Consider the following 230686-nt stretch of genomic DNA (forward strand, 5'->3'; position numbering starts at 1 on the left):
TGGCCAAGGATCGCGGCTGGCTTCCCGAACGCCACAAGTGGAGCCTCCTGCTCGAGGTCGGCGAGGCGTACGGCATCGACGCCCCCGACGGCGACGGCCTGGCCGGCACGAACATCCTGACCCGCTACGGCGACGACCACGCCGCGATCAGCATGGTCCTCACCGCGTCCAGGTACGCCAGGCAGGGGCTGGCCCGCCGGCTCATGGAGCACGTGCTGGAGCGGGCCGGCAGCCGTACCGTCTCCCTCTTCGCCACCGACTACGGCCGCCCCCTGTACGAGCAGATGGGATTCCGGGCCGTCGGCGGGGTCGTCAAGCACACGGGGGTGTTCGCGGGCGAGCCGTCGGGCCGGACCCGCCCGGCCACGGAGGCCGACCTGGACGAGATCGTGGAGCTGGACGCGGAGCTGTTCGGGACGGACAGGTCGGCGTTGCTGCGGCGGATGTTCGGCTTCGGCGAGCGGGTACGGATCGCGGACGGCGGCTTCGGCCACTGCTGGCGCAACGACGACAACACCGTGATCGGCCCGGTCGTGGCGCGGGACGAGGCGACCGCCCGGGCGCTGATCGCGGACCTGGCGCTGGACGTGGGCGGCGAGGTGCGGATGGACCTGGACGAGGAGATGGACGGCCTGGTCGCGTGGGCGGTCGCGCACGGCATGGGCAACCCGTGGCGGAGCGCGAGGATGGTGCACAGGGGTGACCTGCCGGGCGAGCGCGCCTGCCAGTTCCTGCCGTTCATGCAGGCACTGGGCTGACCGCCCGGCACCGGGTTGACCGGGTGCAGGGCGCTCTCGTAGGGTCGGGCGACCAGAATATGATTCTGCCGAAGGGCGATCATGACCTCCACCCACATCGACGTCAGCGCCATCGACCTCGCCGCGCTCGGCACGTGGATGGACGCCCAGGGCCTGCCCGCCGGCCCGATCACGGGCGTCGCGCCGGTCCTGGGCGGCACGCAGAACGTCATGGTCCGCTTCGAGCGCGGCGGCCGCCCGTACATCCTGCGCCGGCCTCCCCTGCACGCCCGCAGCAGGAGCAACGAGGTGCTGCGCCGCGAGGCGCGGGTGCTGGCGGCGCTGCGCGGCACGCCCGTGCCCGCGCCCAGGCTGGTGGCCGCGCAGACCGAGCGGGAGCCGGTGTTCTACCTGATGGAGCCGGTCGACGGGTTCAACCCTTCGACGGGCCTGCCGGAGCCGCACGCCTCCGACGCCGCGATCAGGCACCGCATGGGGCTGGAGGCCGCGGCCGCGCTGGCCGAGCTGGGGCGGGTCGATCCGGGGGTGCTGCCGGGGTTCGGCAGGCCGGAGGGGTTCCTGGAGCGGCAGGTGCCGCGCTGGCTCAAGGAGCTCGACTCGTACGGCGAGCTGGACGGCTATCCGGGCCCCGACATTCCGGGTCTGGCCGAGACGGCCGACTGGCTGTCGCGCAACCTGCCCCGGACGTTCACCCCGGGGATCATGCACGGCGACTACCACTTCGCGAACCTGATGTTCGCCTGCGACGGCCCCCGCGTGGCCGCGATCGTGGACTGGGAGATGAGCACGATCGGCGACCCGCTGCTCGATCTCGGCTGGCTGCTGGCCACCTGGCCCAGCAACAACGGCCACGTTCCCGGGCTGCCGGAGCCGCGCGAGCTCATCGAGTACTACGCGGCGCTGTCGGAGCGCGACCTGTCGGCCGTCGGCTGGTACGCGGTGATGGCCTGCTTCAAGCTCGGGATCGTCCTGGAGGGCTCGCACGCGCGGGCGTTCGCGGGAAAGGCCCCAAAGGACATAGGGGACGTACTACACGAAACCACCCTGCAACTGTTTGAACGGGCACATCAGTTTATGGATGGCGTTCTCGGCTGATTTCCGGAAAAAGATCGCTTTTCAATCCCCGAGTCGTACAATTGCGCGCAATTGCACCTGTTATCGGGGAAGGATCGTCATGCGCATGCGGTTCCTCGGCTCCACCTCGGAGGCGGGCGCCTGTCCCACCCTGTACGAGACCGACCGCGGCACCATCGTCGTGCAAGGTCTGCAAGTCACCGACGCGGAGGCGCTCGCGGACCTCCGCGACGTGCTCGACGGCGAGACCGCGGTCGAGGTTCCGCGCGAGCTCATCACCGAAATCGCCCGCCGGGTCCTCCTCGACGGCCCGGCAACCGCTTTCCCGACCAGCGGAGGAACACCCTCGGCAACCTCCTGATCACAATTGCGAGTGACACTGGCATGATCCACGCAAGCAGGGCTAACCTCTTGCGGCGTGACGTCGTTTCAGCAGGCGCGCATCGACCTCGGCGGCCAGTTACGACAGCTGCGCGAGGCCGCGCACCTGTCGGGCAAGGAGCTGGCCCAGCGGCTGGGCTGGCAGCCGTCCAAGGTCTCCCGCCTGGAGAACGCCCGGCAGACCGCCACGGAGGATGACGTGGTCGTGTGGGCGCAGGCCGTACGCGCCTCGCCCGACACGACCGACGAGCTCATCAGGCAGGCCATCGCGCTGCTCGAACGGCACGACGACTGGAAGCAGCGCCACCGCAGCGGCCTGGCCGCCCTCCAGGAGGACATCCGCGACCTGGAGGCGCGCACGAAGCTCTTCCGGGTGTTCGAGCCCGGCATCATCGTGGGCCTGCTGCAGACCTCCGAATACGCCAGGCACGTCTTCCGCAAGGTCAAGCGCCTCTACAGCGCGGCCGACCAGATCGACGCGGCGGTGCGGGTGCGGATGCAGCGCCAGGAGATCCTGTACGACCGGACGCGCACGTTCAGGTTCGTGGTGACGGAGGCGGCACTGCGCACCGCCCTCGCCCCACCCGAGGTGATGCGCGGCCAGCTCGACCGATTACTCGCCGTCAGCACACTGCCGAACGTCGAGTTCGGCGTGATCCCGTTCAGCACGGAGCTGCCGTCGAGCCCGATCAACGGCTTCTGGATCTACAACGAGGCCATGGTCGGGGTGGAAACCATGACAAAGGACCTGATCCTTCGCGATCCCGATGACATCGGCTTCTACGTCCGGGCCTTCGATGACTATGCGAAGGTGGCGGAGTTCGACGAACCCGGGCGGGAGGTCATCATCGGAATTCTTCACGATTACCGCAAACAAACATCACATTAACCGCAGCAATTGCTTGCCTCCCCACCCAAGATCGTGCAATTCTGTCGCGAGACGTTGCGGAGGTGACGCATGATGCTTGATACCGCGCTCTGCCTCGAGCGATTCGCCTGGCACGCAGGTCGTCACGCTGACCTGACCATCCAGAGCCTCGCCCTGTCGAGCGACCCGGCCTACGTGTCGGTCCGCAACCGCTTCTCGGCCACGCTGACGGAGACGGTGACGTGCTCGGACGAGGGCGCGTACATCACCTCGTGGGGCTACCGCCTGGGCACCGCCGAAGACGTCGAGTCCGCCGCCGCCCGCCTCGCCTTCCTCCTCGCCGCCCTCCCCGCCTGACCCGCACGACGCCCGGCCCGAAACACGGCTTACGGCCCCCGACACGGAATTTCGGCCCCGCACCCGCAGGCCACCACCCAGCCGGCCCCGGCACGCGCCCCTGGTGGGGCAGAAGCGCCCCTCCGGCACGGACTCCCGCCACGGAACCCACAACGCCGCCGCCCGCCAGAGCACGCCCAGCGCCTCAGGAGGCCCCTCCCGCACGCCGGGCGGCGCCGCTCGAATGCGCCTCCCGCCGCCACCAGGGGCCCACCTCACGCCAGGCGGGCCGAACGACGGTCAACGGCGGTAGAGGGCCCCAACGCCTCAACGGACACCGCTAGCGTGGTGACCAAGAACCTTCACCGGGTCTCTACCCTTATCGCATGACCACGGAAGATCGACTCTCCACTGTCGATGACCTGATGGCCCGCCCTTTCCCGAGCAAAGAAGAACGAACGGCGCCGGCCAGAGGGACTTGGGAGGGCTATCACTCCAGCGGACAGCGCCACCACATGTGCGTCCTGAAGGCCAGCAGGGACTTTTGGGACGGCCGCAGTGAGGATGTCGTCGAGGCGGCAGAGGAAGAGATCGCCGCCGCCTTCGAGGCGCTGGCCACCGCCCTGACGTCGCGCTGGGGCGGACCTGAGGTGGTCGATCTGCGGCCTTACCTGGAGAATGAGATCCCAGCGCCTGAGCCGATAAGCGAGCTTTGCCAGCTCAGCGGCGAGATGTTCGTCTGGCATCCGGGCGCCGGCCGATGGGTTGCACTCGCGGTCGGTCAGGCTGATTCGGAGTTCCCGATCCTGCTGCTCGCAGCCGTTGGTGAAAGGTCGCTTCTGTAAATGTCGTGCATCCCAAGGCCGCCCGGTGAACCTTTGTGGTCACCGCACTAGGCGCCGCCCGCCGGTCACCCAGGTGCGCGGTCGCGGGCGCCGCCGCCGGGCCGGTCAGCAGCCGGCGAGCGCGCCGAAGCCCGTGAGCCGGGCCGGTCAGCAGCCGGCCTTGTAGAGGATCTTCTGCACCTCCGGCTGGTCCACGTTCTGCGCGGTGACGATGGTGGCGTCCGTCGGGATCGACGGCGTGACCTGCTGCCCCTTGACCGCCGCCACCGCCTGCTCCACCCCCTTGGCCCCGATGTCGCCGGGCAGCTGCGCGATGAGCGCCTGTACGACGCCGTCCTTGAGCTGCTTCACCTGCGCGGGCCCCGCGTCGAAGCCCACCATCTTGACCTGCCCCAGCTTGCCCGCCTGCTGGAGGGCGGAGCCGGCGCCGGTGGCGGAGTTGAGGTTCGTGGCGAAGACCCCAGCCAGGTCGGGATCCTTGGCCAGAGCGGCGTTGACGATCTTGGAAGCCTCGCCGACGTCGTTGTGCGAGTACTGCACGCCCAGGTACGTGATCCCCGGGTGGGAAGCCTTGATCTCCTGCTCGAACCCCTTGATGCGGGCGTCCACGGTGCTCACGCCGGGGTCCGTGGAGATGACCAGCGCCTTGCCCTTGTCGCCGATCTGCTCCGCCAGCGCCTTGGCCGCCGCCGCCCCGCCCTTGACGTTGTCGGTGCTGATCCTGGACAGTCCGATGCCCGGATCCTCCACCACCGTGTCCACCAGGATGATCTTGATGCCCTGCTGCTTGGCCTGGGTCAGCGGCGCGATCATGGCCTTGACGTCGGTCGGCGCGATGAGCATGGCGTCCGGCTTGCTCGCCACCACGGAGTTGACGATCGGCGTCTGCAACGTCGGGTCGAACTTCTGCGGCCCCTGCACGTCCAGCGCCACGCCCAGCTCCTTGGCCTTGGCCTTCGCCCCGCAGGCCATGGTCTCGTAGAACTCCTCGCCCGCCAGCCCCTGCACGAGCGTCACCCTGGTCTGGCCGCCGCCTCCGCTCTGCCCGCTCTGCCCGCCGCAGGCGGCGATCGTCAACAGCAGCGTTCCCAGAGCTGCCACAGCCTTGCGCATCGTGGTGCCTCCTCCTACTGGTCCCGGGCCCTGCGCCTCCACTGGTCGACGTAGACGGCGGCGACGAGCACGGCGCCCACCACCACCTGCTGCCAGAACGGCCGCACGCCCAGGATCTGGAAGCCGTTCTGCAGCACGACCGGGATGAACACCCCGATGACCGTCCCGGCCACCGTCCCCACGCCGCCGAACAGCGAGGTGCCGCCGATCACCACGGCGGCGATGGCCTGCAGGTTGTCGGTGGAGTGGGCGGACACGCCGGTGATGCCGTACTTGGCGAGCGACAGGTGCCCGGCCAGCCCGGCCAGCAGCCCCGCCAGGCCGTACACCTTGACCAGGTGCCGGCGCACGGCCACGCCGCCGCGCCGGGCGGCCTCGGCGTTGGACCCGATCGCGTACGTGTGCCGCCCGAAGCGGGTCCAGGCGAGCACGAGCGCGAGCGCGGCGGTGATGGCGGCGCAGATCCACGCGATCAGCGGCACGCCCAGCCAGCGCGCCAGCCCGAGACCGAGGTTCAGGTCCGTGGGGGCACGCAGATCGACCCCGCCGGTGAGCAGCAGGGCCCCGCCGAGCGACATGCCCAGCGTCCCGAGCGTCACGATCAGGGCGGGGATGCGGCCCAGGGCGATCAGCACGCCGTTCAGCACGCCCCACGCCAGCCCTGTCACCAGGGCGGCCAGGGTGCCGAGCGCGAGCGAGCCGGTGGCGTCCATGACCTCGGCGGCCGCCACGGCCGAGAACACCAGCACCCCGCCCACCGACAGGTCGATCCCCGCCGTGATGATCACGTACGTCATGCCGGTGGCGAGCAGCAGCAGGATGGCCGCGTCGCTGACGAGGTTGAGCAGGTTGAACGAGGTGGGGAACGTGGTGGGCGCCAGGATCGAGAACGCCGCCAGCAGCGCGACCAGCACCAGGCCGATCCACAAGACCTGCAGGTCCCCGAGCCGCACCCCCTTCATACGCCGCCCTCCCGCCCGAGCCCCTGGCCGGAACCCGAGCCGTCCCGCCCGCCGGGCCCCGAGCCGTCCGGCTCGCCGTCCCCGTCCCGCGTTTCGAGGGCTCCGGTCATGGCCCCGACCAGCTCCTCCATCGAGACGCGCGCCGTCTCGAAGCGGGCCACCCGGCGTCCGAGCCGCAGCACCTCCACCCGGTCGGACACCGCCATCACGTCCTGCATGTTGTGGCTGATCAGCACCACGGACACGCCCGAGTCGCGCACGCCGCGGATGAGGTCGAGCACCCGCCGGGTCTGCACGACCCCGAGCGCGGCCGTGGGCTCGTCCATGAACACCGCCCGCCGCGCCCACGTCACCGCCCTGGCCACCGCGACGCCCTGCCGCTGCCCGCCGGACAGGCCGGAGACCGGCGCGGTCTGGGACGCGAGCCGCACGCCGAGCCGTTCGCACGCCTCGCGCGTGGCCCGGCGCATGGCGGCGTTGTCCAGTACGCCCAGCAGGCCGAGCAGGCCGGGCCTGAGCAGTTCCCTGCCGAGGAAGAAGTTGGCCGCGGGGCTGAGGTCGGCGCAGAGCGCGAGGTCCTGGTAGACGGTCTCGATCCCGGCGCCCCTGGCCTCCTCGGCGGAGCCGAACGCCACCGGCTCGCCGTCGACCTCGACCGTCCCGGCGTCCGGCCGTTCGACACCCGAGAGGATCTTCGCGAGCGTGGACTTCCCCGCGCCGTTGTCGCCGATCAGCGCGACCACCTCGCCGGGCCGCAGGGTGAAGTCCGCGCCGCGCAGCGCCTCGACCTGGCCGTAGCTCTTCACGATCCCGCGGGCGGCGATCAGTGGTACGGCCATAAGAACATCAAGAAGGCGATTGACATCGTTGTCAAGGCCGGGCGGCCGTCAGGGCACCCGCGCCCCCACCGCGAGGTCGTGGTAGGCGTCCCACAGCTCGCCCAGGAACAGCCGGCCGAACCTCACCAGCCCCGCGGCCCCGTCGGGCCCCCACGTGCGGAACGTCGTCAGCTGGTGCAGGAAGTCCGGCAGGTGGATGCGGATGATCCCCGCGGCGACCACCTCGGCCTCCGCGTCCTCCGCCGGGCGGGTGTGCCCGCGCAGGATCCGGACGTACAGGGTGGAGGTGTCGGACCACAGGTCGGCCCCGGGATCGTCGTGCACGTCCTTGAAGCCCGTGAGCGTCAGCGGGGCGTCCCCGTCGCCGGTGAAGTGCAGGCGGTAGAGCATGCGCCGCCGGGCCGGGTCCTCGCCCGCCACGAACAGGTTGAACGACCCGTCCTCCACCCGCAGGCGGCCGCCGCCGAGCACGGGGCAGGTCACCCACCCGGCGGCCGACGCCTCGTGCCCGGCGTCGGCCACGAACCGCTCGACGTCGCCGGCGGTGATGGTCAGGTGGACCGCCAGCGGGTGGCCGTTCGCACGCCCCAGCCGCTCGCCCTCCTCCGCGTCGGCGGAGCCGGGCATGACGTGGCCGCGCATCTCCTCGGTGAAGCTCAGGCCGGACGACACCTCCGCGAGCCGCGCCGCCGTCCGGGGCGCGCTCTCCAGGACGTGCTCGCAGGCGCGGTCCGCCAGGGCGGCGATGGTCAGGGAGGGGTTGACGCCGACCGGGCCGGGCACGCACGCCCCGTCCAGGACGTACAGGCCCGGATGCCCGAACACCTCGCCGTACTCGTCCACGACGCCCTCGGCGGGGTGGCGGCCCATCGGGGCGCCGCCGAGCGGATGCACCGTGATCACCTTGCGGGCCAGCCACAGGGGATTGTCGAGGTAGCCGGCCCGCAGGACCCGGGCCATGTCCCGCATGAGCGCGCGCATCGTGGTGAAGTACGGCATGGACGTGCCGGTCGTCCACTCGACGTCGAGGTAGCCGCGGCGCAGGCGCATGACGCCGTCGGGGATGTCGCGGCCCATGCCGAGCAGGCCCAGCGACCCGTCGGACAGGTGCCCGTCGCCGAGCAGCGCGGCCAGTTCGGCGTTGATCCGGGTCCGTGGCGAGTGGCTCAGCAGGGCCCCGAGCCTGTGCAGCGCGAACCTGCCGGCCCTCCTGACCTGGCCGCGCACCCCCGCGAACTCCCCCAGCCACTCGGCGAAGGGCGGGTAGCCCGCGTCCTCGATCAGGAAGCCCCGCCGGTCCCCGTGCCCCGAGTCGGCGGCGTCCGGCACCCGGATGGCGCTGGTGATCACGGGCCCGCGGCTGCCCTCCAGCGAGCGGTGGCGGCGCGCGCCGTCGCGGGCGTCCTTGACCACGGTGAGGAGGTCGCCGTTGCCGCTGAAGCGGGCCCCGAGCATGGGGCTCAGGCCGGGGAACTCCGAGCTGCAGGTCAGCAGCAGGTACGTCGTCCCGAGCGTGCCCGCGGCCAGGACGAGCCGGTCACAGGTGATCGTGTGCTGGGGCAGCCGCCGGGTGCTGACCCGCCGCCGGTCCTCGCGCGGTTCGTGCACCACGTAGCTCACGGCGTAGCCGCCGCCGGGAGCGGGGGCGAGCCACCGTACCTCGTGCAGGGTGCGCAGGTCGGCGCCGGCGTGCCGGGCCGCCGACAGGTAGGTGTGGTCGAGGGAGTTCTTGGCGCCGTCGTTGCAGCCGAGGTCGCACTCGCCGCGCAGCCGGCACGTCGTACGCGGCAGGCCGTGCAGGTTGCCGTACTCGGGGTCCGGGATGGGCAGCCCGGGAACGGGCCGGCCGCCGGGCTCCGGGGCGAAGGCGACGGCCAGCGGCGGCAGCTCCCACTCCAGCCCCAGCCGCCCGGCCGCCTCGCGCATGGCGAGGGTCTTGGCCGTGGTGTCGTACGGCGGCTGGCCGAGGGGGTAGCGCTGAGGCTTGAGCATGCGTTCCACGGCGTCGTAGTGCGGGTCGAGGTCGGCCCGCGTGACGGGCCAGTGCTCGTAGCCGCCGCCGGGCAGCGGGCTCTCCTTGACGAACCATCGCTCCGGCTTGCGCAGCAGCACGTTGGCGTAGATGAGGGAGCCGCCGCCGAGCCCGCTGGAGACGGCCGCGCCGAGCCCGCGGAAGCTCCACAGGTCGAACAGGCCGTACAGGCCCTCGCTCGGATCCCACAGGTTGCGCGCCATCGCGGCGGGCGCGCGCGGGAACGACCCCGGCGGGTACGCCCGGCCGCGCTCCAGCACGACCACCCGCAGCCCCGCCTCCGCGAACCGGTAGGCCGCCACGGCGCCGCCGAACCCCGAACCCACCACGACGACGTCGGCGTGCTCACGCGCGGGACGTCTCGCCTGGTCAGAACCGTTATGACGCATTGTCTCTCCCTCGTCCGGACAGGTCCGAAAAGTCGGGGAGAGGTAGAATGCAAGAGTAACCGATCGGTGAGCTGAGCACCGGAACCAGAAGTCCAGGAGTCCAGGAGTCCAGACCAGGTCTGCCGGCCCGGAGCCGGCAGCGGCCCGAGATGGCGATCGGTATGCATGGACGACCCGCCACACACGAACGCGTCGTACCCTTCACCGCCGGAGACGGCAAGAACCTGCGCCTCGTCAACGTGCGCGGGCACGCCCCGCCGGCCAAGGCCCCGGTCCTCCTCGTGCACGGCGCGGGGGTCCGGTCCAAGGTGTTCCGGGCGCCGGTGCCCGCCAGCATCGTCGACATGCTCGTCTCGCAGGGCTACGACGTCTGGCTGGAGGACTGGCGGGCCAGCATCGACCTGCCGCCCAACCCGTGGACCCTCGACCAGGCGGCGGGATACGACCACCCCGCCGCGGTGCGCAAGGTCGTCGAGGAGACCGGGGCGGACCGGATCAAGGCGATCATCCATTGCCAGGGCTCGACCTCGTTCATGATGTCCGCGTGCGCGGGCCTGGTGCCCCAGGTCGACACGATCATCACGAACGCGGTGTCCCTGCACCCGGTCGTGCCGCGCTGGTCGCGGGCCAAGCTCCGGTACGCGACGCCGATCACCCGCAGGTTCCTGTCCTACCTCGACCCGTCCTGGGGCGACCACCCGCCGCCCGGCGCGGCCGCGCTGATCACGCAGCTGGTCAAGGCCGCCCACGCCGAGTGCGGGAGCACGGTGTGCAAGCTGGTCAGCTTCACGTACGGCAGCGGGTGCCCCGCTTTGTGGCGGCACGAGAACCTCGGCGCGGCCACGCACGACCTCTGGATCCCGCACGAGTTCGGCCCGGTGCCGCTGAGCTTCTTCCGGCAGATGGACAAGTGCGTGCGCAGCGGCCGCCTGGTCAGCTGCGAGCACATCGACGGCCTGCCGGACGACTACACGGCGCAGGAGCCGCGTACCGACGCCCGGATCGCCTTCCTGGCGGGCGAGCTGAACCGCTGCTTCCTGCCGGAGAGCCAGCGCCGGTCCTACGACTTCTTCTCCCGCTTCGCCCCCCACCACTCCCTGCACCTCCTGTGCGGATACAGCCATCTGGACGTGTTCTTCGGCGAGCGCGCCCACCGCGACGTCTTTCCGCTGATCATCGAGGAGCTGGCCGGCACGCCGGCCCGGCACAGGGGGGACCGATGACCTTCACCGCACGACGCCGGCGCCCAGCCGGCAGAGTCGCCGGCCGATTCGCCAACGTGGACGGCATCCCGTTCCGGATGCCGGTGGGGACGCGGGGCAGCCCGGCGTTCATCGCCGTCTACCCGATCGACCCGCGCGGCGCGCGCGAGGCGCTGCCGGAGGAGCTGAGCCCGTACCGGATCCGCGGCGAGGGGGTGCTGATGATCGCGGTGGTGGACTACCAGGACACCCCGATCGGCACGTACGTGGAGCTCTGCACCGGGATCCTGTGCACGCCGGCCGGCCGGCCCGCCCCGCCGCTGCTCCCGCTGCTGTTCCGCTCGGCCTTCGGCACCGGCGTCCACATCGGCGACATGCCGGTGAGCACCGAGATCTCCGTCAAGGGCGGCCTCGGCATCTGGGGCATGCCCAAGCGGCGCGCCTCGCTCGACTTCGTCACCGACGGGTCCACCGTCAGCAGCCAGTACGACCTCGACGGGCGACTGGTCATGCGCGTGGACGTGCCGCGCCCGGCGCGGGCGTGGCTGCCGATGCGGTTCACCGGCATCGGCTACGCCGACTTCCGCGGGATGCTCTGGAAGTCGTCCGTCACGCTCTGCGGCCGGATGGGCCTGACGTGGGGCGGCGGCCGGGAGAGCCGGCTCCTGCTCGGCGACCACGAGCGGGCGGCGTGGCTGAAGCGGCTGGACATCCGCGACCGGCCGTTCCTGACCGCCTTCTTCCCCTCCGTGCGCGGGGTGCTCCACGACCGCGTGGAGGGCTGGTTCCGCACCTCGGCCACGCCTCCCCCGCCGCCCCGGGAGGGCCTGGAGTACGTGGCCGGGCTGGGGCTCGGGCAGGACCGGCTGCCGCCTCCCGACCGCGCGGCGACGGACCGCCTCCTGGGCCTGCCCCGGCCGCGCGAGTACGCCGCCCCGACGCCGTAGCCGTCCTCTCACGGCACGGCCCGATCAGAAGACCCGCCGCCGACCGCCCACGGGGAGATCCGATGAAGCACCGCCTCCGTATCGCCGCGCGCCTCACGGCCGCCTCCGCCCACGCCACCGCGCCCGCGCCCGAACGCGCCGAAGCGCCCGAGCGCGTCCGGCCGCCCGCCGGGCGGGAACCGCCGGTCGCCGGGGCGGGCTATCGCCGCTCGTGGTTCTGGACCGCCTACGACGCCCTGGCCCAGGCGCTCGACCACCGCTTCGGGTGGGACCGGCTGCCCACCCCGCTCGGCCTGGCGGTCCTGGTGGGCCTCCGCAACCGGCTGCGCAAGCAGAACCTGTACGACACCGGCCGCCTGCCCGCCGCCGGCCCGCCGGCGCCCGTCCCGGACCCGAAGGGCCACGAGGTACGGCGGACCGCCGACGGCTCGTACAACGACGTGGACCATCCGGCCATGGGCATGGCCGGGACCCGGTTCGGGCGGAACGTCCCGTTCGACCACGCGTACGCCGAGTCCCCCGAGCGCGTCATGACGCCGAACCCGCGCATGATCAGCCGGCGGCTCATGACGCGGACCGAGTTCCAGCCCGCGCGCTCCCTCAACGTCCTGGCCGCGACCTGGCTGCAGTTCATGATCAGGGACTGGTTCAGCCACGGGATCAGCCCGTCGGAGGACCCGTGGACCATCCCGCTGGAGCCGGGCGACGACTGGCCCGAACCCCTGCTGACGATCCCGCGGGTCCCTCCCGACCCGACCCGCCCGCCCGGCTACGAGGGGCCCGCGACCTCGCTGAACACGCTCACCCACTGGTGGGACCTGTCGCTGGTCTACGGCCTGAGCGACGAGGAGCAGAGCGCCCTGCGCACCGGGACCCGGGGGAGGATCCGCCATCGCGCGTCCGGGACCCGGGCGATGGCGGGCGGCAAGGCCGACCCGACCCGCGAACCGGGCTTCTGGCTCGGCCTGCTGATGATGCAGGGGCTGTTCGAGCGCGAGCACAACGCCATCTGCGAACGGCTCCACGCCGAGTATCCGGCCTGGGGCGACGACGAGCTGTTCGAGCGCGCCAGGCTGATCAACGCCGCGCTCGTCGCCAAGATCCACACCGTGGAGTGGACGCCCGCGGTCATCAGCCACCCGACGGCGGTGACCGGCCTGCGGGCCAACTGGTGGGGCCTGGCCTCCGAGCCGATCAACAGAGCGCTGGGCAGGATCAGCCGGAGCGAGACGATCAGCGGCATCCCGGGTTCGCGCACTGACCACTTCGGGGTGCCGTTCAGCATCACCGAGGAGTTCGCGGCCGTCTACCGGATGCACCCGCTGATCCCCGACGACTACCACCTGCGCCACCTGCGCGACGACTCCGGGATCCGCGACACCACGCTGCGCGAGCTGTCCGGCCCCGCGGCGCTGCGGGTCGCCTCGGCCATCTCGGCCGCCGACCTGCTGTACTCCTTCGGGACCGAGCACCCGGGCGCGATCGTCCTGCGCAACTTCCCGCGCCTGCTGCAGGAGTTCCAGCGCCCCGACGGCAAGCTGGTGGACCTGGCGGCCACGGACCTGATCCGCTGCCGGGAGCTCGGCGTGCCCCGCTACAACGAGTTCCGCCGGCTGCTCCACCTGCCGCCGGCGAGCGGGTTCGACACGCTCACGGACGACCCGGCGCTGGCGGAGGAGCTGCGCGAGGTGTACGCGGACCGGCTGGAGGACGTCGACCTGATCGTGGGCATGTTCGCCGAGAAGCGCCCGGAAGGGTTCGCCTTCAGCGACACGGCCTTCCGGGTCTTCATCCTCATGGCCTCGCGCAGGCTCAACAGCGACAGGTTCTTCACTCCCGACTACGCCGAGCGCGTCTACACGAGGGTGGGGCTGGACTGGATCGCGAACAGCGGCATGGCCTCCGTCATCCTGCGCCACCATCCGGAGCTGCGCCCGGCCCTGCACCGGGTGGGGAACGCGTTCGCGCCGTGGCACCGGTCCGGCGTCACAGCCTGAGGCGCCGGACCGGCATCACGGCCTGAGGCTCCGGTCCGGCATCACGGCCTGAGGCGCCGTCCCCGCCGCGTCACGCGAGCCGGTCGTCGTCCGACGGCAGATCGGCGCCCGTCGCGGCGGGGATCGGCATGCCGGCCTCGACCCAGGCCAGCAGCCTCGTGCCGGGGCAGTCGGTGTTGCCGACCTGGGTGTGGGCTCGCTTGGCCAGCGTACGGCCGGCCTTGGCGCAGGCCTCGTCGTACAGGGCGCGGATCGCCATCTTCACCGCGTCGGCCGGGTCGTTCAGGCCGATGTAGGAGCAGCCGATGCCGGTGACGTTGTGATCCGTGGCGTGGGCTCCCCGCACGTCCCAGCCACGGCCCTCGTACACGACCCCGTCGTCCCGCACGAGGAAGTTGTAGCCGATGTCGTTCCACCCCCGCTCGTCCATGTGGAAGTCCTGGATCTCCCGCGGCGTCTGCGTCGTCGGCCCCTCGGTGTGGTGGACGACGAACTCGGTGCGCTTCGACCACGGCACCTTGACGACGTCGTCCGGGTCTCTCGGCGGGCGGGCGTTCCAGGCACTGCGCTTGACGATGTCGATCGTCATGGTCTCCCCCTCGATGGTGCTCGGCTTTCCGCAGGTTAGACGGCGGGAGGGAGGGAGAGCGGGGTGCGGCGCGCGGGGAGGCCGGGATCGTTGCCCCTTTCCCGGTCAGCCGGCGCAGTCGTAGAGGCCGTCCTGGCCGTCCACGGCCTTGCAGTTCTGCTGGACCCAGGTGGACACCTCGGTGTTGCCCCGGCCCGGCCCGCCGCGGTCGCCGCCCGACAGGACGTAGCGGAGTCGCCCGGAGGAGGTGAGCTCTTTGAGGCGATCCACGGTCATGGCGGCGTCGCTGCCGGTGAAGCCGCCCATGGCGAGCACGGGCCGGCCGGTGGACAGGATGGTCGGCGAGGCCTGCATGGCGCTGTTCACCGCGACCAGCCAGGTGGCCGTGCCCTGGTTCGCCAGGAGGTACTTGACCATGGAGTCGCTCATCCCGCCGCCGGGGCCGCCGCCCATGAAGCCCGCCCGGCCGACCCGCCCCGTCCCGGAGCCCGCGTCCTGACCGCCGGGCTGTTCCTGACCGCCGGGGAAGTCGCGGCCGGGGAACTGGCCGCCCGGGAACTGACCGCCCCGGAACTGGCCGCCCGGGCCGCCGCCCATCCGGCCGAAGCCCATCTGTCCCGCGTTCGGGCCGGCGGTCGGGTTCGTCCCGTTCACCTGCGACCCCAGCGGCGTGACCGCGTACGCGGCGGGCCCGGCCAGCCCGGCCACCGCCGTGGCCGCCAGCGCGAGGGCGGCGATCCTGACCGTCACCTGCGCCCGTACCCTGGCCAGCACCAGCACCGCCACGGCCGCCAAGGTCGCCCCGAGCACGACCCAGGCCAGCCACGGCGCCCAGTCGGGCGTGCGGCGCAGCACCACGAACGACCAGCCGCCCGTCAGGGCCACCGCCAGCGGCAGCACCCAGGCCCAGGCCCGCGAGCGCCGGTACTCCTGCCACATGCTCACCCCGCCCAGCCCGCACAGAGCGGCCACGGCGGGCGCCATCGCGGTCGTGTAGTACGGGTGGAACGTGCCGCTGGAGAAGCTGAACACGACATAGTGGACGACCAGCCAGCCGCCCCACACCAGCCACGCCGCCCCGGACGGGCCCTCGATCCGGCGCACCCGCATGACCGCGGCGAAGACCAGCGCCACCACGCAGAACGGCAGCAGCCAGGAGATCTGCCCCGCCAGGATGTCGTTGAACAGCCGCCCGGCCCCGGACTCCCCACCGAAGCCGCCGCCACCGGCCCCGCCACCGGGGCCGCCGCCCTGGCCGAAGATCCGGCCGAGGCCGTTGTAGCCGATCACCAGGTCCCAGACGGAGTTGTCCGTGGAGCCGCCGACGTACGGCCGCGAGTCGCCGGGCCAGAGGTCGACGATCACCATCCACCAGGCGCTCGACACCAGCATGACCAGGCCGGCCGCCAGCAGGTGCCCCACCCGCCTGAGCCACGGCACGCGGGCGCACAGCAGGTACGCCAGCGCGAAGGCCGGCACCACCAGGTACGCCTGGAGCATCTTCGCGTTGAAGGCCAGCCCCACGAAGAGCGCGCACACCAGCAGCGACCGCAGCCGCCCGGTACGCAGCGACTCCAGGCAGAACCAGGCCGCCAGCACGAGCAGCAGCACGAGGATCGTGTCGGGGTTGTTGTCCCGGTTGATCGCCACGGTGATCGGGGTGAGCGTCATGACCACGGCCGCGACCAGGGCCGCCGCGTCGGCGTACGTCCTCCCGGAGCAGGCGCGGCGCACGGCGGAGTAGACGAGGCCGACGGCGGCCACCCCCGCCAGGGCCTGCGGGAGCAGCATGCTCCACGTGCCGTAGCCGAAGATCCGCGCGAACAGCCCCATCACCCACAGCGCCAGGGGCGGCTTGTCCACGGTGATGAACGACCCGGCGTCGAGCGCGCCGAAGAAGAACGCCTTCCAGCTCTGCGTGCCGGACAGGACGGCGGCGGCGTAGTACTCGTTGGCGTTGCCGCTCAGCCCCCACGCGTACAGGACGAACGCGACGGCGAGCACCGCCCACATGGCGGGCCGCGACCAGCGCGGGTCCTCCTCGGCGCCCAGCAGGACGCGTGCGGGCAGGCTGCGGCTCGTGGCGGCCCGGTGCCCGGGCCGCATGGCGGTGGCGGTCATCGTGCCGTCCTCCGCCTGGGGTTGAAGACCCACACGCGCAGCAGCAGGAAGCGGACGAGCGTGGCCGCCGCGTTGGCGATGATGACCGCGACCAGCTCCACGCCGTGCGAGACGCCGGCGGGCAGCAGCGCGAGGCTGCCCGAGGTGAGCGCCAGCCCGACGAAGAACGCGATCAGGCCCTCGAACTGGTGCCGCATCGCCCCGGCCGAGCCCTTGACGCCGAAGGTGAAGCGGCGGTTCGCGGCGGTGTTGGCCACGGCAGTGACCAGCAGCGCGATCGCGTTGGCGGCCAGCGGGGAGACCATCTGCCGCAGCAGCGAGAACAGCGCCAGGTACGCCAGCGTGCTCACCACCCCGACGATCGCGAACCTGGGCAGCTGCCTGGCCATCCCCTTCGGCAGCTCGGCCCGCTCGACCCGGGCCGGCACCGGGATGCGGGCCGCCCCCGACAGCGTCTTACGCGCGACCCTGGCCAGGCCGCGCAGGTCGTCGAGCGCGGTCTGGATGATGTCGACCCGGCTGTCCGGATCGTCCACCCAGTCCACGGGCACCTCGTGGATGCGCAGCCCGTGCCGCTCGGCGAGCAGCAGCAGCTCGGTGTCGAAGAACCACTGCTCGTCCTCGACGCCGGGCAGCAGCGCCTGCGCGATCTCCGTACGGACGGCCTTGAACCCGCACTGCGCGTCCGAGAACCCGGCCCCCATCACGGAGCGCAGCAGCAGGTTGTACGAGCGGGAGACGAACTCGCGCTTCGGCCCCCGCTCGACCCGCGACGCCCTGGCCAGGCGGGTGCCGATGGCCAGGTCGCTGTGGCCGGACAGGAGCGGCGCGACCAGCGGCAGAAACGCATCGAGGTCGGTGGACAGGTCCACGTCCATGTAGCTGACGACGTCGGCCTCGCTCTGCGACCAGACCAGCCGCAGCGCCCGGCCACGGCCCTTCTCGTCGAGGTGCACGGCCCGCACGTGCGGGAGCTCCTGGGCGAGCTCCGTGGCCAGCTGCCAGGTGGTGTCGGTGCTGGCGTTGTCCGCGATCGTGATGCGGAAGCCGTAGGGGAAGTTCCCGGTGAGGTACGCGTGCAGCCGGGTGATGCTCTCGCGGACCGCCCGCTGCTCGTTGTAGACCGGGACGACCACCTCGACCAGGCGCGTCCTTACTGCTGTTATCTCCATGCAGCCAGCTCACGGGTCGGGTCTTTAACGGGACTTATCCGATTCTGAGTTACGCATGAGAGTTCCGGGAAGGTCCATTGTCGCGATCGCTCCACCACCGGGCGCATTCGCCAGACGTACCTCTCCCCCGGCCTCGGCGACGGCCTGCGCCACGATCGCCAGGCCCAGCCCGGATCCGGGCAGGCCACGGGCGGACGGGGAGCGCCAGAAGCGCTCGAAGACGTGCGGCAGCTCCTCCTCCGGCAGCCCCGGGCCGTGGTCGCGCACGGACAGTTTGCCTTGCCACAACGACACCTCGACCTGGCCTCCGGGACTGAACTTGGCGGCGTTGTCGATGAGGTTGAGCACGGCGCGTTCGAGGGAGGTGGCGCTGCCGACGACGTACCAGGGCCTGAGGTCGGTGACCACCTCGGCGCCGCGCAGCCTGGCCCGCTCGACGGCCGCCGTCACGACCTCGTGGAAGGGCAGCTCGACGTGCGGCTCGTGCTCGGTGTCGCCCCTGGCCAGCTGGAGGAGGTCGGCGACGAGCGTGGACAGCTCGGCGAACTGGGCCTTGACGTTGGTGAGCAGGCGTTTCTTGGCGTCGGGGTCGAGACTGCGGCCCGTCTGCTCGCTGCGGAGGAGCAGGTCGATGTTGGTGCGCAGGGTGGTCAGGGGGGTGCGCAGCTCGTGGCCGGCGTCGGCGACGAGCTGTTTCTGGCGCTCGCGGGAGCCGGCCAGGGCGGTGGTCATGGCGTTGAAGGAGGAGGAGAGCCGGGCGATCTCGTCGTTGCCGGTGACGGGGATGCGGGTGTCGAGGTCCTCGGTCTGCGCGATGTGCTCGACGGCCCTGGTGAGCCTGCCCACGGGGCGCAGCGCGGCACGGGCGATGAGCAGGCCCGCCGTGGCGGCGCCCAGCACGCCGAGCGCCGACACGAAGCCGAGCAGCAACGCCACGTTCTGCAAGGTGTTCTGCAGCCGGCCCATCGGCCGGGCGTCCATGACGGCGACGCCGGGGCCGACGTTGGCCGTGACGATGCGCATGGGCGAGCCGTCCTCGGCCAGCCCGTTGTGGGTATGCGGCCTCCCACCCTCCGCCGCGAGGCTGAGGTCCTCCGGCGTGATCTTCAACGCCGCGCCCAGATAGCAGGTGGGGCGGCCGTCACTGTAGATGATCTGCGTCGCCTGCGGCGGACCGTAAGGTCCGGCGGGCTCGGGAGTGGGGCGGCAGTGCTCCATGAGCCAGGGCAGGTTGTTCTCGCCGGGACGCGGCTTCAGCTCCCGGTCCACCTGGTCGTAGAGCTGCCCTCGCACGATCATGAAGCACGCGCCCGCGCTGATCGCGATGGCCAGGGCTACGGCCGCCGTGACCAGGAGTGTGAGGCGGGTGCGGAGGCTGCGCCAGATCACGGCGTGGCCCGGAGGACGTACCCCACCCCGCGCACCGTGTGGATCACACGCGGCTGCCCCCCGGCCTCGGTCTTGCGCCGCAGGTACATGACGTACACGTCGAGCGAGTTGGACGTCGGCTCGAAGTCGAACCCCCACACCTCGCTGAGGATCTGGTCCCTGGTGAGCACCTGGCGCGGGTGCGCCAGGAACAGCTCCATCAGCAGGTACTCGGTCCGCGTCAGGTCCAGCCGGCGGTCGGCGCGCGTGACCTCCCTGGTCGCCAGGTCCATGCGCAGGTCGCCGTACGTGAGCGTGTCGGCGCCCTCGGCGGGGCTCGCGCTCAGCGCGCCGCGCCGCAGCAGGGCGCGGACGCGGGCCAGCAGCTCGTCCAGCTCGAACGGCTTGACGAGGTAGTCGTCGGCCCCCGCGTCGAGCCCCGAGACCCGGTCGCCCACCGCGTCGCGGGCGGTGAGCATGAGGACCGGGATGTGGTTGCCCGAGGCGCGCAGGCGCCGGCACGCGGTCAGCCCGTCGAGCCGGGGCATCATGACGTCGAGCAGCACCGCGTCGTAGGTGTCGGCGGCGACCGCGTCCAGCGCCGCCTGCCCGTCGTTGGCCGTGACGACCTTGTAGCCCTCGAACTCCAGGCTCGACTGCAGCGCCTCGCGCAACGCGGGCTCGTCGTCCACCACCAGCAACCGTGCGGGCTCACTCATGCGTCAAACGCTAGAGGCTCATCATGAAAACCTGATAAACGCCATCATGCGCGTTCCATGAGATCACCAGGCTACGGGCATCGTCTTGAGGCCGAAGATGGGGCCGTCGCTCTTGATCGGCAGCTGCTCGTCCGGCACGGTGACCCGCAGGCCGGGGATGCGCTCGAACAGCGTGCGCAGCGCGATCTCCATCTCGGCCCTGGCCAGGTTCTGGCCGAGGCACTGGTGGACACCGTACCCGAACGCCACGTGGTGGCGCGCCCCGCGTTCGACGTCGAACTCGTCCGGCCGCTCGAACGCCCGCTCGTCCCTGTTGGCGGAGGCGCCGAGCACGAAGATGCCCTCGCCCTTCCTGACGAGCTGCCCGTCGATCTCCTGGTCCTCGACGGCCACCCGGTCGAAGGCCACCCAGTCCACGATCGAGTGGTAGCGCAGCAGCTCGTCCACCGCCATGGGCCACTTGTCCGGGTTCTCGCGCAGCGCGGCGAGCTGGGCGGGGTGGCGCAGGAGGGTGAGGGCGGAGAGCGGGATCATGTTCGCGGTGGTCTCGTGGCCCGCGACGAGCAGCAGGAAGGTCACGCCCACCAGCTCGGCATGGGTGAGCCGGCCGCTCTCGATCAGCCGTCCGAGCAGGTCGTCCTTGGGCTGTCGCGCCGCCTTGGCGACCAGGGTGTCGAGATAGTCCCTGAGCGCCATGATCGCGGCGTAGCTCGCGGCAGGGCCGTCGGCGCTGGAGAGCATCTCGCGGGTACGCGACTGGAAGAACTCGCGGTCCTCGACGGGCACGCCGAGCAGCTGGCAGATGACCAGCGACGGCAGCGCCAGCCCGAACGCCTCCACCAGCTCCGCCTCGTCGCCCTTGGCCAGCATGTCGTCGATGAGCTCGTCCACGGTGCGCTGGATGCCGGGCCGCAGCTCCTTGACGCGCCTGACGGTGAACTCGGGGATGAGCAGCCGCCGGAACCGGCCGTGCTCGGGCGGGTCGAGGTCGATGAAGTGGCCGACCGCGAACTCCTGCGCCGCGGCCCGCTCCTCGGGGGTGGGCGGTTCCGGTCTGAACGCCCAGTTGGGGTGGCCGGGGGTCGCCGGGTTGGTGCTGATGCCCGTGCCCGACAGGACCTGCTTGGCCGCGGCGTGCCGGGTGACGAGCCAGATGTCCCCGCCGGGGAGCGAGGCTCGTACGAGGGAGGCCTGCTCGCGCATCCGCTCGTACTCGGGCGGGGGCGCGAACGGGCAGGTGCGCTGGACAGGGAAGGTTTCGGCCATAGTCTGCTCCATGCAAGCCGGTCGCATTGCTTACTTACGCGAAAGTAAGCAATCGCGGGCCGGTCGTCAAGTGATGGGAGCGGGATGGCAGGGCGGCGGACGGACACCAGGGACCGGATCCGGCAGGTGGCGCTGGAGCTGTTCGCCGAGCAGGGGTACGAGCAGACCACGCTGCAGGAGGTGGCCGAGCGGCTGCAGATCACCAGGCCGGCGCTCTACTACCACTTCAGCACCAAAGAGGCGATCCTGGAGAGCGTCGGGGAGCGGCTGGCCGAGTCGATCGACGAACTGGTGGAGTGGGGGCACGCGCAGCCCAGGACCCCGGAGTCGAGGCGGGAGATCCTGCGGCGGATCGGCGAGCTGCTGGAGGGGCAGTGGCGTCCGCTGTTCAAGTTCGCGCAGGTCAACCAGGGCGTGATGCAGGGCCTGCCGGCCGGTGAGCGGATGCAGGCCGGGATCGTCAAGATGGTGTCCCTGCTGGAGGATCCGGAGTCCGGGCCTGTGCGGAAGTTCGAGGCCCGGCTGGCGGTGTTCGCGGTGATCCTGGGCAGCGTGCCGTTCCTCTTCGACCTGGACGTGCCGGAGGCGGAGCGGGCGTCCGTGGCCATGGAGGTGGCCACGAGGCTGATCTCGGAGGACTAGCCCGGGAGGATCAGCGCGGGGGCTCAGTGCGGGGGGCTCAGTGCGGGGGGGCTCAGTGCGGGGGCTCAGTGCGGGGGCTCAGTGCGGGGGCTCAGTGCGGGGGCTCAGTGCGGGGGCTCAGTGCGGGGGCTCAGTGCGGGGGCTCAGTGCGGGGGCTCAGTGCGGGGGCTCAGTGCAGGGGCTCAGTGCAGGGGCTCAGTGCAGGGGCTCAGTGCAGGGGCTCAGTGCGGGGGCTCAGTGCAGGGGCTCAGTGCAGGGGATCAGCGCTTCAGCAGAGCCATGGCCGCGTTGTGGCCGGCGATCCCGCTCACGCCGCCGCCCCTGCGGGCGCCGGCGCCGCACATCAGGATGCGCTCGTGCTCGGTCTCCACGCCCCACCGCTCGCCCGCTTCCGCGTACGGCCAGCTCAGGTCGGTGTGGAAGATGTGGCCGCCGGGCAGCCCGGCCTCGTTCTCGAGGTCGACCGGGGTCTTGACCTCGGCGCACGGGGTGCCGTCGGGGGCCCTGAGCAGGCATTCCTCGATGGGCTCCCCGAGGACGGAGTTGATGGAGGCGAAGGTGGCCTCCAGGGCCACCTTCCTCGCCTTGTCCGGATTTTTCCGGAAAAGGCGGGCGGGCATGTGGAGGCCGAACAGCGTCATCGTCTCCGCCCTGCCCCTCAGCCCGGGCCCGAGGATCGACGGGTCGGTCAGCGAATGGCAGTAGACCTCGGCCGGCGGCAGCTCCGGAATCTCCCCGCGCGCCGCCTGCCCGTAGGCCGCGGCGAGCTGGTCGCGGCTCTCGTTGATGTGGAACGTGCCGCTGAAGGCCGCCCGCGGGTCCACGGACGCGTCCTTCAGCCGGGGCAGCCTCGTCAGCACCATGTTGACCTTCAGCTGCGCGCCCTCCGGCACCTCCCCGGGCCGGCCCAGCACCCGGTCGAGCACCGCCGGCGGCAGGTTGACCAGCACGTGGCCGCCGTTCACCGTGTGCTCGCCGCCCTCGTCCGCGAACGTGACCTCGCCGGACGGCGAGATCCCCACGATCTCGGCCCCGGTCCTGATCTCGGCGCCCGCCCGCCTGGCCGCCGCCTCCAGCGCCCCCGAGACGGCGCCCATGCCGCCGACGGGGACGTTCCACTCGCCGGTGCCGTCGCCGATCACGTGGTAGAGGAAGCACCGGTTGGCGAGCAGGTCGGTGCCGGGGTCGGCGAACGTGCCGATGAGCGCGTCGGTCAGCACGACGCCGCGCACGGTGTCGTCCCCGAACCGCTCCTCCACGGCCTGGCCGATCGGCCGCCGGAACAGGTCCCGCCACGCCTCGGGGCCGACGAGCCGTTCGACCTCGGCGGCGGACGGGAGGGGTTCGAGCAGCGTGGGCGCCAGCGCCCGCGCCACGCGCGCGGTCATGCCGTAGAAGTCCTGCCACGCCTCGTGGTCGGCCTCGCCGCCGGTGACGCCCCTGAACGAGGCCGCCGTGGCCGCCGCGTCCTCGTTGTCCACGAGCAGGCCGGTGTCGCCCTTGGGCGTGTACGACGCGTAGCGGCGGCGGCGCAGCTCCAGGTCCAGCCCCAGGTCGCGGACGATCGCGGAGGGCAGGAGGCTGACGAGGTAGGAGTAGCGCGACAGCCGTACGTCGACGCCGGGGAAGGCCTGCGCGGAGATCGCCAGGCCACCCACGTGGTCGTGGCGTTCCAGGACGAGCACGCTGCGCCCCGCCCCGGCCAGGTAGGCGGCCGCCACCAGCCCGTTGTGCCCGCCTCCGGCCACGATCACGTCATACGACCCCATCACCGCACCATACGACCCCACCCACACCACCCGTCAACGCCCGCTCGCGGACATTTCTCCCGATCCGCCGGGTCACTGGCGGGCGCCGCACCCCCTGTGTGATCCTCAGGTGGACCGCCGGCCGATCAGCGCCGCGGCCTGCTGCGTTCCGAACAAAACCCCGTAAAATACGTTTTTCGCCCTAGTAGGCCAGGATCACCCAAGGAGCAAGAAACTCACCATGCGCACCACCCCCGACTCCGTTCTGCAGCCGTCCGACGAGGTCGCCGAGGCCCTGGCGAGCGGCGCGCCCGTCGTCGCCCTGGAGTCCACGATCATCTCCCACGGGCTGCCGCAGCCGCGCAACCTGGAGGTGGCGCGCGAGCTGGAGGGGATCGTACGGGCGGCCGGCGCCGTCCCGGCCACGATCGCCGTGCTGGACGGCGTGCCCCGCATCGGCCTCGGCGAGGTGGAGCTGGAGCGCATCGCGACCGAGTCCGGCCTGCGCAAGCTGGGGCAGCGGGACCTGCCGGTGGCGGCGGCGCTGAAGGCCAGCGGAGCCACCACCGTGTCGGCCACGTCGTTCCTGGCCGCCCGCGCGGGCATCCGCGTCTTCGCCACCGGCGGCCTCGGCGGCGTGCACCGCGGCTGGACCGAGGACCAGGACGAGTCCGCCGACCTCGACACGCTGGCCCGCACCCGGATCACCGTCGTCTGCGCCGGCGTCAAGTCGATCCTCGACGTGCCGGCGACCCTGCAGCGGCTGGAGACGCGCGGCGTGACCGTGGCGGGCTACCGGACGGACACCTTCCCCGGCTTCTACCTGCACTCCTCCGGCCAGCCGATCGAATGGCGGATCGAGTCGCCGGCCGACGCGGCGGAGATCATGCGGGGCCAGGACGCGCTCGGCGGCCAGGAGACGGCGCTGATCGTCGCCAACCCCGTCCCCGTGGACCAGCAGCTCGACCCCGAGCTCCACGACCGCGTGCTGGCCGAGGCGCTGGCCGCCGCCGAGCGGCAGGGTGTCAAGGGGCAGGCGATCACGCCGTTCCTGCTCGGCTACCTGGTGGACGGCACCGCCGGGGCCTCCCTGGAGGCCAACCTGGCCGCCGTGCGCGGCAACGTCGCCCTGGCCTCGCGGATCGCCCTGTCATGGGCGCGCCCATGACAGACGGAGTGACGGGCGGAGTGACGGGCAGGGCGACAGGCAGCGCCCTGCTCGTCATCGGTGATGTGGTCACCGATGTGGTGGCGTTGCATGGTTCGCCGGTCATGTCGGGCACCGACACGGCGGCCGACATCGTCCTGCGCCCCGGCGGCTCCGGCGCGAACACCGCCGCCTGGGCCGCCCGCCTCGGCGCCGACGTTCGCCTGCTGGCCAGGCTCGGCTACGACAGCAGCGAGTGGCACACCACCGAGCTGGCCAAGACGGGCGTGCGGCCGCACGTCTCGGTCGATCCCGACCGCCCCACCGCCGTCGTGATCGCGATGGTGGACCGGAGCGGCGAGCGTACGATGCTCACCAACCGCGGCGCGGGCGGCCTGATCTCCGAGGCCGACTGGGACCCGGCCCTGCTCGACGGCGTCGCCCGGCTCCACCTGTCCGGCTACCTGCTGTTCGCGGAGGGCGGGCTGCGGCTGGCCAGGCTGGCGATGGCCGAGGCCGCCGCCGCCGGGATCGCGATCAGCGTCGACCCGGCCTCCACCGGCCCGCTGCGCGAGTTCGGGGTCGAACGTTTCATCCGCGAATCCGCCCCCGCCGGCCTGATCCTCCCGAATCTCGATGAGGCCCTCTTGCTCAGTGGAGCCACGACGGCGGAGCGCGCCGCCGTACTCTTGAGTGAGACATACGGCACAGCGATCGTGAAGCTGGGAGCAAGGGGCGCGCTGGCCGCTGTGGACGGCGAGGTCGTCGCGGCGGCGGCGGGTGTGTCCACCGAGGTCGTGGACTCGACGGGAGCGGGTGACGCGTTCGCCGCCGGGTACCTCACCGGGGTTCTGCAGGGTGTCGGCGAGGAGGCGGCTTTGGAGGCAGGTTGCCGCGCTGGGGCCGCATGTGTGGCCCAGGTGGGCGGTCGGCCACGGTACGGTTTGGATCTGAACCGTCTTTACCCTATTCACACTGATTGATAGCTTGCCGCGTAAGCTGCACCATTAGCCACACGCGTTTCGGTCAGCACCACGCGGCTCACTGGGGAGGATAAGGTCCGCCGATGGAAGTCGAGTCATCGATCTGCCTGAGCGACCTAGTCCCTGCGCTGCGCTGGAGCCGCCCGCAGCAGGTGGCCGAAGCGCTGGGCGATCCGCGGCTGCCGGCGGGATGGTGGCACTCCCTCGCGCTGTCGAGGGCGCTCGGCACGGCGGGGCTCGACTGGATCTGCGAGCGCCTGGCGCGGCTGGCCTCCTCCCGCTGGGACCACCTGCCGCTGGCCGACCTGCTGCCCGCGCTGACCGTCCACCACATCGATCCGGCGCTGCCGGGCTGGCCCGAGGACACCCGTACGGCGATCACCGGGCTCGGCGGCTGGCAGCGGCTGCGCCGCCTGTCCCCCAGCGACCTGGGCACGCCCTCGGCGACGCCCGAGGTGGTGATCGGCTCCGTCTTCCGCGAGATCCTGGGCCGCATCCCGGCTCAGCGTGAGGCCCCCGCGGCCGATCATCCCGAGGTCACCCGGCCGCTCACCCGGGGCACGGGCTCCTTCCCCGTACAGGCCGATCCGGTGCCCCAGACCGGCATGTTCGCCGCCCAGGGCGGCCCCGATCAGCGCCTCTTCCCGAAACAGGGCCAGGCCGACGCGCCGCAGCGCCCGGCCGCCGCGGGCGACCAGCGCCAGACGGGCTCGTTCCCGGCGTTCCCGGCCCAGCAGCCCTCGGGGACCGGCCCCCTGGCCGCCCAGGGGCCCGACAGCGGCCGCCAGACCGGCTCCTTCCCCTCGGTGTCCGACCGCGCGGGTGGCCCCGCTCAGGACCGTCAGACCGGCTCCGCTCAGGATCGCCCGGCCGGCCCCTCGCAAGAGCGCCAGACCGGCTCCTTCCCGGCCCTGCCGGCCCCGGACGCCGGCGGGCAGCAGCGGCAGACGGGGTCGTTCCCCGCGCAGACCGGCTCGTTCTCCGCGCAGCCGCAGAGCGGCCCGTCGCCGGCGAAGCCGCAGGGGTTCGCCGGCGAGGGCCTCCCGCCCCGCCCGGCCCCCGGCCAGCCCGACCGCGCCCCGCAGCGCCCCGCGAGCCCCCAGTCCGGCGCCCAGCCCGGCGCTCAGCCCGGCGCCCAGTCCGGCTCTCAGCCTGGCGCGCAGTCCGGCCGCCAGGACACCGGCTCTCCCGTGCCCCCGGGCGGCCCCAGCACCGGCTCGATGCCCGCGGTCCCGGGCGGTCCCAGCACGGGGTCCATGCCCGCGGTCCCCGGCGGTCCCAGCACCGGCTCGATGCCGGCCGTCCCCGGCGGTCCCAGCACGGGATCCATGCCCGCGATCCCGGGTGGCCCCAGCACCGGCTCCATGCCCGCCGTCCCCGGCGCGGCGGGCGCCTCCAAGGGCAGCGGCGCCCCGAGCTACGCGGCGCCCGTTCCCACCGCTCCGTCGGCCCCCAGCAGCCCCGTGCCGACCGACGCCGACCACGCGATGGTGCGGGTCGTGGACAACCTGTTCCGCAGCCTGGACAAGCTGGAGCTGGCGGTGGCCGTGCACCGGCTGTTCGCCGAGGACCCGGTCAGCCTGCGGACGCTCGCCCACAAGATGCTGGTCGACCGGGACGCGCTCTCCCAGGCCCAGCGCACGGCCGAGGAGCGCGTGCTGCACTGGCTGCGCTCCTCGGAGTCCGCGCCGGTCACGGGCCACATGTTCCGCCTGACCGAATGGCTCGGCGCGGCGGCCACCGAGGACCAGCTCATCGGCGCCGACCCCGCCCACCCCGTGACGGTCCCCTCGCTGCGCACGCCGCTCTGGCGCGTGCTGGTGACGCTCATGCCCGACCGCCGCCTCCAGGACGGCTGGCTGGTCGTGGGCGACCTGCACCGCCTGCAGGACCGTACGAGGCAGCTGCTGGCCTCCAGCCCGCCCGACGCGGACGTCGTGGAGCTGATGGGCGAGCTGGGCATCCGCGCCCACTCCGCCAAGGCCTGGTACGACGCCCTGCCCCAGGAGACGAGCGGCGACCCGGTGGCCTCGGCCCCGTCGCCCGCCCAGCCCCTGCCCCGCCGCACGCCGGGCGCCAACGGCCACCACCACCGGGGCGGCCAGCCCATCCCGCCGGCCCCGGCGAACTCGATCGACCCGTCCGCGGCCCTGGCGACGCTCTCGGCGCTGTCGGGCGGCCGTTCGCCGATGCTCTCCGGAAACCTGGCGGGCGCTCCCCCGACGCCGCCTCCGCCGCTGCCGAGCCCGTCCTCGGACCCGCGCCGCTGGCAGCGCATCGAGGTGACCCCCGAGCACCTCAGGGGCGGCCCCGTGCCGGTGCCGGAGGGCTACGCGGCCCAGCTCGGCATGCGCCCCGGCACCTTGCTGTCGGTCACCGGGCCCGGGGACAACGCCATCGTCCTGGTCTGGCAGGGCCACCAGCCGGTCTTCGACTCCCTCCAGCCGGTGCTGATGCGCCTGAACGCCCGCCCCGGCGACCAGGTCTACGTCACGGTGGACGGCTACCGGCTGGAAGCCCAGCTCACCGGCTGAGCGCCGCTCACACGGGCGCGTCGAACAGGCGCAGCCGGTAGGCGGTGGCGGCGGCCTCGCCCCGGGTGGCGACGCCCAGCTTGGCCAGGATGTTGGAGACGTGCACGCTCACCGTCTTCGCCGAGATGAACAGCGCCTCGGCGATCTCCCGGTTGCTCCGCCCGTTCGCCACCTCCCGCAGCACCTCCAGCTCGCGAGCCGTCAGCCCCAGCGGCGGCCCGTCGGCCGCCTCCTCGGCGCCCCCGATCCTGGCCCGCCGCCCGAAGGCGTCGAGCTGCTCCAGCAGCGGCGTGGCGCCCAGCCGGGCGGCCAGCTCCCGCGCGCGGCCCAGCCGTTCCGCGGCCTCCTGCCGGTCGCCGCCCGCCAGCGCCGCCTGCGCCGCGCCCACCAGGCAGCGGGCCTCGGCGTACGGCTGCCGCAGCGCCGCCCACGCCCCCGCCGCCCGGTCCCAGGCCTCGAACCGCCACGCGGGCGGCTCGGCGGCGCCGTCGTCCGGCTCGGGACCCGTCAGCGCCGTGAAGGTGAGGTGCTGCGCCCGCTGGAGGTCGCCGTCGACCTCGAGCTCCCGCCCCAGCGCCCGCAGCCTCGCCAGCGGGGTTTCCACACCCATGGCGGCGCGCCCGTGATGCGGCGCCACGGAGCCGAGGAGGTCGGCGATGGTCACCAGCACCGGCCAGCAGTAACGCGGGGTGTCCAGCAGATCGCGCTCCTCCATGGCCTGGGCGGCCACCTTCACCGCGGCCTCCAGTTCCCCGCGCGCGTGCAGCAGCCGCACCTCCCTGCACAGGTGCGGCAGGACCGACTGGTCGCGGAAGGTCCCGCGCGACAGCACGTTCCGCGCCGACCCCAGCAGCCGCTCCGCCCGGTCGAGCTCCCCGCGCGCCAGCGCGATGTCCATGGCGAACCCCTGCAGGCTGGCTTGGGTGGGCGCCGGCGGCGCGAGGTCGAGCGCGCGCTCGATCACCTCCAGCGCCTCGTCCCACTGCCCCAGTGACACCAGCGGCTCGGCCAGGTTGATCGCCAGGAACGCGCCGGAGGTGCGGGCCAGCCCGTACTGGCGGGCCTCCTCGATGCCGTCGCGGGCCACCTGCGCGGCCCGCTCGTGGCGGCCCGCGCCCTCCAGCGCGTCGGACTCGGAGATCGCGCAGCGCATCAACACGTTGAACGCCTCGTCGCCGCCGGCGAGTCTGCGCGCCTGCGCGAACGCCTCCATCTGCGCCTCGATCTCGGAGAAGCCGAATCGCGCCCAGGCGAGGTCGATCAGCGCGTGCGCCTCCACCCTGGGGTCGCCCAGCTCGTGGGCGATCTCCATCGCGAGCCGGCCCGTGGTGAGCCGCTCCGACAGGGCCTCGCGCCCGTGGAGCATGCGGGAAAGGGTCTCCAGGACCTGGGCCCGGAGGTTGGTCGGCTTGTCGGAGGCGACCAGCGCGGCCGCCTCTCGCAGGTCGTCGAGGAAGCCGGGGCGGCCCAGGTCGTAGCGGGTCAGGCCGCGCTGGCGCAGCAGCTTGGCCGCCCTGATCGGGTCGGCGTCGCGGTCGATCTCGGCGAGGGCGGCGCTCGCCAGGGCGACGGCCCGTTCGTACTCGCCGGCGAGATGTGCGACCGTGGCCGTGTTCCTGAGCACGTCGATGCGGTCGCAGTCGATGCGCTCGGCGGCGTCGGGCACCTGATCCCACAGCTCCAGCACCCTGGACAGCATCCCGAGCTGCTCGTCGTAGGCGGTGGACCGGCGGGCGACGCCGGCCGCCTGCCAGGCGCTGACCAGCGCCCAGGTGGCGTCGTGGGCGGAGTGCCAGTGGTGGGCCAGCTCGATCGCGCCGCGCGGGGCGGGCAGGATCGACAGGTCGCGCTCCAGCGCCTCGGCGAAGCGGGTGTGCAGGCGGGTGTGCTCGCCGGGCAGCAGGTCGTCGTGGAGCGCCTCGCGGATCAGCGCGTGCCGGAAGCAGTAGCCCTCGCCGTCGACGGTGAGCACGTTTCCCGCCACGGCGGGCCGCAGCGCGCTGGAGAGCGCGCTCTCGTCGAGCCCGGCGACGGCGGAGAGCAGGTCGTGCTCGATGCGCTGCCCGCCGGCGCTGGCCACGCGCAGCAGCTCCTGCGTCTCGGCGGGCAGCCGCTCGACGCTGGCCAGCAGCAGGTCGCGCAGCGACTCCGGCAGCGCGACGCCGCCTCCGTCGCTCAGCAGCGCCTCCACGAACAGCGGGTTTCCCTCGCTGCGCGCGTAGATCAGGTCCATGTCGGCGGGGGACGGCTCCCGCTCCAGGATGCCGGCCGCCTGCGCGACGGCCTCCCTGCGGGTGAGCCTGCGCAGCTCGACCCTGCGCACCCGCTCGACCCGGCCCAGCTCGGCGAGGAGCGGGCGCAGGGGGTGGGTGCGGTGCAGCTCGTCGGTGCGGTACGTGACCACGATCAGCAGGCCCGCCGCGGTCGGCTGGTAGCGGACCAGGAACGACAGCAGGTCGCGGGTGGACCGGTCGGCCCAGTGGGCGTCCTCGACGATCAGCAGCACGGGCCGCTCCTCGGCCAGCCGCTCCAGCAGCCCCAGCACCTGCTCGAACAGCCGCGCCCTGGCCTCGGGCCCGTCGCCGTCCGGCTCCCCGAACTCGGGCAGCAGCCGCGCCAGCCCGCGCGTCGTGCCGCCCGGCACCAGCGCCGCCACCCCGTCGCGGCCCAGCTCGCGCACGAGCCCGCGCAGCACGGCGGTGAACGGCGCGAACGGCAGGCCCTCGGTGCCCAGCTCCAGGCACCCGCCGACCAGCACCAGCGCGTCGTCGGCCCGATCGGTGAACTCCTTGATCAGCCGGGTCTTGCCGACGCCGGCCTCTCCGCCGACGAGCACGGCGGACGACGCCCCGGCACGCGCCCCGGCCAGCGCGTCGCCGAGGGCGGCGAGCTCACGGGCGCGCCCGACGAAGCGGGGGCTGACGGCATGGATACTCACGCCCTAAGAATGCCATCAGGCTAGGACAGAATTCCCCGCCGCCGGGGCAGAACAACTAGCGCAGGACCTTGCGGAAGAACGTGGCAGAGGCCTCGTAGCCCAGCGCGTGGTAGAACTCGGGCGCCCGCCGCGTGGCCATCGCCACGTAGCCCGCCTCCCGCGAGCGCGCCCACCGCTCGAACTCCTCCAGCAGGGCCCGCCCGATCCCCTGCCGGCGCGCCCCGGAGCCGACCATGGCCTCCTCGACCCAGGCGACCGGCCCGTTGGCGAACAGCGTCAGATGCACGAACCCCAGCAGGTAGCCCTGCACCCGCCCGCCCACGACGGCCGCGAGCAGCAGGGCGTCCTCGTTCGCCAGCAGCTCGGGCAGGGCGGCGTCGAAGGCCCCGCGCTCCGGCCTGAACGTCAGGCCGAACTCACGCGCCAGCGCGAACACCTCGTCCGCGTCCGCCTTCTCCGCCCTCCTGATGAGAAGATCGTCAGCCGTCATGACTGACGACACTAGATCGTCCGAGGTCGCGGACGCAAACTCCCTCGATTCGCCCCGCCGAAAGCGCTCACCCGAAAACGCTCGGCCGGAAACGCTCAGAGGTCGCCCAGGCCGAGCTGCCGGGCGATGAGCATGCGCTGCACCTCGCTCGTGCCCTCACCGATCTCCAGCACCTTGGCGTCGCGGTAGAAGCGCCCCACGGGGAACTCGTTCATGAACCCGTAGCCGCCGAACACCTGTGTGGCGTCCCGCGCGTTGTCCATGGCCGCGTTCGACGAGACCAGCTTGGCGATCGCGGCCTCCTTCTTGAACGGCGCCCCGGCCAGCATCTTCTCGGCCGCGTGGTAGTAGGCCAGGCGGGCGGTGTGGGCGCGGGCCTCCATGTCGGCGATCTTGAACTGGATGGCCTGGTAGTGGCCGATCGGGTGGCCGAACGCCTTGCGGTCCCTGACGTACTTGACGCTTTCGTCCACGCACCCCTGGGCCAGTCCCACGCTGAGCGCGGCGATCGCGATGCGGCCCTCGTCGAGGGTCTGCAGGAACTGGGCGTAGCCGCGGCCGCGCTCGCCCAGCAGGTTCGCGGCGGGGACGCGGCAGTCGCTGAAGGACAGCTCGCGGGTGTCGGAGGCGTTCCAGCCGACCTTGGAGTACTTCTTCGACACCGTGAACCCGGGCGTGCCGCTCGGCACGAGGATCGTGGAGATCTCCCGCTCGCCGGTGATCGCGGCCACGCCGACGACGGCCGTGATGTCGGTGCCGGAGTTGGTGATGAAGGCCTTCGTCCCGTTGATCACCCATTCGGGCCCGTCCAGCACGGCCGTAGTGCGCATCCCGCCCGGCACGTCGGACCCGCCGCCGGGCTCGGTCAGGCCGAACGCGCCCAGGGCCGCGCCCGAGGTCAGCCTGGGCAGCCAGTGCTCGCGCTGCTCATCGGTGCCGAACCGGTAGATCGGCATCGCGCCCAGCGACACCGCGGCCTCCAGGGTGATCGCCACGCTGGAGTCGACGCGGGCCAGCTCCTCCAGCGCCACGCACAGGGCGAAGTAGTCGCCGCCCATGCCGCCGTACTCCTCCGGGAACGGCAGCCCGAACAGCCCCATGGCGCCCATCTGCCGCACGATGTCGTACGGGAACTCCTCCCGTTCGTAGTAGTCGCCGATCACCGGCGCGACCACCTCGCGGGCGAACGACTCGACGGTCTTGCGCAGCTCTTCGTACTCGTCCTTGAGCATGGTCAGCCTTTCGACAGCGCCTGTACGACGCGGGAGGGGCTGGGCCGGCCGAGCAGCTCCGCCAGCCAGGTGCTGGTGGACACGAGCTTGCCCAGGTCGAGCCCGGTCTCGATGCCGAGCCCCCGCAACATCCAGACCAGGTCTTCGGTCGCGAGGTTGCCGGTGGCGGACTCGGCGTACGGGCAGCCGCCGATGCCGCCCGTGGAGGCGTCGATCGTGGTCACGCCCGCTCTCAACGCGGCCAGGGTGTTGCCGAGCGCCTGGCCGTAGGTGTCGTGGAAGTGCACGGCGAGCCGCTCGGGGCGGCGGAACGCCTTGATCAGCGCGGTCACGTGCCCGGGCGTGCCGACCCCGATGGTGTCGCCGAGCGACAGCTCGTAGCAGCCGAGCCCGAGCAGCCGCTCCCCGACGGAGACGACCTGGGCGATCGGCGTCGGCCCCTCCCAGGGGTCGCCGAAGCACATCGACACGTACGCGCGCACCCGCACGCCGTTGTCCAGCGCCCTGGCCACGACCGGGTCGAACATCTCGAACTGGCTCTCCAGGCTGCGGTTGAGGTTCTTGGCGGCGAACGTCTCGGTGGCGCTGGCGAAGATGGCGATCTCGTCCACGCCGCGCTCCAGGGCCCGGTCGAGGCCGCGCAGGTTGGGGACGAGGACCGGGTAGCGCACGCCCGGCTTCCTGCGCAGCCGGGCCAGCAGCTCGTCGGCGTCGGCGAGCTGCGGCACCCATTTCGGGTGGACGAAGCTGGTCGCCTCGATCACCTTGTGCCCGGCGTCCGCGAGCCGGTCGATGAACTCGGCCTTCACCTCGACGGGCACGATCGAGGACTCGTTCTGCAGGCCGTCGCGCGGGCCGACCTCGTAGATCGTGACCTGCTGCGGAAGCCCTTCCATCGGGTACGGCATCACGCCTCCTCCCTGCTTATGGCCTCACTCCGTGAGGCGGGTTCGGTCGCCCTCGATGCCGTCGCCTTCCCCCGCTCTGGTCGCTGCGCTCCCGCCGCTCCTCCAGACGACGGCGCTCCCTCACCGGCGACTACGGCCAGCACCGCGTCCATGTCGACCGGCTGGCCCGCCTGGACCGCCAGCTCGGAGACCACACCGTCGCGCGGGGCGGTGACCGTGTGCTCCATCTTCATGGCCTCGACGATCACCAGCGGCTGGCCTTCGGTGACCCGGTCGCCGGCCTGGGCCTTGACCACCAGGACGGTGCCGGGCATGGGGCTCCTGACGACGCCGTCGCCCTGGGCCGCCGCGCCGGGCCGGTCGCCGGGGTCGCCGATGAGGTGCCGGGTGAGCGCCCACGCCGCGCCGTCCTTGCCGAGCCAGAGCGTGTCGGCATGGCGTACGCGCAGGTAGTGCTCGGTGCGGCCGCCGATCTTGACGGTCAGCTCCCCGTCGCCGAGCCGGATGCGCGCGGGCACGATCTCATCGTTCATCCGGACTTCGGCGGATTCTTCGGGCAGGCCGCGGACCTGGACCGCGTGCACCCCGTCCCTCGACTCCAGCCGCCACGTCGTCCAGGCCCGCTCGCCGACCCGCCAGCCGTCCGTGACCTCCCACGGATCGTCGCCCCGGGGCAGGGCGTGGAAGGCGAGCGCCGCCGCCGCGAGCACGTCGGCGGGCACATCGGCGGACGGGAGCAGCTCGGGGAGCACGCGCTCGACCAGCCCGGTGTCCAGCTCGCCCGCCTTGACGGCCGGATGCTCGGCGAGGGCCCGCAGGAACGGGATGTTGGTGACCACGCCGAGGACCGCCGTGCGGGCCAGGGCCCGGTCGAGCGTCCTGAGCGCCGCGGCCCGGTCCGGCGCCCAGGCGACGACCTTGGAGAGCATCGGGTCGAACTCGCTGCCCACGACGCCGCCCTCGACCAGCCCGGAGTCCACCCGTACGACGGGCGCGGGGCCGCCCGGGGCCCCGCCGTCCGGCTCGCGCAGCGCCAGCACGTGGCCGCCCGTCGGCAGGAAGCCGCGGGCCGGGTCCTCGGCGTAGACGCGGGCCTCGACGGCGTGCCCGTCGAGGCGCACGTCGTCCTGCCCGAACGGCAGCGGCTCGCCCGCCGCGACCCGCAGCTGCAGCTCGACCAGGTCGAGCCCGGTCACCAGCTCGGTGACGGGGTGCTCCACCTGGAGGCGGGTGTTCATCTCCATGAAGTGGTAGGACCCGGTGGTCCCGTCCACGATGAACTCGACCGTGCCCGCCCCCACGTAGCCCACCGAGCGCGCGGCCTCCACCGCGGCCGAGCCCATGCGGGCGCGCGTCTTAGGGTCGACGAAGGGCGAGGGGGCCTCCTCGATGATCTTCTGGTGCCTGCGCTGCAGGCTGCACTCGCGCTCGCCCAGGTGCAGGACGTTGCCGTGGGTGTCGGCCAGGATCTGCAGCTCGATGTGGCGGGGGCTCTCGACGTACCGCTCGATCAGCAGGGTCGCGTCGCCGAACGCCGCCCGTGCCGTGCGCCGGGCCGACTCCAGGGCGTCGGGCAGCTCGGCGGCCGACCGTACGAGCACCATGCCCTTGCCCCCGCCGCCCGCGGAGGGCTTGATCAGCGCGGGGAACTCGCGCCAGGACTCCAGCGAGTCTCCGGGTTCGGCCCCGCCGGGCACGACGGGCACCCCGGCCGCCGACACCGTGGCCTTGGCGCGGATCTTGTCGCCCATGGCGTCGACGGCCTCGGGCGGCGGGCCGACGAACACCAGCCCGGCCTGCGCGCACCGCCGCGCGAACGCGGCGTTCTCGGCGAGGAAGCCGTAGCCGGGGTGGACGGCCTGCGCCCCGGACGCCAGCGCCGCATCGACAATTGCCTCAATATCCAGATATTTCGGCACTTGGTGGGAGAGGTCGGCCTCCAGCACGTGCCGGGCTCCGGCGTCCGACGCCGTGTGCACGGCCACCGACGTGATGCCGAGCCGGCGCAGCGTGCGGATGATCCGTACGGCGATCTCGCCCCTGTTGGCGATCAGAACACGGTCGAACAACATGCGTCACATCCGGAAGACGCCGTAACCGGCGGGCTCGAGCGGGGCATTGGCCGCCGCGGACAGCGCCAGGCCGAGGACGGTGCGGGTGTCGAGCGGGTCGATCACGCCGTCGTCCCACAGCCTGGCCGTGGAGTAGTACGGGTTGCCCTGGTGCTCGTACTGGGCCCTGATCGCGTCGGCGTCGGCGGTGCCGACCGTGGTGAGCACGTTCGCGGCCTGCTCGCCGCCCATGACCGAGATGCGGGCGTTCGGCCACATCCACAGGAACCTGGGCGAGTACGCCCGCCCGGCCATCGCGTAGTTGCCCGCCCCGAAGGAGCCGCCGACCACGACGGTGAACTTGGGCACCCGCGCGCACGAGACGGCGGTGACCATCTTGGCGCCGTGCTTGGCGATGCCGCCCGCCTCGTAGGCCTTGCCGACCATGAAGCCGCTGATGTTCTGCAGGAAGACGAGCGGGATCCGCCGCTGGTCGCACAACTCGATGAAGTGGGCGCCCTTCATCGCGGACTCGCTGAACAGGATGCCGTTGTTGGCCACGATCCCCACCGGATGGCCGTGGAGGTGGGCGAACCCGGTCACGAGGGTCGAGCCGTACTCGGCCTTGAACTCCAGGAAGCGCGAGCCGTCCACGATCCTGGCGATCACCTCGCGCACGTCGTAGGGCTGGCGCGTGTCGGCGGGCACGATCCCGTACAGGTCGCGCGGGTCGTGCCGAGGCGCCTCGGGCGCGATCGTGTCCCACGGCCTTGGGGCGCGCGGGGCCAGGGTGGAGACGATGTCCCGGACGATGGCCAGCGCGTGCGCGTCGTCCTCGGCCAGGTGGTCGGTGACGCCGCTGACCCGCGCGTGCAGGTCGCCGCCGCCCAGCTCCTCGGCCGTGACCTCCTCGCCGGTGGCCGCCTTCACCAGCGGCGGGCCGCCCAGGAAGATCGTGCCCTGGCCGCGCACGATGACGGCCTCGTCGCTCATCGCGGGCACGTACGCGCCGCCCGCCGTGCACGAGCCGAGCACGGCGGCGATCTGCGGGATGCCGCGGGCGGACATGGTGGCCTGGTTGTAGAAGATGCGGCCGAAGTGCTCGCGGTCGGGGAACACCTCGTCCTGCTTGGGCAGGAACGCGCCGCCCGAGTCGACGAGGTAGACGCACGGCAGGTGGTTGTGCAGGGCCACCTCCTGCGCGCGCAGGTGCTTCTTGACCGTCATCGGGTAGTACGTGCCGCCCTTGACGGTGGCGTCGTTGGCGACGATCACGCACTCGCGGCCGGAGACCCGGCCGACCCCCGTGATGATCCCCGCGGCGGGCGCCTGGTCGTCGTAGAGGCCGTTGGCGGCCAGCGGCGACAGCTCCAGGAAGCGGGAGCCGGGGTCGAGCAGGCCGTCTACGCGGTCGCGCGGCAGCAGCTTGCCGCGCTCGACGTGGCGCGCGCGCGAGCGCTCGGGGCCGCCCCGGGCGGCGGCCTCCAGCCGCTCCAGCAGCTCGGCGGCCAGCCGCTCGTTGAGCTCGGCGTTGCGTTTGTACGCCTCGCCGCCGGGATCGGCGGACGACTTCAGCACCGGCCACTCGCTCATGACGCCCCTCTCATAGCACGAGATGTTAGTCATCATTAACGTAGTCGTCTAGCATGTGAGACGTGACCACTACCGCCCCTACCCGGAATCGCCGCAACAGGCGCGGGGAGATCCTGGAGGCGGCGGCCCGGCTGTTCGCCGCGCGCGGTTTCCACGGCGTCTCGATCGAGGACATCGGCGCCGCGGTCGGCGTCTCGGGCCCCGCGCTCTACCGGCACTTCAGCGGCAAGGACGCGCTGCTGTCGGAGATGCTGCTCGACGTCAGCTCGCGGCTGCGCGAGTCGGCCGCCGCGGTGGTCACCTCGTGCCCGGATCCGCAGGAGACGCTGGACGCGCTGCTCAACGTGCAGATCACGTTCGCCCTGGAGCAGCCGGCGCTGATCACCGTGCACGACAGGGAGCTGGGCAACGTGCCCGAGCCCGAGCGGCGCCAGATCAGGCGGCTGCAGCGGCTCTACGTCGAGGAGTGGGTCACCGTGCTGGCCGAGCTGCACCCGGCCTGCCCGGCCGCGCGGCTGCGGGCCGCGACGCACGCCGTGTTCGGGCTGCTCAACTCCACGCCGCACAGCGCGGGCGAGCTGGGCGCGGGGGACATGCGGCCGCTGCTGCACGCCATGGCGCGGTCGGCCATCGCCGCCGCTGTTAGCGCTCGCTAACTTCCAGGGATCTGCCCGGAATGCCCTTCACGTGCCAACTATCTAGATATATCGTCAAGATATCTCGATAGTTGGAGGTAATCGTGGAAGAGCCTGACTTCTGGGATGCCCCGCACCCCCACCCCCCGATCCCCCCGCACCCGCCCAGCCTCCCGCTGGGCCCCCCGCTGGGCCCCCCGCCCGGTCCGCCGCCGGGGCCGGGCGGCTTCGGCCCGCCCTTCGCGCCGCACCCGCCGGGGCCCCACTTCGGCACCGTGGTCCACTGGGAGACGCCCGCTCCGCGGGTGCGCCGCGGCGACGTCCGGGCCGCCCTGCTGGCGCTGCTCCTCGAAGGACCGCAGAACGGCTACCAGATGATCCAGAGCATCGAGGAGCGCAGCCGCGGCGTCTGGCGGCCCAGCCCCGGCTCCGTCTATCCGGCGCTGCAGCAGCTCGAGGACGAGGGCCTGGTGTCCGGGGACGAGTCCGGCGGGAGCCGTACGTACCGGCTGACGGAGGAGGGCCGCCGCCAGGCGGCCAGGTACGCCGACGAGGCGCCGTGGGACGAGGTCGCCCGCACGGCCGTGCCGCCGGACCACCACGAGTTGCGCCTGCTCTGGGCCCAGCTCAACGAGGCGTTCTCCCACCTGGTCCGCACGGCCGACGAGCGTCAGATCGCGGCGGCCAAGGAGCTGGTCAAGAAGACGCGCAGGTCCATGTTCCAGATCCTGTCGGAGGGCTGAGATGGCGGCTGACGCGGCGGTCGCCGTGCGCGGCCTGCGGAAGACGTACGGGAAGGTCGAGGCCGTCAAGGGCGTCGACTTCGAGGTGCGCCCCGGCGAGGTGTTCGGCTTCCTCGGCCCGAACGGCGCCGGCAAGACCACCACCATCAGCATGCTCTGCACGCTGGTGAACCCCACCGGCGGCAGCGCCACCGTGGCGGGCCACGACGTGGTCAGGGATCGTGACGAGGTCCGCAGGAACATCGGCCTCGTCTTCCAGGACCCCACCCTCGACGGCTACCTGAGCGCCGAGCAGAACCTGCGCTTCCACGCCGAGCTGTACGGCGTGCCCAAGAGCGCGGTCGGCGACCGGATCCGGCAGGTCATGGAGATGGTCGCGCTGTGGGACCGCAGGGACGCCAAGGTGATGACGTTCTCCGGCGGCATGAAGCGGCGGCTGGAGATCGCCCGCGGGCTGCTGCACTCCCCGCGCGTGCTCTTCCTCGACGAGCCCACCGTGGGGCTCGACCCGCAGACCCGCTCGGCCATCTGGGGCTACATCAACCAGCTGCGGCTCCTGGAGGACATCACCATCTTCATGACCACGCACTACATGGACGAGGCCGAGTACTGCGACCGGATCGCGATCATCGACCACGGCGAGATCGTCGTCATCGACTCGCCCGAGGCGCTGAAGGCCAGCGTCGGCAAGGACCGGGTGCAGATCCAGACCTCCGACGACACGGAGGCGATCAAGGCGCTGCGGGAGCGGTTCGGGCTGGAGGCGGCCGTGCGCGAGGGCGCGGTGACGTTCGGGGTGGCCTCGGGCGAGGAGTTCGTGCCGAGGCTGTTCGCCGAGCTCGGCATGCCGATCAGATCGGTGAGCGTGTCGCGGCCGTCCCTGGACGACGTGTTCATGTCGTACACCGGCTCCACGATCCGCGACGCCGAGGCCGGCGACGGCAACCTGGCGTTCATGAGAGCGATGGCGAGGCGATAGTCATGGCGACAGAGGCCGTCGGCGTCCGCGTGCCGGTCCGCGGCGCCGGTCACGACCTGCGGGCGATCAAGGTCGTCCTCCACCGGGAGATGCTGCGCTTCGTCAACGACCGCACCCGCATGGCGTCCATGCTGGTGCAGCCCGTGCTCTGGCTGTTCGTCATGGGCACGGGGCTCGGGTCGCTGGTGCGGGGGGCGATCCCCGGGATCGACTACCGCACGTTCATGTACCCCGGCATGATCTCCATGACCGTGATCATGACCGGGATGTTCTCGGCCGGGTCCATCGTGTGGGACCGCGAGTTCGGCTTCCTCAGGGAGATGCTGGTCGCGCCCGTCTCACGCGGGGCGATCGTGGTCGGCAAGTGCCTGGGCGGGGCCATCGTGGCCACCGGGCAGGGCATCCTCATCCTGGCCATGGCGGGGCTGGTGGGGGTGCCCTACTCGCCCGCGCTCCTCGTGACGCTGCTGGCGGAGATGTTCCTCGCGGCGTTCACGATCACGGCCTTCGGGGTGATGCTGGCGGCCCGGATGAAGAACATGCAGACCTTCTTCGGCCTGATGCAGATGGCGATCATGCCCATGATGTTCCTGTCGGGCGCGATGTTCCCGCTGGCCAACCTGCCGTCGTGGCTGCACGTGCTGACCGTGGTCAACCCGATGACGTACGCGGTGGACCCGCTGCGCCAGGCGGTCTTCTCGCACCTCGACGTGCCGGCGCAGGTGAACGCGGTGCTGAACCCCGGGGTCCGGTGGTTCGACTTCCAGGTGCCGGTGCTCCTCGAGCTCGGCCTCGTGGCGGCCCTGGGGCTGGCGCTGCTGGGGGTGGGGATCGCGGAGTTCAGGCGGGCGGAGTAGAACGGGACGAGGCCCGGGGCGGTGTTCCCCGGGCCTCGTCCGCGTGTCAGATCAGCGCTTGACCCGGACGTAGTCCGAGCCGCTGGTGGCGCCGTAGGTGTCGTCGTCACCGCCGAACACGAACCGCCAGCGGCCCGAGTTCCAGCCCTTGACCTTGGTGTAGAGCCCGCCACCGTCGTTGGACCAGGTCGTCTTCACGTACTGCCACTTCTTCGAGCCCGCGGGCTTGAAGAACAGCGCGACCTTGCCCGAGTAGCCCTCCCAGGAGCCCTCGTCGAAGACCTGCAGGCGGCCCTTGAACTTCAGGTACTTGCCGCGCTTGACCGGCTCGGGGTACGCGTTGAACTTGATCAGCCGCGTGTCCGCCTTGGACGCCGCGGGAGGCGGCGCCGGCTGGTTGACCTTGACCCAGTCGGCGTCGCTGACCGAGCCGCGGACACCGCGGGTGCCCTCGTACTCGGCCCGCCACCAGCCCGAGGTCTGCGCGGGGGCGGAGGCCCAGAAGCGGCCGCCGCGGCCGGTCACGTCGCTGGTGACGTACTCCCACCTGGACGAGCCGTCGGCCTTGAAGAAGATCGAGACCCGCTCGCCGGCCACGCCGCCGCGGTCCTGGACCAGCAGGGCGCCGCTGAAGGTGAGCCGGTCACCCTTGTCCACCGGCTCGGGGCGGGCGTCGAAGCCGGCGATCCTGCTGCCCAGGACGCCGCGGCTGACGTCGACCCGGTCGGTGTCGCTGACCGAGCCCTTGGCCGCGGACGTGCCCGCGAACTCGGCCCGCCACCAGCCGGTCTCGTCGGCCCGCACGGTGGCGCTGAACCAGCCGTTGCCACCGGTCGTCACCTTGGCGACGTGGCGGTAGGCGTCGGTGCCGCGCTCGCGGAAGGTGATGGCGACGCTCTGGCCGCCGTAGCCCTTGCCGTCGGCGAGGAGCTGACCGGTGACCTTGATCAGGTCACCCTTGTCCACGGAGTCGGGGCTGGCGTCGAAGTCGACGATCTTGGTGTCGAGCACCTTCTTGACCGAGACCTCGAACGTGCCGCCGCGGGAGGCGCCTGCGGCGACGGCGAGCCAGCTCCACGTGCCGGCGTTCGTGGAGTCGAAGGACCGGGTGCCGGTCCACTTCGTCCAGTCGCCGTCCTTGGTGGACGTCAGGTCGACGGGCTTGCCGACGCTGACGTCGCCCGGGGGCTTGAGCTGGAGCTCGGCCTTGTCGGCCCCCTTGGTGGCGAAGCTGAACGTGGCCGTGACCGCGCCGCTGGTGACGTCGATCGGAGAATTGGGACTGATCCCGACCCGGGTGATGACGGGATCCGCGGCCGCCGTCGCTGCGGAGGGAGCCATGACCAGGGCTCCGGCTCCGAGCGCCACTGCAAGGGCGGCCACACGAATGCGTTGTAACATGCGGGTTCCTTTCAGAGACCCAATGGTTCAACGCGGCATTGAGGGTGCCACGTGTGTCAAATAAGTAGACGTACGCGCCGACCGGAAGGTTTAGGATTCTGACAAACCGTTATATGTCGGGGTCAAACGGACCGGTCCACAACATGTCAGCCACGTCCGGCAGACGTCAGCGCCAATGAAAGACATAATCGAGGTGTGGCGCGCGACACAGTTGAGACTCATTTCACCCAGGCGGTTGCGACGCTGAAGGCGGGCCCCGCGCGAGATCCGGGGCTGCCGGTCCGCGAGGGCAGCTCGCTGACCGGCGAGCAGTGCATGCAGCTGTTCCGGCGCCAGCTCGACAGCCGCCTGCTGGACATCGCGGCCCGCTGGCTGAAAGAGCGGGACGAGGGCTACTACACGATCGGCTCGGCCGGCCACGAGGGCAACGCGGCCGTCGCCGCCGCCCTGCGGCCCACCGACCCGGCCCTGCTCCACTACCGCTCCGGCGCGTTCTACCTGACCAGGTCCGAGCAGGCGGGCAGGCTGCCCGAGCAGGGCATCCGCGACGTGCTGAAGGGCCTTGCCGCGGCGGCCGACGAGCCGATCGCGGGCGGCCGGCACAAGGTGTTCGGCCATCCCGACCTGGCCGTCATCCCCCAGACCTCCACGATCGCCAGCCACCTGCCCAGGTCCGTCGGCGTGGCGTTCGCCATCGAGCGGGCGTCGGCGGCGATCGGCGAGCAGGCCCGCTGGCCCGCCGACGCGGTCGCGGTGTGCAGCTTCGGCGACGCCTCGATCAACCACGCGAGCGCCCTGAGCGGCTTCAACACCGCCTCCTACGCCACCTACCAGGGACAGGCGCTGCCGCTGCTGTTCGTGTGCGAGGACAACGGCATCGGCATCAGCGTCCGCACGCCCAAGGGCTGGGTGGAGGCGGCGCTGCGGCGCCCCGGCATCGAATACTTCGCCGCCGACGGCTGCGACCTCGCCGCGGCGTACGACGCCGCCGTCCGCGCGGTCGCGCACGTACGCGAGCGCCGCTCCCCCGCCTTCCTCCACCTGACCACCGTGCGGCTCATGGGGCACGCCGGCTCCGACGTCGAGCAGGCCTACCGCACCCAGCGCGAGATCAGGGCCGACCTGGAGCGCGACCCGCTGGTGCGCACGGCCGAGCTGCTCGTGGAGGGGGGGCAGAGCACGCCGGAAGAGCTGCTCAGGACGTACGAGTCCGAGCGCGAGCACGTGCTGCGGCTCGCCCTGGAGACGACGCGCAGCCCGCGGCTCGGCTCCGCCAAGGAGGTCATGGAGCCGATCGCGCCGCGCAAGCCGGAGCTGATCGCCAAGATCAGCCCGATGGCGGCCCCGGCCCCGGATCGGGAGAAGGCGTTCGCCGGGGCGCTGCCCGAGCACGACAAGCCGATGACGCTCTCGCAGGCCATCAACCGCACGCTCGCCGACGCGCTGGCGGTCTACCCCGAGATGACCGTGTTCGGCGAGGACGTCGCCAAGAAGGGCGGCGTCTACGGCGTGACCAGGGGGCTGCAGAAGCGGTTCGGCGGCGGCCGGGTGTTCGACACGCTGCTGGACGAGCAGGCCATCCTGGGGCTGGCGCTGGGGGCCGGCGTGTCGGGGCTGCTGCCCGTGCCGGAGATCCAGTATCTCGCCTACCTGCACAACGCGCTCGACCAGATCCGGGGGGAAGCGGCCACGCTGTCGTTCTTCTCGCGCGGCTCCTACACCAACCCGATGGTGGTCCGGGTGGCCGGCTACGCCTACCAGAAGGGGTTCGGCGGCCACTTCCACAACGACAACGCCGTGGGCGCGCTGCGCGACATCCCCGGCCTGGTCATCGCCTCCCCCGCGCGCCCCGACGACGCGGCCGCCATGCTGCGCACGTGCCTGGCGGCGGCCCGCACGTCGGGGTCGGTGTCGGTGTTCCTGGAGCCGATCGCGCTCTACCACACGCGCGACCTGTTCGAGGAGGGCGACGGGGGCTGGCTGGCGCCGTACGCGCCGCCCGGGCGCTGGCCGGAGACGCACGTGCCGATCGGGCAGGCGCGCTCCTACGGCGACGGGCGCGACCTGACGATCGTGACGTTCGGCAACGGCGTGCGGATGAGCCTGCGGGCCGCGGTGCGGCTGACCCAGGAGGGATACGGATGCCGCGTGCTCGACCTGCGCTGGCTGGCGCCGCTCCCGATGGACGACGTGCTGCGGGCGGCCGAGCTGACCGGCGCCGTGCTGATCGCCGACGAGACCCGGCACACCGGCGGCGTGTCGGAGGGCATCATGGCGGAGCTGGCCGACGCCGGGTTCACCGGCAAGCTCGCGCGGGTGACCTCGTCCGACAGCTTCATCCCCCTGGGCGGGGCGGCCGAGCACGTGCTGCTGTCGGAGGCCGAGATCGAGCAGGCGGCGCGCAAGCTCCTGGGGTGAGCCCTGGGGTGAGCGCGGCGGGCTACGGGTTGGAGCGGGCGACCGCGCCCCTGATGCACGTCGGCTTCGACCAGGCGACCGTCGAGCTCTCCGAGATGCGCAGCGGGACGCCCACCAGGAAGCAGTAGCCGCTGTCCGGGTCCAGCCCCGCGACGCGGGTGGCGGTGGTGCCCTGGGCCAGGGCGGTGATGGCCTGCTCGCCCTTCTTGATCGGGGAGCGCTGGAGGACCACCGGATAGCGGCGGGCGCCCGCGGGGAGCGTCCACTTCAGCTCGACGAGGGCGCCCTGGTCGGCGGTCACCTTCAGGCCGCGCGGGGTCAGCGCGGCGACGGACTGCTTGTCGATGGGCTCGGTGTCCCGGGTGCCCGGCTCGGACGCCGAAGGCTGGGTGGTGTGTGACGGGTCGTTCTGCTGGAGCGACAGGTAGACGGCCGCGCTGGTGCCGCCCACGACGACGGCCGCCACGGCGGCGCCGATCACGAGGCCCCGCGGCAGGCGCCCCCCGCCGCCCGGCGCGGTCGTCGCGCCGTGCGCCGGCGGGGTGGTGGCCGAGGCGACGGACGGCGGCGCGGACGCCCCGGCCGCGTGGTAGCCGGACGGCCCACCGCCCACACCCGGGCCCTGCCCGCCGCCCACGCCCGGGCCCTGCCCGCCGCCCACGCCCGGGCCCTGCGCACCGCCGGTGCCCGGCCCCTGCGCGCCGGGAGGCCCGCCCTCGGGGAGGCCGCCGATTCCCGGCGCGTGCCGGCCTGTGGCGTACGGGGCGCCGGTGCCCGTCGCCCGCGCTTCCGGAGCGAACGGTGACGGCTGCGCGTCCGGGGCGAAGGGCGACGGCTGCGCTTCGGGGGCGAACGGCGACGGCCGGCCGGGGCCGCCGGGCAGGTGGTGGCCGGTGGACGGCAGATGGTTGCCCGTGGTCGGGAGCTGAGGGCTCCCCAGGTGCTGGGAGCTCCCCGGGTGCTGGGGGCTTCCTGGAGGCTGGGGGCTCCCCTGATGCTGGGGTTCGGCGGTGGGCGGGTCGTCGAGGCGGGGGCGGGGCACCGTGGACATCGCCGGTCCCGGGCCGGGGTCCTGGCCCACCAGGTCGGTCACCGGCAGGCCCAGCTCGGCCTGCACCTCCTGCAGCCGCCGGGCGAACTCCCGCGCCGACCCGTACCGCACCTCGGGCTGCTTGGACATCGCCCGCAGCACCGTCTCGAGGACCGGCGGCGGCACGTCCGAGCGGTTGATGGGGGGCGGCTCGACGCTGAGCACCCGGTACATCAGGGGCGCGATCGACGGGTCCGTCGGGTTGTGGAAGGCGGGCTGGCCGGCCAGCAGGTGGTAGAGGGTCGAGCCGAGCGAGTAGATGTCGGTCGAGGCCGAGTGCGGCTGCCCGGTGAGCACCTCGGGGGCGGCGTGCAGCGGGGTGAACGCCTGCGACGTGGCCGAGATCTCCGAGGAGTCCACGACCCGGGCCACGCCGAAGTCGGCGATGGCGACCTCGCCGTACCGGGAGATGAGGATGTTCTGCGGCTTGATGTCGCCGTGCAGGACCCCGGCCTCGTGTACGGCGGCCAGCGCCCCGGCCAGCTTCACCCCGGCCCGCAGCACGTCGGGCACCTGCAGCGGCCCCTCCTTGCGGACCTTGTCGCGCAGCGAGCCGTTCTCGAAGTAGTCCATCGCGATGTACGGCTTGCCGGAGCGGGTGACGCCGGTGTCGAAGACGGTCACGACGTTGGGGTGGCCGGTCAGGCGGCCGGTGAGCTGCAGCTCGCGCTGGAACCTGCGCATCGTGCGCTGGTCGACCCGGTCGACGGACAGCACCTTGAGCGCCACGACCCGGTCGAGGCGCTCCTGGTAGGCGCGGTACACGACGGCGAAGCCGCCCTGGCCCGCCTGATCGAGTACCCGGTAGCCGGGCGCGTCCTCGACTGGCAGCACGGCACTCCCCCCTGTTGCAGGCGAGCTTAGTGCGAATTTTGGGGGTTAGAGCGGATTCATGAGGTACGCGCCGAAGGCCGCGGACGCGACCGACACCACGAAGAAGAAGAACACGTAGAACCCGCCGGGCAGGAACGTCAGCCTGGCCAGCTGGTCGGCGTCGGAGTCTCTCGCCTGCCGCCGGCGCCGCTTGCGCTGCAGCTCGATGATCGGCCTGATCCCGCCGAACAGCAGGATCCAGACCGCGACCAGGGCGACGACCTGCTGCACCTCGGCCGGCGCGTACATGATCAGAGCGAACACGGCGCCGCCGGTGGCGAGCAGGATCAGCGCGCCGTACAGGTTGCGGATCAGCAGCAGCATGCAGACCAGGAACAGCAGCACGCTCCAGATCAGCAGCGTGATGTGCCCCATCTCGGTCAGCCAGGCGGCGGCCAGCCCCAGCAGCGGAGGCGCCACATAGCCGGCGAGCGCGGTCAGCACCATGCCGGGCCCGGTGGGCCTGCCCCTGGTCAGCGTCACGCCGGAGGTGTCGGAGTGGAGGCGGATGCCTTCGAGCTTGCGTCGGGTGACCAGCGCCATCAGCGCGTGGCCGCCCTCGTGGGCGATCGTGATCAGGCCTCTGGTCACCTGCCAGGGCATGCGGAAGCCGACGAGCACGAACGCGGCGAGAGCCGAGACCCCCACGACCCAGGGGTCGGGGTCAGGCTGAACCTTGATCAGGTGGGCCCAGAGCTGTTCCATCGAGGAGAAACCCTATCCAGGTAGAGTCTCGTCCGTGGCCACAGAACAAGATTCTGACGCCCGGGTGCCGGACTGGTGGCGCGGGCTCGGCTTGCCCGGCCTGATCGACCTGCACGTCCACTTCCTGCCGGAGCGGATGGAGCGGCGGGTGTGGCACCACTTCAGGCACGGCGGCCCGCTGATGGGGAACGGCTGGAAGATCGAGTACGAGTGGCCGGCGGAGGAGCGGGTCGCGCTGCTGCGGGCCATGGGCGTGCGCGCGTTCCCCGCCCTCGCCTATGCGCACAAGCCGGACATGGCGCTCGATCTCAACGCCTGGACGCTGGAGTTCGCCCGCCGTACACCTGGATGCCTGCCTTCGGCGACCTTCTACCCAGAGCCTGGCGTCGTGGAGTACGTGCGCCGGGCGCTGGAGGACGGGGCCAGGATCTTCAAGGTGCACCTCCAGGTCGGCGGGTTCGACCCGCGGGCCGCCGAGCTGGAGGAGGTCTGGGGGCTGCTGGCGGAGGCCGGGGTGCCGGTGGTGACGCACGCCAGCTCGGTGCCCGTGCCGGGCGGGCACATCGGGCCCGGGCCGATCGGCGAGGTGCTGCGCAGGCATCCGCGGCTGCGGGTGGTGATCGCGCATCTGGGGATGCCGGAGTACGACCCGTTCTTCGAGCTGGCCGCCCGCTACGAGCGGGTCGCGCTGGACACCACGATGGCGTTCACCGACTTCGCCGAGCTGGGCATGCCCTTCCCCGCGCGGCTGAGGCCGGCGTTGCTTGATCTGGGCATTTCCGGCAAGGTGGTGCTGGGCAGTGACTTCCCGACGATTCCGTACTCTTATGCGCATCAGCTCGACGCGCTCGCCCGGCTGGACCTGGGCGATGCCTGGTTGCGGGCTGTGTGCTGGGACAACGGCGCGGTCATGATCTGATAGAAGGGTGAACGATCGGCACGTGGCGCTCATCGGCGCTTTCTACGACGCTCTGGGCCGCGCGGACTTCGCGGCCATGGAGCGCTGCTACCACCCCGAGGTCAGCTTCGGCGATCCGATCTTCCAGGAGGTCGAGGGACGTGATCGCGTGATGGCGATGTGGCGGCTGCAGCTCGGCGTGCGCGACGGCCTCAGATCCACCTACTGCGACGTGACGGCCGACGACTTCACCGGCACCGCGCACTGGACGTCCCGCTACACCTTCTCCAGCACCGGGCGCGAGGTCGTCAACGAGATCGACGCGCTGTTCAGGTTCGAGGACGGCCTGATCGTCCGCCACCACGACGATTTCGACTTCAAGCGCTGGTCGAAGATGGCGCTGGGCAGGCCGCACGGGCTGCTGTTCGGCTGGACGCCGATGTGGCGCAAGACCATCAGAGACCGCGCCACGCAACGACTCGACGAGCTCTCGTAGTTCCAGGAAGTGACCATGGCCAGGGTTAAGGGGTTCAGGCGCAGCGGCGACGTCCACGAGGAAGCGCCCGAGCACTCGATGGACCCGCGCGCCGCGGAGGAGCGGCCCTACCGGCCGACCGTCATCGACAACGCCATCTATCGCGACGGCAGGCGCGTCGACACCCCCGGCTCCCTGGCAGCCGCCTTCGAGTGTCTCAACGAGATCCCGGGCAGCATGGCCTGGATCGGCCTCTACCGGCCGAAGGAGTGGGAGCTGGTCAAGCTCGGCGAGGAGTTCGAGCTGCACGAGCTGGCGCTGGAGGACGCGATCGTCGGCTCCCAGCGGCCCAAGGCCGACCGCTACGGCGACACGCTGTTCGTGGTGCTGCGGGCCGCGCGCTACCTGGACGACGTGGAGGAGGTCGCATTTGGGGAGGTGCACGTCTTCATCGGCCCCAACTTCGTGATCACCGTACGCCATGCCGAGGCCCCCGACCTGCAGGCCGTCCGCAAGCGCATGGAGTCCGAGCCCGAGCTGCTGAAGCAGGGCCCGCAGGCGGTCCTGTACGCCATCCTCGACGCGGTGGTCGACGGCTACGCCCCGGTGGTGGCCGGGCTGCAGAAGGACATCGAGGAGATCGAGGTCCAGGTCTTCGGCGGCGACCCGTCGGTGTCGCGGCGGGTCTACGAGCTGTCCGGCGAGGTGATCGAGTTCCAGCGGGCCACGGCGCCGCTGGTGGGCATGCTCAACGCCTTCATCGCGGGGGCCTCCAAGCACGGGATGAACGACGAGCTGCAGAGCTACCTGCGTGACGTGGCCGACCACGCGATCACGGTGTCGGAGCGGATCTCCGCGTTCCGGCAGATGCTGCAGGACATCCTGATCGTCAACTCGACGCTGGTGACGCAGGCGCAGAACGCGGAGATGGCCCGGATGACGGAGGCGAGCATCCAGCAGGGCGAGGAGGTCAAGAAGATCTCCGCCTGGGCCGCCATCCTGTTCGCTCCGACGTTGGTCGGAACCATTTACGGGATGAATTTCGACTTCATGCCGGAAACGCACTGGGCGTTCGGCTACCCATTCGCGATCGTGCTGATGGCGGCCGTCTGTTTGACCCTTTATCTCGTCTTCAAACGCCGCGACTGGCTCTGAGCGTCACCACGTGGCCCCGATCACGATCCCGACGACGATCAGGGCCACCAGGGTGACGCGGATGGCGGCGGACACCTGGTGATCCTCAGGCGTCCAGCCCCGCGTGCGCTTCCAGCCGTTCGAGCCGCTGGAGGAGTGGCTGCAACTCCTGGCGGATCGCGGCGGACAACATCGCCTGGACGGCGGCGGGCTGGCTCTGGGCCTCGGCGGCCTGCTGCGTCTGCGCCCGCAGGTGGACGTACCCGGCCAGGGCCGCCACCACGGCGCGCCTGGTGAGCCTGGGCTCGGCGCCCAGCCCGCGCAGGACCTGGCCGGCGCCCCCGTCGGGCTCGGCGACGAGGCCGAGCAGGAGGTGCTCGCAGCCGACGTAGTTGTGGCCGAGCGAGGTCGCCTCCGTGACGGCGAACTCCAGCGCGTTGGCCGCCGCCCCGCTGAAGTTGCGCGGCTCCGAGGCGCCGGCCGCGCCGGGGGCGGGCAGGTGGCGGGCCAGGTCGCGCCTGACGTGCTCGGGGTCGATCTCCACGGCCCGCAGGACGTGCAGCGCCAGGTTGGTCCCCTCGCTCAGCATGGCGCCCAGCAGGTGCTCGGTCCCGACGGCTCCGGCCCCTTCCGCCCTGGCCTGGTCGGCGGCCAGTTTGAGGACGGTGCGCGTCCTGGGCGTGAGGTGCGTCAGCGCCCCGGTCGGCTCTTCGAGGTCGAGGTCGCTCAGGACGGTCTCCCTGATGGCGGTCACCCGGCGGACCGCCTGCTCCAGCGCCCGCTGGCACACCGCCGACACCGGCACTCCGGCCTGCTTGACCGCTTCGGCGAGTTCGTCCGGCAGGTAGACGTTTATCTTCGGCATACCCCTACGATAACCCCCATGGGGTTACACACGTCAAGCGTCCGGGAAATCGGCCAGCGCCTGCTCGGCCTCCCGCACCGCGGCCTTCAGCTGAGCGGCGAAGAACCCCACCCGGTCCGGGCCGAACCGGGCCGAGGGGGCCGAGATCGACAGGGCGGCCAGGGCGGCGCCGTTCCCGTTGCGCAGGGTGGCGCCGATGGCGGAGACGCCGCGTTCCGTCCCGTCCACGTTGATCGCGTAGCCGCGGGCCCTGACGTCGTCGAGCTCGCGGATCAGGGTCGCGCGCTCGTGGTCGGGAAGGTCGGGGTAGAGGTCGTGGAGCTGGTCGGGAGGCAGGGTGGCGAGCAGCACCTTGCCGCCGGAGGCCCGGCGGGCGGGCAGGATCGTGCCGCGGCGGTCGCCGACGTGCAGGATCTGCGACGACTCCACGCTGTCCAGGAAGCGCACCTCCGTACCGACCCGGAGCATGAGGTTCACGGTCTCCGCGGCCCGCGCGCACAGGGCCTCCATCGCGGGCCTGACCCGGGCGCGCAGCTCGCGCAGGAGCGCCCCGCCCGCGCCGGCCTGCGTCGAGGTGAGGAACGGCCCCGGCAGGTACGTGTGCTGCTCGTCCTGCACGGCGAAGTCGCGGTAGACGAGCATGGCCAGCAGGCGGTGGGCGGTCGAGCGGGCGATGCCCAGCTCCCTGGCGACGTCGGCGACCTTGAGGCGGCCCTGGTCGCGCAGCATGTGCAGGAGCAGCAGCACGTTGTCGACGGAGCCCAGGGCGTAGGCGGGCCTGTTCTTCATAGCAGAATGCTAGTGCCGTGTGCAGAATCACCTCCTAGCGTTGCCTCCATGAACCCAGAGGAGAGGCTCTACGCCGACTTCGCGGCGGAAGACCTGATTCCGTTGTGGACGCAGGTCGGCGACCTGATGCCCGAGCACCCGAAGCCGAAGGCGCGGCCGCACGTGTGGGAGTGGAAGACCCTCTACCCGCTGGCCGAGCGGGCCGGCGAGCTGGTGCCCGTCGGGCGCGGCGGAGAGCGGCGGGCCATCGCGCTGGCCAACCCCGGCCTGGGCGGGACGCCGTACGCGACGCCGACCCTCTGGGCGGCCATCCAGTATCTGGGCCCGCGCGAGGTCGCCCCCGAGCACCGCCACACCCAGAACGCCTTCCGCTTCGTCGTCGAGGGCGAGGGCGTCTGGACCGTCGTGAACGGCGACCCGGTCGCCATGCGGCGCGGCGACTTCCTGCTGACGCCCGGCTGGCACTTCCACGGGCATCACAACACCACCGACGCGCCCATGGCCTGGATCGACGGGCTGGACATCCCGCTCGTGCACTACACCGACACCTCGTTCTTCGAGTTCGGCCCCGACCAGGTCACCGACGTGACGACGCCGAGCGTGTCGCGTTCGGAACGGCTGTGGGCGCACCCGGGGCTGCGGCCCGTCTCGGCGCTGGGGGCCACGCCCAGCTCGCCGATCGCCGCGTACCGCTGGGAGCACACCGACCGGGCGCTGGACGAGCAGCTGGCGCTGGAGGACGAGGGTCACCCCGGGACCGTCGAGCCCGGCCACGCCGCCGTCCGCTACACCAACCCCACCACCGGCGGCGACGTCATGCCGACGATCAGGGCCGAGTTCCACCGGCTGCGGGCGGGCACCGCGACGGCCGCGCGGAGAGAGGTGGGCTCGTCGGTGTACCAGGTGTTCGACGGCGAGGGGTTCGTGACCCTCGACGGCGAGGAGCGGCGGCTGTCGCGCGGCGACCTCGTCGTGGTGCCGTCGTGGTGCGCGTGGTCGTTCCGCGCGGAGACCCGTTTCGACCTGTTCCGTTTCGCTGACACGCCCGTCTTCGAGGGCCTGCGTCAATATCGAGAGGAGTTCGTGTGAGGCTCGCGACGCTGCGGCTGCCGAACCGTACGACCGCTGCCAGGATCGACGGCGACCACGCCGTCGAGGTCGGCGCGCCCGACGTCGGGGCGCTGCTGGCCGATCCGCGCTGGCGGGAGGTGGCCGCCGCCGCCGACGGGCCCAGGCACCCCCTGTCCACGGCCGATCTCGCCCCCGTCGTCCCGAGGCCGGGGAAGATCGTCTGCGTGGGGCTCAACTACCGCAACCACATCCTGGAGATGGGGCGGGAGCTGCCGGAGCATCCGACGCTGTTCGCCAAGTTCGCCGAGGCGCTGGTGGGGCCGTACGACGACATCGTGCTGCCCGCCGTCTCCGAGGCCGTCGACTGGGAGGCCGAGCTGGCGGTGATCGTCGGCACGGCGGCCAGGAACGTGTCGGCCGAGCAGGCGGCGGCCTGCATCGCCGGCTATTCCGTGCTCAACGACGTGACCGCCCGCGACTACCAGTACCGCACGCTGCAGTGGCTCCAGGGCAAGACCTTCGAGTCGAGCACGCCGTTCGGCCCGTACCTCGTCACCCCGGACGAGCTGGAGGGCGTGACGATGACCATGCGGTGCGAGGTGGACGGCGAGGTGGTGCAGGAGACGGACACGTCCGACCTGGTGTTCGGCCCGGCCGAGCTGATCTCGTACGTGTCGCGGATCATCACGCTGCGGCCCGGCGACGTCATCGCCACCGGCACGCCCGGAGGCGTCGGCCACGCCCGCAAGCCTCCTCGCTACCTCGCCGACGGGAGCAAGGTCGTGACCCGGATCGCGGGCCTCGGCGAGCTGGTCAACGTGGCCCGCCGCGATGCCTGACCCCGGGCCTGACCTGGGCCCTGACCTGGGCTGGATGGACGCCGGCACCGCGTACTTCGAGGCACGGGTGCGCGGTGCCGACCTCGGGCGGCCGAGCCGGCTGCCCGGGTGGTCGGGGCGGCACGTGGTGGCGCACGTCGCCGCGAACGCCCGCGCCCTGGGCAGGCTGGTGCATTGGGCGCGTACGGGTGAGGAGCGCCCGATGTACGCCTCGGCCGAGGCTCGTGACGCCGAGATCGAGGACCTGGCCGCCCGGCTGGACGCCGCCGCGCTGGAGAGCCTGGCCGAGGAGACGTCCGAGGAGCTGCGCGAGGCCCTGGTCGAGCTGTCCGGGGACCAGTGGGACGCGCGGGTGCGCACCGCTCAGGGGCGGCTCGTGCCCGCGTCCGAGGTGGTGTGGCTGCGGACGCGGGAGGTGTGGGTACACGGCGTGGACCTGGGCGGGCGGTTCGAGGATCTGCCGGGCGAGCTGGTGGACGCGCTGCTCACGGATGTGACGGCGCTGTGGGCGCGGCGCGGCGAAGAACCCGCGATGGTGCTGCGTCCTGCCGACCGCCTCACCTCCTGGCCGGCCGATGTGGACGGCCTGCCGGAGGTGCGGGGGACGGCCGCCGAGCTGGCCGCCTGGGTCACCGGGCGCGGCCCCGCCCCCGATCCGGCCGCCCCCGCCATCGGCCGCTGGCTCTGAAGACGCGACCAGTCGGAGGGGGAGGGCTCGTGGTCGAGGTGGTCGTCGTGGGAGGCGGCATCGGCGGGCTGGCGGCCGCCTTCGCGCAGGCGAGGGCCGGGCGGGCGGTCCGGGTGCTGGAGCGGTCGGCCGAGTTCGGCGAGGTGGGCGCCGGGTTACAGCTCGGCCCCAACGCCACCCGCGTGCTCCACCGCTGGGGCCTGCTGGACCAGGTGATCGAGAAGGGGGTGCTCCCCCGGCGGCTGGTCTTCAGGGACGCCCTGACCGGCGAGGAGCTCACCCACCTCGACCTGGGCGAGGGGTTCCGGCACCGCTACGGCGGCCCCTACGTGGTGGCGCACCGGGGCGACCTGCACGCCGTCCTCCTGCGGGCCTGCGCGGACGCGGGCGTGGAGCTGCTGAACGGCCGGCACGTCGAGCGCGTGGACGCCGGCCGCGCCAGGGCCCACTGCGCGGACAGCGAAGTTCACGAGGGTGACGTGGTGGTCGCGGCGGACGGCCTGCAGTCGGTCCTGCGCGCGCAGCTCGTCGCCGACCAACCCCACGATTCCGGATTTGTCGCTTATAGGGGCACGCGTCCGCTCCCGGAGGACTTCGACGTCTCCGACGTGGTCGCGTACCTGGGCCCCGGCTGCCACTTCGTCCAGTACGCCCTGCGCGGCGGCGAGCTGCTCAACCAGGTGGCCGTCTTCCGCGGCCCCGGCGACCTGGAGCCGGCCTTCGACGGCTGCTGCGAGGCGATCGGCAAGGGCCTGCCGTACCTGTGGCGCGAGCGCCACTGGCCCATGCTCGACCGCCCGCCCACGGACACCTGGGTGCGCGGCAGGCTCGCCCTCCTGGGGACGCCGCCCACCCCATGCTGCAGTACCTGGCCCAGGGCGCCTGCCAGGCCATCGAGGACGCCCACGAGCTGGCCGAGCAGTCGGCGGCCGGCGACTGGGACCGGGCGCTGGCCGCGTACCAGGAGATCCGCGCGCCGAGGACGGCGCGCGTGCAGACGACGGCGCGGCTGTGGGGCGACATCTGGCACGTGGACGGCGTGGCCCGGGTGCTGCGCAACGAGCTGTTCCGGACCAGGGACCCGGCCGGCCACGCCTACGTCGACTGGCTGTATGGCGGGTGAAGGGTGACGGGGCCGTCCGGGGTGTGGACGGTCAGCGCGTCACCGGAGACCGACACGCGCGGATCGGCCGCGCCCGGCACGATCACGGTCAGCACGCCCGCGGCGGCCGGGGACACCACGGTCGCCACCTCGGCGGTCCGCAGGTAACCGGTCGAGACCAGCCCGGGCCGCACCCCCAGCCCCGCCCCCGGGAACTGCAGCAGCGTCACCCGCCAGTCCCCGTCCCCGAGCACCACCCGGCCGTCGCCCCGGGAGAGCACCCGCAGCGACGGGTCGAAGTGCCACAGGCTGCGCAGGGTCCCGCCCTCGACGGAGTCGTGCACGGCCATCAGGTCGGGCCCGTGGTTGACGAGGACGCGCCGGGTCCTGGTCGCCCCGTAGGCGTCGTCGGCCAGCTCGAAGGACTGGCGCGACGGCTCGACGGACGATCCGACGAGGCGCGTGGCCGTCCCCGGGCGGAAGGTCCCGGCCACGACGGGCACGTTGTGCGCCTCGGGCGAGCGCGTCCACTCCACGTACCCGATGCGCTCGTAGGAGTGGAACCCGGCCTCGACGAGGATCCGGCGGCCCTGGGCGCTGTAGGTGACGCCGAGGTGGTCCTCGTGCCCGTGCAGCCGCCGCCCGGGCCCGAACCTGATCGAGTAGAACGCGGATTTCGGGTCGTCCCAGGCGGTCCTGCCGAAGACGTACCCGCCGTCGAACACCCGCACCACCGGCCCCTCGTGCGGGAACCCGTCGGCGCGGGCGTCGGCCGGGCTGTCGCCGATCGGGGCGAGGCGGCCGTCGGGCTGGGTGGCGTGCGCGACGTACGCCTCCAGCGCGGCCCGCCGGGCGATGAGCCGCTGGGGCGGTTCGGCGCCGCTCTCGCCGATCGCCCGCAGCGCCGTGCCGAGCCGCCGGTGCACGTACAGGCCGTAGCGGGGGGCCTGCTCCTGGAGCACCCCCTGGGAGTCGATGGCCAGCTCGGCGGAGGCGGTCATCCTGCGGATGGCCAGATCGCGCCAGCGCGCCCGGCCGAGCCGGCAGCCGACGACGAGCAGGCCGATGTCCTGGTCCAGGCCGTGGTTGTGGCCCGCGCGGTAGAGCGACGAGTCGGCCAGGATCTCCCCGTGCTCGGCCAGGCTGTCCCACAGCGTCCGGCTGCGTACGTGCTGGCTGAGGCACACCAGCGCGGGGGCGCGCAACGCGACCGCGTGCTCGGCCCATGCCCACGGGCTGACCCCGCGGCCGCCGCGCGGGTTCTCGCGGATCCAGTGCTCGGCCAGGGCGCTCGCGCGGTCGAGGTACGCGCGCTCGCCCGAGCGCTCGTACTCGGCGACCAGCCGGCCCATCCAGCGCAGCGCGTGCAGGTTCAGCGCCCAGGAGCGGTTGCCGTGCGGGTTCGCGGTCCAGTCGACGTCCGTGCCCAGCTCGACCGGCGGCAGGCCGACGAACGTGACCTCCCCGCGCATCACCTCTTCCACCTTGATCAAGGGAAACTGGTCGCTCAGGCAGATGGCTCTGCCCGAGGTCATACGCCAGAACACGTCGGGACTCCTGTTTCAGGGCGCGCGAAACCCACGCGCCGGCGTCGGAATGCTCTAGCGGGGACCCCGGTCGGTCCAGCCCGCCTCGATCACGCGCTCCGTGCGCGGAGACGGCCCGTCGTCGGTGCAGGAGAGCACCTGCGAGGTCGCCGGGTCGATGACGAGCGTCCGCCGGGTGCCGTCGGGCAGCGCGTACGAGAACGCCTCACCGCGGTCACGCTCGCCCAGGTAACGGACCTCGGGCAGGTCGGCGAGCGCGCGGTAGGCGGCGGCGCGCACGGCGGGCGGGGACGGCTTGGTCCACAGCAGGCCGCTGAGCGCGTCGGCGAGCAGGCCCTTGGACGGCAGCATGCCCGCCACCCGCTCCCTGAGCGCGTCCGGGTCCGTGGGCAGGCTCTCGATCTGCTGGAACGTCAGGTCACGCCCCGCCATGCTGAACGCCGACCGCCCCGTGACCCGCGTGATCCGGCCCTGTTCCGAGGTCCACGCCCGGCCGTCCCTGGCCGCCCAGAGCCCGATCACCTGGGACCCGTCCCGGACCTTCTTGATGTGCCAGTACGTCCCGTCCGGAACGCGGCCGGAGGCGGCGGTGCCGGCCGCCGCCAGCAGCACGGAACGTCCGGAGGGGGCCGGTTGATAGATCACGAACGCCGCCGCCAGGGCCATCGCCACGGCGGGGAGCAGCAGCCACGACAGCCGCCTGCGCCTGCGCGCCGCCGTCACCCGCCGCCACACCCTGGCCTGGGCGTCCGGGTCGGGCCGCGGCCGGCCGTACAGGTCCCTGACGCGCTCCATCTCATCCACGGGCGAACACCTCGATCTCGCCGAGCAGGACGCGCAGCTTCTTCCTGGCCCGGCTCAGGCGGGACCCGACGGTGCCGTACGGGATGCCGAGCGCGGTGGCGATCTCGTCGTGGCTCAGCCCGGCGAGCGCGACGAGCAGCAGGACGTCGCGGTCGCGGCGGTCGAGCTCGGCCAGGGCGGCGGCCAGCTCGGGGCGCAGGCTCTGGGCGCTGACGCGGCGGGCCACCGAGTCCTCGTGTCCGGGGGACTCGGGGTCGGGGGCGCAGCGGCCGAGCGCGCGCAGGGTGCGGGCCTCCAGTCGGCGGTGCTTGCCGATGAGGTTCGTGGCGATGCCGTACAGCCAGGCGCGCACGTTCGCGCGGGCCGGGTCGTACTGCGCCCGCTTGCGGAACGCGGTGAGGAACGTCTCGGCCACGACGTCCTCGGCGTGGTCGGGGCCGAGCCGCTGGGCGACGTAGCTGTGGATCTCGCCGAAGTGGGCGCCGAACACCGCGGCGAACCCGTCGGCGTCGTCGAGAACGTTCGGCGGCGAACTGCGCGTCCCCCCGTGGACATGCGCGCGAGCCGTCCACCCCGCCGGCGTCGCGATGGTCTCCCCCGTCATGTGCTGCCTTCCGGTGAATCAGTGGTCATCTCTTATCACCCGATGCACCGGTTTGCTTTCACGCTCTCATTCCGAAAGCCTCATTCCAGAAAGCGGCGGACGTCGGCGATCTCGTCGTCGAGCAGGCCGTCCGGCAGCTCGTCGAACGGCTCGACGCTCACCCGCGCGCCCTTCCGCCCCCACACGCCCCTGATCACACCGCCCACCAGCACGACCGGCCGCAGGATGCCTCCCCCTGGGAACACCTTCCTGGCGTGCTCGGCGGCCAGGATCGGGTCGCGGCTGCGCCAGCCCATCAGGAACTCGTCGAAGGCGGGCGCGAGGCGGACCACGGGCTCCTCCCCGGCGGGGGCGGGCGGCGGATGGGCGGCGCTCAGGCGCCAGGCCGTGCGGGCCTCGCCGAGCGGCAGGCCCGACCAGGCGGCCAGGTCCTCCGGCTCGGCGGGGTAGTGGGCACGGCGGTAGCGGGTGCCCAGCTCCTTGAGCGCGCGGTCCCGGTCGGGCTCGGGGGTGATGGGGGCGCCCAGCCAGTCGGCGGCGTGCACGTACGTGGGCTTGCCGGCACGCAGCGGGCCCAGCACGGCCAGGCCGTGGTGGGCGGCCAGCCCCACCAGGTGCACGACGCCCTGGCCGGTGGCCCGGCCCGCCAGGCGCTCCTCCAGTTCGGCCTTGGTGAGCGGGCCCTGGCCTTCGAGGGCGCCGGAGATGAGCCCGAGCAGGTCGTCGCCGGTGACGCCTTCCTCGTGGAGTCGGCGCAGGGTGGTCGTGGCGCGGCCGGTGAGGGCGTGCAGCCAGGGCAGGTCGTCGGCGTGCGCGAAGTGGAGGGTGCCGCGCGGGCCCCAGGTTCTGACGATCTCGCGGGAGGCCACCGCGGCCTCGACGTCCTGCCTGGTGAGGGTGGCGGAGCGGGCGCGGAAGGCGAGCAGGGCGGAAGGGACGTCCTGGGCCTGCATCGCCGCCAGACGTCTGACGATCTCGCCCGCCGTCAGGCCCGGGGGTCGGTGCAGGAGCTGTGACTCCACGCTTCTCATATGGCCCTCCTCAGCAGGAGACGGTTGCGCAGGCGGGTGATGAGAGGGGTTCTGGCGCGTACGGCTCTGCGGATGGCGTCGCTGTGCTGCCAGGCCGCGGCGGCGGCGTCCTCGGTGACGGTGTCGGGGGCGTACCGGACAACGTTGGAAATTTCAGCCAACGGCTGGATGTGAGTGGAAATATCGCCCGAGCCTGCCTGCCCGGCGACCACGTCCGCCGCCGTCAGGGCGTACTGGCCCCTCAGCCCCAGGTCGTCGCAGGTCTGCCGCCACGCGCCGAGCACCCGCTGCCCGGGCCCCTCGGCCCGGCGGCGCTCGCGCCTGCGCCACCACGGCAGGGCCACCACCACCCCGGCGTACGCCACCAGCAGCGCCCCGCCCGCCACCGACGCGATCAGCCAGATCGACGGGCCGCTCGACGGCTCCTCGCCGTTCCCCGTGGCCTGTGGCTGGGAGGTCTTCGGCCGGTCGCTCCCGCCCTGGGTGAACTCGCCCTCCAGCTCCTCGCTCTCCTCGATGTCCGAGGACACGACGTCGTGGTCGTCCTTGGCGCCGCTGCGGCCCGGCGTGGGGTAGAACGGCCGCCAGCCGAGCCGGTCGAACTTGATCTCCGCCCACACCATCACATGGCCAGATTTAACGTGATAAATCCCACCGGACGCCTGGCCGGGCCTGAACCCCACCACCACCCGCGACGGCAGCCCGAGCGTCCTGGCCATGAGCGCGAACGTGGTCGCGAACTGCTCCGACGTCCCCCGGTGCGTGGTCTGCAGGAAGAACTCCAGCCCCTTGAGCGAGTGCCCAGGCGGCGCGGTGACGTCGTAACTGGCGTTGGTGCGCAAATACTTCTGCAGCCGGTACGCCCGCGTGATCGGCGCGGTCGCGCCCTTGGTGGCCTCCTGGGCGAGCTTGCGGAACAACCGCTGCTGCGGCCCGGCCGGGAACGCGGTCAGCCCCGGGTCGACGGCGGGCGTGGCGTCCAGCAGCTCCTGCTTGGACGGCCTTGGCACCTTCGAGGTCACCTCGTAGCTGAACCCCTTGGCGGGCTTGGCGCCGGCCAGCAGCGCGCCGCTCTCGGGGTCCACCACCAGCCCCCGCACGCCGTCGACCCGCTCCGGCCGCTCGGCGGCGGGCAGCCAGGTGCCCGGGAGCCCGTCGAACGTCACCTTCTGATGGACGACGTCCGCCTCGCCCGTCCAGCCCGCCTCGGGCACCCGGCCGCCGGTGGGCTGGAACCGGGCCCCGGAGGTCCATCGGACGCCGTCGTACCGGTCGAGCACGGCCAGCCGCCAGTTGAGCGGTTTGTCGGCCTTGACGGTGAACAGCTCCCTGTCGGGGATCTGCAGCCACGCCGAGACCCGGTCCAGCGGGCTGACGCTGTCGACGCGCCGCGGCGGGGGGAGGTCGGCGTCCTGCCGCGGGTTGTACGGCTGCGCGGCGATGGGCAGCAGCGGGCCCACGGCCAGCGCCACCGCGGCCAGCGCGGCGGCGGCCGGCAACCCCGCCGGCAACCAGAGCGGGGAACGGTCGTCGCGCAGCAGCGCCAGCGCGGCGATCAGCACGAACAGCGCGCCCGCAACGGGGAGGTTCGAGCCCTCGCCGTCCACGCCCAGCAGGAGCGCCGTGCCGTAGACGGCCAAGGCCGGGACGGCGGCGGCGATCCTGGTGCGGGTACGGGCCAGCGTCTCCGCGCCGATGACGGCGGCCGCCCAGACGAGGGTGTGGACGAGGACGAGGAGGTGCGGCTCGGGCTGGGCGGGGAGGAGGGTGGTGAGCAGGGCGTGCCAGGAGTTCGCCACGTCGGCGAACACACCTGGGTGCGGGCCCTTGTAGAGCAGGATCGTGCCGGCGAACCAGAGGACGACGTCCAGGAGCAGGGACAGCCAGAGGGGACGCCGGCCGAGGATCGCGGCGACGGCGGCGGGGGCGATGGCCGCGGGGATCACGGCGACCAGCAGCTCGGTGCCGGGGAACACCCGATGGAACCCCCACCCGGCCACCCCGGCGACGGCCGCGACCAGCGCCGCCCCCGCCATCCGCCGCCACAACGCCTCACCCGCCCGGGAGGCACCCCCACCACCGGCCGGTGCGCTGACCGTCCGGCCCGCAGCCGCCGCGCCGGACGTCGCCTCAACCGACGTCGCCTCAACCGACGTCGCCGCGACCGGCGCGCGCCCGTGCCGGCCGCCGCTCCTGGGGGCCGAGGTGGTCATCGGGCCCCCCACGCGAGCGGGAGCGCGTCCAGGGAGCCGATCGGCAGGACCGTCACGCCGGGCACCGCGACCGCCCCGGTGCCGACGTAGACGCAGATGACGCGGTCGAAGCGGCGGCGCACCCCCGCGACCCGTCCCGCCTCCGCGGGGTCCGGCGTGACCAGGACGAGGGAGCCGCCGCCCCGGGCCAGGCGCGTCGGCTCCGTGACGCCGCCCGTGCCCGTCCGTACCACGGCCAGGCGGTCCAGCACCGCCTCGGGGTCCTTGGCGTCCGGTACGGGCCCGTCGCCGGTGACGAGGCGCACCGGGAAGCCCGCTCTGGCCGCGGCGAGCGCGACCGAGGCGGCGGCGTCCACGGCCAGCTCCGTGAGGTCGCGGGTGTCCAGGACGACGGTGGTGGTGGGGAGGCTGGCGTCGATGAGCTGGCGGACCATGAGCGTCCCGGTGCGGGCGCTCGACCGCCAGTGGACGTGCCGCAGGTCGTCACCGACGACGTACTCGCGGAGGGTGTGGAAGGTGACCGTGCCGCTGGGGGCGTTGTCGCTGGTGGGGCCCTCCAGGTGGTGGGCCCTGCCGGACGGGGGGACGGGGAGGGCGACCGTGCGGGGCCGTACCAGGAGGGTGACGGGCGACCCGTACGATCTGACGCGGCGCGTGAGCCCGAACGGGTCGGCCCGGACGAGCAGCAGCGGCCCCACCGGGATCTCGCCGCGCACGTCCGTCGGCAGCGGGTACGACACCGTGCGGACGGCCCCCTTCGGCAGCCTGGGCAGGTCGACGGTGTGCTCCGCCGCGCCGATCCGGTCCTGGGCGCGCAGGCCGGACAGGCTCCGGCGGCCGAGGTTGGTCACGTTCAGGACGGCGACGGCGGCGTCCCCGCGCGGCACCTTCAGGGGCGTGACCTCGCGCCGCACCTCCAGTCTGGGCCTGGGGGCGGTCCACGCGAGCGCGGCGGCCAGCGCGAGCAGGCCGCCGGTGGCGAGCACGACGGGCTCGGGGTAACCGAGCGCGAACCCCGCCGCGTACAGCGCGAGGGACCCGGCGAGGGTCCCCCAGCCCAGCGGGGTCAGCACCGCGGTGAGCCGCTGCCAGGGAGCCGGTGGCGGGGTCCGCACCTACGCCGCCTGCGGCACCGGCATCCCGGCGAGGATCTCGCCGAGCGCGGCCGCGGCGGTGACCTCGCGCAGCTCGGCCTCGGGCGTGAGGATCAGCCGGTGCGCCAGCACGGGCGCGGCCAGCGCCTTCACGTCCTCCGGCACGACGTAGTGCCGGCCGGCCGCGGCGGCCTTGACCCTGGCGGCGCGCAGCAGCGCCAGGCTGCCCCGGGGGCTGGCCCCGAGCCGCAGGTGAGGGCTGGTACGGGTGGCCGAGCACAGCGCGACGATGTAGTCGTACACGGCGTCGGCCACGTGGATCCGGGAGGCGAAGTCGATCATCCCGGCCACGTCCGACGACCGCGCCACCACCGGCAGCCGCTCGACCTGCGGCCCCGTCGGCATGCCCTTGAGCACCTCCACCTCGGAGACGTGGTCGGGGTAGCCGACGGAGATCTTCATCAGGAAGCGGTCGAGCTGGGCCTCGGGCAGCGGGTACGTGCCGTCCATGTCGACCGGGTTCTGCGTGGCCACCACCATGAACGGCCTGGGCACCGGATGCGGCTCGGCGTCCACCGTGACCCGGCGCTCCTCCATGACCTCCAGCAGCGCGGCCTGGGTCTTCGGCGAGGCGCGGTTGATCTCGTCGGCGAGCACGATGTTCGCGAAGACGGGCCCGTGGTGGAACTCGAACTTCTGGTGCGCCTGGTTGAAGATCGACACGCCGGTGATGTCGCTGGGCAGCAGGTCAGGGGTGAACTGGATGCGCCGCCACTCGGCGTCCACGCTGGCCGCGAGCGACCTGGCCAGCGTGGTCTTGCCGGTGCCGGGCACGTCCTCGACGAGCAGGTGCCCCTCCGAGAACAGGCAGATCAGCGCCAGCTCGATCGCCTCGTGCTTGCCCCGGATGATGCGCTCGATGTTGCCGGCGAGCAGCTGGAAGCGCTGCGCGAACTGCCCGGCCAGCTGCGCGCTCTGCTGCGGCTGCTGGTAGGGCTGTTCCAGCCCCTGCTGGGCCGGCTGCTGGTAGGACTGCTCGAACCCCTGCTGCTGGTACGGCTGCGCGGTCTGCTCGAAGTGGTCCTGGTAGTTGTACTGGGTCAACTGAGCCCCCCTCCTCAGTCGGTGCACTCGAAGAGCGGCCCCTCGGGGAAGCCGCCGTCCGGAGTCGCCACCAGAGTGTCGCTGAGCCACCCGTTCCCGTACTGCGTTTCAACTTTGTTCCAAATGTCACTCGTGCTGCCGTCTTGCGACTCGGTGACAGATTGGCCCTTGACCTGGCAGATCACGGTCACAGTGATGTACTGGTCCTTCGGGATCTTGCCGACGTTGTCGTCGCCGTTCTTGGCGGGGGTCGGCCGGATCAGGGTGTTGGTCTGAGCGTTGTTCTTGTTCTTGTACTGCTGCCTCGGGTAGGCCAGGTCCACCTCGGTCGTGGCCACGTCCGGGCTCTCCCCCGCCGCGTTCCTGGCCTTGAGCTTGAACGCGTGCTTCTGGTTGTTCTTCAGCCCGTCCACCGTGAACGACGTGCCCTTGATGCCGTTGTTCGTCGCCGCGCCGGTCAGCTCGTACGTGACGCCGTCGTCGGCGTTCGCGGGGGCGCTCCAGCTCAGCTCGGCGCCCCGGTTCTTGGCCTTGGCGGTGAAGCCGGTCGGCGAGCCGGGCGCCACGCAGGGCTTGGCCCCGGCGCTGGGCTGCGACTCGACCTCGCCGCCCGCCCAGTGCGCGACCACCACGAACGTGTACTCGTTCGCGCAGTCCCCGCCCGTGAACTCGAACTGGAACGGCCCGTTCGCGTCCATCGACTGCGGCACGGACCGGCCGGCGCCGGACGAGGTCTTCAGGGTGTACCGCCCGACCTTGCCGCCGGTGGACGGGCTGAAGGTCACCGTCACCTTTCCTGGTCCGGACCTGGCGCTGACTGCGCCGGGCGCGGACGGCGCGCTGGGCGACGGGGTCGGCGTGGGCGACCTGGTGGGCTCGCGGCTCGGGGTCGGCGTGGGCTCGGCCTCGCGGGTCGGCTCGGCCTCACGGGTCTGCGTGGGGCGCGGCTCCGTCCTCGTGGGCACGGGGTCGGGCCGGGCGTCCGTCTTGGACGGGTCCGGGCGCGGCGTCTGCTTGGGCTTGGGCGTGCTGGTCGGCCCCGGTACGTCGGAGTCGTCCTTGTCGACGTCGTGCTTGCGGCCCTCGGGGTCGATGACGACCGCTTTGTCGCCGTTCTCATCATTGGCCCAGAGCAGTCCGTCCTTGACGAACACGTCCACCGGGCCGGGCTCCTGGGCCACCTGGAGCGTGGTGGGCCGGCCGCCGGCCGCGCTGTCCCAGACGATGAGGGAGCCCTTGCCCTGGTCGGGCACGTACACCTTGGTGCCGAGCACCTGCGGCACCCCGAGCTTGGCGGGGTCCTGCGACTCGAACTTGGTGCTCAGCACCGAGTTGGACGAGGTGTCGATCACGACGAGCAGCCCCGAGTCGCCGGGCGTCAGGATCGGGACCAGCGGGCCTTCGGTCGTGGCCGGGGTGAGCGCGCCGCCCTTGGCGGCCTGGGCCACGCCCTTGGGCAGGGTGATCTCGCCGACGCCGCCGTCCGCGCCGATGACCGTGGCGGTGGCGGCCCGGCTGTTGACCACGACGGGCAGGCCGCCGGCGATCGTGACCGCCAGCTCCTCGCCCGGCTCGCCGACCTTGAGCGGGCTCGCCGCTGCGCCGCCGGACACGGGTACGACCTGGCCCTTCGCGGTCACGGGGACCCACAGCCGGCCGCCGCCGTCGATGCGGGCCGCGCCGAGCGGGCCCGGGAGGGTGATCGGCGCGCCGACGGAGTTGAGCGTGGCCGGGTCGATCCGCTGGACCTTGCCGGACGCCGGGTCCACCGCGTACCCGGTGTCGCCGGACACCGCGAGCTGCAGGCCGGCCGCGCCGAGGTCGCGGGTCTGGGAGACCGTGAGCTGGCTGGGGTCCACGCGGCTGACGTAGCCGGTGGCGTCGTCGACGAGCAGCACGTTGCCGCCGTCCTGCACGACACGCAGCTGCCGGCCGGCCTTGTCGCCGAGGTAGCCGTCGACCTCGCCGGACAGGCCGTTGACGTGCACGATCTTGCCCTTGGCCCGGGTCCAGAGCCAGGCGCCGACATCGGCCAGCTTCGGGTTGGCGCTGGACACGCCCACGCCGAACCACGCCGCCGCGGCCACCAGGACCACGGCCGCCACACCGGCGATCACTGCGGTGTTTCGATCACCTCGGAGCATGCGCAACTGCACGCGTAACTCACCCCGTATGTACGATTACAGAGCGTTTGCCCCCGTATTATCGGGCATCACACTAGCGGTCACGGGCCGCTTGTGCGTATGTACCGGCTGGTAGCGCTCATGAGGTGGTTGTGGTGTGCCGAGACTGTCGGCGCGAAGCCGTACCTTAGTCCCCGTGTCCGAACAGCCCCTGACCCTCGACGCCGTCCTCACCGACGAGGCGGTCCTGTCGACCTACCGCCGGATGTTCGCCGCGCTCGCGCGCGACAGCGGCGCGGTCGTCGACGACCCTGCCCTGGTCGACATCGCCGAGACGCTGTTCTCGGCGTTCGCGGAGGCGGGCGAGGAGTGGCTGACGCACGAGCAGATGCGCTTCGTGTGCCGGGCCTATCCGGGCGACCAGTTCGACAACCGGCTGCGGGTGCTCAAGGGGCTCGGGGCCATCCGCGAGGTGTTCCCCAAGCCCAACCAGCTGCGCTACCGGGCCTCGTTCACGAGCGTGGTCGGGCTGATGTTCATCCGGCGGATGATGTCCGACGGCGGGCAGTCGGAGATGCACCGGCTGCTGGCGCTCGAAGACCTCAACGTCGCCGACCCCCACACGACGATGGAGGAGGCCAGGCAGAGCGCGGTCAACCTGTCGCGGGCGTTCCGGCTGTGGGCGCTGGAGCTGATCACGCTCACCACCGGCACCATCGAGGAGCTGCGCGAGCAGGCGCCCAAGCTGTGGGGCACCGAGGAGATCGCCCGGCGCGCCCAGGGGCTGCACGGCACCATCCTGACCCGCTGGCCGGAGCTCGACCGGGTCTGCACCGACCTGCGGGCGGCCATCTACGCTTACAGCGACGCCTCCCGCCGCGCCGCCGGGCGCCTGGCCGACTCGGCGGGCACCACCCGCAACCTGACGTTGCTGCCCACCGAGACGTGGCGCACGTTCTCGCAGACCGCGTCGCGGGAGCAGCTGGCGGCGGTGCTCGACGGGTTCGTGTTCGACGTGCCCGCGCCGTGGCACGATCCGGCCGCCATCGCCCGCGCCGTGGACGAGGCCCCGCGCCCCGCTCCCGCCCAGCCCACTCCCCCGCGCTCCAACCTCCCCGACCCCGGCCCCGGCGACTCGCTCGACACCTCGCTCAGCACCGCCATGGAGCGGCTGCGGGAGGTGGCGGAGTCGCTGCTGGGCGACGCCCCGCGGGTGGCGCTGGCCGACGTGCTGGGCTCCGACTGGCCGTCGGCGCGCCGCGTGCTCGCCGACCTGACGACCGTGGACCTGCGGCCTGAGCTGCCTTACCGGCTGACGTGGTCCGACGGCCTCTCGATCGACCCGGACCGCGAGCCGGCCTGGCTCTCCCAGGGCTACTTGGAGCGCACCTGATGCCCACCCCGAACCACCCGTCCCCCACCCACCCGGACGCCGACCGCCCGGACGCTGGCCCCCCGGACGTTGGCCGCATGGGTGTTGAGCAGGACGGCGCCCGTGCGGGGGCTCGTTCCAGGAGCGGCGTGAAGGCACGGGCTCGGGCGGGTGCCCTCGACGGGCCCGCCGCGCACGTGCGGGTGCGGTCGGGCGGGCCGCTGTGGCTGGCGGCCGGGGAGCCCGCGCCGCCGGGCATGGTGCGGCTGACGCGGCCCGACTCCACCGGGCAGGCTCTGCCGGTGTGGCCCGACGGGGTGACGCCGTCGCTGCTGGAGGAGTACCAGGTGGCGCCCGTTCCGGTGGAGCGGTCCGGCGAGACCAGGCGGGTGCTGGCGGCGGTGCTCAAGTGCTGCTGGACCGACCTGTCCGTGGACCCGTGGCCGGGCGAGCCTGCGCCCGTGGAGCTGGTGCTCGACACGTACCGGGCGCTGATCGGCCGCACCGACGACCTGATGCGCAACTGGGCGATCGGTGCGATGCGGCGCCTGCACGACTCGGCGTGGATCGTCGTGGACGACGGCGTGGTCACCCTCGGCCCGCGCTGCGCGCTGTGGCCGGTCGAGTCGCACGCGCAGTTGCAGGAGCTGGTCCGCCGCCTGCCCGAGCCCGAACGCCCCGAGCTCACCGTGGTCGGCGACGCCGACATCGTGGCCGCCGCCCACCCGGCCGCCCCCGCCCCTGATCCGGAGGCGGCGGGGCTCGGGGGGCGGGTCGAGGGCGGGTCCGCGGAGTTCGACGATCTGCTGGGAGCTTATGACGAGCGGCGGCGGGCGGAGCTGGTGGCGGCGTTCATGGTGGTGGAGCACGCCGCCGAGCCGGTGCAGGAGGTCCGCTTCGCCGCCCTGCGCGACCCGGCGCTGCGCCACACGGTTAGCGAGATGCTGGCCAGGCGCGGTCGTACGCTGATCCAGCACCGCGACCGCTGGACCTCCGGCTACGACGACACCCAGGCCGCCGCCCTCGCGAAATCCGCGTCCGAGACCGCATCGGAGGCCGCGCACAAGGGCACTCACGAGATCCCGCGCAAAGCCACGCATGAGGCCCCGCACGACGACCGACACGAGTCTTCACGCAAGATCACACACGACGCTCCGCAAGAGTCTTCGCACAAGACCACACACGATGCTTCGCACGACGACCCGCACGACTCTTCACGCAAGACCTCGTCCGAGGCCCCGCGCAAGGCCGCAGACGACGGCGGGCGCGGCGCCACGCACGGGCTCCCGGGCGAAGCCGCGAACGGGGCTTCCGCCGGTGCCGGGCCGACTCCGGCAGAGAGCCTCCCAGCCACGGGTGCAGCTCTCGGCGGAGCGGCGGGCGCAGCCGTCGCAGGGAAGGCGAGCGCAGGCATCACAGGAGAGGTGCGCCCGGCCGTCGGCGGCGACGTGCGCGCGGCCGTCGCCAGGGAAGCGCGCACGGCGGTCGGAGGAGAGGCCCGCGCAGCCGTCGGCGGAGAGGCGAGCACGGCCGACGGCGCAGAGGCGCGCGCGGCCGACGGCGGCGAGGCGGGCACGGCCGTCCGCCGGGAGTCGCGCGAGGGCATCGGCGGGGAGGCGGGCGAGGCCGTTGAGCGGGCGAACGGTGACGAGCCGGTGGCCGCGCGGGCGGTGGCTCCTGGCGTTCGGCCCGTTGTCCCGGCGGGCGCGCGGCTGGGGGTGAGCGAGCGGGCGGTGCTGACGCTCGTCCTGGTGCACTCGGTCGCGATCCCGAGGGCCGAGGGGCTGTTGCCCGAGGACTCGTGGTTGTCGCCGCACCCCACCCCGGTGGACGAGCTGCGCCGCCACACCCAGCTGCCGATCGGCGAGCTGGAGGCGGCGTTGCGGACCTTGCGGCACGCGGGACTGCTAGGGCAGGTCAAGGCCGGTGAGGAGGCGGGCGGTTACGTGCCGGGGCCGCAGTTCCACCGGCTCACTCCGGCGGCCCGGCGGCGGTTGCAGGAGGAGCTGATCCTGGCGGCCGGGCCCAACACGCCGCTGGCGGCCGCCGTACGATCCCGAAGATCGACGAAGTGACCGCGACGGCACACAGATTCAGCGTCATGACTGATGGAAGGACTACGGGGGTAACAGGTGTCGCAGGTGGAGAACGTCGTCGGAGACCGGGTGCTGATCGCCGTGCAGGCGGTCAACATTTCGCGGCTCTCGACCCATCCGGTGCCCACCGTCCCCAGCACGCTCATCGTCGTGGCGGGCGCCGGGCCCAAGGACTCCAACGGCGCGGGCAAGTCGTCGTTCATCGCCTCGATCACGGCGTTGCTCGGTGACGAGCAGTGGCGCTTCGCCTCGGGCGCCAAGGCGGTGTCGGAGCTGCTCTTCAACGCCGAGCTGGCCAGCGGCGCCGGAGGGCGCCAGTGGGCGAGCGCCGACCACGGCTACATCGTGGGCGTCTTCGGCCCGCCCGGCATGGACGGCTTCGCCCCGTACGACGCGGCGGAGGCGGGCGCTCTTCCGCCCGGTGGGGCGGACGGCGCCGCATCGGACCGCGCCCGAGCCGCCAGCACCGCAGCCCACGGCGGCGCGTCGCCGACCAGTGAGACGCCCGCCGGCGTGACGGGCAACGGAGCGGCGGGCACCGGTGAGGCGGGCGCCGGACGCTCTGGGGGCGGCGAGTTCGTGCTCGAGAGTCAGGTGGCCGGGGCCGAGCTGAGTGGTGAGCTGTTCGAGGTGCCCGACACCTCGGGCGGAGCGCTCACCGTGTGGCTCAAGGTCAACCAGGAGGCTCCGCACCTGGAGATCCGGTGGCGGGAAGGGGTGCATCTGGCGGCCTCCCCGTCCGAGGCCGAGCGGGTGGCGCGGGCCGACGAGATCTGGGCGACGCTGCCGAAGTCGGCCGGGCGGCGCGACGTGGTGGCGCGCGACCTCACCAAGGTGCTCTACGGCGACCGGGTCAGGTGCGTGTCGTTCCTGTCCACCTCCGTACGCAGCAAGGTGGCCACGAACCTGCTCTCCCAGCCGCTCAACGAGATCTCGCCCGAACGCGTCTTCGAGGCCATCGCGGCCCTCACCGGCCTCGACGCCGAGCTGGAGCAGGAGCGGGAGGCCCGCCGCGACGAGCACGCCAAGCGGGTGCGCGCCGCGCAGGCGGCCGAACGGCTGGCGGAGTTCGAGACGGAGTCGAAGGCGCTGCTGACCACGTTCGACCGGCGTGACCAGGCGCGGATCCGGTTGGCGGACGCGCTGCGGTGCTGGCGCGGCAGGCAGGCGCGCAAGCTGGCCGACGCGGCGGGCAAGGACGAGGCGCTGGCCGCCGACCTCGAACGGCACCGCGCGGCCGGAGAGGCGGCGGCCGAGGCGATCGCCATGGTCAAGGCGGAGATCGGCACGCTGCGGGAGGACACCCTCGACAGGCAGGTCTCGCAGGCCCGCAAGGAGCTGGCGGCGCTGCAGGCGCGGGCGGCCAAGCTGGACGCCGACCGTGCGGTGGCCGAGAACTCCGCCGACGAGCTGCGCGGTCTGATCCCGGCGCTGGAGGAGACGCGCAGGTTCGCGGACGGGCGTGACGTGCCCACGGCCGAGCGGGAGCTGCAAGAGGTCCGGCTGCGGCTGAACGAGGCGCTCAAGGCGCTGGGGGTGGCCGACCAGGAAGTGTCCTCGGCGCAGGCGGCGCTGGACGACGCCGAGGGCGGCCCGGCGGCGGCCCAGCTCAACGCGCTGGCGGCGGCGGGCATCGGCGCGACCGGCCTACTGGACGCCCTCGACGTGGCCGAGCAGGCCCGCGACGCCGCCCACACGCCCCCGGCACAGTCCGCCGGCGGAGGCCGGGCACTACGCGGGGCGAGCGAGGCTGTTCCTGAGGCGGGTGGGGCTGTTTCCGGGGCGGGTGGGGCTGTTTCCGGAGCGGGTGAGGTCGAGGCGCTCGGCGCCGCGCTCAAAGCACGCTACGGGAAGGCTGCCGGCGGCGTTGCGGGTGAAGTGGCCGGGCTGGCGTTGGGGGATTTGCGGGGGTGGCCGAACGAGCATGCGGTGATCGTGGATGCCGCGCAGCTCGACGACGCCGCTGCCGCTCTGGCCGAGTTGCCCGGGTCCGTGCTGGTCAGCTCGGCCGGGGTGAGCGTCGTGGGGGCGTTCGACGGGGTGGCGACCGGGCGGGAGGCCCGGATCAAGGCCGCCGAGCTGCGGCTCAACCGGGCCAAGGACGTCCAGGAGACGGCGGCGCAGGCCGTACGCGACGGAGAAGAGGACGTCGCGGAGGCGCAGCGGCGGCTGGAAGGGGCCAGGGCCGGGGTGCGCCTGGCCGAGCTGGAGGCGAAGCTGGGCGAGCGGCGGGCCAGGCTGACCGAGCTGAACGCGGCGATCGGGGAGCTGGCGCCGAAGGTGGCCGAGGCCGAGCGGCAGGCCGGTGCGCTGGACTTCCGGGCCAGGACCAGGGACATGGAGATCGAACGCCTGGAAGGGCGGCGGCACCGGCACGAGACCGAGCGAACGCAGGCACGCGACCAGGAGGCCAAGGTCGGCGCCGAACGCGAGGCGCTCAAGCTCGACGCGCTGGCCGCCGACTGGGGCGGCACGGTCGAGACGGCCCGCGAATGGCTGAACGCCCTGCCAGAGGAGGAGCGGCCGCGTGCGGCCGAGGAGTGGTGGCGGGTCGCCGAACGCCACTTCGACCAGGCCTTGCGCGACACGTTCCCGGAGGAGGACGCGGAGATTCCCGAGGAGCTGCAGTTCCTGCTGAGCGAGCGGGGCGGGAGCACGGCGCGGGAGCAGGCGACGTTCGCGGCGGTGTGCGGGGCACTGGCCTCCTACCTGCGGGGCCAGGAGGAGTACGAACGGCACCAGCGCCGCCAGATCGAGGCGCAGGTCGTCACCCGGCAGCGCGACCTGTCGGCGGCGGCCAGGGGCGCCGAGGAGGCGGCGCAGTCGACGGCCGTGCACCGGGCGGCGCTGACGGCGGCGATCAAGGCGCGGCTCACGCGGGTGGCCGAGGAGTTCGAGAAGCTCGACACCTCGTACGGGGGTTACGGGGCGACGCTGGAGTTCCCGGTGCCGCCCGCTCCGGCCGATCCCGAGCAGCGCTGGCAGTGGCGGGTGACGCCGAAGTGGCGGCGCGGCGAGGGGCAGGGGTTCGTGCCGTACAACCGGCGGGCCAACACCGCGCTCATGGACGAGAAGGCCGTCAAGCTGGTGTGCGCGGCGGCCATCGCCTCGTCCGGGGGTGGTCACCTGTGCCTGGTGCTCGACGAACTGGGCCGCAACCTGGGCAAGGAACACCGCAGGGAGGCGGTCGCGCTCTTCAGGCGGATCGGGGAGACGTACGGGATCACGGTGATCGGGGCGCTGCAGGACGACATGGAGCCGTACGCGATCGATGCCTGCGGGCAGTACATCAAGCTGCGGCGGTCGTCGGACGCGATGCCGTACAACGAGCCGCCGGTGATCGTCGGGCACGACCAGCACGCCGACCGGGTACGTGCCCTGGCCGCCTACGTCGACAGAACGGCGGCGGCCCTCACCTGAGGGGCTTCTGGCCCATAGGCGCTCACCTGAATGACGGGTAGCCCGCGGGCCGCTCACCTGACGGGCACGCCTATGGGCACTCACCTGACAGGCAGCCCACGGACCCTCACCTGGCAGGCAGGCTCGTGGGCGCTCGCTTGACAGGTGAGGGCCCGTGGTCGCTCACCTGACCGGCGGGCCTGTGGGTGCTCACCCGACGAGCAGGCCCGTGGGCCCTCACCCAACGAGCAGGCCCGTGGGCCCTCACCCAACGAGCGGGCCCGTGGGTGCTCATTTGACGGGCGGGCCTGTGTAGGAGGCTCGGAGGCGGAGGAGGGTGCCTCGGTCGTACTCCTCCATCGCGTGCGCAAGCCACCCCGCCACCCTGGCCACCGCGAAGATGGCCTCGCCCGCGCCGCTCACCATGCCGCTCACGGCGGTGAGCGTGGCGAGGGCGAAGTCGACGTTGCGCTCCGGGAGGCGGCGCCTGCGCATCTCCTCCAGCACGGCGACCCCGGCGGTGATCCGGTCGTGCCCCGGCGCCGCCTCCTTGACCAGATCGAGGAGGAGGGCGCCGCGAGCGTCGCCGTTCTTGTAGACGCTGTGGCCGAAGCCGGGGATGCGCTCGCCGCGGCGTACCCGCTCGGCGATCGCCCGGGCGGCCTGGCGCGGCTCGGTGACCTCGGCGAGCAGGCGTTCGGCGCCGTACGACGCGCCGCCGTGCAGCGGGCCGCCCAGCACGCCGAGCCCGGTCAGCACGACGGCGTACGGGTCGGCCTTGGCGGAAGCGGCGACCCTGGCGGCCAGGGTGGAGGCGGCGAGCTCGTGGTCGGCGAGCAGGACCAGGGCGGCCTGGACGGCGTTCAGGAGCCCGGGGGTGGCGGGGCGCGGGCACAGGCGGGACCAGAGCCGCTCGGCGATCGAGTCGCCTTGGGGCTCGCTGAGCTGCGGGAGCGCGTCGACGAGGCCCGCGATCATGCGGCGGCCGGTCGCGGCTACGGAGTCGGGGTCGAGCTGGTAGCGCAGGGAGTCGGAGGCGCCCAGGACCGTGGTGATCACCTGCAGCCGGTCGAGGGGCAGGAGGTCGTCGGGGAGGCCGCGCTGGGCGGTGACGGCCGCCCGCAGCGCATCGTCCTCACACCGCCACGGCTCCGGCCATCGGATCCCCACCCCTTGGGTGCTCGTCTCTGTGGCGGGGTGAGGGGCGGCGGCTCGGGTCCCGGGGGCGGCAGGGCCCGCCAGGCGGCGTGGGTCCCTTTGGTGGGCGGACGGGTGCGGGTCCCCTTCGCGGGCGGACGCGTGCGGGTCCCCTTGGGGAGCGGACGCGTGCGGGTCCCCTTCGCGGGCGGACGGGTGCGGGTCCCCTTCGCGGGCGGACGCGTGCGGGTCCCCTTGGGGAGCGGACGCGTGCGGGTCGCCGTGGCGAGCGGGCGTGGCCGACGGGTGTGGGGGCTTGGCGGGGGTGGAGCGGGATAGGGGGTGCCAGAGGGATGGGTCGGCGGTCCAGAGCCAGGCGGCGACCGTTTCGTAGTCGCTGGTGAGCGCCAGCCCGAGCGCGTCGAGGCCCCGGTAGTGGGGCCGGTCCACGCCCAGGGCCGTGATGGCGGACTCGATGACGAGCTCCGGCGGCTGGCTCCGGGGGCGGCCGCGGCGGGCGAGGCGCTCGATCTCCTCCGCCGAGAAGAGGCTGCGCCGTCCGTCGTCGCTGTGCCGCCGCTGCAGCACCCCCCGGCTCACGTACGCGTACAAAGTGGCCGGTTTGACGCCGAGCCGCTCGGACGCCGTGGCCGCGTCGATCCACTCCACGCCGACGGGTCCCTCCAACAAGATGATTGATGAAAATCAATATTGATACACGTTGAACGAGCATGTCAACGTGAAGGCATGCCAAAAGTTCACTTCCTCGATGTGACCAACCGGGACGGCGTGCAGACCGCGCGCACCGGCCTGTCGAAGTTCGGCAAGACCATGGTCAACTTCTATCTGGCCAAGCTCGGCGTGGCGCAGTCCGAGATCGGGTTCCCCTTCCTGTTCCACGAGGTCCCGTACGTCAAGGCGCAGGTGGCGCTGGCCGAGGCGGGGGCGTTCGGCGGGTTGCGGCTGTCGGGCTGGTGCCGGGGCGTGCCGCAGGACGTCGAGAAGGCGGCCCCGCTCGGGCTCAGGCACTACAACCTGTCCATCTCGACGTCCGACTACATGATCCAGAACAAGTTCCGGGGACGGCTGGACAGGGACGCGATCGTCAGGGAGATGACGGCCGCCGTGCGCACGGCCAAGGCGGCGGGCGCCGAGACGGTGGGGGTCAACGCCGAGGACGGTTCGAGGACGGACGACGGGTTCCTGCTGGAGTTCGCGCTGGCGGCCAAGGAGGCGGGCGCCGACCGGGTGCGTTACTGCGACACGATCGGCGGCGAGACGCCCGACAGGATCCGCGAGCGCTTCGCCAAGCTGGCCGCCGCCACCGCGATGCCGGTCGAGACCCACTGCCACAACGACCTGGGCATGGCCGTGGCCAACTCCGTCTCGGGGGCCCTCGGCGACCTCGACGCGGGGCAGGACGCGTGGATCAACACGTGCGTGAACGGCATCGGCGAGCGCTCCGGCAACGCCGACCTGCTCTCGACCATTCTGGCCTTCCGGCACGGCTTCGGGCTCGACGCGGAGATCGGCGACGCTCTCGACCTGTCATGGGCGCGCAGGTTCGGTCTGTGGGCCGGTTACGCGTTCGGGCAGCCGCTGCCGTACCACCAGGTCGGGGTGGGACGTAACGCGTTCGCGCACGAGAGCGGCATCCACGCCGACGGCGCGCTCAAGGACCACGGCAACTACGAGCTCTACGACGAGGCCACGCTGGGCCCGTTCCCGCACGACTGGCACGCGCGGGACGGCCGGGTGGTGCTGACCGGCGAGTACGGCGGCAAGGCCGGTTTCCGGCACGTCATGGACGGGCTGGGCGTCGAGGTCCGCGACGGGGACCTGGCGTTCCGGCTGGTGCAGCTCTGCAACGCCATGACCGGCCGTCCGCTCACGGACGACGAGCTGCGCCTGATCGCCGCGTACCCGCGGGAACTGTCTCTTCTCTTCCCCGGCTACGAGAACCCTTAAGAGCTCGGAGGCCGGCCTGGCGTATACCAAGGTGACCGTGGGCACGGGTGCGGGTCCGGAGCCTGTACTCGCAGATATCACGCGTTCACTTCGACCACCGAGCGCATCCCGGCACAGCCCGCCCCAGTGGCGAACTCGCAGCCCACCGCGCCTGGCGACCTGCTGCTCCTGGATCTGGAGACCACCGACGGCAAGTCCGTGGCCGAGGTCAACGCCTGAGCCAAGAGGTGGTTGTCGTACCCGGGCCATCCCGTCGCCTGAGCAGGCAGGCGGGACGCCGGCCCCGGGGAATCCCTCCGCGGTGGAAACGGTGAGGTCGGGAGAACGCGCTCGCGCCCCCCTCCCGACCTCCACCGATTCCCCCTCCGTCCAGCAGCGTTGCTACGCGGCGACTTCCAGAACATTCCCGACAGGGCCCCGCAGTGGGGTGGCGTGGCTTCGGGTGCGAAACCGGAATCGTTGAGTCATTCACAGGAGAGGCGAAGGGCTGCCTTGAGAGCACTGCTCCGGTTCGAACCCCGGGTGGGTTCAGGCTTCTCGCCGAGCCAGGTAGACGGTCAGGGAGAGCATGAACAGGCCGATGACGTACAGGCCGGCGCCCGCCACGATCTGCCCAGCCGTCACGCGTGCCGTACCGGCCGGGATGTAAACGGGGCGCGTTTGCCGCGCGCTTTCCCTGCTTTCCGCCTCGACCGGCAGCCAGGTCTCCACCGCGCCGTTCGGATCACGCAGTTCGGCGTAGAGGAACCACATGCCTGCCGGGTCGACTCGTACCCGGCCAGTACTGCGGCAGACGCCAGGCAACGGAGTGAGCGGGCCGGAGACCTCTTGACCAGCGCGGCGGGCGACAATGCGCAGCGGGGCGAGATTCGCGCACCCCTCCACGGTGAGCGTCATCGTTCCGGCACCGTCCGAACCGGCCGTCAGAACGGCTGTGCCGACGACCTGGCCCTGCCCCGGGTCGTGGGCCGAAGCAGGTTCGGGGAGGAGGATGGGCACGCTCAGCCCCAAGAGAAGAGCGACAGCAGCCGCGCCTCGTGCTCGACGACCCACAAGAAGCAGGACACCGCAGAAGCCGATCAACACCACCGCCCCGGGGGCGAGCACGGCGTCAAAGCTCACGCTGCTCACGTCCACGCCCGCGGCCAGCAGCGTGGTAGCGGCAACGCCCGCCGCGCCCGCGGCGTAGGCGATGAACGGCCGGCGCCACGGCAGGTCGATCGCGGCGAGGCCGAGGACTGCCAGCGGGAGATCGGGAGCCGTGCGGCCCATGGCGGCCAGAAGCATGCTGATCACCAACCTCGCGAGAACGTAGACGACAACCGCTCCCGCGACGAGACAGCCATCCGGAGACAGGGCGCGGAGCAACATCGCCACGTAGATCGAGGCGACAAGGAGCACCGGAAGATAGAGCACCTCGCCGAACTGTGGCACGTCCGTCTCGTACTCGAGCACGGAAGTGACGGCGCTGCCGAGCAGCAACGCCCCGCCCGCCCACCACAGCGGCAGCGGGGCGGCCCGCCGTAGACCCGCGAGCACCCCTCCGATCAAGGCCAGCGTGCTGAACACGGTGAGCATGTGGCTCGGGCTCCACAACACCGAGTCGCGGCCGAAGACCTCGTGCCACCAGGCGTCCGCAGGTGCGGAGGCCAGCGTGACCAGGCCGCCGATGCCCGCGATGAGCAGAGGAGGCTGCCTCAGCACCGCGATCAGTGACCGCGCCCGCCACAGCGCGCGCAGGCCCCACCCCGCGACCACCGAACCGACGACCGCCACCGAGCCGTACAGCAGCAGATGCGGAGGAATCAGTGCGTCGTCCCTGCCGATGTCGGTGTGCCAGGCGTCGTCCCAATAGGTGGCGAACAGTGAGACGAGGCCGGCCATCACAACGATGGCGGCCGCAGCGGGAGCGAGCGGCAGACGCTGTGGTGCTGTGTTCTCGGACATGGTGGCAGCTTGACTGCTCCGTCCCCTCGGCCGCTTGTACGCAGCGGCTGCCTTCACTCCCAGCGCAGACCGCGCGCCGCCGCAGAAGGCGGAAGACCGAACATGGCATGTGTGACGCGGGTCAGATGGGAACTGTCGGTGAAGCCGGCCAGATGAGCCGCCTCAGTCAGCGAACCGCCCGCTTGGACTGCCTCCATGGCCGCGCGCAAGCGGGCCCAGCGTACGTACGCGGTGAACGGCAACCCCAGCCGCTCGCTGAACAGGTGCCTCAACCTGCTGGGCGACAGGCCGACCTGGGCCGCCACATCCGCCAGGCGCAGCGGCCCCGCAGTGCCCTGGTCCACCAGGTCCACCGCCCGTCGCAGGGAGGGATCCGGGTCAGCGGCAGGGGGTGAGGTCAGCAGCGTGAGCGCCGTTTCCGGAAACTCCTCATCGAGGGGAACGGACAAGAGGAGAGCGGCCTTGCTCTCCCAGCCGGCCATCGGGTCCTGGGCGGACACGCCGGTGCCACGACTTGCCGGGTCCAGATAGATCGCGGCGCCGAAGGCGCTCTCGGCGCGCACGGCGTGCTGGACACCAGGCGATATCGCCGCCGTCGCGACGTTCCGCTCGCCTCCGCTCTCGTCCGTCACGATGACGCGTCCCGAGCCGACCACGAGCAGTTGTACGGCGGCGTGCGTGTGAGCGTGGGCGGATCCGAGCTTGCCGACGAAGACCAACGCGCCGGGTCGCAGACGCACGGTTCCCGTCCAAGACCCCGCATCGCGCATGCCTACTAGTATACGTAGTAGGTAATCTCCCGCGTCGCTACGCGCAGGGGAACTTCGCCGTTGATCACGGCGGACTTCCCGGTCGATCCGGCTGGCGCCGCCGTCCACCACGCCAGGTGCTCAGCCTGATCCCCGCGCTCGTGGGCGACGCCAAGGACCACGGCGTCGCAGAAGACGGACGTCAGCGCACGCGCCCGACCTCAGACCCACGCGCGACGTCGCACGAATTACTACGAACAATAGGAGATGCACTTATCCTGAACGCATGAAGCGAGCAGGTAGTAGATCAGCGTTAGGTGGCGGCGGCTCCTGGGTAGCGCGTACGCCTGCCTGAGTGAGGACAACATCACGGAGCCGGCCAAGTGCACCCGCAGCAACCTCGACTGTGCGGACATCTGCGAGACCACCGCCCGGGTGCTGGCACGGCACACCGGCTATGACGCGAACATCACCCGCGCCATCCTCGAAGCGTGCGCTCAGGTGTGCAAGGCGTGTGGTGATGAGTGCGAGCGGCACAGCATGCACGCCCACTGCCCCGTGTGCGCCCAGGCATGCCGCGGCAGGCGCCAGACCCTGGCCACCCAGCCGGTCTACGGTCTTCGTGGAAGGGGCTCTCAGAGGCTGTCGTCGCCCGTCTCGGGGAGGGCGAGCAGGCAGAGGAGGCTCAGCAGGGCCATCGCCGAGACGTACGCGCCGACGCCCATCACGCCCACCCCGCCGGCCTGCAGGCTGGCGGCGACCAGCGGCGGCACCGCGCCGCCGAGCACCCCGCCCAGGCTGTAGGCCACCGAGGCGCCGCTGTAGCGGTACTGGGTCTTGAAGAGCTCCGGCAGGTACGCGCCCATCGGCCCGAAGACCAGCCCCATCAGGCCGAGCGCCCCCGCCAGCGCCACGCCCACCAGGAACACGGACCTGGTCTCCATCAGCGGGAACATCACCAGCCCCCACACGACGGCCACGCCCGTCCCGGCGAGCAGGGTGCGGCGGCGGCCCAGCCGGTCGGAGACCATCGCGGAGACCACCGTGCCCGCGGCCATGAACACGACCCCGGCCATGGTCAGGCCGAGCATGGTGGTCTTCGGGATCTTGAGCGCGGTGGTGCCGTACGCCAGGCAGTAGGTGGTGGCGGTGTAGAAGAGCGTGTAGGCGACGGTCATGGCGCCGGCGCCGAGGAGCACGCGCCGCCACTGGTGCCGCAGGAGGCCGGCGATCGGCACCTTGGCGATCCGGTGCTGGTCCATGGCCGCCTGGAAGACCGGCGTCTCGGAGATCTTGAGGCGTACGTACAGGCCGACGATCACCAGCAGCAGGCTGGCCACGAACGGCAGCCGCCACCCCCACGCCCCGAACTGCGCGTCGCTGAGCGTCTCCCCCAGCACGAGGAACAGCCCGTTCGCCACGATGAACCCGGCCGACGGGCCGAGCTGCGGGAACATCGCGTAGAGCCCGCGCCGGCCGGGCGGCGCGTGCTCGGTGGCCAGCAGCGCCGCGCCGCCCCATTCGCCCCCGAGCCCGATGCCCTGCGTGAACCTCAGCAGCACCAGCAGCACGGGCGCGATCACGCCGATGGCCGCGTAGCCGGGCAGCAGCCCGATGGCGACCGTGGAGAGCCCCATCACCAGCAGCGACACCACGAGCATGGACTTGCGGCCGACCCGGTCGCCCCAGTGCCCGAACAGGGCCGAGCCGAGCGGGCGCGACAGGAACGCCACCGCGAAGGTCGAGAACGCCGCCAGGTTGCCCGCCACCGGGTCCATGCCGGGGAAGAACGCGGTGTTGAGCACCAGGGCCGCCGCGGTGCCGTAAATGTAGAAATCATAGAATTCGATCGCCGTGCCGATGAGGCTGGCGGCCGCGATCCTTGACCGGCTGGGTGCGGCGACCTGGGGGGACGTTGTCATATTTGTCTCACTATGCGATATAGCGTCTTGTGAAGCGACACGAAGAAGCTACCACCTGCGAAAAGGCACCTCCGAAAGGAACGGGTTTGGCTGTCGATCTTGTCATCTTCGACTGTGACGGAGTGCTCGTGGACAGCGAGCCGATCTCCGTACGCGTGGGCACGGCGGCGCTGCGCCGCCTGGGCTGGTCGATCGACGAGACGGAGTACATCGAGCGGTTCGTGGGCTGCACGAACGACTACTGGGAAGAGCAGGTGGGCGAGACGCCGCCGGGCTGGCGCGACCAGCTCAGAGCCGAGTACACGGCGGCGGTCAGGGCCGAGCTGCGCGCCATCCGAGGCATCGAGGAGGCGCTCGACCGGCTCACCGTCCCGAGCTGCGTGGCCTCGAACGGCCGGCACACCGTGATCCGCCACAGCCTCGAGCTCGTGGGGCTGGCCGGGCGGTTCGACGGGCGGGTGTTCAGCGCCGAGGACGTCGCCAGGGGCAAGCCGGAGCCGGACCTGTTCCTGCACGCGGCGGCCACGCTGGGGGCCGAGCCTGAGCGGTGCGTGGTGGTGGAGGACAGCCCGTTCGGGGTGACTGCGGCGATGCGCGCGGGCATGCGCTGCCTGGCCTTCGCCGGCGGCCTCATCCCCCCGGACCGCCTCGCCGGTCTGGGGGCCACCCTGTTCCACGACCCGGCCACGCTGCCGGAGCTGATCACCTCATTCGAGCGCTGAGACGGGGGACGCGCCGTCACCTCTGCCGGGTACGGCCGTCCTCGTCCAGGTAGTCACGCCACGACCGCTTCGGGGTCCAGCCCAGCAGGCGGTGGGCCTTGTCGCACGAGATGCCCGAGGAGTCCGGGCGGGAGATCGGCCGCAGCTCGATCCGGTCGCCGTAGTGCTCCCGCAGCTTGGCGGCGAAGTCGTGCCCGCCCGCGTTGTCGGGCGCGGCGATGTAGAACACTTCGTGACCGGGCAGGTCGGACTCGACGGCCAGGACGATCGCGTCCGCGAGGTCGTACACGTCGGTGTAGCTCCACAGCCCCGCGCCGATCAGGGAGGCGTCGCGGACCTGCGGTCCGATGTTGCGCTCGTAGTTGCCCTCGTGCTGCACCCAGCTCGGCCGCAGCGAGATGCACCTGATGTCGCAGCGGCGCACCGCGGCGTCCATGAGCTGCTCGCCGAAGTGCTTGGACAGCGCGTACGGGTCCTGCGGCCGGGCCGGGTGCTCCTCGTCCACCGGCGCGTAGTCGGGCAGGAAGGGGCGGTCGGCGAAGAAGTAGCCGGGCACGGTCTCGCTGGAGATGTTCACGAAGCGGGGGACGCCGAGGCGCACCGCCGCCTCGAGCACGTTGAACGTGGCCATCAGGTTGTTCTGGAAGACCACGTGCGGCGCGTTGGCGGTGGGGTCGGGGATGGCGGCGGCGTGCACGACCGCGTCGGCCCCCTGGACCACGGCGTACGCCTGCCCGGCGTCGGTCAGCTCGGCCTGCTTGTAGGCGGGTTCACCGGGCTCGTGCCGCTCCCAGATCGGGCGCGTGAGATCCACGCCGGTCACCTCGTGACCGGCCTCGGCCAGCGCCTTGACGGCCGCCCGGCCGACCTTGCCATGGGCTCCGGTGACGACGACGCGCATGGGTCCACTCCTTCATGGGGTTCGGTGCGAGCAATCTACGCGAGATCGCGCCGCCGTCGCCGCTCAGCCCACCCCCGCCAGCGACACGGTGGACCCGGCGCGGGTCTTGGTGACCTTGAGCTGGGCCGTGATCCTCGACCGCAGTTCGGCGACGTGGCTGACGATGCCCACGGCCCGCCCGCCGTCGCGCAGCCCGTCGAGGATGTCGAGCACGCCGTCGAGGGTGTCCTCGTCCAGGGTGCCGAAGCCCTCGTCCACGAAGAGCGTGCCCAGCTCGGTGCCCCCGGCCTCGGCCGTGACGACGTCCGCGAGGCCCAGCGCCAGCGCCAGTGACGTGATGAAACTCTCGCCGCCGGACAGCGTGGCCGGGTCGCGGTCGACTCCGGTCCACCCGTCGGCGACCCGCAGCCCCAGCCCGCCCCCGGAGCGCCCCCGGGACCCGGCCGTCTTGCGCAGGTCGTGGCGCAGCAGGTAGCGGCCCGCCGACATGTGGTCGAGCCGTTCGTTCGCGGCGTCCACCACCTGCCGCAGCCGCTCCCCCAGCACGTACGACGACAGGCTCATGCTCCACTGGTTGTCGCCGGACGTGCCGCTGGCCAGCGCCGCCATGCGCTCGGCCAGCCGGTGCCGCTCGGCCGCCGGCCGCCAGCGCTCGATGCGATCGGACAGCTCGCCGTGCAGCTGGGCCAGCCGCTCCGCCCTGGCCACGGCCCGGTCGCGGGCGCTCGACAGCCTCGTGCGCGCCTCCTCCAGCCGGTCGCGCTCGCTCCCGATCGAGGCCAGGTCGGGCGCGGGCGCCGCGGCGGCCGCGACCAGCTCGGGGTCGGCCAGGACGCTCGTGACGGCGGCGTGCTCGTCGTCCAGCCGCCGCAGCGCCTCCGCCCGCCGCTCCCGCTCCGCGGGACTCCGGAACGCCGCCTCCGCCTCCGGCACGTCCGCGAACCCCGCCTCGGCCGCCGCCTCCTCCGCGGCCCGCCGGGCCCTGGCCAGCTCGTCGACGGCCGCCACCGCCGCCCGGGTGGCCTCCAGGGCCTCCCGCAGCAGCCCGGCCTCGTCGTGCAGCCGCGACAGGCGCGCGGTCAGGGTGGGATCGTCGCCCCGCGCCGCGTCCAGCCGGGCGCCGAGCCGCCCGGCGTCCCCGCTCAGCTCCTCATGGCGGGTGCGGTACGACGCCAGCCGCGCCTCGACCCGGCGCCGCTCCTCCTCCAGCTCCAGGCGCTCCCGGCCGAGCGCCGCCGCCTCCCGCGCCAGCGCCGGCTCCCGCTCCGCCGACGCCCGCAGCCTGCGCAGCTCCCGCTCGACCCGCGCCAGCACCGCCGGCCCGTCCGCGCGTGCGGACTCCGGGTCCTGGTCTGCGGTGGGCAGGGTCGTCTGGAGGAGGCGGGTGCGTTCGGACTCCAAGTGGGCGTGGTGGGCGCGGTGGCCGGCGAGGGTCTCGGCGATCTCCCTCGCCTGGTCCCTGACCCGTTCGCGCTCGATCTCGACGCGTTCGAGCGCCGCGGCCAGGCCGGGCTCGCGATCGGCCACCGCCTGGAGGCGGGCCAGCTCCTGCTCCGCCCCCAGCACCTGCGCCTCGGCCGTCTCGACGTCCAGCCCTCCGGTGGCCTCGACCGCGTCGGCGTGCCGGGACTCGAGGGAGGCCAGGGCGCGTTCGGCGGACTCGCGCTGGGCCAGGGCGGCCTCGTGGGCGCTCTCGGCCTCGTGCTCGTCGTCGGCCGAGGGCGCGCTGGGGGCCGGGGAGGCGGGATCGGGGTGGTGGTCGGAGCCGCAGACCGCGCAGGGCCGGCCGGCGGACAGGTCGCGGGCCAGCTCGGCCGCCATGCCGTCGATGCGGGCCTGGCGCAGGTCGAGCCAGCGTTCACGGAGCGCCTGGGCGTGGTCCACGAGCGCCTGGTGGGCGGCGGCGGCCGCCTCCAGCTCCGCGGCCAGGGCTTCGCGGCGGTGGGTGGCCTCCAGCGCGGCCCTGGCGGCGTCGAGGCCCGCCGACGCCACGGGGATGGCCGCCGCCTGCGCCTGCACCTCGGCGAGGGCCGCGGCGGCGTCGGCGATCCGCTCGGGCAGCTCCGCCTCGGCGGCGGACACCTCGGCCTCGCGCTGCGCCAGCGCGTCGAGCTCCGCGGCCAGCCTGGCCAGCTCGTCGTCGATCTCGATCAGGTGGGCGGCGGCGTCGCGTACGGCCTGCGCGGCCGGGATCCTGGCGGCGTCCACGCGCGCCTCGGCCAGCCTGCCCTCGGCCTGCTCGATGAGGGCGGGCAGGGCGGCCAGCCGCGCGCTGACGGCCTCGCCGGCGCCGACCAGCCCGGCCAGCTCCTCCTCCACGCGCAGCAGGTCACGCCGGACCACCGACAGCCGGGCCTCCTCGGTGAGCAGCTCCGACAGCCGCGCGATCTCGGCCTGCCGCTCCCGCTCCAGCGCGGCCAGCTCGGCCGCCGACGGCTCACCCGCCGAACGCCCGTCCGGCCTGGGCCCGGCCGTAGACGAGCCACCCGAAGCCGCACGGTCCGTCGCGTCTGCCGCCTGCCGGGCGAGGAGGGGGCGGGCCCGGGCGAGGGCGTCGGCGGCCAGGGCGCGTGCCTTGGCGGCGGCCTCCGAACGCTGCCTGACCGCCGTGATGAGCGGCAGCACGCGATCGGCCCTGGCCGCGTCGTCGAGGATGGCCTGCAGGTCGGCCCGTTCGTCCGCCCGCTCGTCAAGGGTGCGGCGCATCGTGAGCGCCTCGGCGTGCCGGCGCTGCCGGTCGGCCAGCGCCGCGGCCTGCTCGAACCGCAGCCGCGCCGACCGCGCGGCCTGCCCGGCCGCCTCGTGCTCCTCGCCCGCCCGGCCCACGACGGCCCGCGCGGCGTCGAGCAGCGCCCCCGCCCACCTCAGGGGGTCGTCCTCGAAGTCCGAGGGCTCGAAGGCCCCGTCCAGGTCGTCGCCCGCCGCCTCCTCGACCCGCTGGACGGCGAAGTCGACCTCCTGCCGGAGCTCCTGTGCCTCCCGGAAGGCCAGCTTGCGGTGCTCGGCCAGCCACGACTCCGCCTGGGTGAAGACCTTGACCGAGAACAGCCGCTCCAGCAGCTTGCGCCGCTCCTCCCCCTCGGCCCGCAGGAACTTGGCGAAATTGCCCTGGGGCAACATCGCCACCTGGCAGAACTGGGCGGCGTTCATGCCCAGCAGCCCGCCGATGAGGTCGCCCGCCTCGTCCAGCCGGGTGGTCAGGCCCTGCCACTCCGACCCGCGCCACTCGGAGACGACGACCTTGGGCTTCTCCTCGGTGAACCCCGTACCGCGCAGCTTGGGCCGCTGCCAGGACGGCGAGCGCTGGATGCGGAGTAACCGCCCGCGGATGGTCACCTCCAGCGTGACCGAGGGCCCGGCCGAGGGCGGGGCGTGGTCGCAGCGGAGGCTGCGGGCGTCGTTGCGCTGCGGGTCGGGCACCTGACCGTAGAGGCCGAAGCAGAGCGCGTCGAGGATGGTCGTCTTGCCCGCCCCCGTGGGCCCCTGGATCAGGAACAGGCCCGCCTCGGCCAGGGCGTCGAAGTCGACCGTCTCGGTGCCCGGGAACGACCCGAACGCCGTCAGCGAGAGCCGGTGCGGCCGCATCTACGCCATCGTCTCCTTCACCCTCGACGCCTCGATGGCCTGTCTTAGCAGGTCTTCCTCGTCACGTGCGGCAGGCTCGCCGCGCACTTCCCTGACGAAATCGAGGGCCACCTCGGCCTCCGGCCGCCCGCTCAGCCGTACGGGCTGGGCGGCGGGCGCGGCGCCGACCGGGTCGAAGGAGAGGGCGAGGGTGTGGGGGAAGCGGGCGCGGAGCCGGTCCATGGCCGATTTGGGGCGGACGGCGTCGGTGAGGGTGACGTGCAGCCAGTGGTCCTCGTACGGGGTGTGCCGGGCAGAGGTCAGCAGCTCCTCCAGGTCGCCCCGCAGCCGCCCCACGGGCCGCGGCACCGGCGCAGGCACGAAGTCGGCCCCCGAGCCGAGCGTGACCAGCCACGAGCCCTTGACGTGACCGACCTCCGAGAACGAGTACGCCAGCGGCGACCCCGAGTAACGCACCGTCTCCGACATGCGCTGCCGCCCGTGGAGGTGGCCCAGCGCGACATAGGACACCCCGTCGAAGGCCGACAGCGGGACGTGGGCCACCCCGCCCACGCTGATGTCGCGCTCGCTGTCGCTGGCCTGGCCCCCGACGACGAAGCAGTGTGACAGCACCACCGAGGCGCGGTGGCGGGCGGCGTCGGCTCGGATGCGGTCCATCGCGTACGTGATGGCGGCCGTGTGGCTGCGGTCGGGCAGCTCCCAGGCGTGGCGGACCAGCTCGGGCTCCAGGTAGGGGATGCCGTAGAAGGCCACGTCGTCGATCAGCACCGGCTCCCAGGAGAGGTCGGGCGAGGTGCGCACGTGCACCCCGGCGGCCTCGAAGAGGCCCGAGCCGAAGCGCAACCGCAGCGCCGAGTCGTGGTTGCCGCTGATCAGCACCACCCGCGCCCCCGCCCCGCGCAGCCGCCCGAGCGCCGAGTCCAGCAGCGCGACCGCGTCGACCGGCGGCAGCGCGCGGTCGTAGACGTCGCCCGCGACCGCCACCACGTCGACCTGCTCCGCCCGGACGGTCTCCACCAGGTGATCGACGAACGCCTCCTGCGCCGAGAGCAGGCTCTCGCGATGGAACGAGCGCCCCAGGTGCCAGTCCGAGGTGTGCAGGATCCGCATGTCGCAGGAAGCTAACAGCTCTCGCCGACAAATGCGGCCTCATCTGTCCCGCCGGCCGGGAGTACGCTAGAAGATCGGCGGGCAAACCAACGCACATGGGGAGGCCGATGCGCACTGGCCGTGGCACCTTGAGCGTCGCCGCCGGTCTGGTGCTGGTGGCTCTCGCGACGGTCGGATACGTGCTGCCGCCCGCGTTCGATCCGCCGCCGCTCAAGGTGGATCCAGCCTTCCAGACGATCCCGACGCAGCCCGCGAGCGAGCTGCGGCCGGTGGTGGCGGTCGCCCCCGTCCGCCGGGAGGAGATCTCCGTCTCGGCGGAGGGCCAGCGCCTGGACGGCACGCTCCGGGTGCCGATGACGCCTGGGCGGCACCCGGCGATGGTGTTCGTGTCGGGGTCGGGCAACGGGTCGCGGACGGAGTTCACGCCGCAGGCGGAGTTCCTGGCGAAGGCGGGCGTGGTGACGATCGCGTTCGACAAGCGCACGGTCGGCTACGACTTCCGCCAGCGGGACTTCTCGCTGCTCGCCGACGACGCCCTGCGCATGGTGGAGCTCCTGCGCACGCGCCCCGAGGTCGATCCGGCGCGCATCGGCCTGTGGGGGGTCAGCGAGGGCGGCTGGGTGGTGCCGATCGCCGCGGCGAAGAGCACGGCGGTGGGGTTCGTGATCCTGGTGTCGTCCCCCAACGTCTCCCCGCTGCGCCAGGTCGCCTGGGCGCTGAACGAGCAGCTGCTGCGGCTGCGGGCCCCGATCGGCGCCCGCGACCTGCTGACCAGGGCCATGGGCGGGGTCGGCTTCAACTTCCTCCGCTATGACGCGCTGCCGGCGTTAAGCGGCATCAGACAGCCGGTCCTGGCCTTCTACGGCACCACCGACCCCTCGATCCCGTTCGTCGAGTCCACCCAGGCGCTCATCAAGGGCATGAACAAGGCGGGCAACGACGACTACACGATCCGCTTCATGGCCAAGGGCGACCACGCCATGCGGGTGAGCGGCGGCCCCTTCACCCAGGGCTACCTCGAGACCATGGCCAACTGGATCACCGGCCTGCCCGGCACCGCGCGGCCCGCCCTGCACATGGCGGGCGCCACGCCGGTGCAGCGGTTCGAGGCCAGCGACGTGCCGGCCGCCCCCTGGTACGCGGGCGGCACGATGCTCGGGCTGACGATCTGCCTGGCCGCCGTCGGCTACGTGGCGGGCCCCGTCGCGGCCATGGTCGTACGCCTGCGCGGCCGTCCCCACGTCCCCGCCGAGACGAACGCCAGGCTGTGGCCCCCGATCAGGCGCCGGCTCAGCCGGATGGTCTGGACGGGCCTGGGCCTGCTGGCCTCGGTGCTCGCGTTCATCACCTTGCTGGTGCTGTTCTCGGTCAACCAGGCGGGCGCCTGGCCGGCCGTGCTGGCCGGCTGGCTGATCGTGCGGCTGCTCGCGGCGCTCATGCTCCTCCAGGAGGTGACGGCCGTGGCGGCGTTCGTGTCGGCCCTGCGCGAGGGCATGCGGCCCGGCCGCTGGCAGCACGTGGCGGTCGCCGGCGTGCTGGGCGGCACGGGGCTGCTGCTGGTGGCGGCGGCCTACTACGGGTTGTTCTCCTTCCCCTGGTAGACGCCCTGGTAGACGCACCTGGTAGACGCACCTGGTAGACATGGCGCGGACCGGCTACCCGTCCTGCTCCGCCGGACACGGCCCCAGATAGGCGTCCATCCAGCGGTCCAGCTCGGCGAAGACCTGCTTGCGCGCCGGCTCCGCCGACAGCACCAGGTCGTGCAGGCCGTCCGGGATGCGCACGCACGTGACGTGCGGGCCGAGCGAGGTGGACCAGCGGGCGATGTGCCGGGGATCGAGCACGACGTCCGCCGAGCGGGCCTCCGGGACGAGGTCGCGTACCCGCAGCCCGTTGCTGGAGGCCAGCACGAGGACCGGCACGTCCACCGCGAGCCCCGCCTGCAGCCGCCGCTGCGCCCGGCGGATGGCGGCCAGCCACATGGCGTGCACGGAGAAGCCGCCCAGCGGCTTGAGCTCCAGGTCGTAGTCCCACTCGCCGCCCTCGCTGCGGTGCAGCGTCTGCCCGTAGACGGTGCTGACGCCGAGCGGGAGCGCCCACCTCATGTACGAGAGCGGCGTCTTGAACAGGTCGGCGGCCACGCGCAGCGGGGCGGGCACGTTCAGGTCGAAGAACGGGCTGTTGAGCACCATCCCCTGCACCAGCCCCCGCCCGCGGACCCGGTCGGCCCACAGGGAGGCGACCAGGCCGCCGGTCGAGTGGGCGTTGATCGTCAGCTCGTCGTGGTCCTGCCTGACGATGCGGACGGCCTCGTCGATCTCGGGGAAGTAGTCGGTGACGCTCCTGATCAGGCCCCTGGTCTGGTGCGGCAGCAGCGAACGCCCGTATTTGCGCAGGTCGAGAGCGTAGAAGTCGATGCCGCGCTGGACGTAGTGGTCGGCGAGGTGGTCCTGGAAGAAGTAGTCGGTGAACCCGTGCAGGTAGAGCACCGCCCTGCGGGATCCCGCCTTCCTGGAGACCAGCGTCGCGACGACCTCGCCCTCGAAGTCGTCCGGCAGCTGCAGCACGGTGATCTCGTACATGCTAGACACCATAAGGATTGTCCGGCCATGACGGGACACCGGCCGGCAGACCGCGCATCGCAAAGTTGACTTCGTCTCCCGCCTAAAAGGCAAGGGCGGGAGTTCCGGCCCTCGCGGGCCGGGTTTCCTGCTTCACTGCCGACCGCACCCGAGGAGACCCGGAATGTCTTACATCGGCTCCACAGGCCGTCACCGCTCGACCAGCGGCCAGGATGTTCTTCGCCGCGTTGACATCCCGGTCGTGCCAGGTGCGGCAAGCGGGGCACCTCCAGTGCCTCACGCCAAGCTTCAGCTCGACAAGCAGATGCCCACAGCAGCTGCAGGTCTTGGACGATGGGTACCAGCGGTCGATCACGATCAGTCGACGGCCGTACGCGGCGGTCTTGTATTCGAGCTGACGACGGAACTCGCCCCACCCGCAGTCTGAGATCACCCGCGCCAAGGAGCGGTTGCGGACCATGTTCGTCACGGCGAGGTCTTCGATCACTATCACGTCGTTGTCGCGGACCAGCCGCGTGGAGGTCTTGTGCAGGAAGTCGGCACGGGCGTCGCGGACCTTGGTGTGCGCGCGAGCGACCTTCAGCTTGGCCTTGGCCCGGTTGGCCGACCCGAGCTGCTTGCGCGCCATGCGCCGCTGGTAACGGGCCAGGTTACGAGCCTTACGTTCGAGGTGACGCGGGTTGGCGATCCGCTCGCCGGCGGAGGTCACGGCGAAGTCGCGCACTCCCAGATCCACGCCGACAGCTTCACCGGTCGAGGGAAGCCGCATGCCTTTGTCGTCGGCCTCAACGGACAGGGAGATGTACCAGCGGCCGTCTGGAGCACGAGATATGGTCACGGTCGTCGCCTCGACCGAGGCGGGGTCGATGCCGGGCCAGGACCAGACGAACTCCAGCGGGCCCTCCATCTTCCCCAGGTGCAGCCGTCCGTCCTTCCAACGGAACGCCGAGCGGGTGTAGGTCGCCGACTGACGGCCGTGCCGAGACTTGAAGCGGGGGTATTTGGCGCGCCCGGCGAAGAAGTTCGCAAACGCGGTGTACTGATGGCGCAGGGCCTGCTGCAGGGGCACCGACGAGACCTCATACAGAAAGTCGTGCTCACCGCCGCGTTTGAGCTCGGTCAGATACCGGTCTGTCTGTGCGTAGGAGGTCTTCACGCCTTCCCGGTGGTAGCGCTGGTGCCGCCACGCGAGCACCCTGTTCCACACCAGGCGTACACACCCGAAGGTGCGGTTCAGCACCGCGGCCTGTTCGGGGGTGGGGTAAGCCCGCACTTTGTACGCCGTACGCACGTTCGAATTTTAGCTGATCAAGGCCCCGCCATGCCACCAGAGGTCTTGGCAAAGGTCAAGGCGTTCAGCCGCTCCGGGCGGTTCAATGTGACGGTGGCGATCTGGTCGGCGACTTCGTACTCGATCTCGGTGAAGTCTGTTCGGCTACTGATGTTCATCCTCCGATAAAGACATATTTCGTATTAGGTGCGTAGGCTGCCGCCTCTGTAAGAGGCCTAGCGTTGCAATTCGGGGAAACGGGGAAGGCGTGCGGCAGGCAAAGGAACCCTCGAGCGCCGGGGCGGTCCTCGGATGGCTGGCGCTGGCGGCGCTGGCGCCCGGGTCGGCCCATCTGCGCGTGGGTTGGCGCAGGACCGGACTCGCCCTGATCTCCTGTTACATCGTGGGCCTCCTGGCCTTGGTCGCGTTCGCGCTGACGACCGACAACCTGGTGGGCACGCTCATCGAGCGAATGACGACGATCATCGTGAGCGCCGCCGTGCTGGGCGTGGCCTGGTTCGCCGTGATCGTGCACTCGTTCATCGTGCTGCGGCCGGGGCGGCTGCCACAAGGCGGGCAGATCGTCACCGGGACGCTGGCGGGGCTCCTCGCCGTCGCGGTGGTCCTCCCGTTCGGCGTGGTCACGCAGTACGTGTGGACCTTGCAGAGCACGGTCAACGACATCTTCCAGGAGACCCCGTCCGACGCCCCGCCGTCCGACGCCGCCGCCGCGGAGCGGCCGGAGGACCCGTGGGCGGGGCGGCAGCGGGTCAACATCCTGCTGCTGGGCGGCGACGCCGACGACAACCGGATCGGCGTCCGCACCGACAGCATGAACCTGGCCAGCGTCGATGTGAAGACCGGCAACACCGTGCTGTTCAGCCTGCCGCGCAACCTGGAGAACGTGCGCTTCCGCCCCGGCACGCCGATGGCCCAGCACTTCCCCAACGGCTTCCGCCTTCCGCCCGACCCCGGCGGCGGGCGCAGCGACCTGCTCAACAGCGTCTGGGAGTACGCCGACGCGCACCCGGAGATCTTCGGCGGCAGGCAGCACCAGGGCCCGAGGGTGCTGATGGACACGATCGGCTACACCCTCGGGGTCAAGGTCGACTGGTACGCCCTGGTCAACATGTGGGGCTTCGCCCGGCTCATCGACGCCATCGGCGGTATCACGATCACCGTCGAGAAGGACGTGGTGTTCGGCAAGTACAACGAGGGCCTGGTCAAGGCCGGCACGCGCAAGCTCAAGGGCGCCGACGCCATGTGGTACGCCCGCTCGCGCACGTTCAGCGACGACTACACCCGCATGCGCCGTCAGCGCTGCGTGCTCGGCGCGCTGCTCACCCAGGCGGACCCGGCGACCGTGCTGGCCCGCTTCAACCGGATCGCGCTGGCCACCAAGGAGCTGATCAGGACCGACATCCCGCGGGGGATGCTCAAGAACCTGGTGCCGCTGGCGCTGAAGGTCAAGAACGCCAAGGTGACGAGCGTGCAGTTCGTGCCGCCGCTGATCAGCACCGGCTATCCCGACTGGGAGAAGATCCGTACCATCGCGGCGAAGGAGATGCGGGACTCGGGCGAGACCAAGCCGCCCGTCGCCGCCACCGCCTCCGCCAGTCCGTCCCCCAAGAGGACGGCGGCCGCCAAGAAGGCCGGTCAGAGCCCCGCGAAGGGCATCACGGACGGCTGCGACGGCTCGCTCTGACCGGCTCGCGGCCTACCCGCGGACCGGTTTACCCCCGGGTAGACCTGCCCGCGGACCGGCCTACCCCCGGGTGGACCTGCCCGCGGACCGGCCTGCCCGCGGACCGACCGCTCGCGGCCTACGCGCGGGCGACGATCCGGCCGACGGGGATCCCGCCGCCCAGCACGTCCACCTGCTCGAACGCCGCCGCCGTCGTGACGTCGCAGCCCATGCGCCGCAGGACCGCCAGGGCGACGGCCGTGGTGGCGCGCGGGCTGCCGTCGATGACCTTGACCGCCACCGAGTGACCCGACTCCAGGGCCACCACCAGCACGCCCTCCGCGCCGCCCTTGGCCACGGCGCCGGGCAGCGCCCGCATCAGCTCGGTGTTCTGGTGCCCGGTCCCGCCCACGTACTCGGGGTGCGCGCGCATGGCGTCGGCGACCTGGCGGGGCGCGCTGCCCGGCGCGGCCAGCACCAGGCCCTGCACGGCCCGCGCCAGCCCGGTCAGCGACAGGCCGAACAGCGGCGCGCCGCAGCCGTCCACCGCCACGTGCGCGGTCTTCTCCCCCGCCAGCTCCTCGGTGACCGAACGGACCTGAAGCTGCAGGGGGTGGCCGGCCGACAGGTAGCCGGGCACGTCCCAGTCGTTGGCCACGGCGGCGGCGAGCATGGCGGCGTGCTTGCCGGAGCAGTTCATGCGCTCGCGGGACTGGCCGGCGCCCTGCCTGATGAGCCCGTACATGGTGGGGGCGTCCTCCGGCCACGACGGCGGGCAGGCCAGCGCGCCGAAGTCCAGGCCGTAGTCGTCGAGGATCTCGCGGACCAGCTCCACGTGGAAGTCCTCGCCCGTGTGGCTGCCCGCCGCGATGGCCAGCCGCGGCCCCGCCAGTGCCGCGCCGGCGATCAGGCAGGCCAGCGCCTGGAACGGCTTGGCGGACGAGCGCGGCAGCACCGGCGCGTCCACCTGCCCGAGGGTCACCTCGGGACGCCCCGACGGGTCGAGGCCGACGGCGCTGCCGTAATGGACGCTCTCCACGAATCCGGAGCGGATCACCTCGGCGAGCACAACTAGATCAGGCACGAGCGGTTCTCCTGCTGAATCGGATGAGGGTGCCGGCCTGTCGCGCCTCCAGCGTGCGGGCCAGCTTGGACAGGGACACGTTGACCGCGAGATAGATCAACGCGACGACCAGGTACGTCTGGATGAGCAGGCCGTTGTAGGCCGCCAGCACCTTGCCGCTGTAGAGCAGCTCGCCGTAGCTGACGACGAAGCCCAGCGAGGTGTCCTTGAGCAGGCCGACCGACTGGCTGACGATCGACGGCAGCACGCGGCGGGCCGCCTGGGGCAGCACGACGAGGCGCATGGTCTGGAACGGCGTGAGGCCGACGGCCAGGCCCGCCTCGGTCTGGCCGCGTTCGACGGAGTTGATGCCGGCGCGGAAGATCTCGGCGAAGGCGGCCGCGTTCGAGACCGTCAAGGGCACGGCCAGCTTCCAGAACAGCGGCAGGTCCAGGCCGTAGCGCGGCAGCGCGAACAGCACCACGTACACCAGCAGCAGCGCCGGCACGACCCTGACGACCTCGACGTAGGCGGCGGCCGGGAGGCGGATCCACCTGCGGTGCGAGAGCCGCCCCAGGGCCAGGAGCAGGCCGAACGCCATGGACAGCGCCGCCGACACGACGGCCGCCAGGACCGTGGACCACAGCCCCGTCAGGAGGTAGCGCCACATCGGCCAGGTCGCGTACGGCTGCCAGCGGGCGGCGTCGAGCTGCCCGTTGGCCGCGAACTGCCGCACGGCCAGGACGGCGAGCGCGACGGCGGCCAGGACGCCCAGCACGGTCGCCACGCGGATGCGCCGGCGCGCCTTGGGGCCGGGTTCGTCGAAGAGGACGCTCACCGCAGGATCACCAGCTTGCGTTCGAGCCGGCCGGTGGTGAATCCCACCGCCGCGGCGATCAGGGCGTACGCCAGGCCCGCGCCGACGAAGATCGGGATGGGCTGGGCCTCGACGAGGTTCACCCGGTTGGCGGCGGCCGTCAGGTCCACGACGCCGACGGCGGCGGCCAGGGCGGTGTTCATCGTGGTGGCGATGAAGATGTTGCCGAGCGGCTGGACGACCGTGCGCAGCGCCTGCGGCAGGACCACGTGCCTGAGCGACTGGCTGAACGTCAGCCCGATCGCCCGCGCCGCCTCGCCCTGCCCCCTGCTCACCGAGTTCACGCCGGAGCGCAGGGCCTCGCCGACGTACGCGGCCTCGTACACGGCGATGACCACGATGGCGGTGACCAGCGGCTCGGCCTGGACGCCGATCTCCGGCAGGCCGAAGAAGGCCAGGACGAGCAGGACGAGCAGCGGCAGGTTCTGGAAGGACTCCACGTACGCGGTGCCGATGGCGCGCAGCACCCGCACGGGGCTGACGCGCAGGGCGCACACCAGCGCCCCCAGCACCGCCGCGCCCGCGAAGGACGCGGCGGTGAGCTGGAACGTCACGATCAGCCCCTGCCACAGCTCGGGCAGGTGATCGAGGAGAACGGACATCAGGACCCCGGCACGGAGCCGATCTGCGGCGGCTGGGGAGCGTCGCCGGTCACCACGGTGCCGATGGACTTCTTCCAGATCTCCTGCCAGACCCCGGTGTCCTGGGTCTTCTTCAGCCAGTCGTTGACGAACTTCTTGAACTGGTCGTCACCGTGCTTGAGCCCGATCCCGTACGGGTCCACGGTGAACGGCTTGGTGACGATCTCGATCGACGGGTCCTTCTTGGCGTCCGCGATGAGGAGCGTCTCATCCTGCACGTAGGCCACGCCCCGGTCCTGCTTGAGCGCCTGGACGCACTCCGGGTCGCTGCCGAAGGTGATGATCTCCGCCTGCGGCGCCAGCTTCTTGATCGCGGGGATGGCCGGGGTGTTCGCGCCCGCCAGGACCTTCTTGCCGTTCAGGTCCTCCGGCTTGGCGATGCCCGTCGTGCCCTTCTTCACCGCGATCGTCAGCCCCGAGGTGTAGTACGGGCCCGCGAACGCCACCTGCTTCGCCCGCTCCTCGGTGATCGTGTACGTCTGGAAGACGACGTCCACGGTCCCGTTGGCCAGCAGCGCCTCCCGGGTCTCCGACGCCGAGTTGACGATCTTCACCTTGGGCTCGCCCAGGATGTACTTGGCCAGCGCCTTGCCCATGTCCGCGTCGAACCCCTCGACCTCGCCGGTGGCGGGGTTCTGCTGGGAGAGCAGGGGCGCGTCCAGCGAGCCGCCCACGAGGAGCTCGCCGCGCTGTTTGATCTTCTCCATGGTGGAGCCGGGCAGGATGTCGGCCGCCGCCGCGACGGGCGCCTTGGCCAGGACGTCGGCGCCCTTCTCGGACGGCGCTCCGGGCACGGCGGGACTACTCGACTCACCACAGGCCGCCAGCGCTAAGAGCGAGACGGCGACGACGGCGACAAACCTCTTCATGAACGGTCACTTCCTTCGATTTCGAAGATAGGCCGGACCGTAGTGGGTGATTTCGTAGCAAGTCAATACGTTGTCGGCCTAAGTCCGGACATGGTAGGTATCTCACATGAAGCAGCGGCTGCCCGTGCAGGGGGCACAGGGCGACCTGCTGAGACTCGTCGCCACCGGCAAGGCCGAGTCACGCGCCGACCTCGCCCGCTTATCCGGCCTGGCGGCCTCCAGCGTGTCGCTGCGCGTGGAGGAGCTCATAGACGCGGGCCTGCTGGCCGAGGAGGGCTCGGGCACCTCGCGCGGCGGCCGCCGCCCCCGCCGGCTGCGGCTCTCCCCCGGCGCCGGCGTGCTGGCCGTCGCCGACCTGGGCGCCCACCACGTACGCCTCGGCCTCCTGGACCTCAGCGGCACGCCTCTCGTCATCGAGGAGCGCGGCTGCGAGATCAACGACGGCCCGCAGGTCACCCTGGACCGCATCGCGGACGCGTTCGACGAGCTGCTGGCCGCCCACGTGCCCCCGTCGGTCCCCCTGCGGGGGGTGGGCACCGGCATCCCGGGCCCGGTGGACCCGTCGAGCCTGCGCGTGGTGACGCCCTCGCGCATGCCCGGCTGGAACGAGTTCCCGGTGGCCGACCACCTGGCCGCCCGCTACGACCTGCCGATCCTCGTCGAGAACGACGCCAACCTGATGGCCGCGGGCGAGGCGCGCTGGTGGCCCGGCAGCCAGAACCTCATGATCGTCAAGGCCGGCACGGGCATAGGCTGCGGCGTCATCGTCAACGGCCGCCTGCACCGGGGCAGGGGCGCGGCCGGCGACATCAGCCACGTGCGGGTGCGCTCGGACTCCTCGGTCGTGTGCGCCTGCGGGCATCCGGACTGCCTGGAGGCGTACGCGAGCGGTGCCGCCCTCATGGCGGCCCTGCGCGAGTCCGGCATCGAGGTGACCCGCACGGCGGACATCGTCACCCTGGTCAACGACGCCATCCCGGAGGCCACGAGCCTGGCCCGCACCGCGGGCCGGCGCATCGGCGAGGTCCTGACGGTGCTGGTGAACTTCTTCAACCCGGACGTGGTGGCGGTGGGCGGCAGCCTGTCGGCGGCGGAGCCGCTGATCACCTCGATCAGGGCGGCGGTGTGGGAACGCTGCCTGCCGCTGGCGACGCGCGACCTGGAGATAGCCCCTGCCCGGGGCGGCCGGGACGCGGCCCTGCTGGGCGCCGGCACCCTCCTGCTGGAGGCCGCCCTGGCCTGACGCGTCTCGGATGCCCCGGCGGGCTCGGTCCTCAGCCCGCCGCGGCCGGCATGCGGAAGACGTCGGGGAAGGCCTGTCCTGCTGACAGCCGTTCGACGAGGGTTCGTACGGCCTCCTTCCCGCCGTTCGCGCCCACCCAGCGGCTCACCTGGCAGGCGGCCTGGGCGTACGTCCGGGGATCGGCCGATGCCGCCCGCAGCCACTCGTCCAGCGTGACAGGGAGGGGCTGACGGGGGTCGACCAGGCACCGGTCGCCGGTCGGCGCGAGGTAGCGGGGGTCGTCGCTGACCAGGACGGCGAGACCCTCGTCGAACCACTGCGGGACCTCGGCGCCGTTGAGCCGGGCGTGCAGCTCCACGTGGGTCATCTCGTGCGAGGCGATCACGGGATCGACGCCGCGCGGGGACAGCATCACCGCGCGGTTGAGCACGGCGATGCCGCGTTCGCCGCCGCCGCCGATCCTGCGGTAGCAGTCGTCGGACAGGCACACGAGAAGGTCCGGAGAGCTCTTCCGCCCGCCGAAGAAGTCGCGCACCCGCTGGTTGGCCTGCTCGACGACCTCGCTCACCTGCCGGCGCCGGGCCGGCGGCAGGCCGAGCTCGACGTACGCGCCGGGCTGCAGCCGTTCCAGGCCGTAACAGCCGGGGCAGGTGGTGGCCGCGACGGACGGGAAGGCGATCGCCGTCACCACCACGGCGGCGGTGAGGAGCACCGCGACGGCGGCGCCCGCGATCCGCCAGGGTCTACCTTTTCGTTGCCTCACGTGTACGTGGTCCTCCGGGATGACAGGGGGTTGGCCGTCGTGTTCGATCGTACGGCTGTCAGAGGGCCTGATCGGCCACCCGGGCCGGCCGCGGCGCGGTTCGGCGGAGGCCGGAAATCGAAGTGCGCCGGCAGCGGTTCGGATGCGATCCTCCAGACGTGGATGAGCCCCGGTGCGGCGGGGGTCGTGACGCGCGAGGCGGCGTCCGAGGTGGGGCGGCTGCTGCGTGCCGTGCACTCCCTTCCCGTGCGGGGGGGCAGGCTTCTTCAAGGAGGCGCCCGGCCCGCCCCCGTGCGCCGGTGCGGGGACGTGGGCTGAGCAGGCCGCGGGGCTGGCGGATCGGCTCGGCCCTGTCGCCGGCGCCGCGATCCTGACCCCGGCGCTCCATGCCCGATGCCGGGATCTCCTCCTGGACGGGACTCGCTGGGATCAGCCCTGCGTGTACGTGCACGGTGATTTCCACCCGCGGCATCTGCTGTCGGCCGGGTCCCGGATCGAGGCGGTCATCGACTGGGCGCACTGCGGCGCGGCCGGTCCATGGCTGGACCTGGCCAGGATGGACTTCCGCGAGCCCGGCTCGCAGCGCGCGATGCTCGACGCGTACTTCCCGGCGGGAATTCCGGCCGACACGCCACAGCACCTGGCGAACCACCGGCTGCTCTACATGCTGCTGGCACTCGTGTGGGAGTACGAGTGCGGCGGGGACTGGCTGCACGAGCGCGTGCCGGGCATCGAATCGGCACTCGCCGCCCTCTAGCCGCGTGGCCCCGAACCCTTCGTGGCCGCCCACACCGCGGCGGGGGTCAGGGGCATGTCGATGTGGTCGAGGTCGAGGGCGTCGCAGACGGCGTTGACGACGGCCGGGGGGATGCCGATGCAGCCGGCCTCCCCCGCGCCCTTGGCGCCCAGCGGGGTGTTGGGGTTGGGGGTGACGGTCTGCAGGAGGGTGACGGGGGGCATGTCGGCGGCGGTGGGCAGGAGGTAGTCGAAGAGGGTCGAGGCGCAGGGCAGGCCATCCTCGCCGATGACCGCCTGCTCGTAGAGGGCCTGGCCGAGGCCCTGGGCGATGGAGCCGTAACCCTGGCCGGTGACGATCATGGGGTTGACGACCACCCCGTAGTCGTCCACGGCCACCAGCTGGCGCACGTGGACGGTGCCCAGGTCCGGGTCCACCTCCACCACGGCGACGTGGGCGCCGTACGGGAAGGCCTGGGGCGGGGCGACGATCTCGTCGGCGCGCAGGGGGCCGGTGCGGGCGACCAGCTCGCCGATGGGCAGCCCGGGGAGGGGGCCGGTCTCGACGTTGAGCGTTTCGGTGTCGTCCTGGAGGGCGGGGTGGGGGGCGCCGCCTGCCATCAGGCGGCCCGCGGTGTACGAGACGTCCTCCTCCCCCACCCCCAGCAGTTCGGCGCAGCGGCGGCGGGCGGCGGCCACGAGGGCTTCGGCGGCGCGCCACAGCGCCGCGCCGCCCACCTGCATGGAGCGGCTGCCGAAGGTGGCGAAGCCGTAGGGGACCTCGCCGGTGTCGCCCTCGACGACGCGGACCCGGTCCACCTCCACGTCCAGCACCGAGGCCACCACCTGGGCGAACGCGGTGAAGTGGCCCTGACCGGTGGACGTCGATCCGACGCGGGCGATGAACGTCCCGTCCGCGCACGCCTCCACGCTCCCGAACTCGTCGCTGTCCGGCGGGCCTCCCGAGCGTTCGACATATGTGGCGATCCCCACCCCGAGCGGCCGTCCGCCGTCCTCGCGGCGGCGGGCCTGCTCGGCGCGGAGCTCGTCGTAGCCGACGGCGGCCAGGGCCCGGTCGAGGGCGGCGGCGTAGTCGCCCGAGTCGTACGTGCGGCCGGTCGGCGTCAGGTAGGGGTACTGGCCGGGGCGGACGAAGTTGCGGCGGCGCAGCTCGGCCGGGTCCAGACCGAGCCGGCGGGCGAGGCGGTCCACGGTGCGTTCGAGGGCGTAGGCGGCCTCGGGGCGGCCGGCGCCGCGGTAGGAGGTCGTCGGGGCGGTGTTGGTGAGCACGCACCTGACGCGCGTGTGCACCCGGGGCGTGCGATAGGCGCCGGTGCTCATCGCCCCGGTCATCATGGGGACGAAGGCGCCGAGGTGCGGGTAGGCGCCGATGCCGGCGTCGACGAGCAACTCGTACGCGAGGAAGGTGCCGTCCTCGTCGGCCGCCAGCCGTACGCGCTGGTGCTGGCCGCGGCCGCGCGGGCCCGCCAGCATGGCCTCGGCGCGGTCCTCGCACCAGCGGACCGGGCGGCCGAGGTGGACGGCGAGCAGGGCGGCGACCAGATACTCCGGGTAGGTCTGGCTCTTGGCGCCGAACGCCCCGCCGGTGGCCGGGACGATCACCCGGATCCGTTCCCGGTCGAGGCCGAGCGCCGCGGCGAGCGCGTCGCGCAGCCGGTGCTGGGCCTGGTGGGAGACCCACACGGTGAGGCGGTGCCCGCCTCCCGGGGCGACCAGGATCGCCCGTGGCTCCAGGGACGTGGGGAGCAGGAGCTGCTCGCGGTAGGCGCCCTCGACGACGACCGGGGCGGTGGCGAACACGTCGTCGGCGGGGCGGCCGAAGGTGCGTTCGGCGGCCAGGTTGTCGCGGTCGTCGAACAGCCGGGGCGTTCCCTCCGCCAAAGGGGCGCCGGTGCGGGTGAAGGGCAGCGGTTCGAGGTTCAGGCGGACGGCCTCGGCGCCGTCCTCGGCGCGGGCGCGCGTGCCGGCCGCGACCACCGCGAGCGCCTCCCCCGGGTAGCGGACGCGGCCCGTGGCGAGCAGCGGCCACGGCGGCAGGCCCTTCTCGCCGGGCATCGCGCGGGTGGCGAGGTACGGCAGGTCGGCGGCCGACCACGCGCCCGCCACCCCCTCCTCCTTGAGCGCGGCGGCGACGTCGACGCCGCGGATCCGCGCGTGCGGCACCGGGCTGCGGGTGAACGCGAGCTCCAGCGTGCCCGGGAGGTCCAGATCGGCGACCCGGCGCGCCCGTCCGGTGAGCAGGTCGCGATCCTCCCGCCGCGCGAGCGGCATCCCGATGTACCGCAATGTTTGGACACCCCCGCTTTCGGTACCAACGTCGATATCGGATTCCCGGGATGGGGGACATGAAACCGGCACAATTCGACTACGTCGCGCCTGCCTCCGTACCGGAGGCCGTGGCCGTGCTGGCCGAGCACGGGCCGCAGAGCCGCGTGCTGGCGGGCGGCCAGAGCCTGCTCATCGAGCTGCGCTACCGGACCGCGCGCCCGGCCCTGGTGGTGGACGTCAACCGCCTCCCCGGGCTCTCGCAGGTCACGGTCGAGGACGGCTCCGTCCACGTCGGCGCGCTGGTCCGGCACGCGCAGCTGGAGCGCGCCCGGTTCGACGACCCGCTGGCCGAGCTGTTCCGCCAGGTGGCGCCGTACGTCGGCCACCCGCCCATCCGCGCCCGCGGCACCTTCGCGGGCAGCCTGGCCTGGGCGCATCCGGCGTCGGAGTGGTGCGCGCTGGCCATGGCCCTGGACGCCGGGATCGAGGTGACCGGCCCCGCGGGAGCGCGTACGGTGCCCGCCGGCGCGTGGTTCCGCGGCGCGTTCCGGACCGCCTGCCTGCCGGAGGAGCTGGTCACCGGCGTCCGGCTGCCGCGCCCGCCGGCCGGGGCCGTCGCGGCCTTCGCCGAGCACCGCCGCACCCACAGCGGCTTCGCCCTGTCCGCCGCCCTGGTGATGCTGCGGCTGGCCGCGGGCCGCGTCGAGTGGGTCCGCGTCGGGCTCGCGAACGCGGCGGACGTCCCCCTCCGCGCGGTCGAGGCCGAGCGGCTGATGACGGGCGAGCGGCCGGAGCCGGAGCTGTTCGCGCAGGCCGGCGCGCTGGCCGCCGCCGAGGCGGACCCGCCGGAAGGGCCGCACGCGCCGGCCGCCTACCTCAGGCACGCGCTGTCCACGCTCGTACGGCGCTGCCTGGCCCGAGCCGTCCACCACGCGGGGACCCCGTGAAGGTCCGGTTCACGGTCAACGGCCGGACCCACCAGATCGACGTGGAGCCGCGGACGAGCCTGGCCGACGCGCTGCGCGACCGGCTGGGCCTGACCGGGACCACCTTGGGGTGCGAGCACGGGGTGTGCGGCTCGTGCACCGTGCTGGTGGACGGGACGGCCATCCGCTCCTGCCTGACCCTGGCCGTACAGGCGGAGGGCGCCGACGTCCGCACCGTCGAAGGGCTGGCCGACGGCGACGAGCCGCACCCGCTGCAGGAGGCGTTCGCGGCCGAGCACGCGCTGCAGTGCGGCTTCTGCACCCCCGGCTTCCTCATGCTGCTCGCCGGCGCGCTGGCCGAGGAGCCGGAGCTGGACCGCGACGAGCGGCGGCTCGACGCGGTGCTGGCCTCCAACCTGTGCCGCTGCACGGGGTACGCGGGCATCCGCCGCGCCGCCGTCCGCGCGGCGGAAAGCCTACGCGCGAACGGCGGCTGAAGGGCTTGGCTCAGAGGACCCTGAGGCCGTCCATCGCGTCCCGGTCCCAGTCGATGCCCAGGCCGGGCACGTCGGGCGCGATCGCGTGGCCGTCCTCGATCGGCAGCTCAGACCGCGTGATGGCGCGCAGCTGCGGGATGTGCTCCACGTACGCCCCCGCCGGCACCGCGGCCACCAGGCTGACGTGCAGCTCCATCAGGAAGTGCGGGCACACCGGCACGTTGAACGCCTCCGCCAGGTGCGCCACCTTCAGCCACGGCGTGATCCCACCCACCCTGGCCACGTCCGCCTGCACCACCGCGGCCGCCCCGCGCGCCAGGTAGTCGCGGAACTGCCCCACCGAGTACATCGACTCGCCCACCGCCACCGGGATCGTGGTGGAGCGGGCCAGCTCCCGGTGCCCCTGCACGTCGTCGGCCGGCAGCGGCTCCTCGAAGAAGTACACCTGGTACGGCTCCAGCGCGTGCGCCCGCCGCCTGGCCTCGGCGTACGTCATGGACTGGTTGGCGTCCACCATGATGTCCAGCCCGGGGCCCACGGCGGCCCGGACGGCGGCGACGCGCTCCACGTCCTCCTCGATCCGGGGCTTGCCGATCTTGAGTTTGACGCCGCCGAGCCCGGCCTCCTGGGCCGCCAGCGCCCCGCGTACCAGGTCGTCGAGCGGCAGGTGCAGCCAGCCGCCCTCGGTGTCGTACACCGGCACGGCCTGCCTGAACCCGCCCGCCAGCCGCCACAGCGGCTCGCCCGCGCGCAGGCAGCGCAGGTCCCACAGCGCCGTGTCGACGGCCGCCAGGGCCAGCGAGGTGATCGCGCCGACCGCGGTGGCGCGCGTGGAGGCGTACAGCTCGCGCCACAGCGCCTCCACGTCGCGGGCGTCGCGGCCCTCCAGCAGGGGCAGCAGGTGGTCGCGGAGCATGGACAGCACGGCGCGGCCGCCCGTGCCGATCGTGTACGAGTAGCCGGTCCCGGCCAGCCCGTCATCGGTGAGCAGCTCGACGAAGATCGTCTCCTGCTTGACGAACGCCTGCACGGCATCCGTCCTGACGGTCTCCACGGGCAGGTCGACCAGGTACGCGTCGGCGCGCACGATCTTCGTCATCTCAGGGTCCCATCTGGAGGAAACGGTCGCGAGCGGCGGCGAGGTGGGCCCGCATGGCCTCGGAGGCGGCCTCCGGCCTGCCCGCCACGACGGCCTCGGCGATGCGGGCGTGCTCGGCCAGCGTGGGGTCGCCGTCGCGGCGGCCCGCGTACTCGATGCGGAACAGGTGCAGGTGGGAGTGGGTACGCCGGAGCGACTCCCGCAACGCGCCGCTGCCCGAGAGCTCGGCGATCAGGTCGTGGAAGCGGGCGTCGTGGTCGGCCAGGCCGTGGTAGTCCTCGTACCTGGTGCCCTGGGGCGCCTTCGGGACGCTGGCCAGCTCGGCCCGCACGCGCTCCCCCGCCTCGGCCGTCACCAGCTCGGCCGCGCGCCCGGCCGCCCACGGCTCCAGGAGCAGCCTGAGCTGGTAGAGGTCGGCGATCTGGCCGGGCGTGAGCAGTGGCGCCACGGAGTAGCCGCGCAGCGCCTCCTTGGTCAGCAGGCCCTCGGACTCCAGTGCGGACAGCACCTCGCGCACCGGCGTCTGGGAGACCTCGAGCAGCCTGGCGACGGCGTAGATGTTGACGCGGGCGCCGGGCTCCAGGTCGCCGTTCATGATCAGGCCCTTGACGCGCTCGTGGACGTCCTCGGTGAGAACGCTCCGCCGGGCGGCCGGGACGCGGCCCATCAGCCGCTTTTCGAGCTCACTGGCCAACCTTCACGCTCCGGTGGGTCTTGACGGGCATCTCTGGATGTATGCAACATAGCGGAAATATCCAATAGGAAATATTACTACTGAGGATCGTGATGGCCACAACCCTCCGAACCACTGTCCGCGGCCGGTTGCGCTGGTACATGATCAGCTACGTCTTCGCCGGGCTCGTCATCAACTACCTGGACCGCGCGAGCCTGGGGGTGGCCCTGCCCTTCATGGGAGAGACGTTCAAGCTCTCCAAGACCGAGGAGGGCATGATCCTGGCGGCCTTCTTCTGGTCGTACGACTTCTTCCAGCTCGCCGCCGGCTGGTTCGTGGACCGGTACGGGCCGCGCAGGACGTTCACGTTCGCCTCCGTGTGGTGGTCGCTGTTCACCTCGCTGACGGCGCTGGCCAACAGCTTCGCGGCGCTGTTCGGCGTACGGCTGCTGCTCGGCATCGGCGAGAGCCCGGCCGCCACGACCAGCGCCAAGGTCGTGGGCCGGTGGTTCCCCCGGCACGAGCGGGCGCTGGCCACCGGGATCTGGGACTCCGGCTCGCGCGTGGGAGGCGTCATCGCGCTGCCGGTGGTCACGGGGCTGATCGCGTGGCTGGGGTGGCGGTGGACGTTCGCGATCATCGGGCTGATCGGGCTGGCGTGGGCCGTCGGATGGTGGAGGACGTACCGGGATCCGCAGGACCACCCGAAGATCACGGAGGAGGAGCTGGCGTACCTGCGCGAGGGCGGGGCCCGCTTCGAGGGCGACGACGACGGGGACGCGGCCGGTCTGCGCTGGCGCGACCTGTTCCGCTACCGCACGATCTGGGCGATGATGCTGGGCTTCTTCTGCCTCAACATGGTCGTCTACTTCTTCCTCACCTTCTTCCCGACCTATCTGGTGGAGGAGCGCGACTTCAGCCTGCTGAAGCTCGGCCTGTTCGGCGCGCTGCCCGGCCTGGTGGCCATCGGCGGCGAGTGGCTGGGCGGCTGGCTGTCCGACCGACGCATCGCCAGGGGCGATTCCCTCACGCGGGTCAGGAAGACGTTCATCGCGGGCGGGTTCCTGGTCTCGACGGTGATCGGCGTCGCGGTCTGGGTGCCGGAGGCGTGGATGGCGCTGGCCCTGCTCTCGATCGCCTACGCCGGCTCGACGTTCGCCGCCTCCAACATCTGGTCGCTGCCCGCCGACGTCGCCCCGGCCGACCGGTACGTGGCCTCGATCGGCGGCATCCAGAACTTCGCCTCGAACTTCGCCGGCATCATCAGCCCCATCATGGTCGGCTTCCTGGTGGACAGGACGTCGTCGTTCACCGTGCCTTTGACGGTGATCTCGTGCGTGGCCCTGCTGGGCGCCTTCACGTACGCGGTGATCCTCAAGCGGGTCGAGCCCATCGGCCTCCCGCGGCGGGCCGAACCGTAAAGATCCGCTCTTGCCCCTGTGGCGGCGCGGCCCTCCCGCGCGCCACCGTGATCTCCTGAGCGGTGTTCGAACCATCACTCAGGAGGTCCGCATGCGCCGACGCGCTCACCTGCTCGCCACCGCCGCCCTGCTCGCCACCCTCGGCTCGGCCGTCGTCCTGGGCTCCATCCCGGGCAGCGACTTCCACCCCATCACCCAGCGCATCGCCAACTCCCTCGTCCTGACGGACGGCTACCTCTCGACGGTGAACGCCGTCCTGAACGGCACCCTGGGCGACCCCCTGGGCAGCGTCGGCCTGCCCATCTGATCTCGCGGGCCGGTGAAGGCCGCCCGCCACCGGGCCGGGCTCCGTCTTGGGGCCTTACGCGTGGAAGGCGTCCTTCGCCAGCCTTCGCACCCGCGCCTCGTCGATGTCGTGCCCCAGCCCCGACTGCGTGAGCGGGACCGCGATGACGCCGGCGTTGGCGCCCACGATCGGCGTGACGATCTGGTTCTGGCGCGGCGGCTGCGTCACGTCGCACGGCAGCGTGCAGCCCGGCAGGCTCGCGACCGCCACCGTCGCCGCCCTGGCCAGCCCCGCGCCCTGGCCGCCCGCGCACTGGATGTCCAGCCCCGCGGCCGCGGCCCGGTCGTGCGCCCGGCGCGCCTCCGTCAGCGAGGGGAACGCGTTCGGCCGCAGCAGCAGCACCTTGGCGGCCCGCAAGGTCAGGTAGTCGTCCAATTGGGCGGTGGAGGCGACCTCGACCGCGACCGAGGCCGAGACCTGGTCCTGGAGCGAGGCGTGCGTGTGGACGTCGCCGACGGCGAAGGGCCGCTCGATGACCTCCAGCCCGTAGGAGTCGAGGGCGACGAGCTGGCCGAGGTCGGTGTAGGCGTTGCCGCAGTCGACGGCCAGGGTCAGCGCGGGGTACGCCAGGCGCACCGCCCGCACGGGCTCGACGTCCCAGCCGGGCCTGATGTCCAGCGTGACGTGGCCGTACCCGGCGCAGACCTGCTGGTTGACCCGGGCCACGAGGCTCTCCACGGACGGGTCGGGGGCCAGCCGGACGGTGGCCATCAGCGAGGTGCGGGTGCCGCCGATCGCCTCGGCGAGCGGCACCCCGCGCATCCGGGTCCACAGGTCCCAGCAGGCCATGTCGACCGCCGGGTCGCCGCTCGGCACCGTGTCGGGGTGCTCCCAGTCGACGCCGATCAGCAGGGCGCCCAGCGTCTCCTCCAGCCTGGACCACGTCTTCGGCTGGGGGGAGATCGACTCGCCCCAGCCGGTCATGCCGCCGTGGTCGGTGAGCTTCACGAGCAGGGTCTCCGACTTCCTGCCGAACGGCAGGACAAGCCGGAAGACCTCAAGCTCCCGCACTCGCGGCATGTATCCCCCTTTTATGACGCGGCTCCCTCCATAGTGCCTGCTGCGCGGGACTGGGCAAAACGGGGGGCCAGCAGAAAGGCCACGGCCGCGAGCACGGCGGTGAAGGACAGGCCGATCGCGTAGTTCTCGGCGGTGGCGGTGAACAGGGCGCCGCTGATCGCGACGGCCACCACGGTGAAGACCGACTCGCCCACGCCGACGGCCGCGGTGTTCTGCCCCTCCTCGCCCTCCTTGGACATCTCCAGCACCAGTACGGACACCGTCGGGTGCAGCGCGCCGATGCCGAGCCCGGCGATCGCCATGGCCACGAACGCGAGCGCCAGCGGCATGGAGTCGATGAGCACGAGCGTCACCAGCGCGATGCCGACGGTCAGCATGGCGGCGCCGCCGCGGATGGCGGCCAGGTGGCTGATCGTGCCGCGGCCCTTGATCCAGGAGCCGGTGGACCAGCCGAGGGCCCCGACGGTGAGCACGAGGCCCGCGCCGGTGGGGGTCAGGCCGCGCTCGTTGATCAGCATGAGCGGGATGAGCACCTGGGCGGCCGTCAGCGAGCCGAAGGCCAGGCCGCGCAGCACGGGCGCGGTCGGCAGGCCGGGGGCGGCCCTGAGCGAGCCGGGCAGCAGCAGCCTGGGCAGGGCCACGGCCAGCAGCACGATGCCCGCGAGGAGCAGGGGCAGGCCCCCGAGCCCGAGCGCGCTGCCGTACTGGATCAGGGCCGCGGCCACGGCGGTCAGCGTGGCCCAGACGAGCTTGCGGCCGAGGCCGGGGGCGGGCGCGGCGATGCCGTCGCTCACCTCGCGCCCCGCGGTGCCGCGCCAGAGCAGCAGCGCCGACGGGATGACGATCAGGGAGACGCCGATGAAGATCCACCGCCAGTCGATGTTCTGGGCCACGAACCCGGCGATGGCCGGGCCGACCATGGACGGCACCACCCACGCCGCCGAGAACAGGGCGAACACCTTGGGATGCAGGCTTCCCGGATAGACCCGGGCGACCAGCACGTACAGCGACACCTGGATCAATCCCGCCCCGAGCCCTTGCACGAACCGGCCCGCGACGAACACCTCCATGCTCGGCGCGAACCCGGCCAGCAGCAGCCCGGCCACGAAGCCCGCCACGCCGGCCGCGATCGGCGGCAGCGGGCCGCGCACGTCGCTCCACCGCCCGCCCAGGACCGTCGCGATCACGCTCGCCGCCAGGGTGGCGCTGAAGGCCAGGTTGTACAGGTGCATCCCGCCCAACTCGCGGGCCACCACGGGCATCGCCGTGGCCACCGCCATCGCCTCGAAGGCCACCAGCATGACCAGCGCGACCAGCCCGATGCTGATCGCCCGGTACTGCGGCGACACCACGCCCGCCGCGCCTCTCTCAACTGTCGTCGTCATACCGGGCAAGGTATGGCCAACCCCCACACCGGCGCCTCCGGCGGGGGTCCTATACGGCTCTCGGCCATTGGGCCTAGGGCATGCGGGCCTCGATGCCGTCGAGGAGCAGCTCGAGACCGTACCGGAAGCGTTCCTCGCCGTCGTCGGCGACCAGGTCGTCCACGAACTTGGTGATGTGCGGGAACCGCGCCGCCGGCAGCGCACGGTAGTAGCCGGCGATCTGCCCGACGAAGGACTCGAAGTACTCCTGCGGGTCGCTCAGGCCGGCCGCGCGCATCCTGGCGAAGTGGACGGAGCCCTCGTACGCGTCGCTGACGACATAGAGGGAGATCCGGTCCATCGACAGGGACGCCTCCCTCGGCGACATGCCGGCCTCGATCAGCAGCCCGAAGACGAACTCGCCCATGCGGATCGAGTTCTCCCCCGTGGGGATGTTGGCCAGCGCCACCCGGGCCAGGTCGGTGTGCTTGGCCAGCACCCGGTGCACCTCGACCATGTACTCCCGCAACTGGTCCTTCCAGCGGCCCGGATCGCGCTCGGGCAGCCGGATCTCGCTGAGCACCCGGTCGTAGATCAGCTCCAGCAACTCGTCCTTGTTGGCGACGTGCGCATAGAGGGAGGCGGGCCCCGTGTCGAACTCCTGGGCCACGCGTCTCATGCTCAGCGCGTCGAGCCCTTCGGCGTCGAGGATCCGCAGCCCGGCCTCGACGATCAGGTCCTGGCTGAGCTGCCGCCTGAGCTGGGCCGGCTTGCGCGACTTACGCCATGGGGGGAGCGGGAGGTCCTCGGTTCCTGCCATGCGAGCCATCATACGAACACTGTACTTGACACGAACGGTGTTCGCCACTAAAACAGTGTTCGTAGCGAACAGCGTTCGTTAATAGAACACCGTTTTAAAGGAGCCCCCCATGACAGTCACCGCCTCAGCGGCGACGACCGAGACCCAGCCCTACCGCTGGCGCTGGGTCGCACTGTTCGTGATCCTGGCCGCCGAGGTCATGGATCTGCTCGACGCGCTCGTCACCACGATCGCCGCCCCCACGATCCAGAAGGAGCTGGGCGGCAGCGACAGCATCGTGCAGTGGCTCGGCGCCGGATACACCCTGGCCATGGCCGTCGGCCTGATCACCGGCGGGCGCCTCGGCGACCTGTTCGGCAGGAAGCGCATGTTCGTGATCGGCGCGCTGGGCTTCACCGCCGCCTCGCTGCTGTGCGGCATCGCGATGAGCCCGGAGATGCTGATCGGGAGCCGGGTGCTGCAGGGCCTGTTCGGGGCCGTCATGCTCCCGCAGGGCCTGGGGCTGATCAAGGAGATGTTCCCGCCGCAGGACCTGGGCAAGGCTTTCGGCATGTTCGGCCCGGTCATGACGATCTCGTCCGTGGGCGGTCCGGTGCTGGCCGGATGGCTGGTCGACGCCGACTTCTTCGGCACGGGCTGGCGCATGATCTTCCTGATCAACCTGCCGCTCGGCCTGGCCGCCGCGCTGGCCGGCATGCGGTTCCTGCCCGAGTATCGCCTCTCGAACGCCACCAGGCTCGACCTCGTCGGGGTCGTCCTCGTCTCCCTGGCCTCGTTCCTGCTGATCTACCCGCTCATCCAGGGCCGCGAGCTGGGCTGGCCCGTGTGGACGTTCGTGTCCATGGCCGCCTCGATCGTGATGTTCGCGATCTTCGGCCGGTACGAGTCGCGCCGCGCCAGGTCCGGCAAGGACCCGCTGGTCACGCCCGGGCTCTTCCGCAAGCGCGCCTTCACCGGCGGTCTGGTCGCCGGCCTGGCCTTCTTCTCCGGCATGATGGGCCTCGGCCTCGTCTTCAACCTCTACACCCAGCTCGGCCTCGGCTTCACCCCGCTGGAGGCCGGTCTCACCGGGCTGCCGCAGGCGCTCGGCGGCGTCGTCGGCTTCGGGCTGGCGATGTCCGGCCTGCAGGAGAAGCTGGGCCGCGGCCTGCTGCAGATCGGCACCGTCGTCATGGCCGCGGGCGCGGCCGCGCTCGCCCTGACCATCCACCTGGCCGGGGTCGACGTCAGCGGCTGGCAGCTCGCCCCCAGCCTCGCCTTCGTCGGCATCGGGATGGGCCTGACCATGGCCCCGTTCTTCGACATCGTGCTCGCCGGCGTCGAGCCGCACGAGTCCGGGTCGGCCTCCGGCACCCTGACCGCGATCCAGCAGCTCGGCGGCGCGCTCGGCACCGCCGTGCTGGGGACGCTCTTCTTCAACCTGCTGGCGCGCCAGTGGAGCTTCGGCTCGACGATGCAGGTCACCGTCTGGGTCGAGGTCGGGCTGCTGGCCCTGACGTTCGCCCTGTCCTACCTCCTGCCGCGCAAGGCCAGGCCGGGCGAGGCCGGCCACTGACGCCCCGTGGCGGGGCGCACGGTGAACCGGCCGGGTGACGGCTCACACCGCGAGGTGACGCTCGGCCCACTGCGCGATGTCGCGCCGCTCGATCGCGGCGGCCATCAGGTCGGGGAAGGCGTCGGGCGTGCACGCGAAGGCGGGCACGCCCATCGCGGCCAGCGCGGCGGCGTTCTCGTGGTCGTAGAACGGCGCGCCCTCGTCAGAGAGCGCCAGCAGCACGATCACCTGGACGCCGGCCTGCGTCATCGCGGCCACCCGGCGCAGCATCTCCTCCCTGACGCCGCCCTCGTAGAGATCGCTGATCAGGACGAAGATCGAATCGGTGGGCCGGGTGATGAGGCCCTGGGAGTAGGCGATGGCCCGGTTGATGTCGGTGCCGCCCCCGAGCTGGGTGCCGAACAGCAGCTCCACCGGATCGTGCAGCTGGTCGGTGAGGTCCACCACCGCCGTGTCGAACACCACCAGGGACGTCTTCAGCGACCGCATCGAGGCCAGCACCGCCCCGAACACGCTCGAATAGACCACCGAGGCCGCCATCGACCCGCTCTGGTCGATGCAGAGCACCACCTCGCGCTGCACCGACCGCTGCCTGCGGGCGTAGCCGACGAGCCGCGACGGGACGACGGTGTTCTTCTCCGGCAGGTAGTTCTTGAGATTGGCCCTGATCGTCCGGTCCCAGTCGATGTCGGCCACCCGCTTGGGGCGGTGCGTCCTGGCCGAGCGGTCGAGCGCGCCGGTCACGGCGGCCCTGGTCTTCTGGGCCAGCCTGCGTTCGAGCTCGTCCACCACCTTGCGCACCACGGCCCTGGCCGACTCGCGGGCCTGGTCGGGCATGACGCGGTTGAGCGCGAGCAGCGTGCCGACGAGGTGCACGTCCGGCTCGACCGCCTCCAGCATCTCGGGCTCCAGCAGGAGCCGGGTGAGATTGAGCTTCTCGATGGCGTCCTTCTGCATGACCTGGACGACCGTGGAGGGGAAGTACGCGCGGATGTCGCCGAGCCAGCGGGCCACGCGGGGCGCGGACGCGCCGAGCCCGCCCTCCCTGCCGCCCTGGTCGTAGACCGCCGACAGCGCGGCGTCCATCCGCGAGTCCAGGCCCTCCAGCCCGAGCCCGGTGCCGTCGGCGTCGCCGCCGCCCAGCACCAGCCGCCACCTGCGCAGGCGCTCGTCGTCGGTCATCCGTCCTCCTTTCCGAGGATCGCCAGCACGGTCGCGACGGCCGCCGCCGCGCGCTGCTCGTCCACGTCCTGCCGCCCTTCCCGCGCGCCGCTCCCGGCCGAGCGGACGCGCTCCCCGATCGCCCTGCGCTCGGGCGCGGCGAACCCGCCGAACGTACGGCGCAGCAGCGGCAGCACGTCGGTGAACTGCTCGCCGGACAGCCCCGTGAGCCACCCGTCCACCAGGCTCAGCAGCCGCGGATCGTGCACCAGCAGCAGCCCGCCGCCCGCCAGGAACCCCTCGACCCACGCCGCCGCCCTGGCCGGGACCTGCCCCCTGGACATCGCCCTGGCCATGCGGTCGCCCGCGTCGTCGAGCTCCCCCGCGTCGAGCAGGATCCTGGTGAGCCGCCCCTCGATGAGCCCGTGCAGGTCCTGCCGGTCACTGACGCCCCGCAGGGTGACCAGCCACCGGCTCCGCGGCGACACCTCCTCGCCGGTGCCGTCCGTCTCCAGGAGCGCGACGGCCGCGTGCACGGCGTCCACGTGCTTGAGCAGGCCGGCCGCCGCGTCGTCGTCCAGCCCCGTCACCGCGACCGGCAGCCCCACGCGGATCCGCTCCAGCATCGAACGGACGATCACCGCCAGCCCCTCGGCCGGGGTGCCGCGCACGTCGCCGTAGCGGTGGGCGCGCACCATCGCGGGCAGCGCCGCCATCAGGTGCGTCACGTCGGTGTCCAGCGCCGCCCTGGCCGACAGCGCCGCCAGCACCTCGGGCAGCGCCTGCGGCAGGTCGGCCAGCAGGCACCGCTCGACCAGCGAGGTCAGCTCCGCCAGGGCCGTCCGGTCCGTCGCGGCCAGGTCCCTGGCCCGCTGCGCCGCCGCCCCGGCCACGGTGGTGCCCAGCGCGGCCTGCTCGATGAGCGCCAGGTCGTGCTCGGGCCGCCACCGCAGCGTCCACGTCTCCCTGAACGTGCCCTTCCCGCGCGACTCGCCCAGCGTGCCCCAGTCGACGCCGAGCAGCCCGAGCCGGTGGAGCAGGTGGCTGCGGTCGAGGTCGAGCGGCTTGCGCAGGTCGAGGTCGATCTCGCGGTCGAGCGCCTCCGGCCTGAGCCGCAGGCGCCGCTGCTGATCGCGCAGGTCCCGCTGGAGCGGCACCATCGGGGTGCCGTCACTGACCTGGCCGAGCCGGTCGCCGACGACCATGCGCCGCTGGATCAGCTCCACGGCCAGGTCGTCGCCCTCGCACAGCACGGCCCTGGCCGCCTCGGTGACCTCGCCGAGCCCGGCCAGGGGCCTGCCGCGCAGGGCGGCCAGGGTGTGCGCGAGGCGTACGGACTCGATGACGTGCGCGGACGACACCGCCAGCCCCTCCTCGCGCAGCACCGCGGCGGCCTCGGCCAGCCACCGCTCCACGGGCCGGTCGGTCGCCCCGAACAGGTGGTGGTACCAGCCGGGCGAGGTGATCCCCGCGCCGTAGCCGCTCCACGACGCCAGCCGCCCGTACGTCCACGGCACCCACGTCAGCTCGGCCTTCACCTTGGGCAGCCCGCGCAGGATCGCGTTGTCCTTGGCGGCGGACGGGAGCGGGCCGGTCAGCGCCGGGACGTGCCAGGCCCCGCAGATCACCGCGATCCGCCCGTAGCCCTCCTTGAGGGCCGCGCGCAGGGTCTTGCGCATGTACGCCTCGCGCCTGGCCTCCCGCTCGTCCGGCTCGTAGCCCTCGCGTACGGCGGCCATGGCCTCGGCGATCACCTCGAAAGGCGTGTCGCCGCGGTGCTCGACGACGTCCTCCCACCAGCGTTCGGGGTCGTCGTATCCGGCGGCCGCGGCGAGCGAGCCGATGGGGTCGGCCCGCAGACCGGACGTGCCGCCGCCCCGGCCTTCGTCCTCGTCCTCGGTCTCGCCCCGCTCTTCGCCCCGCTCTTGGTCCCGCTCTTCGCTCTCCGCCAGGGAATGGGCCGCCGGGAGGTCGCAGAAGCGCACCGGGACGCCGGTCGCGGTGCCGTACAGGATGGCCTGCCATTCGGGCGAGAACGCGGCGAACGGCCAGAACGCGGCCTTCGCGGGCGCCCCCGGCACGTGGGCCAGCAGAGCGACGGGCGGCTCCAGCTCGGGCGCGAGCGTGACGAGCGGGTCGGCCTCGGGCGGGCCCTCGATGAGGATGGCGTCGGGGCGCAGGCGTTCGAGCTCCTGCCGCACGGCCCGCGCGGACCCCGGCCCGTGGTGCCGCACGCCGAGCACCGACACGATCGGCCCACCCGCGACACCGGGACCCGAGACGGCCGACCGGCCGCCGACGCCGGGGAGGACCGTGGCGGCCTGCCTGCCCGCGGCACCGGGACCTGGGACGGTCGGCCCGCCCGCGACACCGGCACCCGAGACGGCCGGCTCGCCCGCGACACCCGGGACACCCGGGACCGGGAGGATGCTCATGACACCTCGCGGCAGGCGCGGTAGAAGTCGCGCCAGTCGGAGCGCTCGCGCACCACGGTCTCGAGGTATTCGCGCCACACCACCCGGTCGGAGACCGGCTCCTGGACGACGGCTCCCACGATCCCGGCCGCCACGTCGGAGGGCCGCAGCACGCCGTCGCCGAAGTGGGCCGCCAGGGCGATGCCGCTGGTGAGCACCGAGATGGCCTCGGCCGTGGACAGGGTGCCGCTGGGCGACTTGACCTTGGTGCGCCCGTCCTCGGTGACGCCGGTGCGCAGCTCGCGGAACACCGTCACCACCCGCCGGATCTCGGCCAGCCCGGTCGTCGTCTCCGGCAGCTCCAGGGCGCGGCCGAGCTGGGTGACGCGGCGCGCGACGATGTCCACCTCCTCCTCGGCGGTGGCCGGGACCGGCAGCACGACCGTGTTGAACCGGCGGCGCAGAGCGCTGGACAGCTCGTTGACGCCCCGGTCGCGGTCGTTGGCCGTGGCGATCACGTTGAAGCCGCGCTCGGCCTGGACCTCGCGGTTGAGCTCGGGGATCGGCAGCGTCTTCTCCGACAGCACGGTGATCAGGGCGTCCTGCACGTCGGAGGGCATCCGGGTGAGCTCCTCGACGCGGGCGACCCGGCCCTCGGCCATCGCGCGCATCACGGGCGACGGGGTCAGCGCCTCGATCGAGGGGCCCTCGGCCAGCAGCCTGGCGTAGTTCCAGCCGTAGCGGATGGCCTCCTCGGCGGTGCCCGCGGTGCCCTGCACGAGCAGCGTCGAGTCGCCGCTGATGGCGGCGGCCAGGTGTTCGGACAGCCAGGTCTTCGCCGTGCCGGGCACGCCGAGCAGCAGCAGCGCGCGGTCGGTGGCCAGCGTGGCGACGGCCACCTCGACGATGCGGCGCGCGCCCACGTATTTGGGGGTGATGCGGTCTCCGTCGCCCAGGATGTACGTGGTCACGGCCCACGGGGAGAGCTTCCAGCCGGGCGGCCTGGGCCGGTCGTCGTCCTTGGCCAGGAAGGCCAGCTCCTCGGCGTACTGGTCTTCCGCGTGCGGACGCAGAACAGTCATGGGTGAAGCTCCTTGTACATGTCGGCACGGAAACGCAGCAGGGCGGCCACCTGCTGGACGGACTCCACGGGCGAGTAGCTCAGCGCCAGCGGGAACAGGGCCGGGTCGATGCGCTCGCCGGCCAGCTTGACCAGCTCGCCGAGGTTCCACGGCTGCCTGGTGGCCACCTTCACGATCTTGCGGAGGACGGCCGTGGCCAGGCCCTCGCGCCAGTGGGACGACACTCCGCCCAACACCATGATCAACTGGCTGTCCAAGTCATGCTTTTTCACGAAATCGGCAGCGAGTTTCTGCTGCTCGTCGGCCGGGAGGGACTCCAGGAGGTCCGCGATCGGGTCCCAGCCGAACATCGCCCGCGCCCACTCCGGGTCCTTCTGCAGCACGGCGGCGCGTACCCAGGCGGCCTTCACCTCGGCGTCCCAGTCGGGGATCTTCATCTTGAGCAGCGCCGCGGGCGGGTGACCCCAGATCGACAGCGGGGCGCGGGCGAGGATCTGCTGCAGCCACCAGGCCCGCTCGCCGATGCCCCTGGGCGGCTTGGGACGGATGCCGTCGCGTTCCATGGCCTTGTCGCAGTCTCGCGGGGCCTCGACCGCGATGACCTTCCGGGAGATGGTCACGCAGGCCCGCGCCCTTTCGGCCATGCGCTGGGACATGCGCGAGCCGGGCAGGCGGGTCAGGAGGTTGGCGGCGGCCTGGCGCACCTCCCGGCGGCGGTCGTCGAGCGCGCTCTCCAGGAACGGCTCGTCGTCCATGCTCAGCCCGTCGGCCAGCACTTCCACGAACTCGGCCCGGTCGTCGGGCGTCTCGCGCTCCCACGTGCTCTCCAGCAGCCGCCTGGCCTGCGCGGGATCGGCCGTCCTGAGCGTGCGCAGGTGCGCCCGCCGGTCCGCGGCGCCGCCCAGCTCCCACGTCTCCCCGGTCGGCTCCTCCAGGAGGTAGTCCCAGGCGGGATTGAGCCCGGCCAGCCACCGGCCCCGCTGCCCGGCCAGGACCCCCAGGTGGACCCGGATCGAGCGATCCCGCCGTCCTTTCTCCAGGAGCTCGGGCAGCACGTACGGCGGCACCCTCCGGCCGGTGGCGGCGGCCGCGGCCAGCCATTCGGGCAGCAGCCGCTCGTGCTCGCCACCCATGATCCGCACCAGCCGCTCCGCCGCCCGCCTCCCCACGGCCACCCGCTCCTCGACAGGAGCCGCCTGAGCTTCCGGGGACGCTTCAGAGGACCCGTCCCGCCCCCCGACCGCCCCGGCCGCCTGCTCCCGCCGCCCAGCCGCGCCGGTCGCCTGCTCCCGCTGCCCGGCGGCGTCAGGCGCCTGCGGCTCGGCCGCGTGGGGCGCCTGCTCCTGCGGCCCGGCGGCGTCAGGCGCCAGTGGCCCGGCCGCGTGGGGCGCCTGCTCCTGCGGCCCGGCGGCGTCAGGCGCCTGCGGCCCGGCCGCGTGGGGTGCCTGCTGCCCGACCGCGCCCGCCTTGCGTCCGGCCCTTCGGCGCGCCACTTCCACGGCTGCGGCATCAAGCAGATCGCCCTGGTACGGCCTGCGGTCGGTCCCCACGAGCGCCGTCGAGGCCAGCTCTTCCCAGCCGGTCACAGGATCACCGCCGTTCCTTCGTCGTCCCAGGTGGTCAGGGGCCGCAGCCCGCGCGGCGTCCATTCGACGGCCACGGTGACCGGACGCCCGCCGGAGACGGCGATCAGCCGCCAGGGGTCGCGGGCCGCGCGATGCAGCGGCAGGCCGCCGATCGAGTCGCGGCCCGGGACCACCCCGGCCAGCACGAGCGGCCACGACTCGGTCCACGGATCCTCGCCCAACACCCCGGCCACCTCGTCGAGCGCCTCCTCCGGCGACACCCCGGGCGGCGTCCCTCCAACGAAACCGCCCGCGCCGGAGCCATACCGTACGGCGTCATCCGTGCCGCGGTCGTGGCGGGCGGCGACCAGCGCTCGCAAGGGGGCGGCGCCCGGGTAGAACGTGAGATCGGCCTCGATCGTCGTCCCCGTGACCAGGGAGGCGTCCAGCGGCTGCCCCTGCGGCGCGAACGAGAGCACGAGAGCCGCCCGCCCGCTGCGCCGCCCCCGCAGCCAGACCCGCCGCGAGGTCAGCCGGTCCTGCTCCTCGTCCCGCCTGCCCAGCACGTCCCACTGGTCGCGCACCGCGGGCCCGGCCAGCACCTCCTCCTTGGCGACCGGAAAACCGACCCGGCTGAGCACGGTCTCGGCCAGCGCCCCGGGCAGCTCCGCCCGCCGGCGGTAGGCGACGGCGAGCAGGTGGATCAGCGCGTATTCCTCCAGCAGCCGCCCCGGCCAGTCGTCCTCCGCCCGGACCCGGACCAGCCTGGAGACGACCCCCGCCACGCCGGGCGCCTGGGCGTCGATGAGCCGCTTGGCCAGCCCCTCCCATTCGTGCTCGGCGGCCCCCGCCAGCCCCTGCCGCACCTGGTCGTCGAGCCACCGCTCCAGCTCGCTCAGCCCGGCGGCGACGCGCCCGTGGCGGACGGACTCCGCACCCATCCGCGACGATCCACCGGACCGCCCGGCGCCGGAGACACCGCCGCCGCCCTCACCCGAGGACACCTCGGCCCGCCCGGCGCCGTCGCCCTCACCGGAGGACGCCTCGGCGGCCCTCTTCGCCCGCACCGCCTCGATCTTGGCCGCTTCCTTCGCCGCGCGCTCGGCCCGCGCCTCCACCCACTCGGTCACCCACTGCGGCGCGCCCTGCTCGACGGACACCCCTCCGGCCGCCCACATGAGCAGCAGCCCGAGCGCGTGCTTGCATGGGAACTTACGGCTCGGGCAGCTGCACCGGTAGGCGGGCTCGGTCAGGTCGACGCAGGCGAGGTAGGGCTTGGCGCCGCTGCCCTCGCACTCGCCGTACACGACCGTGCCCGTCGTGCCGCACGCCGACCATTTGCCGGGCGCCGCGACCTTCTGCGCGGCCGACCGCGACGCCGCGTCCGGGGCCAGGGCGAGCACCTGATCACGGCTCCACCGTTCGATCACCTGCCGCAGACTAGCCACCTCCACCGACATTTCGCGCCCCGTCCGCGAGATGCCCAACCACCGGGAATGAACCACCCACCTTGTCCTGATTTATCGGCATAAACTCTGCTAGGTGGAGTTGCGCACCTACCCCGACGGCCCGTCGATCCAGGTGCCCGACGAGGCGGCGGCCCTGGCCAGCCCGCTCGACGGGCAGCTCGTCCTGGACGGGAACCTCTTCCTACGCAGGGACGTGACGGGCGCCCCGGTGGCGTTCGTCGAGCGCCCGCCCGTCGCGGCGGCCCTCGACCTGCTCCCCCACCCCGAAGGCGGCTGGTTCAGGGAGACGTGGAGATCGTCCGTGACCTTCCGCCCGGACGGCTACCCCGGGCCGCGGGCCAGCGCCACGGGCATCTACTTCCTGCTGAATCCGGGCGAGGAGTCGGTGCCGCACCTGGTCAGGTCGGACGAGGTCTGGCTGTGGCACCGCGGCGGCCCGCTGAGCCTGACGATCGGCGACTCCGTGGTCACGCTGGGGCCCGACGTGGAGCAGGGCCAGGTGCCCCAGGCGATCGTGCCCGGCGGCGTGTGGCAGTCGGCCCGCCCGGCCTCCGACGAGGCGGTACTGGTGAGCTGCATCGTGTCCCCAGGCTTCGATTTCGCCGACTTCATGGCTTAGCAAAGCCTGTATATAGGGAGGCATGCCAGGCATTGAGGCGGCGCTGACGGCCGCGGGCAAGTCGATCGCCGAACGTGCCATGCGGGAGTGGCTCGCCACCCGGGCCGCGCACAAGGAGCGCGGTTCGGAGCTCAAGGACCTCATCCAGGGCGGCTTCCGTGACCGGCTGGCGCCCAGGAAGTTCGACAACCAGCTCCAGGGCATCGCGCTGGCGGTGGAGGGGCGGCTGTCCCGGCTGCTGGATCAGGAGTTCCGCGGGCTGGACGAGCAGGCGCGGGCCGCCGTGCTGCTGGAGGTGGTTCACGCCCTGCGGCAGGCGGACCTGTCCGACGCCGCCCTCTTCGAGGCCGACGCCGACCCCGCCAAGCTCGCCGGGCGCGTCATCGCGCGGCTGCCGGAGCCCCGGCTCGGGGAGGCGGAGGACCAGCTGTACGGGGTGCTGCTCGCCGAATGCGTCGACTGCCTGACGGGCATGATGCGCCAGCTCCCCCAGTACGTGCCGCGGGCGGCCACGGAGAGCCTGGCCCGGCTGAGCGGCCTGGCCGAGGGCATGGAACGCCTGCTCGCCCGCATGCCCCTGCGGACGCTGGAGGCGCCCGAGGGCCGCCAGGACGACGACGCGTTCCAGCGCCACTACCTCGGCTTCGTCAGCCGCACTCTGGACGAGGTGGAGCTGTTCGGGGTGCGGGTGGAGAACTACCGCCCCCGAACGTCGCTGAGCGTCGCCTACATCAGCCTCAACGTCTCGGCCGGCGAGCGCGGGCGCCGCGCCCCCGAACGCCTCTCGGTCGCCTCGCTCACCGGCCGCCCCACGGCGGAGCTCGGCACCGAGCGCATCGAGTCGGCGCTGGGCCGCGAACGCCTCATGTTGCTGCGCGGCGACGCGGGCTCGGGCAAGAGCACGCTGCTGCGCTGGCTGGCCGTCACCGCCGCCCGCGGCGACTTCTCCGGCGCCCTGTCCGACTGGAACGGCTGCGTCCCCCTGATGATCAAGCTCCGCAGCCACGCCGAGGGCAGGTTCCCCGCGCCGCCCGCGTTCCTGGACGACATCGCCCAGGAGGTCTCCGGACGCATGCCGCGCGGGTGGGTGGAGCGGGTGCTGGAGTCCGGCCGCGGGCTGCTGCTGGTGGACGGCGTGGACGAGCTGCTGGTACGGCACCGCCCGGCCGTGCGGGAGTGGCTGTCGCGGCTGCTGGCCGCGTACCCGGGGATGCGCGTGGTGGTGACCTCGCGGCCGACCGCGGCGGACGCGCGGTGGCTGGCCGACGAGGGGTTCGCGGCGGCGACGCTCGAGCCGATGACGCCCGGCGACCTGCGGGAGCTCATCCGGCAGTGGCACGTGGCGATGCGCGACTGCCCCAGCCTGCCGTGCGCGCCCGAGGAGCTGGAGGGCTACGAGGTCGCGCTGCTGGCCCGCATGGAGTCCAACCCCCACCTGGGGGTCGTGGCGTCGACGCCGCTGCTGGCCGCAATGTTGTGCGCGCTCAACCTCGACCGCCGCACGCAGCTGCCGCCCAATCGGATGGGCTTCTACAACTCGGTGCTCAGCCTGCTGCTGGACCGGCGGGACGCCGAACGCCGGATCACCGACGAGGTCTCCCTGGACCCTGACCAGAAGGTCTGGATCCTGCGCGACCTCGCCTGGCGGCTGGTGTCCATGGGGCGGTCGGAGCTGTCGAAGGCCACGGCGCTGAAGAGCGTCGAGCGCAAGCTGGCCTCGATGACCCGCATGCCATATCCGGCCGCCGACGTGCTCGAACACCTGCTCCGCCGGTCCGGCGTGCTGCGCGAGCCGGTGCCCGGCCGCATCGACTTCGCCCACCGTACGGTGCAGGAGTACCTCGCGGCGGGCCAGCTCGTGGAGGACGAGGACGTGGACGCGGCGGTCGAGCGCGCGCATCTGGACCAGTGGCGCGAGGTCGTGGTGATGGCCGCCGGGCACGCGACCGGCCGCGTGCGCAGGGAGCTGCTGGCGGGCCTGCTGGACCGCGCCGACCAGGGCGGGCCGCACTCGCGGCGGCTGCGGTTACTGGTGGCGGGGTGCCTGGAGACGATCCAGGAGATCCCGGTGGAGCTGCGCGACCGCATCGAGGCGTGCCTGGCTGAGGTGATCCCGCCGCGCTCGGAGGTGGAGGCGGGCATGCTGGCGGCGGTGGGCGAGGAGATCCTGCGGCGGCTGCCCGACGACCTGTCCCGTCTGTCGCCGCTGCGGGCGGCCCACACGGTGCGGACCGCCTGGTTGATCAACGGGCCGGAGGCGCTGGACAAGCTCGCGGGGTACGCGGCCGATCAGCGGTGGGCTGTCCGCAAGGAGCTCAACGAGGGCTGGAACTACTACGACGCCGACGCCTACGCACGACGCGTCCTGGCCGGAGTGGACACGGCCACGATCCCCGACATCCGTCTTCTTCGCGCGGTGGCGCACTTGCGCGAGGCCAAGGCCCTGACCGTCAACCTGGAAGAGTCGCTCACCGACCTCGGCTTCCTACGGAACGTACCGCAGGTGAAGATCCTCAACCTGCACGACGTCGACACGGACTCCCTGGAGGACGTGGAGGCGTTGCCCGCATTGGAGGCGCTCTGGGTCTCGCTCGACACACCACGCCCCCTCGACCTGGAGGTTCTGTCCAAGCTTCCCCGGCTGAGTGATCTCACGATCTGGAACGCCGGATTCGACGATCTGAGCTTTCTCGATCGGATCCCGCGATTGCTGGCACTGGGTCTGGATCTCCCGCCCGGCGATCAGACCGACTGGATGGGCCCGCTGTCTCGGCAAACCGAGCTGCGGGAGTTGTACATCTATCGCAGCCACCGACCGATACCGCCCGAGACGTTCGCCGGAATGCGTCACCTGAATTCGCTCACGTTGGGCGCGCCCGGGGAGATCGGCGACTGCCTGAAGGGCCTGCCGCGGGCTTCGATGGAGACACTGCAGCTCATCGGCCCGGCACGGCTGGACCTGGCGGAGCTGGAGCACTTCCGCCTCGGAGGCCTCTGGCTGCGGGATCTCGACATCGGCGATCTCAGCCCGCTCCGCAGCCAGGAGCACCTCGTCCAGTTGGGCCTAGACGGTTGCCGCATGGTGGCCGACCTCGCGCCGCTCGCGCAGCTCCCGCATCTGCAGACATTGCGCCTTGTAGACACGCTCGACGTCATCGACCTCGCGCCTCTGGCGGGAAAGCGAGGTCTCGCCGTGGTCCTCAGTGCCCATCAACGCGTCGCCAACGAGCACCTGCTCCGCGGCACCGTCAAGATCCGGTACCTCGGCACCTGACCTCGAAGACGGCTGAGGTAACGTCGGCTCTCTCCCCGCACGATCAAGCCGCTCGATCAAGGAGAGACGCATGGTCCACAAAGCCGTCATCCCCGTGGCCGGCCTCGGTTCGCGGCTGCTGCCGCTGACCAGGGCGCTGCCCAAGGAGATGCTGCCGATCGGCGACAAGCCCGTCATCGAGCACACCATCCGGGAGCTCGTGGACTCCGGCATCGACGAGATCACCATCGTCACCTCGTCCCGCAAGGATCTCATCCAGCGGCACTTCGCCCCCGACGCCGACCTCGAGCTCCAGCTGCGCGCTTCGGGCAAGGACGACCTGGCCGACGCGGTGGCGGAGCTGTCGTCGCTGGCCCACATCACGTACCTGTTCCAGAACGGCCCCTACGGCAACGGCACGCCCGTGCTCAACGCCGCCCGCGTCATCGGCGACGAGCCGTTCATGGTGCTGTGGGCCGACGACGTGTTCGTGGCCGAGGTGCCCAGGGCCAAGCAGCTCAAGGCCGCGTACGACGCCACCCAGGCCCCCGTGCTGGCCCTGATGCCGATGGCCGTCGAGGACGCCTCGCGCTACGGCGTGCCGATCGTCAAGGAGGACCTCGGCGGCGGCCGCCTGCTGATCTCCGGGCTGGTGGAGAAGCCGTCCCCCGAGCAGGCTCCCTCCCGGTACGCCGCCATCGGCGGATATGTCGTCACCCCGGGCGTCGTCGAGGAGCTCCACGAGCAGACGCGCAGGTGGCACGAGAACCCGCAGGGCGAGATCTACCTCACCGACGCCCTGCACCGGCACGCCGCGGACCACCCGGTGTACGGGCAGGTGATCGACGGCACCTGGTGGGACACGGGCTCGCCGCTCAACTACCTCAAGGCCCAGTTCGCCGCCGCGCTGGCGCACCCGAGGTTCGGGCCGGAGCTGCGCAAGCTCGCCCAGGAGAGCAGCTGACATCCGGTTGGGTTTTTTCCGGCGAGATGATTGTCTGACCGAAGGAACTATGAGGAGGACGCCGGTGAGCCGTCAGATCGTTTCCATCGTGGGTGGCAAGGAGACGGGAAGCGCCACCACGTACCCGTCGACCAACCCGGCGCGCCCGGGCGAGGTCGTGGCCCACGTCGGGCTGGCCGACGCCGGCACGTTCGCCGCCGCCTGCCGCACCGCCAAGGAGGCCCAGCGCGAGTGGGCCAAGGTGCCCGCGCCGGTGCGCGGCCGGGTGATCGCCTCCATCGGCCGGCTGGTCGAGGCCAACGCCGAGCGGCTGGCCCACCTGGTGACGGAGGAGATCGGCAAGCCGTACGCCGAGGCCCTCGGCGAGGTGCGGGAGATCGTCGACACCTGCGACTTCTTCCTGGGCGAGGGCCGCAGGCTGTACGGGCAGACGGTCCCGTCGGAGATGCCGGCCAAGAACCTGTTCACGTTCCGCAACCCGATCGGCGTGGCGGCGGTCGTCACCGCGGGCAACTTCCCGGTCGCCGTCCCGTCGTGGTACCTGGTCCCGGCGCTGCTCTGCGGCAACGCCGTCGTCTGGAAGCCCGCCGAGTACGCCGCCGCCTCCGCGCACGCCATGTACCAGCTCTTCGTGGCCGCCGGGCTGCCCGACGGCGTGCTGAACATCGTGTTCGCCGACGGCGCCGCCACGTACGAGGGCCTGGAGCAGGCCCTCGGCGAGGGGAGCGTGCAGAAGGTCGGGTTCACCGGCTCCAGCGAGGTCGGCCGGAAGATCGGCGAGCTGACCGGGCGGCACCTTCAGTCGGCCTGCCTGGAGCTGGGCGGCAAGAATCCGATGGTGATCATGCCGGACGCCGACCTCGACCTGGCCGTGGAGGGCGCGCTGTTCTCCGGTTTCGGTACGGCCGGTCAGCGCTGCACGAGCCTGGGCACGGTGATCGTGCACGAGAGCGTGCACGACGAGTTCGTGGAGCGGTTCGCGCGGGCCGTGGGCGAGGCCAGGATCGGCGACCCCGAGGAGGACGTGCTGGCGGGCCCGCTGCTCGACCAGAAGTTCGCAGATCGGTACGAGGAGTACCTGACCTGGATCCAGCCCCACCACCAGGTCGTGTCCGGAAATATCGGGAAAATTACGGAGGACAACCCGCGCCGCGACTTCGACGGCGACAGCGCCAACGGCGGGGGCCTCTACTACCATCCGGTGGTCGTCGACGGCGTCCGGCCCACCGACCGCCTCTTCCTGGAGGAGACGTTCGGCCCGATCGTCGGCGTGACCACCTTCAGCACCCTCGACGAGGCCATCGAGCTGGCCAACCTGCCCGGCTACGGCCTGTCGAGCTCCATCTACACCACCGACCCGCAGCACGCCTTCCGCTTCCGCGAGGGCATCTCGGCGGGCATGGTCAGCGTCAACAACTCGACCTCGGGCGCCGAGGCCCACCTCCCGTTCGGCGGCAACGGCAAGTCCGGCAACGGCAGCCGCCAGTCCGGCATGTGGGTGCTCGACCAGTTCACCCGCTGGCAGGCGATGAACTGGGACCATTCGGGCCGCCTGCAGAAGGCCCAGATGGACGTCGCCGAGATCGAGCCCGACCTGGCCTTCCGCCTGCCGTAGTGAATACGGGAACGGGCCCCTCGGTGACGAGGGGCCCGTTCTCTCGCGTCAGAGAGGAGGTCTCAGACCTGGCCGGCCTTCTCCAGGGCCGCGCAGCAGGTGTTGACCAGCAGGCGGGTGACCACGTACGGGTCGACGTTGGCGTTGGGGCGACGGTCCTCGATGTAGCCCTTCTTCTCCACCTCGACCTGCCACGGGATGCGCACGGACGCGCCGCGGTCGGACACGCCGTAGGTGTACTTGTTCCACGGGGCGGTCTCGTGGTGGCCGGTGAGGCGGGACTCGATGTCGGCGCCGTACTGGGTGACGTGCTCCATCGGCTTGTCGCCCTCACCGAGCGCCTCGCAGGCGGTGATGATGGCGTCGTAGCCCTCGCGCATGGCCTTGGTCGAGAAGTTGGTGTGCGCGCCGGCGCCGTTCCAGTCGCCGCGGGCGGGCTTGGCGTCGAGGGTGGCCTCGACGCCGAACTCCTCGGCGGTCCGGTAGAGCAGGTAGCGGGCGACCCACAGGTGGTCGGAGACCTCGAGCGGGCCGGCCGGGCCGACCTGGAACTCCCACTGGCCGGGCATGACCTCGGCGTTGATGCCGGAGATCTTCAGACCGGCGGCGAGGCAGCGGTCGAGGTGCAGCTCGACGATCTCGCGGCCGAACACGGCCTCGGCGCCCACGCCGCAGTAGTAGTGGCCCTGCGGGGCGGGGAAGCCGCCCTCGGGGAAGCCGAGCGGGCGGCTGCCCTTGAAGAAGGTGTACTCCTGCTCGATGCCGAACCAGGACTCCTGGGCGGCGTACTTCTCGGCGATCGGGCGCAGCAGCGCGCGGGTGTTGCTGACGTGCGAGTCGCCGTTGATCTCCTCGACCTCGCAGAGGACCAGGACGTTGTCACCGCCGCGAATCGGGTCGGGGCAGACGAACACCGGGCGGAGCACGCGGTCCGACGAGTGCCCCTCGGCCTGGTTGGTGCTGGAGCCGTCGAAGCCCCAGACCGGCGGCTCGGCCCCGTCGGCGAGGATCCTCGTCTTCGAGCGCAGCAGAGCCGTGGGCTCGGTGCCGTCGATCCAGATGTACTCAGCCTTGTAGCTCACGGCGGTCCTTTTCTTCACGGTGTTTCACAGCCACGCCGAGTCTTACGGACAGCCGTTTCCCGCTTTTTGCCCGAATGTGAACGCCGTGTTAATCGGGCCGCGAAACGGTAAAGGATGCGAGGACGACGGATGGCGTGACGCCCGGGCGCCACGCCATGCCGTTGCCGGCCCCGCTCACCCAGGGCAGCTCAGGTACGGCCCTCCGTTCCGTTCCCGTCGTAGCCGAGCAGCCGCATCGCCGTGTCGGGATCCATCGCCGCGGCCAGGAGCTGGGCGCGGGCGTGGGCCTGGTCGCGTTCGCGTTCGGCCTTGGCCTGCGCGGCGCGTACCCCCTTGACCGCGACGAGCGCGAGCCCGGCGCCCACGATCACCGCGACCACCACGACGAACAGCAGGAGCAGCAGGCCCGGCGAGGCCACGGTCGAGGTGGCCGCGTTCGTGCCGACGCCCGCCACCGTGCCGGTCACCGCGAGCGCCGCGATGATGGACAGCGCCACGAGCCCGAGCAGGCTGGCCACGACCAGCCAGACCCGGCCCGCGCGCCGCGGCGCCGGGGGCGGGACCGGGGTCGCGGCCGGTGTCCCCACCACGACGGGCACGGGCGCGGGAGGCGGCGAGGCCGCCGCCCACGGCACGAACTCGGGGCGTTCGGCCACCTCTCCGTTCACCTCGTGCGTGATGGGGAGCGGAGCCTGGATCACCGAGGGCTGCACCGCCGGGGGCGCGAGCTGGACGGCCGTCACGCCGGGACCGCCGTAGGCGACCGGCTGCGGCTCGACCGGCTCCTCCACCGGTCCGGGCAGGTCCCGCTCGATGTGGCTGTGCTCCTTGTGGGCCCTGGCCGCGTCGCGGTGGTAGTCCTCCAGCTCCCGGCAGAGCTCGTCGGAGGCGTAGATCGTGCCGTCGATGAGCGGCCCGGGCTCCCTGCGGATGATGGCCACCACGTCGTCGCCGTTGAGCGTCTTGTGCGTCTCCAGCGCGTGCGCCACGCAGAGCACCTCCCTGCGGTGCTCCTGCAGCAGCTCCTCGGTCTTCTCCAGCAGCCGCACCAGGTTGAACTCGATCCGCTCCCCCAGCACGTCGGGGGTCAGGTCGGGCTGGTTCCTGGCGGGCTCCCTGTCGGTGATGCCGATGGAGCCGCCCCCGCCGGGGCGCGACTTGCGCACGGCCTTGCCGCCCAGGATCTCCAGCTCCTGCAGCGCCGGCAGCGAGGTGACGCCGGAGCCCATGCCCCAGTACGACTCCATCATGGCGGTCAGGTACGTGGCCGAGTAGAGGTCGCCGGAGACCCCGGAGGAGTTGTCCTCCCCGAAGAACATCCGCTCGCCGGCCAGCGAGGCCAGGGAGACCATGATGTCGGCCTCGTGCTCGGACTTCCACCGGGTGAACTGGTCCTCGGGCTTGATCGAGGCGACCATGCCGAGGTAGTCGGCGCCCTTCTCGATGGTGGCGATGTCGATCTCGAGGTGGAAGCGGGTCACGTACGCCACGACGGCGTGGCAGGCCTCGTGCACGGCCACGGCGTGCCGCTCGCGCTCGATGTACTCGACGTCCTCGGGCGGGCCGAGCTGCTTGAGCCGCTTGGCCCGCAGCACGTCCGACCAGGTGATGATCTCGCGCCCGTCCCTGATGGCGGTGATCAGCGACTCGTTGACCAGGTCCTTGATCGTGGCGCCGGTGGCGTACGGGGTGATCGTGGCCAGCTTGTCGATCTGCTCCGGGGTGAGCTCGTGCCACACCTTGTCGAAGTAGCCCTGGTACGTGCGGACCCGGCCGGCCTTGGACGGGTAGCCGACCTTGTAGATGCGGTCGATGCGGCCGGGCCGCAGCAGCGCCTCGTCGAGCGCGTCGGGCCGGTTCGTGGCCATCATGACGAGGATGCGGTACTTGGGCGGCGGCTTGGGCCGCATGCCGAGCAGCCTGCGGACGAGCCGGTTGAAGAACCCGCGCGGCTTCTTGAGCCCGGACAGCTCGGTGAGCAGTGCCTGCAGCGTGCCCGGGTCGCCCGAGCCGTTCATGCCGCCGCCCATGAAGAAGCGGTTGCGCCGCTCCGGCTCGTCGGGCGACTCGCGCCTGGCCCGGAAGGCCAGCACCTGGCGGGTCTCCTCGGACAGGTAGTTGAGCCCGTGGCAGCCGTTGACGCCGGACAGGCCGGAGAAGCCGCCCTGCCCGGGCGGGCCCTGCTGGGCGAGGCGGCCGCGCTTGCCGAGCGAGTCGGCCTCGTCGAAGAAGACGATCACGCCGCCGTACCGGAGCGCCAGCTTGCGCAGCTTCCTGAACAGCCCCTTGACCTTCAGGATGCCGACGCCCATGAACATGTTCGTGAACGCGCCCGGATCCACGAACACGTACGGCTTGCCGGTCTCACCCGCGACGGCCTCGGCCATGAGGGTCTTGCCGGTGCCCGGCGGCCCCCACAGCAGCAGGCCGCTGGGGACGTACCCGCCGCGCCGCTCGATCTCGTCGGGGCGTTCGAGGAAGACGATGTTCTCCCGGACGCGCTCGACCACGTGGTCCTGCCCCCACACGTCGTGGAAGCGGGTCTTGATGTCGTCGGGGAAGTACGTCTCCACGCCGCCCCTGGACAGGAACCAGAACAGGCCCACGAACTGGATGATGACCACGAAGAACAGGAAGACGATCTGGATCAGGAACGGCATCGCGTTCCAGAGCAGCGCCGGCGCCTGCATCACCGCCACGAACGGGCTGACGTCCAGCACCGCCCCCAGCACCAGGGCCGTCAGCACCACGAAGAAGGCGACCTTGAGCGCCCGCGAGAGCCGGTACCTCGTCCAGTCGTCGAAGCGCCGGTGCGTCCAGCGCTCGAAGCCGCCGAACACCCGGTGGCTCCAGAAACGGTGGTAGGCCGACCAGTGCTCGCTGACCAGGAAGTGGAGTTGCCGCGCGACCTCCACGCCGAGCAACCAGAAGATCCATTGATATTCGTACGCGATCTTCTGGGCGGCCTCGGTGAACGTGACGACGCCCTGCCAGTCGGCCATCACCTTCCACGTGAGAATGAGGTAGGCCACCAGCAGGGCGATGAGGAATTTGCTCCGGTCCCAGAACTGCATCTTCTTTCTGGTCACGGATTCGGGGTCGGAGGGCCCGCTGCCGGGGGCACGCAGCCCTTCATGGTGATTGGTCGTGGTCAATGGTGCTCCCTCATCCAGGCAGCCGGAGCAGCTTGAACGTACTCTCGATCTTGTCGAACTCGGCGGCGCGCTTCCGGAAACAGATCGATTGGCAGCCGATGAGCATGACGGAGACCGTGGCGCCCTTCTCGTCGAGGATGGCGGTCTGGTCGAACGTCTGGACGTCCTCGCCGATCTGGTATTCGAAGCGGACCCGGACTCCCCTGGCGCCGTTGTCCATCGTCAACACCTCGTCGTTGAGGAGGGCGAAGTTCTTGAACATCGACGGCTGGCCCGTCGCCATGGCCTGCTGCGCGTAGAGTTCGCGCACCTGGGAGGTCACCGGCAGCACGAAGTCGCGCAGCCGGTTCAGTGAGATGGCGTCCCGCTGCTCGTCCGTGAGCTGGTGCACGGTCGCGTAGACGAACGGCTCCGTCGAGCCGAGCAGGTGGTTGACCGACGGCTCCGCGGACTGGTCGAAGGCGGTCGACCACACCCGCTGGGCCCGCAGCAGGGCGGCCGCCGAGTTCGGGTGGTCCCCGGACAGGTACATCTCAATGGGATCGGCGTTGAGCTGCGTGAACGAGGACGGCACCTTGAAGTAGGTCGTGCCCGCCTTGTCGCGTACGTAATGGAATTCGGGCTGTCCGGCGCACGCGGACAGCATGAGGATCGCGACCGTGACCGCGATCAAACCCCGTGCCTTTTTCACCAGGGCTTACCTCCGCTTTACGGACCAACGGAGTTGTTGTGCCCGCTTTCCGACACAATGAGGCCGAAGCAGAGGGAAAAATCTTGACCAAATCTTGGCCGTGCCTTGGCTTTACTTGTTACAGATCAATTAAGGCTCCGCGCACGGCCCGTAGCACTCCGTGGCGGGTCACCTCGGGGGCGGTTCAGGTGGCTACAACGTTCATGCAACCCCCATTGGTTCATCTGGGGAAGTAGCGAAAGATATGAGGATCCCTTCCGACCGCCCCGGGAGCGCACAATGTCAGAACCCGCGATGGAGACCGTCGACTCCTTCGGCATGACGGCGGAACGGCAGTTCGCCGAGGTCTGGTCGAGGACGGTCCTGTCCGTGCGGGAGCGCCGCCTGCTCCTTCTCGGGCTGCTCGTCGGCCAGGGGCTCCACGATCAGACGGACGTGCAGCTCGACACCGCGCTGCGCTCGGGCGAGCTCACCGAGACCGAGCTGCGCGAGGTGGTCGTCTTCCTCACGCTCTACGCGGGCTGGGCTCGGGGCAGCAAGCTGAACGACCAGGTCGAGGGGCTGATCGAGCGGGTCAGGCAGGCTCGATCCGGTAGATCGGACCACGCAGGCTGAGCGCGTACAGCTCGCCGTCGTGCCCCTCGCCGAACGACGAGAGCTGCTCGACCTTCCCGACCTCGGCCCCGTCCTGCGGGGCGTCGGCCGGTGCGGCCTTGATCCAGCCGGCGCAGAAGTCGCCGTACAGGAACCGGCCCCGCAGCCAGGGGATCTTCTCGCCGCGGTAGACGTATCCGGCGATGACGGAGCAGTTCCCGCCCTTCCCCAGGGGGTAGGTGATCACCGGGTCGACCATGTCGCGGCCCTTCGCGCCCCGGAAGCGGCTCTTGCCCTCGCGGGCGTTCCAGCCGTAGTTCTCGCCGCCGCGCGACCCGGCGGGCTGGTGGTCGACCTCCTCCCAGGCGTTCTGCCCGACGTCGCCGATCCACAGGTCTCCCGTGCCGCGGTCGAAGCCGAACCGCCAGGGATTGCGAAGCCCGTAAGCCCATATTTCGGGCTTTGCGCTTTTCTGGTCGGCGAACGGGTTGTCCTCCGGGATCTCGTACGGCCGGCCGCCGCGCGGGTCGATGCGCAGGATCTTGCCGAGCAGGGTCGTCAGGTCCTGGCCGTTGCCCTGGGGGTCGCCGGCGCTGCCGCCGTCGCCGAGCGCGATGTAGAGGTGGCCGTCGGGGCCGAAGGCGAGCTGGCCGCCGTTGTGGTTGGGGTAGGGCTGGTCCTGGGTGAGCACGTCGCGCCTGGCCGTGGCCCTGGAGCCGTCGAAGGCCCATTCGGTGACGTGGGTGTCGCCCCGCGCGTCGGTCCAGTCGAGGTAGACCCAGCGGCCGGAGGGGTGGAACGCGACGCCGAGCAGGCCCTGCTCGTTGCCGCCGCTCACCTCGCGGGACAGGTCGATCACGACGTCGCCGTCGGAGGTGCGCAGCCTGCCGGTCTGCTCGGCGACGTAGAGCCGGTCGTCCCCCTTGCGCACGGCGAACGCCACCGGCTGCTCCAGCTTGGCGATCTGCTTGAACCGTAACTTCCCGGGCTTCGAAAGCTCCGTCGCGGTGGGATCCATCCCGGTGGGCTCCGGCGCCGGGGCGGCGCTCTCCGCGGGGTCGAGCGGGGCGGGCGCGGGCTGCTGCGCGCACGCGGTGAGGGTCACGAGGACGAGGGCCGTTGAGGCCGCCACAGCCGCCACGAGTCGCACGAGGCCCATCCTCGCACGGCATTAGGGTTCAGGTATGCCTACCGCATTGATCACCGGCGCGACCTCCGGCCTCGGCGCCGCCTTCGCCCGGCGCATGGCCGCCGACGGCTTCTCGCTCGTCCTGGTCTCCCGCGACGAGCAACGGCTCTCCGAGAGCGCCGACCAGCTCAAGCTCAGGTACGGCGTCGACGCCGAGGTGCTGCCCGCCGACCTCGCCACCGAGGAGGGGCTGGCCAGGGTGGAGTCCAGGGTCGCCGACGGCGTCGACCTGCTGGTCAACAACGCCGGGTTCGGCCACCCGGGCCGGTTCCTGGAGGTGCCGGTCGAGGACGAGGTGCGCATGCTCAAGGTGCACTGCGAGGCCGTCCTGAGGCTGACGCTGGCCGCGCTGCCCGGCATGCGCGAGCGCGACCGGGGCGCGATCGTCAACGTGGCCTCGGTGGCGGCGTTCTTCCCTCGGGGCACGTACAGCGCGTCCAAGGCGTGGGTGGTGAACTTCAGCGAGTCCGCCGCGAGCGACGTGGGCAACCCGCGCATCAAGATCATGGCGCTCTGCCCCGGTTTCGTGCGGACCGAGTTCCACCAGCGGGCCTCGATGGATACCTCGGGGATCCCCGGGTTCCTGTGGCTGAAGGCCGACGACGTGGTGCGGGAGACCATGCGTGACCTGGCGCTGGGCAAGCGGGTGAGCGTGCCCGACCTGCGTTACAAGGCCATCGTCGCGATCGGCAGGCTCGTGCCGCGCGGCCTGCAGGCCCGCGTCTCGTCGAGCATCGGCCGCTGACCCCGTACCACGAGGGCCAATGGAACGGGCCCCCGCCGCGGGAGGGGGTCGCGGTGGGGGCCCGGGCGGTCGTGAGCGGGGCTCACGGCCGGGAATGCAGGAGTCGGCTAGCGGTTGGCCTCGTGGCCGATCGACAGGCCGCTCTCGGGGTCGAAGAAGTGCAGGTTGTGCGTGTCGAGGACCAGGTCGATGTTCTGGCCGGGACGGGCGTGGCTGCGGGCGTTGACGCGGGCGGTCCACAGGGACTTGTCGCCCGCCAGCGGCAGCGCGGCCTCTTCGTCGTCACCCGCGTCGGCGGCGGCGACGGTGTCCTTGTGCTCGACCGGCGGGGCGTCGATCAGGAACAGCACGTTGATCTCGGAGCCCAGCTCCTCGGTGACCTCCGCCTTGACCGGCAGCGTGGCCCAGCCGTTGGCGTGGTTGCCGGCCGAGGCCGCGTCCTCGAAGTCGGAGGGGCGGATGCCGAGGATGATCTTCTTGCCGATGTACTGGTCGAGGCCCGGCTTGTCAGAGAAGGTCGTCTCGGGGATCGGCAGCTTGATGCCGGCGAAGGTGACGGCGGCGTCGCCGCCGTCGCGGACGAGCTCGGCGGTGGCGAAGTTCATCGAGGGCGAGCCCATGAAGCCGGCGACGAACAGGTTGACCGGCTTGTCGAACAGGTTCTGCGGGGTGTCGACCTGCTGGAGCAGACCGTCGCGCAGCACGCAGACGCGGTCGCCGAGGGTCATGGCCTCGACCTGGTCGTGGGTGACGTACACGGTGGTCACGCCGAGGCGCTCGTGCATCTGGTTGAGCGAGGCGCGCATGGAGACGCGGAGCTTGGCGTCCAGGTTGGACAGCGGCTCGTCCATGAGGAAGGCCTGCGGCTCACGCACGATGGCGCGGCCCATGGCGACACGCTGGCGCTGACCACCGGAGAGAGCGGCCGGCTTGCGCTTGAGGTAGGTCTCGAGGCCGAGCATCTTGGCGGCCTCGTTGACGCGCTTCTGGATCTCCGGCTTGGGCATCTTGCGGAGCTTGAGGCCGAAGGCGAGGTTCTCCTCGACCGTCATGTGGGGGTAGAGCGCGTAGTTCTGGAAGACCATCGCGATGTCGCGGTCCTTGGGCGGCAGGTGGTTGACCACCTTCTCGCCGATGGCGATCTCGCCGCCGCTGATGTCCTCGAGGCCCGCGATCATCCGGAGCGCGGTCGACTTACCGCAACCGGATGGGCCAACGAGCACCATGAACTCGCCGTCCTTGATCTCAAGGTTGAGCCCGTTCACGGCCTTCACGCCACCGGCGTAGACCTTGTCGACGTTCGTCAGAACGATGGATGCCATGACATTCCTTCGCGCTCCAGGGCGGTGGCCCGGACGTTGTTACCGTGACCCACTCACGTGGATACGTTTTCAAGCATCTCACCCGAAACGGACATCGGTGTCAAGGGTTACCGTATGACCAGCCGTTGTGGGAACGCGAGTCTTCCCGTTTTCCGGAAACCATGATGGAATCGTTTCCATGGAGAAGCGGGCGACGATCAAGGACGTGGCCGAGGCGGCCGGCGTGGGCGTCGCGACAGTGTCCAGAGTACTGTCGGGCGGCTCCGCCAGCGCGGCCACCAGGGAGCGCGTCCTGGCCGTCGCCGCCCAGCTCGACTACCGCCCCAGCGCCCTGGGCCGCAACCTGCGCCAACGCCGCACGGGCGGCATGGGCCTGCTCGTCCCCGACCTGACCGACACCTTCTACGGCCAGCTTTCCGAGGGCGTGCTCGCCTGCGCCCGCTCGGCCGGCGAGCCCGTCGTGATCGGCTCCACGGGCGGGGACCCCGAGCAGGAGGCCGACCTGATCGGCATGCTCCTGGAGCAGAGCGTGGACCGCCTGATCGCCGTGCCGTCGGGCGACGCCGACACCTGGTCCCCGGTGCTCCGCGCGGGCATGACGGTCGTCTTCGCCGACCGCCTCCCGCTCCAGTCGTCCCCCGAGGACGTGCGGGCGGCGGCCGTGGCCGACCTCATGGCCCTGGACGGCCTGTCCGCCGCCGCCCCGGCCCGCCCGCTGGACGTCCCCGCCGTGGTGGCCGACGACCGGGCCGGCATCCGCACGGCCGTGCGCTACCTGCGCGGCCTGGGCCACAAGCGCATCGCCTTCCTCGGCGGCCCCGGCCAGGACAGCCGGGTCAACGCCTTCAGGGAGGCCGTGGGGGCGCCGGTGGACGAGGAGCTGGTGGTGTTCGGCACCGGCAGCCGCGACTCCGCCTACGCCGCCGCCTCGGGCCTCTTCCAGAGCCGCCCCGACCTGTCGGCCGTGGTCGCCGGGGGCAACGTGCTGGGCGAGGCCGCGGTGCTCGCGGCCAGGGAGCTGGACCTGCGGGTGCCCAGGGACGTGTCGCTGGTGATGTACGACGACGTGCCCTGGGCCGAGCTGTGCTCCCCGCCCCTGACGGTGATCGCCCAGCCGGGCCGGGACATGGGCTACCGGGCGGCGGAGCTCGTCCTGCGGGCGGGCGGCAGGAGGCCGCGCAGCGTGGTGCTGCCGACGGAGCTCATCATCCGCGGCAGCTGCGGCCCCCACCGCTAGGCGGCTCCGCCCCCCGTGTAGCGGCGGGGCAGGATCATGATCGGGTTGTCGTCGAGGATCACGTCCGGCGGGCCGAACCGCGCCGCGACCTCCCTGATCTCCGGCTCGTCGAGCATCAGCAGGCGCCCGTTCTCGATGAAGAGCTCTCCGTCCACCAGCACGGTGGGCCGGTCGACCTGGCAGTCGCAGTGCGCGAAACCCGGGCCCGTCGTGACCGGCCGCCCGTCGGTCAGGCCGTCGATGCCGCAGTAGAAGGCCCCGGCGTGCTTCTCCCGCTCGAACTGGTTGCCCCCGGCCACCCGCACCTTCGGGTTGAGCCCGATGAGGCCGTGGCGCATGTAGAAGCCGCCGGGCGCGTAACGCCGCAGCTGCTCGGCCGCCGCCCCGCCCTCGATCTTGCGTACGAGGTTGCCCTCCAGGGTGATGCGCAGAGACTCCTCCGGCACGCCGGTGACCGTGCTGTCCTCGATCATGAGGACGCCCTCGGTGTCGGCCGGCCAGAAGTTGGCGCCCCCGTACGGGAAGGGCCGCCAGTCCCCGGGCCGCATCGCGCCGGGGTCCGGGTCGAACGTCAGCCCCGAGAACGTCACGTCCGTCCCCCGCGCGGACGTCACCCGGATCGAGCGGGCGCCCGACATCTGCCGCAGCGTCCGGCGCAGCAGCGCGTAGAAGACCTCGGCGGGCAGCCGCCCCCCGGTGAGCAGCGCCCCCGCGGTGGCCGTCATGTGCAGGGACAGGAAACGGGAGGAGCGCGACTTGATCTGGTCGAAGAAGAGCGGCGCCGTGTGCACCTCGCCCCACCAGGTGCCGCTGATCACCAGGTCGGCCTCGCGGAAGGCGGCCGTCTCGATGTGCAGCGACGCCTCCCTGTCCCACCCGCCGGGACTGAACGGCGGCACGGACAGGATGCGCACGTCGGCGTCCCGGTAGGCCACGGCCGCCGCGATGGCCTGGACGACGACCGGATCGACGGTGTGCTCCATGAGCAGCAGCACGCGCTCGCCCGCCCGGAGCCCGGTGTAGTCCAGCAGGTTCCGGACGCCGGGCATCAGCTCCACGATCGAGTACGGTCCCACGGCCGGCTCGGTGGCATAGCTGAACGGCGAGCCGGCGTACGGATTGATCGTCATCGCGTGCTCCCTGCGGGACGTCAGGCCAATGCCTGCACCCCTACCCGTCACGGAGCGAAATCACACGATTACGGAACCCAGCGGCGGAACCCTCCCTCGGAGTTGATCACCTGCCCGGTGATCCAGGCGGCCTCGTCCGAGGCGAGCCAGCGCACCACCCTGGCCACCTCCTCCGGCCGCCCCCAGCGCCCGGCCGGGAGCGAGCGGCCGACCCGCCGCGCGAGCTCGGGACCGGCCCAGCCCGTGTCGACCGGGCCCGGATTGACGGTGTTGACGGTGATGCCCCGGTCCGCGAGCGCGTCGGCCAGGCTGAGCGTCATCTGCTGGATCGCGCCCTTGCTGATCGCGTACGGCAGCTCGTCCGGCATCGGGGCCAGGTGCTGGCCCGAGGTGAACAGGATCACCCTGCCGCCGGGCCTCCGGTCGTCGTGCTGGGCCGCGAACGCCTGCGTCAGCAGCGCGCTGGCGCGGGCGTTCACCGCCCACGACAGGTCCAGCTCGGCGGCCGTCAGGTCCGCCAGCGACTGCCGGACGCTGCGGGCGTGGTTGGCCACGAGCACGTCCACGTGCCCGAACCTGCCGACCGCCTGCTCCATCACCCACGCCGGCGCCGCCGGGTCCGCGAAGTCGGCCTCCACGTGGTGCAGCCGGTCGCCGACGCCGCCCAGCGACTCCAGCACGCCGTCCATGCCCGCGGGGTCGCTGCCCCACGGCTGCTCGGCGTCGTGCGGGGTCCACGACTGCACCAGCACCTTCGCGCCCGTCGCCAGCAGCTCCCGCGCGATGGCGTAGCCGATCCCGATCCGCCTGCTCACGCCGGTCACCACGGCGACCCTCGTCTCGGACATCATCCGATCATCGTCGCCGACCGCTCGCGGGGCGTCGAAGGGTTTTCCGCTTAGAGGAGCTTCTCGATGGCGGACGTGACCGCGGGGTCGTCCGGGGTGGTGCGGGGACGGAAGCGGGCCACGACGCCGCCCTCCCGGTCCACCAGGAACTTCTCGAAGTTCCACTGCACGTCGCCCGCCTCGCCCTGCTCGTCGGCGGTCCGCGTCAGCTCCTCGTAGAGCGGGTGCCGGCCGGGGCCGTTGACGTCGGCCTTCTCCAGGAGCGGGAAGTCCACCCCGTACGTCGCCGAGCAGAACGCCTGGATCTCCTCGGCCGTGCCCGGCTCCTGGCCGGCGAACTGGTTGCAGGGCATGCCGACCACCGTGAAGCCGCGTGGCCCGTACTGCTCCTGGAGCTTGACCAGGGCGCCGTACTGCGGGGTGAGGCCGCATCGCGAGGCCACGTTGACGACGAGGACGGCCTTGCCGGCCGCCAGCTCCCCGAAGGTGGTGGGGGCGTCGTCGAGGGTGCGGAGCTGGATGTCAGTGAGGCTCATGAACCGCACCCTACGCCTCCGGAACACGATTCGGTCTCGCGCCCTCCCCGCCGGGCGGCTGTTAGGATCGCGGCGGCGCGAGTGCGCCTGATCGCTCCGGGACGAGGGAGGTTGATGAATATGGCTGCCAGCGGCCGTCGTCAGCATGCCCTTCTCCGGTCCGCGCGAGCCTAGAGCGCGGTCCGGTCGTATCGAACGACCTGGAGTCACAAGTGTCTTCCTTCTTCTCGGTGGCCGGCACCGACCTGACCACCGACCGCCTCGTCCTGCGGTCCTGGACCCTCCGTGAAGCCGGCGCCGTCCTGCACGGCCCCCGGTCCGCGCACTGGGCCGAGGACTTCCCCGCCGAGGGCGACCACGTCATCGCCGGCCTGTTCGCCGAGCACCCGGGGTGGCTGGGCGAGTACGGCCACCGCCAGATCATCGAGCGCGACGGCGGTCTCGTGGTCGGCTCGATCGGCCTGTTCTGGCCGCCCGCCGACGGCACCCTGGAGATCGGGTACGGCATCGTGGCCTCCCGCCGGGGCCGCGGCTACGCTCCCGAGGCGACGCGCGCGCTGACGGAGTTCGCCCTCGGGGCGCCGGGCGTGCACACGGTGTGCGCCGGCGTCGAACTGTCCAACCCGGCCTCGATCAGGGTCCTGGAGAAGGCCGGCTTCCAGCGGTCGCACACGGACGCCGAGGCGAACACGGCCCGGTACGTGACCACGTCACCGGCCCGGCGGTAACGACCCGACGGGATCGGCGGCACCCCACCGCCGATCCCCCGGCCCGGCCACCGGCCCAAGGCGCGAGGCGCGCGGCGGGGAAGGGCGTGCTTACCCGCAGGTCGCGCCCGGCCAAACCCCATAGTTGGTCGCGGTTTGCGGCAAGGGCCGTTCAGCCGGACGGCGGGGCGGGCAACGCCGGGTCTGCGAGAGGGACTTTTATCCGCAACGCTCACGCAAACACCTCGCCACCGCGTGTCGAGATGTATGACCCACGGTGACCGAACGTAATAGGAATCGTGCTAGAGGACACGTCGCGGCGCCCTTCGGGCCGCCCAGCGGGATCGGGCGGTACCGATTCCCGGAGGGCCGCGCGGACCCTCCGCGTCCGAGCCACGGACGCGGACCGGCAGGGGCGCCCGATGCAAAGTGCGCCTGTCCGCACGCGACCCGACAGCAAGGATCGAGTTGGACAGCAAACGCGCGCTCATGAGTATCACCGCGTTCACCGCGTGCACCACCTTCACCACGATCGGGACGCCCGCGGCCTGGGCCGACCGCCCGCCTGTAGTGCGGATGGGGACCTGGGGCGACCGCCCGCCGGTGGTGCGGATGGGGACCTGGGGCGCTCGCCCGCCCTTGGTGCGCATCGGGACGTGGACGACGAAGGCGCGGCCCAGGGTGGCGGTGGCCACGCCCAACAGGAACAAGAGGATCGCGCTGGGCCAGGTGGTCCAGCGATCGTGGAACCTGCAGGAGTTCCGCTGCCTGGACAATCTCTGGACCAGGGAGAGCAACTGGAACCATCACGCAATCAACCGCTCGTCCGGCGCGTACGGCATCCCGCAGGCGCTGCCCGCGGGCAAGATGCGCGGCGCCGGCCGCGACTGGAAGTCCAACCCGGAGACGCAGATCCGGTGGGGACTGTCCTACATCAAGGGGAGGTACGGCAGGCCGTGCGGGGCCTGGGGACATTGGAGATCGCACAACTGGTACTAGCCGCCGAAGGCGGGCGAGGGCACCCGGGGCTCACCGGGTGCCCTCCCTGCGCGCCACGTGCACCTCGATCGCCTGGATGAGCAGCTCCAGCCCGAACTCGAACTCCGCCTCGTGATCGCACTGGTCCAGCAGCGGCGCCAGTGAGTGGACCTCGGGGAACAGCGCGGGATCGACGCCCTCGGCCTTGACCAGCCGGTTGTGGACGGGCGCGAACGTCGGCGTCACCCCCACCTCCCGCAGCAGCGAGCCCACGATGTACGCGATGAACATCCGCAGCATCCTGACCGCGTCCGCCCCGTCGAACCCGGCACCGCGCAGCGTGGCCAGCGCCCGCTCGACCGGCAGCAGCCCGGCCGTGGAGTGGAGCTGGCGGCTGACGACCACCATGGTCGAGCGCGGGTGGTCGTGGGCGATCTGGCGGAACGCCCGAGCCTGCATGCGCACCCGCTCGGTCCAGTGCGCGCCCGGGTCGTCGGTGAACTCGATCTCGCTCAGCACCGCCTCGGCCACCCCGTCGAGCAGGGCGTCCTTGTTGGGCACGTGGTTGTAGAGGGACATCACACCGACGCCGAGCTCGGCCGCGATGCGCCGCATGGAGACCGCGTCGGCGCCCTCGCGCTCTATGAGGTCGATGGCCGTGGCGACGATGCGGCCCCGCGAGAGTGGCTCCGTAGGCATACCTCATTCTATTGACGTACGTACGGTGTACGTGGAACTCTCGGAAGGCGGACGTACGGTGTACGTAACCCCCTCGGGAGGTCCCATGTCGACCCACGATCTCTACACCATCCCCGCCGAGCTCTCCACGTGGAACGTCGAGATGGCCGGGGCGAGCCGATTCACCTGGGAGTACGACGACGGCCGGGACCGCATGCTGGCGCTGTACCAGAAGGGCAAGGACAAGCAGTGGGACTCGACCAAGCGCATCGACTGGGACCTCGAGGTCGATCCGTACGACGTGCTGGGCGTCCCCGACCAGACCATCGCGATCCACGGCACCCCGCTCTGGGAGCGGATGAGCGAGCGGACCCGTAACGAGGTGCGGCGGCACGGCGCGGCGTGGCAGTTCTCCCAGTTCCTGCACGGCGAGCAGGGCGCGATGATCTGCTCGGCCAGGATCGTGGAGTCGGTCCCCGACCTCGACTCGAAGTTCTACGCCGCCACCCAGACGATGGACGAGGCGCGCCACGCCGAGACGTACGCGCGCTTCCTCCAGGAGAAGGTGGGCCTGGCGTACCCGATCAACGAGCACCTCAAGGCCCTGCTCGACAGCACGCTGAGCGACTCCCGCTGGGACATGCCCTACCTCGGCATGCAGGTGCTCATCGAGGGGTTGGCGCTGGCGGCGTTCGGGGTGATGCGCGACATCACGACCAAGCCGCTGCCCAAGCAGATCCTCGCGTACGTGATGCAGGACGAGGCCAGGCACGTGGCCTTCGGCCGGATGGCGCTGCGCGACTACTACCGGAGCCTGTCGGAGAGCGAGCTGCGCGAGCGCGAGGACTTCGTCATCGAGGGCTGCTACCTCATGCGCGACCGGCTGCGCGGCAGGGAGACCTGGGAGAACCTGGGCCTGTCCAAGGCCGAGGTCGACGAGGCCATGGAGGCCACCGACCACTCCGAATACCTGCGGCTGTTCAGGTCGCTGCTGTTCAGCCGGATCGTGCCGTGCGTCAAGGACATCGGGCTGTGGAGCCCGCGGCTGCGGCAGGCGTACGCGGAGATGGGCGTGCTGGAGATGGCGGGCCAGTCCCTGGACGCCCTGATGCGCCAGGACGAGGACATCGCCGACAGGCTCGACGCCGAGCGCTTCGCCCAGGAGGAGGCCGAACGGCACGCCGAGGTGGCCGAGACGGTCGAGCTCGGCAAGTCCTAGAGCCGCGTCGCGTCGGGTGCGGGCGAGCTCTGCGGCAGGCGCAGGATCATCCGGGCCCCGGGGCCGTCCCCGATCTCCAGCGTCCCGCCGTGGGCCTTGGCGATGTCGCGGGCGATCGGCAGCCCCAGCCCGGTGCCCCCGGTGTCCCGCGACCGGGTGTGGTCGAGGCGGGTGAACCGCTCGAACACCCGGTCGCGCATCTCCGCCGGGATGCCCGGCCCGTCGTCCAGCACCTCCACCACGGCCTGGTCGGCCCACCCCCGCACGGAGATCCACACCCGGGAGTCGCCGTACCGGTCGGCGTTGGACAGCAGGTTCGTCAGCAGCCGGGCGAGCCGGAGCCGGTTGCCGCGGACGAAGAGCCCCGGCTCCACGTCCATCGTCAGCGGCAGCCGGCAGGACTGCCGCGAGACCTCCTCCTCGACCAGCTTCCCCAGTTCGATCCGCTCCTGCGCGGGCTGTACCCCCGCGTCCAATCGGGCCATCAGGAGCAGGTCGTGGACGATGTCCGACAGCCGCTCGGCGTCCTTGATCGCCGCCCGCCACTCGTCTTCGTGCGGGTCGGCGAGCCCCGCCTCCAGCCGGACCAGGAGCCCGGTGATCGGCGTGCGCAGCTCGTGGGAGGCGTCGGAGACGAAGCGCTGGTGCCGGGCCACGGCGTCCTCCAGCCGCTCCAGGGTCTCGTTGACCGTGGCGGCCAGCTCGGCGACCTCGTCCTGCGTGTCGGGCACGTCGATGCGCCGGCTCAGGTCCTGGGCGCTGAAGCGGGCCAGCCCCGACCTGATCCGCTCCACGGGGGCCAGCACCCGGCCGACCCCGTACCAGGCCCCCCATCCCGTCAGCGCCACCAGCACCACTCCGAAGGCGCTCAGCAGCACGGGCAGGAACGGCGAGCTCAGCAGGAACGGCTCCCGCAGGGCCGCGTAGGCGACGACGGACCCGTACGCGCTGGCGGGGTTGCTGGTCCCCACGACGACCATGCACCTGCCGGGACACACCCGGGTCTGGACCCGCAGGTCGCCCGCCTCGGGCCAGGCCCGGGTGAGCGCCGGCTGGCCGGCGAGTCCGGTGCTGGCGGCCAGCACGTGGCCGTCGGAGTTCACGATCTGGAGGAGGTAGGCGCCCTTCAGCGGCGGGATGGGGCCGCTGAACCGGTGCTCGGTGATGGCCAGGGACAGGTGCCTGCTGGCGTCGTCAGCCGTCTGGACGAGGTCCGCCCGCGCCCGCACGGGGTAGGTCAGGGAGATCGCCAGAATCCCCAGAAGGACGACGGCCCCGAAGACCACCACCGTCGCGATGGTCATCCGGGCCCTGATCGAGCGGCCGAACACCATGGTCGTACTCTGTCACGGAGAGTACAAATCGCAGGTAAAACGGCATATTTGCTCAGCCGTGGAAACGGCGGTGCAGCTCGTGAACCTCCTCGGCCAGCTCCGGCACCGGACCCTCGACCACCACCCCGGGCGCGACCTCGTTGATCGGGAGCGTGCGTACGGGCGGCTGCGGCACGCCGAGCTCCGACAGCCACGCGGCGAGCTGCTCCGAGGAGGACACGTACACGATGCGGCCGAGCCCGACCCACGCGTGGGCGGCGGCGCACATCGGGCAGTGCTCGCCGGAGGTGTAGACGGTGGCGGCCGCCCGCTCCTCGGGTGTCAGGTGCGCCGCCGACCAGCGGGCCAGCGCGAACTCCGGATGCTGCGTGTTGTCGCCGGCGGCCACCCGGTTGTGGTCCTCGGCCAGCACGGCCCCGTCGCCGGAGACCAGCACCGATCCGAACGGCTCGTCGCCCACCTCCAGCGCCCTGGTGGCCAGCTCGACGCAGCGGCGCAGGTGCGGCATCTCCGATTCAGCGATCATGAGTCCAACATCCTAGACGGCCACCGAGCAGGGCGAAGAACATACCCCAACAGATCACAACAAAAGTAACGGTCGGCCGAATGTGCAAGATCTTTCACTGTTTCCGCACGTCACGTACAGAAACCGCACTCTTCGGGCTACTGAAAATCGGTTGAACCCTCGTATTAGCCTAGAAGGGATGCCTCCCGATACGCACATACCTCAACGTCCCCTGCTCTCCTCCAACTCCCTGTGGCGGATGAAGTCCTACCTCCGCCCCTACGTCGTCAGATTGGTGTTCATCTGGCTGGCGGCGATCGTCGGCATCGCGGCCGGCATCGCGCTCCCGCTCATCAGCGAGAAGGTCATCGACGGTCCCGTGGCCCACGGGGACTCCGGCGCGCTGCTCCCCCTCGGGCTGCTCGCGATCGGCGTCGGCGTCGTCGAGGCCCTGCTGATCCTGCTGCGGCGGTGGGCCCAGGTGAAGCCGGTGCTCGGCCTGGAGACCGCGATCCGCGACGACCTCTACGAGCACCTGCAGCGGCTGCCCATGGGCTTCCACGGCGACTGGCAGTCCGGCCAGCTGTTATCCCGGGCCACGACCGACCTGTCGACCATCCGGCGCTTCCTCGGCTTCGGCATGCTCTTCCTGGTCATGAACATCCTGCAGCTGATCACCGTGACCGTGCTGCTGCTGAACAAGTACTGGCCGCTCGGGCTGCTGGTGCTGGCCTCGGCCGTGCCGATCGTGTGGCTGTCGCTGCGGTTCGAGAAGCGCTACATCAAGACCTCCCGCCAGGTGCAGGACGAGCAGGGCGACCTCGCCACGCTCGTCGAGGAGTCCGCCCTCGGCATCCGCACGATCAAGGCCTTCGGCCGCCGCCACTACGTCTTCGACCGCTACGACGAGGGCGCGCTCAAGGTCTACGGCACCTCCATGGACAAGGCCAGGCTGCTGGCCAAGTTCTTCGCCTTCCTCGAGATCATCCCCAACATCACGCTGGCCCTGGTGCTGCTGCTGGGCGCGCTGGCCGTCGGCACGGGCTCGCTGACGCTGGGCGCGCTGGTCGCGTTCACCACGCTGATGCTCCAGCTCGTCTGGCCGATCGCGAGCCTGGGCTACATCCTGGCCATGGCCCAGGAGGCCATGACCTCCGCCGACCGCCTCATGGAGGTCATGGACACCGTGCCCGCCATCGAGGGCGGCACGCGGACCATCGACACGCCCCGCGGCCACCTGCGCTTCGAGGGCGTCGGGTTCCGCTTCCACGACTCCGAGGAGCCGGTGCTGCGCGACGTCTGGCTGGACGTGCGCCCCGGCGAGACGGTGGCCGTCGTGGGCGCCACCGGCTCCGGCAAGACCACGCTGACCGCCCTGGTGCCGCGGCTGATCGACCCCACCGAGGGCCGCGTCACGATCGACGGGCACGACGTGCGCGACCTGGAGCTGACCAGCCTCCGCTCCGTGGTGGCCACGGCGTTCGAGGAGCCGACGCTGTTCTCGATGAGCGTGCGGGAGAACCTCACGCTCGGCCGGCTCGACGCCACCGAGGAGGAGCTGGCCGAGGCGATCCGGACCGCGCAGGCCATGTTCGTGTACGACCTGCCGTGGGGCCTCGACACCCGCATCGGCGAGCAGGGCCTGTCCCTGTCCGGCGGCCAGCGGCAGCGCCTGGCCCTGGCGCGGGCCGTGCTGAGCAATCCGCGGATCCTCGTGCTCGACGACACCCTCTCCGCGCTCGACGTGGAGACCGAGGCGCTCGTGGAGGAGGCGCTGCGGCACGTGCTGCGTGACGCGACCGGCATCGTGGTCGCCCACCGCGCCTCGACCGTGCTGCTGGCCGACAAGGTGGCGCTGCTGCGGGGCGGCACGATCACGCACGTCGGGCAGCACCACGAGCTGCTGGCCGAAGTGCCCGAATACCGCGAGCTGCTGGCCCAGGACGCCGACTTCGACGACGCCGCGGAAGGAGCGCTGCGATGACCACGACCACCACGGCGTCCTGGCGGGGCGTGGCCTCAGAGGACCAGGACGAGCTGCCGGAGAAGGTGTCCGTCCTGCTCCGGGATCGTTCCCGGCGGCTGCTCGGCGCGCTGCTCAAGCCGTACCGGAAGAAGATCGGGCTGCTCGTCGCGATCATCGTCGTCTCCAACGCGGCCGGGCTCTCGATCCCCTTCCTGGTCTCCATCGGGATCGACGAGGGCATCCCGCCGATCACGCGCGGGGACGGCACCTCCGTCCTGCTGACCGTGGTCGGGGTGATCCTGGCCGCGGCGATCACGCAGGCGATCACACGGCGGGCGTTCCTGATCCTGTCGGGCCAGATCGGCCAGGGCACCCTGCTCGAACTGCGCAGGAGGGTGTTCGACCACTTCCAGCGCCTGTCGCTGAGCTTCCACGAGCAGTACACCTCGGGGCGGGTCATCTCGCGGCTGACCTCGGACATCGAGGCCATCGCCGAGCTGCTCCAGTCGGGGTTCGACGCGCTGGTCAAGGCCGTGCTGACCATGGTCGGCACTGCCGTGCTGCTGCTGGTGCTGGACGTGCACCTGGGCCTGCTGGCGCTCGTCCCGCTGCCGTTCCTGCTGCTGTTCACCCGGTGGTTCCGGCGGCAGTCGGCGATCGTCTACCGGCGTACGCGGGAGACGGTGGCGCTGGTGATCGTGCACTTCGTGGAGTCGATGACCGGCATCCGCGCGGTGCAGGCCTTCCGCAGGGAGCCGCGCAACCAGGAGATCTTCGAGCAGCTCAACGACGACTACCGGGGCGCGAACGCGCGCAGCATGCAGCTCGGCGCGACGTTCATGACCGGGATCAAGCTGATCGGCAACCTGACGATCGGCGGCGTGCTGCTGTACGGCGGCTGGCTGGCGCTGCAGGGCGAGGTCAAGGTCGGCGTGCTGGCCGCCTTCCTGCTCTACCTGCGCCAGTTCTACGAGCCGATGCAGGAGGTCAGCCAGTTCTACAACACCCTGCAGTCGGCCGGCGCGGCGCTGGAGAAGCTGTCGGGCGTGCTGGAGGAGGAGCCCTCCGTGCCCGAGCCGCGCGAGCCGGCCAGGCTCCCGGACGGCAGGGCGCGCGGCAAGGTGCGCTTCGAGGGCGTCAGGTTCGCCTACGTCGAGGAGATGCCGATCCTGCCCCGGCTCGACCTGACCGTCCCGGCCGGGCAGACGGTGGCGCTGGTCGGGGCGACGGGCGCGGGCAAGACGACGCTGGCCAAGCTGATCTCCCGCTTCTACGACCCGACCGACGGCCGCGTGCTGCTCGACGGCGTCGATCTGCGCACGCTGGACGAGCCGACCCTGCGCCAGGCCGTGGTCATGGTGACGCAGGAGAACTTCCTGTTCAGCGGTACGGTCGCCGACAACATCAGGTTCGGCCGGCCCGACGCCACCGACCGGGAGGTGCGCGAGGCGGCCAAGGCCATCGGGGCGCACGAGTTCGTCTCGAGCCTGCCCGACGGCTACGACACCGAGGTGGGCAAGCGCGGCGGCCGGATGTCGGCCGGGCAGCGCCAGCTCGTCGCGTTCGCCAGGGCGTTCCTCGCCGATCCCGCCGTGCTGATCCTCGACGAGGCCACCTCCAGCCTCGACGTGCCCAGCGAACGGCTGGTGCAGCGCGCGCTGCGCACCATCCTGGCCGACCGGACCGCGCTGATCATCGCGCACCGCCTCTCGACGGTGGAGATCGCCGACCGGGTGCTGGTGATGGACCGCGGCGAGATCGTCGAGGACGGTCCGCCGGACCGGCTCATCGCGGCCTCGGGTCGCTACGCCGGGCTGCACCAGGCGTGGCTGGAGAGCCTCAGCTAGCTCTCTAGTGGTGGTGCGCCATGGCGACGGCGTTCGCGTACAGCTCGTACCCGACGAACAGCGCCAGGGGCACCCCGAGAGCGATCAGCAGCCTGCCGGGCAGGTGGGTCCGCGGCGCGGACACCCTGCCCGGCTCCGGCACCGCCGCGGCGAGGACCGGCTCGGGCTCCGGATCGGAGCCGGGCACGAGCTCGGGATGCCGCGCCAGGTATCCCCTGGGGAACGAGGTCACGCGGTACGCGCCGCAGTGCGGGCAGCAGGTGCCCGACCAGGGCGGCGGCACGGTCACTCCCGCGCTGAGCCAGAGATCCACCTCGTTGCCGTGCACGTCTGTGAGATGTCTGACGACGAAGTTCTCTTCCCAGACGTGTAAGCAGCGAAGGCATTCGAAAGGCCACGTCTCGCGGGTGTCGAATCCTTCGGTCACTGGGACCACCCCCCGGCTCCTGATCGCCGTCGATCCCGAGTGTCCGCCTGGCTGGGCACTTCCGCAAGACGGGCCTTATGACACTTGCCGCTACGAAATGCTCACCAAGCGTCAGGTTAGTCGTTCATGGTGGGGCCGGGGTTGCCCCCTGCCTGAGACGACGCGTTCGGCGGCATCGAGATAGTGCGGGCTGGGGACCGGGCTGAGCAGCGGAGTCGCGTCCGGCGCGGGGGGCTCCGCGGGCGGGATCAGCTCCGGATGTCGCGACAGGTAACCGTCCGGGAAGGTCGTGGCCTGCTGACAGCCGCACCTCGGGCACATGACGCCCCCCGGTGACGGCGGCAGCACGGGGAGCCCGGCCTGCAACCAGATCTCCCGCTCGTTTCCGTGACGGTCGTCGATGCGCCTGACGAGGTACTCCTCTTCCCAGACGTGCCAGCAACGGCGGCACTCGAAAGGCACGATCCTGTGTACTTCTTCCAACGAGGTCACCCCCTTACCTCCGAGTGTGTGCCTCCTTCTCCGGATCTGGCAACCGCGCTTACCGGATCGCCAGGACGAAGGTGATGGCGCCGGCCACCACGCACATGGTGCCGAGCCAGGCGAACAGCACGTCGGGCCCGGGGTTCAGCGGCTTGCCGCCGTGCAGGGCCTCCTGAACACGGCGGAACCGCACCCCGGTCCTGATCAGCAGCACCGCCCCGCAGAGCGCGGCCAGCGCGAACGCCACCACCGAGGGCACGGGCAGGCCGTGCCTGAGGGACAACCCGGCCGCGCCGAGCCCGCCGGTGGCCAGCGCCACGGCGGTGCGCACCCAGGCCAGCCGGGTGCGCTCGCTCTGCAGCCCCTCGTCCCAGATCTCCTTCTCCGGAGGCACCTGATCCGGCCTCGGGCTCAGGCGGCCAGGATGATCAGCACGAGGGCGATCACCGCCACGGCCGCCACGCCGTACCCGAAGACCGCCGCGAGCGCGGGCGGCGGCAGCGGCGCCTGCTGGCGCAGGGCGCGCTGGATGTTGCGCCAGCGCGGGTACGCCATCCCCGCCGCCAGCGCCGACAGCGTCACCAGCACCACGGCCAGCGCGGTACGGATCCACGGCACGAACACGTGCTCGGGCACCGCCGCCATCGCCACCCCACCCGCGCTGAGCGCCAGCGCCGTGCTCAGCCAGGTGAGGAAGGTTCGTTCATTGGCCAAGGTGAAACGCGGGTCGGGTTCCATGGGAAAAACGGTAATTCGTCCCCATTTCCCCTAGAGAAGTTGGGATTCAGCCAGTACAGGCCTTGGCCACCTTCTCGGCATAGGCCGCGCTCTCGCTGAGGACCTTCTGGGTGGCGTCGACGGCGTCGTTGACGGTGGTGACGTTGATGCCGCTCAGCGTCTTGGCCAGGTCGTCGGAGGCTTCCTTGATCGTGGTGTTGGCCGCCTTGTCGGCCACGTCGTTGAGCTTGGTCGCGGCGTCGTCGAGGGCCTTGTCCATGGCCTTGGGATCGTCGGCGAGCGTCTTGAGCTGGGCACCCAGGTCGGCGACGATCTTCGGGGCTTCGAGGCACGCTTGGGCCTTGTCGATGGTGCTGTTGACCTCACCGCACCCGGCGGCGAAGACACAGATGGCGAAGGCGGCCAGGGGCACGAATCGGCTCTTGAGGAGTCGCATACATCGACCCTACCCAACGCATTCCAAAGGTTCCCTTGACATCTCCGGCGGCCGGCGCCGAGGATTCCAAGCATGTCTTTGGAATCCTCGCGGCGGCGGCTCAGCGACCCGGCCGCGATGCGGGCGTTCGCCCACCCGGTGCGGCTGGCGCTGCACGAGCTGCTGATGAGGGCGGGCGCGATGACCGCCGCCGACGCCGCGCGGGAGGTGGGCATCAGCCAGGCGCTGGCCTCGTACCATCTGCGGCAGCTGGCCAAGTACGGCTTCGTGGAGCAGGCGGCGGCGCGCGATGAGCGCGAGCGGCCGTGGAAGGCGACCGAGGCCGTCCAGGAGTGGGACGACGAGGCGGCCGGGCCGGAGCAGGCGGCCGCCCGGAGCCTGCTGGAGCAGGTGATCGCCGAGCGCGCGCTGTCCCGCCTGGCGGAGTGGCAGCAACACCGCGGGGACGAACCCGAGGCGTGGCGGGGGGTGGGGGGCGTGGGCAACCTGTACCTCTACGCCACGGCGGAGGAGGTGACGGCGCTGGGCGCGGCGATGGCGAAGCTGCTCGGACCGCTGATGGCCCGCGTCGACGCCCCCTCGACCCGCCCCGCGGGCGCCCGGCCCGTGCTGATGACCCAACTGGTCGTCCCCCTGCCGCCCACGGACTCCGGTGACTGAGCCCCGGCCCGCCGCCGGGGTCCCCGCGTCAGGTGACGGCGAGGTCCACGGGTCAGGGGCCGGCCGCGACGGGGACGGCGGGGGCCGTGCGTCGGGCGGCACCCGGGGCGGGGGCGGCGGGGTGCGCGCGCTGTTGGGCGGCAACCGGGACTACCGGCGCCTGCTCCTCGCCGGGCTGATCTCGCAGACCGGCGACTGGGTGATCAGCACCGGGCTGGCGTTCCACGTCTACCGCCTCACCGGCTCCACGCTGTCCATGGCGTTCATGCTGCTGGTCTCGCGGCTGCCCGACGTCGTGCTCGGGTCCGTGGCCGGGGTGCTGGCCGACCGGTGGGATCGCCGCCGGCTGCTGGTCGCCACGGACGTGCTGCTCGCGCTCGGCCTGCTGCCGCTGTTGGCCGTACGCGGGCCGGACCAGGTGTGGATCGTGTACACCGTCGCGCTCTGGACCGGCGTCCTGAGCACCGTGCTCGCTCCCGCGCAGAAGGCCCTCGTGCCGCAGATCGTGGCGGAGTCGCAGCTCGTACGGGCCAACGCCCTGCACGGCCAGACCGGCCAGGTCGCCCGCCTGCTGGGCGCCATGCTGGGCGGGCTGGCCGTCAGCGCCGGAGGGCTCGCCGCGGTCGTGCTGATCGACGTGGCCAGTTTCCTCCTCTCCGCGGCCCTCCTGCAGGCCGCCCTCCGACCGCCCGGACGCCCGACGGGGACGGCGGGGACGGCGGGGACGGCGGGGACGGCGGGGACGGCGGGGACGGCGACGATGGGCGGGCAGTGGGTCGCCGGGCTCCGCCTGGCCATGGGGCACGCGGGCGTCCGCCTGCTGGTGGCGTACATGATGATCACGGGGCTGGGCGAGGGGATCTTCGCCACGCTCGCCGTGCCCTTCGTGAGCGACGTGCTCGGCGGCGCGGGCGACGCCTACGGGCTGTTCCTGTCGGTGCAGGCGGTCGGCGGGATCCTGGGCGGGCTCGTCGTGGCGCTGCGTCCGGGGCGGGCCGCTCCGCGGGTGCTGCTGGGCGGGGCGACGGTCGTCTTCGGGCTGGTGGACCTGGCCCTGTTCACCTACCCGATGGCCGTGCCCGCGCTGTGGCCGGCGCTGGTGCTGATCGGGCTGGCCGGGGTGCCCGCGGCGGCCGCGGCGGCGGGGTTCACCACGCTGGCCCAGAACGTCGTCGGCGACGACCGGCGGGGAGGCGTGTTCGGCGTCCTGGGCAGCGCCCACGCGGCCACCGCGCTGGCCGGCATGGGGCTGGCGGGGGTGCTCGGCGGGGCGGCCGGGGTCGTGCCCGCGCTGTGCGTGCACGCCGCCGGGCTGATCGTCGCCGGAATCATGGTCCTGACCTGTGCCCATGCGTGAATCGATATCGACTTGTTCGCGATATCGCTATTAGACATGTGGTGATCGCATCTGCTTTGCTCCTTGCCCATTGACGGACGACCGTAAGGACAAAGCATGCGAAACCGCCGCTTCACGGCAGTTGCCACGTTGACCGTCTCCTTCCTGGCGGGCGGCGCCCTCCCGGCGGGCGCCACCTCGGCCACGAGCTCCGTGCAGGCGCTCTCGGGCGAGGCCCAGGCGCGCAAGGAGCTGCGCGCGCTGGAGGCGTCGTTCAAGGGGCGCATCGGCGCGTACGCCATCGACACCGCCACCGGCAGGACGATCGGGTATCGGTCGAACGAGCGGTTCCCGCTGCTGTCCACGTTCAAGGCGATGGCCTGCGCGGCCGTGCTGCACAAGGCGCGCACCTCCGACCCCGGGCTGATGGAGAAGGTCGTGCGCTGGACGGGCGACGACCTCAAGCCGAACTCCCCCACCACCGAGAAGCACGTGGAGGACGGCCTGACCGTCAACCAGCTGTGCGAGGCGACCATCACCCTGAGCGACAACACCGCGGGCAACATGGTGCTCAAGCAGATCGGCGGACCGGCCGGCCTGACGCGCTACTTCCGCACGCTGAAGGACCCGATCTCCCGCCTGGACCGCTGGGAGACCGAGCTGAACGACTGGACGCCCAAGGAGAAGCGCGACACCACGACGCCCGCGTCCATCGCCCGCGACCTGCGCGCGGTCACGACGGGGAACGCGCTCACCGCCAAGGACCGGGAGCAGCTCACCGCCTGGCTGATCGCGACCAAGACGGGTGACGCCCGCATCCGCGCCGGCCTGCCGAAGACCTGGACGATCGGCGACAAGACCGGGACGAACAGTGCTTTTGGCGGGGGGAACGACATCGCCGTCATCTGGCCCAAGAAGGGCGTGTCTCCCATCATCATGGCCATTTACACCAACCGCGCCGCCGGCGAGTCCGGCGACGACACGGCCATCGCCCGCACAGCCACCATCCTGGCCCGCGGTCTCGGCAAGCTCTGACGACCAGCGGGGGCGGCGATTTCGATACCCCATTCGCACCCGCGCCGAATCTGAAAAGATTTCTTTCCAATTCGGGAGGATAATTCCGGACTTAAAGGGCTACTTGCCCTCTGACCAGGGGAATCTTCATTCGATTCCGCTTCCGATCGCCAATTGAAGGGGTATCCTCTTGGCAAAGAAGCGGGACCGGAGATCACTCACATCCCCGGTCCCTTACCTCCAAGGTAAGGGAGATCAACATGAGCTTCAAGGAACTCTGCTGCAATCTCGGCACCGAGTTGGACAACGAGTTCATCCGGCTCCGGGCGGACCAGGCGGAGCTGGGGCAGCAGCTCACCGAGCGGATCAACGGCGTGGCCAACCACGTCAAGACCCTCGACGCCAAGGTGACCTCCCTGGACGCCAAGGTCACCGTCCTCGACGAGCGGGTCACCCAACTCGACACCAAGGTCACCGTCCTCGACGAGCGGGTCACCCAACTCGACACCAAGGTCACTGTCCTCGACGAGCGGGTCACCGCGCTCGACACCAAGATCGACACGAAGTTCGCGGAGATCGACACCAGGTTCGAGTCCATCGACGCCAGGTTCGAGACCATGGACGGCAAGATCAACACTCTGCAGGGCAATCAGAACGAGATGATGAACATCCTCATCGACATCCAGCGCAAGGTCAGCGCCAACTAGCGCCTGACCGACCGTGAAAGGGCGGACTCGTGGAGCACACGAGTCCGCCCTTCGCGTTCGCTAGAGCTTGTCGTAGCAAGGACCGTCGAACGTGTACCCCCGCGCCGTCGGCCCCGTGAAGAAGTCCTTGACGATCGTCACGCCCGTCGACGCCTGCTCGTCGACCTTGTTGATCAGCGTCTGCCTGAAGACCGCGGTGCTCGGCGCGTCCTCGTAGTTGTGCACGTCGTCAAATGTCAGGAGAGCCATCGTCTCCTCCGCTTGTAGTGCGATCTCGACGATGAGGTCGCGCACCTGGGTGACCAGCGACGGCGCCAGGCCCAGGCTGGGCTCGTCCAGCAGCAGGTATTTCGGCCCTGCCATGAGGGCGCGGCCGACGGCCAGCATCTGCTGCTCGCCGCCCGGCAGGTAGCCGGACACGCTCCCGCACCAGCGGGAACAGGCCGTAGACGCGGTCCAGGTGGGACTCGGCCGCCGTGTGGCCGCCGACCCTGAGGTTCTCCTCGACGGTCAGCTCGGCGAGGATGCGGCGGCCCTCCATCACCTGGCTGACCCCGCGCCGCACGATCTGGGCGCGGCTGAGGGGGTGGATGGGCTCGCCCTCCAGCGTCACACCGCCCTTGGTGATCTCGCCGTCGTGCACGCCGAGCAGCCCGGACACGGCCCGGAGCAAGGTCGTCTTGCCCGCGCTGTTCGCGCCGAGCAGCGCCACGATCGCCCCCGGCGGGACGCTGAGGCTCACGCCGCGCAGCACGAGCATCACGTCGTCGTAGACGACTTCGAGGTTGCGCACCTCCAGCACGCCCGGCTCCTCGGGATGGTGTGGCCTATGTCACTCCCCGATGAGCACAATGTCCACGCCTGCCCGGCGGCCGACAAGAGGGGGCGGGCGATATTTGATCGTGCTGCTGGTTCTAGGATTTCTGTTATGGCAATTTGCGAGCATCTTTCCCAGGCTGACGATCCGGCCGCGAGGACGCCGGAGGGCTGCGAGGAGTGCCTCGCCGTCGGGGGCCGCTGGGTGCACCTGCGGCGCTGCCTGGAGTGCGGCCACATCGGGTGCTGTGACTCCTCACCGGGCAAGCACGCCACCCAGCACTACCACGAGACGGCCCACCCGGTGATCCAGTCCTACGAACGCGGTGAGGAGTGGCGCTGGTGCTTCGTCGACAGCGCGATGGGCTGAGCGGCGCGGCTCTTCCCGGCTAGCGCTCCAGGATCGCCTCCTCGAAGTCGAGCTGCGCCATCACGTCGCGCATCACCTCGTCGTCGAGGCGGCGTTCGTCGCGCAGCCGTACGAAGACCTGTCGTTCGGCCTGGAGCATGTCGCGGCGCAGGCGGCGGTAGAGGGCACTGGGGGTCTCCGCACCACCCTGCCCCGTGCCGCCGCCCAGGCGTTCCCAGGCGCTCAGCGAGCGGCGCCAGGACTTCTCCCTGAGCTGGTCGATGACCTGCTTCTGGATCTCGTCGGGCTCGCCCTGCTCGGCGATGAGCCGCGTGAGCTCCTCCAAGCCGGCCTCCAGCGCGGCCTGCTGGGCCGCCGCCTCGGCCAAGCGGTCTTCGTACTGCTCCTGCTCGCTCGACACGCGCAGCCGCTTGATCAGCGCGGGGAACGTGGTGCCCTGGATGAGCAGCGTGCCGATCACGGTCGTGAACGTCAGGAACAGCAGCATCGCGCGGTCGCGCGCCGGGATGTCCGGCGGGATGGCGAAGGCCGCCGCCAGTGACACCACGCCGCGCATGCCCGCCCAGCCGAGGATCACCGTCTGCGGGCCGGTGGGCACGTTGCTCCTGCGCAGGAGCTTCATCAGGCGCGTCACCGCGAACAGCCACACGAACCGGCTGACGATCGTCACCGCCAGCACGGCGGCGGCGTAGCCCGCGACCGCCCACGGGTTGTAACCGGAGATGCCCTGCACGACGGTCGTCAGCTGCAGCCCGATCAGGGCGAACACGACCGCTTCCAGGAAGAAGTCGGTGACCTTCCACACGGCGTCGGACACCAGCCGGGTGCCGAACCCCTGCAGGTGCATGCGGTTGCCCAGATAGAGGCCGACGATCACGACCGCGATCACGCCCGAGGCATGCACGCTCTCCGCCGCGAGGTAGGTGGCGAACGGGATCAGCAGCATCAGCGTGTTCTCGACCAGGGAGTCGCGCGTGTGCCTGAACAGCCAGGCCAGCGCGAACGCCACCACCAGCCCGATCGCCACGCCGCCCGCCGCGGCGAGCGCGAAGTCGCCGAGGCCGTGCCACACGTCGAAGGTGCCGCCCAGCGCGGCCCCGACGGCGACCCGGTAGAGCGTGAGCGCCGTGGCGTCGTTGAACAGGCTCTCGCCGACCAGGATCGTCAGCGCCCTGCGCGGCAGGCCCAGCCGGCGGCCGACCGCGACGGCGGCCACGGCGTCAGGCGGCGCGATGATCGCGCCCAGCGCGAACGCCAGCGCGAGCGGGAGCTGCGGCAGCAGCAGGTGGACGACCAGCCCGATGGCGGCGGTGGTGAACAGCACGAGCCCGATCGACAGCAGGGCCACGGCCCGCTTGACATCACGCAGGCGCAGGTAGGAGCTGTCGAACGCGGCGGAGTAGAGCAGCGGCGGCAGGAAGACGTACAGCACGAGCTCCGGCTGCAACGGCACCGCCGGCACCAGCGGCGACACCAGCAGGCCGGCGGCCACCAGCAGGAGGGGAGCGGGCCAGCCCTTGCGCCGGGCGACGGCCGCGACGCCGATCGCGCCGCCCGCCACCAGCAGCAGCTGCAGGCCCATGGTCGGGTTCACGGGAGGAGCGTACCTGGCTACCGGACCCGGCGTGTCACCACTCCCTGCGGTCGCTCCGCTCGTGGTAGTCCGGCTGCTCGCCGGGCCGCAGGCGCTCGCCCGTGGAGAACATGGGGTCCACGACGTACGGGCGGGACAGCGGGTCGGGCTGCTGCTGGTGCTCCTGCCGGCCCATGTTCAGCAGCGGGTCCACCGGGTTGGGCGCGGGGCTCTGCTGGTAGGCGGCGTAGTCGTCGCGGACGGGCTGCGGGGCGGGACGGCGCCGGCCCGCGCCCGGGATGCCGTGCATGGGGGTCCCCAGGCCGGCGGCGGCCGGGGCCTGCTGCTGCGGCTGCGGCGGCGCCACCGGTTGCTGCTGCTGGTAGGCGTCGGGGTGCCGGGCGTAGGGATCGGACGGGTAGGGGTCGTTCTGGTACAGGTCCGGCCGGTGCTGGGGCGGCTGGTGAGGAGCCTGCTGGTGGGGCGCGGCGGCCTGGGAGGGGAAGCCGAGCGGGTCGGTGCTCAGCGGCGCCGGACGGCGCTGGTCGCCGGGCATCTGGTAGACGGGCTCGTCCATGTACTGGGGGCCCGTGAAGGGGTCGGCCTGGGCGGGCGGGCCCGCGTACTGGTGCGGCTCGGCGGTGTACTGCGGGCCGCTGAAGGGGTCGCCGGCGTACTGGGGGCCGCTGAGGGGATCCCCGGTGTACTGGGGCCCGCTGAACGGATCACCGGTGTACTGCGGGCCGCTGAGCGGGTCGCCGGTGTAGCGCTGCTGCGGGCCCGTCGTCTCCACGTACTGGGGGCCGGTGAAGGGGGCCCGCTCGCCGTAGGCGTCCCTGGGAGCCTCGCCGTACGCCGGGGGCATGGTGTCCCTGGGGGCCGTGGTCTCGCCATAGGAGGCCACCAGCTTGTCCTGGTGAGCCGGAGGGGCGCCCCTGGCCACGAGGACGTCGTTGGGCGACAGCGCGGCCGTCGGCCGCTCGTCGGGCTGGTGCTGCTGCGCCTGCGGCGGCTGCTGGACGGGCTGGGCCGGCCGCTGGTACTGGCCGGTGCCAGGGATGACCTCCGTGCCCGGGTCGTGCGCGGGCACGGCGGGCTGCTCGCCCGTGGCCTCGGCGAAACCCTCGTCGAGGGTGTCGAGCAGGCGCCCGACGTCCTCCATCGGCATGCGGAAGCTCGCGGTGCACATCTCGCCGCGCCAGAGGCTGAGGACCAGCGTGCCCTCATGCCACGTGACGCGGAGACACCGCTCCTGACCTCGCGCATCGAAGAACACTTCGCCGAACGACGGCAACGGGACAACTTCCGACATGGCAGACATACTGCTTTAACCAGCCTTTTCCCGTCCACTCAACCCCGGAAAACCCTCTTGAACCGGCCTTCCCATCTACACCGGGAACCCCTTTGGTCACTCCGCGTGAAGTCCTGCTCTGACCCGTCGGAGTCCCGATCGCCCAGTGTGCCACGGGTGCCGCCGCGAGGGTCCGGGAACGCCGGGATGCATCTGGCCGATCACACCGCGTTCGGCACGGCGACCCCGGAATGCGGGTAGCGTTTACTGCCGTGCCGGACTCCCATCTCCCGTCTGCGGACGAACTACTCATGGTCGCGGTGAACGCTCTCGGAGGGAGCGAACGGCAGGGCCAGCTGACCATGGTCCAAGCCGTGCAGCAGGCCATCGACGGCGAGCAACACCTGGCGGTCCAGGCCGGCACGGGCACCGGGAAGTCGCTGGCGTACCTGGTGCCGTCGATCCGCCACGCGATGGACAGCGACTCGCCCGTCGTGGTCTCCACGGCCACGATCGCGCTGCAGCGCCAGCTCGTCGACCGCGACCTGCCCCGGCTGGCCGAGACGCTGGCCAAGGAGCTGCCGCACGAGCCGACGTTCGCGATCCTGAAGGGCCGCCGCAACTACCTGTGCCGCTACAAGGCAACGGCGGGCTGGCCCGAGGAGGACGAGCAGGACCAGCTCTTCGATCCCCGCGAGGTGAGCGCGACCGGCCGCATGGTGCAGCGCATCCAGGAGTGGGCCGACGAGACCGAGACCGGCGACCGCGACGAGCTCGTGCCCGGCGTGAGCGAGCAGGCGTGGCGGCAGTTCTCCGTGAGCGCGCAGGAGTGCCTCGGGGCCAGCCGCTGCCCCAGCGGGGCCGAGTGCTTCGCCGAGATGGCCCGGGCGCGGGCGGGCGAGGTGGACGTCGTGGTGACCAACCACGCGCTGCTGGCCATCGACGCCATGGGCGACCTGCCGGTGCTGCCCGAGCACGAGGTCGTGGTCGTGGACGAGGCTCACGAGCTGGTCGACCGGGTGACCTCGGTGGTGACCGGCGAGCTGTCGGAGCTGACCGTGGCGCTGGCGGTGCGCCGGGTGGGCCGGCTGATCGAGCAGGGCATCGCCGACCAGCTCATGGAGGCGGGCGAGGACCTCAAGGCGCTGCTGGCCGCCGCGCCGCCCGGGCGCATCGACGAGCTGCCGCAGGTGCTCGGCCTGACTCTGGCGCTGGTGCGCGACTCGGCCGCGCGGTGCGTCACCGCCATGGGGCCGCGCGGCGCCGACAAGGACGACCCCGACAAGGCGGGGCAGCGCAAGGCCGCGTTCTCGGCGCTGGACGAGGTGCACGACACGGCGGTGCGCATGCTGGAGGCGTACGGCCACGCCTCGGAGTCCGACCGCGCCGAGGTCGTCTGGCTCGACGCCGGCACCGACCGGCGCCCGCCCACGCTGCGGGTCGCGCCGCTGACGGTGAGCGGCATGCTGCGCGACAAGCTGTTCGGCGAGCGCACGGTGATCCTCACCTCCGCCACCCTGGCCCTGGGCGGCACCTTCGACGCGCTGGCCGCGCAGTGGGGGCTCGGCGACGGCAAGGGCTGGCAGGGCATCGACGTCGGCTCTCCGTTCGACCACCCCCGCGCGGGCATCCTGTACGTCGCCAAGCACCTCCCCCAGCCCGGCCGCGACGGGCTGCCGCAGCAGTACCTGGACGAGATCACCGAGCTGATCGAGGCGGCCGGGGGCCGCACGCTGGGCCTGTTCTCCTCGATGCGCGCCGCCAAGGCCGCCACGGAGGCGCTGCGCGAGCGGCTGGACGTGCCGCTGCTGTGCCAGGGGGACGACTCGACGATGCTGCTGGTCAAGCAGTTCGCCGAGGACGAGCCCACGTGCCTGTTCGGCACGCTGTCGCTGTGGCAGGGCGTGGACGTGCCGGGGCCCTCGCTGCGGCTGGTCATCATCGACCGGGTGCCGTTCCCGCGCCCGGACGACCCGCTGACGTCGGCCCGGCAGCGCCACGTGGCGGCCAGGGGCGGCAACGGCTTCATGGCGGTCGCGGCCAACCACGCCGCCCTCCTCCTCGCCCAGGGCGCCGGCCGCCTCCTGCGCGCCCAGGACGACAAGGGCGTCATCGCCGTCCTGGACCCCCGGCTCGCCACGGCCCGCTACAGCGGCTTCCTCCTGGGCTCCCTGCCCCCGTTCTGGCGCACCACCGACCCGGCCGTCCCCCGAGCGGCCCTCAAACGCCTGTCCTCCGAATCCCCCACCTGAACGCGGGCGGCGGGAAGGGGGGAGCACGGAGCCGGTCCGGCTTTTCGGCACCCAGCCGGTCAAGCGTGCGCACCGTAGCGGCGCTCAGCCGGTGAAGGGTCAGCGGCCGTTTCCTGGAGGGCCCTGCTCATGGTCGCGCTCGCACGGGGCTCCGCTGGTCACGCAAGCTGCCGCTCTCCGCCCCAGGCTCACCGCTCCGTCAGCCGAAGTACTGCGGGTGGCCTCCCCGTGCTCAGCCGTAAAAAACTTAAAAGGCAGTAAGGTCAGGCCGCTTCGGGGAGAGCCCGTCGCCGGAGGAGACGCCGCGGAGGCGGCGCGACATCCAGGGGACGAGGTGCTCGCGGATCCACTGGGCGTCCTCGCGCCGCCGCGCCCGCGGATCGACCGTACGCGACGGCCAGTCCTTGCGCCAGTCCTCGAACGGCACCCCCAGCACGTCCAGCACCCGCGCCGCCACCAGCCGGTGCCCGTCCTCGTTCATGTGCAGCCGGTCCGCGCTCCACGCCCGCCAGTCGCGCAGCCCCTGCATCGACCACTGATCCACCAGCCGGCACCCGTAGAGGTCGGCGATGGAGCGCACGTGCAGGTAGAAGATCGCGAAGCGGCCGCGCAGCCGCCGCATCAGCGGCGTGTCGCGCGGGTCCACCCCCGTGAACAGCAGCACGTCCGAGCCGCCGGCCCGCAGGTCGCGCACGGCGCGGGCGAGCTTCTTGGCCATCACGTCGGGGTCGCTGCCCGGCCTGAGCAGGTCGTTGCCCCCGGCGCAGAGGCTGACCAGGTCGGGGGCCATCTCGACGGCCACCGGCACCTGCTCGGCGACGATCTGGTCGAGCAGCTTCCCGCGCACGGCCAGGTTGGCGTAGCGGAAGCCGGGTTCGTCGGCGGCGAGCCGTTCGGCCACCCGGTCGGCCCAGCCACGGTAGTGACCGTTGTGACCGGGGTCGTTCAGTCCTTCTGTGAAGCTGTCGCCGAGGGCGACGAAGGACTTGTAGTGCCTCATGAGGTGGTGTTCATCTCCGCGATAGCGTGCAGCGCAAGGACGTACGACTGTAGTCCGAAGCCCGCGATGGTGCCCGTCGCCACCCCGGCCACGACGGAGTTGTGGCGAAACTCTTCCCTGGCGGCCGGATTGGAGATGTGAACCTCGACGAGCGGTGCCGTGCGCATGGCGATCGCGTCGCGCAGGGCGTAGGAGTAGTGGGTGAAGGCGGCCGGGTTGAGGACGACCGGGATGCGGCCGTCGGCGGCCTCGTGGATCCAGCCGATCAGCTCGGCCTCGTCGTTGGTCTGGCGCACCTCGACGTGCTCGCCGAGCTTCCTGCCGGTGTCGCGGCAGAGCGTGGCGAGGTCCTCGAACGTCTCGGCCCCGTAGATGTCGGGCTCGCGGGTGCCGAGCCTGCCCAGGTTGGGCCCGTTGAGCACGAGGATCATGCGGAGATCTCCTTGTAGGCGGCTTCGAGCAGCTCTTCCGAGGGGCCTTCGAGCCGGCCCGGCTCGGCCAGGCCGTCGAGCACGACGAACCGCTGCTTGGCGCCGCGGTTCTTCTTGTCCAGCCGCATGTGGTCGCGCAGGGACTTCCAGGCGTCGGCGCGGTAGGCGGTGGGCAGGCCGACGCTCGTGAGGATGGATCTGGTGCGTTCGACCAGGTCGGCGCGGCCGGCGAGCTTCGACAGCTCGGCGGCGTAGACCATGCCGATGGCGACGGCCTCGCCGTGGCGGATGGCGTAGTGCTCCTCGCGTTCGATGGCGTGGGCGAGGGTGTGGCCGTAGTTGAGGATCTCGCGCAGGCCCGCCTCGCGCAGGTCGGCGCCCACGACGTCGGCCTTGACCTGGATCTTGCGCTCGATCAGCTCGCGGGTGTGGGGGCCGTCGGGCCTCGTGGCGGCCTCCGGGTCGGCCTCGACGAGCCTGAGGATCTCCGGGTCGGCGATGAACCCGCCCTTGATGATCTCGGCCAGGCCGGCCACGTAGTCGCGCCTCGGCATGCTCGCCAGCGTGGACAGCTCGCACAGCACCCCGGCGGGAGGCAGGAACGTGCCCACGAGGTTTTTGCCCTCGGGCGTGTCGATGCCGTTCTTGCCGCCGACGGCCGCGTCGACCATGGCGAGCAGCGTCGTGGGCACGAGCACGACCTGTACGCCGCGCAGCCACGTGCCCGCCACGAACCCGGCCAGGTCGGTCGTCGCGCCCCCGCCCACGCCCACCACGGCGTCGGAGCGGGTCACGCCGGCGCGGCCGAGCGCCGACCAGAGGCCGGCGGCCACCTCGACGGACTTGGCCTGCTCGCCGTCGGGCACGGGCAGCTCGACGACCTCGTAGCCGGCCCCGCGCAGCGCCTCGCCGACCGGGCCGGCGATCTCCGGCAGGGTCTCCGGGTGGATGACGGCGACCGTGCGCACGCCGGGCTTGAGCAGCGTGGCCAGCTCGGCCAGCACGCCGGTGCCGACCACCACGTCGTAGGGGCTGTCGCCGCGTACGTGGATCCTCGTGGCACTCATGCGGGCAGCCCCTTGATGATCTCGTCGGCGAGCTCGTCCGGCTCCCGCTTGTCCGTCACCACGGTCGCCACCGCCAGCCGCTCGTAGACCGGCCGGCGCTCCTCCATCAGCTTTTTCAGCCGGCTGCGCGGGTTGAGCACGAGCAGCGGCCGGGCCGAGGCCAGCCCCACCCGCTGGACCGCGTCCGCCAGCCCCACCTGGAGGTAGACGACGTGGTGGCCCGCCAGCAGGGCCTGCGTCTCCTCGTTGAGCACGGCGCCGCCGCCCAGCGACAGGATCCCGTCGTGCTCGGCCAGGGCGCGGCGCACGGCCTCGTGCTCCAGCTCGCGGAAGCGGGCCTCGCCGTCCTCGACGAAGATGTCGGAGACGGGCTTGCCGGCGACGGCCTCCACGTCGGCGTCGGTGTCGCGGAACCCGACGCCGAGCCGCTCGGCGAGCAACTGCCCGAGCGTCGTCTTACCGGACCCGGGGGGACCGATCAATACAACCCTGCTCATTTGATCACCATTGACGACAGGTAGCCGGACAGGTTGCGGGCGACCTCCTCGACGGAGTCGCCACCGAACTTCTCGAGGGCCGCGTCGGCCAGCACCAGCGCGACCATGGCCTCGGCCACGATGCCGGCGGCCGGCACGGCGCACACGTCGGAGCGCTCGTGGTGGGCCTTGGCCGCCTCGCCGGTCTTGACGTCGATCGTGGCCAGCGCCCTGGGGACGGTGGAGATCGGCTTCATGGCGGCGCTGACGCGCAGGATCTCACCGTTGGTCATGCCGCCCTCGACGCCGCCCGCGCGGTTGGTGATGCGGCGCACGCCGTCCTCGGCGGTGTACTCGATCTCGTCGTGGGCCCGGGAGCCGGGCCTGCGCGCGGTCTCGAAGCCGTCGCCGACCGCCACGCCCTTGATCGCCTGGATGCCCATGAGCGCGCCCGCGAGCCTGGAGTCGAGCCTGCGGTCCCAGTGGGTGTAGCTGCCCAGGCCGGGCGGCAGGCCGTAGGCGAGGACCTCGACGACGCCGCCGAGCGTGTCGCCGTCCTTGTGGGCCTTGTCGATCACGGCGATCATGGCGGCGCTGCCCTCGGCGTCGGAGCAGCGCACCGGGTCCTCGTCGATCCTGGCCAGGTCACCTGGGCCGGGCAGGGTCTGCGCCGGGCTCTTCGCGCCGCCGATCTCGGTGACGTGGCTGACGATGTCGACGCCGAGCGCCTGCTTGAGGAAGCGCCTGGCGACCTCGCCGAGCGCGACGCGGGCGGCCGTCTCGCGGGCGCTGGCCCGGTCGAGCACCTGCCTGGCGTCGTCGAACCCGTATTTCTGCATGCCCGCCAGGTCGGCGTGGCCCGGACGCGGGCGGGACCGGGGCGCGTTGCGCGCGAGGCCCTCCAGCTCGGCCGGGTCGACCGGGTCGGCCGCCATGACCTTCTCCCACTTGGGCCACTCGGTGTTTCCGATCCGGATCGCGACCGGGCTGCCCATCGTGCGGCCGTGGCGGACGCCGCCCACGATCGTCACCTGGTCCTGCTCGAACTTCATCCGGGCACCCCGGCCATAACCGAGCCTGCGGCGGCGCAGGGCCTCGTCTACGGCGGCCGTGGTCACCTCCACCCCGGCCGGCAGGCCTTCGAGGATGGCGACGAGTTCGGGGCCGTGGGACTCTCCGGCGGTCAACCAGCGCAACATGCGTACAAGTCTTCCATGTGCTGCCTAGTGAGATGTCCCGCGTTCACCAGCCGAGACAGAGCGTGGTGAACGCGCCCAGCAGCATGAACGGCCCGAACGGGAACTGGGTGTCCCTCGTCCCCCGCCCGGACAGCAGGAGCGCCAGGCCGTAGAGGGCGCCGAGCAGCTGGCCGCAGAAGGCCGCGACGATCCACGCCTGCCAGCTCAGCGCCGCGGCGGCCATCCCGATGAGCCCGGCCAGCTTGACGTCCCCCAGGCCCATCGCCTCCGGCCTGAGGAACCAGAGCAGCCCGTACACGGCCGTCAGCGCCACCCCGCCGGCCAGCGCCCTGGGCAGCTCTCCCGCCGGCGCCAGGGCCAGGGCCATGATCGGGTACGCCGGGAGCGTGATCGCGTCGGGCAGCAGGCTGGTACGCCAGTCGACGACCGCCAGCGCGGTGCCGATGATCGCGAAAGGCGCGTACGGCAGCCCGAACCGCCAGGCGACCAGCGCGGCCACGGCGGCGGTCACCAATTCGACGCCCGCCCCGGTGCGCTGGTCGTAGTGGACCGGGCCCTCGTCGTAGGAGTCGGCCAGCCCGCGAATGTGGCGACCGCAGATCAGCCCGGCGAGCGCCATGAGTGCGACCACGAGCCGACCTTAATGCGCCTCCCCCGCTCGCGCAGGGCCGTTCACTCCACCGGTGGATGCGTCATCCCCTGGAGAACCACCGGCGGCGCCGGACGGGCTCCACCTTGGCGACGGTCACACCGTCGAGCCGATCGACGCTCCCCGACTCGACGGCCGCCAGCGCCTCCAGCACCGCCCCCTCGATCACGAACTGCACCGGCCCCGCCACGTCCACCACGACCGCCGCCGCCTTCTCCTGGACCGCCGCCTGGCACACCTGCAACGCCGTGGCCTGGATCGGCCGGGCGTCGGGCCGCCATCGGGCCAGCGCCTGGCTGCCGGTGAACGCGAGCACCGCCTGCCTGCCGTCCGCCCCGACGAGCTTGGGCAGCGCCATCTCGCTCTCCTTCTCCTGCCGCAGCCCGTGCGCGCCGACCTCGCTCTCGGTCAGCAGCGCCACGACGGGCACCAGCAGCCTGGCCCCGCTGAGGGCGTTCAGCACGTCGGCGGCGTCGGCGGTGCCCGCCTGGTAGGAGGCCAGGGCGGCGGCCACGGCGGGTGCGGCGCCGCCGTCGTCGTGGGGATCGAGAGGTCGCGGGATGCTCGGCACAACCCTTGAGACTACCCGCGCCCTGCCCTGCCCCCGAGCCTGGTCCCGACCTTCAGGGGCCTCTATCCCAGGTCGGAGATGGCCGCCACCGGGCCGCCGCCCGAGGGGCCCTGGTGGACGGCCGCCACCGAGACGAACACCGCCGGGTCGCCCGTGACCGAGGCCGCCACCCCGCCCACCGTCGCCTTGATCTGGCGGTGCCAGTGGACGTCCGAGTCGTCCAGCATGATGTTGCGCCGTCCGCGAACCCGGCCCGACGGGTCGGCCTCGCACTTCATGAACACGTTCACCAGCCGCCCGCCGAGGTCCGACGGGTGCGGGCGTTCGGGCAGCGGCAGCCCCGAGTCCCTGATGGCCTCCCAGATGCCGTCGGCGTCCAGGGCGTCCTTCATGACGCTGTGGCCGATGCGGTAGCGGCCCCCGATCCCCCGTACGTTGCCCACCAGCACGATCTGCGCCCGGTCCAGCTCCACCCCGGACGAGCACGAGGCCACGGCGGAGTACAGCGACAGGTCCTTGTGGATCTGGTCGGCGCGCGGCATGTCGATCTCGCCGAGGGCGACGGCGATGCCGAGGGCGGTGGTCGAGTTGGACAGGTCCATGGAGGGGCCGGTCTCCTCGATGGCGGTGTCCTGGCCGCGGCTCTTGGCCTCGGTGATGGTGGCCAGGGTGAGCAGCGGCGTCTTGGTCTGTACGTAGTGGACGTCGCGCGGGTCGTCGATGCCGGCGATCTTCATGGCCTCGCGTACGCCTGCCGCGACCTTCTCCACCATGGCGGGCCTGCCGATGTCCTCGGGCAGGATCACCTCGCTCATCGCCACGCCCACCGACAGCCGCGGCTCGTCGGACGGGGGCGCGTCGGCCGTGGTGGCGAAGATGGTGGCGTGCGGGCTGAGCACGCCGTCGGTGCCGCCCGACCACACCAGCGGCACGCTCTCCGGCGCCGGATGCCCGTGCTCCGCCAGCACCTCGCGGAAGGCCCGGTCGGCGAGGATGCGCGTGTAGTCGTTCACGCCGCCGTTGCCCTCGGTCTTGCCGACGACGGCGAGCACCCGGCGTGCCTCGATCACCCCGTCGGCGATGAGCCGGGCGAGGCCGGAGGCGTCGGTGACGCTCTCGATCGGCACCTTGCGTACTTCAATCGGGTCCGGCATATGACGCCCTTTCTCCGTTACCGGTCCTCCCCGCCCTCGCGACGCTATCCGAGCCGGTCAGCGGGGTTCATGGTCAATGTCTGCCCATGAAGCCCGCCGACGATGTCAAGGTGCGCTCAGCGCCCCGGGGCCGGGGAGGCCGGGGAGTACGGCAGACGCCGGGCGATATGGTCGCCGGTGTGATTCGCGAAGCACACGTCAACGGGATCAAGCTCGTGTACCGGGAGGAAGGCGACCCCACCGCTCCCCCGCTCGTGCTGATCCACGGCCGGACCGCCAACCACAACGACTGGAACGGCATCACCCAGCACTTCGCGGCGCGCTACCACGTCATCGCGCCCGACCTGCGCGGGCACGGGGCCAGCGAGCACCGGGGACCGTACGAGGTGCCGGAGATGGCCGGGGACGTCGTCGCGCTGCTCGACCACCTGGGCGTCGCACGCGCCACGCTGATCGGGCACTCGCTCGGGGGCGTGGTGGCGTACCACGCGGCCATGAACCATCCGGACCGGGTCGAGCGGCTGGTGCTCGAGGACGCGCCGCCGCCGCTCCCCTTCAGGAACCGCCCGCCGGTCGTCGAGGACGATTCGACCGGGTTCGACTGGCGCATGATGCACGACACGGAACGTCAGCTGGCCGGCCCCGATCCCGCCTGGCTGGAGGGGCTCGGCAGGATCACGGCGCCGACGCTGGTGCTGAGCGACGGAGAGGGGAGCCCCGTGAACGCCCGGGAGGTGGCGGCGCGGATCCCGGGGGCGCGGCTGGTCACGATCGACGTCGGGCACCTGATCCACACCACGGCCCGCGACCGGTTCCTGCGGGCGGTGGACACCTTCCTGGACGGCTGACCGGGGGCCCCGCGCCGCAGCTCACCACGTCGTAACCCTGGTGTCACGTATGCACGGCAGGGTAGAGGCGTGGTTGACATGCACGTACATCAGCGTCTGGGCAGACTGAGGCTGATGGCCCCCACGATCGGCCAGTGCGCGGTCGGAGCCGCGATCGCCTGGCTCGTGGCCAAGAACCTGCTGGGCCACAGCCGCCCGTTCTTCGCGCCCATCGCGGTCGTGGTCAGCATCGGCGTGGCGCTGGGGCAGCGGATGCGGCGGGTGGTGGAGCTGGTCGTCGGGGTCACCCTCGGCGTCGGCGTGGGCGACCTGCTGGTGTCGCGGATCGGCTCGGGCGCCTGGCAGATCGCGCTGGTGGTGGCGCTGGCCATGGCCGTGGCGGTGCTGCTCGACAGCGGCTCGCTGATCGTCCTGCAGGCGGGCTCCTCGGCCGTGCTCGTCGCCACCCTCCTGCCGCCGAGCGGCAGCGGCGGGTTGGACAGGATGGTCGACGCCCTGGTCGGCGGGCTCATGGGGCTCGCGGCCGTCGCCCTGCTGCCCACCAGCCCGGCGACGCTGGTGAGGAGGCACGCGAAGGGGACGTTCGGCGCGCTGGCCGACGCGTTGCGGCAGATCGCCGAGGCCATCGAGAACGGCGACGCGCGCGTGGCCGCCGACGCGCTGGAGGAGGCGCGTGGCAGCCAGAAGGACGTGGAGGAGTTCAGGCAGGCGCTGCAGACGGGCAAGGAGATCGCCACCATCTCGCCGCTCCACCGTCACCGCCGCCCCTTCCTCGACGGGTACGAGCAGGCGGCGGTGCCACTCGACCACGCGCTCAGAAACGCCAGGGTGCTGGCCAGGCGGGCCATCGTGGCGCTCGACGGCCCCGGCGCCCTCCCGCCCCGGCTGCCGCGCGAGCTGCGCGAACTGGCCGACGCGACGCTCATGCTGCGCGACGACCTCGCCGCCGGACGCCCGCCGGAAAGGGCTGCCCGGGCGATCCTGTCGGTGGCCTCGCGGCAGGGGGCGGAGCGGTGGGGTTTCTCGGCGGACGTGATGACCGCCCAGCTCCGGTCCATCATCGTGGACCTCCTCCAGGCGACCGGCATCGATCGGGACGAGGCGGTCGCGACCCTGCCGCCGCTGGACGCCCACCCCGACGACTCCACCAGCCCCAGGAAATCCACACAACGCCCCACGTAAAGGCCGTAGCCGGGGCAAATGTGACCTCAATGTCATATAGATCCGCCAAGGTAGAAGCGTGGGAACCAGGCTCAGCGATCATGTGAAGGAACGACTGGGCACGTTCAGCCTCATGGCACCCTCCATCGCGCAGTGCGCGGTGGGCGCCGCACTGGCCTGGATCATCGCCATGGAGCTGCTCGGCCACCCCCGCCCGTTCTTCGCGCCGATCTCGGTGCTGATCTGCGTGGGCGTCGGGCTGGGGCAGCGGCTGCGCAGGGTGGCCGAGCTGGTGGTCGGCGTCAGCCTCGGGGTGGGCATCGGCGACCTGCTGGTGTCCTGGATCGGCTCGGGCGCCTGGCAGCTCGCGCTCGTGGTCGCGCTGGCGATGGCCGTCGCGGTGCTGCTGAACAGCGGGGCGCTGTTCGTCGCGCAGGCCGGGTCGTCGGCCGTGCTGGTGGCCACTTTGGTGCCCGGCGACGGGGCCGGCGGGCTGGACCGGATGGCCGACGCGCTCACCGGGGGCATCGTCGGGATCATGGCGGTCGCGCTGCTGCCCGCCAGCCCGTTCACGATCGCGGCCAAGCACCTGTCGGGGGTGCTCGACGCGCTGTCCACGGTGCTGGAGCGAGCGGCGGAGGCGATCGAGAAGCGGGACGTGGAGCTGGCGGCGGAGGCGCTGGAGGAGGCGCGGAACACGCAGGAGGCGGTCGAGGAGTTCGAGCACGCGCTGGAGACCGCCAAGGAGATCACGATGATCTCGCCGCTGCACTGGCACCGCAAGGCCAGGCTGGCGCGCTACGAGACCGCCGCCGTGCCGGTGGATCTGGCGATGCGGAACGCGCGGGTGCTGAGCAGGCGTACCCTCGCCTCGCTCGGGGAGGCCAGCCCGCCGCCCGCCGCCCTGGCCGAGGCCCTGCGCGAGGTCTCGGAGGCGGCGCTGCTGCTGCAACTGGAGCTCGGCGCCGGCCGGGAGCCGACGCTGGCGCGCCAGGCGCTGCTGGCGGTGGCGGCCCGCGAACGGCCCGACGGGCTCGGCTTCTCGGCGCACGTGATCATCGCGCAGCTGCGTTCGGTGGTCGTCGACCTGCTGCAGGCGACCGGGATGGAGCACGAGGCGGCCACGGACACGCTCACCCCCTTGGACGAGCCCGCCGCCGGCCCGCTCGCCACGCTGGACGAGCCACGCGACGAGGCCGGCCGCCGCTGACCCGCGGGTCAGCGGGGGGTCAGGTGGAAGAACGAGCCGTCCATGGGGCCGAGGTCGCTATGGGAGATCTCGTCCAGCCTGGCCACCGCCTCCTGCGGGAGGTCGAGGTCGAACGCCGCCAGGTTCTCCCGCAGCTGCTCCACCGATCGCGGGCCGATCAGCACCGAGGTCACCCCGGGACGCCGCGCCACCCAGGCCAGGGCCACCGCCGCCGGTGCGGCGCCGAGTTCGGCCGCGACCCTGACCAGTTCGTGGGCGATGTCCAGATTGCGGTCGTTGAGCAGCGACCGGGCCCAGCGGTTCGCGCCGGGGAGGGAGTGGCCGAGCAGCCTGCCCATGCGGCTGTCGGGGTCGGGGGCCTCGCCGTGCCTGTAGCGGCCGGTCAGCACGCCGCCGCCGAGCGTCCCGTACACGACGGTGCCGATCCCGTGCCGCTCGCACGCCGGCAGGATCTCCGCCTCGATCACCCGCTGGATGAGCGAGTACTGCGGCTGCAGGCTCACGAACGGGGTGCCGCCCACGCGGGCGGCGGCCCACTGGGACTCGACGAGCTGGGCCGCGGTGAAGTTGGAGCAGCCGAGGTAGCGGACCTTGCCCGCCTTGACGAACCCGTCCAGCGTGGCCATCGTCTCCTCGATCGGCGTCGCCGGGTCCCACTGGTGGCACTGGTAGAGGTCCACGTAGTCGGTGCCGAGCCGGCGCAGGCTGGCGTCGAGGGCTCTGGTGAGGTGGCGCCGCGACAGGCCGCGCCCCTCCGTGCCCACCGGCATGGCGCCCTTGGTGGCCAGCACGACCCACTCGCGCCTGCCCTTCAGCGCACGGCCGACGATCTCCTCGGTCTCGCCCCGGTGGTACAGGTCCGCGGTGTCGATGAAGGTGCCGCCCGCGTCGAGGAACGCGCCGATGATCCGGCCCGCCTCGGCCTCGTCGCTGGCGGCCAGGCCGTGCCCGGTGCCGAAGTTCATGGTGCCCAGGCAGGCCCTGGAGACGCGCAGGCCGGAACGGCCGAGATTCAGGTGGTCCAAGGGATTCCCCCTAGAATCGGAATGATTGTTCCGGAAGCTGACCATACGGAACGATTGTTCCGGATGTCAATGAGGAAACGAGGAAGGGGCTCCCTGTGATGCGTGCGGACGCGCGACGCAACCGCGCCCGGGTGCTGGAGGCCGCCGAAGTGGTGCTGGCCAGGGACGGGCTGTCCGCGTCGATGCGCGAGATCGCCTCGCTGGCCGGGGTGGGGGTCGGGACGATCTACCGCCAGTTCCCCGCCAAGGAGGACCTCTACCAGGCGATCGTGGTCGACCGGATGGCGCGGCTGGCCGCGCTGGCCGACGAGCTGGCCACGGCCGAGGACGCCGGGGAGGCGTTCTTCCGGTACTTCACGATGATCGTGGAGGATTCGACCGTCAAGAAGGTGCTCGTGGACGCCCTGGCGGCGGCCGGGATCGACGCCAAGGCCGGGACGCCGGACATCCGGGGGGCCATCGAGACGCTGCTGGTGCGGGCGCAGGACGCCGGGGCGGTCCGGGGGGATGTGGGGATGGCGGAGTTGCTGGCGCTGCTGAGCGCCACGTGCCTGGCGGCGCAGCACAACGGGTGGGACGAGGGCCTGCGGACGAGGACCCTGGCCATCGTCTTCGACGGCCTGCGCCCCTCGCCACCGACCCGATGACTCCCTTTAGGTGGACAGGCGTTTGAGGCGGGTCACGGCCTCGTCGATGACCTCGTCCTTCTTGCAGAACGCGAACCGGACGAAGTGCCGCCCCCGGTCGGCGTGGTCGTAGAAGACCTGGGTCGGGATGGCCACCACGCCGGCGAGCTCCGGCAGGCGGCGGGTGAGCTCGAGGCCGTCGGTGAAGCCCAGGGGGCGGATGTCCGTCTGGACGAAGTACGTGCCGGAGGGCCGCAGGACGGAGAACCCGGCGGCCGCCAGGCCCTCCATGAGGCGGTCGCGCTTGTCCTGGAGGCCGGCGCGCAGCGCGGAGACCCACTCGAGCTCGTGCCGCAGCCCGTACGCCACCGCGAGCTGCCACGGCGCGCTCGACGTGAACGTGAGGAACTGCTTGACCGTCTGCACCGCCGTGACCAGGGCGGGAGGGGCACAGATCCAGCCGGTCTTCCAGCCGGTGACCGAGAACGTCTTGCCCGCGGACGAGATCATCACCGTGCGCTCGCGCATGCCGGGCAGCGTGGCCAGCGGAATGTGCTCGACCCCGTCGAACGTCAGGTGCTCGTACACCTCGTCGGTCACCGCGATCAGCCCGCGCTCCTGGCAGAGCTCGGCGATGACCTCGAGCTCGGCGCGGGTGAAGACGGTGCCGGTGGGGTTGTGCGGCGAGTTGACGAGGATGGCGCGGGTGCGCGGGGTGACGGCGGCGCGCAGCTCGTCGGGGTCGAACGTGAAGCGCCCGTCCACCGGGCGCATCGTGACGGCGACCAGGCGGGCCTGGGCGAGCGCGATCGAGGCCGCGTACGAGTCGTAGTACGGCTCGAAGGCGATCACCTCGTCCCCCGGCTCGCAGAGGGCGAGCACGGCCGACGCGATGGCCTCGGTCGCCCCCACCGTGACCAGGATCTCGCCCGACGGGTCGTAGGAGAGGTCGTAGTGCGCGGAGCGGTGTTCCGAGATCGCCCGGCGCAGCTCCAGGATCCCCGGACCCGGCGGATACTGGTTGGCGCCCGAGGAGATCGCCTGGACCGCGCGGTCGAGCATGGCCGCCGGCCCGTCGGTGTCGGGGAAGCCCTGGCCGAGGTTGATGGATCCGGTCTCGGCGGCGAGCGCGCTCATCTCCGCGAAAATGGTCGTGCCGAAGGCGCGCATCCTGGCAACAAGTGGTTCGGTCACGGCACTTAGGCTATGCCCGGCGGGAAAGCCGCTCACCATTCCGCCCCCTGATGTCGATGATGTCGCGCGGAGCGGCCGGCGCGCCTTGTCGGTAGTCTCGTCACGTGATCATTCGGGTCGTGCTCGCCCTCGCCTTGACGACACCCCCTGTCATGACCCCGCCGGACGCCGGCCCGAGCGCCTGCCCGGTCGCCATGCCGCCCCGTACGACGTGCGGTTTCCTCGAGGTCCCCGAGCGCAGGGACGCGCCGGAGCGGAAGATCAAGGTGGGGTACGCGGTCCACGCCTCCACCGCCAAGGACCGCAGACCCGATCCCGTGGTCTACATGAGCGGCGGCCCCGGGTCGGCGTCCATGCAGCTGACGGGGTTCCTGAGCCAGATGTTCCCCGATCGCGACGTGGTGACGGTCGAGCAGCGCGGCAGCAAGTACTCCGAGCCGGTCCTGGGGTGCCCCGAGACGGCCGAAGCGCTGCTCGGGCAGCTCAGGCGGCCGCCCGCCGACGTCGGCGCGGCGGCCGTCCGCTGCCGCGAGAGGCTCCGGGAGCAGGGCGTCGACCTGCGGGGATACAACACGAAAGAGATCGCGGCCGACGTCGTCGCGTTACGCGAGAAGCTGGGCTACGACTCCTGGAACCTGTTCGGCGTCAGCTACTCCACCAGGGTCATGATGGACGTGGCCGCCGCGGACCCCAAGGGCGTGCGGTCGGTGGTGCTGGACTCGTACCTGCCGGAGAGCGTCAACTGGTACGACGACGCCGACCGCAACCTGGCGGGCACGGCGGCGCTGCTGGGCATGAAGGACGCGTTCGAGGCCATGACGGCCCGGCTGAACGCCACGCCCGCGCGGGTGACGACGACCGACCCGCTGCTCGGCAAGGCGTTCGAGGCGCGGATCAGCGGTGACGACGTGGCCACGATCATGGCGGAGGCGCTGCACGAGGCGGACTTCGCGGCGGTCGCGCCGGCCATGGTCGGCGCGCTCGCGACGGGCCACGACGAGCTGCTGGGGGCGATGGCCGACGCGGTGGGCCAGGGGCTGGTGTCGCACGAGTTCGGGCTGTATCACGCGGTGCAGTGCCAGGACGAGGTCCCGTTCAACACATACAGCACTAAATCCCGACTTTTCACCGTAAACGGGGATAAAGCGGTTTGTGATGCTTGGCAGCTCCCCAAGGCCAAGCCCGTCAACGCCACCACCAAGGCCCCCGTGTACGTGGTGGGCGGCCAGTACGACCCCACCACCCCCACCAGGACCACCGAACCCGCCGCCGAGGCCCTCCCCAGCGCCCGGTTCGAGGAGTTCCCCCGCGCCTCCCACGCCGTCTTCCTGACCAGCCCCTGCGCCCGCCGCAAGATCGTCGGGTTCCTCGACGATCCGAAGGCCGCCCCGAAGGACGACGCGTGCGTCGACGACGACGCCGCGCAGCCGGGCGACCTGCACGTGACCGGCGCCCCGTACCAGATCTCGAAGTCGCCCTGGCTGGCCGCGCCCTTCGCGCTGTTCGCCCTCGTCTGTCTGATCCAGCTGGTCGCGGGCGCGCTGAAGGGCCGGGCGCTGGCGGCGTTCGGCGGGCTGGCCGGCGTGGCCTTCGCCGGGCTGGTCGGGCAGTCCGTGTACGCCCTGGCCACCCGGAACGAGACCGCGCTCGCCGTCGGAGTGCCCGGCACGGCCGTCGTCTACACCTGGATCGCCGCCGCCTCGGCCGCGCTGACCGCCGCCGCGCTCCTGCGCGAGCGGCGCTGGCCGCAGATCGCGGCGGCCGCCGTCGGCGCCGGATTCCTCGTATGGTGGTTGGCCTGGTTCCTGTGACGCGCATCCGTGAGCTCGACGCCCTCCGCGGCTTCGCGGTGGGCGGCATCATGCTGGTCAACACCTGGCAGCACACCGCCAAGGACCCGCGCAACGGCGTCGACTGGGTCGTCGAGGCGCTGTTCCAGAGCCGGTTCTACCCGATCTTCTCGTTGCTGTTCGGCATCAGCTTCATGCTGTTCCTGCGCGGCAACAGCCGCTGGGCGCTGCTGAGCAGGCTGTTCTGGCTGTTCTGCATCGGGCTGGTCCAGCACACCTTCTACGAGGGCGAGGTGCTGACCGACTACGCCGTCTACGGCGCGGCGGTGCTGCTGCCGGCCTCGTTCCTGACCGGCGTCCTGCCGGTGCTGCTGCTCGGGGTGGCGGTGCTGGCGTGGGGGCTCCAGATGGGCGCCGGGGCGCTGCTGATCCCCGGCCTGTTCCTGATCGGCATGGGGCTGTGGCGGCTGAGCCCGTCCAGGTCGCTGCTGCTGCCCTCGTTCGCGGTCACCGCGCTGGCCTGCGCGCTGCTGACGGCCGCCTGGGCGAGCCAGGGCGGGTGGACGCTCTACAGCACGGCGGCGCTGGCGGGCGCGGCGGCGTACTCGCTGGGGGTGCTGCTGGCGCTGCGGCCATGGTTGTCGGCGGTGCTGGAGCCGCTGGGCAGGACGGCGCTGACCAACTACGTCACGGGCACGGTCGTGATCGTCCTGGCCACCCCGCTGCTGAACACCGACCCGACGCGCTGGTCGGTGGTGGCGCTGGCGGCTGTGACCGTGGCGGCGCAGGTGCTGTTCAGCAGGTGGTGGCTGGGCAGGTTCAGGTATGGGCCACTCGAGTGGATCTGGCGGTGCCTGACCTGGTTTCGAGTGGTGCCCAACCGGTTAGAGTCGGGCCGTGACCGCAATCGCCCTCTGCCAGATCCCGGTGTCTCCTGACCCGGCCACCAACCTCGAACGGGTCCAGGAGGCGCTCGCCCGGGCCGAAGGGGCCGACTTGGCGATCTTCCCCGAGGCGACGCTCACCCGCTACGGCCGGCGCATCACGGACCTGGCCGAGCCGCTGGACGGGCCGTTCGTGTCGGGCCTGGCGCAGGCGGCCAGGAAGCACGGGCTGGCGGTGATCGCCGGGGTGTTCGAGCCGGGCGACGACCGCGTGCACAACACGGCCGTGGCCATCGACGCCCAGGGCGCGGTGCGGGCCGCGTACCGGAAGATCCACCTGTTCGACTCCTTCGGCGCGAAGGAGTCCGACCTGGTCGCGCCCGGCGCCGAGCCGACCGTGGTGGAGCTCGCGGGGCTCAGGGTCGGCCTCGTCACCTGCTACGACGTGCGTTTCCCCGAGCTGGCCAGGGCGCTCGTGGACCAGGGCGCCGAGCTGTTCGCGGTGATCGCCGCGTGGGGCTCCGGGCCGCTCAAGGAGGACCACTGGGTCACCCTGGTCAGGGCCCGGGCGCTGGAGAACACGATGTGGACGGCCGCCGTCGGCCAGGCGCCCAACCCGGCCGAGTCGTCCGACGGCTACGGGGTGGGCCGCAGCATGCTGGTCGACCCCCTGGGTGTGATCCGCGCCGACCTGGGCACGGCACCCGGTGTGCAGATCGTGCGGGTGGATCACGAATGGACAACAGCGGCCAGGGCGACCCTGCCGTGCCTCCAACACCGGGTTCTCTGAGGTTCAACCGATCGTAAAGTAGTACCGTGAGCGGAACGCAGATGCAGAAGGTTGTCCCGCCGCGTCTGCTCGTGCCATACCTGTCGGGCAAACGCACGGTGATCTCGGGTTACGTCTACCGCGTGCAGGACTGCGTCAGGCTGACCACGCCTGAGTCGCTCTACTACGGGCTCGACCTGTCCTTCGACGGGTCGGAGCTGTTCGCCGAGGTGCCCGAGCTCTACGTGATGCGCTGGTACGCGCGCGACGTCGACACGTACGCGGTGCCGTACGGGCCCCACATGGGTGGCGACTGGAGCGACGCGCCGCCGTTCGCCGGCAACGGTTTCACGACATCGTCGGATCACGTGGTGCCGCAGTTCCACACCGTTCCGATGCCGATCCCGGCGGGGGCGGAGATCGTCCACGTCACCGCCGACGGCGAGCGGCCCTTCGCCGAGTACGACGGCCTGACTTGGCGGCCCGCCGCATGAGCGAGCGTAGCGAGCGACCCATCGAACACAGCCGATTTTCGCTCATGCGACCGACGAAGGAGGGCGCATGAGCGAGGAGATCATGCCGGTGGCGTCCGGCTTCGTGGCACGCTTCGACGGTCGCACGCTGCCCGCCGCGCTGGGCCCCGACAACGACCAGGTGGTGCTGTTCAGCGAGGTCGAGCTGGACGGGTTCGACCCCGCGTCGGGCTACTGGCGCAGGGTGGTGGCCAGGTCGCAGGTGGAGTGGCTCGTGCTGATCCGCACGGTGGGGGCGTTCGGCGGCGAGCCGTGCATCGTGATCGACGAGGACGACGACGGGCTGCACATCGCCTACACGGGCCACAGCGGGATGAAGGCGGAGGCGCTGGGCTACTGGCTGGTCGACCACGGCGCCTACGAGGTCGTGGTGCCCCGCGAGGAGGTCTTCTCGATCCGAGTCGAACGGATTCCGGTCCCCTAGTCAACCTGGCGGCGTTCCGGGTGTCTCTATGAGGTGACCGAAACAGCGACCATGGCGCAGCCGTCGTTCGCCGACCTGTTCGCGGCCCAGTACCACTCCCTGGTACGCCTGGCCGGGCTGCTCGGCGCGGACGACCCCGAGGACATCGCCCAGGAGGCGTTCGCCCGGCTGCACACAAGGCGGTTGCGCGACGACGGGGCCGCCCTGGCCTACCTGCGCTCCACCGTCTGCAACCTGACGCGCAACCGCCTGCGCCACCTCAGCCTCGTACGACTGCGCCGCCCCGACCCTCCCGAACCGGCGCGCAGCAGCGAGCACGCCGTGCTCGTCTCCGAGGAGCACCGCGAGCTGCTGGCCGCCGTGGACCGGCTGCCGCGCCGCCAGCGCGAGGCGCTCGTCCTGCGCTACTGGCTGGACCTGTCGGAACGCGAGATCGCCGACGCCATGGGCGTCTCGCCCGGATCGGTGAAGACGCACGCGAGCCGGGCCCTGGCGGCCCTGGGCAAGGCGCTGAAGGAGGAGGACGCGTGAACGACATGGAAGAGCGCCTTCGAGCCGCGTTCGACGCCCAGGCCCGGACCTACGAGCCCGACCCGCACGCCTGGGCTCGCATCATGGAGCGCCGGCCGCGGCGGCGACCGGCCCGGTGGCTGCTGGCCGCGCTGCCGGTGGCGCTGCTGACGGTGTTCGTTCCTGTGCTGCTCAACGGGGGCCTGGGCAGGAACAGCGCGATCGACCCGACCGGGGTCTACCAGCAGCTCATGAAAGAGAGGAGGCCCCTCGGCGAGGAGGTGACCATCGACAATCCCTCCGAGGGCAAGCCGCTGCGCCTCTGGTTCGCCAAGGCGAAGCTCGGCTATCCCGAGCTCTGCGTCGTCGTGGAGCGGGCCGCCGCCGAGCCGTACGGGAACTGCTCGGATCTCTATCAGGGGGATTACTCGGACGCGTGGTTCGTGGGCAGCACCCTGCGGGACGGGGCGGCCACCGCGATGGACTGGGGTGTGGCACGCCAGGACGTGGGCGCGGTCACGGGTGTCACGGAGGGCGGGAAGGAGTTCGCCGGCACGCTGCGGAGCCCGGACGGAGCGCCGTACCGCATCTGGACCGTGACCTATCCGGCCCAGGAGACGCTGTCCAAGGTGGAGATCGCCGACGTCAAGGGCAGAAACGTCGGCTGGGGAACCCGCGGCATGATATCTCCGGCGATCCAGCCCGCCCTGGGCGCGTCCATGGAGCTACCCGAGGGCGTCTCGGTACGGCCGGTCCGGTCGAAGGGCGGGCAGGAGTTCACCTCGACGCGGGCCGGCGCTTATGTCGGCACGCTGAGGGCCCCCTTGCCGCTCCAGCCCACGCAGACGATCTCGCGTTCCGGCGTGATCGTCGGCGTCGCGCGCAAGGACGTCGCCAGGATCGAGGTCTCGGTCAACGACGGAGGCACGATGACCATGGAGACCAGGCCCGATCCGTGGAATCTGGGAGTGGCGCTGTTCGCCGGACCGTCGCCGGCCGATGCCCGCGGGAACGGCTATCGCGTGATCGCCTATGACGCGTCAGGCCGGCAGGTCCACGTGGACACGGTAGGGGGGACCAACGACGATCCCCGTCCGGCGGTCGGCGAAATGATGACCATCCCGGGCACCGAGGGCTCCGGCCGTCCGATGCGCGTCTGGTTCAACAGGAACAACGAGTTCTGCTACTCCGGAGGCGTCGTGCCGGACGACTGGAGCTCCTCCACCAGCTGCGTGAAGAGCTTCCGGGAGGGCTCCTTCGGTTACCTGGAGACGACCAGCTACCTGCCCGAACCCGGCGTCGTCAGCTACTTCGGCCCGGCCGGCGAGGACTGGGAGACGGTCGACGCGGTGCTCTCCGACGGCCGGCAGATCCGCGGCTCGTTCCTGCGTGGCACCGGCGCCCCGCGCCCGGTCTGGCATGTCGGCGTCCCGCTCGGAGCCGAGGTCGGAGGCTTCCTCATGAAGCTGAAGAACAAGCCGGTCAAGCAGGTCCCGATATACGCCAAGGACTGCGCGAGGCAGGCCGCGAGGTCCGACACCACCCGCCACACGCTCCCCGCGGGCGTCACGACTCTCCTCGCCCCGAACTGCGTGGCCTTCTGGGAGCGCGGCGAGGTGATGCCGTCGCTGCCCGGGCCGCTGCCGGGCGGAAAGCTGAGCGACCTGCTGGACGAGGAGCGGCCGACCCGGTGGATCGACGGATACAAGTCCTGGTACGGCTACGCCCTCGCCGGCACCGTCAAGGTCGAGGCCACGATGAAGAACGGCATCACGGCCACGGCCGACGCGGCCCCCGATCCATGGGGACAGGGAGTGGCGCTGTTCGCCGCTCCGAAACCCACGGCCAAGGAGTTCACCGGCTCGAACGTCGTCCTGAAGGGTTACGGCGCTGACGGCAAGGAACTGTGGCGGAAGGCTCTTCCTCCCTCCTAGCCGAGACCGCCTCCGACGCCGAGGTTGCGGTAGCGGGCCCGGCGGGCCGCGAAACGGTCCGCCGGGCTCAGCTCCAGCAGGTTGGCGATCTCGTACTCCAGCGCCCGCCCCACCCGCTCGCAGAACTGCCGCGGCTCGTAGGCGGCGTCCGGCACCTCCGGGACGACCCGGTCCACGATGCCGTCGCGGCGCAGGTCGGTGGCGCGGATGCGCTGGGCCTGGGCGATCTCGGGCGCGAAGTCCACCGAGCGGTAGAGGATGGCCGAGGCGCCCTCCGGCGGCAGCGGCGACAGCCAGGCGTGCTGGGCGCAGAGCACCCGGTCGGCGGGCAGCAGCGCCAGCGCCGCCCCGCCCGCGCCCTCGCCGAGTAGCAGGCACACGGTCGGCGCGTCGAGCATGACCAGCTCGGCCAGGCAGCGGGCGATCTCGGCGGCCAGCCCGCCCTCCTCGGCCGCCTTCGACAGGTCGGCGCCCGCCGTGTCGACGACGGTGATCAGGGGCAGGCCCAGCTCGGCCGCCAGCCGCATGCCCCGCCGGGCCACCCTGAGCCCGGCCGGGCCGAGGGGCGAGTTGGTCCGCTGGACCCGCCGGTCCTGCCCGAGCACCACCGCCGGCGCCGTGCCGAACCTGGCCAGCGCCAGCAGCAGCCCCGGCTCGTTCTCGCCCTCCCCGCTGCCGCTGAGCGGGGTCACGTCGGTGGCGGCGAGCTTGAGCAGCGTACGCACGCCGGGCCGGTCGTCGCGGCGCGAGCGGGTGATCGCCTCCCACGCCTCGACGGGCCGCAGGTCCTCCTCCGGCGGCGTGCCCGCCTCCACCCCGGACCTGTCGTCGGCGAGCACGCTGAGCGCCCTGATCGCGACCTCCCGCGCCTCCTCGGCCGGGACCACCGCGTCGATCAGGCCCTTCCGGTGGAGGTTCTCCGCGACCTGCACGCCCTCGGGGAACGGGTAGCCGTGCAGCGACTCGAACACCCGCGGCCCCATGAACCCGATCAGCGCCCCCGGCTCGGCCGCCGTGACGTGCCCGAGCGACCCCCACGACGCGAACACCCCGCCCGTCGTCGGATGCCGCAGGTAGACCAGGTAGGGCAGGCCCTCGCTCCGGTGCAGCTGGATCGCGGTGGTGATCTTCACCATCTGGACGAACGCGAGCGCGCCCTCCTGCATCCGCGTGCCGCCCGACGCGGGCGCGGCCAGCACCGGCAGCCGCTCGCGGGTGGCCCGCTCCACGGCGGCCGTGAACCGCTCGGCCGCCGCCACCCCGATCGAGCCCGCCATGAACGAGAACTCGCAGGCCACCACGGCCACCCTGCGGCCGCCGAGCAGCCCTTCGCCGGTGATGACCGACTCGTCGTAGCCGGACTTGACGCGGGCCGCGGCCAGCTCGTCGGCGTAGGGGGAGCCGGGCTGCGCCGGGTCGGCGGGCGGCGCATCCCACGACTTCCACGAACCCCGGTCGAGGATCGTTTCGATCAGTGTGCGCGCGTCCGGACGGCTCACTATCGCTCCCTAAATGTCGGCCAGCCTTGCAATGTTGACGCACGAAACGATCGTCCGGTGCCGCGAAATGCGGATCATCGTTCACGCTCTTCGAGCCAGGCGAGCACGGCGTCGCCGTCCTGGCCGAGGGCGGGTGGCGCGGTGTGCTCGAACCCCTCGAGACCGTCGAAGCGCAGCGGCGGCCCGGGCAGCTCGATCGTGCCCAGCACCGGGTGCTCCACCTCGACGACCAGCCCCTGCGAGCGGGTCTGGTCCCAGGCGTAGACCTCGTCGAGCGTCCTGATCGCGCCCGCGGGCACGCCCTCCTCGCCCAGCCTGGCCAGCCAGTGGGCGCGGTCGTGGGCCGCCAGGGCCTTCTCCATGTCCGCGATCAGCTCGTCCCGGTGCGCGAACCTGTCACGGTTGGTGGCGTATTTCGCGGCGTCGGGGTCGATGCCGAGGAGCGTGGCCACCTTCTTCCACTGGCCGTCGTTGGCGGCGGCGATCTGCAGCATGCCGTCGGCGCAGCGGAAGGCGCCGTAGGGGGCGATGGAGGCGTGGTGGTTGCCGCCGGCCGCCGGCACCTTGCCGCCGACCGTCCAGGCGGTGCCGTGGTAGGCATGGACGCCGGTGATCGCGGCCAGCAGCGAGGTGCGCACGACGCGGCCCCTGCCGGTGCGCTCGCGCTCGTAGAGGGCGCCGGTGACGCCGTACGCGCCGTGGATGCCGGCGAGCAGGTCGGCGATGGAGGCGCCGACGCGGTAGGGCTCGTCGGGCGACGGCCCGGTCAGCGACATCAGGCCGGCCTCGCCCTGGGCGATCTGGTCGTAGCCGGGCCGCCCGCCCTCCGGGCCGTCGTGGCCGAAGCCGGTGATCGACAGGATGACCAGGCGGGGGTTGAGCTCGTGGAGGCGCTCGACGGAGAAGCCCAGGCGGTCGAGCACGCCGGTGCGGAAGTTCTCGATCAGGACGTCGCTCTGGCGGACGAGGCGCTCGATGAGCCGCTTGCCGTCGGCGGACTTGAGGTCGACGGCGATGGACTGCTTGTTGCGGTTGGCTGCCAGGAAATAAGTCGAAATTTCGTGATCCGGCCCGACGAACGGCGGCCCCCACCCGCGCGACTCGTCGCCCCCGTCCGGATGCTCCACCTTGATCACCCGAGCGCCCAGGTCACCCAGCATCTGCGCCGCGTGCGGCCCGGCCAGGGCCCTGGACAGATCGAGCACGACGATGTCACCGAGGGGTCCGAGCAAGATCAACCTCCTGCTTGCTTTCCGGGGCGAAAGAACATTCTCTCAGTTGCCCACACCACGTCTTCTACCCTGGGTCCGGTGAACGACCTGGCCGATCGCATCATGACCCTGCGCCCCTCCTGCGGCCCCGTCCGGCTGGTGGCCGTGGACGGGCCGGCGGGGGCGGGCAAGACGACGTTCGCGGGGCGGCTGGGGGCGGCGCTCGGGTGCCAGGTGATCCACAGCGACGACTTCCCCGTGCCGTGGGAGGAGGGGCCCGGCGGCTGGTTCCACGCGCTGGAGTCGCAGGTGCTGGTCCGGCTCCGGGACGGCGTGCCCGGAGGTTTCCGCAGGTACGACTGGGTGCGCGGCGAGTACGCCGAGCACGTGGCGGTCCCGGTCGCGCCGGTCCTGGTCATCGAGGGCGTCGGCACGGCCCGCGCCTCGATCGCCCGCCTGCTGGCCTTCACCGTCTGGGTGGACGCGCCGCGGGCGCTGCGCTTCGCGCGGGTCATGGAGCGGGACGGGGCCGAGCTGGAGCCTCGGTGGCTGGAGTGGTTCGCGGCCGAGGAGAAGTGGTTCGCCGAGGACCGGTCCCGCGACCGGGCCGACCTGATCGTCGAGACCGGCCAGACCGGCCAGAGACGGGCGACCGGGCCTACCTGATCGTCAAGACCGGCCAGGCCTCCTAGGGACGCGCGACGCCGCCGAGACAGGCAGGTGCCGGGTGCCGTCGACAGCGGCTGGAGGTGACGGGCGCCGTCGAGAGCGGCTAGAGGTGGCCGACGTCGTTGAACCGGACGAGCCCCGAGCCGTCCCAGACGGAGACGGAGGCGTTCAGCACCGGCGCGAACTTCAGCACCGCGCCCAGATCCGCGTCCGGCCCGCCCCCGAGGACGTGGCGCAGGCCCAGCACCACCGAGTCGTGGGCGACGATCAGCACCCGCCGCCCGGCCGCGCGCTCGCGCAGGTCGGCGAGAAGGTCACGGAGCCGCACCACGACGTCGGCCAGCGACTCGCCGCCGGGCGGCCGGAAGGCGTAGGCGCCCTCGGCCTCCCGCCGCGCCATCTCCTCGGGAAAGCGCTCCCTGATCGCGGCCACGTTGTAGCGCGCGAACGCGCCCGCCTCCTGGTCCCTGAGCCGCCTGTCCACGGTGAGCGGCAGCGGCCCGGCGCCCCACGCCCGCAGCGCCACCCGCCACGTGTCGAGCGCCCGGAGGTAGGGCGAGCACCACACCACCTCGGGGGTCTCGGCGGCGGGCAGGCCCGCCAGCGACCGCCCGAACGCGGCGGCCTGCGCCCGGCCCAGGTCCGTCAGCGTGACCTCGTCGTCCCCGCGCTCGTAGACCAGCGGCGCCGACCCGGCCTCCCGGTGGGCGAGGTTGGCCTCGCTCTCCCCGTGTCGCACCGCCATGATCCGCGTCGGTCCCATCCCGACATCTTGTCACGGACCCTCCATCCAATTACGGTCAGGCCCGTTATATGGACCTGGGAGGTCCTACGCCTTATCGCTCTCAACTCCGGCCCACGCCGAACCCACCGCCGTCCCACCCACCGGCTGCGGCTTCCAGAGCCTCGGCACGTTCCCGCTGACCGGCGCCACCACCGCGGGCACCGCGCTGGACGCCCGCCACCTGCTCATGCTGCGCCTCCGGCCCGGCGCTGCTCGGGATCAGGGACGTTCGCGGCTGCAATGGGTGATCACCTTAGCGAGGGCCTCGGCGACGTCGCCGGCCGCCTCAGGGGCGTCCATGAGCATGGCCTGGCGTACCCACACCACGGTCCTGGCGGCCTCCTCGGCGCCCGGGCACGGCTCGGCGCGGGCGCCCTCGGCGGTGAGGGCGGCCATCGTGCCGAGCGGCGGGTAGCCGGCGTCGAGCGGCACCCCCTCCGCGGCCATGGCCGCCAGCGCGAACTCCCGGTCCACCCCGGCGTCGAGGCGCAGCATGAGCAGGTGGCGCGAGTCGCGCGTCGTGCCCTCGGGCTGCGGCACCACGGTCACCTCGGGGACATGGGCCAGCTCGCGTTCCAGGGCGGCGCAGAATGCGTTCCTGCGCTCGATCTCCTCGTCGAGGCGGTCGAGCCAGGGCAGCAGGAGCGCCGCCTGGATCTCGGTGAGGCGCAGGTTCCAGCCGACGGACGGGTGGCCGTACCAGCGGCCGCCGGGCGCGCGGCCGACGTTGCAGGCCGACCAGACGCGCTCGTGCACGGCCTGGTCGCGGCAGACGATGAGGCCGCCCTCGCCGGCGGTCATCGCCTTGCTCGCCTGGAAGCTGTAGACGCCCGCGTCGCCCAGACCGCCCACGGGACGGTCCCGGTACGTGGCGCCGTGCGCCTGGGCGGCGTCCTCGACGACCGCGAGGCCGTGCCGGGCGGCCAGGTCGTTGAGCGGGTCCATGTCGGCGGGGCTGCCCGCCAGGTGCACGGGCATGATCGCCGCGGTCCTGCCGGTCACCGCGTCCCGCACGGCTCCCGGCGACAGGTGCAGGTCCACCGGGTCCACGTCGGCGACGACGGGGACGGCGCCGGCCAGCAGCACGGCGGTGGCCGAGGCCACGAACGTGTACGCCGGGACGATCACCTCGTCGCCCCTGCCCACGCCGAGGCCGCGCAGCGCGGCGAACAGGCCCAGCGTGGCGTTGCCCACGGCGACGCCGTACGGGACGCCGGAGCGGCTGGCGAACGCGGCGGTCAGGTCCGCCACCACGGAACCGCCCTGCGTGGCTCCCCACAGGCCGCTCTCGAGCACCTTGGTGACGAGCTCGCGCTGCGCGGGGTCGAGGGGCGGCGGCCAGGCGGGCCAGGAGGCCGAGCGGACAGGAGTGCCGCCGTGGATGGCGAGCGTCACGGGAGATCGTCCCTTCACGAGTGGCCGAGCAGGCGGGCCAGGTTGGCGCCCTGGATGAGGGCGCGGTCAGTGTCGGTGAGCGGGGCCAGGGCGACGCGGCCGTAGCCGGTGCGCAGGTCGAGGAAGCAGGCGTCCGAGCCGAACAGCACCCGCTCGGCCCCCGCCAGCGCCGCCAGCCGGGCGATCCACCGGCCGGTCATCTTCGAGCCGCACGTCTCCAGATAGACGTTGGGAAGGTCGGCCACGAGGCGGGCCGCGCGGCCGAACCCGTACGCAAAGAGCCCGGTGTGCCCCATGATCAGCGGAACGTGCGGGTGCCGGGCCGCGACGGCGGCGAACTGGGCGGGGTCGCTCCAGGGCGAGTCCGTCTGGCCGTGCGCCAGGACCGGCAGGCCGAGCCGCCAGACCGGCTCGTACAGGGGGTCGTCGAGGCGGCACTGGTGCACGTCGGGGTGGAGCTTGACCCCCCACACGCCGTCGCGGACGAGCGGCGTGCGGTGGTGCGGGTTGTAGACCTGCCACACCCCGAACCGGCCGGGGAAGCGTCCCGCGATCTCCATGGCCAGCTCGTTGCCGCGCACCGCGTCGGGGCCGACGGCGAGCAGGTGGCTGATGCCCATCGCGGTGACGCCGATCCGGTCCATCGCGGCCACGAGGTGTTCGGCGGTGGGATGGGGGATGAGGAAGTCGGGCCAGGTGCCGACGTGGCCGTGGGCGTCGAGGATCACAGCAGCGCCTCCAGCGTGCCTGCGGCGATCCGCTCGATGTCCTTCTCGGGCAGGTCGAGGTGGTCGAGCAGGAAGCGGGGGCCGCAGTCGTCGGACACCGGCGCGCCCGTGCCGAACACCAGCCGCTCCGCCCCGAACCGCGCCGCCAGCCACTCGACGCCGCCCTGGGTGTTGACGGTGCCGATCTCGGCCCGCACGTTCGGCGCCTCGGCCATCAGCTCGGCCAGCGCGCGCAGGCGGCGGTAGCCGGGGTTGAGGACGAGCAGGGGCAGCTCGGGCAGGTGCTCGGCGAGGTGGCGGAGCTGGGCGGGCGAGGTCTCGTCGAGGTCGATCGCGACCGGCAGGCCGATCTCGGCCAGCCACCGCAGGGTCCACGGTCCCGTGAGGTCGAAGCGGTGGCGTTCGGGACAGAGCCTGATCATCCGTACGCCCCACGCCGCCACCTCGTCCGGCCCGTCCGGCTCCCCGGCCCCCGGCACCACGACGGGGACGGGGATGAGCCGGGGGTTGTCGAGCGCGAGCAGTGCCTCGTTGCCCGCCTTGGGGTCGGAGTAGAGGCTCAGCGTGTGGGTGACGCAGGCCAGGCCGATGCCCAGCCGGTCCATCTCGTCCCGGGGGTCCGTCGGCAGGTCGTCGAACGGCACGGGACCGATGAGCCGGTGGGCATCGATCACATATTTCGGCACAGACCGAAACTAGCGAGGTTACGGAGTGACGGTCAAGGCCGGGCAGCGCGGATCGAGCCGGATCCTGGCCAGGTCGCGGCCCACCAGCCCCCAGGCCCGCCAGGAGCCGGGCTCGAAGTGCAGCTGCGGGTTGGTGTACCACTCGTCACCGAGCCCGGTGGCCAGCAGCTTGGCCTCGGCGCCCAGCTCGTACGCGTTCCCGCCGCCGAAGAACGTGGACGCGAACACCCTGCCCCGGTGCACGGTCAGCTCGCCGTACCCGGAGAGCTTGCCCTGCCGCACCACCGCCTTGGTGGCCAGGTCCAGGGCGATCCAGGTGCCCGAGTCGCGCTTGTAGACGCCGTACAGCAGCCCGTCGTGCACCTTGACGTCCTGGAACGTGCGGTGCCCCGGGATCGGGTCCACCTGCCAGAGCACCTTGCGGGCGCGCAGGTCGAAGGCGGCCACGGACGCGGACGTCTTGACCGGCGGGGTGCCGCCCCCGCCGAGCACGTCGCCGCCCAGGTAGACGACGCCGCCCCGGGGGTCGACCGACAGGCTCATGAGGCTCTGGTCGGGGATGACGCCCTCGTAGACGTCGATGCGGCCGGTGCGGGGGTCGATCACGGACAGGGCGCCGTTCAGCTTGGCGCCGAGCGGGGCGCTGGCGACCACGAGCTTGTCGGTGGCGGGGTCGTACTCGATGTCCCAGGGGCGCTGCTGGCCGTGGCCCAGGTAGCCGAGGCTGCGCACCCGGTCCGTACGCAGGTCGACGGAGACGATCTGCCCGCTCGGGTAGATGGCGGCGTAGATCTTGTCGCCCCTCCGCACGAGGTCCTTCGGCTCGCCGGGCATCCGGAACCTGCGCTTCTCGCCCGTGGGCAGGTCGCGCACCTCCATGGAGAAGTGGCCGCCGATGTAGACGGCGCGGTTGGGCACGAGGAGCATGCTCTGCGGCCGCTCCGGGCCGCTGGGCAGGCCGGCGTCGATGAGGTCGACGAACTCGGACTCGCCGGTGCGCAGGTCCAGCCACCACACGCCGCCGCTGCCCGCGAAGCCGAGCATGGTGTGCTCGTCGAGCTGCTGCAGCCGCCTGGTCTCGTCGCCGGGCGACGGCGCTTCGGCGACCTTGGTGAAGGTGGTCTCGCCCGTGCGGTAGCGGTGGACGGCGCCGTCGGGGCGGGAGGTGGCGTAGACGGTGTCGTCACCGGCCACGGTGAGCATGTCGATCGTGCCGCCCGGCAGGGTCGCCCGGCGCTCGTCCGTGCCGTCCGAGCGGATGTCGATCAGCGTGTCGCCGGCGGCGGCCAGCACCCGGTCACCGTGTACGGCGACGGCGCCGATGCCGGTCGGGGCGGCGGCCAGCTCCTTCACCGTGCCGTCCGCGCGGGTGATCCGGACGAGCCTGCCCTTGTCGAGCAGCCCCGCGTAGACGTAGGTGGCGTCGGCGGCGACCGCGCGCACGTACCGCTCGCCCTGGACCAGCACGCCGAAGTCGCGCACCGCGCCCGTGCCCGGCACGTACTCGCGGACCCGGCCGTCCGGGTAGGTGCCGGCGTAGAGGGTGCCGTCGGGCGCGGCGGCGAGGCTCCAGACGAAGCCGCCGTTCTTCCCGAACGACGCCAGCCGCTCCACCGCGCCCGTGGCCGGGTCGAAGCTGTAGAGGTCGGGCACCGGGTAGGTGCCGACGTAGATCTTGCCGCCGGACACGGCCGTGGCCCAGGCGCCCTCCGCCTCACCGGCGGCCGGGCCGTCGGGCAGGGTGACGCTCCTGACGACCTTGCGGGTGGCGAGGTCGATGTCGGCCAGCACGGGGGGCTTCAGGCCGCGGGTCACCACGTAGGCGTGCCCGTCGAGCACGGTGGCGCCCACGATGGCGCCGGTGACCGACGCCGGGCCGAACCGCTCCACGGCCGGGGCGTCACAGGCCGTCGCCGCCCGCGCGACCGGGCCGGTGAGGAGTGCGGGTAAGAGCGCCGACAGGATTACCAGGAGGGATCGGAGCATGGGCGCACCTCACGTTCATTGCTGAGCAATTATGGGCCAGACCGTAACTTTATAAGCACAGTTCGTCAATGGCATGATGTGCGGCATGGCGATTGAGGATGGGTCCGGTATTCCGTTCGACGCGTGGCGCCTGGTCGGCGGGCTGGAGGTGGCGCTGGACGTGGACGTGCTGTTCGGGGCCTATCCCGACCGCGACGGCCCGCCCGGCGCCCCGGAGCAGGTGCTGCGGCTGCTGAGCGGGCACCGGATCAGGGCGGCGGCGGTGGCGAGCCTGCGGGCCGCGCTGTTCGACGTGCGCTCTGGCAACGACGAGCTGATCACACGTGCGGCCCCGGAGGTCGCCCCCGCCGGGACCCCGGCTGCGGAGGTCGCCCCCGGCGCGGCCGTGGACCCGGAGGTCGTCCCCGTCGGGGTCGTGGATCTGCGTGACCCGGTCGGCGCGGCGCGCGAGCTGGAGCGGCTGGCCGCCGAAGGCGTCCGGGCCGTCCGGCTGTTCCCCGACGAGCAGGGCGTCGAGGCGGGCTTCCCCTCCGTCAGGCACGTCGCGCGCCGGGCGGCGCGGCTCGGCCTGGTGGTGCTGACCGGCGGTGACGTGCGCAGGTTCTGGCAGCCCTTCGCGGGCCTCGGGGCCGAGGTGGTCTTCCTCGACACGCACTTCTACCACCTGGGCGACTTCCTGGTGGCGGCCGCGGAGGAGCCCGGCTTCCACACCTCCACCCGCCTGCTCAACTCCCCCGACGCGCTGGAGCTCGCCGCCGCCGAACTCGGCGCCGACCGCCTCCTGTACGGCTCGCGCGCCCCCCACTACGAGCCGCTCGTGCCCCTCCTGCGCCTGGCCACCAGCGGGTTGAAGCCGGAGGAGATCGCCGCCGTGGCGGGCGGCAACGCGGAAAGGCTCCTGAGGAGGCCGCAGTCATGATCATCGACGTGCACGCCCACTGGGGCCCGTGGTTCTTCACCATGGACGTGGCCGAGGCCAACCTCGCCACCATGGACCGCTACGGCATCGACCGCGCGATCGTCTCCGCCACCGAGGCCGTCATCTACGACGCCGCCGCCGGAAACCGCGCCCTGGCCTCCTACCTGGAGACGCAGGAGCGCCTGCTCGGCTACGTCACGGTCAACCCGCGCCGGCTGCGCGAGGCGGAGGCGGACCTGGCGGCGTACCTGCCGGGCGGCCGGTTCGTCGGCGTCAAGATCCACACCGACTACACGGGCTCGCCGGTCGGCTCCGCGCAACTGCGTGAGGCGCTCACGCTGGTGGCCGCCACCGGGCGGCCCGCGCTCGTGCACACCTGGGGCACGTCCGTGCTCGCCCTGGCGGAGGTCTGCGCCGACATCCCGGACCTGCGGGTGATCGCCGGGCACATGGGCGCCGACGGGTTCCGGTACGCCATCGAGGCCGCGAACGCCTGTGACCGCCTCTACCTGGAGCCCTGCTGGTCACACTTCCCCGCCGGCCGCATCGCGGAGGTGGTGGCGGCCGTGGACCCGGGGCAGCTGCTGTTCGGCACGGACGCGACGCTGATCGACCCGTCGTCGGCGTTCGGGGCGGTCGCGGCGGCCGGGCTCACCGGCGCGACCGCCGAGCGGATCGCCTGGCGCAACGCCGCGGCGCTCTTCGCTCTGGACATTACGGCCTAGCCCGTTATAGCGTGCGGGCCAACTTCACCAAGGGAGCCCGCGCATGATCCCCCGCCGTCGTTTCCTCCAGGCGGCCGCCGCGACCACGGCGGCCGCCACGCTCACGGCCCCGCCGGCCCGCGCCACCGTCCACAAGAAGGTCCAGCCCGAAGGCACCCTCACCGACCTGGGGCCGGCGAGCGTCGCCAGCCCGCTGGGCAACGGCGAGTTCGTCGGCGGCGTGCTCTACGCGGGCTCGCGCGGCCTGTCGCCCAACGTGGTCGGCGCGTTCGACCTCGCCCAGGATTCGGTCACGACCCATTTCGACATCCCGACCGGCGTGGGCATCTGGGCGATGTGCAAGGTGGGCACCGACGTCTACGTCGGCACCCACGCGAGATCCGACCTGTACAAGATCGACACCGTCGCCGGCCAGGTCACCAAGGTCGCCGAATACCCCGACCACTACATCTGGACCATGGCTTCCTCCCCCGACGGCAAGGTCTACCTGGGCACGTCGGAGCCGGGCCGCGTCCGGGAGTACGACCCGGCCACCGGCACGAGCCGCGACCTGGGCGAGCCCGCCCCCGGCGAGGCGTACGTCCGCAGCATCCAGGCCGACGACACCTACGTCTACGCCGGGATCGGCGCCAACGCCCACCTGATCGCCATCGACCGCAGGACCGGCGAGAAGCGCGAGCTCCTGCCCTCAGCCGTGGCCGACCGCGACTGGGTCTCCAGCATGGGCATGTCGGATACCCACCTGGCCGGCGGCATGAACTCGCTGGGCGAGCTGCTCGTGCTGGAGAAGGCCGCGCCGCAGAACTACAAGGTCGTCAAGGCCACCGCGGCCGGCGAGAAGTACGTCGTCGCGGTCCTGATCCACGACGGGTACGTCTACTTCGCCGGCCGCCCCTCCGGCACGTTCTACCGCTACCACCTGGCCACGGAGAAGCTGGAGGTGCTCGGCGTCCCCTACTTCGAGGCCCTGACCCACCGCCTGCTCGCCCACGAGGGCCGCATCTACGGCATCCAGGACAGCGCGGTCTTCGTCTACGACCCGGCGACCGGCTCCCTCGAGTACGTCAACCTCGTCCAGCGCGGCTTCAAGGCCGCACCCGAGGAGCCGATGTCCGTGCACTCCGACGGCCGGCGCGTCTACGTCGGCGGCAAGGGCGGCGCCGACGTCCACGACCTGGCGACCGGCAAGGTGACCCGGCTGGGCATCTCGGGCGAACCGAAGACGCTGCTCACCGTCGGCGACACCACGTACCTGGGCGTCTACACCCAGGCGGCCCTGTACGCGCACCACCGCGGGAAGACCGAGGCCGACCTGGTCGCCCGCACCGGCAACCAGCAGGACCGCCCGCGCGACCTCGCCTACGACGCCACGACGGGCCTGATCGTGATGCCCACCCAGCCGGAGCCCGGCCACATGAACGGCGCCCTCTCGCTGTACTCGCCCGGCAAGGGCACGTACGAGACCTACCGGCCGGTGGTGGAGCGCCAGACCGTCTACTCGGTCGTCGCCCGGCACGGCGTCGCCTACCTGGGCACCCTCATCCAGGAGGGCCTCGGCCTGCCGCCGGTCACGACGACCGCCCGCCTGGCCGCCTTCGACCTGCGCACGCGCAAGCTGCTCTGGCAGCACGAGCCGATCCCCGGGGCCCGCATGATCTCCTCGCTCGCCCTCGGCAGGAACGGCACCCTGTACGGGATGGCGAGCACGGGCGAGGTGTTCGAGTTCGACCCGCGCAGCAGGAAGGTCACCAGGACGATCAAGGTCGGGGCGAAGGGCGGCGAGCTGTTCGTCACCGGCCGGGTGGCGTACTGCACGGACGGCGGCTCGATCTACAAGATCGACCTGGTCGCGTTCACGTCGAAGGCCATCGTGGAGGGACTGGCCGGGCAGTGGTTCGGCGGCGAGCCCAAGCTGGCGCTCGACCCCTCCCGCCGGGCCCTGTACGCGGTGCGCGCCCGCAACCTCGTCCGGGTGGCCATCGCGGGCCGCTGACTCACCCGAACGCGGCGACCACGACGGCCCGTTCCTCCTCCTGGAGGGGCGGGCCGTACGGGTCGTGGGCGTGCGTCTCGGGCACGCGGCCCTCGGCGGCGGCCAGCCAGAGCATGCGCTGCACGTAGCCCTCCATGGGCTCGGTGAAGGTGACCTGCGCCAGCCGGTCCAGCCGCCCGGACGCCTCCTCGAACGCCCGCAGGTCCTTGCCCGCGAACGCCTCCAGGACCGCGGCGGTCACCCCGACGCTGGCCGCGGCGATGCCGACCAGGGCCGCCTCGGCCCCCCACAGCAGGGACGGGCCGAACATGCGGTCCTCCCCCGTGATCGCCAGCCGGTCCGCCTCCCTGGCCAGCGCGATGGCGCGCTGGCAGCCCATCGCGTCCGACAGCAGCGCCGTCTTCAGCCCCGCCACGCCGGGATGCGCCAGCAGCTCGCGCAGCGTCCCGGCCGGGCACGGGCGCGTGTAGAGGTCGAAGGCGATCATCGGCAGCCGGGCCGCCCGCCACACCTCCTCGTGCAGCGCCACCCGGTCGCCGTCCGACGGGAAGACGAGCACGCCGTCCGCGCCCAGCTCGGCCGCCACCCGCGCCTGCGCCGCCGGGTCCTCCGCCCCGCCGCCCACGCCGGCCAGCACGGGGACGCCCAGGGCGAGTGCGCGCTCGATGACGGCGGCGCGGACGCCGGGGGCCAGGTACGGGCCGCGGCCCGTGTGGGCGAGCACGGCCAGCCCGGTGGCGCCGTCGGCCACCAGGCCGGCGAGGTAGCGGGAGACCAGGTCGAGGTCCACCTCACCCGATGCGGTCATGGGGGTGGCCGCGGCGGCGATCAGCGAGCCGCGGAGCCGGTCACGAAGGTTCCGTACAGCGATGTCCACCCGCACGACCCTATTTCAGGCCGGTCATCGCGATGCTGTTGACCAGGTACCGCTGCAGCAGGAAGAACACCACCAGGCACGGCACCACCGACACGGCCGCCGAGGACATGAGCACCGACAGCTGCAGCTCCTCGGTCCGCAGCGTGGTCAGCCCGACCGTCAGCGTACGGGTGGCGTCGCTCTGGCCGACGACCAGCGGCCACAGGAAGTCGTTCCAGTGCCACAGGAACACGAACACGCCCAGCGTCGCCAGGATCGGCCTGGTCAGCGGCACCACGATCGTCCAGTAGACCCGCCACTCGGAGGCCCCGTCGACCTTGGCCGCGTCGAACAGCTCGTCCGGCAGCCCCAGGATGAACTGCCGCATCAGGAAGACGGCCTGCGAGTTCGCCAGCGTCGGCACGATCAGGCCCCAGAACGTGTCCACCCCGTCCAGGCTGTTGACCAGCACGAACGTCGGGATGAGCGTGGCCTGGAACGGCACCATCATGGTGGCGAGGAACGTCCAGAACATGGCCTCGCGGCCGGGGAAGCGCTTCTTGGCGAACGCGTACCCGGCCATGGACGAGGTGAGCAGGATGATCACCACGGAGATCACGGCGTAGATCAGCGAGTTGACCGTCCACGTGACGAACCCGGACGACTCGAGCACCCGCGCGATGTTGTCCAGCGTGAGCGAGTCCGGCCACCGGACCGGCACGGTCGGCCGGCCCGCCGGCGACAGCGCCACGATGAACATGGCCACGAACGGGCTGACGGTCAGCACCGACAGCACCGCGAGCAGGGCGGCCAGCGGCCACTTGCCCCGCCACCACCGGCGGCGGGCCGCGCGGGCCGCCCGCACCTCGGTGACGGGCCGGGAGGCGGTGATCGTCATGTGTTCCCCCGATCCAGGAAGCGGCGCTGGACCAGCGACACGATCAGCACGATCGCGAACAGCACCATGCCCCACGTGGCGGCGTAGCCGAAGTCGAACGATCGGAAGCCGTGGTCGTAGATGCCGAAGATGAGCGTGTAGGTGGCCCTGGCCGGGCCGCCGCCCGTCATCACGTAGACGGTGTCGAACGTCTGGAACGCGCTGATCGTCTCGATCACCACGACGAAGAAGATCGTGGGCTTGAGCAGCGGCAGCGTGATCCGGCGGAACCGCTGCCACGCGCTCGCCCCGTCCACCGTGGCCGCCTCCAGGTAGGAGGACGGGATCGACTTCAGCCCGGCCAGCAGGATCAGCATCGAGTAGCCGAAGCCCTTCCACACCGACACCACGGCCAGCGCGGGCAGGATCACGGCCGACTGCTCCAGGAACGCCACCGGGCCGAGGTCCGCCTTGGCCAGCAGGCCGTTGATCAGCCCGTCGAACTCGTAGATCCAGCGCCAGATGATGCCCGCCAGGACGAAGCTCGTCACGTACGGCAGGAACAGCATGCCGCGGAACAGCCCGCGCATGAAGACCACCTGGTTGAGCAGCAGCGCCGTGCCGAGCGCCACGAGCAGCGTGAGCGGCACGTAGATCGCCACGTACACGAGCGTGACCCGCAGGCTCAACCAGAAGTTCACGTCGTCGAGCAGCCGGGCGTAGTTGTCCGCGCCGATGAATTCCCAGTCGCCGCCGATGTTCCAGTTCGTCAGGCTCATCCCCGCCGCGCCCAGCGACGGGAAGATCCGGAAGATCAGGAACAGGACGAGCACGGGCAGCACGAACAGCAGGCCGGTGACCGGGTCACGCAGGCGTTGGCGCACCAGGTGTTTCCTTTCTGGCGGGGGTGCGGGCTCAGCCGGTGCCGAGCAGCTGGTTGGCCTCCTTGGCGGCCGCGTCGAGCGCGGTCTTGGCGTCCTCCTTGCCGAGCAGCGCCGCCTGGATGTGCGGCGCGAGCACGCTCATGACCTGGCGGGCCTTGGGGTGGGTGTCGCCGGGGAAGGCGTACTGCAGGGACTTGGCGAACTCCTTCGCGGTCGCCGACTGGTCGGGCACGGTCACGTCCGTGCGGGCGGGGAAGAAGCCCGACTCCTTGGCCAGCGCGCCGGACACCTCGGGCGAGGCCAGGTAGGTGGCGAGCTTCTTGGCGGCGTCCTTGCTCTCGGAGTGCTTGGCCAGCACCAGCGCGCCGGGGATGCCGAAGGCGACCCGCTTGGTCCCTTCGAGCGGCAGGCCGATGCCGACGTTGCCGGCGCCGATGGCGGCGCCGAGCTGGTCGGCCATGCCCGCGGTGGCCGCGTGGTACATGGCGGTCTTGCCGGCGGCCAGCGGGCCGCCCTCGATGTCGTTGGACTTGCTCGCGGTGTTCTCCGGCAGGCCGCCCGCGGCCTTCAGGTCGAGCAGGAACTGCAGGCTGGCCACGCCCTCCTGGCCGTTGAACGCGACGGTCTTGCCGTCGGCGGAGAAGACCGTGCCGCCGTTGGCCCACAGGATCGGGTAGAAGCTCTGGTTGAGGCTGACGTCGGGCTTGCCCGGGTAGTCCAGTACGGCGACCTTCTTGGCGGCCAGCTTGGGCGCGGCCTCCTTCAGCTCCGCCAGCGTCTCCGGCACCTTCTCGACGCCCGCGTCGGCGAACAGCTTCTTGTTGTAGATGGGCGCGGTGATCGTCTGGTAGATCGGGACGCCGTACAGCTTGCCGTTGACGGTGAGGGCGGCCAGGGAGTTGGGCAGGTAGGAGGACTTGGCCGGGGCGACGATGTCGTCCACCGCCTCGACCGTGCCCTGCTGGGCGTACTGGGGGATCTGGTCGGGACCGAGCACCACCAGGTCGAAGCCCTTCTTCGAGACCAGTGCGGTGGTGACCTTCTCCTGGCGGCCCTCCCAGGGCTGCTGGTCGATCTTGAGGTCGACCGTGGGGTTTGCGGCCTCGAAGTCCTTCTCCACCTTGCCCCAGAACGCCTGGGCCTTGGCCTGGTCCGCGATGACGGGATACATCCACAGGGTCACGGTGCTCTTGTCCGAGCCGCTGCTGGATCCGCACCCGGCGGCCGCGAGGCTCAGGGCGGCCGCGAGGCCGACTGCCACTGCCTTCTTCATCGGCGGCTTCCTTTCGACTAATACCGGTCCTGACCGAAACCTAATGAGCGCGTCTCGACCGGGTCAATCCCTGATACATGAACGTAACTACGGTCGAGCCCGAAATTTCGTGATTTCCTGGGCGATCAGCTCGACGTGCTCGGGGGTGTAGTTCTCGTTCCAGTCGATGACCAGGAGCGTACGGTCCACCATGAGCTCCGCCCGCGGGCAGGGGTTGGGCCGGTAGCCCTCGAGCGGGTAGCGGGAGGAGCCGTAGATGGCAGCCTCCCACACGGGCGCCCTGTTCAGCGGTTCGGCGAGGTAGCCGGCCCGCGCGGGGATCCCGGCGGCGGCCAGGTGGGTGGCCAGCTCGGGCGCGTCGCCGTCCGGGCACACGATCGGGAACAGCCACCAGGCGTGGCCGTCCGGGCGCGGCAGGCATACCCCTGGGACGCCCTTCAGCGCGTCCAGGAGCTGCCCGGCGGTGCGGCGGCGGGCCGCGAGAACGCCGGGGAGCTTCGCGAACTGAGCGCGCGCCACGGCGGCCTGCAGCTCGGTCATGCGGTAGTTGACCCCGAAGGCGGCGTGCGACCGGCCGGCCGCGCGGTCCCAGCCCTTGTCCGAGAACAGCCGCATCCGCCTGGCCAGCTCGTCGTCGTCGGTGATCGCCACCCCGCCGTCGCCACAGGTGATGTGCTTCCACTGCTGCAGGCTGAGGCAGCCGACCTGGCCCGCCGTGCCCGCCAGCCCGCCGCCGGGCAGCTCGGTCAGCCAGGCCTGCGCGCAGTCCTCGATCAGCGTGAGGCCGTGCTCGTCGGCGAGCGCGCGCAGCTCGCCGACCCTGGCCGGCGCACCGAACAGGTGGACCGCCATGATCGCCTTCGTGCGGGGGCCGATGAGCGCGGCCACCGCGTCCGGATCGAGATTGCCGTCGAAGGGATCCACGTCGGCGAAGACAGGGACGGCGTTCTGCGCCAAGATGGGGGCCACGGTCCCGAAATCCGTGATCGGCGTCGTGATGACCTCGTCTCCGGGGTCCGGCGCGGCCGCGACCACCGACAGGTGGAGGGCCGCGGTGCCGGAGCTGCAGGTGATCGCGTGACGGGAGCCGTAGACGCGGGCGATCTCACGCTCCAGCGCCCGCGCCTCGGTCCCCCAGACGGAGTTGAGCATGCCCGAGCGGATCACCCGCTCGGCGGCGGCCACCTCCTCGTCGCCGAGCGTACGGCCGTCCGCTTCCGCCATGGACGGGAACTTCACCGGGCACCTCACAAGATATGATTGCGGTCTTGACCGAAAATAGCGAGAGGGAGGCGTGGGTGGGAATCGTCATCGGGGTCGTCGGCCCGCACGACCTGGTCGACGACGTCGCGGCCGTCTGCGAGGAGCAGCCGGGCGTCAGCACGCTGCGCCTCGACTACGACCACGAGTCTCAGGCGCCCGCGATCGTCGAGGCGCACGCCTCTTCCGTGGAGGGGTGGCTGTTCACCGGCATCGTGCCCTACATGCTCTCGCGTGACGCCGACGCGCTCACCCGACCGGCGGCGTTCGTCGACTACTCGGGCGCGACGCTGCTCAGCGCCCTCGTACGCCTCCAGCACGAGGGCCAGGACATCACCCGGCTGTCGATCGACACGCTGTCGGCCGCCGACGTCCAGGCCACGTTCGCCGAGGCCGGGCTGCCCACCGCCGACCTGCGCACGCTCCCGTACCGGCCGGAGGTGACCTCCAAGAAGGCCGTCGCCTTCCACCGGAAGGGGCCCGCGCACGCGGTGATCACCTGCCTGAGCTCCGTGCACGAGGCCCTGCGCGACGAGCTCCACGTGCTGCGCCTGGTGCCCTCCGTCCATTCGGTACGGGTGGCGCTGCGCCAGCTCATGCTGACCGCCGAGGGCCAGGCGCAGGAGGACGCCCAGATCGCGATCGGGCTCGTCGAGGTGGCCAACGAGGAGGGCCTGCTGCGCGAGGCCACGGCGCTCGGCGGCACCCTGGCGGCCTTCCGCGGCGGCACGCACCTGCTGGTGACGACGCGCGGCCCGCTCCACGACGCCACGGGCGGCTTCACCGGCCTGCCCATGCTGGCGCGGCTGGCCGCCCAGAACGACGTCGTACGCGTCGGCTTCGGCCTGGGCCGCAGCGCGGCGGAGGCGGAGAGCCTGGCCCGCCGCGCCCTGGCCAGGGCCCGCCGGATCGGCGAGGTGGCCGCGGTCCTGTCGCTGCGGGCGGACACGGACATCGTCCTGGAGTCGGTCACCCCGGCGCCCACGGGGGCGCAGAACCTGTCGGTCATCGCGCGCCGCGTCGGCCTGTCGGTGCCCACGCTGGAGAAGCTCCTGGAGGCGCGGGCGGCGGCGGGGGACGAGCCGCTGACGACCCGCGAGATCGCCGAACGGCTGGCGGTCCAGCAGCGCACGGCCCGGCGCATGCTTCATCGGCTGGAGCTCGCGGGCCTGGCGGAGCGCACCGGCAACCTCACCAGCGGCTCCAGCGGCCGCCCCCTGACCCTCTACCGCCTGACCCTCTGACGCGCACCCCTGGGGCGCCTGCACGGCGGGCAAGCGCCCCGACCCTCGCCGCCCACCCCACACCGCGCCCGCGAGCGTCCCGCACACCGTCACCCCCGCACACCCGCACCGCCACCCAGCGCCGGCGCGGCGAACAGCCGGACGGCGGCACGCGCCCCGCACCGCGCCTGCAAGCGCCTCGCGCACCGTCACCCCCGAAGGACCCGCACACCCGCACCTCCCGCACGCCCACTCGGCGCCGGTGCGGCGAGCGGCAGGACGGCGGCAATCGGCGCAACGCGCATGGACGCTCAGGGGGCAGACGGGCACAGCGCAAGCAGGCGGCGGAGGGAGCGCGGCGCAAGCGGGCGGCGACGGAGGAGCGGAGGGCGCGGCGCAAGCGGGCAGCGGCGGAGCGGCGGGCGGGGTGGCGGCGGGTGGGGGCATGGGGGTCAGGAGAGCCAGCGGTCGAGCCCCGCCGAGACGAAGTCGTCGTCCCGGAGCCATGGATACGCGCCCCAGATCCGATCGATCTCCGCGAGCTGCCCCGGCGAAAGCTCCTCCGCCGGGTCCAGGCACCACCGCCCCGCCAGCAGCCCCTGCCGCCGCAGCACCTCGTGTATGCCCGGGATGCACCCGTGAAACCCGTTGGCCGAGTCGAAGATGGCCGCGTTGGCGTCCGTCAGGTGCCCGTCCAGCGTGAGCAGCCGCCGTACCACCGCGTCGTCCCCGCCCCGCGCGAGCTTGGCCTCCTCCAGCAGTTCCACGGCCCGCCGCACCCACACGGCCCATTGCCCGAGCAGCCCGCCGACGAACTCGACCTCCACCTCGCGCCCGTCCACGACCACCCGGTGCGAGGTGATGAGGTCGGCCAGGATGTGGTCGTCGTTGCCCGTGTAGAGCGCCACCTCCCCGGCCCGCCCCGCCCGTACGACGCCGTGCAGCACGTCCAGCGTGCGATAGCGGTCGAAGGGCGCGACCTTGATGCCGACGACGGACTCCACGGCGGCCAGCCGCGTCCAGAAGTCGCGGGACAGGGTGCGCCCGCCCACCGCGGGCTGCAGGTAGAAGCCGATCACCGGCAGCACCTCGCCCACGGCCCTGGCCCGCTCGATGAGGGCGTTCTCGTCGAGCTCCCGGTAGGGGCTCAGCAGCACCATGTGGTACCCGAGGGACCTGGCCAGCTCCGCCTCGGCCACCGCCTGGGCGGTGGGGCCGGTCGCCCCGGCCACCAGCACCACCTCGCGCTCGACCTCCCTGGCGGTGCGGGCCGCCAGTTCGAGCACGGGCGGCAGCAGGCCGGTGCCGTGGATGGCGAACTGCGTCGTGTGCACGCCCACCGCCAGCCCGCCCGCGCCCGCCTCGACGTAGTAGCGGGTCAGCGCCCGCTGGCGGCGCTCGTCCAGCTTCCTGTCCTCGGTGAGGGCGAGCGGGTGCGCCGGGATCACCAGGCCGCGCCTGAACAGGTCGCGAACGGACGTCTGCGCCTGTGGAGCCGTGCTGAGCACGTGAGGTCCCCCTTGGTCGTCGATGTGGCGTCGAGAGTGCCGGAACCGGTCAGAAGCGGCCGTCACGGCGTTCGAACTTGGTGGGTTTGCCGAGCAGCGGCCCGCCGTCGGCCACCCAGCGCGCCGTGTGCTCGATGAGCTCGGCGGGCGTGAGCTCGGGGTAGCCGAACAGGCGGTGGCAGCGCCCCGCGTTCGACAGCAGCGCGGTCGGCGCCTCCTCCCCGGTGAACACCGGCTCCTTGCCCAGCGCCGCGCCGAGGTCCAGGGCGATCTGCCGCACGGAGAGCAGCTCGGGCCCGGTCACGTTGAGGATGTACGGCGGCGCGGAGGCCAGGGCCAGCGACCGGAGCGTGACCTCGTTCGCGTAGCCCTGCCAGACCACGTTCACCTGGCCCGTCGACAGGTCGACGGGGTCCCCGGCCAGGACCTTCTGCGCCAGGTCGATGAGCACTCCGTAGCGCAGCTCGACCGCGTAGTTGAGGCGGACGAGCGACAGCGGCGTGCCGTACGTCTCGGAGAAGTGCGTCAGCACCCGCTCGCGTCCCAGGCAGCTCATGGCGTAGTCGCCCACGGGTCCCGTCGGGGAGTCCTCCGTGCTGCCGCCACTGGTGACGGGGACGAGCGGGTAGACGTTGCCGGTGGACAGGGCGGCGATCCTGCTGTGGCGGAAGCGGTCGGCGACCCTCCCGGGCAGGTAGGCGTTGGTGAACCAGGTGGCGTGCTCGCGCCCCTGGGTGCCGAACTTGGCGCCGACCAGGAAGACCACGTTCGGCGCGTCGGGCAGGTCGCGCAGCGCTCCCTCGTCGGCGACGTCGGCGGACACCACCGTCGCGCCGTCCTCGGCCAGCGACTCGGCGAGCCCCGGCTCGGAGAAGCGCGAGACCGCGATGATCCGCCGGTCGCCGTTCGTGGCGTTGAGGGCCAGCCGTACCAGGCTCGGCCCCAGCTTGCCGCCGGCGCCCAGGATCAGGATGTCGCCGTCGAGCCCGCCGAGATCGTCCACCAGCCCGGCGCCGGGCCGGGCCAGGCGCTCCTCGAGTTCCGCTGTCGTGCGCACGCGGGTATCTCCTCCGTCTGTCATTTACGGTCCAGACCGTAACTGTCACAGACTTCGGCTGTCAACGGGTGAGCACAACTGGGTCAGGCGACCTCACGGGCTGTGACCAGCACGTCGAGGATCGCCCTGGTCTGCTCCCAGGGCACCGGGCTGGGCGCTCCGCGCACCATGGAGAGGAACGCGTCGATCGTCCCCTCGTACCCGAGCCCCTTGACCGGGTCGTCGCCGCTCTCGATCACGATCGACTCGGAGCCGTCGCGCCTGTGCACGGTGACGGTGTAGGCCTCGCCCTCGGAGACGCCGAGGATCTCCACCGTCCCCGTGACGCCGCTCCCCCACCGCAGCGCCATCACGCCGGTGTCCTCGGAGCGCAGGCCCTGGTAGTGCCGCTTGGCCCCGGCGGCGCCCACCAGCCGCACGTCCGGCCCCAGCAGGGCGACCAGCAGCTCGACGCCGTGGATGCCCATGGTCACCATGGTCCCGCCGCCCTCGCCGGGCGTGTCCTGCCAGGCGTTGTAGCCGTCGGCCCACAACCCCACGTCATGCCGTACGGTGGCCCGCACGGCCAGCACCTCGCCGGGATCGACCCGGACCCCGGCGAACGCGGGGGCGAACCTCAGCACCGAGCTCGACAGCACCCGATCGCCGATCGCCAGCCGGTCGAGCGCGTCGAGCTGGGCCCGGCTGGCGGCGGCCGGCTTGTTCACGAAACAGGGCGCGCTGGTCTCCAGGACCCGTGCCAGCGCCTCGGGCACCTGCGGGCCGGGCACGGTCAGCACCACGCCGTCGGGCCCGGTGGCCAGCGCCTCGCCGAGGCTGCCGGCCACCTTCGCGGCCGGGTGCTCGCCGGTGAAGCGCCGCAGCCGCTCGGGGTCCTGCTCCCACACCACCAGCTCCGCGTGGCGGGCCAGGGTGCGGGCGTCGGTGTACGGATGGCTGGTGGCCAGCCCGGCGAGGACAACACGCACGACGGTATCTCCCTAAAGCTCGTCCACCTCGGCGTACGCGCGTCCGCCCGACAGCTTCGCGTACCCGGGCCCACGGTCGAAGAAGCGGCCGCCCGGAGGGCGCAGGCGGGCGCGGAGCTCGGCGGTCCCCTGCTCGTCGATGCGGTCGCCGTCGAGCACCACGCCGTAGTCGCCCAGCGCGCCCGCGATCGACACCTTCCCGTCCCGCACGTCGGCGGCCACCGCCCGGGGGTCGCGGTCGTACGGGGACCCCCAGCCTCCGCCCCCGGTCGTACGGATGCGGATCAGCTCACCGGCCTGCACCGGATGGTCGTCGACCAGCCCCTCCATCTCCTTGCCCGCGATCTCCACCCGGAACGGCCGCCCCGCGAGGCCGCCGTTGACGCCCCAGCAGGACAGGATCGAGCGGTCGGCGATCGACATGTAGGAGGCGTCCCTGAGCATCCTGATGTGCTTGTCGTAGCCCAGCCCGCCCCTGAACATGCCGGGCCCGCCGGAGTCGCAGGCCAGCGCCAGCCGCTCCACCCGGAACGGCCAGCGCGCCTCGGCGAACTCCACCGGGATGTTGCGCGAGTCGGGCACCACGTGGATGGTGTCCTCGCCGTCGGCGTACCAGCGCCCGCCGGAGCCGCCGCCCAGGACCTCGCGCATCAGGTACGGCTGGTCGTCGGCGTCCGTGCCGTAGACGCCGGTGTAGCGGATGGTCTCCTGGTCGGCGGGCATGCGGCCGCCGGTGGCCTTGGCCAGCACGCCGGCGAGCACGCCGAGCAGGCGCAGGATGACGAACGTGCGGGCGTTCGTGGGGGCCGGGAAGACCGGGGTGAGCAGGGTGCCCTTCTCCGGGAAGATCATCTTGATGAGGGGCACGACGCCCTCGTTGACGTCCAGCTCGGCCATCCGCTCCGGCGTGTCGGCCAGGTTGCGCAGCACCGGGGCCAGCCACTTCTTCAGGAAGACGCCGTCGGCGTAGTCGCCCGCGTGGTTGATCGGCCCCTTGGCCTGCGGCGACGTGCCGGTGAAGTCGATCGTGAGCGGTGAGTCGGCCGCGTGGTCGACCGTCAAAGTGATCCGCTGGGCGTGCAGGCGGGGCTCGTCCACGCCGTCGTGCTCGGCGTAGTCCTCCCACACGTACGTCCCCTCGGGGATCTTGGCCAGCAGCTCCCTGCGGAACGTCTCGGTGGTCTTGGAGATGATCGCGTCGAAGCACTCCTCGACGGCCTGCCTGCCGTACCGGTCGAACAGCTCACCCAGCCGCCGCGCTCCCATCAGGCAGGCCGAGCACTCGGCGTCGAGGTCGCCGGCCAGCGAGTCGGGCATGCGGGAGTTGCGGGTCATGATGCGCAGCGCGGCCTCGTTCGGCACGCCCTGGTCCCACAGCTTGATCGGCGGCACCATCAGGCCCTCCTCGAACACCGACCTGGCGTGGGAGGGCATGGAGCCGGGCACGGACCCGCCGATGTCGTCGTGGTGGCCGAACGCCTGCACGAACGCCACGACGGCGCCCTCGTGGAAGACGGGCACGGTCACGCACAGGTCGGGCAGGTGGCCGATGCCTCCCTCGGAGAGGTAGACGTCGTTGTGGAAGTACACGTCGCCGGGCTTCATCGTCTCGACCGGGAAGTCGCGCACCACGGGCTGGACGAGCGCGCTGTAGGAGCGGCCGGTGAGCTTGCGCAGCCGTACGTCGTGGATGCCCGCGCGGAAGTCGTGCGCGTCGCGGATCATCGGCGAGCGGGCCGTACGGGCGATGGCCGTCTCGACCTCCTTCTCGACGGACGCCAGCGTGCCCTCGACGATCTCCACCAAGATGGGATCAGTCACGACGGACCTCCACATTTCCGTACTCGTCCACCTTCGCGGTGAAGCCTGGGTGGATCGGGATCGTCGAGCCGTACTCCTCGATCACGGCCGGCCCGGTGACCGTGGCGCCGGGGCCGAGGGCGGGGCGCTGGTGGATCGCGGTGTCGCGGGTCTCGTCGAAATGCACGGGACGCACCGAGGTGGCGCCCGCGCCGGCCTTGTCCAGGCGGCGGATGGCCGGGCGGGTGATGGGGCCGATGCCGGAGACGCGCAGGTTCACCCATTCGACGCCGTGGCGGGGGTCGTCCCGGTACGCGTACCCGTACAGCTTCTCGTGGGCCGTGTGGAAGCGGTCGATCACCTCGGCCTGCCAGTCCTCGTCGATCTCGCCCGCCGGGGCCGGCACCCGCACCTCGTACGCCTGGCCGTAGTAGCGCAGGTCGGCGCTGCGCAGGTAGACGGGGTCGTCGAAGCCCTCGCGGTCGAGCGCCTCGCCCGCCTGATGCTCCAGGTCGTGGAAGATCTCGACGGCCTTGCCGAGCGAGAGGTCGCGGGTGACGTACGTACGGACGTAGTCGTTCTTGACGTCCACCGTCAGCAGCCCGAACGCCGAGACGTTGCCGGGGTCTCGCGGGACGATCACGGCCGGCAGGCCGAGGATGTCGATCAGCCGGCACGCCAGCAGCGGCCCGGACCCGCCGAACGTCACCAGCGGGAAGTCCCGCACGTCCAGCCCGCGCTTGACGGTGAGCTGCCTGATCGCGTTGCTCTGGTTGAACGCGCTGATCTCCAGGATGCCCGTCGCCGTGCGCTCGGGGGTGAGGCCGAGCTTGTCGGCCAGCGCCTCGATGCCGCCGCGCGCGGCGTCGGCGTCCAGCGGGATCTCGCCGCCGAGCAGGTGGGGCGGGATCCGGCCGAGGAACACGTGCGCGTCGGTGACCGTCACCTCCGTCCCGCCCCTGCCGTAGCAGATGGGGCCGGGGTCGGCGCCCGCCGACCTGGGGCCGACCTTGAGCGTGCCCTCGGGCGAGATCCACGCGATCGAGCCGCCGCCCGCGCCGACGGTGATGATGTCGATCATCGGGATCTTGCACGGGTAGCGGCCCACGGAGCCCTCGGTGGTGATCGAGGGCTCGCCGTCGATCACCACGGCCACGTCGGTCGAGGTGCCGCCGCCGTCCAGCGTGATCACCGACGGGTGCCCCGCCGTGGAGGCGATGAGCGCCGCGCCGAGCGCGCCCGCCGCCGGGCCCGACAGGACGGTGCTGATCGGCTGGTTGACGACCTCGCGGGCCGACAGGATGCCGCCGTTGGACTTCATGACGGAGAACGGCTTGCCGAGCCGGTTGGACAGGCTCGCGATGTAGCCGCGCATGGCGGGCTTGACGGCGGCGTCCACCAGCGTGGTGACCGAGCGCTCGTACTCGCGGTACTCCCGCAGCACGTCGCTCGACAGCGAGATCACCGCCTCCGGGTGCTCGCGCCAGAGCACCTCGCGCATGCGGCGCTCGTGCTCGGGGTTGGCGTAGGAGTGCAGGAAGCAGACGCCGATCGCGTTGATCCCCTTGGCCCGGAACCAGCGGGCCACCTCCACGGCCTGCTCCTCCGAGAACGGCCGCACCTCCTGCCCCAGGTGGTCGAGCCGCCCCCCGACGGTCTTCACCAGGTGTACGGGAACGATCCTGGGCGGTTTGACCCAGAAGTAGGAGTTGCCGTAGCCGTCGGGCACGCTCTGCCTGGCGATCTCCAGGACGTACTCGAAGCCCTCGGTCGTGATGAACCCGAGGTTGGAGATCCGGTCCTCGAGCAGCTGGTTCGTGGCCACCGTGGTGCCGTGGACGATCGACCCGACGTCGATCGCGCCGAGCTTCTCAATGCCCGCGACGAACCCGTCCGCCGGGTTGGCGGGCGTCGAGGGGGTCTTGGTCGTGAGGATCTCACCGGTCTCCTCGTCCACCGCGACCACGTCGGTGAACGTTCCTCCGGTGTCCACTCCGATACGCACGCTACGCATGGCTCCTCAGCTCGGTGACCACTGTTCCTCCTGCGAACTCCAGAGGAGAAATGTCCCACGAGGTCATGGAACAAGCCAAGCCACTAAGCTGGCCCCCCGTGACTGAACTGTCTGCCTTGTCTGCCGTGCCGTCTGGCGCCCGGGATGCCGTGCTCAAGTTTTACTTCGGCCCCATGGACTGCGGGAAGTCCACGTTGGCGCTCCAGATGAACTACAACCACGGACGCCAGGGTAGGCGCGGACTGGTGCTGACCAAGCACGACCGCTCCGGCGGCCCCAAGGTCACCAGCCGGATCGGCCTCGGCCTGGAGGCCATCGAGGTGGAGGACTCCCTCGACATCGTGGCGCTGGTCACCTCCCATGACCGCATCGACTACCTCATCTGCGACGAGGCCTGCTTCTACACCGTCCCGCAGATCGAGCAGCTCGCGGACCTGGTGGACGAGCACGGCGTGGACGTCTACGCGTTCGGGCTGGCCTCGGACTTCCGCTCGGTGATGTTCCCGGCGGCGCAGCGGCTGTTCGAGCTGGCGGACGAGGTGTGCCGGCTGCAGGTCGAGGTGCTGTGCTGGTGCGGCCGTCCCGGGCAGCTCAACGCCAGGGTGGTGGGCGGGGTCATGGCGCGTACGGGCGAGCAGGTCGTGATCGGCGACACCGACGCCTCCCCGGTGCGCTACCAGGTGCTCTGCCGCCGCCACCACCGCACCGGCCGGCTCGGCGAGGGCGCGGGCGCGGGCACGGGCACGGGCACGGGCACGGGCACGGGCACGGGCACGGGCACGGACCAGGCCGTCCTCACACCAGGCGGTCCAGCAGGTCTCTGAACAGCCGCCGGTCCTCCTCCGGCAGGCCGGCCAGGAACTCCTCCTCCGCCACGCCCACGGCGCGGGTGGCCGCCTCCAGAACCTCGCGCCCGTGATCGGTCAGCTCCACCATGTTCTTGCGCCGGTCGGCGGGGTGCGGCCGGCGCCCGACCAGCTTCTTGCGCTCCAGGCCGTCCAGCAGCGCGACCATCGTCGTCCGGTCGATGCCCAGCCGCTGGGCGGCCTCCAGCTGGGAGAGCGGCTCCGGCGTGCGGAGCACCGACATGACCCCGAACTCCCGCCCGTCGATCTCGTACGGCTCCAGCGCCGGCCCCGTCAGCTCCGTCAGGCGCAGGTTGGCGTGCTTGAGCAGGTAACCGAGGCGACGTCGCGACACGCCTCGATTGTCACACACCCCTAACGCCGGGCCGGCTATCCGGCGGCCAGCTCCTCCAGACGGTAGGGAAGGTAGGCCGAGTCGTCCACGAGCGCCGAGGCGCCCCGCCACCACCCGAACCACTCCCCGCTGCGCCACATCCAGTCCACGCGCTCGATGGCGGCCACCACGTCGCCGACCGTCTGCCACCGCTCGCCGAGCTGCTCCCGGGTGGCGCCGTGCCGCATCGCCCAGGCCCGCAGCACTCCCGCGGCGGCGGACGGGACCTCGCGGGCGTACGGGTCGGGGTCCTCTCCGGGCAGCCGGTGCGGCCCCAGCCCGGCCGCCACGCCCCAGCTCCACTGCGCCTCGGCGGGCCGGGAGTAACGCAGGGAGTGGAAGTCGAGGTTGGACCCGAGCTCGTCGTCGAGCCTGCGGGTGACGACCGCGTCGAGCCGCCCGCCGGCGTCGAAGTGGACGACCAGCCGCTGCCCCGGCTTCACCCCGGCCGGGAGCAGGAAGCGGTCCTCGGCGTGCCAGGAGTTGAGATCGACCTCGGCGACGGGCCGGCCCCAGAGCTGGTCGGCGGCGTCGTCGGAGATCCAGGCGGCCAGCATCTCCAGCGCGGTCAGATCGGTCCAGGGCTCGATCGCGACCGCCGTGCGCACCACCTCGTCGGGGGCCGGCAGCTTGCCGCCCCTGGACCGGCTCCACCACTCCTCGCCCAGCTCGCGGGTGCCCACGAGCAGCGCGGCGATGGCGGCCAGCTCGGCCGAGCGCCGGGTGAGCGAGGCCCCGAGCGCGAGCTCCAGCGTCCGCCCGGTCCGCTCGTCACCGAGCACCGGGCGCACGTCGGCGATCAGGGTCTCGGCTGTGGGGTGCTCGTCGCCCAGCAGGTTGCGAACGACACTCCTGGCTTCGGTCCGTGCGTCTTCCGCGTGTGCCTGCCGCATACCAGCCACGCTACGCCTGGAGATCCTTTTCCGCGAGAGCCCTCATGTTCGCCGGGAGGCCCGTCCGAACAGCCAGCCCACCGCGACGCCCGCGAGCGCGACGCCCGCCCCCATCCCGAACGACGCCAGCATCACCCACGGCCGCGTCTGCGTGTGCTGCCTGGGGGGCCGGTCGTAGACAGGAGCGGCCACCGGGCTCACCGCGCCCGCCTGGGCTCCGGCCTCGGCGGGGGCGACCGCCGCGCGCAGGTGATCCTCCACGGCCGCGAAGAACTCCCCCGCCGTCCGCCTGGCCACCGACCCCAGCATGCGCTGCCCGACCCCGCCGATCATCCCGCCGATCACCGCGTCGGCGTCGTAGTCGACCCTGGTCCCGTCGTCGACCTCGCTCAGCCGCACCACGACGGTGGCGTCCACCGTCCCGGGCGCCCCCTGCCCCCGCGCCTTGAGCGTGAAGCTCTCGGGCGCCAGCGGGTCGGTGAGCGACACCTCCCCCTGGTAGACGCCCTTGATGGAGGCCACGCCCGCGTTCACGGTCATCCGGTACGTGTCCGGCCCGGTCTCCTCAAGGCGCTCGCACCCCGGAATGGTGCTCACCAGCACCGCCGGATCCTGGAGCGCGGCCCACACCTGATCCCTCTGAACGCCGATCACGGCGCTGCCCGCCACCTTCATGTCGCCACTCTAAGCAGCCGGGACCGGCCGGATAAGGGCAACACCTGCCAGAGGAAGACCAGAGTTGCGGATCATGCCTGGCAAGATGGGGCCCCATGCGCGCGTTGAAGATCTTGCCCCGTCCGGCCGCCGTCGCCTGCGTGCTGGCCCTCGTCGCCGCGTGCAGCCCCGCCGAGACCGCGAGCGTCCCCCGGCCCGGCTCCGCCTCCTCCACGAGTTCCCCGAGCACGTCCGCACGTCCCAGGGCCACCCCGCACGGCCCACCGGGCGAGCAGCCGCGCACGGGCGAGGTGCGCCCGGTCGAGCGCGCCGGCGGCCTGCCGCCCGTGATCAGCTCGATCCCCACCAGACGCAAGGTCGTCTTCCTGACCATCGACGACGGCTGGGAGCAGGATCCGGGCTTCGTCGAGCAGGTACGCGACCGGCGCATCCCCATCACCGCCTTCGCCATGCGCGACGCCGTGGAGGCCAAGGGCACCCCGGATCCGGCCGGCGGCCCAGGGAAATACGTAGGTGCCGGTAAATGGGGATATTTCCGGCAGCTCCGCAGCGCCGGCGTCGCCATCGAGAACCACACCCTCACCCACCCCAACCTCCGCCTGCTCTCCCAGGACGCCCAGCGCCGCGAGATCTGCGGCTCCTCCCAGGTCATCAGGAAGGAGCTGGGCACCAGGCCGACGCTGTTCAGGCCCCCGTTCGGCAACTACAACACCGACACGCTCAGGGCCGCCAAGAGCTGCGGCATCGACGCGGTCCTCCTCTGGACGGCCACCGTCCAGCCGGGCGGCAAGATCGCCTACCAGGTGCCCGACAAGCGCCTGCGTCCGGGCGACATCCTGCTCCTCCACTTCCGTCCCAACCTGGCCAGGGACTTCCGCATCCTGGTCGACAAGATCGAGCGCCGCGGATTCGAGCTGGGCAACCTCCAGGCGTACCTGGCCGCCATGGCCGTCGACCGGTAGGCGTACCCCCGAGTCACCCCGGCGGCGGACGCGCCGGGGCCCGCCCGCACGGGATCCTCGATGCGGCAACAACCAACGGGGAGCGGTGTGACCAAGCTCGCATCGCGTTGCTCTACGAGCTGTAGTACTACTTCAAGTAGATAAACTACAAGCTGTAGAGCTCAGGGAGTCGGCGGGGAGATGGACGCACTTGACCTGGCGCGGTGGCAGTTCGGGGTGACCACCGTGTACCACTTTCTGTTCGTGCCCTTGACCATCGGTCTGGGGATCTTCGTGGCGGGCCTGCAGACGGCCTGGCACCGGACAGGAAAAGAGCACTACCTGAAGCTCACGAAGTTCTTCGGGAAGCTGTTCCTGATCAACTTCGCCATGGGCGTGGTCACCGGCATCGTGCAGGAGTTCCAGTTCGGGATGAACTGGAGTGAATACTCCACGTTCGTCGGCGACGTCTTCGGGGCGCCGCTGGCCATGGAGGCGCTGCTGGCCTTCTTCATGGAGTCCACGTTCCTGGGGCTGTGGATCTTCGGATGGGACCGGTTGCCGAAGAAGGCGCACCTGGCGTGCATCTGGGCGGCCGCCATCGGGTCCAACTTGTCGGCATATTTCATCCTCGCGGCCAACGCCTGGATGAAGCACCCCGTCGGCTACGAGGTCGTGGACGGCAAGGCCAGGATGACCGACCTGTGGGCCGTGCTGACCAACTCCACGGCGGTGGCCCAGGTGCCCCACGTGATCGGGGCGGCGTTCATCGTGGCGGGCGGTTTCGTGCTGGCCGTGAGCGGCTACTGGCTGCTCAGGACGCGCGCCCCGATGTGGCGCAACGCCGCCCGCGCCGCGCTCGTCATGACGGCCCTCGCGGGCGCCGTCGTCGCCGGCACCGGCGACATGTCGGCCAGGCTGATGTACGAGCAGCAGCCCATGAAGCTGGCCTCCGCCGAGGGCCTGGAGCACGACACGGCCGGGGCGGCTTTCTCCCTCGTCCCCGGCATCGAGATCCCCAAGGTCCTCAGCTTCCTGTCCGCCCACGACCCGAACGCCACCGTCCAGGGCACCGAGGACCTGCAGCGCCGCTTCGAGCAGCAGTTCGGCCCGGGCGACTACCGGCCGGACCAGCCGGTCGTGTTCTGGTCGTTCCGGGTGATGATGGGGTTCGGGATGGCCACGGTGGGCCTGTCGGTGCTGGGCCTCTGGCTGACCCGGCGCAGGCGCGAGTTCCCGAGATGGCTGTCGCGGGCGATGCTCCTGGCCCTGCCGCTGCCGCTGCTCTCGGTGATCGCCGGGTGGCTGCTGAGCGAGATCGGCCGCCAGCCGTGGACGGTCGCGGGCGAGCTGCTCACCGCCTCCAGCGTGTCGCCGGGCGTGAGCCTGGCCGAGGTGGCCACGTCCCTGACGATCTTCACGCTCCTGTACGGCGCGCTCGCCGTGGCCGAGGTCGTCCTGCTGGCCAGACATGTCCGCAAGGGCGTCGAGGAGCAGGCGCCCACCCCCGCCGCCGCCGAGCGGCGCGAGCCGTCGCTGATGTACTGAGGGAGCAGACAATGATCGAGTTGTGGTTCGTCATCATCGCCTTCCTCTGGACGGGCTACTTCGTGCTGGAGGGCTTCGACTTCGGCGTCGGCCTGCTGGCCCCGCTCGTCAGCCGCAACCCCGGCGAGCAGCGGCAGAGCCTGCAGACCATCGGCCCGGTGTGGGACGGCAACGAGGTGTGGCTGATCACCGCCGTCGGCGCCATGTTCGCCGCGTTCCCCGCCTGGTACGCGGGCGTGTTCAGCTCGTTCTACCTGCCGGTGACGCTCGTCCTGGTCGGCCTGATCGTGCGCGGCGTCGGCCTGGAGTGGCGCGGCAAGGTGAACGACCCGCGCTGGTGCGACCTGGGCATCGTGGTGGGCAGCGCGCTCCCGGCGTTCCTGTGGGGGGCGATCTTCGCCGACCTGCTGTTCGACAGCGTGCCGGCCGCCCTGCTGGGGGGCACGTTCTCGCTGGCGGTGTGCGCCCTGCACGGCGCCGTCTTCCTGGCGCTCAAGACCACCGGCCCGGTCCGCCGCCGCGCCCGCGTCGTGGCGATGGCCGCCAGCGGCGTGGCCATCCCGGTGGCCGTGGCCGCCCTGTCGAGCCTGGGCACGTTCCCCGCGCTGGCCGCCATGGCGGCGCTGGCGGCGGCCACGGCGCTGATCTGGCGCCGCCGCGAGGGCTGGGCCTTCGCGGCCACGGCGGGGGCGATCGTGCTGTCGACCCTGGCGGTCTTCATGGAGCTGCGCGTGCGCCCGTTCCCCGGCCTGACGCTGGCGGAGGCGGCCTCCGGGCCGTACACGCTGACGATGCTGAGCTGGATCGGCCTGATCGCGCTCCCGTTCGTGCTGGTCTACCAGGGGTGGACGTACTGGGTGTTCAGGAAGCGCGTCCGGGTGGAGGGCACCCTCCTCACCCACGGCTAGGTGGCGGGGGCGCCGCCGAGATAGAGGCGGCCGAGCCGGGGGTCGGCGGCCAGCTCGCGGGCGGGGCCGGAGATGTGGACACGGCCGAGGTCGAGCACGCACCCGACGTCGGCCATCTCCAGCGCCCGGCGCGCGTTCTGCTCCACCAGCAGCACGGCGACGCCCGTGCGGCGCATCAGGTCGATCTGATCGAAGACCACCTGCGTGTTACGCGGGTCGAGGCCCATCGACGGCTCGTCCAGCAGCACCACGGAGGGCTCCAGCATGAGCGCCCGCGCGAACTCCACCTGCTTCTGCTGCCCGCCCGACAGCAGCCCGGCCATGCTCCCCCACCGCTCGCCCACCACGGGGAACAGCTCCTTGACCGCCTCCATCCGGGTCTGAAGCTTCGCGGAGTCGCGCACGGTGAAGCCACCGAGCCTCACGTTCTCGGCCACGGTCATCTCGCGGAACACGCTGTGCCCCTGCAGCACGTGGGCGAGCCCGAGCGCGAGCAGGCGCTGCGGCGACAGGCCGGTCACGTCCTGACCGGCCAGCAGGACCCGCCCCGACCGGGGCGCGAGCAGCCCGCTGGCGACCTTGAGCGCGGTGGACTTGCCCGCGCCGTTCGGCCCCACCAGGCAGACGACCTCGCCGGCGCGCACGGTGACGGTCAGGCCGCGCAGCACCGGCGCCGCCCTGCCGTAACCGGCCTCGACGTCTTCCAGGGCAAGGACGGTCTCAGACACCGAGGTACGCCTCCAGCACGCGCGGGTCGTCCCGCACCTCGGCGGGCGGGCCGGCCGCGATGGGCGCTCCCCGGTCGAAGACGATCACGTGGTCGCACATGCCCATCACCATGTCCATGTTGTGCTCGACGACGAGGAACGTACGGCCCTCCGCGTTGAGGTCGCGTACGAGCGAGACGATCCGGTCGATCAGCGCCGGGTTGACCCCGCCCGCCGGCTCGTCCAGCAGCACCAGCTCGGGCTCGGCCATGAGGACGGCGGCCAGCTCCAGCAGCTTCTGCTGGCCGTAGGACAGGTCGCGGGCCTCGGCGTCCTCCAGGTGCTCGATGCCCATGCGCCGCAGCCAGTGCCGGGCCCGCTCGACCTCGCCCCGGTCCCGCAGCCCGGCCAGCAGCTCGCGCAGGCGGCTGCGGCGGACGGCGACCAGCATGTTCTCCAGCACGGTCAGGCGCGGGAAGACGCGGCAGAGCTGGAAGGTGCGGCCGATCCCGGCGTGCGCGACGCGGTGCGGCGAGTGGCGGGTGATGTCGCGGTCGCGGTAGAGCACCCGGCCGGAGTCCGGCTTGATCATGCCGGTGACGATGTTGAAGAACGTGGTCTTGCCGGAGCCGTTGGGCCCGATCAGGCCGTTGATCCTGCCCTCCTGGAGCTCGACGTTCGCGCCGTCCACGGCGAGCACCCCGCCGAACGACCTGGTCAGCCCCTCGGTGCGCAGCGAGGTCATCGGGTCACCTCCTGGAGCCGCTGTTCGGCCGTCTCGTCCGGGATGGAGGGCCCGGCGCGCCTCCTGGTGAACCGGGCGAGGATGCCGTCCGGCATGAACAGCACGACCAGCACGAGCAGCAGGCCCGTGGCGGTCAGGTGGATCTGGGTCTCGCCCAGCGCGATCAGGAAGTACTCCCCCGCCGGGGCCACGATGAGCGCCCCGAGCAGCGGCCCGAACAGGTGCCTGACCCCGCCGAGCAGGCTCATGAGCACCATGTACGACCCGATGAGGATGGAGAAGACGAAGATCGGGTCGAGGCTGCCGAACCAGACCGCGTAGAGCCCTCCGGCGAGCGACACGAACAGGGCCGACAGGGCGAAGGCCGTCACCTTGTACGCCCCCGTCGGCACCCCCAGGGACTCGGCCTTGTCCTCGTCCTCCCTGATCGCCCGCAGGCCGGCGCCGAACCGGGAGCGCGAGACGTACCACCAGGACAGCAGCGCGAGCCCGAGCAGCGCCAGGAACAGGTAGAAGAACACGATGTGCGTCTGCCCCCGGTGCAGGTCGGGGAAGGGTGAGGGGACCTGCAGCCCGGTGGAGCCGCCGGTGAGCGAGCGCCAGCCCTGCACGACGAGGTTCATCATCGACACGAGCGCGATCGACACGATCACGAACGACGCGCCGCGCACCCGCACGGCCGCGACGCCGACGAACACGGCGAACACCGTCACGGCGACGGCCGACACCAGCAGGGCCGCGACCCACGGCACGCCCAGGCGCACGATCAGCAGGCCGGTCCCGTACGCGCCGAGGCCGAAGAACGCCGAGTGGCCGAGGGAGACGTAGCCGGTGAAACCGCCCAGCAGGTTCCAGGACGTGGACATGGCCGCGTACATGACGGTCAGCGCGCCCGCGTACACGAGGTAGTAGTTGGGGACCAGCCACGGATAGGCCAGCGCCAGGCAGGCGACCAGCAGCGGGATCCCTCTAGAAGCGATGCGCAAGCCGGCCTCCGAAGAACCCCTGGGGGCGCGCGAGCAGCGTCAGGAAGAGGAAGACGTAGAACATCGTCGTGGCCCAGGTGGCGTCCACGGTCACCAGCACGAGGCCCTCGACCACGCCGAGCAGGACGGCCGCCAGCGCCGCGCCGGTCACGCTCCCCAGCCCCCCGACCACGATGATGGCCATGAGCTTGCCGATCCACACCCAGTGCGAGGCGGGGAAGAACGGCGTGATGAGCGCGAGCACGGTGCCGCCGACGGCCGCGGTGGCGAGGCCGACGCCGAAGCCGTAGCCGGCGACCCGCTCGGTCCGGATGCCGACCAGCCGGGCCGCCTCCCGGTGCTGGATGGTGGCCCGCAGCGCCTGCCCGAACCGGCTCTTGACCAGCACCGCGAACAGCACCGCGAGGGTGAGCGCCGCGACGAGGAAGGCGATGATCTTGTCGTACGGGAGGTGCACGCCGCCGATCGTCAGCGACTTGGTCGCGTACCCCATGCTGACCGACTTGTAGGACCCGGTGTAGATCGTCCCGAGCAGCCCCTCGATCGTCAGCGCGATCCCGAACGTCAGCAGCACCGACATCATCGCCAGGTTGTCCGGCGCCAGCCGCGCGATGAGCAGCCGCTGCACCGCCACGCCCAGCGCGAAGAAGAGCGGCACGGTGACGGGCAGCGCCAGGAACGGGTCCACGCCGAGCGTCGTGTGGACGGTGTAGGTCAGGTAGGCGGCCAGGAACAGGAACGCCGGGTGGGCGACCATGACCACCCGCATCACCCCGAAGTACAGCGACAGGCCGGAGGCCAGCAGCGCGTAGAGGCCGCCGGTCAGCACGCCCAGGGCCAGCCCCTGCAGGAGCAGGCTCACCATGGCTTCTTCGGGTAGACGAGGTCGGCCGTCTTGGCCTGCTCGGGGAGCACGATCTCGACCTTTCCGCCGACGTACTGCTGGATCATGTGCGCCTGCTCGGGCCTGCCCTGGTCGTCGAAGGAGAGCTTGCCCACGACCGTGTCGAACGTGCCCTGCCTGATGTGGTCGGCCAGCTTGTCCTGGCACTCCTTGGTGGCGTCGACGCACTTGGCGGCGTTCACGGCGGCCTCGACGACCTGGCCGACGGTGAAGCCGTTGGCGGTGTCCTCGTTCGCCTCGCCGTTGAACATCTCCTTGTGGCGTTTGATCATCTCCTGGTTGCCGGTGAAGGTGGCCGTGGCCGACCAGCCGACGGGCGAGAGGATGCTCTCGGCCGCCCCCTTCACCGCGGCGGCGAACTCCGGCTCCGTCGGCCCCGTCGAGAACGCCGCCAGCTTGGGCTGCACCTTCAGCTCCTGCAGCGCGCGCACCAGGCCCACGGAGTCCTCGAACTGGGTGCCGCCCACCACGATGTCCGGCTTGGCCGCGGCGATCTTGGCGGCGATGGGCGAGAAGTCGGTGGTCTCGGGCGGGTAGACCTCGTCCACGACCGTCTTGATCCCGGCCGCGGCCAGCTTGTCCCGCAGCCCGTACGCGGTGCCCTGGGCGAACGGGTCGTCCAGGCTCGCGTACGCCGCCGTCTTCGGCCGCTGGTCGGCCGGCAGCTTGATGAGGTAGTCGGCCAGGTAGTTGTAGTGGTCGCTGGCGATCGCGGGCGCCGCGTAGAACAGCCGCTTGAAGCCCTGCTCGAAGACCTCCTTGGCGGCCCCGGCCGGCTCCACGAACAGCATGTTGTACGACTCCGCGACCTTCGCCGCCGGGATCACCAGCCGCGACGAGAACGGCCCGAAGACCAGGTTGACCTTGTCCTGGGTGATGAGTGACTCGTAGTCGGAGCTGACCCGGTTGGGGTCGGAGGCGTCGTCGCGGAAGATCAGCTCGACCTTCCTGCCCAGCAGGCCGCCCTTGGCGTTCACCCGGTCGGCCCAGACCTGGTAGCCGTCCTTGATCCCGTTGCCGGGCTCGGCGAAGTCGCCCGTGAGTGGAAGGGAGATGCCGATCTTGACCGGACCCTGCTGCTGCCCCGCCGGCTGAGCCGTCCCCGGCTCGTCGGTCTTGGCGCAGGCGGTCAGGGCCAAAGCGCACATCGAAGTGATCGTCAGGCTCTTGAGAACTCTTGCCATCGAGGTGTCCCCCGTCAGAAGAGGCGCCACGAAAGCGCTTACGTAAGCGCTTTCGGTTACGATTACACGGGATTCAGCCCCGGACAAGGGGGGTTCGCAGCGCATGACCGAGCGACCTCATCCACCCCGACTCCTCGACGTGGCCAAGGCCGCGGGGGTCTCGCTGGCCACGGCCTCCCGGGCCCTGACGGGCAGCACCGGCGTGAGCGCCGAGGTCGCCGCCCACGTCCAGGCGGTCGCGTCCCAGGTCGGCTACGTGCCCAACAGCCACGCGCGGGCCCTGGCCGGCGGGCAGGCGTCCATGGTCGGGCTGATCGTGCACGACGTCGGCGACCCCTACTTCGGCGAGATCGCCAGGGGCGTGCTGCGCGAGACCGAGAGCCGCGGCTACATGGCGCTCATCAGCCAGACCGAGCGCGACCCGCGGGCCGAGCTGGCCAGGGTCCGGGCGTTGCGCGCCCACCGCGTGACCTCGATCGTGCTGGCCGGGTCCGGCTACGTCGAGGCGGCGACCGAGGCCGACATCGCCACCGAGGTGCGCTCGTTCACGGCGGCGGGCGGCCGGGTGGCCGTCATCGGCCGCCACCACCTGCCGGTGGACGCCGTGCTGCCCGACAACGCGGCCGGCGGTTCCACGCTCATGCACCACCTGCTCGATCTGGGCCACCGCCGCCTCGGCGTGCTCGGCGGCCCGGCCAACCTGACCACGGTGGAGGACCGGCTGGCCGGGCTGCGGGCGGCGCTCGCCGCGGCCGGGCTCGACTGGCGCTCGTTCCCCGTCGTGCACGGCGACTTCACCAGGGAGGGCGGCGCGGCGGCCACGGCCCGGCTGATGCGGGCGCATCCCGACCTGACGGCGGTGGTCGCGCTCAACGACCCGATGGCGGTGGGCGCGCTGTCGTGGCTGCTCAACAACGGGCGCAGGGTGCCCGGGGAGATCTCGGTGGCGGGGTTCGACGACGTGCCGGTGGCGCGCGACGTCTATCCGGCGCTCACGACGGTCCGGCTGCCCATGGTCGAGATGGGCAAGCAAGCGCTTGAGCTAGTTCTCAAACCGCCCGCCTCGCGCCCGCGCCGCCGCCGCACCACGCACGAGCTGGTCGTACGCGCCTCCACGGCCCCACCGCCGCCTTGACGCCGGTTCACCGGCCCTCTTGACAGGCTGATCACCCGGGCTACCTTCTACACGTAAGCGCTTTCGGAAGCGCTTACGAGAGCGCACCCGGCGAGAGGATCCCGGATGTCAGCCTTTCGCACCCTCGTCCTGACGGCCATGCTCGCGCTGGCCGTACCGATCCCCGCGCAGGCCGGCACCGCAGCCCCTGACTGCGGCCCCGGCCACGCCAAGGTGAAGCACGTCAACGACGGGCGCAACTGGGCGCCCGTCACACCCGCCAAGTGGCAGTTCCCCGGCGACCAGGTGATCCTGGCCGAGGCCGGCGTCGCCCGGCCGGGCCCGCGGCGGCCCTTCGAGTACGCGGTGCTGAAGACGGGCCCCGAGTTCGGCTCGGTGCGGATCGACGCGCAGGTCCGCCTGGACACCCCGACCAGCGTCAGCAACCGCGACGTGATCATCGTGTTCGGCTACCGGTCGGACACGGAGTTCTACTACGTCCACCTCTCTCAGGACAACACCATCTACCCGCACAACGGGATCTTCGTCGTCAACAACGCGGACCGCCTGCGCATCGACGACCAGTGGAACGGCCAGGTGGGCGCGCCGCCCGCGGTCACCGACACGGACTGGCACCGCGTCCGCGTCACCCACTGCGCCGAGACCGGCCGCATCGCGGTCTACCTGGACGGCGCCACGACGCCGCTGATCACGGCCACCGACCGCACGTTCGCGTCGGGCCGGGTCGGCTTCGGCTCTTTCGACAACATCGGCAGGATGCGCGACATGACCGTCAAGGGCACCCCGGCCTGCGACAGCGCCGATCAATAGCCCCCGACTCCCCTGGTGGTGAGCAGGTATGCCGAAACCCCTCCGGTGCCTGATCGCCGCGGTGCTGGTGACCGCGTTATGCGCGCCGCCGGCAGCCGCGCAGGCCGACCCGACCCCTGTCGACGACCCCATCCCCGAGAAGCCCGCCGCCTCGGCGCTGACGCTGACGCTGGAGGAGTTCGCCTCGTTCCCGAAGACCGAGACGACTCCCGAGCCGACCGACACCCGCCTGGTCCGCTGGGCGCGGATCAACTACCTGGGCGAGCTGCCCGACGGCTCGCGCCGCCTGTTCGTCAACGACCTCAACGGCAAGCTCTACTTCCTGGACAAGGGCGTGCCGCGCGAATACCTGGACGTCGGCGCCGCTTTCGCGCCCGACTTCGTCTCCGGGCGTGGCCTGGGCAGCGGGTTCGGCTTCGCCGCCTTCCACCCCGAATTCGCCGGCAACGGCAAGTTCTACACCGTCCACACCGAGTGGGGCGCCGCGCTGACCACGAAGACCCCCGACCTGACGCCGCAGCCGAGCACGAGGTTCCACGGCGTCATCACCGAGTGGACGGCCGCCGACCCGAAGGCGAACGTCTTCTCCGGCACCCACAGGGAGGTGCTGCGGCTCGGCTTCAACGGCCAGATCCACGGCATCCAGCAGATCGACTTCAACCCGACGGCCCGCAGGGGCGGCAAGGACTACGGCCTGCTGTACGTCGCCGCCGGTGACGGCGGCCGCGGCGCCTCCAGCGACGACCCGCAGAACCTGGCCATCCCGCAGGGCAAGATCCTCAGGATCGACCCGGCCGGCACGAACGGCGCCAACGGCAGGTACGGCATCCCCGCCGCCAACCCGTTCGCCGGCCAGGCCGGCAAGCTCGGCGAGATCTACGCCTACGGCATGCGCGACCCGCACCGCTTCAGCTGGGACCCGCAGGCCGGCAACCGGCTGTTCCTGGGCCACATCGGCGAGCACGCCATCGAGGCCATCTACGACGTCGGCGCCGGCGACAACCTGGGCTGGAGCGAGCGCGAGGGCTCGTTCACCTACAGCAAGACCGACCGCTGCCACCTCTACACGCTGCCGGACGACGACGCGCAGTACGGCTACACCTACCCGGTGGCCGCCTACGACCACGACCCGCCGCCCGGACACTCCTGCACCTCCGACAGCGGCCACGCCGTCACCGGCGGGTTCGTCTACCGCGGCCAGAAGCTGCCGCTGCTGTACGGCAAGTACCTGTTCGGCGACATCGTGGACGGCCAGGTCTTCTTCACCGTCGCCTCCGAGATGGACGAGCGCACCGGCCGCCGGGCCACGATCCACAAGCCGCGGCTGGTGGACGCGTCCGGCAGGCAGCTGACCATGCAGGACCTGGCCGGCAGCACCCGCGTGGACCTGCGCTTCGGCCGGGACGGCGCGGGCGAGCTCTACGTGCTGTCCAAGGCGAACGGGAAGATCTGGAAGATCACCAAGGCCGGCTGGACCCCGCCGGACGTGCTGCCGACCCTGCTCAAGAACGTGGTGGCCGCGTACGACTTCGAGCACCCGCTGCCCGCCGACCCGGCCCAGGAGCAGGACCAGGGCCTGTCCGGCACGAACATCACGCTGGTCAACGGCGGCGCCGCCATGCGCGTGGCCGACAAGGCCTACCGGGGCAGCACGTACGCGCTGCAGACCCGCCAGGTCTCCCCGGACACGGCCGGCAACGACGACTGGAAGGCCGGCGTCTACGGCGCGGACGGCGTGCCGACGCTGCGCGCGTTCAACGGCGTCAAGGGCGTGACCGTCATGGGCTGGTTCAAGATGCTGGGCGAGGGCCCGGCGCCCAACTCCAACACCGAGGACCCGGCCGACTTCTTCAACGCGATCGGCCTGGCCGGGGTGCTCAGCGGCAACTCCCAGGGGCACGACGTCCGTGCCCTGCTGGAGCTCATCACGGTGAACGGCGAGCTGCGCGTCGTGGCGCTCGCCCGGCGCGTGGACGGCAGCGCCTCCCAGACGTTCGCCGCGAACAAGCCCTGGCAGGAGGTGCTGCCCCGGGACCAGTGGGTGTTCCTGGCCGCGACGTTCGACTTCGACACGGGGACGATGAAGCTCTACAGGAACGGCCGCCCGCTCGACGGGTCCTACTCGGTCACCGGCGACCCGTGGGGCGTCGATGGCGACCCCGAGCCGGACGTCACCTCGGCGACGGACCCGAGAGGCATCAAGATCGGCGGGAGCTATCCGCAGAACACCAGGGAGCAGAACCCCTGCGACTGCCGGATGGACGGCCTGACGTTCCTGGACCGCGTCGCGGCCCCGGCCGAGGTCTGGGCCCAGTACGAGCTGCTGAGGCTTCGCTAGCCGATGGTCTTCATCTGCTTCGTACGGTGATCAGTGAGGTGGAGGTCGCCGCCGAGCCGCTCCTTCAGCAGGTCGAGCACCTTGCGACTGGACAGCACGGTCCAGAGGTTGCCGACCAGGTGGGGGTTGTACTCGGGGGCGGCGTCCATCCAGGCGTCCTTGCCCGCCTGCGTCTTGAACGTCGTGACGAAGAACTCGCCATCGGGGGTCTTGCAGTAGCCGGTGCGGATCTCGGCGGCGTTGACCTGCATCTTCGGCTTGCAGCCGACCTTGGCCGAGAGCTGCTCGACGGTGAGGGGGGCGGCGTGGCCCTGCTTTCCGGCTGCTGCGACGTAGCCGCCCGCGCTCCCTGAGGAGCACCCGGCGACCAGTCCGGCCAGCAGCGCGAAAGCGGCCAGACGTGGAAGTGTCGTCATGTGCGAAGGTACGCGGGCCCACCGGCCCCGGTTCACCCCATACCCATTGGTTACTTCGGTGGCGCCGGCGTCTGGGAGACCCTGTGGTCCATCAGGTGCAGATCGCCGCTCAGCGGCTCCTTCAGCTGCTCCAGCACCTCGAGCGGGCCCAGGACGGTCCACTGCGGGCCGACCAGGTGCGGGTTGTACTCCGGCGCCCGGTCCATCCACTCGTCCTTGAGCTTCTCGCTGGCGAACGTGTTGACGAAGAACTGGCCCGCCTTGGTCTTGCAGTAGCCGGTGCGGAGGTCGGAGGCCTCGACCTGCATCTTCGGCTTGCAGCCGACCTTGGCGGAGAGTTGCTCAACGGTGAGGATTGCCGCTGGTTTCTGCGTTTCGCCCGCTGCGACGTAGTCGCCCCAGCCCCCTGAGGAGGAGCATCCGGCGACCAGTCCGGCCAGCAGCGCGAAAGCGGCCAGACGTGGAAATGTCGTCATGTGCGGAGGTACGCACCCTCGATCACCCCGGTTCACCCCGAACCAGCCCAAAACCGGAGCGATTTCATCAGCGCAGGATGACGCAGCCCTGATCGCGGAGCCGCCGCAGCACCTCCGGCTCGCCGTCGAGCTTGTTCCACCGCAGGTCGAGCTTGTCCAGCGGGGGCAGGCTCGCGGGCAGCTCGCGCAGCCGGTTGTTGCGCAGGTCGAGGTGCCTGAGGCCGGGCGGCAGGCGGTCCGGCAGCTCGCGGAGGTGGTTGTTACGCAGGTCGAGCACGCGCAGCTCGCCCAGCTCGGCGACGGAGGCGGGCAGCCGGGTCAGCCGGTTGCCCTGCGCGTGCAGCTCCCGCAGCCCGGCCAGGCCGCCGATGGACTCGGGCAGCGACTCCAGCCGGTTGTTGTAGAGCCGCAGCTCCACCAGCGCGGCCATCCGCCCCAGCGACTCGGGCAGCCGGGTGATCCGGTTGTCGGTGAGGTTGAGGTAGGCGAGCCGGTCCAGCCGCCCGATCGCCTCCGGCACCTCGGTGAACCGGTTGTCGCTCAGGTAGAGGTAGTCGGTCAGGTCCAGGTCGCCCAGCTCGGACGGGACGGAGTCGAGCCGGTTGTGCCCGAGGTCCAGCATGCGCAGCCGGGCCAGCCCGCCGATCGCGGGCGGGACCTCGGTGAGCGCGTTCTCGGCGAGGTTGAGGGATTCGAGGCCGGTCAGCTTCCAGAGCGAGGCGGGCACGCCGGTCAGCCCGTTGCCGCCCGCCGCGAGGTGGCGCAGGGCGGGGCTCAGCCGGTCGGGGATGGCGCCGACGCGGTTGCCGTACAGGAAGAGCGTCTCCAGGCTCGGCGGGCAGCCCGGGAAGGACGTCAGCTCGTTGCCGTCCAGGTGCAGCGCGCGCAGCGCGGGGAGCCCCGACAGGTCGGGCAGGGAGCGCAGCCGGTTGCCGTCGAGCCTGAGCTCCTCCAGCGCGGTGAGCCCGGCCACCCAGGCGGGCACCTCGGTGAGGTCGTTCCAGGCCAGGTCGATCAGGCGGACGTCGGCGGGCACGGCGGGGAATTCGGTCAGACCGGAAGCGGGCGCACGCATGGCGCCGATCATCGCACGGCCCGGGTCATCGCACGGCCCAGGCCATCGCACGGCCCAGGCCATCGCACGGCCCAGGCCATCGCACGGCCCAGGCCATCGCACGGCCCGGGTCATCGCACGGCCCGGGTCATCGTGCAGCGGGTCATCGTTCGGCGGCGCGCAGGTCGAAGAGCTCGGACGGGGAGATGGGCATGCGGTCGATCTGGATGCCCTCGGCGTCCTCGACGGCCGAGGCGATGACCGCGGAGACGGGGATCACGCCCGCCTCGCCCGCGCCCTTGACGCCGAGCGGGTTGAGCGGCGACGGCGTCTCCAGGTGGGCGGTCTCGACGCGGGGGATCTCGGTGGCGTACGGCATGAGGAAGTCCATGAAGGAGGCGTTGACGAGCTGGCCGTGCGCGTCGTACACCATGCGCTCGTAGAGCGCCCCGCCGATGCCCTGCGCCACTCCCCCGTGGATCTGGCCCTCCACGATCATCGGGTTGATCAGCCGGCCGCAGTCGTGCACGACCGCGTAGCGCACCACCTTGATCTCGGCCGTGTCCGGGTCGGTCTCGACGATCGCCGCGTGCATGCCCGACGCGAACGTGGACCTGATCGGCGAGTAGTAGTCGCGCCCCTCCAGCCCCGGCTCCTCGCCCTCGGCGATCGGCGGCCGGTCGGGCGACGCGGTGCCGGAGAACTGGGTGGCCTTGGCCGTCTCGTCGTCGAAGGCGTAGCGCAGCGGGTTGGCCAGCACCGCCACCGTGGACAGCGGGATGGACGCGCTCGGCGTGCCGGCCACGTGCACCATGCCGTCGGTGATCTCCAGGTCGGCCGGGTCGGCCTCCAGCGCGTCGGCGGCGATCCGCAGCGCCTTGTCGCGTACTTTCCTGCAGGCCAGCGCGATGGCGTTGCCGCTGACGACGGCCGCCCGCGAGGCGAAGGTGCCCACGGCGTAACCGAACCTGCGGGTGTCGCCGGTGACCACGCTCACCCGCTCGATGGGCACGCCCAGCTCGGTGGCCGCGATCTGCGCGAACACCGTCTCGTGCCCCTGCCCCTGCGAGGTGAGCCCGGTGGACACGTGCACCCGCCCGTCGGAGGTCACCTGCACGTGCCCGCCCTCGTACGGCCCCACGCCGGTGCCCTCGACGTAGCACCCGACGCCGATGCCCCTGCCGGGCCGCGCCTCGAAGGAGTCCCAGCCGATCAGCTCCTTGACCATGCGGAGCATCTCGGGATAGTCGCCGCTGTCGTAGATCAGCGGCCGGCCGTCCTGGAACGTCATCCCCTGGTCGTAGGGGAACTCGTCGGGCCGGATGAAGTTGACCTCGCGTACCTCGGTGCGGTCCTTGCCCAGGTATCGGGCGATCTTGTCCATGGTCCGCTCCATGCAGAACACGCCCTGCGGCCTGCCGGCCCCCCGGTAGGGCGTGACCTGCACGGTGTTGGTGTAGACGGCGGTGAACTCGACCCGGTACGCCCCGATCTTGTACGGCCCCAGGAGCTGCGTGGAGGTGACGATCGGCACGATGATCCCGTAGGGCGTGTAGGCGCCGTGGTCGTGCAGGATCGTCACGTCCAGGCCGAGCACGCGGCCGTCGTCGTCGAAGCCGACCCGTACGTACTGGACCTGGCCGCGCTCGTGGGCCGAGGAGATGAAGTGCTCCCTGCGGTCCTCCGTCCACTTGATCTCGTGTCCGAGCGTCATGGCGGCCCACGGCACCAGCACCTCCTCGGGCCACGGGTGCACGATCTTCACCCCGAAGCCGCCGCCCACGTCGGGCGCGATCACCTCGACCTGCGGCAGCGGCAGCTCCAGCGCGGCGGCGACGGCCATGCGGACGCTGGTGGAGGTCTGGGTGCTGGAGTAGACGCGCAGGTCCCGGCCGTCCCACCGGGCGTACACGCCGCGCCCCTCCAGCGGCATGCTGGCGCTGCGCTCGATGTCGAGCCGGAAGGCCAGCGTGTGCGGCGCGGTCTCGATCGCCTCCCGCGCGCCGCGCCCGTCGGTCCCCGCGACCTCCTGGACGAGGTGCGCGCCGACGTTGCCGGGCACGTCCTCGTGGACGAGCTGGGCGCTCTGCACGGCCTCCTCCAGGCCGACGACCGGCTTGAGGAGCTCGTAGTCGACCTCGATGAGCGCGCAGGCGTCCTCGGCGGCGTACCTGTCCGCCGCCACGACCATGACCACCGGCTCGCCGACGTGCCTGACCACGTCCCTGGCCAGCGGGTAGGCGGTGCGCCCGTGGGTGAGCGCCGGGTGCGGGATCAGCAGCGGCAGCGGCCGGCCGACCCGGCCGGGCAGGTCCTCCCAGGTGTAGATGGCGACGAGCCCTTCGACGTCGAGCGCCGCGTCCACGTCGATGCCGCGGATGCGGGCGTGCGCGTGCGGCGAGCGCACGAACGCGGCGGCCAGCGCGTCGGGGCCGAGGTCGTCGAGGTAGCGGCCCCGGCCGGTGAGCAGCCTGGGGTCCTCCCGCCGCTGCACGGGCTCCCCGAACAGCCTCGTCGTCATGCTTCCTCCGCCAGCAGCTCGGCGGCCCGGTGGACGGCCTTGACGATGTTCTGGTAGCCGGTGCACCGGCACAGGTTGCCCGAGATGCCCTCCAGCACCTCCTCGTCCGTGGGGGCGGGGTTGTCCCGCAGCAGGGCGGTCACCGTGCACAGGAACCCCGGCGTGCAGAACCCGCACTGCAGCCCATGACACTCGGCGAAGGCTCTCTGCACTGCGCTCATGGCCTCACTCCGTGAGGCGGGCTCGGTCGCCCTGGAGCCGTCGCCTTCCCTCGTCGCTCCGGTCGCTGCGCTCCCTGCGCTCCTCAGTCCAGGCGACGGCGCTCCCTCGCCGCCCAGCCCCTCGACCGTGGTGATCTCGGCCCCGTCCACGCTGACCGCGAACGTCAGGCACGACCGGATCGGCTCCCCGTCGAGCAGCACGGTGCAGCAGCCGCAGACGCCGTGCTCGCAGCCGACGTGGGTGCCGGTCAGGCCGAGGTCGTGGCGCAGGCAGTCGGACAGCAGGCGGCGGGCGGGCACGCCGACCCGTCTGGCCGTGCCGTTGACGACGAGCGTGATCTCATGCTCCACGATCCTGTGCCTCCCTGGTCGCGTTCCGCACGGCCCGCTCGGCCAGCACGCCTGCGAGGTGGCGGCGGTAGGCGGCCGAGGCGTGGATGTCGCCCTCGGGTTCGACCCGGTCGCGGACGATCCGCGCCGCGTCCGCGGGGCTCTCCGTCACGTCCACCACGATCGGCACGTGACCGACGCCGATGCAGGCGAGCCTGGCGGCCTCGACCCAGCCGTCCTCGTCGAGCGTGACGACGGCGCAGACGCCGGCCAGGGCGTAGTCGCCGTGCCGCCGGGCCACCTCCTCGAAGGCTGCCCCGGTACGCGGGCCCAATGCCGGGAAAAATGCTGATACAGCCAGCTCGCCCGGCTGGACCGCCGACTCCATGGGCCCGACGAAGAACTCCTCTGCGCCCACGTCGCGCACCTGCCCCCGCAGGCGGGCCACCCGTACGGACCCGCCCAGGACGGCCAGCACGGCGGGCAGCTCGGCGGCCGGGTCGGCGTGCACGAGGCTGCCCACCACGGTCCCCCGGTTGCGGATCACCGGGTGGGCGACCAGCCGCAGCGCCCGGCTCAGCAGCGGATGCGCCCCGGCCCGCTCGGCCTGCGAGTGCCGGACCGTCGCCCCCACCCGGACACCGTCCCGCGTCGTCTCCATGGCCGCCAGCCCCTGGACGCGGTTGATGTCGACGAGATGCTCGGGAGCGGCCAGCCGCATGTTGAGCATGGGGATCAGGCTCTGCCCGCCGGCCAGCACCTTCCCGCCCACCTCGGCGAGGGTCCTGAGCGCCTCGTCGAGGTCGCGGGGAGCGTGGTACTCGAACGGGGGCGGCTTCACCCGGCCTCGCTCCCGACCGGCCGGGCGGGCCGTCCGGCGATGGCCCGCAGCAGGTGGTATCCGCCCAGCACCACGATGGTGCCGAGCGCGATCCCCTCAAGGGTGAAGTCGCCGCCGATGAAGTGGCTCACGGGTCCGATGGCCAGGATGATGCCCGCGCCGATCGGAACCATGTTGACGGGGTCGGAGAAGTCGACGCGGTTCTCGATCCAGATCTTGGCGCCGAGGAGGCCGATCATCCCGTACAGGATGACGGTGACCCCGCCCAGCACGCCGCCCGGGGTCGCGGCGACCAGCGCGCCGAACTTGGGGCAGAGCCCGAACAGGATCGCGATGATCGCGGCGATGTAGTAGGCGGCGGTCGAGTAGACCTTGGTGGCCGCCATGACGCCGATGTTCTCGGCGTAGGTGGTGGTGGGCGAGCCGCCGACCGCGCTGGCGACCATGGTGCCCACCCCGTCGGCCACCACCGCCCGGCCCACGTACGGGTCCACGTCCGTCCCGGTCATCTCGCCGACGGCCTTGACGTGCCCGATGTTCTCGGCGATGAGCGCGATGACGGCGGGCAGCACCAGCAGCACGGCGGAGGTCTTGAAGTCGGGGGCGTGGAAGTTCGGCACCCCGAACCACGGCGCCGACGCCACGGAGTCGAAGTTCACCCGGTCGTGCGGGAAGGCCGTGGCCACGCAGTAGGTCCCCTCGGCCGGGCAGCTCGCGCCCGCCGCGTCCCGCAGGTTGGCGCCGGGCAGCACGGACGTGACGGGCCCCGCGGCCTTGTCCAGCACCCACGACAGCACGAACCCGGCGACCAGCCCGACCAGCACCCCGATCCGGCCGACGAACCCCTTGAACAGCACGATCACCAGGAACGTGACCAGCATGGTGATGAGCGCGACCCAGTGGTCCTGCGGCCAGTAGACGTCCGCCACCACGTACGCCAGCCCGAACCCGATCAGCATGACGACCGCCCCCGTGACCACGGGCGGGAAGACGCGGTGGATGATCTGCACCCCGAGAAAGTGGACGGCCAGCCCGGCCAGCGCCAGCACGAACCCGGCGACCAGGATCGCACCGGTCACGATCGCGTCCGCGCCCGCCGTGTCCCCGCCGTAGGCGGCCCTGATGGCCAGCACCCCGCCGACGAAGGAGGCGCTGGTGCCGAGGTAGCTGGGCACCTTCCCCTTCACGATCAGCAGGAACAGGATCGTCGCCACGCCTGACATCATCACGGCGACGTTGGGGTCCAGCCCCATCACCAGGGGGAAGACGAACGTCGCGCCGAACATCGCGATCACGTGCTGCGCCCCGAAGCCCACCATCCTGGGCCAGCTCAGCCGCTCGTCGGGCCTGACCACCTCTCCGGGCGCCAGGTGCTTGCCGTCACCGTGTTTGGTCCATCCCAAAACCATGAGAGCCCCTCTTGTACTGGGCCGGCGACACGTTCCGTTGCGGGCACATTAGGCCCGCCGTAACGCTCCTACACGGGCATGATCTGCCAAATCTACGCGCGAGGCCAGTGGAAACCTCGCGCACACGCGATCGGTTTCGGGTGTGAGGTCAGTTCCAGTGCTGCGGGCGGTGGTAGACGCATCCGTCGGGCGCGTGGACGATGTGGGGAAGCTGCGACTGGCGGATCACGGCATCGCCCAGCGGCAACCACGCGTCACTGAGCTGCCTCAGGTGATTGGAACGCCTCCGGGGCGGGAACACGGCGATCACCCTGGTCTTGGTCCCGCGCTCCTCATCCAGCTGCCTGACGGCGTGAATCGCCGCGCACAGGTCGGAATCGGCGGACACGAGCATGACCACATCCACCTGAGATGTCGCGACGTCCGCCACTATGGCCGCGGTGAGCGCCGCATCGGACTGCTTCTCGGCGTAGGTCCGCCGTACGGTGCCACATGAGTGGCATCGCACTGCCTGCTCCTGGAACCTCCCCATGACGACCTGCACACCGCGGCTCTCCGTCGCGGCCAGATAGGTTTCCTGCCGCGCCTTGGCCGGTGGATCGTTGAGGATCGCGGCCGTGAAGTAGCTGACGGCCACGAGACGCTGATGCGGCCGCAACAGGCGGGTCGCCATGGCGCTCAGATCGAGCCAGAGATGCCGTCGCCCCGCGAGGTCCCGCAGGCCGTAGTACAGGTTGAAGCCGTCGACGTAGACACCCACCCGCTCGATTCCGGGAATGGACTTGTCGCACACCGCCATCACGCCCTAACATGGAGTCACCGCCGCCCGGGGGTACACTCCCGGGCCCTACGGCCCCCGTCAGGGGGCCGTTTCTTTTTGCCGACGCGCCTGATGTTAGTAAACGGTCAGTAATTGTGCGGTGACTTTTCGTCAACAGGTTCCCACTACTCCACGTGGATGGAGAACCCCTCCCCGCTGACCACCTGCCCCGAGCGGATCTTGGCGCGCTTGCGCAGCTCCACCTCTCCGTCCACCAGCACCATCCCCTCGGCGATCAGCACCTTGGCCATGCCGCCCGTCTCCGTGATCCCGCAGTACTTCAGCAGGTCACACAGCGGGATGTACTCGGAGCGCAGTTCGAAATCCACAACCCCCAACCCTAGATGCCGCGCATCCGCAGCACGTGCAGGGCCAGGGTCAGGTTGAGGCGCAGATGCGGGTCGTCGGTGAAGTTGCCGAGCAGGCGCTCCAGCTTCCCGATCCGGTAGCGCAGGGTGTTGTAGTGGAAGTGGAGGCGCCGCGCCGTCTCGGCCACGTTCAGGTTGGTCTCCAAGAGCACCTGGAGGGTGCGGCGGAGGTCGGCGTTCTCGGCGTCGGCGTCGGCGGCCAGCGGGCCGAGCGTCTCGCGTACGAAGGCGTGCAGCTCGTCGGTGTCGTTGACCAGGGACAGCAGCCGGTAGACGCCGAGCTGGTCGAAGTGGGCGACGGCGCCGGGCCCGTGCAGCTGGCGGCCCACCCGGGCCGCCTTCAGCGCCTGCGAGTACGCCTCCGGCAGCGTCTCCGCCCCCGGGCTGGGCCGGGAGCTGCCGGTCGAGAACGTCGCGGGCGGCACGTCGGCGAAGGCCGAGGCCGCGTCCTTGGCGATCCGGGTCGCGTCGATCGAGGCGTCCACCACGGCCACCACCTCGTGCGAGAACCCCGCCACCGCCCCGCGCGGGTCGTGCCGGCGCATCGCCGCCGTCCAGCACGCCACCAACCGGTCCTGCGCGCTGCGCTCGTCGCCGTCCGGGTCCAGCTCGGCCACCAGTACGGTCACCGGCCGCGCCAGGTCCCACCCGAACGCCCGCGCCCTGGCCGTGACCCGCTCGGCCGTGCCCGCCCGGCCGGTGAGCACGTCGCGCAGGAAGTCGGCGCGGTACTTGCTCTCGACGGCGTTGACCGCCTCCTGCCGGGTGACGACGAGCGCGGCCACGGTGGCGGCGCGTTCGAGGATGCCGACGTCGCTGTCGCGGATCGCCCCGGACGGGCTGTAGGCGACGATCCTCCCGTGGTGGTGGCCGCCGGCCAGCACGGGGACCGAGGCGAACGACCGCGCCCGGCCCGAGGCCGGCGTACGGGGCGGGCCCTCCCGGGAGATCGACTCGCGCAGGACGGCCACGTGCTCGGCCGGCCCCGCGGTGGCCAGCACCCGGCCCGAGCCGTCCACGGCCGCCACCGACACGTCGAGCAGCTGGGACACCTCGGCGGCCACCTCGTTGAGCCCGCCGCCGGCCAGCACCACCTGCACCAGCGCCCGGTGCGCCTCCTCGGCGCGGGCGAGCACGGCGGCCTGGCGGTTGAGGATGTCGGTCAGCACCTGGTTGAGGATGTCGTCGAACCCGACGTCGTTCGGCAGCAGGATGAGCGGGAAGCCGAGCCGGTCGGCCTGCTCGACCATCTCGTCGGGCAGCTCGTCCACATAACGGCCGAGCTTGATCGCCAGCGCCGACAGCCCGCGCTCGTCCAGGTCGGCGACCAGCCGGCCGAGCGACTGCGGCGTGTTGCGCAGCGGGTAGCCGGTGGTCAGCAGCAGTTCGTGCGGCTTGACCCAGGCCAGGATGTCGGGGACCTCCATGACGTTCAGCCGCTGCACGATGCGGCCCAGCCCGCTCTCCCCCGCGATCAGCCTGGCCTCGGCGAGGGTGGAGACGCCGAGCACCTCTCCGACGGAAACACCGTGAATGATCGTCCCGGTGCTGGCGAGACGGACGGGGGGCTCCATGGGGAGATTGTGACCCCAGAAACCGTCTGTCAGGAAGAGCCAACCTTCCCGCTGACTGTTGGCAAATTTACCCGTACGGAGGGTTCCCCGACCGTTTTACGGTCAGGTCCAAGGTCGGATGGGAGGTTCGGTGACCGTAAGCACTCATGCGAGGCGTACCCGCATCCAGGCTCGCGTCCAGGCCCGCAGCCACGTCACGGGTGCGGCCAGCACGGCGGTACGCCCCGTCCTGGAGTCGCCGCGCCGCCCCGCCCGGGTGCTCGCCGCGTTCCCGGCGGGGGTCTATCTCGAGGTCAGGACCGATCTCGAGCCTTCGGTGATCGCCGTCATCACGGGGACGGCCACCCGGCTGCCCAACTCCGTACTGCTGGCCGGCCCGCTGCCGGGCGTCACGGTGGGTGACGAGGCCTCGGTGGGTGACCGCAGCATCGAGCTGGGCCCGCTGAGCCTGGGCGTGCGCCGCTGGTGGGACCCCGCCCCGCCGCTGGGCCGGATCGATCGGGACCGGCTCGAACAGGCCGCCGCCCGCTTCGGCGACCCGCCGCGACCGGGGCTGGCCGGGAACGGCGCCGTCGAGCTGCTGGCCGACAGCTGCGCGAAGGGCTGGCTGCTGGGGGCCGTGACGGCGGCCGAGCAGCTCATGGGCCTGGGGCCCGGCCTGACGCCGAGCGGCGACGACGTCCTGGCGGGCCTGCTGGTGACGCTGCGGCGCCTGGGCGCGGCGGCCGGGGCCGACCGGGCGGTCCGGCTGGCCGGCTGGCTGGCGGCGACCGTGACGTTCGACGCGAGGACGCGTACGACGCCCATTTCGGCCACGCTCCTGCACTGCGCGGCCAGGGGTGAGAGCAGCCCCGAGGTGACCGCGGTGCTGCGCGGCGTCACGGGCGACCAGCCCCTCGAACCGGCCCTGCGCCGCCTCCACAGCCTCGGCCACACCTCGGGCTCCGACCTGGCCCAGGGCGTCGCCATCGGCGTGAGCGCCGTCCTCACGCTGGGCGGGCCCCGATGAGCGCCGAGACGGTGCTGGTACGGAAGGGCGCGTACGTCGACTCCATCTCCCTGATGCGCATAAGTCGGGCGCTGACCGAAATGTCGGGCGTGGAGGCCGCCATGGTCGCCATGGCCACCGAGCTGAACCTCGCCGTCCTCCGCGACCTGGGCTTCACGGTCCCGCAGGCCGGGCCCGGCGACCTGCTGATAGCCGTGCGCGCCCGCGACGCCGGCGCGGCCATCGAGGAGGCCGACCGGCAGCTCGCGAGCTTCCGTCACCCAGAGGGGGGCACGGCCGACCAGCCCCCGCTGACCACCCGCTCGGCCGCCGGCACGCCTGCCGACCTGGTGCTGGTCTCCACTCCCGGCGAGCACGCCTTCGCCGAGGCGCTGGACGCCATCCAGGCCGGGCTCCCCGTCATGATCTTCAGCGACGGCGTCCCCGTGGCCCAGGAACGGCGGCTCAAGGAGCTCGCGGAGGCCGCGGACGTCCTCGTGATGGGCCCCGACTGCGGCACCGCCCTGATCGGCGGCGTCGGCCTGGGCTTCGCGAACGTCCTCAGCCCCGGCCCCGTCGGCGTGGTGGCCGCGTCCGGCACCGGGGCCCAGCAGGTGACGTCCCTGCTCGACTGGGCCGGCACCGGCGTCAGCCACGTGCTCGGCGTGGGCGGCAGGGACCTGTCGGCCGAGGTGGGCGGCCTGTCCACGCTGCGGGCCCTGCGCATGCTGGACGAGGACCCGGCCACCGAGCTGATCGTGCTGATCTCCAAGCCGCCGTCCCCCGAGGTGGCGCGGACCGTGCGGGAGGCCGTGGGAGGCCTGCGCACGCCGGTGGTGCCCGCGCTGCTCCCCGAGCCGGACCTGACGGAGGCGGCCGAGCGGGCGCTGCGCGCGCTCGGCCGGC

201 protein-coding genes and 2 pseudogenes (2 of these 203 running past the window's edge) are annotated in these 230686 nt (G+C 71.9%); 83 read left to right on the top strand and 120 right to left on the bottom strand.

Annotation, left to right across the window (positions count from 1 at the left end; translation table 11 throughout):
* The 6 genes from H4W80_RS18760 to H4W80_RS18785 form a co-directional block, all read left to right on the top strand.
* On the top strand, positions 1-758 hold the 3' portion of the coding sequence (locus H4W80_RS18760) for a GNAT family N-acetyltransferase (protein WP_192786281.1). It extends 49 nt beyond the left edge of the window; only the last 758 of its 807 coding nucleotides appear in the window; its start codon lies beyond the left edge, outside the window; its stop codon occupies positions 756-758.
* Positions 759-839: 81 nt separating this feature from the next.
* A complete protein-coding gene (locus H4W80_RS18765) occupies positions 840-1853 on the top strand; it encodes a phosphotransferase family protein (RefSeq protein ID WP_192786282.1) in 1014 nt (337 codons plus the stop codon).
* Between the two features lie 79 nt (positions 1854-1932).
* Complete coding sequence (locus H4W80_RS18770) at positions 1933-2193, top strand: hypothetical protein (RefSeq protein ID WP_192786283.1); 261 nt, start codon at positions 1933-1935, stop codon at positions 2191-2193.
* A 57-nt stretch (positions 2194-2250) separates the two neighbouring features.
* Positions 2251-3102: a helix-turn-helix domain-containing protein gene (locus H4W80_RS18775; protein WP_192786284.1), complete on the top strand. Its 852-nt coding sequence runs from the start codon at positions 2251-2253 to the stop codon at positions 3100-3102.
* 69 nt (positions 3103-3171) lie between these two features.
* On the top strand, positions 3172-3438 hold the full coding sequence (locus H4W80_RS18780; protein WP_192786285.1) for a hypothetical protein: 267 nt from the start codon (positions 3172-3174) through the stop codon (positions 3436-3438).
* A 365-nt stretch (positions 3439-3803) separates the two neighbouring features.
* Positions 3804-4262, top strand: a complete 459-nt coding sequence (locus H4W80_RS18785; RefSeq protein ID WP_192786286.1) for a hypothetical protein — start codon at positions 3804-3806, stop codon at positions 4260-4262.
* A 147-nt stretch (positions 4263-4409) separates the two neighbouring features.
* On the opposite strand, the gene H4W80_RS18790 is transcribed toward H4W80_RS18785, so the two are convergent.
* Genes H4W80_RS18790 through H4W80_RS18805 form a run of 4 tightly spaced genes read right to left on the bottom strand, consistent with a single transcriptional unit; the run spans position 4410 to position 9597 of the window.
* Complete coding sequence (locus H4W80_RS18790; protein WP_192786287.1) at positions 4410-5375, bottom strand: ABC transporter substrate-binding protein; 966 nt, start codon at positions 5373-5375, stop codon at positions 4410-4412.
* 14 nt (positions 5376-5389) lie between these two features.
* Positions 5390-6337, bottom strand: a complete 948-nt coding sequence (locus tag H4W80_RS18795; RefSeq protein ID WP_192786288.1) for an ABC transporter permease — start codon at positions 6335-6337, stop codon at positions 5390-5392.
* Complete coding sequence (locus H4W80_RS18800) at positions 6334-7176, bottom strand: ATP-binding cassette domain-containing protein (protein WP_192786289.1); 843 nt, start codon at positions 7174-7176, stop codon at positions 6334-6336. Before H4W80_RS18800 ends, H4W80_RS18795 begins: the two co-directional genes overlap by 4 nt.
* Positions 7177-7224: 48 nt before the next feature.
* Positions 7225-9597, bottom strand: coding sequence for a GMC oxidoreductase (locus H4W80_RS18805; protein ID WP_192786290.1), 2373 nt, complete (start codon positions 9595-9597; stop codon positions 7225-7227).
* Between the two features lie 161 nt (positions 9598-9758).
* Between H4W80_RS18805 and H4W80_RS18810 the strand changes: the two genes are divergently transcribed.
* From H4W80_RS18810 to H4W80_RS18820, 3 genes are all read left to right on the top strand, one after another.
* Positions 9759-10820, top strand: coding sequence for a hypothetical protein (locus H4W80_RS18810; RefSeq protein ID WP_225963527.1), 1062 nt, complete (start codon positions 9759-9761; stop codon positions 10818-10820).
* Positions 10817-11746: an acetoacetate decarboxylase family protein gene (locus H4W80_RS18815; protein WP_192786292.1), complete on the top strand. Its 930-nt coding sequence runs from the start codon at positions 10817-10819 to the stop codon at positions 11744-11746. The genes H4W80_RS18810 and H4W80_RS18815 overlap by 4 nt, the downstream gene beginning before the upstream one ends.
* A gap of 62 nt (positions 11747-11808) precedes the next feature.
* Entirely contained in the window at positions 11809-13743 is a 1935-nt protein-coding gene (locus H4W80_RS18820; protein ID WP_192786293.1) for a peroxidase family protein, read from the top strand.
* 70 nt (positions 13744-13813) lie between these two features.
* On the opposite strand, the gene H4W80_RS18825 is transcribed toward H4W80_RS18820, so the two are convergent.
* The 6 genes from H4W80_RS18825 to H4W80_RS18850 all read right to left on the bottom strand — a co-directional run bounded on the left by H4W80_RS18825 (position 13814) and on the right by H4W80_RS18850 (position 20978).
* Positions 13814-14332 (bottom strand): N-acetylmuramoyl-L-alanine amidase, encoded by a 519-nt coding sequence (locus H4W80_RS18825; RefSeq protein ID WP_192786294.1) that lies wholly within the window; start codon positions 14330-14332, stop codon positions 13814-13816.
* A gap of 105 nt (positions 14333-14437) precedes the next feature.
* On the bottom strand, positions 14438-16453 hold the full coding sequence (locus H4W80_RS18830; RefSeq protein ID WP_225963528.1) for an ArnT family glycosyltransferase: 2016 nt from the start codon (positions 16451-16453) through the stop codon (positions 14438-14440).
* Positions 16450-17625, bottom strand: coding sequence for a bifunctional glycosyltransferase family 2/GtrA family protein (locus tag H4W80_RS18835; RefSeq protein WP_192786295.1), 1176 nt, complete (start codon positions 17623-17625; stop codon positions 16450-16452). Before H4W80_RS18835 ends, H4W80_RS18830 begins: the two co-directional genes overlap by 4 nt.
* Positions 17626-17649: 24 nt before the next feature.
* Positions 17650-19014 (bottom strand): sensor histidine kinase, encoded by a 1365-nt coding sequence (locus H4W80_RS18840; protein WP_318786935.1) that lies wholly within the window; start codon positions 19012-19014, stop codon positions 17650-17652.
* Positions 19011-19712 carry a response regulator transcription factor gene (locus tag H4W80_RS18845; protein WP_192786296.1) on the bottom strand — a complete coding sequence of 234 codons (702 nt, stop codon included), beginning with the start codon at positions 19710-19712 and terminating at the stop codon, positions 19011-19013. The genes H4W80_RS18840 and H4W80_RS18845 overlap by 4 nt, the downstream gene beginning before the upstream one ends.
* Before the next feature lie 63 nt (positions 19713-19775).
* Positions 19776-20978, bottom strand: coding sequence for a cytochrome P450 (locus tag H4W80_RS18850; RefSeq protein WP_192786297.1), 1203 nt, complete (start codon positions 20976-20978; stop codon positions 19776-19778).
* Positions 20979-21062: 84 nt separating this feature from the next.
* On the opposite strand from H4W80_RS18850, the gene H4W80_RS18855 reads away from it, so the two are divergent.
* Positions 21063-21620: a TetR/AcrR family transcriptional regulator gene (locus H4W80_RS18855; RefSeq protein WP_192786298.1), complete on the top strand. Its 558-nt coding sequence runs from the start codon at positions 21063-21065 to the stop codon at positions 21618-21620.
* Positions 21621-21880: 260 nt separating this feature from the next.
* On the opposite strand, the gene H4W80_RS18860 is transcribed toward H4W80_RS18855, so the two are convergent.
* A complete protein-coding gene (locus H4W80_RS18860) occupies positions 21881-23389 on the bottom strand; it encodes a phytoene desaturase family protein (RefSeq protein ID WP_192786299.1) in 1509 nt (502 codons plus the stop codon).
* A gap of 220 nt (positions 23390-23609) precedes the next feature.
* Between H4W80_RS18860 and H4W80_RS18865 the strand changes: the two genes are divergently transcribed.
* From H4W80_RS18865 to H4W80_RS18875, 3 genes are all read left to right on the top strand, one after another.
* Positions 23610-24536, top strand: a complete 927-nt coding sequence (locus H4W80_RS18865; protein WP_192786300.1) for a pseudouridine-5'-phosphate glycosidase — start codon at positions 23610-23612, stop codon at positions 24534-24536.
* Positions 24533-25498 carry a carbohydrate kinase family protein gene (locus H4W80_RS18870; RefSeq protein ID WP_192786301.1) on the top strand — a complete coding sequence of 322 codons (966 nt, stop codon included), beginning with the start codon at positions 24533-24535 and terminating at the stop codon, positions 25496-25498. The genes H4W80_RS18865 and H4W80_RS18870 overlap by 4 nt, the downstream gene beginning before the upstream one ends.
* A gap of 83 nt (positions 25499-25581) precedes the next feature.
* The gene (locus H4W80_RS18875) at positions 25582-28032 is read left to right on the top strand and encodes a hypothetical protein (protein ID WP_192786302.1); all 2451 of its coding nucleotides are present in this window, start codon (positions 25582-25584) and stop codon (positions 28030-28032) included.
* Positions 28033-28039: 7 nt separating this feature from the next.
* Here H4W80_RS18875 and H4W80_RS18880 read toward each other — a convergent pair whose 3' ends face one another.
* From H4W80_RS18880 to H4W80_RS18905, 6 genes are all read right to left on the bottom strand, one after another.
* Positions 28040-30970, bottom strand: a complete 2931-nt coding sequence (locus tag H4W80_RS18880; protein WP_192786303.1) for an ATP-binding protein — start codon at positions 30968-30970, stop codon at positions 28040-28042.
* 55 nt (positions 30971-31025) lie between these two features.
* Positions 31026-31460 carry a GNAT family N-acetyltransferase gene (locus tag H4W80_RS18885; protein ID WP_192786304.1) on the bottom strand — a complete coding sequence of 145 codons (435 nt, stop codon included), beginning with the start codon at positions 31458-31460 and terminating at the stop codon, positions 31026-31028.
* Positions 31461-31555: 95 nt separating this feature from the next.
* Entirely contained in the window at positions 31556-32692 is a 1137-nt protein-coding gene (locus H4W80_RS18890) for an acyl-CoA dehydrogenase family protein (protein WP_192786305.1), read from the bottom strand.
* Positions 32693-32694: 2 nt separating this feature from the next.
* On the bottom strand, positions 32695-33600 hold the full coding sequence (locus tag H4W80_RS18895; protein ID WP_192786306.1) for a hydroxymethylglutaryl-CoA lyase: 906 nt from the start codon (positions 33598-33600) through the stop codon (positions 32695-32697).
* On the bottom strand, positions 33600-35672 hold the full coding sequence (locus tag H4W80_RS18900; protein ID WP_192786307.1) for an acetyl/propionyl/methylcrotonyl-CoA carboxylase subunit alpha: 2073 nt from the start codon (positions 35670-35672) through the stop codon (positions 33600-33602). Before H4W80_RS18900 ends, H4W80_RS18895 begins: the two co-directional genes overlap by 1 nt.
* Before the next feature lie 3 nt (positions 35673-35675).
* The gene (locus tag H4W80_RS18905; protein WP_192786308.1) at positions 35676-37244 is read right to left on the bottom strand and encodes a carboxyl transferase domain-containing protein; all 1569 of its coding nucleotides are present in this window, start codon (positions 37242-37244) and stop codon (positions 35676-35678) included.
* Positions 37245-37306: 62 nt separating this feature from the next.
* On the opposite strand from H4W80_RS18905, the gene H4W80_RS18910 reads away from it, so the two are divergent.
* From H4W80_RS18910 to H4W80_RS18925, 4 genes are all read left to right on the top strand, one after another.
* Positions 37307-37900 (top strand): SACE_7040 family transcriptional regulator, encoded by a 594-nt coding sequence (locus H4W80_RS18910; RefSeq protein WP_192786309.1) that lies wholly within the window; start codon positions 37307-37309, stop codon positions 37898-37900.
* An 83-nt stretch (positions 37901-37983) separates the two neighbouring features.
* Complete coding sequence (locus tag H4W80_RS18915; RefSeq protein WP_318786936.1) at positions 37984-38622, top strand: PadR family transcriptional regulator; 639 nt, start codon at positions 37984-37986, stop codon at positions 38620-38622.
* A gap of 1 nt (position 38623) precedes the next feature.
* The gene (locus tag H4W80_RS18920) at positions 38624-39601 is read left to right on the top strand and encodes an ATP-binding cassette domain-containing protein (RefSeq protein ID WP_192786310.1); all 978 of its coding nucleotides are present in this window, start codon (positions 38624-38626) and stop codon (positions 39599-39601) included.
* Between the two features lie 2 nt (positions 39602-39603).
* Positions 39604-40458 carry an ABC transporter permease gene (locus H4W80_RS18925; RefSeq protein WP_192786311.1) on the top strand — a complete coding sequence of 285 codons (855 nt, stop codon included), beginning with the start codon at positions 39604-39606 and terminating at the stop codon, positions 40456-40458.
* Positions 40459-40509: 51 nt separating this feature from the next.
* Here the strand turns inward: H4W80_RS18925 and H4W80_RS18930 are convergent, their stop codons facing one another.
* Positions 40510-41859, bottom strand: coding sequence for a hypothetical protein (locus H4W80_RS18930; protein WP_192786312.1), 1350 nt, complete (start codon positions 41857-41859; stop codon positions 40510-40512).
* A gap of 195 nt (positions 41860-42054) precedes the next feature.
* Here H4W80_RS18930 and H4W80_RS18935 point away from each other — a divergent pair, with 195 nt between their 5' ends.
* Positions 42055-44277: a thiamine pyrophosphate-dependent enzyme gene (locus tag H4W80_RS18935; protein WP_192786313.1), complete on the top strand. Its 2223-nt coding sequence runs from the start codon at positions 42055-42057 to the stop codon at positions 44275-44277.
* Positions 44278-44299: 22 nt separating this feature from the next.
* On the opposite strand, the gene H4W80_RS18940 is transcribed toward H4W80_RS18935, so the two are convergent.
* Positions 44300-46201 (bottom strand): serine/threonine-protein kinase, encoded by a 1902-nt coding sequence (locus tag H4W80_RS18940; RefSeq protein ID WP_192786314.1) that lies wholly within the window; start codon positions 46199-46201, stop codon positions 44300-44302.
* Between the two features lie 45 nt (positions 46202-46246).
* Positions 46247-46945 (bottom strand): M50 family metallopeptidase, encoded by a 699-nt coding sequence (locus H4W80_RS18945; protein WP_192786315.1) that lies wholly within the window; start codon positions 46943-46945, stop codon positions 46247-46249.
* A 34-nt stretch (positions 46946-46979) separates the two neighbouring features.
* Here H4W80_RS18945 and H4W80_RS18950 point away from each other — a divergent pair, with 34 nt between their 5' ends.
* Genes H4W80_RS18950 through corA form a run of 3 tightly spaced genes read left to right on the top strand, consistent with a single transcriptional unit; the run spans position 46980 to position 49473 of the window.
* Positions 46980-47864 carry an amidohydrolase family protein gene (locus H4W80_RS18950; protein ID WP_318786937.1) on the top strand — a complete coding sequence of 295 codons (885 nt, stop codon included), beginning with the start codon at positions 46980-46982 and terminating at the stop codon, positions 47862-47864.
* 7 nt (positions 47865-47871) lie between these two features.
* Complete coding sequence (locus H4W80_RS18955) at positions 47872-48339, top strand: nuclear transport factor 2 family protein (RefSeq protein ID WP_192786316.1); 468 nt, start codon at positions 47872-47874, stop codon at positions 48337-48339.
* Positions 48340-48354: 15 nt separating this feature from the next.
* A complete protein-coding gene (gene corA, locus H4W80_RS18960; protein ID WP_192786317.1) occupies positions 48355-49473 on the top strand; it encodes a magnesium/cobalt transporter CorA in 1119 nt (372 codons plus the stop codon).
* A gap of 85 nt (positions 49474-49558) precedes the next feature.
* Here the strand turns inward: corA and H4W80_RS18965 are convergent, their stop codons facing one another.
* Together H4W80_RS18965 and H4W80_RS18970 are read right to left on the bottom strand one after the other, a co-directional pair.
* A complete protein-coding gene (locus H4W80_RS18965) occupies positions 49559-50317 on the bottom strand; it encodes a Clp protease N-terminal domain-containing protein (protein WP_192786318.1) in 759 nt (252 codons plus the stop codon).
* A gap of 33 nt (positions 50318-50350) precedes the next feature.
* A complete protein-coding gene (locus H4W80_RS18970; protein WP_192786319.1) occupies positions 50351-51106 on the bottom strand; it encodes an IclR family transcriptional regulator in 756 nt (251 codons plus the stop codon).
* A 48-nt stretch (positions 51107-51154) separates the two neighbouring features.
* On the opposite strand from H4W80_RS18970, the gene H4W80_RS18975 reads away from it, so the two are divergent.
* The 4 genes from H4W80_RS18975 to H4W80_RS18990 are packed head-to-tail and all read left to right on the top strand — an operon-like array spanning position 51155 to position 54834.
* Positions 51155-52195, top strand: coding sequence for a cupin domain-containing protein (locus tag H4W80_RS18975; RefSeq protein WP_225963529.1), 1041 nt, complete (start codon positions 51155-51157; stop codon positions 52193-52195).
* Positions 52192-53016 (top strand): fumarylacetoacetate hydrolase family protein, encoded by an 825-nt coding sequence (locus tag H4W80_RS18980; RefSeq protein ID WP_192786321.1) that lies wholly within the window; start codon positions 52192-52194, stop codon positions 53014-53016. The genes H4W80_RS18975 and H4W80_RS18980 overlap by 4 nt, the downstream gene beginning before the upstream one ends.
* Entirely contained in the window at positions 53009-53704 is a 696-nt protein-coding gene (locus H4W80_RS18985; protein ID WP_192786322.1) for a maleylpyruvate isomerase family mycothiol-dependent enzyme, read from the top strand. The genes H4W80_RS18980 and H4W80_RS18985 overlap by 8 nt, the downstream gene beginning before the upstream one ends.
* Before the next feature lie 29 nt (positions 53705-53733).
* Positions 53734-54834, top strand: a complete 1101-nt coding sequence (locus H4W80_RS18990) for an FAD-dependent monooxygenase (protein ID WP_318786938.1) — start codon at positions 53734-53736, stop codon at positions 54832-54834.
* On the opposite strand, the gene H4W80_RS18995 is transcribed toward H4W80_RS18990, so the two are convergent.
* From H4W80_RS18995 to H4W80_RS19030, 8 genes are all read right to left on the bottom strand, one after another.
* Entirely contained in the window at positions 54800-56353 is a 1554-nt protein-coding gene (locus tag H4W80_RS18995) for a heparinase II/III domain-containing protein (RefSeq protein WP_318786939.1), read from the bottom strand. The two genes, H4W80_RS18990 and H4W80_RS18995, sit on opposite strands and share 35 nt — an antisense overlap.
* Positions 56354-56407: 54 nt before the next feature.
* A complete protein-coding gene (locus H4W80_RS19000; RefSeq protein WP_192786323.1) occupies positions 56408-57157 on the bottom strand; it encodes a hypothetical protein in 750 nt (249 codons plus the stop codon).
* The gene (locus H4W80_RS19005) at positions 57150-57761 is read right to left on the bottom strand and encodes an RNA polymerase sigma factor (RefSeq protein WP_192786324.1); all 612 of its coding nucleotides are present in this window, start codon (positions 57759-57761) and stop codon (positions 57150-57152) included. The genes H4W80_RS19000 and H4W80_RS19005 overlap by 8 nt, the downstream gene beginning before the upstream one ends.
* An 80-nt stretch (positions 57762-57841) precedes the next feature.
* Entirely contained in the window at positions 57842-58792 is a 951-nt protein-coding gene (locus H4W80_RS19010; RefSeq protein ID WP_192786325.1) for a winged helix DNA-binding domain-containing protein, read from the bottom strand.
* Complete coding sequence (locus tag H4W80_RS19015) at positions 58789-61005, bottom strand: transglutaminase TgpA family protein (protein ID WP_192786326.1); 2217 nt, start codon at positions 61003-61005, stop codon at positions 58789-58791. The genes H4W80_RS19010 and H4W80_RS19015 overlap by 4 nt, the downstream gene beginning before the upstream one ends.
* Positions 61002-62120 carry a DUF58 domain-containing protein gene (locus H4W80_RS63640; RefSeq protein WP_192786327.1) on the bottom strand — a complete coding sequence of 373 codons (1119 nt, stop codon included), beginning with the start codon at positions 62118-62120 and terminating at the stop codon, positions 61002-61004. The genes H4W80_RS19015 and H4W80_RS63640 overlap by 4 nt, the downstream gene beginning before the upstream one ends.
* A complete protein-coding gene (locus tag H4W80_RS19025) occupies positions 62121-63203 on the bottom strand; it encodes an AAA family ATPase (RefSeq protein ID WP_225963530.1) in 1083 nt (360 codons plus the stop codon). It abuts the gene before it with no gap.
* Positions 63204-63217: 14 nt separating this feature from the next.
* Positions 63218-65320 carry a fibronectin type III domain-containing protein gene (locus tag H4W80_RS19030; protein ID WP_192786328.1) on the bottom strand — a complete coding sequence of 701 codons (2103 nt, stop codon included), beginning with the start codon at positions 65318-65320 and terminating at the stop codon, positions 63218-63220.
* Positions 65321-65522: 202 nt separating this feature from the next.
* Between H4W80_RS19030 and H4W80_RS19035 the strand changes: the two genes are divergently transcribed.
* The 3 genes from H4W80_RS19035 to H4W80_RS19050 all read left to right on the top strand — a co-directional run bounded on the left by H4W80_RS19035 (position 65523) and on the right by H4W80_RS19050 (position 72214).
* Entirely contained in the window at positions 65523-66719 is a 1197-nt protein-coding gene (locus tag H4W80_RS19035) for a hypothetical protein (RefSeq protein ID WP_192786329.1), read from the top strand.
* A gap of 128 nt (positions 66720-66847) precedes the next feature.
* The gene (locus H4W80_RS60820; RefSeq protein ID WP_318786940.1) at positions 66848-68773 is read left to right on the top strand and encodes a hypothetical protein; all 1926 of its coding nucleotides are present in this window, start codon (positions 66848-66850) and stop codon (positions 68771-68773) included.
* 57 nt (positions 68774-68830) lie between these two features.
* Positions 68831-72214, top strand: coding sequence for a chromosome partitioning protein ParA (locus tag H4W80_RS19050; RefSeq protein ID WP_378526505.1), 3384 nt, complete (start codon positions 68831-68833; stop codon positions 72212-72214).
* 270 nt (positions 72215-72484) lie between these two features.
* On the opposite strand, the gene H4W80_RS60825 is transcribed toward H4W80_RS19050, so the two are convergent.
* The gene (locus tag H4W80_RS60825) at positions 72485-74020 is read right to left on the bottom strand and encodes a citrate synthase (protein WP_225963531.1); all 1536 of its coding nucleotides are present in this window, start codon (positions 74018-74020) and stop codon (positions 72485-72487) included.
* A 57-nt stretch (positions 74021-74077) separates the two neighbouring features.
* Between H4W80_RS60825 and H4W80_RS19060 the strand changes: the two genes are divergently transcribed.
* Positions 74078-75298, top strand: a complete 1221-nt coding sequence (locus tag H4W80_RS19060; RefSeq protein ID WP_192786330.1) for a LeuA family protein — start codon at positions 74078-74080, stop codon at positions 75296-75298.
* 528 nt (positions 75299-75826) lie between these two features.
* Here H4W80_RS19060 and H4W80_RS19065 read toward each other — a convergent pair.
* On the bottom strand, positions 75827-77245 hold the full coding sequence (locus H4W80_RS19065; protein WP_192786331.1) for a hypothetical protein: 1419 nt from the start codon (positions 77243-77245) through the stop codon (positions 75827-75829).
* Positions 77246-77298: 53 nt separating this feature from the next.
* Positions 77299-78015, bottom strand: a complete 717-nt coding sequence (locus H4W80_RS62750; protein WP_192786332.1) for a helix-turn-helix transcriptional regulator — start codon at positions 78013-78015, stop codon at positions 77299-77301.
* 330 nt (positions 78016-78345) lie between these two features.
* Here H4W80_RS62750 and H4W80_RS64910 point away from each other — a divergent pair.
* Positions 78346-78561, top strand: a pseudogene (locus H4W80_RS64910) (four-helix bundle copper-binding protein); the annotation flags it as partial.
* 68 nt (positions 78562-78629) lie between these two features.
* Here H4W80_RS64910 and H4W80_RS19075 read toward each other — a convergent pair.
* Positions 78630-79916, bottom strand: coding sequence for an MFS transporter (locus tag H4W80_RS19075; RefSeq protein WP_192786333.1), 1287 nt, complete (start codon positions 79914-79916; stop codon positions 78630-78632).
* An 86-nt stretch (positions 79917-80002) separates the two neighbouring features.
* Between H4W80_RS19075 and H4W80_RS19080 the strand changes: the two genes are divergently transcribed.
* Positions 80003-80638, top strand: a complete 636-nt coding sequence (locus H4W80_RS19080) for an HAD family hydrolase (protein WP_192786334.1) — start codon at positions 80003-80005, stop codon at positions 80636-80638.
* Between the two features lie 16 nt (positions 80639-80654).
* Here the strand turns inward: H4W80_RS19080 and H4W80_RS19085 are convergent, their stop codons facing one another.
* The 3 genes from H4W80_RS19085 to H4W80_RS19095 form a co-directional block, all read right to left on the bottom strand.
* Positions 80655-81539 carry an NAD-dependent epimerase/dehydratase family protein gene (locus H4W80_RS19085; RefSeq protein ID WP_192786335.1) on the bottom strand — a complete coding sequence of 295 codons (885 nt, stop codon included), beginning with the start codon at positions 81537-81539 and terminating at the stop codon, positions 80655-80657.
* Positions 81540-81602: 63 nt separating this feature from the next.
* On the bottom strand, positions 81603-85124 hold the full coding sequence (locus tag H4W80_RS19090; RefSeq protein WP_192786336.1) for an AAA family ATPase: 3522 nt from the start codon (positions 85122-85124) through the stop codon (positions 81603-81605).
* The gene (locus H4W80_RS19095) at positions 85125-86234 is read right to left on the bottom strand and encodes an exonuclease SbcCD subunit D (RefSeq protein ID WP_192786337.1); all 1110 of its coding nucleotides are present in this window, start codon (positions 86232-86234) and stop codon (positions 85125-85127) included. It abuts the gene before it with no gap.
* 107 nt (positions 86235-86341) lie between these two features.
* Between H4W80_RS19095 and H4W80_RS19100 the strand changes: the two genes are divergently transcribed.
* Complete coding sequence (locus tag H4W80_RS19100) at positions 86342-87835, top strand: alpha/beta hydrolase family protein (protein WP_192786338.1); 1494 nt, start codon at positions 86342-86344, stop codon at positions 87833-87835.
* A gap of 54 nt (positions 87836-87889) precedes the next feature.
* Here H4W80_RS19100 and H4W80_RS19105 read toward each other — a convergent pair whose 3' ends face one another.
* The 3 genes from H4W80_RS19105 to H4W80_RS19115 all read right to left on the bottom strand — a co-directional run bounded on the left by H4W80_RS19105 (position 87890) and on the right by H4W80_RS19115 (position 90265).
* Positions 87890-88816, bottom strand: coding sequence for an alpha/beta hydrolase (locus H4W80_RS19105; protein WP_225963532.1), 927 nt, complete (start codon positions 88814-88816; stop codon positions 87890-87892).
* Between the two features lie 82 nt (positions 88817-88898).
* Positions 88899-90107 (bottom strand): RNA-guided endonuclease InsQ/TnpB family protein, encoded by a 1209-nt coding sequence (locus H4W80_RS19110; RefSeq protein ID WP_192786340.1) that lies wholly within the window; start codon positions 90105-90107, stop codon positions 88899-88901.
* 17 nt (positions 90108-90124) lie between these two features.
* A complete protein-coding gene (locus H4W80_RS19115; RefSeq protein ID WP_192794444.1) occupies positions 90125-90265 on the bottom strand; it encodes a hypothetical protein in 141 nt (46 codons plus the stop codon).
* A gap of 89 nt (positions 90266-90354) precedes the next feature.
* On the opposite strand from H4W80_RS19115, the gene H4W80_RS19120 reads away from it, so the two are divergent.
* On the top strand, positions 90355-91791 hold the full coding sequence (locus tag H4W80_RS19120; RefSeq protein ID WP_192786341.1) for an LCP family protein: 1437 nt from the start codon (positions 90355-90357) through the stop codon (positions 91789-91791).
* Positions 91792-91909: 118 nt separating this feature from the next.
* Here H4W80_RS19120 and H4W80_RS19125 read toward each other — a convergent pair whose 3' ends face one another.
* Genes H4W80_RS19125 through H4W80_RS19140 form a run of 4 tightly spaced genes read right to left on the bottom strand, consistent with a single transcriptional unit; the run spans position 91910 to position 95220 of the window.
* Positions 91910-92854, bottom strand: coding sequence for an asparaginase (locus H4W80_RS19125; protein ID WP_192786342.1), 945 nt, complete (start codon positions 92852-92854; stop codon positions 91910-91912).
* Positions 92847-93671: an amino acid ABC transporter permease gene (locus H4W80_RS19130; RefSeq protein ID WP_192786343.1), complete on the bottom strand. Its 825-nt coding sequence runs from the start codon at positions 93669-93671 to the stop codon at positions 92847-92849. Before H4W80_RS19130 ends, H4W80_RS19125 begins: the two co-directional genes overlap by 8 nt.
* Complete coding sequence (locus tag H4W80_RS19135) at positions 93668-94312, bottom strand: amino acid ABC transporter permease (RefSeq protein WP_192786344.1); 645 nt, start codon at positions 94310-94312, stop codon at positions 93668-93670. Before H4W80_RS19135 ends, H4W80_RS19130 begins: the two co-directional genes overlap by 4 nt.
* The gene (locus H4W80_RS19140) at positions 94312-95220 is read right to left on the bottom strand and encodes a glutamate ABC transporter substrate-binding protein (protein ID WP_192786345.1); all 909 of its coding nucleotides are present in this window, start codon (positions 95218-95220) and stop codon (positions 94312-94314) included. Before H4W80_RS19140 ends, H4W80_RS19135 begins: the two co-directional genes overlap by 1 nt.
* Before the next feature lie 106 nt (positions 95221-95326).
* Here H4W80_RS19140 and H4W80_RS19145 point away from each other — a divergent pair, with 106 nt between their 5' ends.
* Positions 95327-96463 carry an ROK family transcriptional regulator gene (locus H4W80_RS19145; protein WP_225963533.1) on the top strand — a complete coding sequence of 379 codons (1137 nt, stop codon included), beginning with the start codon at positions 95327-95329 and terminating at the stop codon, positions 96461-96463.
* A 31-nt stretch (positions 96464-96494) separates the two neighbouring features.
* Here the strand turns inward: H4W80_RS19145 and H4W80_RS19150 are convergent, their stop codons facing one another.
* Positions 96495-97226 carry a hypothetical protein gene (locus H4W80_RS19150; protein WP_192786346.1) on the bottom strand — a complete coding sequence of 244 codons (732 nt, stop codon included), beginning with the start codon at positions 97224-97226 and terminating at the stop codon, positions 96495-96497.
* Positions 97227-97452: 226 nt separating this feature from the next.
* Here H4W80_RS19150 and H4W80_RS19155 point away from each other — a divergent pair, with 226 nt between their 5' ends.
* The gene (locus tag H4W80_RS19155; RefSeq protein WP_192786347.1) at positions 97453-97983 is read left to right on the top strand and encodes a phosphotransferase family protein; all 531 of its coding nucleotides are present in this window, start codon (positions 97453-97455) and stop codon (positions 97981-97983) included.
* On the opposite strand, the gene H4W80_RS19160 is transcribed toward H4W80_RS19155, so the two are convergent.
* A complete protein-coding gene (locus H4W80_RS19160) occupies positions 97980-100268 on the bottom strand; it encodes a xanthine dehydrogenase family protein molybdopterin-binding subunit (protein WP_225963534.1) in 2289 nt (762 codons plus the stop codon). The two genes, H4W80_RS19155 and H4W80_RS19160, sit on opposite strands and share 4 nt — an antisense overlap.
* Positions 100269-100327: 59 nt before the next feature.
* On the opposite strand from H4W80_RS19160, the gene H4W80_RS19165 reads away from it, so the two are divergent.
* Positions 100328-101197, top strand: a complete 870-nt coding sequence (locus tag H4W80_RS19165; protein ID WP_192786348.1) for an FAD binding domain-containing protein — start codon at positions 100328-100330, stop codon at positions 101195-101197.
* Positions 101194-101673 carry a (2Fe-2S)-binding protein gene (locus H4W80_RS19170; protein WP_192786349.1) on the top strand — a complete coding sequence of 160 codons (480 nt, stop codon included), beginning with the start codon at positions 101194-101196 and terminating at the stop codon, positions 101671-101673. Before H4W80_RS19165 ends, H4W80_RS19170 begins: the two co-directional genes overlap by 4 nt.
* 10 nt (positions 101674-101683) lie before the next feature.
* Here the strand turns inward: H4W80_RS19170 and H4W80_RS19175 are convergent, their stop codons facing one another.
* Both H4W80_RS19175 and H4W80_RS19180 read right to left on the bottom strand, forming a co-directional pair.
* On the bottom strand, positions 101684-102772 hold the full coding sequence (locus H4W80_RS19175; RefSeq protein WP_192786350.1) for a mandelate racemase/muconate lactonizing enzyme family protein: 1089 nt from the start codon (positions 102770-102772) through the stop codon (positions 101684-101686).
* Position 102773: 1 nt separating this feature from the next.
* Positions 102774-103439, bottom strand: coding sequence for a GntR family transcriptional regulator (locus tag H4W80_RS19180; RefSeq protein WP_192786351.1), 666 nt, complete (start codon positions 103437-103439; stop codon positions 102774-102776).
* 119 nt (positions 103440-103558) lie between these two features.
* Between H4W80_RS19180 and H4W80_RS19185 the strand changes: the two genes are divergently transcribed.
* The gene (locus H4W80_RS19185; protein WP_192786352.1) at positions 103559-104866 is read left to right on the top strand and encodes an MFS transporter; all 1308 of its coding nucleotides are present in this window, start codon (positions 103559-103561) and stop codon (positions 104864-104866) included.
* Between the two features lie 91 nt (positions 104867-104957).
* Complete coding sequence (locus H4W80_RS19190; protein WP_192786353.1) at positions 104958-105173, top strand: hypothetical protein; 216 nt, start codon at positions 104958-104960, stop codon at positions 105171-105173.
* Positions 105174-105227: 54 nt separating this feature from the next.
* Here H4W80_RS19190 and H4W80_RS19195 read toward each other — a convergent pair whose 3' ends face one another.
* The 3 genes from H4W80_RS19195 to H4W80_RS19205 all read right to left on the bottom strand — a co-directional run bounded on the left by H4W80_RS19195 (position 105228) and on the right by H4W80_RS19205 (position 108416).
* Positions 105228-106232, bottom strand: a complete 1005-nt coding sequence (locus tag H4W80_RS19195) for an enolase C-terminal domain-like protein (protein ID WP_192786354.1) — start codon at positions 106230-106232, stop codon at positions 105228-105230.
* An 11-nt stretch (positions 106233-106243) separates the two neighbouring features.
* Complete coding sequence (locus H4W80_RS19200; RefSeq protein ID WP_225963535.1) at positions 106244-107617, bottom strand: MFS transporter; 1374 nt, start codon at positions 107615-107617, stop codon at positions 106244-106246.
* Between the two features lie 73 nt (positions 107618-107690).
* Complete coding sequence (locus H4W80_RS19205) at positions 107691-108416, bottom strand: TetR/AcrR family transcriptional regulator (protein WP_225963536.1); 726 nt, start codon at positions 108414-108416, stop codon at positions 107691-107693.
* 109 nt (positions 108417-108525) lie between these two features.
* Here H4W80_RS19205 and H4W80_RS19210 point away from each other — a divergent pair, with 109 nt between their 5' ends.
* A complete protein-coding gene (locus H4W80_RS19210; RefSeq protein WP_192786355.1) occupies positions 108526-109971 on the top strand; it encodes an MFS transporter in 1446 nt (481 codons plus the stop codon).
* A 42-nt stretch (positions 109972-110013) separates the two neighbouring features.
* Here H4W80_RS19210 and H4W80_RS19215 read toward each other — a convergent pair whose 3' ends face one another.
* The 5 genes from H4W80_RS19215 to H4W80_RS19235 are packed head-to-tail and all read right to left on the bottom strand — an operon-like array spanning position 110014 to position 117623.
* Positions 110014-111153 (bottom strand): VWA domain-containing protein, encoded by a 1140-nt coding sequence (locus H4W80_RS19215; protein WP_192786356.1) that lies wholly within the window; start codon positions 111151-111153, stop codon positions 110014-110016.
* Complete coding sequence (locus tag H4W80_RS19220) at positions 111150-113567, bottom strand: DUF5682 family protein (RefSeq protein WP_225963537.1); 2418 nt, start codon at positions 113565-113567, stop codon at positions 111150-111152. Before H4W80_RS19220 ends, H4W80_RS19215 begins: the two co-directional genes overlap by 4 nt.
* Entirely contained in the window at positions 113564-114628 is a 1065-nt protein-coding gene (locus H4W80_RS19225) for an ATP-binding protein (RefSeq protein WP_192786357.1), read from the bottom strand. Before H4W80_RS19225 ends, H4W80_RS19220 begins: the two co-directional genes overlap by 4 nt.
* Positions 114625-116214: a DUF5691 domain-containing protein gene (locus H4W80_RS19230; RefSeq protein ID WP_192786358.1), complete on the bottom strand. Its 1590-nt coding sequence runs from the start codon at positions 116212-116214 to the stop codon at positions 114625-114627. The genes H4W80_RS19225 and H4W80_RS19230 overlap by 4 nt, the downstream gene beginning before the upstream one ends.
* Positions 116211-117623 (bottom strand): SWIM zinc finger family protein, encoded by a 1413-nt coding sequence (locus H4W80_RS19235; RefSeq protein WP_318786942.1) that lies wholly within the window; start codon positions 117621-117623, stop codon positions 116211-116213. The genes H4W80_RS19230 and H4W80_RS19235 overlap by 4 nt, the downstream gene beginning before the upstream one ends.
* 112 nt (positions 117624-117735) lie before the next feature.
* On the opposite strand from H4W80_RS19235, the gene H4W80_RS19240 reads away from it, so the two are divergent.
* From H4W80_RS19240 to H4W80_RS19255, 4 genes are all read left to right on the top strand, one after another.
* Entirely contained in the window at positions 117736-118281 is a 546-nt protein-coding gene (locus H4W80_RS19240; RefSeq protein ID WP_318786943.1) for a cupin domain-containing protein, read from the top strand.
* A 22-nt stretch (positions 118282-118303) separates the two neighbouring features.
* Complete coding sequence (locus tag H4W80_RS19245) at positions 118304-121555, top strand: NACHT domain-containing protein (protein WP_192786360.1); 3252 nt, start codon at positions 118304-118306, stop codon at positions 121553-121555.
* A 70-nt stretch (positions 121556-121625) separates the two neighbouring features.
* A complete protein-coding gene (locus H4W80_RS19250; protein WP_192786361.1) occupies positions 121626-122498 on the top strand; it encodes a UTP--glucose-1-phosphate uridylyltransferase in 873 nt (290 codons plus the stop codon).
* A 64-nt stretch (positions 122499-122562) separates the two neighbouring features.
* Positions 122563-124113 (top strand): aldehyde dehydrogenase family protein, encoded by a 1551-nt coding sequence (locus H4W80_RS19255; protein WP_318786944.1) that lies wholly within the window; start codon positions 122563-122565, stop codon positions 124111-124113.
* Between the two features lie 62 nt (positions 124114-124175).
* On the opposite strand, the gene glnII is transcribed toward H4W80_RS19255, so the two are convergent.
* The 3 genes from glnII to H4W80_RS19270 form a co-directional block, all read right to left on the bottom strand.
* Positions 124176-125195: a glutamine synthetase gene (gene glnII / locus H4W80_RS63645; protein WP_192786363.1), complete on the bottom strand. Its 1020-nt coding sequence runs from the start codon at positions 125193-125195 to the stop codon at positions 124176-124178.
* A gap of 188 nt (positions 125196-125383) precedes the next feature.
* The gene (locus H4W80_RS19265; protein ID WP_225963538.1) at positions 125384-128350 is read right to left on the bottom strand and encodes an AAA family ATPase; all 2967 of its coding nucleotides are present in this window, start codon (positions 128348-128350) and stop codon (positions 125384-125386) included.
* 10 nt (positions 128351-128360) lie between these two features.
* On the bottom strand, positions 128361-129041 hold the full coding sequence (locus H4W80_RS19270; RefSeq protein WP_192786364.1) for a hypothetical protein: 681 nt from the start codon (positions 129039-129041) through the stop codon (positions 128361-128363).
* A gap of 279 nt (positions 129042-129320) precedes the next feature.
* Between H4W80_RS19270 and H4W80_RS19275 the strand changes: the two genes are divergently transcribed.
* Positions 129321-129656, top strand: a complete 336-nt coding sequence (locus H4W80_RS19275; protein ID WP_192786365.1) for a carboxymuconolactone decarboxylase family protein — start codon at positions 129321-129323, stop codon at positions 129654-129656.
* Here H4W80_RS19275 and H4W80_RS19280 read toward each other — a convergent pair.
* Entirely contained in the window at positions 129616-130794 is a 1179-nt protein-coding gene (locus H4W80_RS19280) for a PQQ-dependent sugar dehydrogenase (RefSeq protein ID WP_192786366.1), read from the bottom strand. The two genes, H4W80_RS19275 and H4W80_RS19280, sit on opposite strands and share 41 nt — an antisense overlap.
* 25 nt (positions 130795-130819) lie before the next feature.
* Here H4W80_RS19280 and H4W80_RS19285 point away from each other — a divergent pair, with 25 nt between their 5' ends.
* A complete protein-coding gene (locus H4W80_RS19285) occupies positions 130820-131569 on the top strand; it encodes an SDR family NAD(P)-dependent oxidoreductase (protein ID WP_192786367.1) in 750 nt (249 codons plus the stop codon).
* Between the two features lie 107 nt (positions 131570-131676).
* Here the strand turns inward: H4W80_RS19285 and H4W80_RS19290 are convergent, their stop codons facing one another.
* Positions 131677-132891 (bottom strand): ABC transporter ATP-binding protein, encoded by a 1215-nt coding sequence (locus tag H4W80_RS19290; RefSeq protein ID WP_192786368.1) that lies wholly within the window; start codon positions 132889-132891, stop codon positions 131677-131679.
* 178 nt (positions 132892-133069) lie between these two features.
* On the opposite strand from H4W80_RS19290, the gene H4W80_RS19295 reads away from it, so the two are divergent.
* Positions 133070-134128, top strand: a complete 1059-nt coding sequence (locus H4W80_RS19295) for a LacI family DNA-binding transcriptional regulator (RefSeq protein ID WP_192786369.1) — start codon at positions 133070-133072, stop codon at positions 134126-134128.
* Here H4W80_RS19295 and H4W80_RS19300 read toward each other — a convergent pair.
* From H4W80_RS19300 to H4W80_RS19310, 3 genes are all read right to left on the bottom strand, one after another.
* Positions 134125-135258 carry a 2,5-dihydroxypyridine 5,6-dioxygenase NicX family protein gene (locus H4W80_RS19300; protein WP_192786370.1) on the bottom strand — a complete coding sequence of 378 codons (1134 nt, stop codon included), beginning with the start codon at positions 135256-135258 and terminating at the stop codon, positions 134125-134127. The genes H4W80_RS19295 and H4W80_RS19300 overlap by 4 nt on opposite strands.
* A 68-nt stretch (positions 135259-135326) precedes the next feature.
* On the bottom strand, positions 135327-136109 hold the full coding sequence (locus H4W80_RS19305; protein ID WP_192786371.1) for an SDR family oxidoreductase: 783 nt from the start codon (positions 136107-136109) through the stop codon (positions 135327-135329).
* Positions 136110-136156: 47 nt separating this feature from the next.
* Positions 136157-136642: a glutathione peroxidase gene (locus H4W80_RS19310; RefSeq protein WP_225963539.1), complete on the bottom strand. Its 486-nt coding sequence runs from the start codon at positions 136640-136642 to the stop codon at positions 136157-136159.
* 212 nt (positions 136643-136854) lie between these two features.
* Between H4W80_RS19310 and H4W80_RS19315 the strand changes: the two genes are divergently transcribed.
* Positions 136855-137370 carry a GNAT family N-acetyltransferase gene (locus H4W80_RS19315; RefSeq protein ID WP_192786373.1) on the top strand — a complete coding sequence of 172 codons (516 nt, stop codon included), beginning with the start codon at positions 136855-136857 and terminating at the stop codon, positions 137368-137370.
* A gap of 468 nt (positions 137371-137838) precedes the next feature.
* A complete protein-coding gene (locus H4W80_RS19320) occupies positions 137839-138348 on the top strand; it encodes an aggregation-promoting factor C-terminal-like domain-containing protein (RefSeq protein WP_192786374.1) in 510 nt (169 codons plus the stop codon).
* Between the two features lie 30 nt (positions 138349-138378).
* Here the strand turns inward: H4W80_RS19320 and H4W80_RS19325 are convergent, their stop codons facing one another.
* Positions 138379-139026 (bottom strand): TetR/AcrR family transcriptional regulator, encoded by a 648-nt coding sequence (locus tag H4W80_RS19325; protein WP_192786375.1) that lies wholly within the window; start codon positions 139024-139026, stop codon positions 138379-138381.
* 85 nt (positions 139027-139111) lie between these two features.
* Here H4W80_RS19325 and H4W80_RS19330 point away from each other — a divergent pair, with 85 nt between their 5' ends.
* A complete protein-coding gene (locus H4W80_RS19330) occupies positions 139112-140224 on the top strand; it encodes a ferritin-like domain-containing protein (RefSeq protein ID WP_192786376.1) in 1113 nt (370 codons plus the stop codon).
* Here H4W80_RS19330 and H4W80_RS19335 read toward each other — a convergent pair.
* Both H4W80_RS19335 and H4W80_RS19340 read right to left on the bottom strand, forming a co-directional pair.
* Complete coding sequence (locus tag H4W80_RS19335) at positions 140221-141558, bottom strand: sensor histidine kinase (protein ID WP_192786377.1); 1338 nt, start codon at positions 141556-141558, stop codon at positions 140221-140223. The genes H4W80_RS19330 and H4W80_RS19335 overlap by 4 nt on opposite strands.
* A 52-nt stretch (positions 141559-141610) precedes the next feature.
* Positions 141611-142084 (bottom strand): nucleoside deaminase, encoded by a 474-nt coding sequence (locus tag H4W80_RS19340; RefSeq protein WP_192786378.1) that lies wholly within the window; start codon positions 142082-142084, stop codon positions 141611-141613.
* Between the two features lie 178 nt (positions 142085-142262).
* On the opposite strand from H4W80_RS19340, the gene H4W80_RS19345 reads away from it, so the two are divergent.
* Both H4W80_RS19345 and H4W80_RS19350 read left to right on the top strand, forming a co-directional pair.
* A complete protein-coding gene (locus H4W80_RS19345) occupies positions 142263-144047 on the top strand; it encodes an ABC transporter ATP-binding protein (protein ID WP_225963540.1) in 1785 nt (594 codons plus the stop codon).
* The gene (locus tag H4W80_RS19350) at positions 144044-145876 is read left to right on the top strand and encodes an ABC transporter ATP-binding protein (protein ID WP_192786379.1); all 1833 of its coding nucleotides are present in this window, start codon (positions 144044-144046) and stop codon (positions 145874-145876) included. The genes H4W80_RS19345 and H4W80_RS19350 overlap by 4 nt, the downstream gene beginning before the upstream one ends.
* A 4-nt stretch (positions 145877-145880) precedes the next feature.
* Here the strand turns inward: H4W80_RS19350 and H4W80_RS19355 are convergent, their stop codons facing one another.
* The 4 genes from H4W80_RS19355 to H4W80_RS19370 all read right to left on the bottom strand — a co-directional run bounded on the left by H4W80_RS19355 (position 145881) and on the right by H4W80_RS19370 (position 147960).
* Entirely contained in the window at positions 145881-146204 is a 324-nt protein-coding gene (locus H4W80_RS19355) for a hypothetical protein (protein ID WP_192786380.1), read from the bottom strand.
* 640 nt (positions 146205-146844) lie between these two features.
* Entirely contained in the window at positions 146845-147180 is a 336-nt protein-coding gene (locus H4W80_RS19360; protein WP_192786381.1) for a YidH family protein, read from the bottom strand.
* A gap of 17 nt (positions 147181-147197) precedes the next feature.
* Entirely contained in the window at positions 147198-147524 is a 327-nt protein-coding gene (locus H4W80_RS19365) for a YidH family protein (RefSeq protein WP_185077672.1), read from the bottom strand.
* A 46-nt stretch (positions 147525-147570) separates the two neighbouring features.
* On the bottom strand, positions 147571-147960 hold the full coding sequence (locus H4W80_RS19370) for a hypothetical protein (protein WP_192786382.1): 390 nt from the start codon (positions 147958-147960) through the stop codon (positions 147571-147573).
* Positions 147961-148032: 72 nt separating this feature from the next.
* Between H4W80_RS19370 and H4W80_RS19375 the strand changes: the two genes are divergently transcribed.
* The 4 genes from H4W80_RS19375 to H4W80_RS19390 all read left to right on the top strand — a co-directional run bounded on the left by H4W80_RS19375 (position 148033) and on the right by H4W80_RS19390 (position 151677).
* The gene (locus H4W80_RS19375; RefSeq protein ID WP_192786383.1) at positions 148033-148620 is read left to right on the top strand and encodes a helix-turn-helix domain-containing protein; all 588 of its coding nucleotides are present in this window, start codon (positions 148033-148035) and stop codon (positions 148618-148620) included.
* Positions 148613-149977: an MFS transporter gene (locus tag H4W80_RS19380; protein WP_192786384.1), complete on the top strand. Its 1365-nt coding sequence runs from the start codon at positions 148613-148615 to the stop codon at positions 149975-149977. Before H4W80_RS19375 ends, H4W80_RS19380 begins: the two co-directional genes overlap by 8 nt.
* 96 nt (positions 149978-150073) lie before the next feature.
* The gene (bla, locus tag H4W80_RS19385) at positions 150074-150991 is read left to right on the top strand and encodes a class A beta-lactamase (protein ID WP_192786385.1); all 918 of its coding nucleotides are present in this window, start codon (positions 150074-150076) and stop codon (positions 150989-150991) included.
* A gap of 239 nt (positions 150992-151230) precedes the next feature.
* On the top strand, positions 151231-151677 hold the full coding sequence (locus H4W80_RS19390) for a coiled-coil domain-containing protein (protein ID WP_192786386.1): 447 nt from the start codon (positions 151231-151233) through the stop codon (positions 151675-151677).
* A gap of 60 nt (positions 151678-151737) precedes the next feature.
* Here H4W80_RS19390 and H4W80_RS62765 read toward each other — a convergent pair whose 3' ends face one another.
* Positions 151738-152097 carry an ATP-binding cassette domain-containing protein gene (locus H4W80_RS62765; RefSeq protein WP_264085990.1) on the bottom strand — a complete coding sequence of 120 codons (360 nt, stop codon included), beginning with the start codon at positions 152095-152097 and terminating at the stop codon, positions 151738-151740.
* An 88-nt stretch (positions 152098-152185) separates the two neighbouring features.
* A pseudogene (locus H4W80_RS64570) lies at positions 152186-152437 on the bottom strand (ATP-binding cassette domain-containing protein); the annotation flags it as partial.
* A 168-nt stretch (positions 152438-152605) separates the two neighbouring features.
* Between H4W80_RS64570 and H4W80_RS19400 the strand changes: the two are divergent.
* A complete protein-coding gene (locus H4W80_RS19400) occupies positions 152606-152863 on the top strand; it encodes a UBP-type zinc finger domain-containing protein (protein WP_192786387.1) in 258 nt (85 codons plus the stop codon).
* Positions 152864-152882: 19 nt separating this feature from the next.
* On the opposite strand, the gene H4W80_RS19405 is transcribed toward H4W80_RS19400, so the two are convergent.
* Positions 152883-154457: a Na+/H+ antiporter gene (locus H4W80_RS19405; RefSeq protein ID WP_318786946.1), complete on the bottom strand. Its 1575-nt coding sequence runs from the start codon at positions 154455-154457 to the stop codon at positions 152883-152885.
* A 34-nt stretch (positions 154458-154491) separates the two neighbouring features.
* Entirely contained in the window at positions 154492-155748 is a 1257-nt protein-coding gene (locus H4W80_RS19410) for a hypothetical protein (RefSeq protein ID WP_192786388.1), read from the bottom strand.
* Between the two features lie 290 nt (positions 155749-156038).
* Here H4W80_RS19410 and H4W80_RS19415 point away from each other — a divergent pair, with 290 nt between their 5' ends.
* On the top strand, positions 156039-157979 hold the full coding sequence (locus H4W80_RS19415; RefSeq protein ID WP_318787621.1) for an ATP-dependent DNA helicase: 1941 nt from the start codon (positions 156039-156041) through the stop codon (positions 157977-157979).
* A 247-nt stretch (positions 157980-158226) separates the two neighbouring features.
* On the opposite strand, the gene H4W80_RS19420 is transcribed toward H4W80_RS19415, so the two are convergent.
* The 8 genes from H4W80_RS19420 to bar all read right to left on the bottom strand — a co-directional run bounded on the left by H4W80_RS19420 (position 158227) and on the right by bar (position 164526).
* Positions 158227-158979, bottom strand: coding sequence for an SGNH/GDSL hydrolase family protein (locus tag H4W80_RS19420; RefSeq protein WP_192786390.1), 753 nt, complete (start codon positions 158977-158979; stop codon positions 158227-158229).
* The gene (aroQ, locus tag H4W80_RS19425) at positions 158976-159410 is read right to left on the bottom strand and encodes a type II 3-dehydroquinate dehydratase (protein WP_185077687.1); all 435 of its coding nucleotides are present in this window, start codon (positions 159408-159410) and stop codon (positions 158976-158978) included. Before aroQ ends, H4W80_RS19420 begins: the two co-directional genes overlap by 4 nt.
* The gene (gene aroB / locus H4W80_RS19430) at positions 159407-160477 is read right to left on the bottom strand and encodes a 3-dehydroquinate synthase (protein WP_192786391.1); all 1071 of its coding nucleotides are present in this window, start codon (positions 160475-160477) and stop codon (positions 159407-159409) included. Before aroB ends, aroQ begins: the two co-directional genes overlap by 4 nt.
* Entirely contained in the window at positions 160474-160974 is a 501-nt protein-coding gene (locus H4W80_RS19435; RefSeq protein ID WP_192786392.1) for a shikimate kinase, read from the bottom strand. Before H4W80_RS19435 ends, aroB begins: the two co-directional genes overlap by 4 nt.
* On the bottom strand, positions 160971-162152 hold the full coding sequence (gene aroC, locus H4W80_RS19440) for a chorismate synthase (RefSeq protein ID WP_192786393.1): 1182 nt from the start codon (positions 162150-162152) through the stop codon (positions 160971-160973). The genes H4W80_RS19435 and aroC overlap by 4 nt, the downstream gene beginning before the upstream one ends.
* A gap of 43 nt (positions 162153-162195) precedes the next feature.
* On the bottom strand, positions 162196-162783 hold the full coding sequence (locus H4W80_RS19445) for a prepilin peptidase (protein ID WP_192786394.1): 588 nt from the start codon (positions 162781-162783) through the stop codon (positions 162196-162198).
* A gap of 61 nt (positions 162784-162844) precedes the next feature.
* Positions 162845-163372 (bottom strand): SseB family protein, encoded by a 528-nt coding sequence (locus tag H4W80_RS19450; protein ID WP_192786395.1) that lies wholly within the window; start codon positions 163370-163372, stop codon positions 162845-162847.
* A gap of 62 nt (positions 163373-163434) precedes the next feature.
* Positions 163435-164526 carry a barbiturase gene (gene bar / locus H4W80_RS19455; RefSeq protein ID WP_192786396.1) on the bottom strand — a complete coding sequence of 364 codons (1092 nt, stop codon included), beginning with the start codon at positions 164524-164526 and terminating at the stop codon, positions 163435-163437.
* Between the two features lie 179 nt (positions 164527-164705).
* Between bar and H4W80_RS19460 the strand changes: the two genes are divergently transcribed.
* The 3 genes from H4W80_RS19460 (at position 164706) to H4W80_RS19470 (ending at position 167745) form a co-directional block, all read left to right on the top strand.
* On the top strand, positions 164706-165374 hold the full coding sequence (locus H4W80_RS19460) for an alpha/beta fold hydrolase (RefSeq protein ID WP_192786397.1): 669 nt from the start codon (positions 164706-164708) through the stop codon (positions 165372-165374).
* 114 nt (positions 165375-165488) lie between these two features.
* Complete coding sequence (locus tag H4W80_RS19465; protein WP_225963543.1) at positions 165489-166556, top strand: FUSC family protein; 1068 nt, start codon at positions 165489-165491, stop codon at positions 166554-166556.
* Between the two features lie 58 nt (positions 166557-166614).
* Entirely contained in the window at positions 166615-167745 is a 1131-nt protein-coding gene (locus tag H4W80_RS19470) for an FUSC family protein (protein WP_192786399.1), read from the top strand.
* Positions 167746-167753: 8 nt separating this feature from the next.
* On the opposite strand, the gene H4W80_RS19475 is transcribed toward H4W80_RS19470, so the two are convergent.
* Positions 167754-168770, bottom strand: a complete 1017-nt coding sequence (locus H4W80_RS19475) for an aldo/keto reductase (RefSeq protein ID WP_192786400.1) — start codon at positions 168768-168770, stop codon at positions 167754-167756.
* Between the two features lie 98 nt (positions 168771-168868).
* Between H4W80_RS19475 and H4W80_RS19480 the strand changes: the two genes are divergently transcribed.
* A complete protein-coding gene (locus H4W80_RS19480) occupies positions 168869-169417 on the top strand; it encodes a TetR/AcrR family transcriptional regulator (protein WP_192786401.1) in 549 nt (182 codons plus the stop codon).
* Positions 169418-169423: 6 nt separating this feature from the next.
* Here H4W80_RS19480 and H4W80_RS19485 read toward each other — a convergent pair whose 3' ends face one another.
* Positions 169424-170590 carry a pyridoxal phosphate-dependent aminotransferase gene (locus tag H4W80_RS19485; protein WP_192786402.1) on the bottom strand — a complete coding sequence of 389 codons (1167 nt, stop codon included), beginning with the start codon at positions 170588-170590 and terminating at the stop codon, positions 169424-169426.
* A 104-nt stretch (positions 170591-170694) separates the two neighbouring features.
* Here H4W80_RS19485 and H4W80_RS19490 point away from each other — a divergent pair, with 104 nt between their 5' ends.
* The 7 genes from H4W80_RS19490 to H4W80_RS19520 all read left to right on the top strand — a co-directional run bounded on the left by H4W80_RS19490 (position 170695) and on the right by H4W80_RS19520 (position 177434).
* Positions 170695-172401, top strand: a complete 1707-nt coding sequence (locus tag H4W80_RS19490; protein WP_192786403.1) for an alpha/beta hydrolase — start codon at positions 170695-170697, stop codon at positions 172399-172401.
* On the top strand, positions 172398-173318 hold the full coding sequence (locus tag H4W80_RS63650; protein ID WP_192786404.1) for a DUF418 domain-containing protein: 921 nt from the start codon (positions 172398-172400) through the stop codon (positions 173316-173318). The genes H4W80_RS19490 and H4W80_RS63650 overlap by 4 nt, the downstream gene beginning before the upstream one ends.
* Entirely contained in the window at positions 173278-174054 is a 777-nt protein-coding gene (locus H4W80_RS19500) for a carbon-nitrogen hydrolase family protein (protein ID WP_192786405.1), read from the top strand. The genes H4W80_RS63650 and H4W80_RS19500 overlap by 41 nt, the downstream gene beginning before the upstream one ends.
* 26 nt (positions 174055-174080) lie before the next feature.
* Complete coding sequence (locus H4W80_RS19505) at positions 174081-174527, top strand: hypothetical protein (RefSeq protein ID WP_318786947.1); 447 nt, start codon at positions 174081-174083, stop codon at positions 174525-174527.
* A 67-nt stretch (positions 174528-174594) separates the two neighbouring features.
* Complete coding sequence (locus H4W80_RS19510) at positions 174595-174990, top strand: hypothetical protein (protein WP_192786406.1); 396 nt, start codon at positions 174595-174597, stop codon at positions 174988-174990.
* Positions 174991-175023: 33 nt separating this feature from the next.
* Positions 175024-175521 carry a SigE family RNA polymerase sigma factor gene (locus tag H4W80_RS19515; protein WP_318786948.1) on the top strand — a complete coding sequence of 166 codons (498 nt, stop codon included), beginning with the start codon at positions 175024-175026 and terminating at the stop codon, positions 175519-175521.
* Positions 175518-177434 carry a hypothetical protein gene (locus tag H4W80_RS19520; protein ID WP_192786407.1) on the top strand — a complete coding sequence of 639 codons (1917 nt, stop codon included), beginning with the start codon at positions 175518-175520 and terminating at the stop codon, positions 177432-177434. Before H4W80_RS19515 ends, H4W80_RS19520 begins: the two co-directional genes overlap by 4 nt.
* Here H4W80_RS19520 and H4W80_RS19525 read toward each other — a convergent pair.
* Together H4W80_RS19525 and H4W80_RS19530 are read right to left on the bottom strand one after the other, a co-directional pair.
* Positions 177431-178933, bottom strand: a complete 1503-nt coding sequence (locus H4W80_RS19525) for a carboxyl transferase domain-containing protein (RefSeq protein WP_192786408.1) — start codon at positions 178931-178933, stop codon at positions 177431-177433. The genes H4W80_RS19520 and H4W80_RS19525 overlap by 4 nt on opposite strands.
* A 74-nt stretch (positions 178934-179007) precedes the next feature.
* Entirely contained in the window at positions 179008-180165 is a 1158-nt protein-coding gene (locus H4W80_RS19530) for a CaiB/BaiF CoA transferase family protein (protein WP_192786409.1), read from the bottom strand.
* Positions 180166-180243: 78 nt separating this feature from the next.
* On the opposite strand from H4W80_RS19530, the gene H4W80_RS19535 reads away from it, so the two are divergent.
* Complete coding sequence (locus H4W80_RS19535; protein ID WP_192786410.1) at positions 180244-180810, top strand: uridine kinase family protein; 567 nt, start codon at positions 180244-180246, stop codon at positions 180808-180810.
* A 106-nt stretch (positions 180811-180916) separates the two neighbouring features.
* Here the strand turns inward: H4W80_RS19535 and H4W80_RS19540 are convergent, their stop codons facing one another.
* From H4W80_RS19540 to H4W80_RS19560, 5 genes are all read right to left on the bottom strand, one after another.
* On the bottom strand, positions 180917-181576 hold the full coding sequence (locus H4W80_RS19540; protein ID WP_192786411.1) for a histidine phosphatase family protein: 660 nt from the start codon (positions 181574-181576) through the stop codon (positions 180917-180919).
* A gap of 240 nt (positions 181577-181816) precedes the next feature.
* Entirely contained in the window at positions 181817-182992 is a 1176-nt protein-coding gene (locus tag H4W80_RS19545) for a DegT/DnrJ/EryC1/StrS family aminotransferase (RefSeq protein ID WP_192786412.1), read from the bottom strand.
* Positions 182993-183006: 14 nt separating this feature from the next.
* Positions 183007-183720, bottom strand: a complete 714-nt coding sequence (locus H4W80_RS19550) for an amidohydrolase family protein (protein WP_192786413.1) — start codon at positions 183718-183720, stop codon at positions 183007-183009.
* A complete protein-coding gene (locus tag H4W80_RS19555; RefSeq protein ID WP_192786414.1) occupies positions 183717-184406 on the bottom strand; it encodes an amidohydrolase family protein in 690 nt (229 codons plus the stop codon). Before H4W80_RS19555 ends, H4W80_RS19550 begins: the two co-directional genes overlap by 4 nt.
* Positions 184407-184424: 18 nt before the next feature.
* Complete coding sequence (locus H4W80_RS19560; protein ID WP_192786415.1) at positions 184425-186392, bottom strand: PQQ-binding-like beta-propeller repeat protein; 1968 nt, start codon at positions 186390-186392, stop codon at positions 184425-184427.
* 85 nt (positions 186393-186477) lie between these two features.
* On the opposite strand from H4W80_RS19560, the gene H4W80_RS19565 reads away from it, so the two are divergent.
* From H4W80_RS19565 to H4W80_RS19575, 3 genes are read left to right on the top strand one after another with little or no spacing between them, the layout of a single operon-like run.
* The gene (locus tag H4W80_RS19565) at positions 186478-187311 is read left to right on the top strand and encodes an amidohydrolase family protein (protein ID WP_225963545.1); all 834 of its coding nucleotides are present in this window, start codon (positions 186478-186480) and stop codon (positions 187309-187311) included.
* Complete coding sequence (locus H4W80_RS19570; RefSeq protein ID WP_192786417.1) at positions 187308-188036, top strand: amidohydrolase family protein; 729 nt, start codon at positions 187308-187310, stop codon at positions 188034-188036. The genes H4W80_RS19565 and H4W80_RS19570 overlap by 4 nt, the downstream gene beginning before the upstream one ends.
* A 43-nt stretch (positions 188037-188079) precedes the next feature.
* Positions 188080-190029 carry a hypothetical protein gene (locus H4W80_RS19575; protein ID WP_192786418.1) on the top strand — a complete coding sequence of 650 codons (1950 nt, stop codon included), beginning with the start codon at positions 188080-188082 and terminating at the stop codon, positions 190027-190029.
* Between the two features lies 1 nt (position 190030).
* Here H4W80_RS19575 and H4W80_RS19580 read toward each other — a convergent pair whose 3' ends face one another.
* From H4W80_RS19580 to H4W80_RS19600, 5 genes are all read right to left on the bottom strand, one after another.
* A complete protein-coding gene (locus H4W80_RS19580) occupies positions 190031-190906 on the bottom strand; it encodes a dihydrodipicolinate synthase family protein (protein ID WP_318786949.1) in 876 nt (291 codons plus the stop codon).
* 10 nt (positions 190907-190916) lie between these two features.
* Positions 190917-191783, bottom strand: coding sequence for a carbohydrate ABC transporter permease (locus tag H4W80_RS19585; RefSeq protein WP_192786419.1), 867 nt, complete (start codon positions 191781-191783; stop codon positions 190917-190919).
* On the bottom strand, positions 191780-192646 hold the full coding sequence (locus H4W80_RS19590) for a carbohydrate ABC transporter permease (RefSeq protein ID WP_192786420.1): 867 nt from the start codon (positions 192644-192646) through the stop codon (positions 191780-191782). The genes H4W80_RS19585 and H4W80_RS19590 overlap by 4 nt, the downstream gene beginning before the upstream one ends.
* Before the next feature lie 31 nt (positions 192647-192677).
* A complete protein-coding gene (locus H4W80_RS19595) occupies positions 192678-193919 on the bottom strand; it encodes an ABC transporter substrate-binding protein (RefSeq protein ID WP_192786421.1) in 1242 nt (413 codons plus the stop codon).
* A gap of 87 nt (positions 193920-194006) precedes the next feature.
* On the bottom strand, positions 194007-195158 hold the full coding sequence (locus H4W80_RS19600) for a DegT/DnrJ/EryC1/StrS family aminotransferase (protein ID WP_318786950.1): 1152 nt from the start codon (positions 195156-195158) through the stop codon (positions 194007-194009).
* Positions 195159-195187: 29 nt separating this feature from the next.
* Between H4W80_RS19600 and H4W80_RS19605 the strand changes: the two genes are divergently transcribed.
* The gene (locus tag H4W80_RS19605) at positions 195188-196423 is read left to right on the top strand and encodes a response regulator (protein ID WP_225963546.1); all 1236 of its coding nucleotides are present in this window, start codon (positions 195188-195190) and stop codon (positions 196421-196423) included.
* A 431-nt stretch (positions 196424-196854) separates the two neighbouring features.
* On the opposite strand, the gene H4W80_RS19610 is transcribed toward H4W80_RS19605, so the two are convergent.
* The 5 genes from H4W80_RS19610 to H4W80_RS19630 all read right to left on the bottom strand — a co-directional run bounded on the left by H4W80_RS19610 (position 196855) and on the right by H4W80_RS19630 (position 203749).
* Positions 196855-197910, bottom strand: coding sequence for a dihydrodipicolinate synthase family protein (locus tag H4W80_RS19610; RefSeq protein WP_192786422.1), 1056 nt, complete (start codon positions 197908-197910; stop codon positions 196855-196857).
* 49 nt (positions 197911-197959) lie between these two features.
* A complete protein-coding gene (locus tag H4W80_RS19615) occupies positions 197960-198967 on the bottom strand; it encodes an NAD-dependent epimerase/dehydratase family protein (protein WP_192786423.1) in 1008 nt (335 codons plus the stop codon).
* An 83-nt stretch (positions 198968-199050) separates the two neighbouring features.
* A complete protein-coding gene (locus H4W80_RS63655; protein ID WP_192786424.1) occupies positions 199051-199935 on the bottom strand; it encodes a Gfo/Idh/MocA family protein in 885 nt (294 codons plus the stop codon).
* A 12-nt stretch (positions 199936-199947) separates the two neighbouring features.
* The gene (locus tag H4W80_RS19625; protein ID WP_318786951.1) at positions 199948-201756 is read right to left on the bottom strand and encodes a hydantoinase B/oxoprolinase family protein; all 1809 of its coding nucleotides are present in this window, start codon (positions 201754-201756) and stop codon (positions 199948-199950) included.
* The gene (locus H4W80_RS19630) at positions 201749-203749 is read right to left on the bottom strand and encodes a hydantoinase/oxoprolinase family protein (RefSeq protein ID WP_192786426.1); all 2001 of its coding nucleotides are present in this window, start codon (positions 203747-203749) and stop codon (positions 201749-201751) included. The genes H4W80_RS19625 and H4W80_RS19630 overlap by 8 nt, the downstream gene beginning before the upstream one ends.
* A 149-nt stretch (positions 203750-203898) precedes the next feature.
* Between H4W80_RS19630 and H4W80_RS19635 the strand changes: the two genes are divergently transcribed.
* The gene (locus tag H4W80_RS19635) at positions 203899-204573 is read left to right on the top strand and encodes a thymidine kinase (RefSeq protein WP_318786952.1); all 675 of its coding nucleotides are present in this window, start codon (positions 203899-203901) and stop codon (positions 204571-204573) included.
* Here H4W80_RS19635 and H4W80_RS19640 read toward each other — a convergent pair.
* The 3 genes from H4W80_RS19640 to H4W80_RS19650 are packed head-to-tail and all read right to left on the bottom strand — an operon-like array spanning position 204545 to position 206556.
* The gene (locus H4W80_RS19640; RefSeq protein ID WP_318786953.1) at positions 204545-204949 is read right to left on the bottom strand and encodes a MarR family winged helix-turn-helix transcriptional regulator; all 405 of its coding nucleotides are present in this window, start codon (positions 204947-204949) and stop codon (positions 204545-204547) included. The genes H4W80_RS19635 and H4W80_RS19640 overlap by 29 nt on opposite strands.
* Before the next feature lie 35 nt (positions 204950-204984).
* On the bottom strand, positions 204985-205881 hold the full coding sequence (locus tag H4W80_RS19645; RefSeq protein ID WP_192786428.1) for a hypothetical protein: 897 nt from the start codon (positions 205879-205881) through the stop codon (positions 204985-204987).
* 42 nt (positions 205882-205923) lie between these two features.
* A complete protein-coding gene (locus H4W80_RS19650) occupies positions 205924-206556 on the bottom strand; it encodes an SRPBCC family protein (RefSeq protein WP_192786429.1) in 633 nt (210 codons plus the stop codon).
* Between the two features lie 95 nt (positions 206557-206651).
* On the opposite strand from H4W80_RS19650, the gene H4W80_RS19655 reads away from it, so the two are divergent.
* From H4W80_RS19655 to cydB, 3 genes are all read left to right on the top strand, one after another.
* Positions 206652-207518, top strand: a complete 867-nt coding sequence (locus H4W80_RS19655; RefSeq protein ID WP_192786430.1) for a polysaccharide deacetylase family protein — start codon at positions 206652-206654, stop codon at positions 207516-207518.
* A gap of 180 nt (positions 207519-207698) precedes the next feature.
* Positions 207699-209045 carry a cytochrome ubiquinol oxidase subunit I gene (locus tag H4W80_RS19660; protein WP_192786431.1) on the top strand — a complete coding sequence of 449 codons (1347 nt, stop codon included), beginning with the start codon at positions 207699-207701 and terminating at the stop codon, positions 209043-209045.
* Between the two features lie 11 nt (positions 209046-209056).
* Positions 209057-209953, top strand: a complete 897-nt coding sequence (cydB, locus tag H4W80_RS19665; protein ID WP_192786432.1) for a cytochrome d ubiquinol oxidase subunit II — start codon at positions 209057-209059, stop codon at positions 209951-209953.
* On the opposite strand, the gene H4W80_RS19670 is transcribed toward cydB, so the two are convergent.
* From H4W80_RS19670 to H4W80_RS19690, 5 genes are read right to left on the bottom strand one after another with little or no spacing between them, the layout of a single operon-like run.
* Positions 209950-210681, bottom strand: coding sequence for an ABC transporter ATP-binding protein (locus H4W80_RS19670; protein WP_192786433.1), 732 nt, complete (start codon positions 210679-210681; stop codon positions 209950-209952). The two genes, cydB and H4W80_RS19670, sit on opposite strands and share 4 nt — an antisense overlap.
* Entirely contained in the window at positions 210674-211405 is a 732-nt protein-coding gene (locus H4W80_RS19675; protein WP_192786434.1) for an ABC transporter ATP-binding protein, read from the bottom strand. Before H4W80_RS19675 ends, H4W80_RS19670 begins: the two co-directional genes overlap by 8 nt.
* Positions 211402-212391: a branched-chain amino acid ABC transporter permease gene (locus tag H4W80_RS19680; RefSeq protein ID WP_225963547.1), complete on the bottom strand. Its 990-nt coding sequence runs from the start codon at positions 212389-212391 to the stop codon at positions 211402-211404. The genes H4W80_RS19675 and H4W80_RS19680 overlap by 4 nt, the downstream gene beginning before the upstream one ends.
* Positions 212375-213256: a branched-chain amino acid ABC transporter permease gene (locus tag H4W80_RS19685; protein ID WP_192786435.1), complete on the bottom strand. Its 882-nt coding sequence runs from the start codon at positions 213254-213256 to the stop codon at positions 212375-212377. Before H4W80_RS19685 ends, H4W80_RS19680 begins: the two co-directional genes overlap by 17 nt.
* Positions 213250-214479 carry an amino acid ABC transporter substrate-binding protein gene (locus tag H4W80_RS19690; protein WP_192786436.1) on the bottom strand — a complete coding sequence of 410 codons (1230 nt, stop codon included), beginning with the start codon at positions 214477-214479 and terminating at the stop codon, positions 213250-213252. The genes H4W80_RS19685 and H4W80_RS19690 overlap by 7 nt, the downstream gene beginning before the upstream one ends.
* A gap of 103 nt (positions 214480-214582) precedes the next feature.
* On the opposite strand from H4W80_RS19690, the gene H4W80_RS19695 reads away from it, so the two are divergent.
* From H4W80_RS19695 to H4W80_RS19705, 3 genes are all read left to right on the top strand, one after another.
* Positions 214583-215614: a LacI family DNA-binding transcriptional regulator gene (locus H4W80_RS19695; RefSeq protein WP_192786437.1), complete on the top strand. Its 1032-nt coding sequence runs from the start codon at positions 214583-214585 to the stop codon at positions 215612-215614.
* 105 nt (positions 215615-215719) lie between these two features.
* The gene (locus H4W80_RS19700) at positions 215720-216424 is read left to right on the top strand and encodes a hypothetical protein (protein ID WP_192786438.1); all 705 of its coding nucleotides are present in this window, start codon (positions 215720-215722) and stop codon (positions 216422-216424) included.
* Between the two features lie 28 nt (positions 216425-216452).
* On the top strand, positions 216453-218762 hold the full coding sequence (locus tag H4W80_RS19705; protein WP_192786439.1) for a PQQ-dependent sugar dehydrogenase: 2310 nt from the start codon (positions 216453-216455) through the stop codon (positions 218760-218762).
* Here the strand turns inward: H4W80_RS19705 and H4W80_RS19710 are convergent.
* The 10 genes from H4W80_RS19710 to H4W80_RS19755 all read right to left on the bottom strand — a co-directional run bounded on the left by H4W80_RS19710 (position 218759) and on the right by H4W80_RS19755 (position 228792).
* Positions 218759-219178, bottom strand: a complete 420-nt coding sequence (locus tag H4W80_RS19710; RefSeq protein WP_192786440.1) for a hypothetical protein — start codon at positions 219176-219178, stop codon at positions 218759-218761. The two genes, H4W80_RS19705 and H4W80_RS19710, sit on opposite strands and share 4 nt — an antisense overlap.
* A 50-nt stretch (positions 219179-219228) precedes the next feature.
* On the bottom strand, positions 219229-219654 hold the full coding sequence (locus H4W80_RS19715; RefSeq protein WP_192786441.1) for a hypothetical protein: 426 nt from the start codon (positions 219652-219654) through the stop codon (positions 219229-219231).
* A 67-nt stretch (positions 219655-219721) separates the two neighbouring features.
* Entirely contained in the window at positions 219722-220729 is a 1008-nt protein-coding gene (locus H4W80_RS19720; RefSeq protein WP_192786442.1) for a leucine-rich repeat domain-containing protein, read from the bottom strand.
* Positions 220730-220871: 142 nt separating this feature from the next.
* Entirely contained in the window at positions 220872-223229 is a 2358-nt protein-coding gene (gene cutA / locus H4W80_RS19725) for an aerobic carbon-monoxide dehydrogenase large subunit (protein WP_192786443.1), read from the bottom strand.
* Positions 223226-223801: a (2Fe-2S)-binding protein gene (locus H4W80_RS19730; protein WP_192786444.1), complete on the bottom strand. Its 576-nt coding sequence runs from the start codon at positions 223799-223801 to the stop codon at positions 223226-223228. Before H4W80_RS19730 ends, cutA begins: the two co-directional genes overlap by 4 nt.
* Positions 223791-224621, bottom strand: coding sequence for an FAD binding domain-containing protein (locus H4W80_RS63660; RefSeq protein ID WP_192786445.1), 831 nt, complete (start codon positions 224619-224621; stop codon positions 223791-223793). The genes H4W80_RS19730 and H4W80_RS63660 overlap by 11 nt, the downstream gene beginning before the upstream one ends.
* Positions 224618-226030, bottom strand: coding sequence for a uracil-xanthine permease family protein (locus H4W80_RS19740; protein WP_192786446.1), 1413 nt, complete (start codon positions 226028-226030; stop codon positions 224618-224620). The genes H4W80_RS63660 and H4W80_RS19740 overlap by 4 nt, the downstream gene beginning before the upstream one ends.
* 148 nt (positions 226031-226178) lie before the next feature.
* Positions 226179-226829, bottom strand: a complete 651-nt coding sequence (locus H4W80_RS19745; RefSeq protein ID WP_192786447.1) for an NYN domain-containing protein — start codon at positions 226827-226829, stop codon at positions 226179-226181.
* Positions 226830-226975: 146 nt separating this feature from the next.
* A complete protein-coding gene (locus H4W80_RS19750) occupies positions 226976-227179 on the bottom strand; it encodes an RNA-binding S4 domain-containing protein (RefSeq protein ID WP_313047417.1) in 204 nt (67 codons plus the stop codon).
* Positions 227180-227190: 11 nt separating this feature from the next.
* A complete protein-coding gene (locus H4W80_RS19755; RefSeq protein WP_192786448.1) occupies positions 227191-228792 on the bottom strand; it encodes a PucR family transcriptional regulator in 1602 nt (533 codons plus the stop codon).
* Between the two features lie 130 nt (positions 228793-228922).
* Between H4W80_RS19755 and H4W80_RS19760 the strand changes: the two genes are divergently transcribed.
* A complete protein-coding gene (locus H4W80_RS19760) occupies positions 228923-229801 on the top strand; it encodes an oxamate carbamoyltransferase subunit AllH family protein (protein ID WP_318786954.1) in 879 nt (292 codons plus the stop codon).
* Positions 229798-230686 carry the 5' portion of an FdrA family protein gene (locus H4W80_RS19765; protein ID WP_192786450.1) on the top strand. It continues 452 nt past the right edge of the window, so 889 of the gene's 1341 nt are visible here — the first part of the coding sequence; its start codon is at positions 229798-229800; the stop codon falls past the right edge of the window. Before H4W80_RS19760 ends, H4W80_RS19765 begins: the two co-directional genes overlap by 4 nt.

The organism is Nonomuraea angiospora (assembly GCF_014873145.1).
Taxonomy (GTDB): Bacteria; Actinomycetota; Actinomycetes; order Streptosporangiales; family Streptosporangiaceae; genus Nonomuraea; species Nonomuraea angiospora.

Excerpts from the sequence above, each read along its gene's own strand:
- H4W80_RS18765 (WP_192786282.1), top strand. The coding sequence starts at position 840 with ATGACCTCCACCCACATCGACGTCAGCGCCATCGACCTCGCCGCGCTC.
- H4W80_RS18770 (WP_192786283.1), top strand. The coding sequence starts at position 1,933 with ATGCGCATGCGGTTCCTCGGCTCCACCTCGGAGGCGGGCGCCTGTCCC.
- H4W80_RS18780 (WP_192786285.1), top strand. The coding sequence starts at position 3,172 with ATGATGCTTGATACCGCGCTCTGCCTCGAGCGATTCGCCTGGCACGCA.
- H4W80_RS18785 (WP_192786286.1), top strand. The coding sequence starts at position 3,804 with ATGACCACGGAAGATCGACTCTCCACTGTCGATGACCTGATGGCCCGC.
- H4W80_RS18790 (WP_192786287.1), bottom strand. The coding sequence starts at position 5,375 with ATGCGCAAGGCTGTGGCAGCTCTGGGAACGCTGCTGTTGACGATCGCC.
- H4W80_RS18795 (WP_192786288.1), bottom strand. The coding sequence starts at position 6,337 with ATGAAGGGGGTGCGGCTCGGGGACCTGCAGGTCTTGTGGATCGGCCTG.
- H4W80_RS18800 (WP_192786289.1), bottom strand. The coding sequence starts at position 7,176 with ATGGCCGTACCACTGATCGCCGCCCGCGGGATCGTGAAGAGCTACGGC.
- H4W80_RS18805 (WP_192786290.1), bottom strand. The coding sequence starts at position 9,597 with ATGCGTCATAACGGTTCTGACCAGGCGAGACGTCCCGCGCGTGAGCAC.
- H4W80_RS18810 (WP_225963527.1), top strand. The coding sequence starts at position 9,759 with ATGCATGGACGACCCGCCACACACGAACGCGTCGTACCCTTCACCGCC.
- H4W80_RS18815 (WP_192786292.1), top strand. The coding sequence starts at position 10,817 with ATGACCTTCACCGCACGACGCCGGCGCCCAGCCGGCAGAGTCGCCGGC.
- H4W80_RS18820 (WP_192786293.1), top strand. The coding sequence starts at position 11,809 with ATGAAGCACCGCCTCCGTATCGCCGCGCGCCTCACGGCCGCCTCCGCC.
- H4W80_RS18825 (WP_192786294.1), bottom strand. The coding sequence starts at position 14,332 with ATGACGATCGACATCGTCAAGCGCAGTGCCTGGAACGCCCGCCCGCCG.
- H4W80_RS18830 (WP_225963528.1), bottom strand. The coding sequence starts at position 16,453 with ATGACCGCCACCGCCATGCGGCCCGGGCACCGGGCCGCCACGAGCCGC.
- H4W80_RS18835 (WP_192786295.1), bottom strand. The coding sequence starts at position 17,625 with ATGGAGATAACAGCAGTAAGGACGCGCCTGGTCGAGGTGGTCGTCCCG.
- H4W80_RS18845 (WP_192786296.1), bottom strand. The coding sequence starts at position 19,712 with ATGAGTGAGCCCGCACGGTTGCTGGTGGTGGACGACGAGCCCGCGTTG.
- H4W80_RS18850 (WP_192786297.1), bottom strand. The coding sequence starts at position 20,978 with ATGGCCGAAACCTTCCCTGTCCAGCGCACCTGCCCGTTCGCGCCCCCG.
- H4W80_RS18855 (WP_192786298.1), top strand. The coding sequence starts at position 21,063 with ATGGCAGGGCGGCGGACGGACACCAGGGACCGGATCCGGCAGGTGGCG.
- H4W80_RS18860 (WP_192786299.1), bottom strand. The coding sequence starts at position 23,389 with ATGGGGTCGTATGACGTGATCGTGGCCGGAGGCGGGCACAACGGGCTG.
- H4W80_RS18865 (WP_192786300.1), top strand. The coding sequence starts at position 23,610 with ATGCGCACCACCCCCGACTCCGTTCTGCAGCCGTCCGACGAGGTCGCC.
- H4W80_RS18870 (WP_192786301.1), top strand. The coding sequence starts at position 24,533 with ATGACAGACGGAGTGACGGGCGGAGTGACGGGCAGGGCGACAGGCAGC.
- H4W80_RS18875 (WP_192786302.1), top strand. The coding sequence starts at position 25,582 with ATGGAAGTCGAGTCATCGATCTGCCTGAGCGACCTAGTCCCTGCGCTG.
- H4W80_RS18885 (WP_192786304.1), bottom strand. The coding sequence starts at position 31,460 with ATGACGGCTGACGATCTTCTCATCAGGAGGGCGGAGAAGGCGGACGCG.
- H4W80_RS18890 (WP_192786305.1), bottom strand. The coding sequence starts at position 32,692 with ATGCTCAAGGACGAGTACGAAGAGCTGCGCAAGACCGTCGAGTCGTTC.
- H4W80_RS18895 (WP_192786306.1), bottom strand. The coding sequence starts at position 33,600 with ATGCCGTACCCGATGGAAGGGCTTCCGCAGCAGGTCACGATCTACGAG.
- H4W80_RS18900 (WP_192786307.1), bottom strand. The coding sequence starts at position 35,672 with ATGTTGTTCGACCGTGTTCTGATCGCCAACAGGGGCGAGATCGCCGTA.
- H4W80_RS18905 (WP_192786308.1), bottom strand. The coding sequence starts at position 37,244 with ATGAGCGAGTGGCCGGTGCTGAAGTCGTCCGCCGATCCCGGCGGCGAG.
- H4W80_RS18920 (WP_192786310.1), top strand. The coding sequence starts at position 38,624 with ATGGCGGCTGACGCGGCGGTCGCCGTGCGCGGCCTGCGGAAGACGTAC.
- H4W80_RS18925 (WP_192786311.1), top strand. The coding sequence starts at position 39,604 with ATGGCGACAGAGGCCGTCGGCGTCCGCGTGCCGGTCCGCGGCGCCGGT.
- H4W80_RS18930 (WP_192786312.1), bottom strand. The coding sequence starts at position 41,859 with ATGTTACAACGCATTCGTGTGGCCGCCCTTGCAGTGGCGCTCGGAGCC.
- H4W80_RS18945 (WP_192786315.1), bottom strand. The coding sequence starts at position 46,945 with ATGGAACAGCTCTGGGCCCACCTGATCAAGGTTCAGCCTGACCCCGAC.
- corA (WP_192786317.1), top strand. The coding sequence starts at position 48,355 with ATGGCCAGGGTTAAGGGGTTCAGGCGCAGCGGCGACGTCCACGAGGAA.
- H4W80_RS18965 (WP_192786318.1), bottom strand. The coding sequence starts at position 50,317 with ATGCCGAAGATAAACGTCTACCTGCCGGACGAACTCGCCGAAGCGGTC.
- H4W80_RS18970 (WP_192786319.1), bottom strand. The coding sequence starts at position 51,106 with ATGAAGAACAGGCCCGCCTACGCCCTGGGCTCCGTCGACAACGTGCTG.
- H4W80_RS18975 (WP_225963529.1), top strand. The coding sequence starts at position 51,155 with ATGAACCCAGAGGAGAGGCTCTACGCCGACTTCGCGGCGGAAGACCTG.
- H4W80_RS18985 (WP_192786322.1), top strand. The coding sequence starts at position 53,009 with ATGCCTGACCCCGGGCCTGACCTGGGCCCTGACCTGGGCTGGATGGAC.
- H4W80_RS19005 (WP_192786324.1), bottom strand. The coding sequence starts at position 57,761 with ATGACGGGGGAGACCATCGCGACGCCGGCGGGGTGGACGGCTCGCGCG.
- H4W80_RS19010 (WP_192786325.1), bottom strand. The coding sequence starts at position 58,792 with ATGAGAAGCGTGGAGTCACAGCTCCTGCACCGACCCCCGGGCCTGACG.
- H4W80_RS19015 (WP_192786326.1), bottom strand. The coding sequence starts at position 61,005 with ATGACCACCTCGGCCCCCAGGAGCGGCGGCCGGCACGGGCGCGCGCCG.
- H4W80_RS19060 (WP_192786330.1), top strand. The coding sequence starts at position 74,078 with ATGCCAAAAGTTCACTTCCTCGATGTGACCAACCGGGACGGCGTGCAG.
- H4W80_RS19065 (WP_192786331.1), bottom strand. The coding sequence starts at position 77,245 with ATGTCCGAGAACACAGCACCACAGCGTCTGCCGCTCGCTCCCGCTGCG.
- H4W80_RS62750 (WP_192786332.1), bottom strand. The coding sequence starts at position 78,015 with ATGCGCGATGCGGGGTCTTGGACGGGAACCGTGCGTCTGCGACCCGGC.
- H4W80_RS19075 (WP_192786333.1), bottom strand. The coding sequence starts at position 79,916 with ATGACAACGTCCCCCCAGGTCGCCGCACCCAGCCGGTCAAGGATCGCG.
- H4W80_RS19085 (WP_192786335.1), bottom strand. The coding sequence starts at position 81,539 with ATGCGCGTCGTCGTCACCGGAGCCCATGGCAAGGTCGGCCGGGCGGCC.
- H4W80_RS19090 (WP_192786336.1), bottom strand. The coding sequence starts at position 85,124 with ATGCGGCCGCACCGGCTCTCGCTGACGGCGTTCGGGTCGTTCCCGGGC.
- H4W80_RS19095 (WP_192786337.1), bottom strand. The coding sequence starts at position 86,234 with ATGCGGATCCTGCACACCTCGGACTGGCACCTGGGGCGCTCGTTCCAT.
- H4W80_RS19100 (WP_192786338.1), top strand. The coding sequence starts at position 86,342 with ATGCGCACTGGCCGTGGCACCTTGAGCGTCGCCGCCGGTCTGGTGCTG.
- H4W80_RS19105 (WP_225963532.1), bottom strand. The coding sequence starts at position 88,816 with ATGTACGAGATCACCGTGCTGCAGCTGCCGGACGACTTCGAGGGCGAG.
- H4W80_RS19115 (WP_192794444.1), bottom strand. The coding sequence starts at position 90,265 with ATGAACATCAGTAGCCGAACAGACTTCACCGAGATCGAGTACGAAGTC.
- H4W80_RS19135 (WP_192786344.1), bottom strand. The coding sequence starts at position 94,312 with ATGTCCGTTCTCCTCGATCACCTGCCCGAGCTGTGGCAGGGGCTGATC.
- H4W80_RS19140 (WP_192786345.1), bottom strand. The coding sequence starts at position 95,220 with ATGAAGAGGTTTGTCGCCGTCGTCGCCGTCTCGCTCTTAGCGCTGGCG.
- H4W80_RS19145 (WP_225963533.1), top strand. The coding sequence starts at position 95,327 with ATGAAGCAGCGGCTGCCCGTGCAGGGGGCACAGGGCGACCTGCTGAGA.
- H4W80_RS19165 (WP_192786348.1), top strand. The coding sequence starts at position 100,328 with ATGAAACCGGCACAATTCGACTACGTCGCGCCTGCCTCCGTACCGGAG.
- H4W80_RS19175 (WP_192786350.1), bottom strand. The coding sequence starts at position 102,772 with ATGACGAAGATCGTGCGCGCCGACGCGTACCTGGTCGACCTGCCCGTG.
- H4W80_RS19180 (WP_192786351.1), bottom strand. The coding sequence starts at position 103,439 with ATGGGCCGCGTCCCGGCCGCCCGGCGGAGCGTTCTCACCGAGGACGTC.
- H4W80_RS19185 (WP_192786352.1), top strand. The coding sequence starts at position 103,559 with ATGGCCACAACCCTCCGAACCACTGTCCGCGGCCGGTTGCGCTGGTAC.
- H4W80_RS19190 (WP_192786353.1), top strand. The coding sequence starts at position 104,958 with ATGCGCCGACGCGCTCACCTGCTCGCCACCGCCGCCCTGCTCGCCACC.
- H4W80_RS19195 (WP_192786354.1), bottom strand. The coding sequence starts at position 106,232 with ATGCCGCGAGTGCGGGAGCTTGAGGTCTTCCGGCTTGTCCTGCCGTTC.
- H4W80_RS19200 (WP_225963535.1), bottom strand. The coding sequence starts at position 107,617 with ATGACGACGACAGTTGAGAGAGGCGCGGCGGGCGTGGTGTCGCCGCAG.
- H4W80_RS19205 (WP_225963536.1), bottom strand. The coding sequence starts at position 108,416 with ATGGCAGGAACCGAGGACCTCCCGCTCCCCCCATGGCGTAAGTCGCGC.
- H4W80_RS19210 (WP_192786355.1), top strand. The coding sequence starts at position 108,526 with ATGACAGTCACCGCCTCAGCGGCGACGACCGAGACCCAGCCCTACCGC.
- H4W80_RS19215 (WP_192786356.1), bottom strand. The coding sequence starts at position 111,153 with ATGACCGACGACGAGCGCCTGCGCAGGTGGCGGCTGGTGCTGGGCGGC.
- H4W80_RS19220 (WP_225963537.1), bottom strand. The coding sequence starts at position 113,567 with ATGAGCATCCTCCCGGTCCCGGGTGTCCCGGGTGTCGCGGGCGAGCCG.
- H4W80_RS19225 (WP_192786357.1), bottom strand. The coding sequence starts at position 114,628 with ATGACTGTTCTGCGTCCGCACGCGGAAGACCAGTACGCCGAGGAGCTG.
- H4W80_RS19245 (WP_192786360.1), top strand. The coding sequence starts at position 118,304 with ATGCCAGGCATTGAGGCGGCGCTGACGGCCGCGGGCAAGTCGATCGCC.
- H4W80_RS19250 (WP_192786361.1), top strand. The coding sequence starts at position 121,626 with ATGGTCCACAAAGCCGTCATCCCCGTGGCCGGCCTCGGTTCGCGGCTG.
- H4W80_RS19275 (WP_192786365.1), top strand. The coding sequence starts at position 129,321 with ATGTCAGAACCCGCGATGGAGACCGTCGACTCCTTCGGCATGACGGCG.
- H4W80_RS19280 (WP_192786366.1), bottom strand. The coding sequence starts at position 130,794 with ATGGGCCTCGTGCGACTCGTGGCGGCTGTGGCGGCCTCAACGGCCCTC.
- H4W80_RS19285 (WP_192786367.1), top strand. The coding sequence starts at position 130,820 with ATGCCTACCGCATTGATCACCGGCGCGACCTCCGGCCTCGGCGCCGCC.
- H4W80_RS19290 (WP_192786368.1), bottom strand. The coding sequence starts at position 132,891 with ATGGCATCCATCGTTCTGACGAACGTCGACAAGGTCTACGCCGGTGGC.
- H4W80_RS19295 (WP_192786369.1), top strand. The coding sequence starts at position 133,070 with ATGGAGAAGCGGGCGACGATCAAGGACGTGGCCGAGGCGGCCGGCGTG.
- H4W80_RS19300 (WP_192786370.1), bottom strand. The coding sequence starts at position 135,258 with ATGACGATCAATCCGTACGCCGGCTCGCCGTTCAGCTATGCCACCGAG.
- H4W80_RS19305 (WP_192786371.1), bottom strand. The coding sequence starts at position 136,109 with ATGATGTCCGAGACGAGGGTCGCCGTGGTGACCGGCGTGAGCAGGCGG.
- H4W80_RS19310 (WP_225963539.1), bottom strand. The coding sequence starts at position 136,642 with ATGAGCCTCACTGACATCCAGCTCCGCACCCTCGACGACGCCCCCACC.
- H4W80_RS19320 (WP_192786374.1), top strand. The coding sequence starts at position 137,839 with ATGAGTATCACCGCGTTCACCGCGTGCACCACCTTCACCACGATCGGG.
- H4W80_RS19325 (WP_192786375.1), bottom strand. The coding sequence starts at position 139,026 with ATGCCTACGGAGCCACTCTCGCGGGGCCGCATCGTCGCCACGGCCATC.
- H4W80_RS19330 (WP_192786376.1), top strand. The coding sequence starts at position 139,112 with ATGTCGACCCACGATCTCTACACCATCCCCGCCGAGCTCTCCACGTGG.
- H4W80_RS19335 (WP_192786377.1), bottom strand. The coding sequence starts at position 141,558 with ATGGTGTTCGGCCGCTCGATCAGGGCCCGGATGACCATCGCGACGGTG.
- H4W80_RS19340 (WP_192786378.1), bottom strand. The coding sequence starts at position 142,084 with ATGATCGCTGAATCGGAGATGCCGCACCTGCGCCGCTGCGTCGAGCTG.
- H4W80_RS19345 (WP_225963540.1), top strand. The coding sequence starts at position 142,263 with ATGCCTCCCGATACGCACATACCTCAACGTCCCCTGCTCTCCTCCAAC.
- H4W80_RS19350 (WP_192786379.1), top strand. The coding sequence starts at position 144,044 with ATGACCACGACCACCACGGCGTCCTGGCGGGGCGTGGCCTCAGAGGAC.
- H4W80_RS19365 (WP_185077672.1), bottom strand. The coding sequence starts at position 147,524 with ATGGAACCCGACCCGCGTTTCACCTTGGCCAATGAACGAACCTTCCTC.
- H4W80_RS19370 (WP_192786382.1), bottom strand. The coding sequence starts at position 147,960 with ATGCGACTCCTCAAGAGCCGATTCGTGCCCCTGGCCGCCTTCGCCATC.
- H4W80_RS19375 (WP_192786383.1), top strand. The coding sequence starts at position 148,033 with ATGTCTTTGGAATCCTCGCGGCGGCGGCTCAGCGACCCGGCCGCGATG.
- bla (WP_192786385.1), top strand. The coding sequence starts at position 150,074 with ATGCGAAACCGCCGCTTCACGGCAGTTGCCACGTTGACCGTCTCCTTC.
- H4W80_RS19390 (WP_192786386.1), top strand. The coding sequence starts at position 151,231 with ATGAGCTTCAAGGAACTCTGCTGCAATCTCGGCACCGAGTTGGACAAC.
- H4W80_RS19400 (WP_192786387.1), top strand. The coding sequence starts at position 152,606 with ATGGCAATTTGCGAGCATCTTTCCCAGGCTGACGATCCGGCCGCGAGG.
- H4W80_RS19410 (WP_192786388.1), bottom strand. The coding sequence starts at position 155,748 with ATGTCGGAAGTTGTCCCGTTGCCGTCGTTCGGCGAAGTGTTCTTCGAT.
- H4W80_RS19415 (WP_318787621.1), top strand. The coding sequence starts at position 156,039 with ATGGTCGCGGTGAACGCTCTCGGAGGGAGCGAACGGCAGGGCCAGCTG.
- H4W80_RS19420 (WP_192786390.1), bottom strand. The coding sequence starts at position 158,979 with ATGAGGCACTACAAGTCCTTCGTCGCCCTCGGCGACAGCTTCACAGAA.
- aroQ (WP_185077687.1), bottom strand. The coding sequence starts at position 159,410 with ATGATCCTCGTGCTCAACGGGCCCAACCTGGGCAGGCTCGGCACCCGC.
- aroB (WP_192786391.1), bottom strand. The coding sequence starts at position 160,477 with ATGAGTGCCACGAGGATCCACGTACGCGGCGACAGCCCCTACGACGTG.
- H4W80_RS19435 (WP_192786392.1), bottom strand. The coding sequence starts at position 160,974 with ATGAGCAGGGTTGTATTGATCGGTCCCCCCGGGTCCGGTAAGACGACG.
- aroC (WP_192786393.1), bottom strand. The coding sequence starts at position 162,152 with ATGTTGCGCTGGTTGACCGCCGGAGAGTCCCACGGCCCCGAACTCGTC.
- bar (WP_192786396.1), bottom strand. The coding sequence starts at position 164,526 with ATGCCGGACCCGATTGAAGTACGCAAGGTGCCGATCGAGAGCGTCACC.
- H4W80_RS19465 (WP_225963543.1), top strand. The coding sequence starts at position 165,489 with ATGGCCCCCACGATCGGCCAGTGCGCGGTCGGAGCCGCGATCGCCTGG.
- H4W80_RS19480 (WP_192786401.1), top strand. The coding sequence starts at position 168,869 with ATGCGTGCGGACGCGCGACGCAACCGCGCCCGGGTGCTGGAGGCCGCC.
- H4W80_RS19510 (WP_192786406.1), top strand. The coding sequence starts at position 174,595 with ATGAGCGAGGAGATCATGCCGGTGGCGTCCGGCTTCGTGGCACGCTTC.
- H4W80_RS19540 (WP_192786411.1), bottom strand. The coding sequence starts at position 181,576 with ATGGGACCGACGCGGATCATGGCGGTGCGACACGGGGAGAGCGAGGCC.
- H4W80_RS19560 (WP_192786415.1), bottom strand. The coding sequence starts at position 186,392 with ATGCTCCGATCCCTCCTGGTAATCCTGTCGGCGCTCTTACCCGCACTC.
- H4W80_RS19565 (WP_225963545.1), top strand. The coding sequence starts at position 186,478 with ATGGCGATTGAGGATGGGTCCGGTATTCCGTTCGACGCGTGGCGCCTG.
- H4W80_RS19570 (WP_192786417.1), top strand. The coding sequence starts at position 187,308 with ATGATCATCGACGTGCACGCCCACTGGGGCCCGTGGTTCTTCACCATG.
- H4W80_RS19575 (WP_192786418.1), top strand. The coding sequence starts at position 188,080 with ATGATCCCCCGCCGTCGTTTCCTCCAGGCGGCCGCCGCGACCACGGCG.
- H4W80_RS19585 (WP_192786419.1), bottom strand. The coding sequence starts at position 191,783 with ATGACGATCACCGCCTCCCGGCCCGTCACCGAGGTGCGGGCGGCCCGC.
- H4W80_RS19595 (WP_192786421.1), bottom strand. The coding sequence starts at position 193,919 with ATGAAGAAGGCAGTGGCAGTCGGCCTCGCGGCCGCCCTGAGCCTCGCG.
- H4W80_RS19630 (WP_192786426.1), bottom strand. The coding sequence starts at position 203,749 with ATGCGTAGCGTGCGTATCGGAGTGGACACCGGAGGAACGTTCACCGAC.
- H4W80_RS19645 (WP_192786428.1), bottom strand. The coding sequence starts at position 205,881 with ATGCGGCAGGCACACGCGGAAGACGCACGGACCGAAGCCAGGAGTGTC.
- H4W80_RS19650 (WP_192786429.1), bottom strand. The coding sequence starts at position 206,556 with ATGAAGGTGGCGGGCAGCGCCGTGATCGGCGTTCAGAGGGATCAGGTG.
- H4W80_RS19655 (WP_192786430.1), top strand. The coding sequence starts at position 206,652 with ATGCGCGCGTTGAAGATCTTGCCCCGTCCGGCCGCCGTCGCCTGCGTG.
- H4W80_RS19660 (WP_192786431.1), top strand. The coding sequence starts at position 207,699 with ATGGACGCACTTGACCTGGCGCGGTGGCAGTTCGGGGTGACCACCGTG.
- cydB (WP_192786432.1), top strand. The coding sequence starts at position 209,057 with ATGATCGAGTTGTGGTTCGTCATCATCGCCTTCCTCTGGACGGGCTAC.
- H4W80_RS19675 (WP_192786434.1), bottom strand. The coding sequence starts at position 211,405 with ATGACCTCGCTGCGCACCGAGGGGCTGACCAGGTCGTTCGGCGGGGTG.
- H4W80_RS19685 (WP_192786435.1), bottom strand. The coding sequence starts at position 213,256 with ATGGTGAGCCTGCTCCTGCAGGGGCTGGCCCTGGGCGTGCTGACCGGC.
- H4W80_RS19690 (WP_192786436.1), bottom strand. The coding sequence starts at position 214,479 with ATGGCAAGAGTTCTCAAGAGCCTGACGATCACTTCGATGTGCGCTTTG.
- H4W80_RS19695 (WP_192786437.1), top strand. The coding sequence starts at position 214,583 with ATGACCGAGCGACCTCATCCACCCCGACTCCTCGACGTGGCCAAGGCC.
- H4W80_RS19700 (WP_192786438.1), top strand. The coding sequence starts at position 215,720 with ATGTCAGCCTTTCGCACCCTCGTCCTGACGGCCATGCTCGCGCTGGCC.
- H4W80_RS19705 (WP_192786439.1), top strand. The coding sequence starts at position 216,453 with ATGCCGAAACCCCTCCGGTGCCTGATCGCCGCGGTGCTGGTGACCGCG.
- H4W80_RS19710 (WP_192786440.1), bottom strand. The coding sequence starts at position 219,178 with ATGACGACACTTCCACGTCTGGCCGCTTTCGCGCTGCTGGCCGGACTG.
- H4W80_RS19715 (WP_192786441.1), bottom strand. The coding sequence starts at position 219,654 with ATGACGACATTTCCACGTCTGGCCGCTTTCGCGCTGCTGGCCGGACTG.
- H4W80_RS19720 (WP_192786442.1), bottom strand. The coding sequence starts at position 220,729 with ATGCGTGCGCCCGCTTCCGGTCTGACCGAATTCCCCGCCGTGCCCGCC.
- cutA (WP_192786443.1), bottom strand. The coding sequence starts at position 223,229 with ATGACGACGAGGCTGTTCGGGGAGCCCGTGCAGCGGCGGGAGGACCCC.
- H4W80_RS19740 (WP_192786446.1), bottom strand. The coding sequence starts at position 226,030 with ATGGTTTTGGGATGGACCAAACACGGTGACGGCAAGCACCTGGCGCCC.
- H4W80_RS19745 (WP_192786447.1), bottom strand. The coding sequence starts at position 226,829 with ATGGCGGTGTGCGACAAGTCCATTCCCGGAATCGAGCGGGTGGGTGTC.
- H4W80_RS19755 (WP_192786448.1), bottom strand. The coding sequence starts at position 228,792 with ATGGAGCCCCCCGTCCGTCTCGCCAGCACCGGGACGATCATTCACGGT.